Below are 225,035 nucleotides of genomic sequence, written 5' to 3'. Positions count from 1 at the left end.
TCACTTCCGCCGCCGCCCTGGTGCCCGGCGCCACGTTCGCGCAATCGGCCGGGTGGCCCTCGCGGCCGGTCCGCGTCCTCATCGGCTACCCGCCCGGCGGCAGCACCGACGTGGCGGGCCGCCTCCTGGCCGAGCAGCTGGGCCGCAAGCTCGGGCAGCAGGTCGTGGTCGAGAACCGCGCAGGTGCGGGAGGCACCGTGGCGGCACAACAGGTGGTGCGGGCCGACCCCGACGGCTACACGCTGCTGCTGGCCGCTTCGCCCGAGGTGTCGATCGCGCCGATCACGATGAAGGCCATGCCGTACGACCCGGTGCGCGACCTGCAGCCGATCACGCTGGTGGGCCAGGTCCCGTTCTTCCTGGTGGTGAACCCCTCGGTGCCCGCCAACACGCTGGCCGAATTCATCGCCCATGCGAAGGCCAATCCCGGCAAGCTGAACTACTCCTCGTTCGGCAACAACACGTCCAACCACCTGGCCGGCGAGCTGTTCAAGTCGCTCACCGGCATCAACAGCGTGCACGTTCCGTACAAGGGCAGCGGCCCTTCGATGACGGACCTGATCGGCGGGCAGGTGCAGTACAGCTTCGACACGCCGCCAGCGGTGCAGGAGCACGTGCGCGGCGGCAAGCTGCGCGCGCTGGCGGTCGCCACGCGCCAGCGGCTGGCCAGCCTGCCGCAAGTCCCCACGTTCGCCGAAGCCGGCCTGCCGAACTTCTCGGGCGGCACCTGGTTCGGCCTGTTCGCGCCGGCGAAGACGCCCCGCGCGGTGGTCGACCGCATCAACTCCGAGGCGGTGGCCGCGCTCAACTCGCCCGAGTTGTCGAAGGCTTTCAGCGACCGCGGCATCGTGGCCTCGCCGCAGACGCCGGAGGAGTTCGCCCGCTTCGTGCAGGGCGAAGTCTCCAAGTGGAAGGACCTCGCGGCCAAGGTCGGCATCGTGGCCGAGTGAGCCGCGCGTAGCATCGGATGGCGATGAGAACCCTGCTGACCCATGCGACGCTGATCGACAGCGTCGAACCCCGGCCGCAGCCGGATTGCGCCGTGCTGCTGGAAGATGGCCGCATCAAGGAAATCTTCCAGGCCGGCAGCGCGCCCGCGGTGGGCGATGCCGAGGTGATCGACCTCAAGGGCGCGTACCTGATGCCCGGCCTGTGGGACGTGCACGTCCACCCCGACTATTTCCAGTCGCTCGCCGAGATGCCGCTGCCCGACCAGGTGACGCTGTTCGGCCACCGGCTGCAGGCCGCGTTGTTCGACTCCGGCATCGTGGGCTTCCGCTGCGCCGGCGCGCACCACTACATGGACGTCGCGTGGAAGCGCGCGTTCGATTCCGGCCAGCACGTCGGACCGCGGCTGTTCGCGTCGGGGCATTTCCTCACGACCACCGGCGGGCACTTCCTCACCTCCGGCCACGCGCTCGAAGTCGACGGGCCCTACGGCTGGGTGAAGGCCATCCGCGAGCAGATCAAGAACGGCGTCGACCACATCAAGCTCAATCTGTCCGGCGGCATCATGGGTCCGGCCTGGGACCTGCACCGCCACTCCTTCCTGCTGGAAGAGGAGCTCAAGGCCGCCTTCGACATCTGCAAGCTGCGCGAATTCAAGGTGATGGCGCACGCCACCAACCCGCCGTCCGTGAAGGCCGCGATCCGCCTGGGCGCGCACAGCATCGAGCACGGCTACATCCTGGACGACGAGTGCATCGATCTGTTCCTGCAGCACGGCACCTGGTACGTGCCCACCCTCTCCATCAGCCACCTCACGCCGACCCAGGCCACGAACGACTGGGAGCAGCGCTGGGTGAAGAACCGCAACCTGGCGCACTCGCTGTGCTGCCGGGCGGATGCGGCGTCCGACGTGCACCAGGCCGGCTTCATCAAGGCGCTGAAGGCCGGCGTGAAGATGGCGCTGGGCTCCGACATCCGCCCGCTCAAGGATGCGGCGCTGCTGGAGCTGGGCCTGTGGGTGCGCGACGGCGCGACGCCATGGCAGGCACTCGTGGCGGCCACGCGCAACGGAGCGGCCATCTGCGGCATGGGCGACGAGCTCGGCACGGTGGAGGTCGGCAAGATCGCGGACCTGATCGTGGTGGGCGGCAATCCGCTGGAGGACATCAACAACGTGCGGCGCCTGCAACTGGTGCTCAAGGACGGCCGCGTGGTGTCCGACAAGCGCCCGAAGGCGCGCTGAGATGACATCGAACGGCACTCCGCGCGTCGTGGTGGTCGGCGCCGGCATCGTCGGCGTCAGCATCGCGCTCGCGCTGCGCAAAGGCGGCGCGGACGTCACCCTGGTCGACCGCGACGAGCCCGGCATGGGCTGCAGCTTCGGCAACTCCGGCGCGGTGAGCCCGGCGTCCGTGGCGCCGCTGGCGATGCCGGGCGTGCTGGCTTCCGTGCCCGGCATGCTGCTGGACGACGAGAGCCCGCTGTACCTGCCGCTGCGCTACCTGCCGCGCGCATTGCCCTGGCTGCTGCGCTTCGTCGCTTCGGCGCGGCCCGCAGCGGTGGAGGCCTCGGCCGCCAAGCTGGCCGCGCTCCATGCGGGCGCGCTCGATGCGCACGAAGCGATGACGCGAGAGCTCGGCGTGCCCGAGCTCTTCCTGCGTCGCGGGCACCTGCACCTGTACCCCGACGCAAACGCGCTGGCCAAGGATGCGACCGGCTGGCGCATGCGCGAGCAATACGGCTTCAAGGTCGAGCGGCTGGACCGCGCGGGCATCGAAGCCCTGGAGCAGGGCGTGTCGGCGCGCTACCAGGTCGGCATGTACCTGGCCGACCACGCCACCATCCTCAACCCCTTCCGCTACGTGCAGGCGATGGCGCGTGCTTTCGTGGCGGCGGGCGGGCGCATCGTGCGCGCGGACGTCCAGCGGCTTCATTTCGAGGGCGGCCGCTGGTGGCTGCGCGCATCGGGCGAAGTGGATGCACAGGCCTTCGAGCACGCCGTGGTCGCCGCGGGTGCGTGGTCGCGCGAGCTGCTCGCGCCGCTGGGCATCCGGCTGCAGCTGGAGAGCCAGCGCGGTTACCACGTGCAGTTCGAAGGCGGCCGCGACATCGTGTCGCGCACCGTCGTGCTCGCCGACCGCAAGGTGTTCGTCACGCCGATGGAAGACGGCCTGCGCGTGGGCGGCACGGTGGAGATCGGCGGCCTCGAAGCGCCGCCGGACGAGCGCCGCGCGGCCGTGCTGGGCCGCATCGCACGCGAGCACTTCCGCGGGCTGGAGCACCTGCCCACGCGGACGTGGATGGGCCACCGCCCGTGCATGCCCGATTCCGTACCCGTGGTGGGCGCTGCGCCGGGGCATCGTGGGCTGTGGCTGGCCACTGGCCACGGCCACCTCGGCCTGACCGATTCGCTCAACACCGCGCGCCGCATCGCCGACGCGCTGCTCGGCGCGCCGGCCGCGGTCGCTGCGGGCGCGGAGCTTGCCCGCGCCTGAGCGCGCTTTCCTCGACAGGAGTTGCCATGCCATCGTTCCTCAGCCGCCGTGCCCTCCTCACCGCCTTCGGCCTGGCGCTCGCTGCCGGCGGCGCATCGGCGCAGTCCTGGCCGGGCAAGCCCGTGCGGCTGGTGATCCCCTTCCCGGCGGGCGGTTCCACCGACATCGTCGGCCGCCTGATCGGCGAGAAGCTCTCGACCGCGCTCGGCCAGCCGGTGGTGGTGGACAACCGCGCGGGCGCGGGCGGCACCACCGGCTCGGACCTCGTTGCCAAGGCGGCGCCCGACGGCTACACCTTCCTCATGGGCACGAGCAGCACGCACGCCATCGCGCCCAGCCTGTACTCGAAGCTGGCCTACGACCCGGTGCGCGACTTCGCGCCGGTCACGCTGCTGGGCACGGCGACGATCCTGATGGTCGTGCATCCCTCGGTGCCCGCGAAGAACGTGGCCGAGTTCATTGCGCTGGCGAAGGCGAAGCCGGGCCAGTTCATGTACGGCTCCACCGGCAACGGCAGCGTGTCGCACCTGACGGCCGAGTACTTCCGCTCGCAGGCCGGCATCGAGATGCAGCACGTGCCCTACAAGGGCGACTCGCCGATGACGCTCGACCTGGTGGCCGGCCGCGTGCAGCTGGCCTTCGGCACGGCGGTCGCGTTCCTGCCGCACGTGCAGGGCGGCAAGCTCAATGCGCTGGCGGTCACCGACGCCAAGCCTTCGCCGGTGGCCCCGCGTCTGCCGACGGTCGCCACGTCGGGACTGCCGAACTTCGAGGCGCTGCAATGGTTCGGCCTGCTCGCTCCGGCGGGAACGCCGCGCGAGATCGTGCAGCGCATGCACACCGAAGTGGCCAAGGCGCTGCAGCTGCCCGACGTGCAGGAAAAGCTGCAGGGCTTGGGCATGCAGATCGTCGGCGGCGGGCCGGACACCTTCGGCAGCTTCATGCGTGCCGAGTCGGCGAAGTGGGGCAAGATCGTGCGGGACTCGGGGGCGAAGGTCGATTGAAGGATGGCGGACGACTTCGATCCCCAGAACGGTGGACGTTGCAGCGCCCCGCCCTGTGCATGCCCACTTGATTGCACATAAAATAGCCGCACGACTCCCCTGATCGGTTTCGACCGCCAGGTGCACGGCCCCTCACGGGGCCGTTGCTTTCTGTGCCGGAGAAAAATGACCCAGAAGCACCTCCGAACCATGGTCTATGTGGACGGATTCAATTTCTACTATGGCCAGCTGAAGGGCACACCCCACAAGTGGGTCGATCTCCAGGCGCTGTTCGGCAGGGTACTCAGCGCCCAGAACAAGGTCGTGGGCATCAAGTACTTCACCGCCAAGGTCCAGCCAACGCTGGCCAACCCCAGCGTGATGACCCGACAGGACGCCTACCTCAAGGCACTGGGCGCGCATTGCCCGCTGGTGCACGTGGGTTTCGGGCATTTTCTGCGTCACAGGATCCGCATGGAGGAACGCCGACCCGCCACCCGGCACGGTGCAGGTCTGGAAGAACGAGGAGAAGGGCTCCGACGTAAACCTCGCCCTGCACCTGCTGAACGACGCGTGGCAGGATGCCTATGACTGCGCCGTGGTCGTCTCGAACGACTCCGACCTCTGCGAGGCCATGCGGTTGGTGAAAGCCCAGCACAACAAGGTCATCGGCCTGATCACTCCCGGCGCCCCGGTGCGGAAGACGTCGATGCAGCTGAAGCAGCATTCGGACTTCACGCGACAGATCCGCACATCGGCGCTGCAAGCCAGCCAACTGCCGAGCCACATCCCGGGCACGACCATCACGAAGCCCGCTACTTGGTAGGCTGGGAACCATGCATCGGTCCGACATCCACGGCGCCGCGGACAAGGCGCGCATCCAGTCCCGGCCCTACGGCGAATTCATGGCGCACGCGAGCGTCGCCGACGCGCTGGCGGACGCCGCGCACCGCTACGCCGATCGCCGCGCCCTGACCTACATCGTCGATGCGGACCCGGCGACGCCGCCGCGGACCTGGACGTACTCGCAGCTGCTCGCGGACATTCACCGCTCGTCGCGGTTCTTCCAGCAACTCGCGGGCGACGAACCCGTGCGCATCGCTATGCTCCTGCCCGCGATCCCCGAGGCCTACCTCACGCTCTGGGGCGGCGAGGCCGCGGGCGTGGTGTGCCCGATCAACTACCTGCTGGACGCGGGGCACATCGCGGAGCTGGTTCGCGCGGCGGATTGCAACATCCTCGTCGCGCTGGGGCCCAACCCCGAGCTGGACATCTGGTCGCGCGTGCCGGACCTGCAGCGTGCCTGCCCTCGCCTGCGCCACGTGCTCGCGGCCGGCGGCGCGCCGGGGCATGAGGACTTCATGAAGGCGATCGCCGCGATGCCTGCGCACGCGATTGCGGCCGAGCGCGCGGCGGACCCGAATCGCATCGCCGCGCTGTTCCACACCGGGGGCACCACCGGCGCGCCCAAGCTCGCGCAGCACACGCACGCCAACCAGCTGCACGCGGCCTGGGGCGCGGCGCAGATGTACGCGATGCGCGAGCAGGACGTGATCCTCAACGGCTTCCCGCTGTTCCACGTCGCCGGCGCATTCGTCTACGGCCTGTCGGCCCTGCTCAGCGGGGCGGAGGTCGTCCTCCCGACCTTGCTCGGCCTTCGCAATCCGGCCTTCGCGCGGCAGTACTGGACCTTCGTGGAGCGCCACGGCGTGACGCTGCTGGCAGCCGTGCCCACCGTGATCGCGACGCTGCTGGGACTGGAGGCCAGCCCCGCCGCGCTGCGCAGCGTGCGCATGCTGCTGACCGGCGGATCGCCGCTGCCGACGGAACTGGCCGCCGCGTTCGAGCGCAAGTTCGGCAAGCCGGTGCGCAACATCCTCGGAATGACGGAGTGCGGGGGCGTGATCAGCATCGAGCCCTTCCACTCGCCGCGCGTGCCGGGCTCCTGCGGCTTGCCGCTGCCGTTCACCGAGGTGAAGGCCGTGACGTCGGACGGCCGCGAATGCGCCGCCGGCGAGAGCGGCATCCTGCGCGTGCGCGGCCCCAACGTCGGTCCGGGCTACACCGACACGCGTCGCAATGCGGGCACCTTCACCGTCGATGGCTGGCTGATCACCGGCGACATCGGGCACCTCGATGCCGAGGGCCGCGTGTTCGTCACCGGCCGCGCGAAGGACGTGATCATCCGCGGCGGCCACAACATCGATCCGCAGGTGATCGAGGAAGCGCTGCTCCAGCATCCGGACGTGCTGATGGCCGCGGCCGTGGGGGAACCCGACGAATACGCGGGCGAGCTGCCCGTCGCCTTCGTTTCGCTGCGGCCCGGCGCGACGATCACGCCGCAGGAGCTGTCCTCGTTCGCGAACGAGCGCATCCCGGAGCGGCCGGCCTATCCGAAGCGCATCGACGTGCTCCCGGCGATTCCCATGACGGCGATCGGCAAGGTGTTCAAGCCGCGCCTGCGCATGCTGGCCTGCGAGCGCGTGCTGCAGGAGCGGCTCGATCGCGCGGGGCTGCTCGGCCCGGTCCAGGTCAAGGTCGAGGAAGCCGCCAGCGGCCTGAGCGCCCGCTTCGAAAACACCGCGGCCGCCCCCGCCAATGCGAAAGAGCGCATCGCCGAGCTGATGCAGCCCTTCGCGATCGACTGGCGCTTCGCCGGCGCGGACGCAAGCACCGGCTGAGAGCGCCTCCCGCACGACAGCGGGAAAACACCGCTCCTCGCGGGAGGGCGCCTTGGGCATGATCAATGGTTACGTTCAATAAACAAGGAGACCCTTGATGAATCTGCCGTTCCGCACGACCGCGATCGCCCTGTCCCTGCTGTCCGCCCTCGGCGTTGCCATGGCGCAGGACAAGCCGGTGGAACTGAAGTTCGCGCACTGGCTGCCGCCCACCCACTCGTTGTCGAAGACCGGCTTCGAGCCCTGGGCCAAGTCGGTCGAAGCGGCTTCCAAGGGCAGCATCAAGGTCGCGCTGTTCCCGGCCCAGCAGCTGGGCAAGGCGGCCGACCACTACGACATGGCGCGCGACGGCATCGCCGACATGACATGGGTGAACCCCGGCTACCAGGCCGGCCGCTTCCCGGTCTTCGCGGCCGGCGAGCTGCCCTTCCTAGTGGGCAAGCCGGGCCCGGGCTCGGCCGCGCTGGATGCCTGGTACCGCAAGTACGCGGCCAACGAGATGAAGGACGTGAAGTTCTGCTTCGCGCACCTGCACATCGGCACCTTCCACTCCCGCAAGCCGATCACCGAGCCCTCGCAGGTCAAGGGCATGAAGATCCGCTCGTCCAACGGCACCAACGCCGCCTTCATGACGCTGCTGGGCGCCACCAACGTGCAGGTGTCGGCGCCCGAGGCGCGCGACGCGCTGGAGAAGGGCGTGGCCGATGCCATCTCCTTCCCCTGGGATTCGATCGTCAGCTTCGGCATCGACAAGGCCGTGAAGTTCCACAGCGACATGCGCCTGTATGCGTCGGACTTCGTGTGGGTGCTCAACCGCGGCTGGTACGACAAGCTCTCGGCCGGCCAGAAGAAGGTGATCGACGACCACTGCAACAACGAGTGGGCCGCCAAGGTCGGCGCGGCATGGGGCGACTTCGAGGATGGCGGCCAGGCCAAGCTGGAGAAGGCGGCCGGCCACACCATCGTCAAGCTCACGCCGGCGCAGCTGGATCAGTGGAAGAAGGCGGCCGAGCCGCTGTACACCCAGTGGGTGCAGTCGGCCGACAAGGTGGGCGTGAACGGAAAGCAGGCGCTGGAGGAGCTGCGCAAGGAGCTGGCCAACCGCAAGGCCGACTGAGAATGAAGCGGCTGCTCTCGGCCATCGAGCTGGTGGCCGCTTTCTTCCTCCTGGCCATCGCGCTGCTCACCGCCGGCAACGTGCTGCTGCGCGACGTGTTCAGCATCCAGATCCCCGACTGGTTCGACGGCGCGCGCATGCTGCAGGGCATCGCGCTGTTCTGGGGCGTGGCGCTGGCCACCTACTACGGCAGCCACATCTGCGTCGACGCACTGTGGGAACACCTGCCGCCGGGCGGCCGCCGCCGGCTGGACATCGCGGCCACCCTGCTCACGCTGGCCTTCCTGGTGCCGCTGGCCTGGATGGTGTGGGTGAAGGTGGCCGGCACCGGAACGCAGGGCACGATGGACCTGCGCATGCCGCTGTGGGTGTTCTATTCCATCGCGTCCGTGGGCACCACGGTGGCCGCGCTGCTGGCGGTGGTGCGCATCGTCTTCTTGTGGCGCCGCGAGGACGAGAAGCTGCAGCACGAGCCGCTGGCGGTCGACTGAAAGAACAACAAGGAAACCATGGACCGTGACCTGGTGGCCCTGCTGGGCTTCGTCGGCATGTTCGCGCTGATGGCGGTGCGGGTGCCGATCGGCATCGCGATGGGCGTCGCCGGCGTCTGCGGATTCGCCGCGCTCTCCGGCTGGAAGGCCGGCTTCAACCTGCTGGCAAACGTGCCGCTCTCGGTGGTCACCGACTACAACCTGAGCGTCATCCCGATGTTCATTCTGATGGGCGCATTCGCTTCGCGCGGCGGCATGAGCCGGGAGTTGTTCGCCGCGGGCCGCGCGTGGCTGGGACACCTGCGCGGCGGTCTCGCGATGGCGTCGGTCGCCGCGTGCGGAGGATTCGCGGCCATCAACGGATCGTCCGTCGCGACGGCGGCGACGATGGCGCAGGTGGCGCTGCCCGAGATGCGCCGCGCCGGCTACCACCCGGGCCTGGCCGCCGGGCTGATCGCCGCGGGCGGCACGCTGGGCATCATGATCCCGCCGTCGGTGATCCTGGTGCTGTACGGGATCATGACGGAGACCGACATCAAGAAGCTGTTCGCCGCGGGCGTGATCCCCGGCCTGCTGGCGATCGCGTTCTACTTCATCGTCGTGCAGATCATCAGCCGGGTCCGGCCCGACGCAATGCCGCGCGGCGAGGCGCATACCTGGTCCGAGCGCTGGAGCTCGCTGCGTGGGCTGTGGGCGGTTGTGGTGCTGTTCGTCTTCGTGCTGGGCGGCATCTACGGCGGCCTGTTCACGGTGGAGGAAGGCGCCGGCGTCGGCGCGGCCGGCACGCTGCTGATCGGCATCGTGCGGCGCCGGCTGCGCGGGCCGGAGATCAAGGCGGCGCTGATCGACACGCTGCGCGTCTCGTCCGCGATCATGATGATCGTGATCGGCGCGTTCCTGTTCGGCTACTTCCTCACCATCACCCAGTTCACGCAGAAGGCCGTGGCCTTCCTCGTCGGCCTGCCAATCGGCGCGTACGGCGTGCTCGCCCTGGTCATGGTGGGCTACTTCATCCTCGGCGCGATCATGGACGAACTGGCCATGATCCTGCTCACCGTGCCGGTGGTCTTCCCGGCCATGATGCAGCTCGGCTTCGACCCGGTGTGGTTCGGCGTCATCGTGGTGATGGCGGTGACGTTCGGAATGATCTGTCCGCCGGTGGGCATCAACGTGTTCGTGATCAACTCGATCGCGAGGGACGTGACGCTCGGGCGCATCTACCGCGGCACGATGCCGTTCATCACGGTGGACGTGCTGCGGCTGGTGATCCTCTGCGCCTTTCCCGCGCTGTCGCTCTGGCTGCCTTCGAAGCTGGGCTGAGCGCCTTGGTGCGTCCCTGCAGGGAACTGCCGTACGCAGAAAGCGCGGAAATCACGCAGAAAACGCAGAAGAATCAAAAGAATCAAGCGATAGTTTTTCTGCGTTTTCTGCGTGCCCTCTGCGTTTTCTGCGTACGGCTGTCCGCCTTTCCTCCAGCGGCGCGATGGCATACACCGGCCATGTCGAGGGCGACGGCTCGCTGCGGCTCAAGGGCACCGGCCTGCTGGGCGTGCTCACGGCCGAGACGCTGCGCCACGACGCGGCGGCGGGGACCATGTACGCGAACGCGCACGAGCTCAAGGCCGGCACCCCACAGCAGCTGACCAGCGCGACGCGCGGCTTCCCGCAGGCGGCTGCGGCGCTCGCCCAGATCCCCGCGCCGGCGCCTGTCGCCGCAGCGTCCGCGCCCTCTTCCGATGCCGACCTGCGGGCCGAACTCGCCGCCATGAAGGCCAAGGTGGACCAGCTCTCGAAGCAACTCGAGCAGGCGCCGCCGCCGGCTCCTGCGCGGCCGCTCTCACCCGCGAAGGCCCGTGCCAAGGCAGCGGAGGACAAGCGCATCGCGGACGCCAAGGTCCGCGAGGAAGCGCAGCGCCAGGCCGCGGAACGCCGCGCGAAGGCCGAGGAGGAAAAGCGCCAGCAGGCCGAAGCGCGCGCGCGGGCGGCCGAAGCCAAGGCCGCTGAAGCCAGACGCCTGGTCGAGGAGAAGCGGGCGCAACAGGAAGCGGCGCGTCGTGAGGCAGAGGAGCGGCGGGCGCAGCAAGAAGCCGCGAAGCGTGAAGCGGAGGCGGCGAAGGTCCGCGCCGCGGAAGAAGCGAATGCGCGTGCGGCGGAGGAAGCCAGGGCGCGTGCCGCCCAAGCGGCCGCGGCGGCCCGTCCGCCCGCCGCGCCTGCTCCCAACGCCGCGCCTGTCGTGGCCCTCGTGCCCGGGGGCCCGGTCCGGCCGGGCCTCTACAGCACCGGAACCGGCTACGACGTCGACGTGAAGGTGGTCGGCGACGCGCTGCAGCTGCGGGAGCTCGCGTACAACCGTGAGTCCCTCTACCGGCCCATCTCGCCCGGCTCGCGGACCTACGGCTACGTCAATCCGAACACCGGCACGCACTTCGCCCTGACGGTGGAGAACGAGACAACGCTCATCGCTTCGCGATTCGACAAGTCGACCGGGCAGGTGCTGCCCAACGGCACGCCGCTGAAGTTCGCCGGCGGCGGCCGGGCGCAGCCCGTCAGCGGAGACGACTTCAAGGACCTGAACGACGTCGCCCAGAAGTACCTGCGCAAGGCGCAGACCGAGCCTCAGGATGCGCAGGCCTGGTCCTTCTGCGGCATGGCTGCCATGGCGCGGGCCCACGGCCAGAACGACGTGCAGGTCAGGCAGGCCGCCCAGGCGCTGAAATCGATCTCGACCACGCAGGAAAACCCCTGCGGCGACGCCATCCCGAACAGGGTGTGGAACAGCGTGAACTGAGGGCTCACCCCTTCGGGAGCGGCGCCAGCGTCCTCAGGTACAGGTGCAGCGCCCGCACGTCGGTCTCGCTCATGTTCTTGAGCGAGCCGAACGGCATCACCTGCACCTCGCTGCCGTCGGGACGCTTGCCGGTGCGGAACATCTTCAGCATGGAATCGGCATCCGGGTACAGCTGCATGATGGAACCGGGGCCGGGCGTGAGGTTGGCGGCCGCCGGCCACTCGGGCGGGCCGCCGGGCACCTTGCCGCCGGCGAGTTTCTCGCCGTGGCAGCCCAGGCACATGTTGGCCACGTACGCGCCGTGCTGGACCGTCACGGCTTCGGGAATCGGCTGCTGTGGAGGCAGGCTGTGGTCGATGCGGCTGGCGGCGTCGGGGATGGCGCCGAAGCCGTAGAGCACTCGCACCGGCAGCGGCAGGCGGATCTCGGCCCCGGTGCCCTGCGCGGGCGGCAGGCTGCGCACGTAGGCCACCAGCGCGGCCAGGTCGTCGTCGGTGAAGCGGTTGTAGTCCTCGCTGGGCATCACGAGCAGCGGCCGGCCCGAGGGGGCGATGCCGTGGCGGATCGCCCTGACCCAGTCCAGCGGCTGGTAGTTGGCGACGGCCGTGCCGGGCGCGAGCGTGATGTTCGGTCCCTTGATCTTCAGGTCGTCGCCCTTCTCGACGAAGGTGCGGCCCGCTCCGTCGGCCCCGTGGCAGTCGATGCAGCCGCGCGAGTTGAAGAGGTACTTGCCGCGCTCGATGGAGGCCGCATCGCTGCGCAAGGCGACCGGCTGCACCTTCACGTCGACCGTTCGCTGCATGCGGCTGTCGGCCATGCGCAGGCCGGCGAAGACCGCGCCGCCGGCCAGCACGGCCAGGGCCGCGACGGCGATGCCGCCGCGCTTGATCCACTTGTTCATTGTTCTTCCTTCCGCCAAGGACGCGCCGCTGCGGCGCGCCCGCGGATGATAGGAAGAAGGTCGGCGAAGCGCGAGAGGGCCGGCGCCTAGACGACCAGGTCCTCGATGACGAAGTGCCTGTAGTGCACGGCGCGGGAGATGCCGACGTCGCCCAGCACCTTCATCACCCGCTCGACAGCCGCATGGTTCTTCACCGGCACCAGCAGGGCGTGGTGCCCTTCGCGCGCGAGCTCCGCGAAGTGGCGGCAGGTGTCTTCCTCGGTGCCCACCGAGGGAAGCGCCAGGTCCCGGTTGTCGAACATGTGCGCGACCTCCAGGACGTCCTGCGGCGTCATGAAACTGACGTCGTTGCAGTCGTAGCCGTCATGCACGAGCAGCGACTCGGCACGGCGCGCATGCTCCTCGCTCGGCAGCATGATGAAGAGGTTCCCGGTCGGATAGAAGTCGCCCAGCATCGACATCATCTTGCGCTCGAGGTGGAATGCATGCATGGCGAAGTACCTCCTGAAGCCAGCGTGGAAGCCAGAGTGCGCCTCGCGCGCTGCCGCGTCAAGGAGAGACTCTTTGCTGGGGTAACACTTCGTTTCCCCGGAAGAGCTCGTCACTGCCGAGTGCTCATCAGCGCTTCAGCAGCTGCCCGGAGTCCACAAGGACGGCGTCCACTCCGGCGGGCTGTTCACGTTCCAGGTGTCGTTCGACGCGGGCCGGGCGACGTAGATCGTCCCATTGCGCGTCACGCGGTCGCCGCCGAAGTAGCGTGTCGTGCCGTTCCATGCGGCCGGGGCGCAGATCGGGGCCGGTGACGGCGCCGGGGTCGGTGCGGCCGTGGGTGCGGGTGTCGGCGCCGGCGTAGGCGCCGGAGTGGGCGCCGGCGCGGGTGCTGGCGTCGGGCTGGGCGCAGGTGTTGGCGCGGGCGCGGGCGCAGGCGCAGGCGCAGGCGCCGGTGCCGGTGACGGGCAGCCGCCCAGGGCCCAGAGGCTGGGCGTCCATTCCGGCGGGCTGTTCTCGTTCCAGGTGTTGTTCGATTCGGGACGCGCGACGTAGATCGTGCCGTTGCGCGTGACGAGGTCGCCGCCGAAGTAGCGCGTGGTCCCGTTCCACGCGGCCGGGTTGCAGACCGGAGCCGGCGAAGGCGCAGGCGTCGGTGCGGCCGTGGGTGCAGGCGTCGGCGCGGGCGTCGGTGCAGGCGTCGGTGCGGGCGTCGGTGTCGGTGTCGGTGCAGGAGTCGGTGCGGGAGTGGGAGCCGGCGTCGGCGCAGGACTCGGCGCAGGACTCGGCGCGGGCGTCGGGGCCGGTGCAGGCGTCGGTGCAGGCGTCGGTGCGGGCGTCGGAGCCGGCGTGGGTGCCGGGGCAGGCGTGGGCGCCGGCGTCGGGGCCGGTGTGGGCGCCGGGGCCGGTGTCGGAGCAGGCGTCGGCGCGGGAGCAGGCGCGGGCGCTGGCGACGGGCAACCGCCCAGGGCCCAGAGGCTGGGCGTCCACTCCGGCGGGCTGTTCACGTTCCACGTGTTGTTCGATTCCGGACGCGCGACGTAGATCGTGCCGTTGCGCGTGACGAGGTCGCCGCCGAAGTAGCGCGTGGTGCCGTTCCACGGCGGCGGATTGCACACCGGCGCAGGCGTGGGGCTCGGAGCCGGCGTGGGCGCGGGCGAAGGCGCAGGCGCGGTGCCGCCGACCACCGCCGAAACCTCGGCGGAGCGCGCGCTGCGGCCCTGGCCGTTCACCGCCACGACCTGGTAGTGGTAGGTGCCGGACGCCAGGCCTGTGTCGGCGAACGAGGTGCTCACCAGGCCCGTGCGGTAGGGCTGCGTGCCCTGCCCGCCCGCCGTGGTGCCGCGGTACACGTCGTACGAGGTCGCGCCCTGCACCGCGGACCACGCCAGGTCCACGCGTTGCGAGCCGGCCGTGGCCCGCACGTTGGCGGGCGGCGTGAGCGCCGCCTCGCCGAAGCGGTTGAGCACGTTGCGCGTGACCTGCTGCGCGGCCGCGTCCACGAAGCCCCGGCCGCCGAAGTTGTCGAGGCCCCAGCTCCACTGGATGGTGCCGGTGGCGAACACCACCGCGCCCGAGGGCGCCGTGTACGTCGCCATGTGAGAGACGCCGAAGGGGTCCGGCGACGCGCCGACGATCTCCAGCCCGGCGGGCGAATAGCCGTTGTTGAAGACGGCGTCGGTTTCGTAACCGAGCAGGCCCCTGAAGCGCGTGCCGGTCACAGCGCCGGTGCCCGCGTACACCCAGTGCGAAGGCGCGGACACGACCACGTCCCCCTGCACCGGGTCGCCGTGGTACATGACGCCGACCAGCCCGTTCTCCGGCTGCGCGATCGGGTCGTTCACGCCGTACAGCGTGGGCAGTTCGCGAAAGCGTGCGGTGATGTACTTGTCGTTTTGGGGATCACCGTCCCGCGCGAACGGGTCCTCGGTCGGCGAGAAGTCCTTGTAGGCGACGATCGTGCGGTTCGCCCCGCCCGTGCGTCCCGGCTCCATGCGGATCTGCCAGTAGGTCTGGTTGGCCGAGAAGAAACCGAGGTGCACGCCGCTCGCGCGCGCACTGTGCGCGCCGGCCTTCATCTCGTACGACCAGTACTCGTCGTGCCCTGCCGCGAGGAACGCGCGGTGGCGCGTCAGCCGCCCCGGCTGCGCATGCAGGTCGATGCTGGTGATGTAGCTGACGTCGTAACCCTCGCGCTCCAGGAAACGAAGGAAGTTGATCTCGTAGCTGAAGAACTGCCCGGCGCCGGCGTCGGCGAAGCCCTGCCGCCGGTATGGCCGGTTGAACGAGACCTTGCGGGCCGGGCCGTTGGTGCTGTTGAACGAATAGAGCGACTTGCCGCCCCAGTTGTTGTACGCCTGCCAGGTGGTGACGGCGTTCTGGAAGACGTAGGTCGACGGCAGCGTGTCGTCGCGCACGACGAAGACGATGTAGCTCTCGGTGCCGCTGCTGGGCGTGAGCTTGGCGAGGTAGACGCCGGTTGCCCAGTCGCTGCGGTCGGCGCTGTTCGGGATGGTCAGGCGGTACGACTCGGCCCAGTTCGCATCGATCAGACCGGTCTGCGGGTCGGGCGCCGGCGCCGGCTGCCGCGTGCCCGGCAGCGTGACGGTGAGCATCTTGCGAGCCCCGGCGCCGCCGTACCAGCCGATGCGGTAGATCGTCATCGTGTAGCTCGGCGCGGCGCTGCTGACGAAGAAGCGGATGGTCTCGCCCCGGTTGACGCTCGTGGCCGAGGCATAGCCCTCGACGGTGGGCGTGTCCGATATGAACCGGAGCGCCCAGTCGGAATCGCCCGGCTTGGCGTTCTCGAGCTGCACGACGTTCTGCGCCCAGGCGCCGCCCGTGCCGATCACCAGCCAGAGCGCGCCCACCCTGAGCTGGAACTTGCTCGCTCCCATCGTCGCTTGTCTCCCTGAGCGCGGTTGCCGCCGCGGCTCGACTGCTTGTGGCTCAGGGATTGTGGGAAGACCGCTTTCGCGCGTGGGGCCGCGTCCAGCACGGCCGTTACGGCTTTCGCTATGTGCGCGGCCTCGCGCAGGCTCAGGTGTTTACAAGAACTTTCCTGGATGAGTCATCGTGTCCGACACGGCGCGCGGCCGGTGGGCGCACGGCACGCACATCCGGTGCATGCACCATCCTGCGAGCCACCTCGGCCACCGCCGCGTTGCGGTCGGCTTCGGGCGCGTCGGTCTGGGTCAGGTAGGCGACGACGACCACGGGCGGTCGCCCCGGCGGCCAGAAGATGCCGACATCGTTGGTCGTGCCGCGCGCGCCGGTGCCGGTCTTGCTGCCCATGCGCCAGCCGGACGGGAGGTCGGCCCGCAGTCGCTTCTCGTTCGTGCGCGTCGCCTCCATCCAGCGGCCGAGTTGTTCGCGGCTGGCGGACGACAGCGCGTTGCCCACCAGCGTCGCGTGCAGCAGGCCGGCCATGGCGCGCGGCGACGTGGTGTCGCGCGGGTCGCCAGGCGTCGCTTCGTTCAGGTCCGGCTCCCAGCGATCCAGCCGCGTGACCGTGTCGCCGAGGCTGCGGGCATACGTCGTCAGCCCGGCCGGCCCGCCGAAGGTGGAGAGGATCAGGTTCGCGGCCGCGTTGTCGCTGACGGCGATGGTGGCCGCGCACAGCTGCGCGAGCGTCATGCCGCCGTTGCCCGCGTGCTCCTGGGTCACCGGCGAATGCGCGAGCAGGGCGTCAGCGCCGAACGGGATCGTCCGGTCCAGCTGCTCCTGGCCCGCATCGACGCGCCGCAGGACGCACGCGGCGGCGAGCCACTTGAACGTGCTGCACATCGGGAAGCGCTCGTCGAGACGGTGGCCGTCGATGCGGCCATCGGCCTGCAGCACGGCCACGCCGAGCCGGCCGCCGGAGAGCATCTCGAGCGCCGTCCACTTGTTGGGCGGCAGGGCTGCGGTGGGCGGGGCGGCGCAGGCGGGAAAGGAAATGCCGGCGCCCAGGGCGGCGGCCAGGCGCAGGTGGAAGTCGCGTCGGTTCATGCAATCGTCGTGTTCATCGCTGGAAGCGACGCGACGATAGCCGAGCAGACGCGGTTCTGCTCAGCAGCTTGCGCAGACCGTGGCGATTTCGCGAATCAGGGCAGCCACTCGGGCTGGCCGCCGAGCGAAGGCGCGCGCGTGGCGGCCTGTTCGACCGGCAACGGACGCTCGGGATGGAGGAATTCCGGCCGCAACTCCGGGATGCCGTGCGGGTAGAAGCGCTCCGGCCCCAGCGGCGGCGGCACCCACGCGACGGGTGGCGGCAACGGGGCCTGCGGGCGGCGCGCGACCGCGCGGGCAGGAGGTGTCGACGCAGCTTTGGCGGAAGCGGCCGGCTTCGATTTGCTGTTGGCTGTCGCCGGCCTGGACCGGCTGTTCGCTGCGACCGGCTTGGCCTGCTTCGACTTGCCTTTCGCCTGCACCTGCTTCCTGGACCTGGGCGCCGCCTTCTGCTTGTCGGCCCTGGCTTTCGTCGCCTTGCTCGCCTGCGGCTGCCCCGCCTTGTCCCGCGATTGCGCCGATGCGTCGGCCGCGACGGCCAAGCCGCACGCCACGGCCAGCACGCAGGCCGATCGCAGGGCGAACAGCTTCATCAGGTTCATCGCTTGGCTCCCGCACGCGTCCACGCGCTCGTGGCCCGGATGTTCGATATTCCGAACGGCGGCCGAGGTAGGACGGCGGCCGCCGTTGCTGTCGGCGGCGCCACGACCACGATGGCCCGACAGGGCCATCGCCAGCCGATCGCGAGTCGTGCCTACCGCTCCAGCGGCGGCAACGGGCGCACCTGGGGCGGCCCACCCATCGTCGAGGTCACGGGCGAACTCAGGGGCACCTCGACCGCCACGCGCGCACGCAGCGGCGCGTTCGGATCGACGCTGCGGCGCGTGGCCGCAGTGGTCGAAGGAGCTGCGCCTGCGCCCGGCGCGGTCGCGTCGCTCGGCGATGCGGCGCCGGCGCCTGCGATGCCTTGTGCATTCAGGCCCTGGCCCGCGGGGCTTGCCGCGGCTGCGGCCGGCCCGCCGACTGCTGCAGTCGCAGCAGGTCCCGCAGGCGCGCCCGTCGAACCAGCCGGTGCGCCGGCCGTGCTGGCCGTGCCGGCGGGGCCGCCGTTGGCGGTCGTGCCCGCTGCCGTGCCCGTTGCGGAAGCCGAGGCGCCCGAGGTCGCGGCGGAGGTGCCGCCGGCGACACCGGAAGTGGAGGCGCCTACACCGGAGGACGTTCCCCCGGTGCTCGAGGTGCCGACCCCTGCAGACGTTCCAACGCCGGCTGCACTGCCGACGCCCGCGGCCGTGCCCGCAGCTGCACCCGTGCCGCCGCTGCCGGCGCTGGAGCTGCCGCCGCCAGAACCACCGCTGCCGCCCGAGCCGCCACCACCACCGCCGCCACCGCCACCGGAGCCGCCGGAGCCACCGCCCGAGCCACTGGAACCGGCGCTGCTGCCACCGCCGCCGCCACCGGAGCCAGAGCCAGAGCCAGAGCCAGAGCCAGAGCCAGAGCCAGAGCCAGAGCCGGATCCGCCGCCACCGCCGCCACTGCCACCGCCGACACCACCGCCGCTGCCACCACCGCCGGCGCTCGCACCGGCTCCTGCACCGCCGCCGGCACCAGCACCAGCACCACCGCCAGCACCGGCACCACCGGCACCGGCTCCACCGGCACCGGCACCGGCACCACCGGCACCGGCTCCACCAGCACCAGCACCACCGCCTGCGCCGCCCCCGGCACCACCTGCGCCGCCGCCGGAGCCGCCACCAGAACCACCACCGCCCGAGCCGCCTCCGCCGGAGCCGCCGCCACCAGAGCCGCCGCCTCCGCCAGAGCCGCCACCACCGCCGCCCGAGCCGCCACCACCGGAGCCGCCGCCCGAGCCACCTCCGCCGGAGCCACCGCCCCCGGATCCGCCTCCGCCAGAGCCACCTCCGCCGGATCCGCCACCGCCACCGCCCCCGCCGCCTTTCGCGTGAGCTTCCTCAGGCCACACAAGACCCATCGCTCCGGATACCGCAACGACGACGACCGCAGCGCACAGCTTTTCAATCCACCTGTTCATGGCACACCTCGTACTGCAACTGCTCATGTTCTTCTTTCCCATCAGCACTTCTGTCGGACATCTCCCGACACGCTCGTGGGCGAGCGCCTGCGTCGACGTGACACGGCCGAGCCACGCGATTGCCATCGGCGGGGCCGCTGGGCATAGTCCTGCGATGGCCGGTCACCTCCACGAACACCATCACGACAACGATCACGATCACGACCACGAGCATTCGGAGCTGGGCGAAACCGAGCTGCGTTTGCGTGCGCTGCAGTCGGTGCTCACCGAGAAGGGCTACATCGATCCGGCCGCGCTCGACGTCATCGTCGACACGTACCAGACGCGCATCGGCCCGCGCAACGGCGCGCGCGTGGTGGCCAGGGCCTGGAGCGACCCGGCGTATCGCGAGTGGCTGCTGGGCGACGCCAGCGCGGCGATCGCGTCCCTGGGCTACACCGGCCGGCAGGGCGAGCACATGATCGCCCTCGAGAATACGGAGCGCGTGCACAACATGGTCGTGTGCACGCTGTGCAGCTGCTATCCCTGGCCCGTGCTCGGGCTGCCGCCCGTTTGGTACAAGAGCGCGCCCTATCGCTCGCGCGCCGTGCGCGATCCGCGCGGCGTCCTGGCCGACTTCGGCATCACGCTGCCGCAGGACACGGAGATCCGCGTGTGGGACTCCACCGCCGAAGTGCGGTACCTCGTCGTGCCGCGCCGTCCGGCCGGGACCGAGGGACTGTCGGAAGAACAGCTGGCGGCGCTCGTCACGCGCGACTCGATGATCGGCACGGGGCTGCCGCGCGCACCGTGCGGAGCCGCGGCGTGAGCGGCTACCGCACGCATGCGGACCTCGGCGGCCAGCCGGGCCACGGCCGTGTCGTTCCCGAGGACGAGCACGAGCGCTTCCACGCCGACTGGGAGCCCACCGTCCTCGCGCTGACGCTGGCGATGGGCGCCACCGGCAGCTGGAACATCGACATGAGCCGGTCCGCGCGCGAGACGCTGCCGGACTACGAGCGCCTCTCGTATTTCGGCATCTGGCTTGCCGCGCTGGAGAAGCTGCTGCTCGAGCGCGGCCTGCTCGCCGAGGACGAGATCGCCGCCGGCCGGATGCTTCACCCGCCCGCGCCGGTGCGCCGCGTGCTCAAGGCGCAGGACGTTCCAGCGGCGCTGGCCAAGGGCTCGCCGACACACAGGCCCGAAGCCCCGGCGCAAGCACGGTTCACCGTCGGCCAGCGCGTGCGCACGCGCGCCCAGCCCGTGCCGCACCACACGCGCCTGCCCGGCTACGTGCGCGGCAAGCTTGGGACCATCGAGCGCCTGCACGGCCCGCACGTCTTCGCCGATGCGCATGCGCAAGGGCTGGGCGAGCAGCCGGAGCCGCTCTACACCGTGGTCTTCGAAGGCCGCGAGCTGTGGGGCGACGAGGCGGCGCCCGGGCTTCGCGTGTCGGTCGACGCGTGGCAGTCCTACCTGGAACCCGCATGATCGATCACGACCAGAAGGCCCGCCGCGACGCGATTCCTCCAGTACCCGGTGTTCCCTGCGACGCCGAAGGCCCGGTGTTCGATGCGCCGTGGCAGGCCCAGGCCTTCGCGATGGCGGTGGCGCTGCACGAGCGCGGCCTGTTCACCTGGCCCGAGTGGGCGCAGGCCTTGGGCGAGCAGGTCCGCGCCGCGCCCGCGCAGCCCGGTGAATCCGCCGGCGACGCGTACTACCGCCAGTGGCTCGCGGCGCTGGAGCATCTCGTGGCCGGCAAGGGCGCGGCCACGTCGAAGGAGCTCGTGCGCTACCGCATCGCCTGGGACCACGCGGCCGACCGCACGCCGCACGGCCAGCCGATCGAGCTGCAGGCGAACGACTTCCCGCGATAGCCGCGCTCGAACCGCGATGTGACAATGGCGGGCCTCATGCAGCCCGCGTTCCCGCCTCTCCAGCGCAACGTCGCGTTCATCGCGATCGTGCTCGCCACGATCCTGAACTTCGCCGCGACCGACCTGGTGCTGCCCGCCATTCCGATGCTGCCGCACGCGCTGGCCGGCACGCCGGAAGAGGCGCAGCACGTCCTCGCGGCCTACGTCGCGGGCTTCGCGGGCGGCCTGCTGCTGTTCGGCGAGCTCGGTGCGAGGCATGCGCAACAGCCGCTGCTTGCGGCATCGCTGCTGCTCTTCGCGCTCCTGTCCTGGAGCGCCGGCCGCGCGGAAACCATGCCGGCGCTCATCGCGCTGCGATTCGTGCAGGGCGTGACGGCGGCGGCGGGCGCCGCGTTCGCGCCGGGCATCCTGCGCCGCATCTTCAGTCCGCAGCAGGCGGTGCGCGCCATCGGCCTGCAGGGCAGCATCGAATCGCTGATGCCGGCGCTGGCGCCCATCGCGGGCGCATGGCTGCTGACGGCGTATTCCTGGCGCGCATCGTTCGTGGTGCTCGCGGCCGCGTCTGCGCTGGTTGCGTTCGTCGTGGCGCTGATGCCCTCGCGTGCGTTCCCGCCGCCTGCGAGCGGCGCAAGCGGGGGCTACCTGCAGCTGCTGCGCAATCGCGAGGTGTCGCGGCACGGATTCTCGCAGGCGTTCTCGCTGGCCGGCCTGCTCGTGATCGTGCTCGGTGCGCCGGCGGTGATGGTGTCGGTGTGGGGAGGCCCGCTGGGCGACTTCATCCGCATGCAGGTGGTGGGCGTGGCCACCTTCATCGCGGCGGTGCAGCTGTCGCACCGGTTGTCCCGCCGGTACGGCGACGAAGCCGTGATCCTCGGCGGCTCGCTGGTGTCGGCCGCGGGCTGCGTCGCCGTCTTCCTGTATGCGCTGGCAGGCGGCCGGTCGGCGGCGGTCGTCACCGTCATCTGGATCGCCGTCAACGGCGGCTTCGGCCTGCGCGGCCCCGCCGGCTTCCTGCGCGCCATCGTCGCGGCCGGCGGCGACGACTCGCGCGCCGCGGCGATGGTGATCCTCGCGATCCTGTTGAGCACCGCCGCGGGCACCGTCGTGGTGGCGCCATGGATCACCTCCGGCCTGGCGCCGGTGGCCGGCGTCGCGTCGGCACTCTCGCTCGGCTCCGTGCTCGTGCTGGTCGGTTTGCGCCGACAGCAGGAGCCACCGCTCGCCCCCTAGCCCGGCGGCAGGCTCGGCCTTAGGATGGTTCCATGGCCGCCGTCCCCGCCCACACCGCGCCGCTCGGCTATGCCAACGGCCAGGTCGAGGCGCTCAAGTGGATCGCGCTGGTCTCGATGTTCTGCGACCACATCGGCCGCCACCTGCTGGGCATGCCGCACGAGAGCTGGGCGTTCATCGCGGGACGGCTGGCCTTTCCCCTGTTCGCGCTGGTGCTGGCCGTGAACCTGGCGCGCGAAGGCGACCGCGCCGAGCGCTGCGCACGCACCACGCTGCGGCTGTGCGCCTGGGGTGCGGTGGCGCTGCTTCCCTCGATCTGGGCGCGAGGCGACCCGATGATGCTCAACGTGCTGTTCACGCTCGGGCTGGGCGCGGCGGTCTGCTGGGCGATCGAGAGCGCGGCGCCGGTGTGGCAGCGCGCGCTGGCCTGCCTCGTGATCGCGGGCGCGAGCTGGTTCGTGGAGTTCGGCACCGCCGGCGTGTTCCTCGTCGCGGCGGGCTACCTGTGGTGCACGCAGCGCGGCGGCGGGCTCGCTTTCCTCATCTTCGTGCTGCTGGCAGCCACCGGCTGGCTGAATGCGCTGTTCGGCGGCTGGGCGTCCTTCTTCGCCACGCTGGGCGCGGTGCCGGTGGCTTGGCTCGCGCGGCACCTGCCCTTGCGGGTGCCGCGCCTGCAGAACCTGTTCTACGTCATCTACCCGCTGCACCTGGCGGTGATCGGCGGGCTGAAGATGCTCTAGTGCGTGGCGCGGGCGGGCTGCGTCTGCGGCGTAGCGGCGGTCTCGCGCATCAGGAACCAGCCGAGCAACGCGATGCTGACCGCGAACGCCGCGCCGATGGCGAACGCGAGCTGGTAGCCCGCGTTCAACGCGATCTCGGGCGATGCGCCAGCGGCCTGCAGCGCCCCGGTGCGTGCGGCCGCCACGCTGGCCAGCACCGCCAGCCCGAGTGCGCCGCCCATCATGAAGGAGGTGTTGACCACGCCGGAGGCAAGCCCGGAGTCCTGCGGCCCGACGTCGTTCATCGCGGCCAGCAGCATCGGATTGAACGCGACGCCCGCGCCGAGCCCGAGCAGCACCATCGCGGGCAGCACGTCGACCATGAAATTGCCGCCGACCGGCGCGCGGGCGAACAGCGCCAGCCCGACCGCTCCGACCAGCAGCCCCGCGGCGAGCGGACGCCGGATGCCGAAGCGCACGACGAGGCGCGCCGACGCGCCCAGCGACATGAAGGCCATGATCAGGTTGCCCGGCAGGAAGGCCAGCCCCACCTGCATCGGCGTATAGCCCAGCACGAGCTGCATGTAGAGGGCCGACATGAAGAACCACGCGAACATCGCGGCGGCCCACAGCACGCCCGCCACGTTGGCCACGGCCAGGTTGCGGTGCCGGAACAGCGCCAGCGGCATCAGCGGCGCGTCCACCGTGGCTTCGATCGCAATGAACAGCCCCAGCAGCACCGCGGCCGCGGCCAGCAGCCCGAGCGTCTGCATGGAGGTCCAGCCCGCCTCGTTGGCGTTCACCACGGCATACACCGCCAGCATCAGCGCGAGCGTGACCGTGGTGGCGCCGGCCCAGTCCAGCCGCTGCGCCGCATGCCCGCGGCCCGGTGCGATCAGGGCCATGCACAGCGCGGCCACGGCGATGCCGATCGGCAGGTTGACCAGGAAGATCCAGTGCCAGCTCAGCACGCTGGTCAGCAGGCCGCCCAGCAGCACGCCGATGCTGCCGCCGCCGGCGCACACGAAGCCATAGACGCCCATCGCCTTCGCGCGGTCGCCGGGTTCGGTGAAGAGATTCATGATCAGCGACAGCGCGACCGCCGACACCACCGCGCCGCCGAGTCCCTGCACGGCGCGCGCGGCGATGAGCATGGTCTGCGATCCCGCCAGCCCGCAGCCCAGCGAGGCCAGGGTGAACAGGGCGATGCCTGCCAGGAACACCTTGCGGTGGCCGTACAGGTCGCCCAGCCGCCCGCCCAGCAGCAGGAAGCCGCCGAAGGTGAGCATGTAGGCATTGACCACCCAGACCAGCGAGGTCTCGGTGAAGCCGAGGTCGGTGCGGATCGAGGGCAAGGCGACGTTCACGATGGTCGTGTCCAGCACGATCATCAGCACGCCCAGGCAGAGCACGAGAAGGGCCCACCAGCGCTTGCGCCGGGCGGCGTCGGAACCTGTCATGTCGTTTCCTCCGGAAGGTCGTTGGTGAGGCCTTCATCGGCCTCTTCTGCACGACGAACGGGCGGCCAGGAAATCGACGGCGGCGGCCCGGCCGCGGATTGTGCCGGAGGGCGAGGCGGCGCCGCCGCCTGCTGAGCCTGACGCGCCCATCGGCTTCGTCCGACAACGTAAATGGCGGCGCTTCGCCACTGCGCGCCGGCACCGCGCGCTAGCTTTGCCGCATCCAACCTCCGATCGCCGCCGCCATGCAAAGCATCGACAAACCCGCCGTCATCCGTCGCATCGACAATCCCAGGCCCCTGTTCCCCGGTGAACACTGGGTCGAGCTCGCCGGCGGCGTGGCCGCGTGGCTGGTCACCCGCAGGCATCCCTCGCTGGCGGTGCGCACGCTGGGCGTGTTCATCGGCGCCTCGCTGGTCGCGCGTGCCGCGCACGGCCGCCGCAGGTTGAGCAACGTGATGCGCTGGACGCCGATCGGCGGCGGCATCAAGCGCGATCCGGCCGACGTGGTCTGAGGCGCGCCGGCGGCCCTCGCGCTGCCTAGAATCGCCCAATGACCGTTGAAGAGCTGGCCCGGCTCGGCCAGCAGGTCCTCTGGGCCGCGTTCCTGATCTCGTTCGCGTTCGGCGCGCTGGTGCAGCGCACCGGCTTTTGCACCATGGGCGCGGTGAGCGACGTGGTCGCAATGGGCGACTCCACGCGCCTGCGGCAATGGGGGCTGGCGGCCGCGACCGCGATGCTCGGCTTCGCCGCGTTCTCCGCCGCCGGGTGGCTGGTCACCCCGCAAACCCTCTACGCCTCGAACCGCTGGCTCTGGCTGTCCGCGCTGGCGGGCGGCGCGCTGTTCGGATTCGGCATGGTGCTGGCCTCGGGCTGCGTCAGCAAGTCGCTGGTGCGCGCGGGCGCGGGCAACCTCAAGTCGCTCGTGGTCGTCATCGTCACGGGGATCGCGGCCTTCGCGACGTTGAAGGGGATCACCGCGGTGCTGCGCGTGAGCACGGTGGACCGCGTCGGCCTCGAGTTCGCGGGCAACGCGGACCTGGGCGGCCTTCTCGCGCGCACGAGCGGTCTCTCGCCTTCCGCGGCGGCCCTGCTCGCAGGCGGCTTGATCGGCGCCGGCCTGCTGTTGTGGGCGCTGTCATCGCCCGAAGCCCGCAGACCGATCAACCTCGCCGCCGGCTTCGGCGTCGGCCTGCTGGTGCTGGCCATGTGGTGGACCACCGGACGCCTGGGCCACCTGGCCGAGCATCCGCAGACGCTGGAAGAAGTCTGGCTGGCGACCAACTCGACGCGCGCCGAGGGCCTGAGCTTCGTCGCGCCCACCGGCTACGTGCTGGACTGGCTGATGTTCTTCAGCGATGCCAGCAAGCGCCTGACCGTGGGCATCGTCAGCGTGGCCGGCGTGCTGTGCGGCTCGGCGGCGATGGCGCTGGCCCGCCGCGACTTCCGCTGGGAAGGCTTCGGCGGCACTTCGGACCTGGGGCACCACCTCACCGGCGCGGTGCTGATGGGCGTCGGCGGCGTGACGGCCCTGGGCTGCAGCATCGGCCAGGGCGTGACGGGCCTGTCGACGCTGAGCCTGACCAGCATCGTCGCGGTGGCCGCGATGATCGGCGGCGCGGTCGCGGCCGTGAAGTACCAGGTCTGGCGCGTGGAACGCTCCTGACCCGCGCACGGGCAGGAGAAACCCCGGCGCGTGCGGGCTGGCACTTCGCTTATATTGGCCGCGAGCGATACATCCGGATCTTCCAGCCATGCGCACTTTCGTCCGCCACGTCGTCCTCCTCCTGGCCTTCGTGTCATCCGTCGCCTTCGCGCAGGACAAGGTGGTCTACCACTTCGACGACGCCGAGGCGCAGGCCACCAAGGGCCTGCGCAACATCCGCAACCACCTCGACGTGGCGCCCGACACGAAGATCGTCGTGGTCACGCATGCGGCCGGCATCGACATGCTGATGGAAGGCGCGCGCGACAAGAAGAACCCGAACATCGACTACGCCTCGCTGGTGAGCGCGCTCAAGGGGCGCGGCGTGCGCTTCGAGGTCTGCGAAATCACGCTTCGCAACCGCAGCATCGGCAAGGACAAGTTCATCATGGACGCCGAGTTCACGCCGTCCGGCGTGGTGCGCATCGGGCAGCTGCAGTCGCGCGAGCAGTACGCCTACATCAAGCCCTGAGGACGCTGCCATGCCCGCCGCCCGCTCGCGCAAGGAAGCCGCCGCCGTCGAGACCGACGAGGTCTTCGAGATGGCCGCGGAGGTGTTCCGCGTGATGTCCTCGCCGATGCGGCTGAAGATCATCAGCAGCCTGTGCAACGGCGAGAAGAACGTCAGCGAACTGCTGGCCGAGATCGACACCACCCAGCCCAACATGTCGCAGCACCTGAACACGCTCTACCAGGCCGGCGTGCTGGGCAAGCGGCGCGAGGGCGTGCAGATCTACTACCGCATCGTCAACGACCGCGTGGTCACCCTCTGCCGGGCGGTCTGCACGCAGATCGCGATCGAGGCCGACGTCGCGCGCTGAAGGGGCGACCATGCGCCTGCCGCGGGCACGCGCCCTGCTGTTCTCGCTGGTGTTCTTCGCCGCGGCGGCGGGCGCGCAAGCGCAGCCGCCCGCGATGTCGCCGCAGCAGGTCTCGCCTTCAGCCTGGTTCGTGCAGGGTGCGTCCGCGCTGGGCTCGCCGGCCAACCAGAACTTCATCTCCAACGCGGGCTTCGTGATCACGCCGGCCGGCGTCGTGCTGGTCGATGCGCTGGGCTCGCCCGCGCTGGCGCAGCGGCTGCTGGCGGAGATCCGCAAGCTCACCCCGCAGCCGGTCACGCACGTGGTCCTCACGCACTACCACGCCGATCACATCTACGGCCTGCAGGTGTTCAAGGCCGCGGGCGCGAAGGTGATCGCGCACCGCGGCGCGCGCGACTACCTGGCGTCCGATACGGCACGGCTGCGGCTGGAAGCCTCGCGCGGCGAGCTGGCGCCGTGGATCGACGCGAGCACGCAGCTGGTCGCGCCGGACGAATGGCTGGACGGTCCACGCGACCTGGTGGTCGGCGGCGTCACGCTGCGGTTGCTGCCGGCCGGTCCGGCGCACACGCCGGAGGACCTGCTCATCTGGTTGCCTGCGGAGAAGGTGCTGTTCGCGGGCGACCTGGCGTTCCGCGGCCGAATCCCGTTCGTGGGCCAGGCCGACAGCCGCCGCTGGATCGACGCGCTCGACCAGATCCTGGGGCTCGGCGCTGAAGTGGTGGTCCCGGGGCACGGTCCACTCACGCGCGATGCGCGGGCGGACCTGCAGCTCACGCGCGATTACCTGGTCCACCTGCGCCGCGTGATGGGCCAGGCGGCGAAGAACCTGGAGCCCTGGGAAGGCGCGTACCGCGCGGCCGACTGGAGCCGCTTCGAGCACCTGCCGCTGTTCCAGGCCGCCAACCGAATGAACGCCTACAACACCTACCTGCTGATGGAGCAGGAGAAGGACTGAGCAGCCGGGCGGCTGTGCCTAGCCGTCGTGCCCGCGCGGCTCTAGGCGAAAACCCCCAGCCCGGAACGGTGCGGGCCCGCATATATTTGTGAATCCGAATATAGCGATTCAGCACAACGATGGACACCGGCCGCGTCCGCAAGGCGCCCGAGAATTTCCTGGATGCCGAGGGCATCCGCCGCGCGGCAAGCGAATACCGCCAGGGACGGCGCGACTTCCTGCGGGGCGCTTTCGCGGCCGCAGCAGCGGCGGGCGCTGTCGGCTCCGCGCGTGCGCAATCCGCAGGCGACCGCAACATCCTCGAGCTGCCCGAGCACAGCAAGGGCCTGGGGCAGGCGGTCGCCACCGACGGCTACGGCAAGCCTTCGAAGTACGAGGCCAACGTGCAGCGCCGGCAGAGCCCGGGCCTCACGCAGACCCGGCAGGCGTCGGTGTCCTTCGCGCCGCTGCAATCGCTGTTCGGCATCGTCACGCCCAGCGGCCTGCACTTCGAGCGGCACCACCAGGGCTGGTGGGACATCGATCCTTCCAAACACCGGTTGATGGTCAACGGCCTGGTGAAGTCGGCCAAGGTCTTCACCATGGACGAGCTGATGCGGCTGCCGTCGGTGTCGCGCTTCCATTTCATCGAATGCGGCGCCAACACCGGCATGGAATGGGGCAACGTCGCCGTGCCCACCTGCCAGTACACGCACGGCATGCTCTCCTGCAGCGAGTTCACCGGCGTGCCGCTGATCACGCTGCTGGAGATGGCCGGAGCGGACTTGAACAAAGGCCGCTTCGTGCTGGCCGAAGGCGGCGACGGGTCCTCGATGACGCGCACGATCCCGATGGACCTGGTGCGCTCGGGCGAAGTGCTGGTGGCCTACGGCCAGAACGGCGAGATGCTGCGGCCGGAGAACGGCTATCCCTTGCGGCTGGTCGTGCCCGGCGTCCAAGGCGTGAGCTGGATCAAGTACCTGCGCCGCGTCGAGGTGGGCGACCAGCCCTGGGGCGCGAAGGACGAGGCGGTGCACTACGTGGACCTGATGCCCGACGGCACCCACCGCCAGTACACCAGTCTCCAGGAATGCAAGAGCGTGGTCACCACGCCTTCGGGCGGGCAGGTGCTGCTGGACAAGGGCTTCTACAGCATCACCGGCCTGGCCTGGTCGGGCCGCGGCAAGGTGCGGCAGGTCGATGTGTCGGTCGACGGAGGGCGCAACTGGCGCGCCGCGCGGCTTCAGGAGCCCGTGATGAGCAAGTGCCTCACCCGCTTCTCGCTGGACTGGGTGTGGGACGGCAAGCCCGCGATCATCCAGAGCCGCGCCCGCGACGAGACCGGCTACGTGCAGCCCACCTACCGGCAGCTGCGCGCGGTGCGCGGCACGCGTTCGATCTACCACAACAACGCGATCCAGTCCTGGCTGGTCGAGGAAAGTGGCGAGGTGAAGAATGTCCAGCTGGGCTAGGCCTCTCTTCGCCCTTGCGCTCGCGGCCATCGCGTGCGGCGCCAACGCGCAGGCGGCGAAGTTTCCCGGCATCGGCCGCGACGCCACGTCGGCCGAAGTGAAGGCCTGGGACATCGACGTGCGTCCCGACTTCCATGGCCTGCCGCCGGGCTCGGGCAGCGTCGCGCGCGGCCAGCAGGTGTGGGAGGACAAGTGCGCCTCCTGCCATGGCGTGTTCGGCGAATCGAATTCGGTGTTCAACCCGCTGGTCGGCGGCACGACCCGGGCCGACATCGAGAAGGGCCGCGTGGCGAACCTGCAGCGCCCCGACTATCCCGGCCGCACCACGATGATGAAGCTGCCCACGCTGTCGACGCTGTGGGACTACATCAACCGCGCGATGCCGTGGAACCAGCCGAAGTCGCTGAGCGTGGAAGAGGTCTACGCCGTCACCGCCTACATGCTGAACCTGGCCGACGTGGTGCCTGCGGACTTCACGCTGTCCGACCGCAACATCGCGCAGGTGCAGCAGCGGCTGCCCAATCGAAACGGCATGAGCAGCGCCCACGCGATGTGGCCCGGCAAGGAATTGAGGGGTACGGTCAAACCCGACGTGACCGGCAGCGCCTGCATGAAGGATTGCGCGGTCGAGCCCAGGGTCGCCTCGCTGCTGCCCCCGCACGCGCGCAACGCGCACGGCAACCTGGCCGAGCAGAACCGGGGCGTGGGGCCGCAGCGCGGCGCCGACACGCGGGCCGCAGGCGCCGCGCCGGCCGTGGCGAGTGCAGCGCCGGCCGATGGCGGCGTCAGCACGCTGCTGCAGAAGAACAACTGCACCGCCTGCCATGCGGCCGGCCAGCGCATCATCGGCCCGAGCTGGGCCGAGGTCGCGCAACGCCACGCCGGCAAGGCCGATTACCTTGCAGGCAAAATCCGGGGTGGAAGCTCAGGCGTGTGGGGCAACGTGCCCATGCCGCCGCAGGCCCTGGACGAAGCCGCGGCCCGCCAGGTCGCCGATTGGCTGGCCAATGGGGCGAAGTAGAACGTTCATCGCCGGGGAATTCCCCATGCGCCCACGCCGAGCTCGTATTAGTCTCAACTGATTGATCCGGAGACCTTCATGAAGACCACCCGCCGACAGACCCTCCAGCAAAGCGCCGCAGTCGCGGGCCTGCTGGCCACCAGCGGCCTGTTCCCGCAGCACGCGCATGCATGGACCAACGCCGCCTTCGAGGCCAAGACCGTGCCCGATGCGCTCAAGGCCTACGGCGGCGGCGCGCCGACGGAAAGCAAGGACGTGACGCTCACCGCGCCCGACATCGCCGAGAACGGCGCGGTCGTGCCCATGGGCGTGGCCACCACGCTGGCCAACGTCAAGCACCTGCTGGTGATGGTGGAGAAGAACCCCTTCCCGCTGGTGGCGAAGTTCGACGTCAGCGAATCGGTCGATCCCAACTTCCTCACCCGCGCCAAGATGGGCCAGTCGTCCGACGTGTACGCGGTGGCGATCACGCGCGACGGCAAGGCGCTGTACGCCAAGAAGGAAGTCAAGGTCACGCTCGGCGGCTGCGGCGGCTGAAGCAGCGAAGAACACAAGGAGTACTGAAATGGCAGATCCGATGCGCATCCGCGCACAGGCCCAGGGCAGCGGCGCCGTCGTCCGCGTCCTCATGAGCCACGAGATGGAGACCGGCCAGCGCAAGGACGCGGCCGGCAAGGTGATCCCGGCCTGGCACATCACCGACGTCACCGCCACGCACAACGGCAAGCAGGTGCTGGCCGCCGAATGGGGCCCAGGCGTGGCCAAGAACCCCTTTCTGCAGTTCACCGTCAAGGGCGCCAAGGCAGGTGACAAGATCGCCGTGACCTGGAAGGACAACAAGGGCGACACGCGCACCGACGAGGCCACCGTCAGCTGACGCGCAGGGCCGGTGGGGAGCCGGCCCGCTTCGAACCACCAGAGGAGACACGCAGATGAAGACGAGGACCCTCGCGGCCCTCGCCGCGGCCGCCCTTGCGGCGGGCGGCGCGGCGGCGCAGCAGCAGCCGAAGTCGGCCACCCAGTCGATCGAGGAATACCGGGCCATGCTGGCCGACGGCAACCCGGCCGAACTGTTCGAGGCCAAGGGCGAGGAACTGTGGAAGCAGAAACGCGGCCCGAAGAACGCATCGCTCGAGCAGTGCGACCTGGGCAAGGGTCCGGGCGTGGTCAAGGGCGCCTTCGTCGAGCTGCCGCGCTGGTTCGCGGACACCGGCAAGGTGCAGGACCTGGAATCGCGCCTGGTGACGTGCATGGAGCGCCTGCAGGGCCTGAACGCCGCGGAGATCGCGAAGACGCCTTTCGGCCGTGGCGAGATGGCGAACGTCACGGCGCTGGCCACCTGGGTCGCGGCGGAGTCCAGGGGCATGCCCTTCAACCTGCCGCAGTCGCATGCGCAGGAAAAGGTGGCCTACGAGGTCGGCAAGCGCATCTTCTTCATGCGCGCCGGCACGCACGATTTCTCCTGTGCCTCCTGCCACGGCGAGGAGGGCAAGCGCATCCGGCTGCAGGACCTGCCCAACCTGACCAAGAACCCCGGCGATGGCGTAGGCTTCGCGGCCTGGCCCGCCTACCGCGTGTCCAACGGACAGATGTGGAGCATGCAGCTGCGCCTGAACGACTGCTACCGGCAGCAGCGCTTCCCGTACCCCGAGTTCGGCAGCGACGCGCTCAGCGCGCTGTCCACGTACCTGGGCGTCAACGCCAGGGGCGCGAAGTCCGCTGCGCCCACCATCAAGCGCTGAAGGAGGGCTGAGCATGAAGATGAATCGCAAGATGCTGGCGCTCGGCGCGGCGGTGGTTGGCGTGGCTGCCGTGGGCTGCGCGAGCATGTCGCCGGGACCGTCCACCGCCGAACTCGACAAGCTGACGCAGGAGATGGTGAAGGCCAGCTTCCGCAGCCAGGGCATCGCCAAGGTGGAGCGTGTCACCGACATCGACGAGACGCTGCGCCTGTGCAACGCGGCCGACGTGGCCGGCAAGCAGCTGGATGCGGCCACGGCCAAGCGCCTGGAGGAGGCCAACCTCAAGACCGTGAAGTGGCCCAGCGACGGCAAGTTCCTGGGCGACTGGAAGCAGGGCGAGCAGATCGCGCAGAGCGGCCGCGGCCTCACCTGGACCGACACGGCCAACGCGGCGAACGGCGGCAACTGCTACAACTGCCACCAGATCAGCAAGGAGGAGATCTCCTTCGGCACCATCGGCCCCAGCCTCTACAACTACGGCAAGCTGCGCGGCGTGACCGACCCGAACAGCCCCGCGGCCAAGCCGATCGTGGAATACACCTGGGGGAAGATCTACAACGCGAAGGCCTACAACGCCTGCTCCAACATGCCGCGCGCAGGGCACATGGGCAACCTCACCGAGGCGCAGATCAAGCACGTGATGGCGCTGCTGCTCGATCCGCAGTCGCCGGTGAACAAGTAAAGGGCACCAGCCTGATCGGGGCGGAGGAGCCCTTCCTCCGCCCTTTTCTTTTTCCGCTCCAACCATCGTTTCAGCATGAACCTGAGCAAGCGCGAATTCCTCCAGGTGCTGGCCGCCGCCGGCGTGGCCGGCATGGGCCTGGGGCGCTGGGGCGAAGCCGATGCGGCCACCGCCGCCGACCGGCTCTACGACATCCCCAAGTTCGGCAACGTCTCCTTCCTGCACATCACGGACTGCCACGCGCAGCTGCAGCCCATCTGGTTCCGCGAGCCCAGCGTGAACCTGGGCGTCGGCGCGATGACCGGCCGCCTGCCGCACGTGGTCGGCGAACACCTGCTCAAGGCGGCCAACCTCCCGGCGGGATCGGCGCAGGCGTATGCGTTCACCTGCCAGGACTTCGAGCAGGCGGCGCGGCGCTGGGGCAAGGTGGGCGGCTTCGCGCACCTGGCCACGCTGGTCAAGCGCCTGAAGGCCGGCCGGCCCGGCGCGCTGCTGCTGGACGGCGGCGACACCTGGCAGGGCTCGGCCACCGCGCTGTGGACCAAGGGGCAGGACATGGTCGACGCGGCCAAGCTGCTCGGCGTCGACGTGATGACCGGCCACTGGGAATTCACGCTCGGCATGCAGCGCGTGCAGGAGATCGTCGAGAAGGACTTCGCGGGCCGAATCGAGTTCGTGGCGCAGAACGTCAAGACCGCCGACTTCGGCGACCCGGTGTTCAAGCCCTACGTGATGCGCACGATCAACGGCGTGCCCTGCGCCATCCTGGGCCAGGCGTTCCCCTACACGCCGATCGCGAATCCGCGCTACTTCGTGTCGGACTGGACGTTCGGCATCCGCGACGACGAGATGCAGAAGATGGTCGACGAGACCCGGTCCAAGGGTGCGCAGGTCGTCGTGCTCCTGTCGCACAACGGCATGGACGTGGACCTGAAGATGGCCACGCGCGTGCGCGGCATCGACGCCATCTTCGGCGGCCACACGCACGACGGCATGCCGGTGGCCACCGTGGTGTCCAATTCAGGCGGCAAGACGCTGGTCACCAATGCCGGCTCCAACGGCAAGTTCCTCGGCGTGATGGACTTCGACGTGCGTGGCGGCAAGGTGCAGGACTTCCGCTACAGGCTGCTGCCGGTGCTGTCCAACGCATTGCCGGCCGATCGCGAGATGCAGGCGCTGATTACGAAGGTCCGCGCGCCCTACGAAGCGAAGCTGGGCGAGAAGCTCGCCGTGACGGAGGGAACGCTCTACCGCCGCGGCAACTTCAACGGCACGGGCGACCAGCTGCTGCTGGACGCGCTGATGGACGTCCAGGGCGCGCAGATCGCGTTCTCGCCGGGCTTCCGCTGGGGCACGTCGCTGCTGCCCGGCGAGACGATCACGCGCGAGTGGCTGATGGACATGACGGCCACGACGTATTCGTACGCGACCGTCTCGAACATGAGCGGCGAGATGATCAAGACTGTGCTGGAAGACGTCTGCGACAACCTCTTCAACCCCGACCCTTACTACCAGCAAGGCGGCGACATGGTTCGCGTCGGCGGCCTGCAGTACACCTGCAACCCGCTCGCGCCCATGGGTCAGCGCATCACCGACATGCGCCTGGACGGCCGCGCGATCGAAGCTTCGAAGCAGTACAAGGTGGCCGGTTGGGCGCCCGTCGCGGAAGAAGCGAAGAACGCGCCGGGCGTGCGGCCGGTGTGGGAAGTGGTCGAGGAGTGGCTGCGTTCGAAGCGCGGCGTGGTGCAGGCGAGAAAGGCGAACCTGCCGAAGCTGGCGGGCGTGTTGCCGAATCCGGGTTACGTTGACGCGGGCTAGTCTTCGCTCCCTCTCCCTCTGGGAGAGGGCTGGGGTGAGGGCACGCACCGTTGTCAGTGTTGAAGCGCTGCTTGTTCGGCACCGCGCCCTCGCGGCAGGCGCTGCCTGGCCCGGGCTCATGCTGTGCCGGTCCGGTGCTCGCTTGCAGCTCGCACACGGACGCGCGTTGCCTTCGACGCGGCCCGACCTCCCGCGGTAGAACTCACAGAGAGATCGCCTGCGGCGCTCTCTCTGTTCGGACAGCTCCCGCGAGTCAGAAGTTGAAACGGACTCCGCACCCCGCATTCGCGGGGCGCTCGCGTCGGCCAGGCCGCTGCGGCCCCGCTCGTCCCAGAAATCGCCCGGGCCAGGCACCGCCTGCCGCGTGGAAGCAGTGTGCGGGTGCGAGCAGGAAAGCATTGTCTCTTGCTTAGGCACCGGAGCGCCCCCGGACGGGAGGGAAAGGCAAGCGCTGCGTCTTGCTCCCTCCCCCTCCGGGGGAGGGCTGGGGTGGGGGCACGCCGGAGGCTGCGTCAAGCACTGCTGCTCGATTGCGCCTCCCTGATGCGCCACCCTGCCGCACAACGGACAGCAGTGCGCAAATACGAACTCGAAACTACCCCCGCTCCCGCAACCACTCCGCCGCATCCTCCGCACCCATCTTCTGCGCGGCCTCCCTGGCACTCATGCCCGACGCATCGCGGTGCCGCAGGTCCGCCCCGCGCTCGGCGAGCAGTTCCATCACGTCCACCCGGTTGAACATCGCGGCCATCATCAGCGCGGTGCGGCCATCGTCGCCGGTTCCATCCACCTGCGCACCGCCCTCAAGAAGCACCCGCACCACCTCGACAGCGCCCTTGAACGCCGCGCCGGTGAGCGGCGTCTGCCCGCGGTCGTTGGCCAGTTCGGAATCCGCACCGGCGCGCAGCAACGCGCGGGCGACATCGGCGTGGCCGTGGTACGCGGCAAGCATCAGCAGGCTGTCGCCGTTCTCGTTGCGAAGGTTGGGCGGCAGGCCCTGGTCCAGCAGCGGCTGCAGGGATGCCAGCTCGCCCGTGCGAACCCAGTGGAACACCTGCCGCGCCATGCGCAGCGTGTCCTCGTCCAGCTCAGGCTTGGCAGTCGTCGTCGTGTCCATGGGACTACCATAGACCCGCCCCAACGCATCCGCATGACAGCCATGACGCAATCCGCCGCCGCTGAACCGAAGTTGCATTTCTTTGCGGAACTCGCCGTCCAGGTGGGCGCGCCGATCGAAGTCGGCCGAACGCCGCGCGGGGTGCGCCGCATGATCCCGATCACCGGCGGCCAGGCGCGCGGCGATGGCTGGACAGCGCGCGTGCTGCCAGGCGGCGCGGACTACCAGCTCGTGGTGAGCGACACGTTGGCCGAATTGCAAGCCCACTACGTGCTGGAGACCGACGCCGGCGACTTGCTCTACGTGCGCAACCAGGCCATCCGGCAGGCGTCCGCCGAGGTGACCGCCAGGTTGATCCGGGGCGAACCCGTCGATCCTTCTCAGGTGTATTTCCGCTGCCTGCCCGCGCTGGAAACCGCGTCGCCTTCGCTGCGCTGGGTCAACGAGAGATTGTTCGTCGGCTCGGGAGTACGCAGGCCGCAGCAGGTGGAGATGAAGTTCTTCCTGCTGGACTGAGGGAGAGCCCTCACCCCTGCCCTCTCCCGCGAGCGGGACAGGGAGCAATTCAGTCGCGGCAACGGTCCCGCACCGATTCGATCAGCGGCAGCACCTCCTGAGTCCGCTCGCATCGCACCAGCAGGCCCATGCACAGCATCGCGAGAAATCGCTCGGCCTGCGCCGGCCCGACATCCCCCAGCGCGTGACACAACGCGGTGTAGGCCACGTCCAGTTCCTGTTCGTTCACAGCCGCACTCCCCGCTGATTGAGTTCCGCCCGCGCGGCATCCAGGTCGATGCGATCCCAGCGACCGAACACATAGCCATCGGGCCGCACGACCACCAGTGCATCCGCCGACGCAACGCCATACCGCTCGCGTGCCTGTCCGAGCGCATCGGCCGAGTCCGGCAGTTGCACGAGCGTGAAGCCCGGCACCTGCTCCGCTCGCGCCGCATCGCCCGCCGAGCCGAACACCAATCCCACGAAGCCGCGTCCGAAGCACTGCGTCAGGTGGAACTCCCCCCGCGCACCGCGCACCAGCGCTTCGGGCGCGGGCTTGCCTGGTGCCGCGAGAACGGACGTCCACCGGCCCTGCTCCGGCCCATTCAGCGGCGACCCGGTGTAGGCGATCGGCGCGGATTGCCGGGGATTGATCAGCGGGCGCACGCGCGGCTCGTAGAGCGCGAGCCGCAGCACCGCATCGCGCATCAGCGTGAACGCGAAGTCCGGCGGCGCCATGAATTCGGTGCTCTTGGCGCCGTAGGCCAGGTTCTCGTGAGTCGCCTGCAGCCGCTCGGCGGTGTACGACGCCAGCAGCGAATCGCTCGCGCGGCCTTGCAGCACCGCGGCCAGCTTCCACGCGAGGTTGCCCGCGTCGTCCAGGCCGGAGTTCAGCCCGCGCACGCCGAAGATCGGCACCAGGTGCGCGGCGTCGCCGGCGAACAGCACGCGGCCACTGCGGTAGTCAGGCAGCGTCAGGCACTTGGCGTTGTACATCGACGCCCACAGCATGCGCCACGGCTCGCGCTCGCCGATCATGTCCAGGTGGCTCTGGATCCGCGGCACGATGTTCGCGGGCTCCAGCGCCGCCTGCGCGTCCTCGTCGTCGCCCAGCTGGTAGTCGATGCGCCAGACATCGTCGGGCTGGCGGTGCATCAGCAGCGTGGAGCCGGGATTGGACGGCGGATCGAACCAGGCGAGCCGCTCGACGGGCCGCTGGGTCTTCTGCTCGATGTCCACGATGACGTAGCGGCCCTCGTACTGCGTCCCCTCCAGCGCCAGCCCGAGTCGCTCTCGCACCGTGCTGCGGCCGCCATCGCAGGCGACCAGCCAGGCGCGGATGGTGGCCGCGCCTGCAGGTCCCTCGATGCCGACCTGCACGCCTTCGGCATCCTGCCGGACGCTGGTCACGCGATGCGACCAAGCGACCTGCGCGAGCTTGCGGTCGAGCGCCTCGTCGACGAAACGTTCGACGTAGAACTGCTGGATGTTCACCATCGGCGCGAAGCGCTGGGCCGGCTCGTGCGGCATCTGGAAGTGCAGCACCTCGCGGTCGCGCCAGTAGCTGCGGCCGCCCGTCCAGGGCAGCGACTTGCCGCGCATGGCCTGCTCCGCGCCGGCCCACGCCAGGATCTCGAGCGAGCGGCGCGAGATGCAGATCGCGCGGCTGCCCGAGCAGTACGAGGGATCGGCCTCGATCACCAGCGAAGGCACGCCGTGCCCCGCGAGCAGCGCCGCGCACGTCAGGCCGACAGGGCCGCCGCCGGCGATCAGCACCGGCACGCGGCCGGGAAGCTCCGCATCCGTCATGGCTACATCGCCCTCGCGATCACTTCCTTCATGATCTCGCTCGTGCCGCCGTAGATGCGCTGCACGCGCGCATCGGCGTACATGCGCGCGATCATCGACTCGTTCATGTAGCCGTAGCCGCCCCACAGCTGCAGCAGCTCGTCGAGCACGCGGCACTGCGTCTCCGATCCCCACAGCTTGGCCATCGAAGCGGTGGCCGTGTCCAGCCGGCCCGCGACCAGCTGCTCGACGCAGCGGTCCATGAATGCACGGCCTACCGCGATTTGCGCCGCCACTTCGGCCAGCTTGAAGCGCGTGTTCTGGAAGTTCGCCACCGGCTGCCCGAACGCATGACGCTCGCGCACGTACGACAGCGTCGCCTCGTACGCGCCTTCCATGCAGGCCTGCGCCACCACGCCGATGATCAGCCGCTCGTAAGGCAGGTCGCTCATCAGCTGGTAGAAGCCCTGGCCTTCGCGGCCGCCCAGCAGGTTCTCCGCCGGCACCTTCACGCCGTCGAAGAACAGCTCCGAGGTGTCCTGTGCCTTCATCCCGATCTTGTCGAGCACCCGGCCGACCGAGTAGCCGGGACAGTCACGGGTCTCGACGACCAGGATCGAGGTGCCCTTCGCGCCCTGCGCCGGATCGGTCTTGCAGACCACCAGCACCACGCCCGCCAGGAAGCCGTTGGTGATGAAGGTCTTGCTGCCGCTGAGCACGAAGTGGCCGTCGCGCCGCTCGGCGCGAGTGCGCACGCCCTGCAGGTCGGAGCCGGCGCCGGGCTCGGTCATCGCGATCGCGCCGACGAGCTCGCCGCGCGCCATCAGCGGCAGGTAGTGCTGCTTCTGCTCTTGCGTGCCATGGTTGAGGAAGTAGTGCGCCACGATGGCATGCACCGACGTGCTCATGCCCGACAGGCCGCGGCGCGCCATCTCCTCGTAGAACACCGCCTCGTGCCGGAAGTCGCCTCCGGCGCCGCCCCACTCCTGCGGGATGTCGGCGCACAGGAAGCCGAGTTCGCCCGCACGCCGCCACAGTTCGTGGCCGACATGGCCCCGGCGGCGCGCCGCCTCGTCCTGAGGGGCCATCTCGTTCTCGATGAAGCGCGCCACCGACGCGCGGTACGCCTGCAGGTCGGTGTCTTCCCAGGTCCGTTGGAAGGTGATCGGCATGCCCGCCTCCTTGCCGGGCATTGTCCCCGATGCAACGCCGCACGGACGGCACTACGATGCGCGCCCCATCCCTCGTGAAGGAGCGCCGCATGGCCAAGATCCTGGTCCACCTCACCCACGGTCCCGAACAGCCCACGCGAGCCGCGCTGGCCTTCTTCGTCGCGCGCGCCGCGATCGAGGAAGGCCACCAGGCCAGCCTGTTCCTGGCCGGCGACGCCGTCCAGCTGCTGCGCGATGCGGTGCTGGACTCGCTCACCGGCCTCGGCACTGGCAGCCTGCGCGAACACTTCGATGCGCTGGTGGCCGGTGGCGCTCGCTTCTACGTGTCGGGCCTGTCGTCGAAGTCGCGTGGCCTGCCGCAGTCGGACCTCGCCGGCAAGCCGGCGGAGTACGCGACGCCGCAGCAGCTCGTGCGGCTGTCGCTCGAACACGACCGCATGTTCACGTACTGAACGCGACGGCGGCGTGATCCGCGACGATCAGTGCGCTTCGGCGCCGCTGCCGCCGAGTTCAGCGGGCGCAGCGGCCAGGAAGACCGGCCCCACGACCTGATGCCCGGCGCCGATGCCGCGCTCGGCGAACCAGCCCTGCGGCACCTCCAGCACGTAGCGCACCTCGTGCTCGCAGCTGTGAGACTCGAGCGAGTGCGGCTCCATGTCCGCCATGTGCAGGATGGTGCCGTCCTCGTCGAGGAAGGCGATCGACAACGCCACCGGCGTGTCCTTCATCCAGAAGCGCTGCACCGCGCATTCGTCGCAGACGAACAGCATGCCTTCGTTGGCCCCCAGTTCGGCCCGGTGCATCAGTCCCAGCGCTCGCTGCTCGGCCGTGCGAGCGACGTAGGTGTCCAGTTCGTGGTCGTCGATCGTGAGCTTGCAGCGGACAAGGTTCATGGCGTCTGTGGAGGGTGGCGCCGCGCCGATTCTGGGGCGGCGGCCCGCCTGCCGCTGAGCGGCCAGGGCGCATCCGCGTGTAGGAGCCGCGCGGCGGCTCACTTCGGCCGCGGCCGCGACAGCCTCGCATCGGGCTGGCGCAGGCGCCCGGCGCGCAGGTCCTTCACCGCGGTCACGAGCGCATGGGCGGCATTGCGCACCTCGGTCTGCACCTCGGTATCGGCATCCAGCGCGTCGTGGCTGCTTGCGTAGGGCTCGTAGTACCCGATGAAGCGATCCAGCCGCGCCTGCGCGCCCGCATCCACCAGGCCCATCCAGTCGAGCCAGTCGCACAGCGCGCGCCGCACCGCCTCCACGCCGCCGACATCGCCGTGCACCACCACGCCATACGCACGGCCGGCCAGGTGCTTGGGATAGTCCCAGCCCTTCAGCTCCAGCGCCTTGGCTTCTTCCGGCTTCTTGCCGTGCGTGCTGGTCGGGTCGGGATTGCCGCCGTCGGCGCAGACCAGGCGGTCCATCATCAGCTTGAGCGGACTGGCGGCCTGGTACCAGTACACCGGTGTCAGCACCAGCACGCCATGTGCGCTCACCCAGCGCTCGTAGATCTCGTTCATCCAGTCGCCGGTCTGCCGCTCCGCGTGGTTGGGGTAGCAGCTGCACGGCCAGTGGCACAAGGGCATCGCGGTGGCGACGCATCCCTTGCAGGGATGGATGTGGCGGTCGTATTCCGATGTGAGCAGGCTCAGGTCCAGCACGTCGCATTCCATGCCCGCCTGCTCGACCACCTCGCGCGCGAGTTGCGTGAGGCGCCAGGTCTTCGACATCTCGCCGGGGCAGGTGCCGTCGTTGCGCGAGGAGCCGCACACCAGCAGCACGCGTGAAGCCGTGGCGCGCTCGCCCCAGCGTCGTTGCGCCTCGATCAGGCGGTCGCGCGTGGCGCGCCACTCCACCGAGAGCTCATAGGTGGGATCGGCAAAGCCCGGCCCGGCGGGCGCGGTGACGGGCGCCTTGCGTCCCTGCCTGTACGCGTCCCAGGCGATCGCCTCCAGCCGTTCGATGGCCGCGGATTCGGCCTGGTACGCGGGATCGAAGAAAGCCTGCAGGAAGCGTTCGCGGAACTGCGCGCGGGGCAGCTTGGGCCCTGCCTGGCCTTTGCGCACGGTGGTCATGCGAAGGCAGTTTAGGAACGCGAGCCGCCGCGTGCCACTGGATGCGAATGCACCCATGCTTGGGCTGCCGTTCGGATGTTGCATTGATGAGTAGGCCCCGGACTACAGACGAGCCAAAGGTGCCCGCCCATAATGCCGCCTCGCCGCAGGGGCTGAGGCCGGCTGCAATCAGAAAGAATGCCCGGCCGGGCGGCATGGCCGCCGCCCGCAGCCCCTGAGAAGGAGTCGCCCGCGTGAGTATCCGCGTCCTGCTGGTCGAAGACATCAAGGCCACCCACCAGCTGATCACCGAACTGCTCGACTTCGTCGGCGGCTTCGAGGTGGTCGGCACCTGCACCACCGAATCGTGCGCCCTGCAGTGGCTGCACGATCATCCGGGCCAGGCCGACCTGGTCATCCTGGACCTGATGCTGCGCGAAGGCTCCGGCTTCTCCGTGCTGGCCGGCGTCGCGCGCGAACAGGCCGCGCACGCGGTGGTGTTCAGCGACTTCGCGTCGCCCGCGGTCGCACGCAAGTGCCGCGGCCTGGGCGCGCTGGACGCGATCTCCAAGTCCGACTACCGCCGGCTGCGCGTCTTCCTCGAGAAGTACCGCGGCGAGATGGCCGAGGCCGGCTGAAGCGGCCCGCCGCGCGGCGCATCACTGCGGCTCGATCTTCGCGTCGCGGATCGCCTTGGCCCACTTGGCCGTCTCGGTGCGCGTGCGCTGCGCCAGCGCTTCCGGCGTCCCCGGCTCAGGCACGAAACCGATCGCGGCGAACTTCTCCGTGATTTCCTTGCTCTGCGCCGCCGCGTTCACGGCTTCGTTGAGCTTGCGGATGATCTCGGGCGGCGTGCCCGCCGGCGCGAACGCGGCGAAGTACGCGATGAGTTCGTAGTCCTTCAGCCCGAGCGCCTCGTTCACCGTCGGCAAGTTGGGCACGGCAGGCGAACGCTTGGCGGAAGTGACCGCCAGGCCGCGCACCTTGCCCGCGTTCACCTGCGGCAGCATCACCGCGAAGTCGGCGGTGAACATCATCACCTGCCCGCCGATCAGGTCCGTCATCGCGGCAGGCCCGCTCTTGTACGGGATGTTGTTCATCTGCACGCCCGCCATGCTGGCCAGCATCTCGGTGGACACCAGCTGCGACGTGCTCGCGCTCGCGAAGGTGACGTGGCCGGGTTTGCTCTTGGCGAGGTCGACCAGCTCGCGCAGGGTGCGCGCGGGCACGTCGTTGTTCACCGCCACGATCAGCGGCACCTGGCCCATGTAGGCCACCGGCGCGAACGCGGTGTCCTGGTCGTAGGGCAGCTTCTTCATCAGGCTCTTGAGCGCGGCGTTCGTGCTGTTGGTGCCGATCAGGAGCGTGTAGCCGTCCGGCGTGGCCTTCGCGACCTCCGCGGCGCCCAGCATGCCGTTGACGCCGGGCTTGTTGTCCACCACCAGCGGTTGCCCGAGCGACTCCTGCATCTTCTGGGTGAAGGCGCGGGCGATCTGGTCGGTGGCGCTGCCCGGCGCGAAGGGCACGACCACGCGGATCGGCTTGTTCGGATAGTTCGCCGACGACGTGCCTTGCGCGAAGGACGTCGTCGCGGCGAGAAGGGTGGCCGCCAGCAGGGCGCGCCTGTGAAGCTTGGTTCGCATCAGGGAGTCTCCTTCGTCGTTGTGGAAGTTCGGTGGGTCGCCGCAAGCGGTGGCAGTCCGTACTGTGCGTTGTGCTCGCCCAGGTGCGGAGCGGCGGTTTCGAGCGCGGGACGTTGTCCGTCGACGGTGAACGGCAGCGCGGTCAGGCGCATGGCCTCGTCCGGCAGCTGCTGAAGGATGCCGAGCGCTTCGACCTGCGGATGCGCCACGGCTTCGGGCAGCGAATGGATCGGCGCGCAGGGGACGCCGGCGCGCTCGAGCCGGTCCAGCCATTCGGCGCGCGCGCGGGCCTGCAGCAGCGGCACGAGTTCGGCGAACAGCTCGGCCTTGTTCGCGAGCCGGGCACGGTTGGTCGCGAAGCGCTCGTCCCCCGTCCACTGCGGGCGGCCCAGCTCCTGCGCGAGCTTGGCGAACAGCCGGTCGTTGCCGCAGCAGATGAGCAGCGGTGCGTCGGAGGCGTCGAAGGCCTCGTAGGGCACGAAGCCCGGATGGCCCGAGCGGTGCCGGTCCGGCTGCCGCCCTTCGTTCACCAGCGCGTCGACCTTCTGCGCGTTCCAGCCCATCGCGGCTTCCAGCAGCGAGGTGGCGACGATCCCGCCGCGGCCGGTGTGCTGGCGACGCTGCAGCAGCGCGAGCGCGCCGATCACGGCCCACATGCCGCTGCCCTGGTCGCACAACGATGCACCGGCACGCATCGGCGGATCATCCGGTCCGCCGTTGATCGCGGAGACGCCGCCGAAGGCCTGCACCAGCGGCTCGTAACCCGGTCGCATGCGCATCGGGCCGACGGCTCCGAACGCGGAGATCTCGCAGTACACCAGCCGCGGATGCCGCTCGCAGACGGAAGGGCCGGCTATGCCCAGCGCCTGCGTGACGCCCGGGCGCAGGTTGTGGACGAGCACGTCGGCACCGGCGAGCAGCCGCTCCAGTGCTTCACGCCCTTCGTTCGTCTTGAGGTCCAGTGCGACGGATTGCTTGCCGCGATTGAAGACCTGGAAGATGAGCGAGTCGCCTTGGCGGAACGCCTGACCCATCCGGCGCGCGTCGTCGCCGCCGTCGGTGCGCTCGATCTTGATCACCTCCGCACCGAGGTCGGCAAAGATCGCGCCGGCGAACGGGGCGGCGAGAACCTGGCCGAGTTCGACGACGCGCAGGCCGCGGAGGACGGGTTGCATGCGGGGCAGTCTAGCGTTTTGCGTTGCCGATCGCGCCAGAATGAACAGCCCGGCGCCAGCCTTCAGCCGTCTCCCTGCGGCCCACTCGGCCGCCCCAGCGGAATCGCTGGATCGATCCGGCGCTTGTAGTGCGCGTAATCCTTCCCCGGATCCGCCACGCCTGCCTGCCCGACCGACTCCGCCAGCTCCGACTGGATCGCGACATGGCTGATCGCCTCTCCATCGCGTCGCCGCCCGCGCAGCGTCTCGGCGAACTTCAGCGCCTCGCCGAGCTGGTCCGGCGCGAACGATGCATGCCGCGCGGCGGGCGCGCCCAAGGGATCCTGTTCCAGCCAGAAGACGACGATCACGCGGCCATTGTCTCGCAGGCCTGGGCGCAGCGGCGGCAGGCTTCGGCGCATTGCTGGCAGTGGTCCCTGTCGTGCCGGCCGCACTCCTGCGCGCACGCGCGGCAGGCCTGTGCGCAGACGCGGCAGAGGGCGGGGGCGAATTCGCTGTCGCCGGCCATCAGCGCGACCGCGACCGAGCACAGCTCCGCGCAGTCCATGTCCAGCGCGACGCAACGCGCCAGCGTCCTGACGTCGGGCTCCTGCAGGCAGGAGGCGGCGCAATGCTGGCAGGCGACGACGCAGGCGTTGCAGGCGGCGATGCAATCGAGATACCGGTTCAGGGGATCCTTGGACATGGTTTGCTCCCGGAGGAAGGAACGGATCAGTGCTGCCGCATGAACGTGTCGGCTGCAGCGTCGCTTTCTTCGCGTGCGACGACTGCGCCGCGCATGGCGGCCTGCTGCAGCCCGACGGCGCTGTCGCCGGCGGCCCAGCCGTCGCCCGGCGCCATCACCTTGTCGGGCGTCATCGGCGTGGTCCGCAGGCGCCGGCCGGTCGCGTGGAAGATCGCATTCGAGATCGCAGCGGCCACGCCGAGGATGCCGATCTCGCCCACGCCCTTGGCGCCGATGCGGCTGACGACACGGTCGTCCTCGCGCACGAACAGCACGTCGATGTCGTGCACGTCGGCATTCACCGCGACGTGGTACTCCGACAGGTTGTGGTTCATGAAGCGGCCGAGGCGGTGGTCGGTGTGCGTCTCCTCGTGCAGCGCCTGGCCGATGCCCCACACCACCCCGCCGATCACCTGGCTGCGCGCGGCCTTCGCGTTGACGATGCGGCCGGCCGCGACGGCGCTCACCACGCGCGTCACGCGCACTGTGCCGAAGTCCTCGTCCACCCGCACTTCGCAGAACACGGCCGAATGCGTGGCGCTCGCGTGCCGGCCCTGGGTCTTCCCGTCGGGCCTGAGCTCGAATCGCGCCTGCACCGGCTGGCCGCCACTCCACGCGAGCAACTCGGTGATGGCGACTGCCCCATCGCCTTCGCGGGCGGCGCTGCCGTCCGCCTGGCGCCAGCGCATCTGTCCATCGGCAAATGCGACCTCGGCCGAGCGGTTGCTGCGCCGGAACGGTGAGCCCTGCATCGTGCGCGCCATGCTCCACAGCTTGCGCCGCAGCTCATCGCACACGCCGGCCACGGCGGACCCGAGGGTGGCCAGGTGCGAGGAGCCACCTTCCAGCGGCGCGTTCGGCAGGCTCGAGTCGCCCAGCCGGAACGTCACCTGTTCGAGCGGCAGGCCCATGGCTTCCGCGGCCACCACGCACAGTGCCGTGTAGGTGCCGGTGCCGATGTCGCTCGCCGCGCTGCACAGCTCCAGCCGGCCATCGGGTTGCAGCGTGGCGCTCACCTGCGCCGATTGCTGGCTGGCCTCCCAGATGCCGGTGGCCATGCCCCAGCCGACCAGCTCGCTGCCTTCGCGCAGCGAGCGCGGCCTGGGATCGCGCCGGCTCCAGCCGAAGCGCTCCGCGCCCTGCTCGTAGCAGGCACGCAGTTGCTTGCTGGAGAACGGACGGCCCGACGCGGGATCGCGTTCGGCGTAGTTCTTCAGCCGCAGCGCCAGCGGGTCCATGCCGACCGCGTACGCGAGTTCGTCCATCGCGACCTCGAGGGCGAACGAGCCGTGCGTGGCGCCCGGCGCGCGCATGTCCAGCGGCGTGTAGCGGTCCAGGTCCACCAGCCGGTGCGACAGCCGGATGTTCCCGCAGCGGTACAGCCGGCCCGACCAGTCGACCACGCGCTCGCTGAAGTCCTCGAAGCGGGAGGTCTCCTCGACCGCTTCATGGACGATGGCGCGCAGCTTGCCGTCGCTGTCGGCGCCGAGCTTCACGCGCTGCCAGGCCTCGGGCCGGTGCCCGAAGGTGAACATCTGCTGCCGAGTGAGCACCACCCGCACGGGCTGCTTCAGGTGCAGCGCCGCCATCACGGCAAGGAGCAGCTGGTACTGCGGCCGCAGGCCCGAGCCGAAGGCGCCGCCCACGAACGGGTTGCGCACCACCACCTGCTCCGGCTTGAGTCCGAACACCTTGCAGATCACATCCCGGCTGTTGATCGGCCCCTGCGTCTTGTCGTAGACCACCAGGCCACCGTCGGCGTCGAACAGCACGGTGCTGGCGTGCATCTCCAGCGGGTTGTGGTGCTCCACGCCGTTGTGGAACTGCACGTCGACTTTCACCGGCGAGGACTCGAACGCGGTGTCGCCGTCACCCACCGGACCGGGCGGGCCTTCGTCACCGGCCGCCTCGTGCGCATCGCGCAGGTTCTCCAGCAGGTGGGTGTCGTGCAGGCTGGTGCGGCAGCTCGCGCGCACCAGCGAGGCGGCGTAGCGCGCGGCCTCGAAGGTCTGCGCCACCACCAGCGCGATGGGCTGGCCGCTGAAGAACACCTCGTCCCCCAGAAGCGGCTTGAAGGGCGATCCCGGGGGCGAGTCCTCGTCGCGGTAGCAAGCGTCGCGGCGCGCAATGGCCGGGCGGCGCCCGTGCCACAGCACATCGACCACGCCCGGCACCGCGAGCGCCTCGTCCAGGTTCAGCGAGAGGATCCGGCCGCGCGCGACGCCGGCATTCACGACCACGCCGAACAGCATGTCGGGCGTAACGTGTTCGGCCGCATAGCGCGCCTGCCCCGTGACCTTGGCACGGCCGTCGATGCGGTCGACCTCGTCGCCGATCTTCACCGGCCCGGTGCCGCCCTCGGCGACCGGGATCACGTCCTGCCCGCTCATGGCCTGTCCTCGCCGGTGTCGCGAACGCTGCCGCGGACTGCGTTCTCCAGCGCGCGCACGACCGCCCGCCGGGCCAGCGGGATCTTGAACGCGTTGTGTCCGGGACCGGACCCCTGCGGCCGGGCGCCGTCCAGCAATCGCGCCGCAGCCTGCTCGAACAGATCACGGCCGGGCGCCTGGCCGGTCAGCAGTTCTTCCGCTTCGCGGCGCCGCCAGGGTTTGTGCGCCACGCTGCCGAGCGCGATGCGCGCGCTGCGGATCCGGCCGTCTGCGCCGAGGTCCAGCGCCGCCGCCACCGACACCAGCGCGAAAGCGAACGACGAGCGCTCGCGGATCTTGAGGTACGCCGAGTGCGCCGCGTACTGCGCGGCCGGTGGCAGGTCGATGTGCAGGACCAGCTCGTCCTCTTCCAGCGTGGTGTCCTGCTGCGGGCGGTCACCGGGAAGCCGGTGGAAGTCCCCGATCGGGATGGCGCGATCGCCGCGCGGCGATCTGACGTGCACGACGGCTTCGAGCGCGGCCAGTGCGACGGCCATGTCCGACGGATGCGTCGCTATGCAGTGCTCGCTCGCGCCCAGGATGGCGTGCTGCCGCGCCAGCTGCCCGATGGCCGAGCAGCCGCTGCCCGGCGCGCGCTTGTTGCATGGCACGAGCGAGTCGTAGAAGTAGTAGCAGCGCGTGCGCTGCAGCAGGTTGCCGCCGTTGCTGGCCATGTTGCGCACCTGCGGCGAAGCGCCCGACAGGATGGCCGAGGACAGCAGCGGATAGCGCTCGTGCACCAGCGGATGCCGCGCGGTGTGCGCGTTGCGGGCCAGCGCGCCCAGCCGCAGGCCGCCGTCCGGCAGCGGCTCGATGCCAGACCAGCGCGCCAGGCCGTTGATGTCCACCAGCCGGTGGGGCCGCAGCACGTTTTCCTTCATCAGGTCCAGCAGGTTGGTGCCGCCAGCGACAAACCGCGCGCTGTCCGCGCCGGGGAACCGCGCCGGCTCGACCAGGCCGATCGCTTCGTCGGGGTCGCACGCGCGCACGTAGCTGAAGTCGTTCATCGCCGGTCTCAAGCAGCCAGGGCGGCGGCGGGCAACGGCTCGGCATCGGTCCGGTGTCCGGCCCTTGCGTCGGCCCCCAGCGCGACTTCGCACACCGCCTGCACGATCTGCGGATACGCGCCGCAGCGGCAGAGGTTGCCGCTCATCTGCTCGCGCACCTCGTCCGGCGTGTGCGCTTCGCCTTCGCGGATCAGGCCCGCGGCAGAGCACAGTTGGCCGGGCGTGCAGTAGCCGCACTGGAGCGCATCGTGCTTGAGGAAGGCGCGCTGCAGCGCATGGAGCTCGTCGCCGGCCGCGAGGCCTTCGATCGTCGTGACCTCGCGCCCGTCGTGCATCACGGCCAGCGTGAGGCAGGACAGCACGCGCTCACCGTCCAGCAGGACCGTGCACGCGCCGCACTGGCCGTGGTCGCAACCCTTCTTGGTGCCGGTCAGCCCGAGCTGGTCGCGAAGCAGGTCCACCAGGGTGAGCCAGGGTTCGACGTCGAGTTCGTGCGGCTCGCCGTTGATGCGCAGGCGGACGCGGTGCCTCTGCGGCGGCCGCGCGCGGCGGAAATGAGTGAAGTGATCGGCCATCGGACGGCCTGGTTCGAGCGACCAGGTGGGAGAGGGATGGCGAGCCATTCTGGGAGCGGTCGCGCAGGCCCGTTGTCGGACACCGCCGCGTAGGAACGGCCCGGCTCAGCGGGCGCGCCGCCCCGCTTCGCACTTGCGCGCGCGAACCGCGCCTACGCCTGGCTCGGCGCGCCCGGTGCAAAGTCGCGCCAGGTCCATCCCTCTTTGGAATACCGCCATGAAAGTGCTGCTCTGGATCGTCGTGATCATCTTTCTCATCGGCCTGGCGGTGGTGCTCGGCCTCGGCAGCCTGATCTTCTGAGGCGCGCTCACCCCGGCACCCCCGGCGCGCAGCCCGGCACCAGGAACACGGCCAGCGTCTCCCACACGATCGCGAGGGCCGCGAGCCCGGCCAGGGCCACCGCGGTCCAGCGCAGGAAACGCCGGTCGTCCGGCGCCGGCGAGAGCGGCCGCACCCGCAGGCAGCCGGCCAGCACGGCCAACGCGAGCACGCCCATCGCCACCACGACCCAGCCGCTCCAGCCGATGCCCAGCCACCGCGCATCGGGCAGCGCGCGCGCGCACACCACGCCGGTGAAGCCGTAAATCGCCAGGAAGTGCAGGCCCCAGACGATCGGCCCCGCGAACAGCAGCAGGATGTCGTGGGTGAAGCGCGAGGGATGCATGGTCACGCCAGGAGCCGCGGGAAACCGTGGACGAGCGCGAGGCCCGCCAGCCCCTGCGCCACGGCGTAGTACCAGAACAGCCGAGTGTTGTCGAAAGTCTGCCGCCGCCGCGCCGACAGCATGCCGCAGGCGGACCGCGCGATGGTGTACAGCCCCATGCACGCGACGACGGCCACGAAGAAGGCCTGCAGCGCGCCAACCATGTAGACGGCCGCGCCGTACGCGCTCTGTGTCGGACTCACCGGCGTGGACAGATGCCCCGCGACCTCGACCACGACGGACGCGAACAGCAGGAGGACGGCAGCCCCCAGCACGGCTTGAAGGCTCCGCTGTGTGCTGCTTTCCGCGCGCAGCAGCCGCCGGTTGCACCAGCGCACCAGCATCGCGCTGGCGAGCAGCAGCGAGGCCGAGATCGCGGGCCAGACCCATCCCGGAAGCACCGCAGTCGAGGTGGGCCAGACATCCGGCGACACGGTCCACAGGAACAGGTAGGAGAACACCATCGAGCCGAAGATCGAGGCCGACACGATCACCAGCACCACCATCGCCCACCACGAGTGCGACGACGGCCCCGTCATCTGCACGGGCAACAGGACGCCACCACCGATGTCGACCCGCGGATGGTCCGGTTCCGGGTCGCTGGCCCACAGCCATTTCAGCAGCGCGACGATCGCCACGACGCCGAACAGCAGCGCCGGCAGCACCATCTTGACCGTGAGCAGCAGGAAGAAGCCGGCCGTGCCGAGCGCGGACACCAGAGGCGACCAGCCCGGCCCGGGCATCAGCAGCAGGTACTGCGGCTCGGCTTCGATCGGGCTCGTGACGACCGTCTCTCGCCGGCCGGTCGGTGCGCCGGGCAGGTACCAGCGGCCCTGCTCCACCTCGCGCGGCAGGCCCGGCTGCTCCCACAGCGGTTCGCGCCCGGTCACGCGCGGGATGCTGCGGCTGGCGTAGTTGCCGTTGGGCAGCCACTCCAGCGTGCCCGCGTTCCAGACGTTGCCGGCATTGCGGCCGGAAATGCGGAAATGCAGCGCCATGTCGATCACGACCAGCAGCACGCCGGCCGCGATCAGGTAGGCACCGCCGGTGGACAGCAGGTTGAGCGCGCCCCAGCCGGGATGGTCGGCATAGGTGTAGACGCGGCGCGGCATGCCGGCGAGGCCCGTCAGGTGCATGGGGAAGAAGGTGAGGTTCACGCCGATGAACATCAGCCAGAACGCCCACTTGCCGATCCGCTCCGACAGCGGCTTCCTGCTCACATAGGGCGCCCAGAAGTACAGCGCCGCGAACAGCGGGAACACCATGCCGCCGATCAGCACGTAGTGCAGGTGCGCCACGATGAAGTAGGTGTCGTGCGCCTGCCAGTCGAAGGGCACGACCGCGACCATCACGCCGGTCAGCCCGCCCAGCACGAAGATGAAGAAGAAACCGAGCACGAACAGCATCGGCGTCTTGAGCGGCCGCATGCGGCGGGCCGCCGCCACGGTGGCGATCCACGCGAACACCTGGATGCCGCTGGGCACGGCCACCGCCATGCTGGCGGCCGAGAAGAAGCTCACCGACAGCTGCGGGATGCCGGTGGTGAACATGTGGTGCACCCACAGGCCGAAGCTGAGGAAGCCGGTGCCGACCAGGGCGAGCACCACGAGCCGGTAGCCCACCAGCGGCCTGCCCGTCATCGCCGGGATGATCATCGACACCATGCCCGCGGCCGGCAGGAAGATGATGTAGACCTCCGGGTGGCCGAAGAACCAGAACAGGTGCTGCCACAGGAGCGGATCGCCACCCTTGGCCGCGATGAAGAACGGCCACTGGAAGCTGCGCTCGACCTCCAGCAGCAGCGTGGCCAGGATCACCGCGGGGAAGGCGAAGATGATGAGGCCGGCCACCACCAGCATCGACCAGGCGTAGATCGGCATCCGCGCCAGCGTCATGCCCGGCGCGCGGGTGCGCAGCACGCCCACCACGATCTCGATCGCGCCCGCGATCGCGGAGATCTCGATGAAGCCGATGCCCAGCAGCCAGAAGTCGGCGTTGTCGCCCGGCGAGAACTCATAGCTGGTGAGCGGCGGGTACATGAACCAGCCGCCGCGCGGCGCCACGCCCCAGAACAGGCTGCCGAAGAACACCAGCCCGCCCACCGCGTACGCCCAGTACGCGTAGGCCGACAGGCGGGGAAACGGCAGGTCGCGCGCGCCGAGCATGTTGGGCAGCAGCAGCACGCCCACGGCCTCCACCATCGGCACCGCGAACAGGAACATCATCACCGTGCCGTGCATGGTGAAGACCTGGTTGTAGGTCTCGGGGGCGAGCAGGTGGTTCTCGGGCACCGCCAGCTGCGTTCGCATCAGCAGCGCCAGCACGCCGGCCAGCAGGAAGAACAGGAAGGCCGTGCCGATGTAGAGCACGCCGATGATGTTGTTGTTGACCTCCGTAAGGACCCGGATGCCGGGTGGATAGCGCCACGCCTGCTCCAGCCGCTCCAGTTCTTCCGCGGGGCGCGGCAGCGGGTTGGGCAGCTCTCCGTCATTCCCGGGGCGAGCGGAATCCAGTGCTTCCGCCTTCGTCAACGCAGCCCCTCCAGGTACGTGGCCAGCGCGCGCAGCTCTTCGCCGGAGAAGCGCGTGTACCCCGGCATGCGGCTGCCGGGCTTGATGTGCTGCGGATCGGCGATCCATGCCGCGAGCGGGCCTTGCCCGTTGGGCAAGGTGCCGGCCGCGAGCGTCAGGCGCGAGCCGACGTGCGTCAGGTCCGGTCCGATCGAGCCAGTGGCCGGTGTGCCGCGCACCGTGTGGCACACGCCGCAGCGGGCCTGCTCGAACAGCACGCGGCCCTGTTGCGCGAGCGGCTCGCGCGGCAGCGCGGCCGGGCTTCGGTTCGCCTCCATCCACGCGGCGTGTTCGGCCGGCGCGTGCGCGATCACGTGCAGCGCCATCTTCGCGTGCTGCAGGCCGCAGTACTCGGCGCACTGGCCGCGGAACACGCCGGGCCCCCGCGCCCGCAAGCGCAGGCGGTTGGTGCTGCCCGGGAGCATGTCGACCTTGCCCGCGAGGCTCGGCACCCAGAAGCTGTGGATCACGTCGTTGGACACCAGCTCGACGTCGACCGGCTCGCCGGTCGGGATGCGCAGCTCGTTCGCGGTTTCCAGCAGCGTCGCGCCGTCCGGTCCGAGGTACCGCACGCGCCACCACCACAGCTCGCCGGTGACCTGGATGCGGGTGGCGGCCGGCTGCGCCTGGGCCCGCTGCATCGAAGCGGCCACGGCGAAGGTGTAGACCAGCAGCACCGTGAGCACGACGAGCGGGAAGACCACGCCGGCCCCGACCACCCAGCCACGTTGTGCGAGGCGGGTTCTCAGCGACGCGGGACCGCTCAGCGCAACGACGCCGAGCGCCATCACCGCGATGAAGATGAGGCCGCCGCCCGCGATGAGCACCCAGGCGATCTCCAGGATGTGCGCAGCGCCGTCGCCGTGCGCCCGCAGGGCCGACTGCTGCGGCGCGGCGGCTTGCGCCAGTGCGGCGGATGCACACGAGGCCATGACGAGCGCGAGCACGGCACGCGAAGACGGGGCTGCGGGTGCGGGTCGGATGGACATCGGTGGATCGAGGTCAATGGTGCGGGACTTGCCGCGTGCCGTGGGGCCGGCGCAAACCCAACCACCCATCTTTTTCAATCCAATTCGTTACGGCTGGGCTGGGGCGATCCCATGGCGAGGCCGCGCCCTCGCAGAATCACAGGGCATGCGCCGGTCCGACCTCCTCTCGCGACGAATCGGGCGCCTGATCGTCCTGCTGCTTGCCTTCGCAGCGGCCGCTTGCAGCGAGCGTCCCCAGCGGCCCCGGGTCGCGGGCGGTGAGCCCGACCGCGGCCGCGCTGCGATCGAGCGCTACGGCTGCGCGGCCTGCCACACCATCCCCGGCCTGCCTTCGTACGGCGCCAACGTCGGACCGCCGCTGCTGCACCTGGCCGAGCGCGGCTACCTGGCGGGCGTGCTGCCGAACACGCCGGAGCACCTGGTGCAGTGGCTGCGCGACCCACCCTCGATCGCGCCGCGCACCGCGATGCCGAACCTGGGCGTGTCGCAGGCCGAGGCCGCCGACATCGCGGCCTACCTGTACGCGCACTGAACGCGATGACGATCCGGCTGCGCACCCTCTTTCTCGGCCTGCTGCTCGCGCTCGTGCTGGCCGGCGGCGTGGCGGCGCTGCTGGTCTGGCGCGGCGTGTACGACATCTCCGCGACCGACCAGCACACCGCGCCGGTGTTCAAGGTCCTGGACTACGCGATGCGCCGCTCGGTCCTCTGGCGCACGGAGAACATCGTGCCGCCGCCGGACCTCGCCGACACGCGCCGGGTGCGCGCCGGAGCCGCGCACTACCGGGAGCACTGCGTGCAATGCCATGGCGCGCCTGGCGTCGCGCCGGACCCGCTCGCCTTCGGCCTGACGCCCGCGCCGGCCAACCTGCTGGCCGCGGGCCGCACCTGGCAGCCGGGCGAGATCTTCTGGGTGGTGAAGGAGGGGATCAAGATGACCGGCATGCCGGCCTGGGTCTACCGCCTCAGCGACGAGGAGGTGTGGGACGTGGTCGCCTTCGTGCGCGCGATGCCGCTGCTGGCGCCGCGCGATTACGCGCAGCTCGCCTCCACCTTGCCCGCGCCGGGTTCCGCGGCGCCGTCACGCGTCGCGCCCGCGCGGCGGGGCGACGTGGCCGCCGGGCGGCTGGCGACCGAGCGCTACCTGTGCGTCACCTGCCACGTCATCCCGGGTTTCGTGAGCGCGAGCCACCACGTGGGTCCTCCGCTGGACGGCATGGGCAAGCGCTCCTTCATCGCCGGCGTGCTGCCCAACACGCCGGACAACATGGTGCGCTTCCTGCTGCAGCCGCAGCAGGTCGATCCGCTCACGGCGATGCCTGCGCTCGGAATGTCGCAACAGGACGCGCGCGACATCGCGGCCTTCCTGGCCACGCTGGACAAGGTGAAGGCGAAGTAGGCGGCAGCTTCAGTCGCGGTCGCGCATCAGCATCGACCCGATCGCGACACCCGCCGCGAGCGCGGCGAACACGCCCACCATCGACCGGGTGGACAGCCGGTGCTCGAACCCTGGCGTGAGCCGCTTGGGCACGATGGTGTAGTCGATGGCCGAAGCGGCGGCGCTGGTCGCGAGGCCCCCGAGCACCGCGCCGGGCAGCGTGCCCGCCCACGGGCTGCGGCGAGCGAGCTTCGCATGCAGCACGGCCCAGAACACCGCAGCCGCATGGTTGGTGAGCAAGCCCAGCGCCGTGTGACGCCAGGTGGGCTCGTTCTCGAGCAGCGCCTCCTCGCCCCAGAGCCAGTGGCTGACCGCGTTGATGGGCGCCACCGCGCTGCCGGTCTCGCGCTGCCCCGCGAACGCGAGCACCGCGGTGGCCAGCAGGCTGGCCAGGCTGCCGGAGACAAGGCCTTCGCGCAGCGCGGGCATCCAGTCCGATTCGCGCGGTGATGGGAGGAGGGCGATTTCTTTCATGCGCCCGAGGCTAGCGGCGGCCCCGAAGGCCGTGTGCGGCCGGACGTGACAGCTGTTGCCGAAGCGGCCCGGTTGAGCTGCCGCGCTATTCGGCCAGCGCGCGCATCTCGCGGATCAGGTCGCTCTTGCCTTCGAAGCCGATGCCCGGCAGCTCGGGCAGGACCACGTAGCTGTCCTGCACCTTCACGCCGTCGGGAAAGCCGCCATAGGGCTGGAACAGGTCCGGGTAGGACTCGTTGCCGCCCAGGCCAAGGCCCGCCGCGATCGCCAGCGACATCTGGTGGCCGCCGTGCGGGATGCAGCGACTGGCCGACCAGCCGTGCTGGCGCAGCATGTCCAGCGTGCGCAGGTACTCCACCAGGCCGTAGCTGAGCGCGCAGTCGAACTGCAGCCAGTCGCGGTCGGCGCGCATGCCGGCGTAGCGGATGAGGTTGCGCGCGTCCTGCATGGAGAACAGGTTCTCGCCCGTGGCCATCGGGTTGGCGTAGTAGTTGCGCAGCGTCGCCTGCAGCTCGTAATCGAGTGGGTCGCCGGCTTCCTCGTACCAGAAGAGGTCGTAGCGCGACAAGGCCTTGGCGTAGGCGATGGCGGTGTCCAGGTCGAAGCGGCCGTTGGCGTCCACGCACAGGCGCTGGCCGTCCTGCAGGATGGACAGCACGGAGTCGATGCGGCGCAGGTCCTCGTCCAGCGATGCGCCGCCGATCTTCATCTTGACCACCGAGTAGCCGCGGTCGAGGTACTTGCGCATCTCATCCTTGAGCTGCGAGTCGTCCTTGCCGGGGTAGTAGTAGCCGCCGGCCGCATAGACGAACACCTTGCGGTCGGGTTTGCCGTTGCCGTAGCGCTCGGCCAGCAGCTGGTACAGCGGCTTGTCCTCGATCTTGGCCACCGCGTCCCACACCGCCATGTCGATGGTGCCGATGGCCACCGAGCGCTCGCCATGGCCGCCGGGCTTCTCGTTGGTGAACATGCAGGCCCAGACCTTGTGGGGGTCGAGGTTCTTCCCGGTGCCGTCGACGAGAGTGGAAGGGTCGGCCTCCAGGATGCGCGGGATGAATCGCTCGCGCATCAGCTGGCCCTGGCCGTAGCGGCCGTTGGAGTTGAAGCCGTAGCCGACGACGCGGCGGCCGTTGCGCACGACGTCGGTGACCACCGCCACCAGGCTCAGCGTCATCTTGCTGAAGTCGATGTACGCGTTGCGGATGGGCGAGGAAATGGGGCAGGTCTTTTCGCGGACTTCGAGGATCTTCATGGGGTGGGGCAACCGGGAATGGGAACCCGCGATCATCGCGCAGCCCGCGCTCAGCGGCCTTGCTTCGGCGCGAACGAGAGGACCAGCCCGTCCTCAACGACCGTCAGCTTCTCCGGTTCGAAGCCCATGGTGTCGGCCAGCGCGAGTTCGCTGGCGGAGAAGCGGTGCAGGACCACTTCGCCGACCGCTTCGCGCGCCATCACCGGGAGCATCGCCTTGAAGAGGTCCTGGGCGTCGGGCGGCAGGCCCTTGCGCTGCAAGGCCAGGAGCTCCGGCTGGTGGGCGCGGATCGTCTGGTCGGCCGGCTCGTAGCGCAGGGCGAAGCCCAGGTCGAGCTCGGCCCACTGCGGCTGCCGCATCTGCACGCCCTTGATCTCCGCCAGCAGCCCCGCGCCCAGCATGTTGCGGGCGGGAAGCAGGTGCAGGCTGGGCGCGCTGATCTCGATGGCGAGCAGGCCTTCCGAGCCGAACCGCATCGGGAAGCGCGTGGCCAGCGCCTTGTGGAGTTGGCCCGCGGAGATCTTGTAGCGTGGCCGCGAGACGTCCTCTTCGGCGTGCAGGCGGGCAAAGGGCCAGCACGCGAGCGCGACGATGATCGAGCGGCGGTCCATGGTGATGCCCATTGTGGCCACGAAGCGTGTCCGCGGTGCAAAGAGGGGCCCGAAACAGCTGAGCTTGACAATCTCGACTATTCGGCTTGCTTGCGTGAGCCGACGCACAGGTGTACAAAAAATCAAAAGAGGCGCAGCTTCGCTGCGCCGGCACTTGGGAGGTCAGATGGGCGCTCTCCTGGGTTTGCGCAGTGGGCACCGGCGGGCCACCGCCCGGTCAGCCGCTGGCGCTTGCGCTGCCGCGGCGGGCGCGGCGCTCGATTGCATGAGTCAAGGCGGGGGTGCGTAGCCATGGGCATCGCGATCGCACTCGTCCTGCTCGCACTTGGTTCGGTTCTCTTCCACTTCCTCAGCCCCTGGTACTTCACCCCGATCGCGTCCAACTGGGGCACGATCGACACGACGATCGCCATCACCTTCGTCGTGACGGGCATCGTGTTCGTCGCGATCAGCCTCTTCATGGCCTGGGCCCTCGTGCGCTACCGCCACCGCGCCCACGAGCGGGCCAGCTACCAGCCGGAGAACAAGCGGCTCGAGTTCTGGCTGCTGGTGGTCACCTCGCTGGGCGTTGCGGCGATGCTGGCGCCTGGCCTCGTCGTGTGGGCCGACGTGGTCCGCGTGCCGCAGGACGCGCGCGAAGTGGAGGTCGTGGCGCAGCAATGGAACTGGGCCTACCGGCTGCCCGGCAAGGACGGGAAGCTCGGCACGGTGCACTCCCGCTTCGTCAACGAGAAGAACCCGTTCGGGATGAATCCGGCCGACCGCAACGGGCATGACGACGTCCTGCTCGCCAGCCCCGAGCTGCACGTGCCGCTCGGGCAGCCGGTCAAGCTGCTGCTGCGCTCCAAGGACGTGCTGCACAACTTCGCGGTGGCGCAGCTGCGCGTGAAGATGGACCTGGTGCCCGGCCAGGTCACGTACTCCTGGTTCACGCCCACGCGCGCCGGCTCCTACGACCTGCTGTGCGAGGAACTGTGCGGCATCGGGCACTACGCGATGCGCGGCCGCATCGTGGTGCAGGAGCCCGCCGCCTACCAGGCGTGGCTGGAGCGCCAGCCCACTTTCGCGCAGTTGAACGAGCAGCCCCAGGGCAATGCGGCGGCGGGCAAGACCCTGTACGCCGCCTGCGCCGCCTGCCACGGGCAGAACGGCGAGGGCAACCGCGCGATGAACGCGCCCAAGCTCGCAGGCCACGGCGCGTGGTACCTGGAGCGGCAGCTCAGGCTGTTCAAGGTGGGCGCGCGCGGCACGCACGAGAAGGACACGTTCGGCAAGGTGATGGCACCGATGGCGGCCACGCTGGTGGACGATCGCGCCATCGCCGACGTCGCCGCCTACATCGGGACCCTGCCCGACAAGCCGCCCGCGACCACGTTCAAGGGCGACGTCGACCGCGGGCGCGCGCGCTACGTGACCTGCGCCGCCTGCCACGGCGCCGAAGGCCGCGGCAACCCCGCGACCAACGCGCCGCGGCTGCAGGGCATGGACGACTGGTACATGGCCACGCAGCTGCGCAATTTCCGGGACGGCGTGCGCGGCGCCCACAGGCAGGACGTCCACGGTTCCCAGATGGCGCTGGTGGCCGGGATGCTGGCCGACGACGCCGCCATCGGCGACATCCTGGCCTACATCAACTCGCGATGAGCGGCGGAGGCTCCATGGCAACCCACGTTGCGCACGACGAATCGGATTTCGCGCCACCCGCGGAGGTCGGCGAAGTCGATCTCCACCACCCGACAAGCTTCGCGGGCAAGTACATCTGGAGCCAGGACGCCAAGGTGATCGCGATCCAGTACGCGGTCACCGCCATCGGCATCGGGCTGGTGGCGCTGGTGTTCTCCTGGCTGATGCGGCTGCAGCTCGGGTTCCCGGGCCGCTTCTCCTTCATCGACCCGAGCACGTACCTGCAGCTGGTGAGCATGCACGGGATGATCATGGTGATCTACCTGCTGACGGCGCTGTTCCTGGGCGGCTTCGGCAACTACCTGATCCCGCTGATGGTGGGGGCGCGCGACATGGTGTTCCCCTACGTCAACATGCTCAGCTACTGGATGTACCTGCTGGCGGTGGTCCTGCTGGTGGTCAGCTTCTTCGTGCCGGGTGGGCCCACCGGCGCGGGCTGGACGCTCTATCCGCCACAGGCCATCCTGGATGGCACGCCCGGCGCGAGGTGGGGAATCATCCTGATGCTGGTGTCGCTGATCGTCTTCGTCATCGGCTTCACCATGGGCGGCCTGAACTACGTGGTGACGGTGCTGCAGGCGCGCACGCGCGGCATGACGATGATGCGGCTGCCGCTCACCGTGTGGGGCATCTTCGTGGCCACCATCCTGGCCCTGCTGGCGTTCCCGGCGCTGTTCGTCAGCGCGATCATGATGCTGCTGGACCAGACCCTGGGCACCAGCTTCTTCATGCCCGCGCTCGTCTCCAAGGGCCAGCAACTGGGCTACTCGGGCGGCAGCCCGCTGCTGTTCCAGCACCTCTTCTGGTTCTTCGGCCACCCGGAGGTCTACATCGTGGCGCTGCCGGCTTTCGGCATCGTGTCGGACCTGATCAGCACGCACGCGCGCAAGAACATCTTCGGCTACCGGATGATGGTCTGGGCCATCCTGATCATCGGCGGCCTGAGCTTCATCGTGTGGGCGCACCACATGTACGTGAGCGGCATGAACCCGTACTTCGGCTTCTTCTTCGCCACGACCACGCTGATCATCGCGGTGCCGACGGCGATCAAGGTCTACAACTGGGTGCTCACGCTCTGGCAAGGGAACATCCGACTGACGGTGCCGATGCTGTTCGCCATAGCCTTCGTGTTCACCTTCGTGAACGGCGGGTTGTCGGGGCTGTTCCTCGGCAACGTGGTGGTCGACCTGCCGCTGTCGGACACGATGTTCGTCGTGGCGCACTTCCACATGGTGATGGGCATCGCGCCCGTGCTGGTGGTGTTCGGCGCGATCTACCACTGGTACCCGAAGATCACCGGCCGCATGCTGGACGACCGCATGGGCAAGATCCACTTCTGGGTGACCTTCCTGGGCACGTACGGGATCTTCTATCCCATGCACTACCTGGGCTTCATGGGCATCCCGCGGCGCTACTACGCGATCGGCGGCACCACCTTCATCCCCGACTCGGCCCACCTGCTGAACGCCTGGATCTCGCTGGCCGCCTTCGTCGTCGGCGCGGCGCAGATCCTGTTCCTCTACAACCTGGTGCGCAGCTGGCGGCACGGCCGCCCGGCCGGCGGGAACCCATGGCACGCGACGACGCTGGAGTGGCAGACGCCGCAGACGCCGCCGGGCCACGGCAACTTCGGCAAGGAGCTGCCGGTGGTCTACCGCTGGGCCTACGACTACGGCGTGCCGGGCATCAAGACCGACTACATCCCGCAGAACGTGCCGCCTTCGGACGTGGCGGTCGAAGCGTGGGCCAGGAGCCCGCATCCCGTCGAGCGGGCAGCGCCATGACGATCGGGCTGGTCTTCCTCACCTTGCTGATGGGCGTCATCGTCTGGTGGCTGTTCCGCCAGACGATCAACGTGCAGCCCTGGCAGGCGCAGGCCGTGACGCCCTTGGCGGTCGGCGTCGCGGCCCGGCCGGCCGCGAAGATCGCGCTGTGGGTGTTCCTCGGCGTGGCCTCGTCGCTGTTCGTGCTCTTCATCAGCGCCTACGCCATGCGGCTGGAGCTGGAGGACTGGAGCCCGATGCCGCGGCCGCGGCTGCTGATGCTCAACACCGCGGTGCTGCTCGGCGCGGGAGTGGCGATGGAGTGGACCGTGTATGCCGCACGGCGCGCCGAAGCCCGCAGCGTGCAACGCGGACTCGTGGCCACCGGGGTGCTCACGTTCGGCTTCCTGGCCGGGCAGCTGTTCGTCTGGTGGCAACTGAACGACGCGGGCTTCTTTGTCGCGACGAGCGCGGCCACCGCCTTCTTCTACCTGTTCACCGCGGTCCACGGCCTGCACGTGCTCGGCGGGCTCGTGGCCTGGGCGCGCGCGACGAAGCGCGCGTGGCGCGGCGGTGGCGATGCCGCGCGGACCCGCCTGGCCGTCGAACTGTGCGCCACGTACTGGCACTACCTGCTGGCCGTCTGGGTGGTGCTGTATGCGCTGCTCGTGTCCAAGGACATCGGGCTGGCGATCTGCTCGTCGTCGCCGCTGTAGAAGGAGACCCACCCCCATGGCCAACCACCAGGCAACCGGCACCGCGGGCGCGCTGCCCGGGCGCGACGGCTGGCGCAGCGTCGTCACCGACGTGTCCTCGGACCAGCGGGCGTTCAAGGACGTCCCCTGGGGCAAGCCGATGATGTGGATCTTCCTGCTGAGCGACACCTTCATCTTCGGCAGCTTCCTCATCTCGTACATGACGGTGCGGATGTCGACCACCGTGCCGTGGCCCAACCCGAGCGAGGTGTTCTCGCTGCACATGTTCGGCCAGAACGTCCCGCTGCTGCTGATCGCGATCATGACGTTCGTTCTGATCAGCAGCAGCGGCACGATGGCGCTGGCCGTCAACTTCGGCTACCGGCGCGACCGCAGGATGACGGCCATCCTGCTGATCGCGACGGCCGCGCTGGGCGCCACCTTCGTCGGCATGCAGGCCTTCGAGTGGTACAAGCTGATCTCCGAAGGCGTGCGGCCCTGGGGCAACCCGTGGGGCGCGGCGCAGTTCGGATCGGCCTTCTTCATGATCACCGGGTTCCACGGGACGCACGTGACCATCGGGGTGATCTTCCTGATCGTCGTCGCAGTGAAGGTGGTGCGCGGCGACCTCGACCGGGAGCGGCGGGGGTTCCTGACCGGCCGCCGGGGCAATTACGAGATCGTCGAGATCATGGGCCTGTACTGGCACTTCGTCGACCTGGTCTGGGTCTTCATCTTCGCTTTCTTCTATCTCTGGTGACGCGGGAGGCAGCATGGAACATGCAGGAGAGCCACATGCCACGCAGGACGCGGAGCCGACCGGCTCGCATGCGCACGGGCAGCAGCATCCGCTGGGGGTCTACTTCAAGATCTGGGGGCTGCTGTTCGTGCTGAGCGCCGCGTCGTACGCGGTCGACTGGTACCAGTTGCAGGGGCTGCTGAGGTGGTCGCTGATCATCCTCTTCATGCTGCTCAAGGCCGGCCTCATCGTGGCCGTGTTCATGCACATGCTGTGGGAGCGGCTCGCGCTGTTCTACGCGATCGTCGTGCCGCCCCTGCTGCTGATCACGCTCATCGGCATCGGCGCGCTGGAGGCCGGCTACACGTTCCTGTCGCGCGGCACCTTCTTCGCGCCCACGGCGGAGGAGCAGCAGCGACCGGCGCATTGACGCGCAAAGGAGCGGGACATGAGGATCTACTGGCTCCTGCCCGACCTGCAAAGCGCCCGGGCCACGATGAAGGACCTGCTGCTGTCCAGCGTGGATTACCGCGACATGCACTTCGTCGCGCGGGACGACATCAACCTGCACGGCCTGCATGCCGCCAACGTGCTGCTGACGTCCGAGGTCCTTCGGTCGGCCGAGAGGGGGCTGGTCCTGGGCATCGCGGAGGGCGCGCTGCTTGGCGGGTTCGTCGCGGTCTGGTATCCCATCGTCGGCGACGAGCCGCAGTGGATCCTGGCTCCGCTGCTCGCGCTCGCCGGCGCGCTGCTGGGCACGTGGGTGTCGACCATGATCGGCGTCTCGATCCCGAGCAAGCGCCTGGAGCGCTTCACGCCCTGCATCGAGCAGGGACAGATCCTGCTGATCGCCGAGCTGCCCATGCCGCGCGTGGACGAGATCAGGCTGCGCCTGCAGGTGCTGCACCCGGAGGCGCACTTCGAGGGCCGTGAGGCGCAGATGCCGGCATTGCCCGAGGGCGGCCGCGCGGCCTTGCGCCGGGTCAGCGATGGCAGGCGGCGCGCGCCTTCGGCATGAAGAGCAGCGCGACGAATACCAGGAGAAGCGCGAGCACCAGGAGCGTTGCGGCGCCCGGCAGGCGCGGCGCGCCACCCTTGGCGAAGATCGGGTAGACGATGCGCCAGCCCTGGAACAGGACGGCCGCGAGCCCCAGCCACCACGCGAACGCAAACCGCATCCAGAGCGTGGATCCGATGGCCAGAGCCAGCAGGCCCACCAGCCAGGTCACGGGCTGCGCCAGGCTCACGCGCATCGTCAGGGCTTCCGAGCCGGCGCCGAAGCGCACCGGACCGCCGGCGAGCACCCACAGGCCGTAGCCGATCGCGATCACCGCCGCGATGCGGATCGCTGCCACCCCGCTCATCGTTGATGCTCCCCGCCACCGGGCCGGCATCTCTTCACCAGCACCTCATCAGTCATGTGCGAGATTGTAGGGATGGGAAAGAGCCGCACCTCTTGCGCAACGACTCATTGACAAGCCGCGAATCCCCCCTAGCCTGAAGCGATCGGGCGCCATCCGCCGCCCTGCCAGGAGCCCACGATGGCCATCCCGATCCGATCGGTGCGTGTGCGCGAGCCGCTTCGCCGGCTCCTGCTGCTGCTTTTGTTCATGGCGACCGCGCTCGCCGCGTCGGTCGCCGCTGCGGCCACGACACCGGCGGCGTTTTCCCGAAGCGACCTTCCGCTGCTCGGCAACAACGTGATCGCGGCCGATGTCAACGGAGACGGCCGGCAGGACCTCGTGGGAACCGGCGGGACCTCGGTGCGAGTGCGGCTGTCCACCGGCGAAGCCACGTTCGGCGACTCCACTTCCTTCCCGACCGGCAGCTCTTCGCAGGACGTGGCGGCGGGCGACTTCAACGGCGACGGCAGGATCGACCTGGCCGTGACCCTGAACGACCCGGCGCTCAGCCTGTCGCTGCTCGTGGGCAACGGCGACGGCACGTTCCAGGCGCCCGTGAACTTCCCGAACACCTCGGGCTTCGATTCGCCGGCGATCGTCGCCGCCGACCTGAACAACGACAGCAAGCTCGACGTCGTCATCGGCCACCAGGTCGCGTGCTTCACCGCGCCGTGCCGCGTCGGCAGCACCATCACCGTGATGCTCGGCAACGGCGACGGCACGTTCCAGCCTGCGGCCGAGATCGACATCGGGCTCACGACGGCCGAGATCGCGGTGGGCGACTTCAACCGCGACGGCCGGCGGGACCTGGCGATCGCGAGTTCGACGGCGCGCCTGGTCATCCTGCTCGGCGCCGGCAACGGCACCTTCGTCCAGCAGCCGACGCTGACGCTGATCGCCGAGAACGCCTTCGGCCAGGATGCGACCGACGTCGACGTCGCGGACTTCAATGGCGACGGCATCGAGGACCTGGTGGTCGCGCTGGGCCTCAACGGCAGCCGCACGGCCGTCCTGACCGGCAACGGCGACGGCAGCTTCCGCATGCCGCCGCTGCTCATCACCGAGCCGAACATCCTGATCCCGCAGAGCCAGGCGGTCGGCGACTTCAATGGCGACGGATTCACCGACATTGCCCTCGCGCTCGGCGACGGGACCATGGGCATCATGGAAATCCTGAACGGCAACGGCGACGGCACTTTCCAGCCGCTCACCCGGTACTACCCGCCCCCCGACCGATCCAGCGTCGGAACGATCAACATCATCGCCGCGCAACTCACGAGCGACGCCAAGCCCGACCTCGTGCTCGGCCTCGGCGGCGCTTTCCCCGCCACCACGGTGCTGATCAACACGACCGGCCAGGCCGCGCCGCCGCGGCCTGCCGCGCCGACGCTGCTGTCGCCCGCCACCGACGCCACAGTGTCGCAGCCCGTCACCTTCGACTGGAACGACGTGCCCAACGCGACCAGCTACGAGATCCAGGTGGACGACTCGTCGAACTTCGGCCCGCCGTTCCGCGCCACGCGAACCGTGAACGTGTCGCAGGCAACCATCGGCAGCCTGCCCGCGGCACGCCTGTTCTGGCGGGTGCGGGCGATCAACTCGGCCGGCGTGTTCGGTCCGTTCTCCTCTCCGCGGCGGTTCACCGCGCGGCTGGCCGCTTCGCCGCCGGGGCTGGCGGCGGTGAGCGTGAGCCCGACCACGGTCGTCGGCGGCAACCAGGCGCAAGGCACCGTCACGCTGACCGGCGCCGCACCCGCGGGCGGCGCGCTGGTGACGCTCTCGAGCAGCAATGCCAACACGGTGATGCTGCCGCCCAGTGTCACGGTCGCAGCGGGCGCCACCACGGCGGCGTTCGTCGCCACCACGACGGCCGTGTCGGCCTCGGTGCAGGTCACGGTGGGCGGCACCTATGCGGACGTCACGCGCAATGCGACGCTGACCGTCGTCCCGACCGCGGAGCCGGCCGGACTTTCCGCCGTGTCGGTCAATCCGGCGAGTGTCACAGGCGGCTCGGCTTCGCAGGGCGTCGTGACGCTGTCGGCCGCAGCGCCGGCGGGCGGCCTGGTGGTCGCGTTGTCGAGCAACAGCCCGGCGGCGACAACGCCCGCCAGCGTGACGGTGCCGCAGGGTGCGACCAGCGCGAGCTTCGCGATCGCGACAACTGCCGTCAGCGCATCCACTGCGGCGACGATCACGGCCGGCGCCGCGGGGGTGACGCGCACCGCCGTCCTGACCGTCACACCGCCTGCGCAGACGGTCACGCTGACGGTGACGGCTTCGGGCCGCGGCGGCGAACGGATCACGTCGAGCCCCGCCGGCATCAACGTGGCGGTGGGCACGAGCGGGGCCGCCTCGTTCGCGTCCGGAACCAGGATCACGCTCAGCGCGACCAACGGCCGTGACGTGATCTGGTCGGGCGCTTGTTCCAGCGGCGGCAACAAGACCCGCAGCTGCGCCTTCACGATCAGCGGCAATGCCGCGGTGAACGCGAACGTGCAGTAGGTGCGTTACTTCGCGGGAAGCAGCGGACGGTTCTTGCGGAACGAGTTCTTGACCGCGATCTTTCCGTCGCGGAAGGTGAACACGTCGCAGCCGTTGACCTCGACGCGGGTGCCGTCCTCGCGCGTGCCGCTGAAGGTCCATTCGGACACGCCGCGGTCGCCGGCGACGAAATGGCGCGGTGCGCTCCAGCGCGCGTCGGGATAGGTGGTCCAGACGTCGGTGAAGCCGGCCTTGACGGCCTGCTTGCCCACGTACCGCGTTCCGCAAACGTCCGCTCCGGCCGAGGCTTCGAACACGCAGTCGTCTGTCATGAAGCCCACGATCGCCTCGGCATCGTGGCGGTTGAACGCATCGGCGAAGGCCTGCAGGTCTGCAACGGTGACACCCATGTTCACCTCCGGTTTGGCTTGGGGCGGGCATTGTCGCTCCGCCGCGCGGCTCAGGGCGCCGCGTCCGCACCCTTCGCGAACTGGGCCGCGAGGTGGTCGACGAACGCCCTGACGCGCGCCGCCGTCTGCAGCTGGACCGGATAGACCGCATACACATCCGCCGGCGGCGTCTGCCAGTGGGGCAGCACCTCGCGCAGCCTTCCGCTGCGCAGGTACCGCGCGACGTCCCACTCCGCGCGCATCACGATGCCGTGGCCGGCCAGCGCCCACTGCACGGCGATCTCGCCGTCGTTGCTGCTCAGCGTCCCTTGCACTTTGACCGTCTCGGTGCGCTTGCCCGAGCGCAGGCGCCACACACCGTAGGCGTCGTCGCCCTGGCGGATCGCGATGGTGTCGTGCCGCGCGAGATCGCCCGGGGTCTTCGGTATGCCGCGGCGGGCCAGGTAGCCGGGCGAGGCGCACAGCAATCGCCGGTTGGGCGCGAGCAGGCGGGCGATGACGCGCGCATCGGGCGGCTCGCCGAAGCGCACGCAGACGTCGAATGCATCCTGCGTCATCGGCGGCGGGCTGGCGGAAAGCTGCAGCTGCACCTGCACGCCGGGATGCTCGCGCACGAAGCTGGAGATCAGCGGCGCGATGTGCATGCGGCCGAAGCCGAGCGTCGCATTCACGCGCAGCAGGCCGGCGGGCTGCTCGGTGGCGCCGAGCAGGCGTTGTTCCAGCGCATCGATCTCGGCCAGGATGCGGCGCGCGTCGGCGAGGTAGGCCTCGCCTTCCGCCGTGAGCGCCATGCGGCGTGTCGTGCGCCGCAGGAGGCGCACGCCCAGGTGCTGCTCCAGCAAGGAGAGGCGCTTGCTGATCGCCGGCGTGGTGACCTGCAACTCGCGCGCAGCCGCCGAGAGGCTGCCGCTGCGCACCAGCAGGCTGAAGAACTGCATCTCGGCGGAGGCGGCGGGCGTGGACATGGGGTGATTCTGCTCAACCGGACGGGTTAAAGTGGCGGCTCCTCCAGCCCATCCGCCACGCATGTCCCACGGCAACTCCTCCTCGCGCAACCACGGCGCCGCCGAGATCGAAGCCGCGATCGAACGGCTGGAACGGCTCGTCCAGGAGGTGCGCCGGTTCGACCTCTCGGGCCTGCAGGACCGCTGGGACTCGCGCATCGACGGGCTGCAGAACCGCATCAACAACGTGCTGGCCGAAGTGCTGGGCAGCGGCACGCCCGAGTACAAGGAGCTCAAGGTCGGTCCTCTCTATGACGAGATGGAATCCACCTTCGGCGACCGCTACACCGACGAGGAACTGCGCGACGGCATCAAGGCGGGCATCAACAAGGCGGTCGGCAGCATCAACTCTGCGATGAAGGTGCTGGCGCAGAGACTGGAGGCGGGGACCAGGCCGCCCGCGCCGCCACCGGCCAAGGGCTCGGGCAAATCGTCGCACGCGCCGAAGGCGGCTCCTGCGCCGGCGCCCACGCCGGCACCGACACCCGCTCCCACGCCGGCACCGACTCCCGCACCGACGCCGGCACCGACTCCCGCACCGACGCCGGCTCCGACCCCGGTGCCAACGCCGGCGCCGACACCTGCTCCGACCCCTGCGCCGACTCCCCGGCCCACCCCTGCGCCTACGCCTGCTCCTACTCCGGCGCCGACGCCCGCACCTACACGCGCGCCAACACCCGCGCCGACGCCTGCGCCCACGCGGGCCCCGATGCCTTCGCCGACACCCGCGCCGACTCGCGCGCCGGCGCCTGCCCCGACACCCGCCCCCACGCCCGCCCCGACCCGACCGCCCATGACGACGACTGCCTCCGCACCTGCCTCCACCTCCACCACGCCCTCGGCCAGCGGCGGCCGGCGCGTCGCGATCGTGGGTGACGCGAACGACGCCGCCACGCGTTCGGTCGCCTCCTTCGTCCAGCAGCTCGGGCTGGAAGCAGCGCCGCTCGGCGCCGGCGCGGCCGGCGGCGACAGCACCTTCCTCGAGCGCCTCGAGGGCGTGCGCGGGGCCGACTACGCCATCGTGCTGGTGCCCGCCGCCGACCTCGCTCCCGCCTCCGGCGGCGCCGGCCTGCGTCCGCAGACGCTGATGGAGATCGGTTTCCTGTTCGGCCTGCTGTCGCGCCGCAAGGTCTGCTTCCTGGTCAGCGGCAAGGCCGCGCTCGCGCCCGAGCTGGAAGGCCTGGTGCAGGTCCACACGCGCGACGATGCCGAGCTGTGGCGCCTGCTGCTGGCGCGCGAGATGCGCAAGGCCGGCATCGAAGTCGACATGAACAAGGCCGTCTGAGCCGCCGATTGTTCACCCGGCGGTGAACGATGGCTTGAGGGCGCGGCCGGCGCGCCCAAGTCCGCAGCACCGATGATCGGTCGCATTCCCAAGGAGCGACCATGAAGACACACCGCATCGCCTGCATCCCCGGCGACGGCATCGGCAAGGAAGTGATCCCCGCAGGCCAGCAGGTCCTGCAGGCGCTGGCGAAGTCGCAGGACGGACTGCGGTTCGAATTCCAGAGCTTCGGCTGGGGCGGCGACTGGTACCGCGAGCGCGGCGAGATGATGCCCGCCGACGGGCTCGAGCAGCTGCGCGGCTTCGACGCCATCCTTTTCGGCTCGGCGGGCGACCCCGGGATCCCGGACCACGTCACGCTGTGGGGCCTGCGGCTGAAGATCTGCCAGGGCTTCGACCAGTACGCCAACGTGCGGCCGACGCGCATCCTCCCCGGTATCGACGCGCCCCTGAAGCGCTGCACGCCGAAGGACCTGGACTGGGTGATCGTGCGCGAGAACTCCGAGGGCGAATACGCGGGCGTCGGCGGCCGCGCGCACCAGGGCCATCCGATCGAGGTGGCCACCGACGTGAGCATGATGACCCGCGCCGGCGTCGAACGCATCATGCGTTTCGCCTTCCGCCTGGCGCAGTCGCGCCCGCGCAAGCAGCTCACCGTGGTGACCAAGTCCAACGCGCAGCGCCATGCGATGGTGATGTGGGACGAGATCGCCGTCGCGGTTGCGAAGGAGTTCCCCGACGTGAAGTGGGACAAGGAACTCGTGGACGCGTGCACCGCGCGCATGGTCAACCGGCCCGCAACGCTGGACACGCTGGTGGCCACCAACCTGCACGCCGACATCCTCAGCGACCTCGCGGCCGCGCTGGCCGGCAGCCTGGGCATCGCCCCCACCGGCAACATCGATCCGGAACGCCGCTACCCCAGCATGTTCGAGCCCATCCACGGCTCGGCGTTCGACATCATGGGCAAGGGGCTGGCCAACCCGGTGGGCACCTTCTGGAGCTGCGTGATGCTGCTGGAGCACATCGGCGAGAAGCCCGCGGCGCAGCGCCTGATGAAGGCCATCGAAAGCATTACCGCCGATCCGAAGCTGCACACGCGCGACCTCGGCGGCAGCGCCGGCACCGCGCAGGTCACCGATGCGGTGTGCCACCGATTGCTCGCCGGCTGAATACCTGCGACAACCCTCGGTTCGCATGCCAACGAACAGCAACTCAAGGAGACAAGCATGAAACACTGGATCACCGCGCTGGGCCTCGCACTGGCCGCCCCGCTGGCCCTGGCGCAAGCGCCCGCCTGCCCCGACAAGAACGTGATGTACTGGCAGGCCTTCCCGCCCGGCGGCGAATCGGACCTGTCGGCGCGCCACCAGCAGGTGGTGCTCAAGAAGCGCTGCCCGGCCATCGAAACCATCATCCAGTACAAGGCCGGCGCGGGCGGCGCGCTGATGTGGACGCAGATGAACCAGCTGCCCGCCGACGGCCTGAACGTCGTCGGCGTCAACCTGCCGCACATCGTGTTCCAGCCGATCGAGGGCACGGTGCAGTACAAGACGCAGGACGTCACGCCGGTGTTCTGGTTCCACTTCACGCCCGACATCCTGGTCGTGCCCGAGTCGAGCACGATCAAGAACTTCCAGGACTTCGTCCGCGCGGCCAAGGCCAATCCCGGCAAGCTCAACCTGGGCGGCTCGGGCCTGAACTCGGCCAACCATGCGGCCCATGAGCGCATGAACGCGGCCTTCGGCGTGAAGACCCAGTACGTGCCCTTCAAGGGCACGGGCGACATGGCCAGCTCCGTCCTTGGCTCGCAGGTCGATGGTGCGATGACCTACGTGCCCTTCGCCATCGCCAACAAGGGCCGCGTGCGCCCGCTCGCGGTGGCGATGGAAAAGCGCCATCCCGCCATGCCGGACGTGCCCACGTTCAAGGAACTGGGCGTCGACTGGGTCGACGGCGCGTACCGCGGCATCGGCGTGCCCAAGTCCACGCCGCCGGAAGCGCGCAAGCGCCTCTCCGACCTGTGGATGGCGCTGAACAACGACCCGGAGATGAAGGAGCTCGCCTCCAAGTCCGGGTTCGAGCTGGTGAACGTCGGCGTCGAGCAGATGGATGCCTTCATGGCCGACAAGACCAGGCTCTACACCGAGGGCGCGAGCCGCCTGAACCTGGGCAAGAAGTAGGGGCGTGCATGGACGGCGCGGCGCCGCGGTTCGCCGCCGACGCCATGCTCGCGCGCCTGGCGCGCTGGCTGCGCGTGCTGGGCTGGGACACCACGCTCGATCCGGAACTGGACGATCCCGAGCTGGTGTTCCGCGCCAACGAGCAGCGCCGCATCCTGCTCACGCGCGACCGGCACCTGCTGCGCGAGCTCAAGCCGCATCGCTCGCTCGAGGTGCGAAGCGATGAACCGCTCGAGCAGCTGCGTGACGTCGTGCTGTCGCTGCAGCTCGAGCCGCCGCGCGAGCTGTTCACGCGCTGCACGGTGTGCAATTCCCCGCTTCCCGATCCCCTCTCGCCGGCGCAGCGCGAGGTGCTGCTGCCGCCCGACGTGCGCGATCTCCCCGGCCCGGCGCGCCAGTGTCCGGGCTGCGGACGCATCTACTGGCTCGGCTCGCACGCGCGCCGCATGAGGGCCGCGTTGGAGCGAACCCTCCCTGGCTGGCTCGCGCCGTGAACAGTTGCGCGCGAGCGCTGGCTCAGCTGTAAGAACCCCAACCTCATCTTTTCACCTCGACACGGTTGTAAGCCGCGGCCGCCGCAGACGATGCGGGTCAGCGAATTGCTGAGCCTGGAGGAAAGATGAAAAAGAAGAACCACAGGGGCGCGATCGCCCTGCTGGCCACGGCGGGCGCCGTGGCCACCCTCATCGCTTGCGGCGGCGGTGGAGGCGGCACGGCCGCCGGCATCCCCGCCGGCAGCACGATCGCCGCGCCGGGCACGGACCCTGCCACGGGCGCACCCGGCGCGAGCCCGCAGCTGGGCGCCTGCGAGATGTTCCCGCCGCAGGCGGTGTTCAACACCCGCATCGACGACACCAGCCGCTTCCCGGCGCATCCCAGCAGCGATGCGTGGATCGCGTCCGTCGGCCCCTCGACACCGTTTCGCGCCGACTGGTGGCGCTACGAGGACCCGACGCAGCGGGACTCGTACTTCGGCATGCCCGTCAACGTGGTCGACGGCACGGCGGCCACGACGGACTGGGCGCAGGTGCAGTACGACTTCAGCCCCTCGGGCGTGAGCAGCCAGGTGGGCTGGCCGCACGAAAGCGACTGTGCGGTGGCCGATGGCGCCGGCGGCTACACGCTCAAGCGCGGCTGCAGCACGGTGCCGGCCGCGCAACGCCGCTTTCCCTTCCCGCGCACCAACGTGAAGAACGAAGGCGGCGCCTGCCACGATCCGAACACCTGCGGCGACCACCATGTGCTGGTGGTCGAACAGGGCGCCTGCCGCCTCTGGGAAGGCTACGCCACGTATCCGATCGGCGGCCAGTGGTACACGATGTCCAGCGCGGCGTGGGACCTGAAGTCGCTGGCGATGCGCCCGTCGAGCTGGACCGCGGGCGACGCGGCCGGCCTGCCGATCACGCCTTTCCTGGCCAAGGCCGCCGAGGCCGCGAGCGGCGAGATCCGCCACGCGCTTCGCGTGACCTTCCGGGACGCGGTGATCGCACGCAGCTTCGTCTGGCCCGCGCGCCACTTCGCCGGCGGCGACACGCCCGGCGGGATCCCCTTCGGTGCGCTGCTGCGGCTCAAGGCCAGCTTCGTCATCCCCGACAGCTGGTCGCCGCACGCCAAGGCCATCGCCTTGGCGGCCAAGCGCTACGGCCTGTACGTGGCCGACATCGGCCAGGACTTCTATGTGCAGGGCGAGCCGAACACCGCCTGGGGCAGCAGCCTGTTCGGCGAGCTGCGCAACATCCCGCTGTCGCAGATGGAGTTCGTGGACCTGGGCTCCATCACGCGCGATCCGCGGTTCTCGGCGGATTCGATGGCGGCGAGTTGGTGAGCGACGTCAGGCCAGCAGCGCCGGCAGATCGCGCATGCTCGTGAAGATCCGCACCGCACCCGCCGCGAGCAGCGCGGCGGGCGCATCGTGGCCCGCTTCCGGCGGGCTGTAGCCGAACACCGTGGTCCCCGCCGCGACGCCTGCGGTGACGCCGGTGACCGTGTCCTCCACCACCGCGCAGCGTCGCGGGTCGGTGCCCACCGCGGCTGCGGCCGCGAGGTACACGTCGGGCGCGGGCTTGGAGCGGGGAAGCTCGTGCCCGGTGAAGATGCGGCCCTCGAACCAGCGCATCAGGCCGCACTTGGCCAGTTGCAGTTCGACCTTCAAGCGGTCGGCGCCGCTGGCGCAGGCGATGCGGCCTTCGCATGCGGCATGCACCGCCGCCACTGCCTCGGCCGCGCCTTCGATCGGCCGCAGCTGCTGCTCCAGCCTCTCGTTGCGGCGGTGCCGGAACAGCGCCAGCCACTCCTCCGTGAGCGGCCGGCCGGTGCGGGCCTCGATGAGGGCGCGTTCGTCCTTGACGGCCTTGCCGATGAAAAGACGCATGCACTCGGCCGCGGTCAGCGTCCAGCCCAGCTCCTGGAGCATCTCGCGCAGCACGCCGTTGGTGATGGGTTCGCTGTCGACCAGCACGCCGTCGCAGTCGAACAGCACGGCGTCGTAACGGGAAGGAAAAGTCATCGGGACGGCATCGTACAGGCCGCTCACTTGCGCCAGAACTGGCCGGTGAACAGCACGAACACCGACAGCAGCTCCAGCCGGCCGACCAGCATGCCGAAGCTCAGGACCCAGAGCTGGAACTCGGTCAGCACGCCGAAGTGGTTGGCCGGGCCCACGAGCCCCAGTCCCGGGCCGATGTTGTTCACGCAGACGATCACGGCGGAGAACGCCGTCACCAGGTCCAGCCCGGAGAGCAGCAGCAGCATGGTCAGGCCGATCAGGCTGGCCCCGTAGATCAGCATGTACGCCAGCACGTTGGCGATGACCTGCCCGGACACCGGCGTGCCGCCGAGCGTGACGGGATTGATCACGCGCGGATGGATGATTCGCACCAGCTCGCGCCGCGCCTGCTTGACCAGCAGCAGCATGCGGACCATCTTGATGCCGCCGCCGGTGGAGCCGGCGCACGAGACGAAGCAGCCGAGGAAGATCAGCAGTACCGGCGCGAACACCGGCCACAGCGAATAGTCGGTCGACGCGTAGCCGGTGGTCGTGGCCAGCGAGACCACCTGGAAGGCCGCCGCGCGCAGCGAGCTCCTGAGGTCGTCGTAGGTGCCGTGCTCCTCCAGCAGCAGCGCGAGCAGCACGATCGAACCGACGAGCACGCCGACGTAGGCCCGCACCTCGGTGTCGGCCAAAAGGCCTCGCACAGAGCGCAGCCGCCACGCGATGAAGTAGCGGGCGAAGCTGATGCCCGAGATCGCCATGAAGAAGATGGCGACGCCCTCGATGAGGGGTGAATCCCAGTACGCGAAGCTGGCGTCGTGAGAAGAGAAGCCGCCCAGGCCCATGGTGCTGCACATGTGCATGAAGGCGTCTGGCCACGACATGCCGGCCCAGCGGTACGCGAGCAGGCAGGCGCCGGAGACGGCGAAGTACACGGTCCACAGGCCGCGCGCGGTCTCGGCGATGCGCGGCGTGAGCTTGGCGTCCTTCAGCGGCCCGGGCGCCTCGGCGCGATAGAGCTGCACGCCCCCCAGGCCCAGCAGCGGGAGCACCGCGACCACCAGCAGGATGATCCCCAAGCCGCCGAGGAACTGCAGGAAGCACCGCCACACGTTGACTGACACCGGCAGCCGGTCCAGACCGGACAAGGCCGTGCCGCCGGTGGCGGTGAGCGCGCTCATCGCCTCAAAATAGGCGTGGGCCGGGCCGAGGCCCGGCACGGTGAACAGCAGCGGGACGGCCGCGAAGGCCGGCAGCGTCAGCCACACCGCGGTGACGAGCAGAAAGCCGTCCTTGGGCTGCAGCTCGCGGCGGAAGCGCCGGGTGAGCAGCGCCAGCAGCGCGCCCGACGCGAGCGTGCCGGCGAAGCCAAGCGCCCACACCTGCCGCAGGCCCGGTTCGTCCAGGGCGGCCCACGCCAAGGGCACCAGGAACGCCGCGGCGAACCCCAGCAGCACGCGGCCCACCACCGACAGGACGGGGCCGAGGCTTTCCATCAGAAGAAGGTGGCGCTCACCTGGAACAGCCTCTCCACCTCGCGCACCAGCTTCTTCTTGGGGATGAAGATGATGAGGTGGTCGTCGCTCTCGATGCGCGTCTCGGGGCTGGGCATCAGAACGCGCTGGGCGTCGCCTTCGCCGCGCACCACTGCGCCGAGACGCACGCCGTCGGGCAGCAGCGCGTCGATCTCGGGCACGGTGCGGCCGACCAAGCGCGAGGTCTTGGCGTCGCCGTGCGCCACGCCTTCCAGCGCCTCGGCCATGCCGCGCCGCAGGCTGTGCACCGCCACCACGTCGCCGCGGCGCACGTGCGCGAGCAGCTCGCCGATCACGGTCTGGGCCGGCGACAGCGCGATGTCGATCGTGCTGCCCTGGATCAGGTCGGCATACGCGCGGCGGTTGATCAGCGCCAGCACGCGCCGTGCGCCGAGCCGCTTGGCCAGCATGGCCGAGAGGATGTTGTCCTCGTCGTCGCTGGTGAGCGCCAGGAAGAAGTCCATGTTGTCGACGTTCTCGTCGGCCAGCAGCTCCTCGTCGGTGCCGTCGCCCTGCAGCACCAGCATGTCCACCGGCAGCTGCGTCGCGAGGTACTCGCAGCGCTTGTCGAAGCGCTCGATGAGCTTGACGTCGACCACCCCGCGAAGGCGCCGCGCCAGCCGCAGGCCGACGTTGCCGCCACCGGCGATCATCACGCGGCGCACCGGCTTGTCGGAGCTGTGCACCGCCTTCAGCACCTTGCGCAGGCTGTGCTGGTCGGCCAGCAGGAACACCTCGTCGCCCACCTGCACCTTGGTGCCCGCATCGCAGGGCTGCTCCGAATCCTCGCGGTAGATGGCCACGACCCGCACCGGCACGTCCGCGAAGTCCTTGTAGAACTCGCCGAGCGGGCGGCCGCCGTAACGGCTGCTGCGCGTGACGCGCACGGCCACCAGCTGCGCCCGGCCCTTGGCGAATTCCAGAACCTGCAGCGCCTCCGGGTACTCGATCAGCTTCTGGATGTAGCGCACCACCGACTCTTCCGGGCAGATCACGTGGTCCACCGCGAAGCCCCCGCGCTCGAGCAGCTTGCTGCCGCCCTCGAACTCAGGCGAGCGCAGGCGCGCGACCGTCGTCGGCACGCCGAACACGTCATGCGCGATCTTGCAGGCCACGAGGTTGGTCTCGTCCTGGGCGGCGCAGGCGATCAGCATGTCGGCGTCGCCCATGCCCGCGCGCTCCAGGGTGGACGGATGCACGCCATTGCCGGGCAGGCCGCGCAGCTCCAGCCTTTCCTCCAGCTCGCGCAGGCGGTGGGCGTCGGGGTCGACGAGCGTGATGTCGTTGCGTTCGGAGACCAGGCTCTCGGCCACGCTTTCGCCGACACGCCCCGCGCCGAGGATGACGATCCTCATAAGGCCCGCTGGATGATGATCTTCTGGACGTCGGACGTGCCCTCGTAGATCTGGCACACGCGCACGTCGCGCCAGATGCGCTCGACGGGGAAGTCGTTGACGTAGCCGTAGCCGCCCAGCGTCTGGATGGCGGCGCTGCAGACGCGCTCGGCCATCTCGCTGGCGAACAGCTTGGCCATGGCCGCTTCCTTCAGGCAGGGCCGGCCCGCGTCGCGCAGGCTGGCCGCATGCCAGATCAGTTGCCGGGCCGCTTCGAGCTGCGTCGCGCAGTCGGCGAGGCGAAAGCCCACGGCCTGGTGGTTGAAGATGGCGGTGCCGAAGCTCTGCCGCTCCTTCGCGTAATCCACCGCGACCTCGAACGCGCTTCGAGCCATGCCCAGGCTTTGCGCGGCGATGCCGATGCGCCCGCCTTCGAGCGCCGACAGCGCGATGCGGTAGCCCTCGCCTTCCTCGCCGATCAGGTTCTCGGCCGGGATGCGGCAGCTGTCGAAGTTGATCTGCGCCGTGTCGCTGGAATGCTGGCCGACCTTGTCCTCCAGCCGCGCAACGACGTAGCCGGGCGTGTCGGTGGGAACCAGGAAGGCGCTCATGCCCTTCTTGCCCGCCCCCTTGTCGGTGACGGCGATGACGACCGCGAGGTGGCCGTATTTGCCGCTGGTGATGAACTGCTTGACGCCGTTGATCACGTAGTGGCCGCCTTCGCGCGAGGCCGTGGTGCGCAACGCCGAGGCGTCGCTGCCGACATGCGGTTCCGTGAGGCAGAAAGCACCGAGCAGCTCGCCCTGCGCCAGCGGCGCCAGCCAGCGCTTCTTCTGCTGCGCGTTGCCATACCGCATGAGGATCGCGTTCACCGGGCAGTTGGTGACGCTGATCGCCGTGCTGGTGCCACCGTCGCCCGCGGCGATTTCTTCCAACACCAGCGCCAGGCTCACGTAGTCGAGGCCCGCACCGCCGTACTCCTCGGGCACGCAGATGCCGTAGGCGCCGAGCGCCGCCAAGCCCCGGTGCGCCTCGCGCGGAAACGTGTGCTCCTTGTCCCAGCGCGCCGCATGCGGCCAGAGCTGTTCCTTCGCGAACGCACGCACGGCGTCGCGGATCATTTCCTGGTCGGGCGTGAGCAGCATGGTGGTGCGGGATCGTGGCGAGGCCGGCGCCTCACCAGCCGTCGAACTGCGAACCGTCGTGGTCGCGCAAGGTGCCGCTGTCGGCGGGCTTGAACCGCGCGATCGCCTCACGCATGGCGGAGACGCTCTGCTGCGGCGTGAGCGGCGCGCCGGGGCCGCCCATGTCGGTCTTCACCCAGCCCGGGCTCATGGCGATGAAGATCGCGCGCGGGTAGTCGTGGCTGGCCGCGCGCACGGCCATGTTGAGCGCCGCCTTGCTGGCGCGGTACAGCCACCCATAGCTGGAAGAAGTGCCGGCGATGTGGCCCATGCCGCTGGTGATGAAGACGAAGCGGCCGCCTGCCTGCTCGACCAGCGGACCCACCTGCGGGATCACCTGCATCGCGCCCAGCACGTTGGTGCGCATCACGCGGTCGAACTCCTGCTGCGTGGGTGGCTCCTTCGCTCCCGCGGTGCTATAGACGCCCGCAACGTAAACCGCGACGTCGAACTTGTCGCCATCGAGCTGCCGCGACAGTCCGCCGGCGCTGGCCGGGTCGGCCACGTCCAGCTTCAGGGCGCGGGCGCCGAGGTCCTCGAGCTTCTTCAGCCCCTGCGCGTCACGCGCGGTGGCCACCACGCGGTCGCCGGCCGCGCGGTACTGACGCACGAACTCCAGGCCGATGCCGCGCGAGGCGCCGAGGATGAGGGTGGTGGCCATGTTGGATGACGGTCTTGGACTGCCGTACGCAGAAGGCGCAGAAAGGACGCAGAAAACGCCAAACGATTCTTGAAGTGTTTCCGCGCTTTCTGCGCTCGTTTTCGCGTTCTCTGCGTACGGCTGTTTTCAGATCAGCTCGAGCGCCACCGCCGTCCCTTCGCCGCCGCCGATGCACAGCGTGGCGACGCCGCGCTTGCCGCCGCGCGCCTTTAGGGCATGGATCAGCGTGACCATGATGCGGGCGCCGGAGGCACCGATCGGGTGGCCGAGCGCGCACGCGCCGCCGTTGACGTTGACGATGTCGTGCGAAACCTTCAGTTCCTCCATCAGCGCCATCGGCACCACGGCGAACGCTTCGTTCACTTCCCACAGGTCGACGTCGGCCACTTTCCAGCCGGTCCTGGCCAGCAGCTTCTGGGTGGCGCCGACCGGCGCGGTGGTGAACCAGTTCGGCTCCTGCGCATGCATCGCGTGCCCGACCAGCCGCGCGATCGGCTTGCAGTTCAGGCGCCTGGCCGTGCTCTCGGTCATCATCACCAGCGCCGCGGCGCCGTCGTTGATGCTGGAAGAGGAAGCGGCGGTGATCGTGCCGTCCTTCTTGAACGCGGGCTTGAGCGTCGCGACCTTGTCCAGCTTGACCTTGCCGGGGCCCTCGTCCTTGCTGATCACCGATTCGCCGGCGCGGGTCTTCACCGTTACGGGCGTGATCTCGGTGGCGAAGGCGCCGGACTCGGTCGCCTTCTGCGCGCGAGTCACCGAGGCAACGGCAAAAGCGTCCTGCGCCTCGCGGGTGAACTTGTACTTGGCGGCGCAGTCCTCGCCGAAGGTGCCCATCGAGCGGCCCGGCTCGTACGCGTCCTCCAGGCCGTCCAGCATCATGTGGTCGTACACCTTGTCGTGGCCCATGCGGTAGCCGCCGCGGCCCTTGAGCAGCAGGTAGGGCGCGTTGGTCATGCTCTCCATGCCGCCGGCGATCATCACCTCGTGGCTGCCGGCCAGCAGCATGTCGTGCGCGAACATCGCGGCCTTCATGCCGGAGCCGCACATCTTGGAGAGCGTCACGGCGCCGGCGCTCTTGGGCAGCCCGCCCTTGAACGCGGCCTGCCGCGCGGGCGCCTGGCCCTGGCCGGCCATCAGGCAATTGCCGAACAGCACCTCGCTCACCGCGTCGGCCGGGATGCCGGCGCGCTCGACGGCCGCGCGGATGGCGGCGCCGCCGAGGTCGTGCGCGGAGAGGGTGGAGAAGTCGCCCTGGAACGATCCCATGGGGGTGCGGGCGGCGCTGACGATGACGACGGATTCAGCCATGTTTGACTCCTGTGAGGGTGAAGGGTTGGGATTCGGGTGCATCGCGTTCCTCGTCTGCGATGCGGCGCAGGTAGGTCTGGAACTCCGGGTCCTCGCCGCGCAGCAGCTGCGGGAGGAGGTTGCGGAAGTCTTCGCGGCGGCACCATTCGCGCATGTAGTCGTCCCAGCTGTTCCAGCGGCGCCGGTCGACATCGCCCATGTCGTCCTTGTAGGCCACCAGGTAGGCCCGCTCGAACAGCGACATCAGCATATCGAAGATGACCAGCATGCGCTCGCGCTGCTCGGCCGTGGGGTTCTGCAGCGGCTCGTTGGCGCGCAGCTGCAGGTCGGGGTGCGCCAGCACGACCTTGAGGAAGTCGATGTACGCGTTGGACAGCAGCTGGTACTGCTCTTCCTCTTCGTTGTCGCGTTCCTTGCGCTCCTGCCAGATGAAGATGACGATCGCCACCGGCAGGCCGAGCACGGTGACAACCCAGCTGGCGACCTCCCACAGCTGCGCGCTCATCCGTGGACCCTCGCAGCGGTGTGCTCGAAGCGCTTGTCGTGCTCGTACGGGAACACGTCGTGCACGTGGCCGGCCTGGATGCGCGCCTTGTGGCCCTGCCAGAACTCCGCATCGAGCAGGTCGCCGTGGTGGGCCAGGAACACCTCGCGCACGGACGGGTTGCCCAGCAGGAAGGGTTCGAAGGTTTCCGGGAAGACGTCCTTCGGCCCGACGGAATACCAGACCTCGCCGGACATCTCCTCCTCCTCGTTGCGCGCGGCGGGCACCTTGCGGAAGTTGCACTCCGTGAGGTATTCGATCTCGTCGTAGTCGTAGAAGACGACCTTGCCGTTGCGCGTGACGCCGAAGTTCTTCCACAGCATGTCGCCCGGGAAGATGTTGGCGGCCACCAGGTCCTTGATCGCGTTGCCGTATTCGACGACGGCACGCTCGACCTGGTCGGTGGCGCCCGCATCGAACGCTTCCTGCAGGTAGATGTTGAGCGGGATCATGCGCCTCTCGATGTAGAGGTGCTTGATGATCACTTCCTCGTGGCCGTCGCCGTCGCGGTCGCTGATCTCCAGCTGGCTGGGCGCGAACTCGCGGATCTCCTCGATCAGGTCTTCCTCGAACCGGTCCCGCGCGAACGCCACCTCGCTGTACTCCAGCGTGTCCGCCATGCGGCCCACGCGGTCGTGCTGCTTGACCAGCAGGTACTTGCGCTTGATCTGCTCGCGCGTGGTGTCCTTCTGCGGCGGGTAGTAGTCCTTGATCACCTTGAAGACGTAGGGGAACGAGGGCAGGTCGAACACCAGCATCACCATGCCCTTGATGCCCGGCGCGATGCGGAACTTGTCGCTCGAGTGCTTCAGGTGGTAGAGGAAGTCCCGGTAGAACAGCGTCTTGCCCTGCTTGGCCAGGCCGAGCGCGTTGTAGATCTCGGCGCGCGGCTTGCGCGGCATCAGCGAGCGCAGGAACTGCACGTAGGCCGCGGGGATCTCCATGTCCACCATGAAGTAGGCGCGGGCGAAGGAGAACAGCATCTGCAGGTCGTCCTCGCCGAACAGGCAGGCGTCCACCACCAGCTTGCCCTGCTGGTTGTGCAGGATGGGCAGTGCGAACGGTACTTCGTTGAAGCCGTTGATCAGTTTGCCCACCACGTACGCGCCCTTGTTGCGGAAGAACAGGGACGACAGCACCTGGATCTGGAAGTTGGCGCGCAGCTTCACCTGCGACAGCCGCGCGCCCACGGCGGCCAGCACGTGGCGCGCATCGCGGTCCAGGTCCTCGAAGGGCAGCTGCAGGCGGAAGTTGGTGATGATGCGCACGATGTTCTCGTGCAGCGTCTCGCGCGTCGGGTAGTAGGCGCGGTAGGTCGGCGCGGCGGCCGGCTCGTCGTTCTCGATGTACTCGGTGCTGACCGCCGGGCGCACGAAGATGAAGTCGTTGTGGAAGTAGGTGCGGTGCAGGATCTTGGTGGTGACCGAGTTGAAGAAGGTCTCCGCCAGCTCCGGCTGGTGGTGCTCGATCAAAAGGCCGATGTAGTGCAGCTTGACCTGGTGCCACACCTCCATCGGCTGCTCGCCGGCGCGAAACTCCTTCTCGAGCCGCGCCACCGCTTCCTTCACGCGCAGGTCGTAGAACTCGATGCGCTCGCGCTGCGCTCGCTGCTGGCCGTGCCAGTCCGCCGTCTCGAAGCGGTGCTTGGCGCGCTGCGACTCCAGGCGGAACAGCCGGTAGTGCCGGTTGAAGCCGTCGAGCATCGCCTTGGCGATGTCGTAGGCCAGCGGGGAGTCCAGGCGCTGCGGGAACATGGATTTGACTGTGCTAACGGCGCGCCTCCACAACGCCGTGCACCGCGGCGCGGTACAGAGGCTCGATGGCATCCGCGCTGGAAACGTCCATGTGCAGGTCCTGCAGCAGGCCGTCGTGCACGCCGTACGCCCAGCCGTGCACCGTGATCTTCTGGCCCTTGGCCCACGCATCCGTCATCACGGTGCTGACGCAGACGTTGACCACCTGCTCGATGACGTTCAGGTCCACCAGGGCGTCGCCGCGCTTGTCCGGCGCGATGTTGTCGAGGATGCCGCGGTGCCGGTCGCGCACGTCCTGGATGTGTCGGATCCAGTTGTCGGCCAGGCCGACCCGCACGTTGTCCAGCGCCGCCAGCACGCCGCCGCAGCCGTAGTGGCCGACCACCATCACGTGCTCGACCTTCAGCATCTCGACCGCGAACTGGATCGCCGACAGCGCATTCAGGTCCGAATGCACCACGACGTTGGCGACGTTGCGGTGCACGAACACCTCGCCCGGTTCCAGCCCGGTGATCTGGTTGGCGGGCACGCGGCTGTCGCTGCAGCCGATCCACATGAACTTGGGCTTCTGCTGGTTCTTCAGGCTGGTGAAGAAGCCGGGCCGCTCGCGCTCCATCTGCGCGGCCCAGGCGCGGTTGTGGGTGAACAGGTCTTGGATCTCGGCCATGCGCTTATTGTCGAGGGACTACATCGTTTCCGCGAAGAGTTCGCGCCCGATGAGCATGCGGCGGATCTCGCTGGTGCCGGCGCCGATCTCGTAGAGCTTGGCGTCGCGCCAGAGGCGGCCGAGCGGGTATTCGTTGATGTAGCCATTGCCCCCGAAGATCTGGATGCCCTCGCCTGCCATCCAGGTGGCCTTCTCGGCGCACCACAGGATCACGGAAGCGCAATCTTTGCGCACCTGGCGCACGTGCTCGCTGCCCACCATGTCCAGGTTCTTGCCCACCGTGTAGCAGAAGGCGCGCGCCGCCTGCAGCACGGTGTACATGTCGGCCACCTTGCCCTGGATGAGCTGGAACTCACCGATGCTCTGGCCGAACTGCTTGCGGTCGTGGATGTAGGGCACGACGTTGTCCATCACGGACTGCATCAGGCCGATGGGGCCCGCGGCCAGCACCGCCCGCTCGTAGTCCAGGCCCGACATCAGCACCTTGGCGCCGCCGTTCACCGCGCCCAACACGTTCTCGGCCGGCACCTCGACGTTCTGGAACACGAGCTCGCCGGTGTGGCTGCCGCGCATGCCCAGCTTGTCGAGCTTCTGGGCGATGGAGAAGCCCTTCATGCCCTTCTCGATCAGGAAGGCGGTGACGCCGCGCGCGCCCAGCTCGGGCTCCGTCTTCGCGTAGACCACGAGCGTGTCGGCATCCGGACCGTTGGTGATCCAGAACTTCGTGCCGTTGAGGACGTAGTAGCCGCCCTTGTCTTCGGCGCGCAGCTTCATGGAGATGACGTCGCTGCCCGCGCCCGCCTCGCTCATCGCCAGCGCCCCGACGTGCTCGCCGGAGATCAGCTTGGGCAGGTACTTGCGCCTTTGGGCCTCGTTGCCGTTGCGGCGGATCTGGTTGACGCACAGGTTGCTGTGCGCACCGTACGACAGGCCGACCGAAGCCGAGGCGCGCGAGATCTCCTCCATCGCCACCATGTGCGCCAGGTAGCCCATGTTGGCGCCGCCGTATTCCTCGGACACGGTGATGCCCAGCACGCCGAGCTCGCCGAACTTGCGCCACAGGTCCATCGGGAACTGGTCGCTGCGGTCGATCTCGGCCGCGCGCGGCGCGATCTCGGTTTCGGCGAACGAGCGCACGGCTTCGCGCAGCGCGTCGATGTCCTCGCCCAGCTGGAAGTTCAGGCCCGGCAGGTTCATGGGGTGCTCCTTGTCTCTCTCTTCAATGTTTCACGTCGTCGCGGCCGGCGACGACCATCAGCGTCGTGCTCATCGTGGCGACGAGCTTCTCGCGGCCGTCCTCGACGGCGAAGGCGCGTCCCTCGACGACGGTGATGGTGCGGCCCGGCTTGACCACCGTGCCCACCATCCGGAAGCGCTGGCCGCGCGCGGGCGCGACGAAGTTGATCTTGTATTCGATGCTGAGGACGCCCACTTCGGCCGGCATCAGGGTGGAACCCGCATAGCCGCAGGCCGAGTCGAGCGCGGCGCCGATGATGCCGCCGTGCAGGAAGCCGTGCTGCTGCGTCAGGTGCGCGGCCCAGGGCAGCTGGACCTCGACTTCGCCGGGCTCTGCCCGAACCATGGTCGCGCCGATCGTCGTCATCGCGGTCTGCCGCGCGAAGCTGGCGCGCACGCGCGCTTCGAAACCGGGATCGGCAGGCTGGAAAACGGGAGCGTCGGGCATGGCGGGCACGTTGACGTTTACGTAAACGTCAATTATGCCTGCCGGGCCCGTCCGCTGTCCTTGTCCTTTTCCTTCTCCAGCCGCGACAGCAGCGCCCGCGCTTCGCGCTCGTGGACCCTCACCTCGTCCAGGTTGGACTGCAGGTCGGCCATCTGCTCTTCCAGCTGCTTGCGGTGCTGCGACAGGATGGCGAGGAACTTCTTCAGCTGCGGGCCGGTGTCCCGCGGGCTGTCGTACATGTCGATGATTTCCCTGGCCTCGGACAGCGACAGGCCCAGGCGCTTGGCGCGCAGGGTGAGCTTGAGCCGCGTGCGGTCGCGCGCGCTGTAGATGCGGTTGCGCCCGCCGGGGCCGGAGCGCTCGGGCTGCAGCAGTCCCATGTCCTCGTAGAAGCGCATCGCGCGGGTCGTGAGGTCGAACTCCCGTGCCAGATCGCTGATCGTGTAGGTGGTGGCCATTCGTGTCGGTGTACGGCTGGCGACAGGCGACTGCGCGCCTGCGCCTAGAATGCGCGGATTACATCTGACGTTTACGTCAACGTCAATTCGGCGTCCCCGCCTGCCCACGAATGAATCCCCAGGAAGCACAGTTGAACTACCCGCTGGGGGACGCGCTCCCGGCGCCCGGCAGCACGCTGGAGATCGCCCCGGGCGTGCGATGGGTGCGCATGGCCCTGCCCTTCGCGCTCGACCACATCAACCTGTGGCTGCTGCGCGATGAACTCGATGGACGCCGGGGCTGGACGGCGGTGGACTGCTGCATCACGCGCGACGAGGCCAAGGCCCAGTGGGAGCAGGTGTTTGCCTCCTCGCTGGAGGGCTTGCCGATCCTGCGCGTGATCGTGACGCACATGCACCCGGACCACATCGGGCTGGCGCACTGGCTGTGCGAGCGCTGGTCGACACCGGAGCATGTCTGCAGGTTGTGGATCAGCGCGACCGACTACAACGCGGCGCGCGTGGGTTCGCAAAGCACCACGGGCTTCGGCGGCGAGGCGGCGGCGCGCTTCTTCGCCTCGCACGGCCTGAGCGACCCGGAATCGATCGAGAAGATCCGCGGCCGGGCCAACTACTACCCGAGCATGGTGCCCGCGGTGCCGCCGAGCTTTCGCCGGCTGCAGGACGGCGACGTGCTGCGCATCGGCGATCGCACCTGGGAATGCATCAGCGGCCATGGGCACGCGCCGGAGCACATCTCGCTGTTCTGCCCCGCGCTGAAGCTGCTGATCAGCGGCGACATGATGCTGCCGCGCATCTCCACCAACATCAGCGTCTACGACGTCGAGCCCGAATCGGATCCGCTGCGGCTTTTCCTCGCCTCGATCGACAAGTTCCGCCGCCTGCCGGCGGACACGCTGGTGCTGCCTTCGCACGGCAAGCCTTTCACCGGCCTGCACCGCCGCATCGAGCAGTTGCACGAGCACCACCGCGACCGGCTGGCCGACGTGCTGGAGGCGTGCAAGCGCAGGCCGTCTTCGGCAGCCGACATGCTGCCGGTGCTGTTCAAGCGGCAGCTCGATTTGCACCAGACCACCTTCGCGATGGGCGAGGCGGTGGCGCACCTGCATGCGCTCTGGTACTCGGGGAAGCTGCGCCGCGAGAAGGATGCCGAGAGCGTGTGGCGCTTCGCCGCGGCCTGAGCCTCACCAGGGCGGCAAGGCTTCGTCGCGCAGTTGGCCGCGCAGCTGCGCGTAGTCGGGCACCACGGTCGCCACGGTGTCCCAGAAGCGCGGGCTGTGGTCCATCACGCGCAGGTGCGACAGTTCGTGCGCCACGACGTAGTCGATCACCGGCAGGCGGAAGTGGATCAGCCGCCAGTTCAGGCGGATCGTGCCGTCGGAATGCGCCGTGCCCCAGCGCGTGCCCGCGTTGCTCAACACCAGCTTGCGCCACTGCACCGAGAGCTTCGGCGCGTAGTGCTCCAGGCGCTCGGTGAAGACGCGCTTGGCCTGGCGCATCAACCAGGCCTGGACCGCATCGCGGATCTGCTCGGCGGTGGCGTGGTGCGGCAGCCCTACGTGCAGTGTCAGGCGCGGCACCCCGGGAAGGGCCTCGCCGCCGGCGTTCAATTCGGCTGCGCCGCCGCGACGGGGATCGAGGACCACGATCACCTGCTCGCCCAGGAACGGGATGACGGCGCCCTCCTTCCACTGGATGCGCGCGGACTCGATGCGGTCCTGCCGCTGGCGGGCGGATTCGAGCTTCGACAGGATCCACGCTGATTTGCTGCGGACCGCGGCGTCGACCTCGTACAGCGGCACCCACTTGGGCGCGCTGACGGTCAGGCCTTCCGGGCCGACCACGAAGCCGATGTTGCGGCGCTTGGCGCGCCGTAATTCGTAGGCGACGAAGGTGTGGCCCAGCGTCGCCTGCCGGTTCGCGCGCGGATGGTGGAAGGTGGCGGGCGCCAGCACCGCGTCCAGCGGCTCGGCGGGCGCCGCCGCGCGAAGCGGCTGGGGCGGCTCGGGGGCCGGTGGCGGAGCGGTGGGTGCGGGGGCGGCCTGCGGCGGCGCGGGATCGAAGAGGTCGAGCGTGAGCTGGATGAGCTTCAGCACGGCCGCGAGTATAGGCAGAGCCAGGCCCATTGCCGGGCTGGCGACCGACTGTTACTCGTACGCCTGCGGATCGAGGCGGCGCATCTCGCCCTCGATCCACGCTTCGACCTCTCGCATCAGTTCGTCGGGGCGGCGGCCCTGGCTCGGGATCGGACGTCCGATGGAGACGTCGACCACGCCGGGATGCTTGATGAAGGACTTGCGCGGCCAGCACTTGCCGGAGCTCACCGCCACCGGGATCACCGGGGCGCCGGTTTCCACCGCCAGCCGCGTGCCGCCGCTCTTGTACGTGCCCTGCTGGCCGCGCGGGATGCGCGTGCCCTCGGGGAACATGATGATCCAGATGCCCTGCGCCAGCAGCCGCTTGCCTTGTTCGACGACCTTGTTGAAGGCCTGGGCACGCTGGCTGCGGTCGATGTGGATCATGTCCAGCCGGGCCATCGCCCAGCCGAAGAACGGCACGAACAGCAGCTCCCGCTTGAACACGAAGGCCAGCGGATGCGGCATCAGCACCGGCATCAGGAAGGTTTCCATCGTGCTCTGGTGCTTGACCAGCAGGATGGCCGGCGCGGTGGTGCCCACCGGCAGGTTCTCCATGCCGGTGACGCGCCAGTGCACGCCGCAGATCAGGCGCACGCCGTTGACGGCCCAACTGAGCCAGGTTACGGCCATCCAGTACAGCGGGATGCCGCGGCGCCAGATCGAGGCGACCAGCATGACGATCGCCCAAGGCATCACCGTCACCAGCATCCACAGCGCGTGGACGGTGGAGCGAAGGTAGGCCAGCACTTAGGGATGCGGACGCGGCGCGGGCCGGGTCACCAGGTAGTCCGCGAAGGCGGCGAGGTCTCGATGCACGCGGGTGTTGGCCGGGAAGGTCTCGGGCAGCGGGCGGCCGGCGAATTCGGCGCCCTTGCCGGTGAGCACCAGGTGCGGCTCGCCGCCGACGGCCACGGCGGCCTGCAGGTCGCGCAGGCTGTCGCCGACGATGGGCGTGCCCTTGAGCTCGACGCCGAAGCGCTCGCCGATCTGCTCGAAAAGTCCCGGCAGCGGCTTGCGGCAGCTGCAGCCTTCCTCGGGCGTGTGCGGGCAGTAGAAGATGGCGTCGACGCGGCCGCCGTGCGAGGACAGCAGCTTGTGCATCTTGGCGTGCATGGCGTTGAGCGACGCGACGTCGAACAGGCCTCGGCCGAGGCCCGACTGGTTGGACGCGATGGCCACGTGCCATCCGGCGTGATTGAGCCGCGCGATCGCTTCCAGCGCGCCGGGCAGCGGCTCCCACTCCAGCGGCGACTTGACGAACTGGTCGCTGTCGGCGTTGATGGTGCCGTCGCGGTCGAGGATGACGAGTTTCATAGGACTGACGCCGGGCCGCCCCAAGGCAGTCCAGCCCCCTCGGGGGGCAGCGACGACACGAAGTGCGGAGCGTGGGGGCTCATGTCGCCAGGCGCGAAAGATCCGCCACTCTATTCATCGCCCCGTGCAGCGTGGCCAGCAGGCCGAGGCGGTTCAGGCGCAGGTCCGCCTCCTCGGCGTTGACCATGACGTCGTCGAAGAAGGCATCGACCGGCGCACGCAGCGCGGCCAGTGTCTGCAGCGAGCCGGTGTAGTCGCCGGCCTCGAACTTGGCCTTGGCCGCGGGCGCGAGCTCGCGGGTGGCGGCATAAAGCGCCTTCTCGGCGTCTTCGCGCAGCAGCACTTCGCTCACATGCGGATCGACCGAGCCTTCGGCCTTCTTGAGGATGTTGCCGATGCGCTTGTTGGCCGCGGCCAGCGCGGGGGCTTCGGGCAGCGCGGCGAAGGCGCGCACCGCTTCCAGGCGCGGCTTGACCTCTTTCCAGGGCGGCCGCACCGCGATCACCGCTTCCACTTCCGCGGAGCCGTGGCCCTGCTCGCGCAGGTAGCCGCCGATGCGCTCGTAGATGAACTGCAGCACCTGCTCGTTGCTCTCATGCGGCTTGGCGAGCAGCGCGCCGAAGCTCGTGCTGGCCACGCCCACCAGCGAAGGCAGGTCCAGCGGCAGGCCGCGCTCGATCAGCATGCGCACGACGCCGAGCGCGTGGCGGCGCAGCGCGAACGGATCCTTGTCGCCCGAGGGCAGCTGGCCGATGCCGAACAGGCCGACCAGCGTCTCCAGCTTGTCGGCCAACGCGACGACCAGGCCGACGTCGCCGCGCGGCAACTCGTCTCCGGCGAAACGCGGCTTGTAGTGGTCTTCAATCGCGTCGGCGACGGACGCCGGCAGCCCGTCGTGCTGCGCGTAGTAGCGGCCCATGATGCCCTGCAGCTCGGGGAACTCGCCGACCATGTCCGTCAGCAGGTCGGCCTTCGCCAGTCGAGCTGCGGTGTCAGCGGCCTGCGAAAGCGCCTCGCCGCCGATTTGCGCGCCGATGTGGCGCGCGATGGAACGCACGCGCTCGACGCGCTCACCCTGCGTGCCCAGCTTGTTGTGATAGACCACCTTGGCCAAACCCGGCACGCGGGAGTCGAGCGGCTTCTTGCGGTCCTGGTCGAAGAAGAACTTGGCGTCCGCGAGACGCGGTCGCACGACGCGCTCGTTGCCGCCGATCACCGCGCTCGGGTCCTGCGGCCGGATGTTGCTCACCACCAGGAAGCGGTGCGTGAGCTTGCCCTGCGCATCCAGCAGCGGGAAGTATTTCTGGTTGGCCTTCATCGTGAGGATGAGGCATTCCTGCGGCACTTCCAGGAACTCGCGCTCGAACTGGCAGACCAGCACGTTCGGCCGCTCCACCAGCGCGGTGACTTCATCGAGCAGCGCTTCATCCTCGATCGCGCGCGCGCCGCTGCCGGCCTTCTGCGCGGCCGCGGTGAGCTGGCGAGCGATCTCGGCGCGGCGGGCTTCGAAGCTGGCAATCACCGCGCCCTGTTCCTGCAGCACGTGCGCGTAGCTGTCGGCATCCGGAATGTCGACGCGCGGGCTCGCCGCCTCGAAGCGGTGGCCCTGCGTGCTGCGACCCGACTTGAGCCCGAGGGCTTCGATAGGGACCACCTCGCGGCCATGCAGCGCGACCAGGGAATGCGCCGGGCGCACGAACTTCACGTCGCTCCAACCGTCCGCCAGCTGGTAGGTCATCACCTTCGGAATCGGCAGCCGCGCGATGACCTCGGCCAATGCTTTCTGCAGGCCTTCCGCGAGCGTCGCGCCCTTGGCGGTGCTCTCGTAGAACAACGCCTCGGCCTTGCCGTCGGGCGCGCGCTTGAGCGAAGCGACGGCCGATGCGTCCGCGCCCAGTGCCTGCAGTTTCTTGAGCAGCGCCGGCGTGGGCTGACCCTGCGCGTCCAGGCCGACGCTGGCGGGCATCAGCTTTTGCGAGACGGCCTTGTCGGCCGCGCGATCGGCCACAGCCGTGATGTGCGCAGCGAGACGCCGGGGCGACGCGTACGGCGTGAGCACGGAGCCCGCGCCCGCGAGGCCCTGCGCCTTGAGCTGCTCCAGCAGCGCATTGCCGAACGCCTCACCCAGTTTCTTCAGCGACTTGGGCGGCAGTTCCTCCACGAACAGTTCGACCAGCAGGTTGGCGTTTGCCATCACGCCGCCTCCACCAGCTTGTCGGCCACCATCCTGGCGGTGGCCGCTTCGGCCCAGGCCTTGGGCGCCATCGGGAAGCCCAGCCGCTGGCGGCTGAGCAGGTAGCTCTGCGCCACGCTGCGCGCCAGGTTGCGGATGCGGCCGATGTACGCGGCGCGCTCGGTGACGCTGATGGCGCCGCGCGCGTCGAGCAGGTTGAAGGTGTGCGCCGCCTTGAGCACCTGCTCGTAGGCGGGCAGCGCGAGCTGCTGCTCCATCAGGTACCTGGCCTGCTTCTCGTGGGCGCCGAAGGCGGTGAACAGGAACTCGGCGTCGCTGTGCTCGAAGTTGTAGGCCGACTGTTCGCGTTCGTTCTGCAGGTACACGTCGCCGTAAGAGAGGCCTTCGGTCCACTTGAGCTGGTAGACGTTGTCCACGCCTTGCAGGTACATGGCCAGGCGCTCCAGCCCGTAGGTGATCTCGCCGGTGATCGGCTTGCAATCGATGCCGCCCACCTGCTGGAAGTACGTGAACTGCGTGACTTCCATGCCGTTGAGCCAGACCTCCCAGCCCAGGCCCCAGGCCCCCAACGTGGGGTTCTCCCAGTCGTCCTCGACGAAGCGGATGTCGTTCTTCTTCAGGTCGAAGCCCAGCGCCTGGAGCGAGCCGAGGTACAGCTCGAGGATGTCATCCGGCGCGGGCTTGAGCACCACCTGGTACTGGTAGTAGTGCTGCAGGCGGTTGGGGTTCTCGCCGTAGCGGCCGTCCTTGGGCCGGCGGCTGGGCTGGACGTACGCGGCTTTCCACGGCTCGGGGCCGAGCGCGCGCAGGAAGGTGGCGGTGTGCGAGGTGCCCGCGCCCACCTCCATGTCGTACGGCTGCAGCAGCGCGCAGCCCTGGGCGTCCCAGTACGACTGCAGCTTCAGGATGATTTGCTGGAAGGTGAGCATCGGGCCGATTTTAAGTGCCCGCTCTCCTGCGAAGCCGCGGCAGCGCTCCCAAAACAGGAGCAAGCGCCAGCAGCCACAACGGCCACAGGCCCAGGCGCGAAGCCCACCAGGCGAAGGGGGTGGTGCCGGCGCGCCCCGACACTTCGCCGGTGAGCACGTCGCGCGTGTGCGGCGCCAGCGAGTGCGTCACGCGGGCGCGGTGGTCGATGATGGCCGTCGCGCCCGTGTTGGTGGCGCGGATCACCGGGCGGGCGAACTCGAGGGCGCGCATGCGGCTGATGTGCAGGTGCTGGTCGATGGCGACCGTGTTGCCGAACCAGCCGATGTTGCTGACGTTCACGAAGATGGTGGGCGCGAGGCGCGGGTCCACGAAGCGCGCCGCCAGTTCCTCGCCGAACAGATCTTCGTAGCAGACGTTGGGTGCGAGCCGCTGGCCCTGCCACTCGAACGAGGGCTGGCCCACCGAGCCGCGGTTGAAATCGCCCAGCGGAATGTTCATCAGGTCGGTGAACCAGCGGAACAGCGGCGGGATGAATTCGCCGAAAGGGACGAGGTGGTGCTTGTCGAAGCGGTACGCATCGGCGCCCGGCTTGAGACCGACGACGGAGTTGGTGTAGCCCTGCTCGTAGCTGCCGAGCGGGATGCCGATCAGCGAAGCCTGTTCGCCCCGCCCGAAGTGTTCGGCCAGGCTTTGGAGGTAGCCCTCCGGCAACTGCTGGGGCAGCAGAGGGATCGCCGTCTCGGGCGCCACGACGAGGCTCGTGCGGGCGGCCGTCAGTTGCTCGGCATACCACTGGAGCGCGAGCGGCACGCCGGTGCGGCCCTCGAACTTCTCGTCCTGCGGGATGTTGCCTTGCAGGAGCGTGACGGGCAGCGGCGCACCGGCGGCTTCATCGTGCGTGGGCGCGATTTGCGTGCAGGCGGCCAGCAGCAGCACCCACACCCCCGCGGCCAGCCAATAGCGCCGCGATCGCCAGGCCTGCGGCAGGAACGACAGGGCAGCGGCGATGGCAGCGGCCACGGCGCCGATGCCATAGACGCCGATCCAGGGCGCGAGGAAAGCCAGTGGCCCGTCGACGTGCGCATAGCCGCCCGCGCCCCAGGGGAAGCCGGTGAACCAGCGCCCGCGCAACAGCTCCGCCAGCAGCCACAGGGCCGCGAAGCTCGCTATCGAGCGCAGCGGCCCCGCCGGTGACCGCCAGCGCCAGAACGCCATCGCGAGCGCGTAGTAGCCGCCCAGGAAGGCCGCGAGCGCCAGCACGGCCACGGCCGCCAGCGGCGCGGGCAGTCCGCCGTAGGTGTGCATGGAGATGAACAGCCACCAGAACGTGCCGGTGAGCCAGACGGTGGCAAACAGCCAGGTGCGAAGCAGCACCGACTTCACCTCAATCGGCTGCGCGATGCACCACGCGAGCAAGGCGAGCGACGCGACCTGCAGCCACCAGAGCGGCCGGCCGGACCAGGGCGTGGCGATGGACACCGCCTGGGCCAGGCCGGCGGCCGGCAGGAGGGCCCACGGAAGCGCCGCGGAGCGGTCGGCGCGGATCACCCGGTGTCGTCGTCGCTGCGGGCGGGCGCCACCTTGAACCAGCGCACGGCGCCGCCCTTGGTGTGCAGCACGACGAAGTCCAGGCCCGCCTTGCGATGGTGTTCGCCGCGCTTGGGCACGTGGCCCATGTCGTGCGCGATCAGCCCGCCGATGGTCTCGAAGCGCTTCTCGCCGTCGGAGACGCCCTCGTCGGGCGCCAGGTCCACGCCGAACGCTTCGTTCACCTTCTCGATGGCCGTGTCGCCGCTCACGCGGTACGTGCGGTCTGCCAGCGCGAAGATGTCCCCCTCTTCCTCGGCGATGTCGAACTCGTCCTCGATCTCGCCGACGATCTGCTCGAGCACGTCCTCGATCGTGATCAGGCCGGCGACACGGCCGAATTCGTCGATGACGATGGCGAGGTGGTTGCGGTTGCCGCGGAACTCTCGCAGGAGGTCGTTCAGGCCCTTGCTCTCCGGCACGAAGACCGCGGGGCGCAGCAGCGCGCGGATGTTCAGCTCCGGCGCGCGCTGCAGCTTGAGCAGGTCCTTGGCCAGCAGGATGCCGATGATGTTCTCGCGATCGCCCTCGTAGACCGGAAAGCGCGAATGCGCCGTGTCGATGACGAGGTGCAGGATCTCCTCGTACGGCGAATCGATGTTGACCAGGTCCATCCGCGGCGCGGCCACCATCACGTCGCCGGCAGTGAGGTCGGCCATCTTGATCACGCCTTCGAGCATCACACGCGATTCGGCGTCGATGATCTCGTTGTCTTCGGCGTCCGCCAGGGTTTCGATCAGTTCATCGCGGGAGTCCGGGCCCGGATGGATGAACTCGGCGACCTTCTGCAGGAACGTGCGCCGGTCTTCTCTCTCGGGAGACCGCGCAGGGTGGGGGTCGGACACAGCCTCTGTGTGCAGGACGTGCGGTGGTTGGGGGACGACTAGGATAGCGCAATCGTCCCCGGTTCCGTGACGGGCGCACGCCCGCCACGGCTCAGCTCGCCGAGCGGTGGCGCGCCTCGCGAACGCCCTGCCGCGTCTCCTGCACCAGGGCGAGGAAATCCCAGAAGCTCTTGGCCTGCTGTTTGAGGCGGTAGTCGGTCTGGGCCAGCTGCTCATCGACGAGCTCGCTCATGTGCGTGTCCAGCGTGGCCGGCGGCAGGCGCAGGTGCGCTTCGGTCTCGCTGCCGAAGCGCTCCAGCGTGGCGCCGGCGCTCCTGGCGATCTTCAGCATCGCGACGTTCTCGCTCAGCGCATGGATGAAGAGCAGGTCCACGCCCTCGTTGCGCGCATGGAGCACGGCGCGCTCGAACAGCCGGCGGCCCCAGCCGCGGCCGCGTGCCCTGGCGAGCACCGACACGCCGAACTCGGCGCAGTTCGCCGAATCCGGATCGCGCGAATACGCCAGGTGCGCCATCGCGATGAGCTCGAGCCGCCGGTTGTAGATGCCGAAGATGTCGTCGCGCTCGAAGTCGAGCTGCTCGACGTAGCGCCGCACCTGCTCATCGGACGCGGCGTAGCCGAAGCGCAGGTAGCGGTCGTCCGGCGGCAACGCCAGCAGGTGGGCCGCGATGCGGTCGCGGTGCTCGGGACCGAGCGAGCGGATCGGGATGACCACGAAGGATGGCCGCAAGGTTTGTTCAAAGGCCATGGACCCAATTTAAGGGTTCCCAACAGCGTCCCAAGCCCGGCAGCGCCGGAGAAGGTAGTTCTACCTAATCGGGGCGTGTGCTCCGGACCACGGCGCCGGCTACACCGGCATCGCAGTGGTGGCCTTCACGCTGTCGAGCACGAAGCTCGTCTTGCAGTCCTGCACGCTGGGGTGCTTGAGCAGCGTGTCCATGATGAAGCGGCTGTAGTGCGCCATGTCCTGCACCACGACGCGCAGCAGGAAGTCCATGTCGCCGGTGAGCGCCGCGCACTCGACCACCTCGGGCCAGCCCTGCACGCTGGCGCGGAACACGTCCATCGGGTTGCGCTTGTGCGTCTCGGTGTGCTTTTCCAGGCGCACGTTGATGTAGGCCGTGAGCCCCAGCCCGATCGCCTCGGGGCGCACCAGGGCGACGTAGCGGTCGATCACGCCGGCGTCCTCCAGCCGCTTGACCCGGCGCAGCACCGCGCTGGGCGAAAGGCCGACCTGCTCGCCGATCACGTCGTAGGTTTCGCGGCCGTTCTGCTGCAGCGAGCGCAGGATGGCTTTGTCGAGCTTGTCGAGTGCGGAAGAGTCGTTCATAACGCAGTTTTCCTGAGAAAGGATAGCGTTTTGAGCCGATCTCCGGCGGAAAACTGAGGGTTCGTGCGCCTAAAGTTCCGGGTGGTTCAAACGCAAGGAGACAGCATGGACGCCGCACCGGCTGCGCGCACTTTCGCCGCCTGGGACAACCCGATGGGCACCGACGGATTCGAGTTCATCGAGTACGCCGCGCCCGACCCGAAGGCCATGGGCGCGCTGTTCGAGCGGATGGGATTCCGGCCGATCGCGCGGCACCGCCACAAGGACGTGGTGCTCTACCGGCAGGGCGGCATCAACTTCATCGTGAACGCGGAGCCCGATTCGTTCGCGCAGCGCTTCGCGCGCCTGCATGGCCCGAGCATCTGCGCGATCGCGTTCCGCGTGCGCGATGCGAAGGCGGCGTACGAGCGCGCGATCTCGCTCGGCGCATGGGGCTATGCGGGCCAGGCCGGGCCGGGCGAGTTGAACATCCCCGCAATCAAGGGCATCGGCGACAGCCTGATCTACCTGGTGGACCGCTGGCGCGGCAAGAACGGCGCGAAGGAAGGCGACATCGGCAACATCGGCTTCTACGACGTGGACTTCGAACCGCTGCCGGGGATCGATTCGCAGCAGGCGCTCAACCCGAGCGGCTTCGGGCTGACGTACATCGACCACCTCACGCACAACGTGCACCGCGGGCGAATGGCGGAGTGGTCGGAGTTCTACGAGCGCCTGTTCAACTTCCGCGAGATCCGCTACTTCGACATCGAGGGCCAGGCCACCGGCGTGAAGAGCAAGGCGATGACCAGTCCCTGCGGAAAGATCCGCATCCCGATCAACGAGGAAGGCAACGAGAAGGCGGGCCAGATCCAGGAGTACCTGGACAAGTACCACGGCGAGGGCATCCAGCACATCGCGCTGGGATCCTCCAACCTGTACGACACGGTCGACTCGCTGCAGATGGCCGGCGTGAAGCTGCTGAACACCAGCGAGACCTACTACGAGCTGCTGCCGCGAAGAATTCCGAACCTGGCGGAGAACATCCACGCACTGCAGCAGCGCAACATCCTCGTGGACGGCAAGCCCGGCGAACTGCTGCTGCAGATCTTCAGCGAGAACCAGCTCGGGCCCATCTTCTTCGAGTTCATCCAGCGCAAGGGCAACGAGGGCTTCGGCGAAGGCAACTTCAAGGCGCTGTTCGAGACGATGGAGCTGGACCAGATGCGCCGCGGCGTGCTCGCGACGCAGCAGACCTGAGCGCGGTCGAGCGCGACCTGTCAGGTTTGACAACGCAGGACGCTGGCGGCCTTGCGTGCGCGGCGTGCAACTCGACAATTCGAGCGGTCGCCTGCCGCGCCCGTCGCTCGAATGCAATCTCCCCCGCCCTATTCCCCGTCCCGCTCCACTCGGCGCACTCGCATCATCATGGTGCTGGACGTCGTGGAGTCGGTGCGTCTGATGGAGCGGGACGAACCGGGTTTCATCCGCCGCTGGCAGCGCTTCGTGCGCGAGGCGCGGGACGCGATGCAGGCTTTCAGTGGCCGCATCCACAAGAGCACGGGCGACGGCCTGATGCTGGAGTTCGCCAATGCGGAGGACGCGATCGCGGCCGCCTTCGTGCTGCTGCGCATCAGCGATGCGGGCAACCAGGGCTGCGGCGAGGAGGACCGGATCCGCTTGCGCATCGCCGCCCACGTGGCGCGCTTCGTCGCCGACGAATACGACATCTACGGCCGGGGCGTGAACCTCACCAGCCGGCTCCTGGGGATCGCCAAGCCCGGCGAGGTCTGCATCACCGCGGCGCTGCGCGAGCTGCTCGAAGAGAACGCCCGGCGCCAGCTGGAGGACAGCGGCACCCACCAGCTGCGCCACGTGCGAGAGCCGGTGCAGGTGTACCGCGTGCAGCCGGTGCCCGTCACCAGCGGGCCGGCAGCTTGCGCTTGAGGACGATGCGGCGCAGTCCCAGTTCGACGTAGCCGCCTCGCTCCAGCTCCTTCAGGATCCGGCTGACCATCTCCCGCGAGGAGCCGACGCGGCTCGCGATCGCCTGGTGCGTGAGCGCGGAAAGCACGATGGGTGCGCCGGAGCCGGCAGGTCCGTGGCCGCCTTCCAGCACGCTCACCACGCGTTCGTAGACGTTGTTCAGCGCCAGCTGGCGCGCCTTCGCGGTCGCCGCGCGAACGCGCCCGATCATGCGGGCCAGCAGGTGGCGCGTGAATTCGGGTGACTGCTCCAGGTGCTGGATCATCTCGGCGCGGCTGACCACGGCGCACAAGCAGGGCTCGAGGGTGATCACGGACGCGGAGCGCGGCCCGCCATCGAGCCACATCTCGGCGAAGTAGTCGCCGGCATGGACGATGTCGTAGGTGATCTCGCGGCCATCGACGTCGGTCGAGTAGACCTTCACGCAGCCCTGCAGCAGCACGAAGGTGGTGTCGCCCATCTCGCCCTCGTGCACGATCACCGTGTTCCTGGGATAGCTGCGCGGCACGCCGCGTGAGGCGAAGGCGCGCACGGTGGGACTGAGCGAGGAGAAAAGACGGTCGTGCGCCGCGTCGGACGTGGTCATCGGAACCTGCGCAGGCACTCTAGCAGCGGCGCTGCGCTGCCGAAGGGCCTTGCGGCCTGTTCAATGCATCGGTTCGTGCAGCAGCGGCGCGGGCGCGACCGGCGGCAGCATCGCCACGCGATTGACCAGTTCGCGCACGCCGCTCGAGCGCGTCTTGGCGCACAGGCTCCGGACGTGGCTGCGCACGGTGGAGACCGCCACCTGCAGGTGGCGCGCGATCTCGGGCGCCGAATAGCCCTGGCAGAGGATGCCAAGCACGTTCTCCTCGGCCGACGTGAGCGAGTGGCTGCGCGCGAAGAAACAGAGCATCAGGGAGCCGCATACCGACGGGCGGGAGAACATCAGCGCAGCGTGCGCCGGTGCGCCCTCCTGCGGCCGGCGCATCGGCACCACCGCCAGGCTGAGGCGCTGCGACTCGGCGCCACCCAGCGTGATCAGGCTGCGCCGGCCCGCTGCGGCCTTGGCGAGCGCGCCCTGAAGCGTCTGCTGGTCCTGCGGGGACTGAACCCGAAGCCGGCCGTTCTGCAGCCACAGCGCGCGATTGCGATTGAGCTCCTGCCGCGCGGCGTGGTTGGCGTGCACCAGCTCGCCTGCCCCCGTGGTGACCGCGACTCCGTAGGCGAGTTCGTCCAGTACCAATTCCAGCTGCGGCGCAGTGGCCGGGTGCCCGGCAGCGCCGCGGCTCGCTCTTGGTGTGATCGTCCCTTGCATTGTTTCCCCCTGCTTGTTGATGTGGCGCAAGCTTAGGAAACGAGGCAGGCGTGCGGTGGTGAATAGCGCCGCTGCCGCCTGTGAAATGCGTCACCAGCCGGGAGCGGCGACTAGTGCGCGAGGCCGGTGATTTCGGCGACGTCGAGCGGTTCGCTGCGGCCGGGAAGCTTCACCAGCGAGCGGCGGCCGACAGTGACCGCTCCCGTCAGTTGTCGCAGCGCGGCCACGCTGGCCACGACCGGCCATCCCAGCGAACGGCCCTGGTGCTGAAGCAGCATCGTGGCGCTTACGGCCTCGCCGACCGGAAGCGTCTGCGGCACGGGCGAATGCAGCGGGTCCTGGACGACCGTGAGAGTCACCGGGCCCGCGTGCAGTGCGACATGGGCCTCGAACCGCGGCAGCTTCCGGTCGGGATAGGTGGTCGCGAGGTACTGCTGGATGCCGCGCGTGGCCTCGGCCAAGCCGATGGCGGCGCGCAGCGCGCGCAGGCCATGGTTGACCGTCCGGGTGTCCGTGGCGTCGACGAAGACGGCCAGCACGCCCTCGCCCACGAACTGGATGTGGCGAGCGCCGAACAGGTGGGCCGAGTCGTTCGCGCTGCCGTAGAACCGCCGCACGAGCTCGGCAAGTTCGGCGGGACTGAGCCGCTCCGCGACGCCCGAGTAGCTGGGAACGTCGACGAACAGCACCGTGGCGCAGGGGAAGCGCTCATCCGCCGCGCCGCCGCTTTCAGTGGGCCAGCGGGCGCTGAGCTCGTTGGCCAGGCGCTGTTCGTACAGCTTGGACAGGTAGTGCCGCTGTTCCTCCAGCGCAGCCTGCACAGCCTTGTCGACCGCAAGGTTCTGCATGTTCGCGTGCATGGCCCGCTTGTTCAGCTGCGCCGAGACCGCCTCGAGCAGCTCACCCGGCCGCACCGGTTTTATGAGGTAGTCGTCGGCGCCTGTCGTCATGCCGATGCGCATGTGAGCGCGCTCGGGCAGCGAGGTGAGCAGGACGACCGGCGTGCGGGCGACGTCGGGGTCGGCGTGGCGGCGAAGCGAGGCCACCATGTCGAAGCCGTTCAGGTTCGGCATCTGCACGTCGCTGATGACCAGGTCGGGGCGGCGCGACTCGACCAGCAGCAGGCCCTTGGCGCCGTCCTCGGCGGAGAGCACCTCGTGCCCATCCTTCTTCAGAACGGAAGTCAGCAGGTTCCGTGTGAAGGCTTCGTCCTCCATCACGACGATCAGGGCCATGGGTCGGTTTCTTTTCGGCGTCGGCGTCGAACCATCTTACAGGCGGCCCGCGAGGGCGAACGTGTGATCGATCACAGCCGGCCGGAACGCCAGGTCCACGTGGGCGGCGCCTTCGAACAGCCGGTTGTCGGCGCCCGGCAGCGTCGCGGTGGTCGGCGGGAACACGACGTTGTCGCAGTTGGAGTACCAGCAGGTGAACAGGCGGGTCGCGTCGGGCTCTGTTCCGGGCAGGGCGCTGATCCAGTCGCAGCCGATCCGCATGTCGCGGCCGGGCGGCAGGCGGCTGAAACGCGCCAGCCAGGTGCCGCCGTGCGGCGTTGCAATGGTGACCACATGGGCAGCGCGTGCCCGCCCGCCGCAATGACGCAGCCAGGCGCGCGCGGCCAGCCCACCCATGCTGTGACTCACGAGCAAGGGCGGGCGCCCCGTCGCGCGGGTCACGGCGTCGACCGCGCGGTCGATGGTGGCGCAGTACTCGTCGATCGAGCAGAACACCGGCTCCAGGTTCACCGCGGCAAAGGCATGCCCTCGGTCGCGCGCCTGCCGCATCCAGGGCGTCCAGAAGCCCCGGTTGCAGACAAAGCCGTGGATGAAGACGATCCCGACCTTGCCGGGTGCGGCCTGCAACTGGTCCGGCACGCGGTTCCAGTCAAAAGGCTGGCGCCAACCGAACACCACCATGTCAAGGATCACCTCACGCCCCCACGCGGCAGCCAGCTGGCGGGGGCTCGGCGCCGGCGTGGGGTCGCCTCGGCTCGCGACGCGCAGCAGGATGAACTCAAGCCCCAGGACCCAGGCGTGTGCGAGGGCGACCATCAGCGCGATGACGCAGGCCAGGAGTGGCGACTGCGGCCACAGCAGGACCAGGCTGGCGATCGAGGCCGCCAGGAGCCCGGTGGGCACCCACCGCTGCAGGCGGGCGAGTCTGGAAGCGGGGGACATCAGGCGAGTATGGCCTCGCGGGCCCCAAAGGCGCAGGTTCTCGACCTGACGGGAGGCAGGTCGTCGACCCCGTAATTCCTGCAATGCGCGCTGACCCGGTAGGTAGACTGCTTTCGCATGGAAGCCGCCCGCACCATCCGCGACGCCGTCGCGGCCGTCACCCGGCTGCGGCAAAGCGCCGCCGATGACGCGGAATTGCGAGCGGCGCTGCTCGAGGTCAAGCGGCTGCAATCCCGCCGGTTCTCCGGCACTTACGCCGACCTGCTCGCCGGCGGTACCTATGCGACGGCGGCGCGGTTCTTCCTGAACGAGCTGTACGGCGACAAGGACTACGCCCGGCGCGACGAGCAGTTCGCGCGCATCGCGGGGGCCATCGAGAGGCTGTTCCCTTCGCACGTGGCCGGCACCGCGGCCGCGCTGGCGCAGCTGCATGCCCTGACGGAAGACCTGGACGTGCAGATGGCGCGCTTGTGGCGAATGGAAGTCGGCGCTCACGACGTGGCGCGGCGATATGCGCTGGCCTGGCGCGAGCTTGGGCGGCGCGAGGAGCGGGAGCAGCAGCTGCAGTGCGTGATCGCGCTGGGCCACGAGCTGGCGCGGCTGACCCGCACGCCCGGCCTTCGCACGATGCTGCGCGTCATGCGCGGTCCGGCATCCGCAGCGGGGCTGGCGGACCTGCAGGGATTCCTGGAGGACGGCTTCGACACTTTCTCGGGCATGTCGCGGCGGCGCGGTGCGGTCGAGCACTTCCTGCAGACGGTGCAGGAACGGGAGCGGCGGCTCTTCTCGCTGCTCTATGGAGAGGATCTTGTCGCTTCTGAGACCGAGCTGGCGCGCATCCTAGGACAAGCCCCCTAGCTGCGGCGCGGCCGCTGATGACAATCGCGCGCAAGGAGACCACGGATGGACAGATTCTGGCTGCGCAGCTACCCCCAGGGGGTGCCTCACGACATCGATCCCAGGCAGTACCGTTCGCTGACGCAGTTGCTGGAAGAGTCCTTCCGCAAGAACGCTTCGCGGCCGTTTTCCGTCTGCATGGAGCAGTGGATGACGTACGGGCAAGTCGACGAACTCTCCGCCGCTCTTGGCGCCTGGTTGCAGGCGCAGGGATTGGAACCCGGAGCCCGCGTCGCCCTGATGCTGCCGAACATTCCGCAGTTCGCGGTCACCATGGCGGCAATCCTTCGGGCAGGCTACACCTGCGTCAACGTCAACCCGCTGTACACGGCTCGCGAGCTGGAGCACCAGCTGAAGGACTCGGGCGCCGCGGTGATCGTCATCCTCGAAAACTTCGCGCACACGCTGGCCGAAGTGGTCAATCGCACGCGCGTGCAGCATGTCGTGCTGACGTCGATGGGCGACCTGCTCGGCGCGTGGTACGGGCGCTGGATCACTTTTGCCGTGCGCCACCTGGCCAAGATGGTCCCGACGTACAAGCTGCCCTTGGTGGGAGGGCGCAAGGTCACGCCGTTCGGCCGGGCGGTGGCGCAGGGCCATTCGATGCAGCTGCGGGCCACGGCCCAGAGCCTGGATTCGGTTGCTTTCCTGCAGTACACCGGCGGCACGACGGGATTGTCGAAGGGCGCGGTGCTGACGCATGGAAATGTGGTGGCGGCGATCCTGCAGGCGGAAGCCTGGTTCACGCCGGCGCTGGGGAAGGTCGGCGATGTGAGCCGCAGCAACTGCATCGCGGCGCTGCCGCTGTACCACATCTTCGCGCTGACGCTCTGCCTGCTTGCGATCCGCTGGGGCGCTCACTTGACGCTGATTCCCAATCCGCGTGACATCCCGAGGTTTGTCGAGACGTTGAAGCGACGGCCCTTCCACCTGTTGCCGGCGGTGAACACGCTTTTCAATGCGCTGCTGCAACACCCGCAGTTCAAGGCCGTCGATTTCTCGCAGCTGTGCGTGACACAGGCGGGCGGGATGGCGGCTTCCGAAGGGACGGCGCGCGCGTGGCAGAAGGCGACCGGCTGCCCGATGGTGGAAGGCTGGGGCATGAGCGAAACCTGCGCGATCGGCACCAACAACCCCGTGATGAGCCAGGAGTTCTCCGGGACGATCGGCCTACCGTTGCCGAGCATCGACGTCGCAATCAAGGATGACGAAGGCCGCAGCCTGCCTCAAGGCGAACCTGGGGAGATCTGCATCAAAGGGCCGAATGTCATGCGCGGCTACTACCAGCAGCCCGAAGAGACGGAGAAGGCGTTCACTGCAGACGGGTTCATGCGTACCGGCGACATCGGGCTCATGGACGACCGCGGCTACACCAGGATCATTGACCGCAAGAAAGACATGATCCTGGTCAGCGGCTTCAACGTATTTCCCAACGAACTGGAGAACGTCATCTCGATGTGCCCCGGCGTCGTGGAATGCGCGGTCATCGGCGTGGCCGATGAAAAGCAGGGCGAGGCGATCAAAGTCTTCGTGGTGAAGAACGACCCGATCTTGACCGAGGAAGATGTGGCCAAGTACTGCCGGCAAAATCTGACCGGCTACAAAGTGCCTAAATACATCGAATTCCGCGACGACTTGCCAAAGACGAACGTCGGCAAGATCCTCAGGCGTGAGTTGCGGAACGCGAAATAGAGGAACGCGAACAGGCCGCTTGTTTCTGCGCACCAAAGCAAAAGGCCCAGCATTTCTGCTGGGCCTTTTGCCGCTGTAAGAGCCTGACGATGTCCTACTTTCACACGGGAATCCGCACTATCATCGGCGCAGAGGCGTTTCACTGTCCTGTTCGGGATGGGAAGGAGTGGGACCACCTCGCTATGGTCATCAGGCATAACTTTTTGCCGTCTTGCATTGCGTGCAAGACGACCAATTCATAGAGCAAATCAGCTTTTGTTTGATTGCGCCGACCGGCATAACTCTTTGATCAACAGATCAAAGTTATAGGGTCAAGCCGCACGAGCAATTAGTATCGGTTAGCTTAACGCATTGCTACGCTTCCACACCCGACCTATCAACGTCCTGGTCTTGAACGACTCTTTAGGGGGCTCAAGGCCCCGGCAGATCTCATCTTGGAACAAGTTTCCCGCTTAGATGCTTTCAGCGGTTATCTCTTCCGCACATAGCTACTCGGCAATGCCACTGGCGTGACAACCGATACACCAGAGGTGCGTCCACTCCGGTCCTCTCGTACTAGGAGCAGGCTTCCTCAAATCTGCAGCGCCCACGGAAGATAGGGACCAAACTGTCTCACGACGTTTTAAACCCAGCTCACGTACCTCTTTAAATGGCGAACAGCCATACCCTTGGGACCGGCTACAGCCCCAGGATGAGATGAGCCGACATCGAGGTGCCAAACACCGCCGTCGATATGAACTCTTGGGCGGTATCAGCCTGTTATCCCCAGAGTACCTTTTATCCGTTGAGCGATGGCCCTTCCATACAGAACCACCGGATCACTATGTCCTGCTTTCGCATCTGCTCGACTTGTCAGTCTCGCAGTTAAGCACGCTTATGCCATTGCACTATCGTCACGATGTCCGACCGTAACTAGCGTACCTTCGAACTCCTCCGTTACGCTTTGGGAGGAGACCGCCCCAGTCAAACTGCCTACCATGCACTGTCCCCGACCCGGATTACGGGCCTAGGTTAGAACCTCAAACGCACCAGGGTGGTATTTCAACGTTGGCTCCACCCGATCTAGCGACCGGGCTTCAAAGCCTCCCACCTATCCTACACAGATCCGTTCAAAGTCCAATACAAAGCTACAGTAAAGGTTCATGGGGTCTTTCCGTCTTTCCGCGGGGAGATTGCATCATCACAAACATTTCAACTTCGCTGAGTCTCGGGAGGAGACAGTGTGGCCATCGTTACGCCATTCGTGCAGGTCGGAACTTACCCGACAAGGAATTTCGCTACCTTAGGACCGTTATAGTTACGGCCGCCGTTTACTGGGACTTCGATCAAGAGCTTGCACCCCATCACTTAATCTTCCAGCACCGGGCAGGCGTCACACCCTATACGTCCACTTTCGTGTTTGCAGAGTGCTGTGTTTTTATTAAACAGTCGCAGCCACCGATTTTTTGCAACCCCATTGGGCTCTATCCGCGAGGGACTTCACCTACTAAGGGCACACCTTCTTCCGAAGTTACGGTGTCAATTTGCCGAGTTCCTTCTCCCGAGTTCTCTCAAGCGCCTTAGAATACTCATCTCGCGCACCAGTGTCGGTTTGCGGTACGGTCGTGTGCAGCTGAAGCTTAGTGGCTTTTCCTGGAAGCAGGGTATTACTCACTTCGGCGGCAAGCCGCCTCGTTGTCACCCCTCATCTAAGCCCGGCGGATTTACCTACCAGGCACGACTACAGGCTTGAACCGGGACATCCAACACCCGGCTGAGTTAACCTTCTCCGTCCCCACATCGCACTGCACATCGGTACAGGAATATTGACCTGTTTCCCATCAGCTACGCATCTCTGCCTCGCCTTAGGGGCCGACTCACTCTACGCCGATGAACGTTGCGTAGAAAACCTTGCGCTTACGGCGAGCGGGCTTTTCACCCGCTTTAACGCTACTCATGTCAGCATTCGCACTTCTGATACCTCCAGCAGCCCTCACGAGCCACCTTCACAGGCTTACAGAACGCTCTCCTACCACGTACGCTTGCGCGCACATCCGCAGCTTCGGTAACTGGCTTAGCCCCGTTACATCTTCCGCGCAGGACGACTCGATCAGTGAGCTATTACGCTTTCTTTAAATGATGGCTGCTTCTAAGCCAACATCCTGACTGTTTTAGCCTTCCCACTTCGTTTCCCACTTAGCCAATTTTAGGGACCTTAGCTGGCGGTCTGGGTTGTTTCCCTCTTGAGTCCGGACGTTAGCACCCGGTGCTCTGTCTCCCAAGCTCTACTCTTCGGTATTCGGAGTTTGCCTTGGTTTGGTAAGTCGCCATGACCCCCTAGCCAAAACAGTGCTCTACCCCCGAAGGCAATACTTGAGGCACTACCTAAATAGTTTTCGGAGAGAACCAGCTATTTCCAAGTTTGTTTAGCCTTTCACCCCTATCCACAGCTCATCCGCTAGTTTTGCAACACTAGTCGGTTCGGACCTCCAGTACCTGTTACGGCACCTTCATCCTGGCCATGGATAGATCACTTGGTTTCGGGTCTACACCCAGCGACTGGACGCCCTGTTCGGACTCGGTTTCCCTGCGGCTACCCTATTCGGTTAACCTTGCCACTGAATGTAAGTCGCTGACCCATTATACAAAAGGTACGCCGTCACCCTTTCGGGCTCCGACTTTTTGTAAGCATGCGGTTTCAGGATCTATTTCACTCCCCTCCCGGGGTTCTTTTCGCCTTTCCCTCACGGTACTAGTTCACTATCGGTCGATGATGAGTATTTAGCCTTGGAGGATGGTCCCCCCATATTCAGACAGGATTTCACGTGTCCCGCCCTACTTTTCGCTAGCTCAGTACCACACAGGTCTTTTCGCGTACGGGGCTATCACCCGCTGTGGCCGGCCTTTCCAAGCCGTTCCGCTAAGTCTTGTGCTATCACTAGCAGGCTCTTCCGATTTCGCTCGCCACTACTTTCGGAATCTCGGTTGATGTCTTTTCCTCGAGCTACTGAGATGTTTCAGTTCACCCGGTTCGCCTCACACGACTATGTATTCATCGTGCGATACCCCTAAGGGTGGGTTTCCCCATTCGGAAATCTTCGGATATAGCGCCTATTTGCCGGCTCCCCGAAGCTTATCGCAGGCTATCACGTCCTTCGTCGCCTATCATCGCCAAGGCATCCACCACATGCTCTTATTCACTTGACCCTATAACTTTGACGCCTCTCACGAGAAGCAAAGTCAATCAAGGAATGGTCAGGTCTTTCACCTGACGCGTTATGCCGTTCACATTCGAATTGCTTCGAAGATGAATTTTGGTTGACGCAATCAAAAATGTTGTCCGCGGCACGGTCCGCCATGAAGCGGTTTCCGCGAACAACGCTGATTCGACTCTATGAATTGTTAAAGAACAGCCGATTGAGCCAGGCAATCCTGGCGTCAACAACAAAGCGGCCTCTCGCGAAGCAGCTTTGGTGTTGAGTGGAAAGGTAATTGGTGGAGGATGACGGGATCGAACCGACGACCCCCTGCTTGCAAAGCAGGTGCTCTCCCAGCTGAGCTAATCCCCCGATTGAATGGGATGGTGGGTCTGGTTGGTCTCGAACCAACGACCCCCGCCTTATCAAGACGGTGCTCTAACCAACTGAGCTACAGACCCAAGCCGGTCGCTGCGAGCCTACGTCGCTGGCGACATCTTCCAACAACCGATAAGTGTGGACGTTTGATTTGGATTGCGGTTTTCCAGAAAGGAGGTGATCCAGCCGCACCTTCCGATACGGCTACCTTGTTACGACTTCACCCCAGTCACGAACCCTGCCGTGGTAATCGCCCTCCTTGCGGTTAGGCTAACTACTTCTGGCAGAACCCGCTCCCATGGTGTGACGGGCGGTGTGTACAAGACCCGGGAACGTATTCACCGCGACATTCTGATCCGCGATTACTAGCGATTCCGACTTCACGCAGTCGAGTTGCAGACTGCGATCCGGACTACGACTGGTTTTGTGGGATTAGCTCCCCCTCGCGGGTTGGCAACCCTCTGTACCAGCCATTGTATGACGTGTGTAGCCCCACCTATAAGGGCCATGAGGACTTGACGTCATCCCCACCTTCCTCCGGTTTGTCACCGGCAGTCTCATTAGAGTGCCCTTTCGTAGCAACTAATGACAAGGGTTGCGCTCGTTGCGGGACTTAACCCAACATCTCACGACACGAGCTGACGACAGCCATGCAGCACCTGTGTTCTGGTTCTCTTTCGAGCACTCCCACGTCTCTGCGGGATTCCAGACATGTCAAAGGTGGGTAAGGTTTTTCGCGTTGCATCGAATTAAACCACATCATCCACCGCTTGTGCGGGTCCCCGTCAATTCCTTTGAGTTTCAACCTTGCGGCCGTACTCCCCAGGCGGTCAACTTCACGCGTTAGCTTCGTTACTGATCCAGTGAAGGACCAACAACCAGTTGACATCGTTTAGGGCGTGGACTACCAGGGTATCTAATCCTGTTTGCTCCCCACGCTTTCGTGCATGAGCGTCAGTGCAGGCCCAGGGGATTGCCTTCGCCATCGGTGTTCCTCCGCATATCTACGCATTTCACTGCTACACGCGGAATTCCATCCCCCTCTGCCGCACTCCAGCAATGCAGTCACAAATGCAGTTCCCAGGTTGAGCCCGGGGATTTCACATCTGTCTTACATTACCGCCTGCGCACGCTTTACGCCCAGTAATTCCGATTAACGCTTGCACCCTACGTATTACCGCGGCTGCTGGCACGTAGTTAGCCGGTGCTTATTCTTACGGTACCGTCATTACGCCGAGGTATTAGCCCGGCGCGTTTCGTTCCGTACAAAAGCAGTTTACAACCCGAGGGCCTTCATCCTGCACGCGGAATGGCTGGATCAGGCTTGCGCCCATTGTCCAAAATTCCCCACTGCTGCCTCCCGTAGGAGTCTGGGCCGTGTCTCAGTCCCAGTGTGGCTGGTCGTCCTCTCAGACCAGCTACAGATCGTCGGCTTGGTGAGCCTTTACCCCACCAACTACCTAATCTGCCATCGGCCGCTCCAATCGCGCGAGGCCTTGCGGTCCCCCGCTTTCAACCAGAGTTCGTATGCGGTATTAGCTACGCTTTCGCGTAGTTATCCCCCACGACTGGGCACGTTCCGATGTGTTACTCACCCGTTCGCCACTCGCCACCAGGGTTGCCCCCGTGCTGCCGTTCGACTTGCATGTGTAAAGCATTCCGCCAGCGTTCAATCTGAGCCAGGATCAAACTCTACAGTTCGATCTTGATTTGTTGCTCAATAGGAATCGAAGTGAACTTCACTTCTTTTCGTTGAGCGTTTGATAGTTCCGAAGAACCTTGGCAATCGCCATCAAACGCCCACGCTTATCGGCTGTATATTGTTAACGAACCGCTTAGGCTCACTCGGCGTCGCCGCCTTGTTTTGCCTGACTCGCTGCGATCAGCGAAGCCTTGGATTATGACAGTTTTTTGAGCGTCTTGTCAACCGCTTTCGCCTTCTTTTCGCTTGCCGCTCCTTTCGAAGCCGTTTTGCGAATCGCTTTTGGCGAAGCCCTCGATTATGGCAGTTTCCAAAGAAGCCTGTCAACCCCGAGGGTTTTTGCTGAGTTTCGATCTGCTCTGTCTGGCGGCTGATGCCGCCGGGCATTTCGTTTTCAGCGAAGCCTTGAATTCTATGCCGAAACTCGCGCTTCGATCAACTCAACACTTCTTGTTTCTCTCTGCCGTTTCCTGCGCCGCCTCCTGCAGCGCCGTCAGCAGCGGAGCCCGTCACTATAGCACCCCATCAGCAGCCCGCCCAAGCCGATGCACTTTCTTACGCGTCGGTGTCCAGGGCCAGCGGCAGCTGTCTCAGGCGCCGATGAGTCAGCGCAAAGACGGCATTCGCTACTGCAGGCGCGAGCGGCGGTACGCCCGGCTCACCCACCCCGGCCGGCTCCCGTTCACTGGGAACGATCCAGGTCTCCACGCGAGGTGAGTGCTTCAGCGAGACCAGCGGCTGGTCCGGAAAGTTCCGCTGCTGCACGGCCCCGCCGCGGACATCGATGCGTCCATACAGAGCAGCACTGAGCGCGAACGCCACAGCCCCTTCCATCTGCTGGGCCAAGATCTGCGGATTCACCACGGTGCCGCAGTCGATCGCGCAGACGACCCGATGCACCCGGGGCAGCCCCTGCTCGATCGACACCTCGGCCACTTGCGCCACGATCGAGCCGAAGGACTCGTGCAGCGCGATCCCACGCGCGCGCCCCTGCGGCAAGCCAGAGCCCCAGCCCGCCTTTGCGGCAGCCAGATCCAGCACTGCCTGATACCGAGGCGCATTCCTCAACAGGCGCCGCCGGAAGGCCACCGGATCGGCGCCTGCCGCGTGCGCCATCTCGTCGATGAACGACTCCGCGAAGAACGCGTTATGGGAGTGCCCGACCGACCGCCAGAACCCCACCGGCACGCCGGAGCGCGTCGCCACGTGATCCATCCGCTGGTGCGCAATGCCGTAGGGCAGGTTGAACAGGCCTTCGGCCGCGGTCTTGTCCGGACGGTCCAGCGGCCCCGAAAGTGAAGAGACGCCCGGCAGCGCCGGAGCGGTCAGCTGAAGCCCGCTCAGCGTCGCTCGCAAGCCCGCAGGCAACACACGCTCGAACCACCTCGGCGAAATCGCGTCCCCGGCCGACTGGATACGCAGCGAGAGCGCCTGGCCTTCATCGTCCAGCGTGCCGCGCAGCCGTGCCACCTGCATCGGCCGGTAGAAATCATGAGTCGTGTCCTCTTCCCGGCTCCACGACAGCTGCACCGCAGTGCCCGGCACATCCATCGCCACGCGAGTCGCCTGCGCCGCATAGTCCACCTCGAGCCGCCGCCCAAATCCTCCGCCGAGCAGCGTCACATGCAAGGTGACGTCTTCCAGCTCGACGCCCGCGACCATCGCCGCAGCCGCCCGGCACAGCTGAGGCACCTGGGTCGGCGCCCACAGCTCGACCCGCCGGTCGGCCACACGCGCCGTGCAATTCATGGGCTCCAAAGACGCGTGCGCCAGGTAGGGCGCGCCGTACCAGGCTTCCACCGTGCGTTTGGCGCGGCCTTCCACCTCCGCAACGTCGCCGGTTTCATGGAAGGTGAACCCCGCCTGCGTCTCCACTGCATTGCGCAGCGCCCTTTCGATCGATCGCGAATCCAGGGAGCCCGCCGGCCGCCCCTGCCACTCCACGTCGACCGCCGCAGCGCCCTGGCGGGCATGCCACGTCGTGCGGCCGATCACCGCGAACCCCGCCGTCGATCCTCCGTACGCCGGCAGCATCACCAGCCGCTCCACGCCGGGAAGCGCAAGGGCACGCGAAGCGTCGATGCGCCCCGGCGAGCCTCCGATCACCGGGCAAAGCCGCACGGCCGCGAACTTCATTCCCGGAACCCGCACGTCCAGGCCGAAGACGGCGCTGCCGTCCACCTTGGCCGGCACATCGAGCCGCGGCGCGGGACGACCGATCAAAGTCCAGGCAGCGCGCTCCTTCACCTGAACCCTGCCCGCCGGCGTCGCCGCGGCGAATCGCGCCATCTCCGCGTACCGGGCGGACTTTCCCGACGGATGCGAGATCACGCCCTGCCGCACCGTGAGCTCGTCGACCGGCAGCCGCCAATGCAACGAAGCCGCGCCCAGCAGCGAAGCGCGGGCGGTGGCCGCGGCCATCCTCACCACGGGCCACGCGTCGGCCACGCTCGACGATCCGCCGGTGGCGTTGATGCCGATCTCGCGCGCGACCTTGCCCACCACCCAGCGGCTGGCCTTGACGCGGCCGAAGCCGTCCTCGCGCTCCACGTCCAGCGGGTGGAACGGTAGGTTCAGCACGGAATAGGCGACGTTCCCGTAGATCTTGTCGCTGCCGGCCTGCTCGATGAGCACGGCCGCCAGCGGAACGTCCAGTTCCTCCGCGGCCAGCATCGCCAGCGCGGTGTGCACGCCCTGCCCCATTTCGCTGCGCGGCATGGCCAGCACGACGCCGCCATCGGCCGCGATCTTGATCCAGCCATTGAGGGCGACTTCCCCGTCCGCTGCAGTGAGCAATCGCGGCGAACCGAGCCGAGATCGCTGCGGCGCGGCCATCCACCCGACCACCAGCGCACTGGCCCCGGCAGTGCCCGCCAGCAGCAGCGTGCGGCGCCTCACGCCTTGATCCCCGCGGCCCGCTTGATCGCCGCGCGCACCCGTTGATAGGTGCCGCAGCGGCACAGGTTGGTGATGGCCTCATCGATGTCGGCGTCGGTCGGCTTCGGCTTGCGCTCAAGCAAAGACGCCGCGGCCATCAGCATCCCGCTCTGGCAATAACCGCATTGCGGCACCTGCTCGGCGATCCACGCGGCCTGCAGCGGATGCGGCGCGGACCCGGTGCGCAGGCCTTCGATCGTGACCACCTTGCGCCCGGCGACGGCCGACACCGGCGTCACGCAGGACCGCACCGGCTGCCCGTCGACCCGCACCGTGCACGCGCCGCAAGCAGCCACCCCGCAGCCGTACTTGGTGCCCGTGAGGCCCAGCACGTCGCGCAGCACCCACAAGAGCGGCATCGCGGGCTCCGCCTCGGCCTCCACCATCCGGCCATTGATCGACAGCTGCACGTCCTCTTCCTCCTCAAACCCACTCTAGCAGCAGGTCCGCCGGCGACCCACGCCGATAATCGCGCGCTTCATGGCGCTCATCACCTTGTCACAAGCCCATCTGGCATTCGGCCACGTGCCCTTGCTGGACCAAGCCCAGTTCGCACTCGAGGCCCAGGAGCGGGTCGGCCTGATCGGCCGCAACGGCGCCGGAAAGTCCTCGCTGCTCAAGATCCTGGCCGGCCTCGAACGCCTGGACGACGGCAACATGCAGGTGCAGCAGAACCTTCGCATCGCCTACGTGGCGCAGGAGCCTGTGCTTGACGAAACCGCCACGGTCTTCGACAGCGTGAAGCTGGGCCTGGCGCCGGTGCTGGACTTGATCGGCCGCTACACACATGGCGAAGGCGACCTTGATGCGCTGCAAGGCCGGATCGAAGCGCAGGACGGCTGGAACTGGCAGCAGCGGGTCGACGAGACGCTGCACCGCCTTCGGCTCGAACCGGACGCCCCGGTCGGCACGCTCTCCGGCGGCGTGAGAAAGCGCGTGGCCCTGGCCCAGGCCCTCGTCGCCGGCCCCGACGTGCTGCTGCTGGACGAACCCACCAACCACCTGGACCTGGATGCGATCGAGTGGCTCGAAAGCCTGCTGCTGGAGTTCCGCGGCAGCGTCGTCATCATCACGCACGACCGCGCCTTCCTGGACCGCGTCGCGACGCGCATCGTCGAACTCGATCGAGGCCAGCTGCGCTCATATTCCGGCAACTTCACCCGCTACCAGACCCTCAAGGAAGAACAGCTGGCGCAGGAGTCCGTGGTCAACGCCAAGTCCGACAAGCTGCTGGCGCAGGAAGAGGTGTGGATCCGCAAGGGCGTTGAAGCGCGGCGCACGCGCGCGCAAGGCCGCATCACGCGGCTGGAGCGCTTGCGCGAACAGCGCGCCGCGCGGCGCGAAGCGCTCGGCCGGGTGCGGATGGAAGTGGCGACCGGCGCGCCCAGCGGCAAGCTGGTCGCGGAACTGGAGGGCGTCTCCAAGTCCTTTCCCGACCCGAGCGGCTCCGCGCCGCCCCGCGTCGTCGTGCGCGACTTCAGCACGACGATCCTGCGCGGCGACAAGGTCGGCCTGGTCGGCCCCAATGGCGCCGGCAAGACCACCCTGCTCAAGCTGATCCTCGGCGAACTAGCCGCCGACCGCGGCAAGGTGCGCCAGGGCGCCAACCTGCAGGTCGCCTACTTCGACCAGATGCGCGAGGCGCTGGACCTCGACGCCACCCTCGAAGACTTCATCAGCCCCGGCAGTGAGTGGATCGAGATCGGCCGCCAGCGCAAGCACGTCAAGAGCTACCTGGGCGACTTCCTGTTCTCGCCGGCGCGCGCCGGTTCGCCCGTGCGCTCGCTCTCCGGCGGCGAACGCAACCGCCTGCTGCTCGCGCGGCTTTTCGCGCGGCCGGCCAACGTGCTCGTGCTGGACGAGCCGACGAACGACCTAGACATCGACACGCTGGAACTGCTGGAAGACCTCTTGCAGGACTACGAGGGCACCGTGTTCCTGGTCAGCCACGACCGCACCTTCCTCGACAACGTCGTGACCAGCACGATCGCCTTCGAAGGCGACGGCCGCTGGCGCGAATACGAAGGCGGCGTGCAGGACTGGCTGCTGCAATCCCAGCGTGCGCGCCAGTGGGCGGCGCCTGTCGAAACCGCTCCCGCTCCCGCGAAGCCCGCGGCCCCTGCGCCCGCGCCCGCAGTCGAGTCCGCCACCTCGCGCCGCAAACTCAGCTACAAGGAGCAGCGCGAACTCGAAGCGCTGCCGGGCCGCATCGAGGCGCTGGAACAGGAGCAGGCCGCGCTCAACGCTGAACTGGCCGACGGCACGCTCTACGTGCGGGACGGCGCCCGGGCCGCGCAACTCGCCGCGCGCAGCGCCGCCATCGAGGATGAGCTGATGGAAGCGCTCGAGCGCTGGGAAGCCCTGGGCGCCCTGTAGGGCTGCGCCGTCGCGAACTGGCGGCCACGGCTGACCTTTCTCGGCCCCCGCGCGGCCGAGCAGGCCTCTAAAGTGCTCTGGCCATGCTTGCGCCATCGCCTTCCCGCAGCGACCGCCCCCGCGCGCCGGGCTGGTTCTGGCGCGTTCTCGCGCTGCTGCTGCTTTCCGCCTGGGGCTCGGCCTGCTCGAGCCTGCCTGCCAACGTGGAGCGCACGCCGTCGCGGGCTTTTGACGCACCGGACCAGACAAACCTCGGCCGGCTCGTGCAAAGCCGCCGTGCGCAGGCGCGTGCGCGCAGCGAATCCGGCTTCACCCTGCTGGACAGCGTCGATGCCGCCTTCACCAGCCGCCTTGCACTGATCGAAGGCGCCCAGCGCAGCCTGGACCTGCAGTACTACGCCATCCACGCGGACGCGAGCACCGAAGTGCTGCTGGACCGCATGCGGACGGCCGCCCGGCGCGGCGTGCGCGTTCGCATCCTGCTGGACGACTTCAACACCGTCGGCGAGGACGCGCAGGTGCTGCGCCTGGCCTTCGAGCCCAACGTCGAGATCCGCCTGTTCAATCCGCTGCCCGGTCCGCGCGGCTCGCTGTTCGGACGCATCCTCGGTTCGCTGCACGACGTCGAGAGCATGCAGAAGCGCATGCACAACAAGCTGTTCATCGCGGACAACGCCTGGGGCATCACGGGCGGACGCAACCTCGGCGACGAGTACTTCGGCGGCGACCAGAAGAGCAACTTCGTCGACCTCGACGTGCTCGCGGCCGGCGCGATCGTGCGGCAGATGTCGGCCAGCTTCGACCGCTACTGGAACGACGAACTCGCCTATCCCGTGCAGGCGCTGCTCAAGCCGCCGGACCTCGAACGCCTGCAGAAGGAACCGGCCGCGAAATCGAGCGATCCTGCCCGCGAGCCCGCGGGCAACGTGCAGCCGGTCTCGATGTCGCCGTCCGGCACCGTGCTGCCCAATGTCACTGCGACCGCTGTGGTGTCGGCGCGCCGCCCGCCGATGGACCTGCAGCGCGCACCGATCACCTGGGCGCCGGCCGTGCTGCTGGTGGACAAGCCCGGCAAGGTCGGCCCCGGCGACGATGAAGTGGACCGGCGCGACACCGCCGTAGACGGCCTGTTGCACCTGATCCAGCAGGCCCAGCGCGAGGTGCTGATCATCTCGCCTTACTTCGTGCCGGGCGCGGACATGATGAAGCTGATGGCCGAGCTGCGCCGGCGCGGCGTCGCGGTTCGCGTGCTCACCAATTCGCTTGCGTCCAACGACGCCCCCGCGGCGCACGCCGGCTACCGCCGCTACCGGCCCGACCTGCTCGCCATGGGAGTGGAGTTGTACGAGATGCGGGCCGATCCCGCGTCGGCCGGGCTCGAAGGCGGCTCGGGCAGTTCCGGCAGTTCCAGCAACGCCGGCATCAGCCTGGGCAGCGCGGCGGGAGGCTCCAAGAGCGGCCGGTCCCGCGCCAGCCTGCACTCCAAGGCCGTGATCATCGACCGCCACCTGGCCGTGATCGGCTCGATGAACCTGGACCTGCGGTCGCAATTGAAGAACAGCGAGGTCGGGCTCGTCATCCGCAGCCAGTCGCTGGCGCAGGCCTGCGCCTCGCTCATCGAATCCAGCTTCGCGCGCGGCGCCTACCGACTGGAGCAGGGGCCGGAAGGGCTGCGCTGGCGCGCGCCGCCCGGCGCGCCCTTCCAGGACGCGACCAGCGAGCCGGAAGCGCCGCTCAAGCTGCGCCTGCTCGTCAACCTGCTCGCGCCCTTCGCCCCCGACGAGATGCTGTGACCGCCGCGCCGCCTACATGCGGCGCACCAGCTCCGAGTACTTCTTCCAGAACGCCGCGTCCTGCGTGGTCGCGAAATTGATCCGCATCAGCGTGCCGGGTTTGCGCTCGGCATGGAACAGCGCGCCGGGCGCGAGCAGGTAGCCCTCGTCGAGCATGCGCTGCGCCAGCGCGTCGGTGTCCACGCCGGTGTCCACCCAGCCGAACAGCCCGGCCGGTTCGGCGGCGAAACGGCAGCCCGCCTGCATCGCCAGCTTCACGCTGCGGCTGCGCGCCGCGTCCAGGCGCGTGCGGATGCGCTCGGCGTGGCGGCGCAGCTGGCCTTGCTCGATGCACAGCGCCAGCGCGCGCTCCAGCAGCGCCGGCGTGGTGAGCGTCGACAGCAGCTTGGTGTCGAGCAACCGTTCCACCAGCGAAGGATGCGCCGCGACGAAGCCCACGCGCCAGTTGGGCGCCAGGATCTTGGCGAAACCGCTGACGTGCAGCGTGCGCTGCAGGCCGTCGAGCGCGCAAAGACGAGTCGCGTGCTCCGGCCCGATGTGGCTGTACGTGTCGTCCTCGACCACGTGGAAGTCGTAGCGGTTGGCCAGCTGCAGCACGCGGTGCGCAGCGCCCGGGGAAAGGCAGTAGCCCGTCGGGTTGTGCAGCACGCTCACGCTGATGTACAGCTTGGGCCGGTGCGCCTCGCAGTACTTGGCCATCACGTCCAGGTCCGGCCCGTCGGGGCCGCGCGGCACCGGCAGCAGGCGCATGCCCAGCGACGTCAGGCGCGCGAATTCCACCGCCCAGCCCGGCTCCTCGACCATCACGGGATCGCCCGGGCGCAGCAGCGTGCGGCTGACGATATCCAGCGCGTGCGTCGCGCCGACCGTGGTGATGATCTGCTCGGGCGCAGCCGGCACGTTCAGCCCGGCCAGCTTCTTCGCAAGCCCTCGGCGCAGCGCGAGATCCCCCATCGGCTCGCCGTACTGCAGCGAGAACTCCTGCAGCACGCGCGTGCCCGTCACCTTGCGCACCGCTGCGGGCATGAAGGTCGACTCCAGCCATTCGGGCGGGAACACGCCCATGCCCGGCTGGGGCTTGGGGCTGAGCTTGTGGAACATGCCGCGGATCAGCGCGGTGGCATCGATCGGCGTCGGCGGCCGCATCGCATCGAAGCCGGTCGCCGTCGCCCACGCCGGCTGCACGCGTGCGCGGCCGGCTTGCGACGCGGTGGGCGCCGGCTCGCGCGGCGTGAGCTCGCGTACGAAGAAGCCACGGTTCTTGCGCGCTTCGACCAAACCCTGGGCCAGCAGCTGGTCGTATGCCGCCACCACGGTGGACGGGCTCACGCCCTGCTGCTGCGCGCACTGGCGCACCGAAGGCAGCCGCGCGCCGGGAGCGAGCAGCCGGTCGCGGATCCGCTGGGCGAAGCGGCCGGACAACTGCTCGGTGAGCGACTGCGAGGAGGTTTTCATCAGCATGGGGAGCGTCCCGTGTATTGGCCGGCGGAGCGATACAGAAATCCATCTGATCCGCCCAACTGTACTGGTGGTGTACTGGGGCCGAGCTTACAGTGGCCCGCATGCACAGGCAACCGCACTCCCCGCGATGAGCGCCGCCGAACTCACGGCGCTGCTGGCGTTCTGCACGGCGATGAGCTTCTCGCCGGGGCCGAACACCACGCTGTCGACGGCGATCGCGGCCAACCACGGCCTGCGCCGCACGCTGCGCTTCTGCGTCGCGGTGCCCCTGGGCTGGGTGCTGTTGATGATCGCGTGCGGGCTGGGTGTCGGCGCGCTCGTCACCGGTGTGCCCACGCTGCGCATCGCGATCCAGTGGGCGGGCGCCGCCTACCTGGTGTGGATGGCATGGAAGCTGTCCGGCTCCGGCCGCCTGGGCGAAGCCGATGTGTCGCGGCTGGACGTAGGCTTCGCGCAAGGCATCGGCCTGCAGTTCGTCAACATCAAGGCCTGGCTGCTCGCGCTCACGCTCAGTGCGGGCTGGGTGGTCAACGCCGCGGGACAGCCCGCGGACAACCCCGGCGAGCGGCTCGCGATCATCTGCCTCGTCGTTCCGCTGTTCGCGTTCACGAGCAACTTCCTCTACGCGCTGGCCGGTTCGCTGCTGCGCGGCTGGCTCTCGCGCGGCAAGCGCCTGCTCTGGTTCAACCGCGTGCTGGCCCTGGTGCTGCTGGCCACCGCCGTGTGGATGGTGCTGGCATGAGGCCGCAGGAGGTGCGCGGGCTCTGGCTCGGCTTGCTGGGCGTGGCGATCTTCGCGCTCACGCTGCCGATGACGCGGCTCGCCGTCGGAACGCCCGATGCGCCGCAGATGTCGGGCGTGTTCATCGCGCTCGGCCGCGCGGTGGTCGCCGCGGCGCTCTCCGCCCTGTTCCTGCTCGCCAGCCGCGCGCCGCTGCCGGATCGCAAGGACTGGCCCGCGCTGGCCATCACGTCCGCCGGCGTGGTGTTCGGATTCCCGCTGCTCACGTCGATCGCGATGCGCAACGTGCAGGCAGTGCACGCCAGCGTCATCGTCGGCGTGCTGCCGCTGGCGACTGCCGCGGTCGGCGCGTGGCTGCACAGGCAGCGACCCAGCGCCGGGTTCTGGACCTGCGCGGCGCTCGGCAGCGCGCTGGTGGTGGCCTTCGCGCTGCTCAAGGGCGGCGGACTCGCGCTCCATCCGGCCGACCTTCTGCTGCTCGCCGGGATGGTTTGCGCCGCGATCGGGTACGCCTGGGGCGCGCAGCTGTCGCAGCGCATGCGGGCCGAGCACGTGATCTGCTGGGCGCTCGTGATTGCGCTGCCGCTCACGCTGCCGCTGGCGTGGTTCACGCTGCCCCGGACGCCGATGCCGCCAGCCGCGTGGTGGGCCTTCGCTTACGTCGCGGTGTTCTCGATGTGGCTGGGCTTCTTCGCGTGGTACCGCGGCCTCGCGTTGGGCGGCACCGTGCGGGTCAGCCAGGTGCAGCTGGTCCAGCCTTTCCTCAGCATGATGTTCGCCGTGCCGCTGCTGGGCGAGACGCTGGACGGCGTCACCCTCGCCTTCGCGCTGGCCGTGATCGCCACCGTCTTCATCGGCAAGCGCATGCCCGTCCGTCCCCAGACTTCCCAGGAGCCCGCATGAAACCGAACGACCTGCCCAGCCCGTGGACCCTGGCGCGCCGCGCCGCGCGCATGAACCCCTCGGTGATCCGCGAGATCCTCAAGGTCACGGAGCGGCCGGGCATCATCAGCTTCGCCGGCGGCCTGCCCTCGCCGAAGACCTTCCCCGTCTCCGAGTTCGCCGCCGCCTGCGCGCACGTGCTGGAACAGGAGGGGCCCTCCGCGCTGCAGTACGCGGCGAGTGAAGGCTTCGCCCCGCTGCGCGAAAAGGTCGCCGCTTCGCTGCCCTGGCCCGTCGATCCGTCGCAGGTGCTCATCACCACCGGCTCGCAGCAAGGGCTGGACCTCGTGGCCAAGGTGTTGCTCGACCCGGGCTCGCGTGTGCTGGTCGAGACGCCGACCTACCTCGGCGCCCTGCAGGCCTTCGCGCCGATGGAGCCGGATGCGGTGGGCGTGCGAAGCGACGACGAAGGCGTGCTGCCCGACGACCTCCAGGCGAAGGCCGCGGGCGCGCGCTTCCTCTACCTGCTGCCGAATTTCCAGAACCCCACCGGCCGCACCATGAGCGAGTCGCGGCGCGCGGCCGTCGCCGAACTCGCGACGCGCCTGCACCTGCCGATCGTCGAAGACAACCCCTACGGCGAGCTCTGGTTCGACCAGCCGCCACCCGCGCCGATGTCCGCGCGCAACCCCGCAGGCTGCATCTACCTGGGCTCCTTCTCCAAGGTGCTCGCGCCCGGCCTGCGACTGGGCTTCCTGGTCGCGCCGCCCGCGCTCTATCCCAAGCTGCTGCAGGCCAAGCAGGCCGCCGACCTGCACAGCCCTAGCTTCAACCAGCGCATGGCGGCCCGGGTGCTCGAAGGCGATTTCCTCGAGCGGCACCTGCCGCGCATCCGCGCGCTCTACCGCTCGCAGCGCGACGCGATGCTGGCCGCGCTCGAGCGCGAGATGAAAGGCCTGGACGTGCAGTGGAACGCGCCGCAGGGCGGCATGTTCCTGTGGGTGCGCCTGCCGCGCGGCCTGAGCGCGCTCGACCTGCTGCCGCGCGCCGTGCAGGCCAACGTGGCCTTCGTACCCGGCGCCGCCTTCTACGCGGGCGAGGGCGCCGATGCGCAAGCCTTGCGCACGCTGCGGCTGTCGTTCGTCACCGCGACAGTCGAGCAGATCGACACCGGCATCGCGGCGCTTGCCGACGCGATCCGCGCGATGGGCGCGCGTCCATGATCCGCCTGTGGGGACGGCTGTCCTCCATCAACGTGCGCAAGGTGGTGTTCACGCTGCAGTTGCTGGAGCTGCCGTTCGAGCGCACCGACGCCGGCGGCGAGTTCGGCGTCGTGCGCACGCCCGATTACCTGGCGCGCAACCCGAATGCACTCGTGCCGCTGCTCGACGACGACGGCTTCGAACTCTGGGAATCGAACGTCATCGTGCGCTACCTCGCGGCACGCTACGGCGACAGCGCACAGTATCCGCAGGACCTGCGCGGCCGCTTCGATGCCGAGCGCTGGATGGATTGGCAGCAGACCACGCTCAACCCGGCCGGCCGCAACGCCTTCGTGCAGCTGGTGCGCACGCCCGCGCCGCAGCGGCGGCAGGACGTGATCGATGCTTCGGTCGCCGCCACCGAGCCGCTGTGGGACCTGCTCGAAGCGCAGCTGCACGCGCGCCGCTTCATGGCCGGCGACGTGTTCACCATCGGCGACATCCCGATCGCCTGCGAGGTCCACCGCTGGCGCGGCCTGCCGCTCGCCTGGCGCTCACGACCCCGCCTCGATTCCTGGTACGACCATGTGCGCTCGCTGCCCGCCGCGCGCGGCGTGCTCGACCTTCCCCTGTCCTGACCGGAGCGACACGATGACCCTTCGCGCCTTCCAGCAAGTCGACGTCTTCACCGCCACGTCCTATCTCGGCAACCCGGTTGCGGTGGTGCTGGACGGCGCCGGCCTCACCACCGAGCAGATGCAGGCCTTCACCGACTGGACGAACCTCTCGGAGGCGACGTTCGTGCTGCCGCCGCAGAACGCGCAGGCCGATTACCAACTGCGCATCTTCTGCCCCGGCCGCGAACTCCCGTTCGCCGGCCACCCGACCCTGGGCAGCTGTCACGCCTGGCTCGCGGCCGGCGGACGGCCCAAGGCCGAACACGTCGTGCAGGAGTGCGGCGTCGGCCTGGTGAAGATCCGCCGCGACGGCGCCCAGCTCGCCTTCGCCGCCCCGCCGCTGCGCAAGAGCGGGCCGCTGGCGGAAGACGACGTGGCGCTCGTCGCGCGTGGGCTCGGGCTTTCACGCGGCGACATCCTGGCGCACGCGTGGTGCGACAACGGGCCCAACTGGCGCGGCGTGATGCTGCGCAGCGCTGCGCAGGTGCTGGCGCTGCGGCCCGACGCCGGCGTGCTGGCCGGCCTGTTCGTCGGCGTGGTGGGGCCTCACGGCCCCGGCACGGACTGCGCGTTCGAAGTGCGCGCCTTCTTTCCGGGCAACAACGGCATGACGGAGGACCCCGTCACCGGCAGCCTCAACGCCGCGCTCGCGCAGTGGCTCATCGGGGCGGGCCTTGCGCCGCAGCGCTACATCGCGGCCCAGGGCACCGCGCTCGGCCGGGCCGGCCGCGTGCACGTCGAGCGCGATGCCAAAGGCGACATCTGGATCGGCGGCGAGTCGGTCACCTGCATCGACGGCCAGGTGCGGCTATGAGCGGCCTGGCGCGCATCGACCACCTCGTGGTGCTGGCAGACACGCTCGAGCAGGGCGCGGCCTGGTGCGAGAGCACGCTCGGCGTGGCTCCCGGCCCCGGCGGCGAGCATCCCCTGATGGGCACGCACAACCGGCTGCTGCGGCTGGCCAGCGTCGACCACCCGCTCGCCTATTTCGAAGTCATCGCGCGCAACCCGGCGGCGCCGGGCCCGCAGGCGGGTCGCCGCCGCTGGTTCGACATGGACGAGCCGCGGGTGCAGTCCACGATCCGCGACCACGGCCCGAGGCTGGCGCACTGGGTCGCGCGAGTCCCCGACGTGAAGGCGGCGGTGGCCGCGCTCGCCCGGCTGGGCATCGACTGCGGCGAGGTGGTCGAGGCTTCGCGGATGACCCCGCGCGGGCTGCTGAAGTGGCAGAGCACGATCCGCCCCGATGGCCAGCGGCAGTTCGATGGCTGCCTGCCCATGCTGATCGAATGGGGCGAGGTGCATCCGGCGGCGACCCTGGCCGACGCCGGCGTGACGCTGCGCTCGCTGGCCCTGGCGCACCCGCAGGCCGTGCAGCTTCGCCGGGCGCTGGACGCGATCGGCCTGGACGGCCTCCACGTCGAGGACGGCGGGCCGGCCAGTGTTTGCGCGACTTTGCTCACACCGCGGGGCCAGTTGCGCCTGGAGTCCCGAGGCATTTAGCACGGTTTTTCCACCTCCCTGCGCCCGGGGCCGACACGCGTCGGCGCCGTCCTACACCGCCGGTCGGTGCTGCCGACCTAGAGTGGCCGTCCACCAATGCGCCAAGGGGCGCCGGGAGAGCAGAAGATGGATCGTGTCACCGGGCCGTTCGACGGCTACTACGTCGCCAGTTCCGCCAACGAAATCGGCGCCGGCAGCGGCCGCTACCTGGGTTTCGCCAAGGTGTGCTGTACCCGCCCGGGAAGCTTCTGGCTGGCCGCGTTGTGCGAAGACCCCGGCTGCTGCGCCCACCTCTGCGGTGGCGGCCTGTTCGACACCCCCGACGCTGCGCTGGCCAGCGCCGAGCTGCTGGCGCGCAACCACATCCGGGGCCGGATCGCGGGTGCCTCGACCAGCGGCTCCCCGGCCGGCGCCCAGCCCTCCCCGTACCAGACGGCCGCCGCCTGAGTCCCCCGCCCGGAATCGTCATTCCCGCGTAGCGGGAATCCAGTGCTTCCCTTTTGCGAAGACGGAAGCACTGGATTCCCGCCTCCGCGGGGACGACGAGGCCCTAAGACGACTTCTTCGCAGCGTTTTTTCGCGCGCTGGTCTTCCTTGCAGTCGTCTTCCGCGTCGTGGACTTGCCCGCCGCGGACTTGCGGGCGGTGGTCTTCGCGCTCGCCTTCTTTGCGGTCGTCTTCTTTGCGGTCGTCTTCTTTGCGGCGGCCTTCGTGCCGGTCGTCTTGCGGGCGGCCGACTTCTTCGCCGTCGTCTTGGCGCTCGTCTTCTTCGCGGCCGCCTTCTTCGCGGGCGCCTTCTTCGCGGCCGTCTTCTTCGCCGTAGTCTTCTTCCCCGCCGCCTTCTTCGCCGGCGGCACCTTCCCGCCTTCGCTGCGCGCTTCCGAAAGGCCGATGGCGATGGCCTGCTTCGGGTTCTTCACCTTCTGCCCGGTGCTGCTCTTGAGCTCCCCGCGCTTGAATTCGTGCATCGCCTCTTCGACCTTCTCCTGGGACTTCTTGCCATAGCGCGCCATCGTCGATCTCCTTGTTGCGACAACGGCCCGATGCTCTGCCTGACGAGCTGCAGCGCTGTGCAGGAACGCATCGCGAGATCGCGTAGGTGACCGCCCGTGACACGCCAGTCGCGCACGGGACCTCGCGGCGGCTTCGCAAGTTGCCAGAATCGGCTGCATGGGAACCCTGTACCTCGTTCGGCACGGCCAGGCCTCCTTCGGCGCGGACGACTACGACCAGCTCAGCGAACTCGGCCATCGCCAGAGCGTGCGCCTGGGCGAGTACTTCGCCCACCAGGGGCTGCACTTCGATGGCCTCATCGCGGGCACGCTGCGTCGCCACAAGCAGACGCTGGCCGGCATCCTGCAAGGCATGAACAAGGCGGGCGACCACCTCGCCTGGGAAGGCCTGAACGAATACGACAGCGAGGCCGTGATCGCCGCCGTCCATCCCGAGCCGCTGCGCAAGCCCGACACGCCCGAGATGTACCGCCACCACTTCCGCCTGCTGCGCGACGGCCTCGCGCAATGGATGTCGGGCACGGTGAGCCCGCGCGGCATGCCGTCGTACCAGGACTTCGTCGCCGGCGTGGCCGGTGCGCTCGACCACGTGCGCGCCAACCACTACGGACAGAAGGTCCTCATCGTCACCAGCGGCGGGCCGATCTCCACCGCGGTCGGGCACGTGCTGGGCACCAGCCCCGAAACGACGATCGAGCTGAACCTGCGCATCCGCAACACCGCGGTCACCGAGTTCGCCTTCACGCCCAAGCGCCACATGCTGGTCAGCTTCAACTGCCTGCCGCACCTGGACGCGCCCGACCTGCGCGGCTGGATCACCTACGCCTGAGCCATACTGGCCGCGCAAGGAGGTTCCGCATGGACGACATCCCGGTGCGCCGTGTGGCGCCGCACGAAGCGCACGCCTGCATCGAAGGGCTCGCCGATGTGCTGGTCGATTGCGTCGAAGGCGGCGCCTCCATCGGTTTCATGCTGCCGATCGCCCGCGAAACGGCGCTCGCTTTCTGGCGCCGCGTGGCGGACGCCGTGCAGCGCGGCGATCGCGTGCTGCTGGTCGCGCAGCGCGCGGACGGCCGCATCGTCGGCACCGTGCAGCTCATCCTCGACCTGCCGGAGAACCAGCCGCACCGCGCGGACTTGGTCAAGATGCAGGTGCACCGCAGCGTGCGCGGCCGCGGCGTCGCGCAGCGGCTTCTGGAAGCGGCGGAACGCGAGGCCGTGCGCGAAGGCCGCCGCGTGCTGGTGCTCGACGCCGTCACCGGCGGCGATGCATGGCGGCTCTATCAACGCTGCGGCTGGCAGCGCGTGGGCGACGTGCCCGACTACGCGCTGATGCCCGACGGTCCGCCGTGCTCGACCACGTTCTTCTACAAGCACCTCTGACGCGCCGCGCACGGACCGGTTGATAGACTGGCCCGGATGACCAGCGCGCCGTCCTCCCCGCCCGTTCCCACCTGGCAGGTCATCTGCCTGTGCGCCGCATGGTGCGGCGTCTGCCGCGAATGGGACGAAGTGTTCGAGGCGCTCGGCCATGTGTTCCCCGAGGCGAGCCTGGCCTGGGTCGATGTCGAGGACGAAGCCGACGCGCTCGGTGACGTCGACATCGAAACGTTTCCGACGCTGCTGGTCGCGCACGACGGGCGGGCATGCTTCTTCGGCCCGGTCCAACCCTCGCAGTCGCAGGTCGCGCGCCTCCTCGACAGCCTGCTCGAGGACCCTCACGCGGTGCGTTCCGTGCCTGCGGAAGCGCACCCGCTGCTGCATCGGCTGCAACCGCTCGTGCTCCCAAAACGCTAGCAGCCGATACAGGCTTTGTCGGGATGTAACCCAGCAAGGCCAAGTCCTACAGCGCTCGCCACAAGGACCTGACGAGAGGGTCTCTTCTTTGCACGCCCAATCCCGTCCATGGTGGGCGCTTCGCCCCCATGCATCACACCCCAAGCTTTTTCAGGAGTACCAGATGGCATCGAACAATCAAGGCAACACGGGCGGCAAGTCGAACCGAGGCTTTGCTTCCATGGACCCCGAGCGCCAGCGCCAGATCGCCAGCGAGGGCGGCAAGGCCGCCCACGAGAAGGGCACGGCCCACGAATTCACGTCCGAGGAAGCCCGTGAAGCCGGTCGCAAGGGCGGCCAGGCCCGCAGCGCGAACCGCAAGAAGGCTTCGACGCAGTAACGTCGATGGCGTGAACGCGCCCGCCCGCCGTGCGAAACGGCACCAAGGGAAAGGCCGCCCCGGGGCGGCCTTTTTCGTGCGCGATCGCGGTCGGGCTCAGGCGCCGCCGACGAGGAGCGTCGTGCGGCGCCGGCGGCGGCTCAGCCGTCAGGTCTGCTTCTGCTGCTTGCTTCCCTTGGAGCCTTGCTTCTGCGAACCCTGCTCCTGCGACGCCTGCTGCCGATCGGGCTCGGCCGGCGAGGAGATGTCGCCCAGCGACATCGCCACGTCTTCCTCGTCCTCGGGGCTCTTGGCCGCAATGTCGCCGATGGACAGGATGCCCACCAGCTTGTCCTGGCCGTCCACCACCGGCATGCGCCGGATCTGCGCGTTGGCCATCTCGCTGAGCACTTCGTCCACGTCGTCGTCCTGGCGCGCGGTGCGCACGTGGCCGCTCATCACGTCCGTCAGCTTGCAGGTCTTCGGATCGGCGTCGCGCGCGAGGCCGCGCACCACGATGTCGCGGTCGGTCACCACGCCGCACAGGCGATCGCCTTCGCACACCGGCACCACGCCGACATTGAGTTCATCCATCACCTTGGCCGCGTCGGCCAGCGTGTCCTGGGGGCTCATGGTCCGCGGGTTGCGGGTCATGACGTCTGCTACGGTTGCCATGGGGTCACTCCTGGAGTTCGCCGGCTCGATGCCGGCATGCCCAATCTAGGCTTGCCCCGCGCGAAAGCCATCGGCGCTCTCGCAAGCGGTCGTAGGACGTGAATGACGGTCGCGCTCAGCGGCCGAGCTGCGGGCCGGGAGCGCCGCTCAGCGGGGGAATTCCGGCCGCGGCACAAGGGTGGACAGCGGCACCTGGGCGACCTCCTGCAGCAGCAGCGCGAGCTGGCGACCGGCGGCTTCGACGACCGCGCGGCCCTTGTCCGCGGTGGCCAGCGTGGCATTGCCGGCCGCGCCCAGCGGGTTGTAGTCCTGCATCTGCCAGCCCAGCTTGGCGCTGCTGCCGTTGCCCAGGATCGGAAACTTCTCCGCCCGCTCCTGCGAGCTGGACTTGAAGTCGCGCGCGTGCGCCATGTCCACGAGCTGCGGCCGCAGCGCCAGCATCATCGACGTCTCGATGTCGCCGGCATGGATGCCGAAGCGGTGCTCCTCGCGCGAGAACAACAGGTCGACCGCATCGCCCAGCGGCAGGTGGAACCAGTTGACCGAGAACACCATCAGCTCGCAGCGGGTGCGCAGCTCGCGCGCGACGATGTCCATCACGCTCACCTGGCCGCCGTGCGAGTTGAAGAGCACCAGCTTGCGCACCCCGGCGCGCGCGACGGATTCGCCGATGTCGGTCCACAGCCGGATGATGGTCTCGGCCGAGAGCGTGAGCGTGCCCGGAAAGCGGATGTGCTCGTTGCTCTTGCCCACCTGCTGCGTCGGCAGGAACAGCACCGGCAGGTCCGCCGGCAGGTGCGGCAGGCCGGCTTGCACGATTCCGTCGACCAGCGTCGCGTCCACGCCCAAGGGCAGGTGCGGGCCATGCTGCTCGATCGCCGCGACCGGCAGCACCGCCACCACCTGCTCGATGGCGCCGCCCGCCTGCAGCTGCGCGAAGTCTCGCGTGGTGAGGTCGGCCCAGAAGCGGGATTTCAGGCTCATGGGCCCGATGTTAGTGGAGGCAGTGCCGCACCGCGGCCGCGATGTGCGCGGCATCCACCCCGAAGAAGGCGCGCAACGCCGCGCGCGTGTCGCTGCGGCCGAAGCCGTCGGTGCCGAGCGCGAGGTAGCGGCGGCCGGCCGGCAGGTACGCGCGGATCGATTCCGGCACGGCTCGCACGTAGTCGGTGGCCGCAACGATCGGTGCCTTGCCCTCGCCCAGCATGCGATGCAGCCACGGTGTCGTGTGCTCCTCGCCGCGCATCGCCCGCTGCTCGCAATGCAGGCCGTCGCGCGACAGCTCGCTCCAGCTCGTGATGCTGAACACCTCGCAGGCGATGCCTTCGTCGGCGAGTTGCCGCGCGGCCTTGAGCACCTCGGTGAGGATCGCGCCGGAGCCGAGCAGCGTGGCCTTGGGCTTGCCCTTTCCAAACGCCGCGAAGCGGTAGCCGCCGCGCACCACGCCCTCGCGCGCCTCGGCCGGCAGGTCGGGCTGGGCGTAGTTCTCGTTCATCAGCGTCAGGTAGTAGAAGACGTCCTGCCGGTCGATGAGCATCTCGCGCATGCCGTGGTCCAGGATGAGCGCCATCTCGCCCGCGAAGGCGGGGTCCCAGGCCTTGCAATTGGGAATCGTGGCGGCTACCAGGTGGCTGCTACCGTCCTGGTGCTGCAGCCCTTCACCGCCCAGCGTCGTGCGGCCCGAGGTCGCGCCCAGCAGGAAGCCGCGCGCGCGCTGGTCGGCGGCGGCCCAGATCGCATCGCCCACGCGCTGGAAACCGAACATCGAGTAGTAGATGTAGAACGGCAGCATCGGCACGCCGTGCACGCTGTAGCTGGTGGCCGCGGCCGTCCAGCTGGCGATGGCGCCGGCCTCGCTGATGCCCTCTTCCAGGATCTGGCCATCGAGCGCTTCGCGGTAGGACAGCACCGAGCCGATGTCCTCCGGCTCGTATTTCTGCCCCACGCTGGAATAGATGCCCACCTGCTTGAACAGGTTGGCCATGCCGAAGGTGCGCGCCTCGTCGGCGACGATCGGCACGATGCGCGGCCCGAGCTCGCGGTCCTTCAGCAGATTGCCCAGCAGCCGCACGAACGCCATCGTGGTCGACATCTCCTTGCCGCCGGCGTTCACCGCGAACTGCGCGTAGGTCTCCAGCGCCGGCACCGGCAGCTCGGGCGCCTGCGACTCACGCCGCGGCAGATAGCCGCCGAGTGCCTGGCGTCGCTCGTGCAGGTAGCGCATCTCGGCGCTGTCGTCGGCCGGTTTGAAGAACGCCAGGCTGGTCGCCTGCTGATCCGACAGCGGCAGGTTGAACCGGTTGCGGAATTCCAGCAGCGCCGCCTCGTCGAGCTTCTTCTGGCTGTGCGTGGTCATCTTCCCCTGCCCAGCGCTGCCCATGCCATAGCCCTTCTTGGTGTGGGCCAGGATCACGACCGGCTGGCCGCTGTTGTGCCGTGCCGCCGCGTCGTAGGCTGCGTGGATCTTCACCAGGTCGTGGCCGCCGCGCTTCAGGCGGTCGATCTGCTCGTCGGTCATGCCCTGCGCGAGCCGCGCGAGCTCCTGGTCCTGGCCGAAGAAGTTGTCGCGGTTGAAGCGGCCGTCCTTGGCCGCGAAGGTCTGCATCTGGCCGTCGACCGTGTGGGCGAACGCGCGCACCAGCGCGCCGGTGACATCGCGTGCGAAGAGGCCGTCCCAGTCGCTGCCCCACAGCAGCTTGATGACGTGCCAGCCGGCGCCGCGGAACAGCTTCTCCAGTTCGTCGACGATGCGGCCGTTGCCGCGCACCGGACCGTCCAGCCGCTGCAGGTTGCAATTGACCACCCACACCAGGTTGTCCAGCTTCTCGCGCGAAGCCAGCGTCAGCGCGCTCATGCTCTCGGGCTCGTCCATCTCGCCGTCGCCGAACACGCCCCACACCTTGCGGCCGTCGCAGTCGAGCAGCCCGCGGTGCGTGAGGTAGCGCATGAAGCGCGCGTGGTAGATCGAGCTGATCGGCCCGATGCCCATCGAGCCGGTCGGGAACTGCCAGAAATCGGGCATCAGCCACGGATGCGGATAGCTGGAGAGCCCGCGCGCGTCGCGCTGCGGTGCCGTGATCTCCTGGCGGTAGTGCGCGAGGTCGTTCTCGGACAGGCGACCTTCGAGGAACGCCCGCGCGTAGACCCCCGGCGCGCTGTGCGGCTGGAAGAACACCAGGTCACCGCCGTGCTGCTCGTTCCTCGCGCGGAAGAAGTGGTTGAAGCCGACTTCGAACAGGTCGGCCGCGCTCGCATAGCTGGCGATGTGCCCGCCCAGCTCGCCATAGGCCATGTTGGCGCGCGCCACCATCGCCAACGCGTTCCAGCGCATCAGCGAGGCCAGCCGCTCCTCGATCGCCAGGTCCCCGGGAAAGGCCGGCTGCTGCTCGACCGGGATCGTGTTGACGTAGGGCGTGACCAGCTCGGGCGACCAGCCCACCTGCGGCGCGCGCGCCATCGTGGCCAGCTGGTCGAGGATGAAACGGGCGCGCTCGGGCCCTTCGCTCGCCACCAGCGCGGCGAACGCCTCGCGCCATTCGGCGGTTTCGCCGGGGTCGACGTCGGCGCCCGGGGTGAGCAGGAAGCGGGTGATGCTCTGGTCGGTCATGCGGACCACTGTAGGCCGTGCGCGGCCGAATGGGGTGTCGAAGTGGCTTTCCCGGCTGAGTCTCGCGGCATAAAATGCCGCGCAACCCCGCTAGGAGAAGCAGAAGATGCAACTCGACGCCGTCGACCTGCGGATCCTCGCCCAGCTGCAGCAGGACGGCTCGCTGACCAACGTGGAGCTCGCGCGCCGGGTCCACCTGTCGCCCTCGCCCTGCCTGGCCCGCGTGAAGGCCCTGGAAGCCGCCGGCGTGATCCGCCAGTACGTTGCGCTCGCTGACCCGAAGGCCGTGGGCCTGGGCCTGAACGTCTTCATCAACATCAGCCTCAAGGAGCAATCGCGCGAATCGCTGGCCGAGTTCGAGCGCCGCATCGCCGAGCACGACGAGGTGATGGAGTGCTACCTGATGACGGGCGACAGCGATTACCTGATTCGCGTGGCCGTCGCCGACATCGCGGCGCTGGAGCGCTTCATCCTCAACCAGCTCACGCCGATCCCGGGCATCGAGAAGATCCGCTCCTCCTTCGCGCTCAAGCAGGTGCGCTACAAGACCGCGCTGCCGCTGCCGGCGGGAGGGGCCGCGCGATGAGCGCCGGGCAGGACCGCTGGATGCAGCGCTGGCTGCCGCAGCTGCGAGCGGCGGCGGATGGACGCGCGGTGCTCGAGCTCGGGTGCGACACCGGCGGGGACACGGCCTGGCTGCTGGAGCAGGGCTTCGACGTGGTCGCCACCGACATCGCGTTCGATGCGCTCAGGTCCTGCGCGATCGCCGCGTCGCGCGCGCAACTCGTGCGGCACGACCTGCGCACGCCGCAGCCCTTCGCGGATGCGGCATTCGGCGTCGTCATCGCCAGCCTGTGCCTCCACTACTTCGATTGGGCCACGACGGAGCGCGCCGTGTCCGAAGTGCGCCGCTGCCTGCGTCCCGGCGGCCTGCTGCTATGCCGCCTCAACTCCGTGCGCGACGTGAACCACGGCGCGAACGAAGGCGACGAGATCGAACCCGGCCTGCGCCGCGTCCACGGCGACTTCAGCGAGGAGAAACGCTTCTTCGAACGCGCGGACCTCGAGCGGCTGTTCGCGCCCGCCGCATGGGACCGGGTCTCGTGCGAGGAGCGGACAATCGCGCGGTACGCCCAGCCCAAGGTTGCCTGGGAACTGGTGCTGCGCCGGCGCTGAAGCCGCGCGACAGCCGTCAGGCCGTGCTTCGCAGGTCTTCGAGAACGCGGGCCTCGGCCCTCTCGATGAAGGCGTGCACCGTCATGCCGCCGCGCGCGGCTTCAGGCTCGCTCCAGCCATAGGCCGATCGAACTTCGGGCACGAAGGCCGGCAGCGAATCGAGCGCCGGCTCCGTGATGCCCAGCCCGGTCCACTGCAGCGAGAGCGCCTGCTTCTCGGCGTCGAACAGGCGCTCGCGGGCGGCGAGCAGCTCGTCCTGCCGTTGCTCGGCGATGAGATGACCGCCGAGCCCGATCACCAGGAACACGAAAGCGAGTCCGTTCGCTTCGATGAAGAAGTCCTGCAGGAACGCCGCCAGTGCCAGCCCGAGCAGCGCCAGCGACGCCCAGCGCCAGCGCGCCGCAGCGCGCAGCTTCGGCCCGCAGATCTGCGCCTCGTCGCGCGCCAGGCGTTCGCCTTCGGCGACCAGCGCCCGCAAGGTTTCGACCCGGCGCAGCGCCTCGCCGTGAAACTCCGGTGGAAGTTGATGCACGAGCAGCGTCTCGGGAGCCATGGTGTCCTCCAGGCCGTGAAGTAATTCCACGATACGCGGCTGGCTCAGCCTTTGGGGCTCGGGAAAGGGTTATCCCGGCATTCTTTCGAGCGCGACAGCGGTGCTGTTCAGCAGCGAAGCGCCTGTTCAGCTGCGCGTTGATGGCTTCGATGGACCGCGCATTCAGCCGCGCGCGAACTCCGGGATGCGAAACCGCTTGCGGTACGCGCCGGGGGCCATGCCGGTGGTGCGCCGGAACAGCCGGCGGAAGAACGCGGGGTCCTCGTACCCCACGCGCCAGCTGATCTCGTCCACCGGCGCTTCCGTGCGCTCCAGCCGCCGCTTGGCGTCCTCGATGCGCAACCGCTGCACGTAGGCGATGGGCGAAAGGCCGGTGGCCGCGGTGAAGCGCCGCTTGAACGTGCGCTCCGCGAGCCTGGAGCGCTTGATCATCTCGTCGACCGGGTTCGCGACGGAGAAGTGCCTGGCCAGCCATTGCTGCGCGCTCTGGATCTCGCCGTCGCCGTGGTCGGTGTGCCCCTCGAACACGATGAAGGGCGCCAAGCCGTCCTGGTGCCACTGCAGCGCGAACATGCGCGCGACCTCCTGCGCCACGGTGGCGCCCGCGTGCCGGGCCATGAGGTAGAGCACCAGGTCGTGCCAGGTGGTCGACGCGCCGGAGCACACCAGCTCCTCGCGGCGGCCCGAGATCACGAGCACGCGGTCCGGATGGATGGGCACTTGCGGATAGAGCGCCTGGAAGTCCCGGGCGTACCAGAAGTGCACCGTCGCATCCTTGCCGTCGAAGAGGCCCGTCTCCGCCAGCAGGAAGATGCCCGAGCACGCGGAGCACAGCATCGCGCCGCCCTCGTGCATGCGGCGCAGCCAGTCCACCAGGCGCGGGTAGCGGCCCTTGCGCCAGCCTTGGGGCGGCAGCACCACCGAAGGCACGATGACGATGTCGGTCACCGCCAGCTCATCCACGCTGCGGCGCACCTCGAACGGCACGCCGCTCGCCAGCGTCATCGGCCCTTTCGCCTCGCCGACCACCTCGACGCGGAAGGGCGGCGCGTCCTTCGCACCGATGCCCAGCAAGCTGGGGCCGTGCAGTACGTCGAAGATGCCGGCCAGCGTGGAGACCGACGCTTCGGGCAGCGCGAGCAGGCTCACGTGCAGCGAGCCGGAAGTCGCGGGCGGTGCGGTTGTGCTCATGGCTTTCGGGCCGAAAAGGATAGCGCCGAGCGAGTGCGACCGGCATGGCACGAAAAGCCCGGTCCCGGGCGATTCCGCCCCTGTCGGCAGCGGGCCGCGGCCGGAATCATCGAGTCCATCGCAACCCACCTCGAAGACCGCTCCATGGACGCCTCCACCACCTCCTCCGCTTCCACCGCCACCGGCGAAGACGCACTGATGGCCTTCGCGATGCGCACCATCAACGACATCGCCGCCGGCTACACCGGCGTGATGGTCAGCCTGGGCAGCAAGCTCGGCCTGTACAAGGCGATGGCGGCCGCCGGTCCGCTGAGCGCGCGCGAGATCGCGCAGCGTGCGAGCTGCGCCGAGCGCTACGTGCGCGAATGGCTCAATTCGCAGGTCGCCTGCGGCTACGTCGGCTACCACGCGGTGAGCGGGACGTACGAGCTCTCGCCCGCGCAGGCCCAGGTGCTGGCCGACGAGGACAGCCCGTTCTACATCCCGAACGCCTGGAACGTGCCCGCGTCGATGTGGTTCGACGAGCCCAAGGCGCTGCACGCCTTCCGCACCGGCGAGGGCGTCGCCTGGGACGAGCACGACGCACGCATGTCCTGCGGCGTCGCGGCCTTCTATCGCAACGGCTACCGCGCGAGCCTGGTGCAGGAGTGGCTGCCCGCCCTCGACGGCGTGGTGCAGCAGCTCCAAAGCGGCATCGACGTCGCCGACGTGGGCTGCGGCCACGGCCACTCCACGCTGCTGATGGCGAAGGCCTTTCCCGCTTCCCGCTTCCACGGCTTCGACACGCACACCTCTTCGATCCTCGAGGCTCGGAAGCTGGCGCAGCAGGCCGGCGTGGGCGAGCGAGTGCGCTTCGAGCTCGCGCGCGCCACGGACTACCCCGATCGCCAGTACGGCCTGATCTGCTACTTCGACGTGCTGCACGACCTGGGCGATCCCGTCGCCGCCGCCCGCCATGCGGCCCACACGCTCGCACCCGGTGGCACCGTGCTGCTGGTCGAGCCGTTCGCGAACGACCGGGTCGAGGACAACCAGGGCACGGTGGGCCAGCTGTACTACTCGGCTTCCACCATGATCTGCTGCGCCCACGCGATCAGCGAAGGAGGCCACCTGGTGCTGGGCGCGCAAGCGGGCCCGGCGCGGTTGCAGGAGGTGTTCCGCAAGGCCGGGTTCACGCATTTCCGGTGCGCCGCGCAGACTCCCTTCAACCTCATCTTCGAGGTGCGACGGTGACGTTGCGCCTGTTGATGGAACTCTGGATCGCGCTGTCGGCCGCGGGGCTGGCGGCGTCGGCCGGGATGATCGCGATCGCCTGGTCCGATCCACGCGGCGCGGCCACGGATGGGCCCCCCAGCACGCGCAGACGCCCGACACGCTCTTGCTGAAGGGTCCGACAGCCCGGGCGTTGGATCGCGCGTCTGATGAAAGCATCCGAACTGCTTTCTGCGAGGACCTGCCATGAAACTTTCACCGATCCTGATCGCCACCGCCGTCGCCTTTGGCGGAACCGCAATGGCCCAGAGCCGCGACTACGACAAGCGCAGCAGCGGCACCGAGCGTTCCGCGAGCGCCCGCCAGGCGGACGAAAAACCGGGCGTGGTCGACAAGACCAAGCGCGGCGCCCAGCGCGCGGCCGAAGCCACGAAGAGCGGTGCCAAGAAGGCCGCCACCGCGACGGGCAACGTCGCGCGCAAGGGCGCAGATACCGTGCGCAACACCGGCGAGGCCATCGCACGCAAGCTGCCGCCGGCGCCGGGTTCTGCGCAGGCGCAGCGTCCGCCGGGCCCCGATGCGGGCGGCACCATGGCGATGGGCGCCGGCCCCGCGGGTTCGGCGCGCTCGGCGGGCACGACCACCGCGAGCGCGTCGGACGATGGCGATCGCCGCCAGCGCATGGACGACGCCTACGCCAACTGGCGCCGCCAGCAGGGCCAGCGCTGAGCCACTCGAAGCCTCGCGTGACGGGCGGCGCTGCCCGGCGCGCAGTCGCGCCCCCGGCTGACGCTCAGCCGGGGCGCGACTGCGCATGATCTGCTCATGAACGGTTCGCAGACGCCCGCTCGTCCTCCGCCTCCGCTGTCCGGCCGCGGCTCGCCGCTGAGCCGGATGCCGCCGCGCAAGTCGCTGGCGCTGTTCGCGTTCATCTTCCTCATCAACTACCTGTTGATGCGGTTCCTGTTCCCGGGCGAGCAGCCCGTGACGGTGCCGTACACCGAGTTCCGGCAGCAGGTCGCCGCCGGCAACGTCATCGCGCTCTACAGCCGCGGCACCACCATCGAGGGGCGCTTTCGCAATGCCGTCACCTGGCCGACGCCGGAAGAGGTCAAGCAGGCCGGCCAGCCGCCGCGGCCCACGCCGCTGGACCGCCGCCTGCTGCCGCCGCCGAAGACCTCCTCCCACTTCAACACCGAGCTGCCGGCCTTCTTCGACCGCGACCTCGAGGACTTCCTGATCAACAACAAGGTCGAGATCAGCGCGGTGCCGATCCAGCAGGGCGGCCTGTGGACCACGCTGCTGTACTTCGGCCCGGCGCTGCTGATCATCGGCTTCTATGTCTGGATGTACCGCCGCGCGGCGCAGGGAGGCGGCATGGGGGGCGGCGGCGTGTTCGGCATCGGCCGCAGCAAGGCCAAGCGCTACGACGCCACCGACCCGTCGCTGCGCGTGACGTTCAACGACGTGGCCGGCATCGACGAGGCCGAGGCCGAGCTGGTGGAGATCGTCGATTTCCTCAAGGCCCCGGACAAGTACACGCGCCTGGGCGGCACCGCGCCCAAGGGCGTGCTGCTGATCGGCGCGCCCGGCACCGGCAAGACGCTGCTGGCCAAGGCGGTTGCGGGCGAAGCGGGCGTGCCGTTCTTCTCGATGAGCGCGGCGGAGTTCGTCGAGATGATCGTGGGCGTGGGCGCCGCGCGCGTGCGCGACCTGTTCAAGCAGGCGCGAGAGAGTGCGCCGGCCATCATCTTCATCGACGAGATCGACGCCATCGGCCGCGCGCGCGGCGGCGTGATGGTCGGCGGCGGCCACAGCGAGCAGGAGCAGACGCTGCAGCAGATCCTCACCGAGATGGACGGCTTCACCGGGCGCGAGGGGATCATCGTGCTCGCGGCGACCAACACGCCCGACGTGCTCGATCGCGCGCTGCTGCGGCCCGGCCGCTTCGACCGGCGCGTGGTGGTGAACCTGCCCGACAAGGCGGGGCGCGAGGCGATCCTCAAGGTGCACGTGCGCAAGACGCCGCTCGCGGCCGACGTGCGGCTGGAGGAACTGGCGCAGGCGACGCCCGGCTTTTCAGGCGCCGACCTGAAGAACCTGGTGAACGAGGCCGCGCTGCTGGCCGCGCGCCGCAGCGAGGCCGCGGTGACGCACAAGGACTTCCTCGATGCGCTGGAGAAGATCGTGCTCGGCCCCGAGCGGCCGCTGCTGCTCACATTGCAGGACCGCGAGCGCATTGCGTATCACGAGGGCGGCCACGCGATCCTGGGGCTCGTGGTGCCGGGCGCGGACCCGGTGCACCGCGTGAGCATCGTGCCGCGCGGACAGGCGTTGGGCGTGACCTACCAGCGGCCGCAGACCGATCGCTACAACTACCCCGAAGCGTACCTGCGCGCACGCATCATCGGCATGCTCGGCGGCCGTGCCGCCGAGGAGGTGGTGTACGGCACCAAGACCACCGGCGCGGAGAACGACATCGAACAGGCCACCCAGCTCGCGCGCAACATGGTCACGCGCTGGGGCATGAGCGAGGCGGTCGGCATGGTGCAGCTCGCGCCGCGCGAGAACCATTTCCTCGGCGCGCCGGGCGGCTTCGGTGGCGAGAAGCCGTTCAGCGAGCAGACCGCGGCGTTGATCGATGCGGAGGTGCAGCGGATCATCCATGGGTGCCATGAAGAGGCCAAGCGCTTGCTGCGCGAGCATCGGCGGGCGCTCGACGGGCTGGTCTCGGCGTTGTTGAACAAGGAGACGTTGTCGGAGGAGGAGATCCTCCAGGCGACGGGATTGCCGCCGGCGCCGCAGCTGGAGGGGGCACCGATCAGGGAGAAGACGGTTTGAGTCGGGCTGTGCGGGGCGGCGGCAGGCGAGACCCCGACCGGCAGCAGCTCTCGACCGAGCGTCCGGCGTGCCCCCACCCCAACCCTCCCCCGGAAGGGGAGGGAGCAAGAGGGACGCGCCGTCTTTCTCCCTCTTAGCACCCGCACACTGTTCCCACGCGGCAGGCGGTGCCTGGCCCGGGCGATTTTGGGACGAGCGGGGCTGCAGCGGCCCGGCCGACGCGAGCCCTCGCGATGCGAGGGCGAAGTCCGTTTGAACCTCTGACTCGCGGGCGGTGTCCGAACAGAGAGAGCGCCGCAGGCGCTCTCTCTGTGAGTTCGACCGCGGGAGGCCGGGCCGCGGAAAGCTCCGCGCGTCCACGTGCGAGCTGCAAGCGAGCACGCGGACCGGCACAGCATGAGCCCGGGCCAGGCACCGCCTGCCGCGAGGGCGCGGTGCTCAAGTCCAGCGAATGAGCAGCATGCACATCAAGCAGGGCGTGTGCCCTCACCCCAGCCCTCTCCCAGAGGGAGAGGGAGCAGAACCCTGGACCGATCAGCGCGCCGGCGGCGGCACCCGTCCGAGCAGCTGCTCGATCGCCATCCCGATCGCCACCAGCCGGCGGTCGCTGTTCACCGGCCCATCGAGCTCCAGCCCCACCGGCAAGCGGCTCGTCGCGCCCATCGCCATCGGCAGCTGGATGCCCGGCACGCCCGCGTTGCTGCCGGGGTCCGTGTTCTGGATCATGAGCAGGAAGTTCTCCAGGCTGCTCGCCTCCGGAGTCGCGGGCATCGCGACGCGTGGCGTGGTGGGGAACACCAGTGCATCGAGCCGCTGCGCCGCGAACGTCTCGGCGTAGAGGCGCGCGAGTGCCGGCCGGTGCGTTTCCATCGCCGCCTTGTACGGACCGGCCGCGTCCACCACACCACCCGCGGGATTCGGCAGCTTGCGCGGCAGCACCAGGCCGTCAAAGGTGCCCTTGACGTCCGGGCTCACGATGCCGGCCGCGAGTTGCTGGATGGTCAAGCCCGTGTTCCAGCGCGCGAGGTAGCCGACCAGGTCGTCATGCGCCTCGTACAGCGCGAGCGGAAAACCGACGGCGCCGCTGAGCTGCTCCAGCTGCGGCATCGGCACTTCCACCAGCGTCACGCCGGCGCCGCGCAGCTTCGCCGTCGTCGCTTCCCAGGCCGCGCGCGTGTCGGCATCGAGGTTGGCGAGCATGGAGCGGACGATGCCCAGTCGAACGGTGTTCAGCGGCACGGGCGCGGCCGGCGTGCCGCCGGCGATCACGCGGTCCATCAGCTCCACGTCGCGCATCGAGAGCGCCATCGGCCCCGCGGTGTCGCGCGTGTGCGAGATCGGCGCCATGCCGGTTTGCGGATAGCGGCCCACCGTCGGCCGCAGCGACGCGCAGCCGTTGAACGCGCAGGGGATGCGCACCGAGCCGCCGGTGTCCGTGCCCAGGCCGGCCGGCGCCATGCGCGCGCCGAGCGCCGCGCCGGTGCCCGACGAGGAACCGCCCGCGGCCCGTGACGGGTCGTAAGCGTTGCGCACACCGGGCGGCGTGCCGGGCGCGCTGTAGGCGGGGTTGAATCCGCTGATGCCGAAGGCCAGCTCGTGCATGTTCGTCTTGCCCAGCACGATCGCGCCCGCTTCGCGCAGGCGGGCGAGCACGGGCGCATCCGCGGCCGGGACGAAGTTGCGCAGCGCCGGCGTGCCCGCGGTCGAGGGCAGGCCTGCGGCATGGATGTTGTCCTTGACGACGATGGGCACGCCCTGCAGCGGCAGGCAAGGGCCGCCCGCGGCACGCCGCTGATCCGCCGCGCGTGCCGCGGCGATCGCGCCGTTCGCATCGAGCGTGACGAACGCATTGAGCTGCGGACGCGCCTGCGCGCGCGCCAGGTAAGCGCGAACCAGCGATTCGCTGGTGAACTGCCCCGCGCACAGGCGCGCGGCGGCGTCGGTCGCGGTGAGGGCGTCGATGTCGGGCGCAACCTGTCGCGCGGACTGCGGACCGGCGCAACCGGCCAGCACCAGTGCGGCGGGCAACGCGCAGCGGGCGAAGCGGCGGAAGTGGCTCATCGGTTCTTCTCCTGGTGGCGGACCGGCGTTCATCTTCGTCCGCCGCGCGGCTCGGCGTCTCTCGGCGAAAACGCTGACAGGCGCGTTCACGGATGCGTTCGCGTCAGCGGATGGGCGCGACGCGCCACACCGCATTGCCGACGTCGTCGGCCACCAGCAGCGCCCCCTTCGCATCCAGCTCGACACCGACCGGCCGTCCCCACGCGTTCCCGTCCGGGCTCACGAATCCGGTGAGCACATCGACGGGCTCGCCCGACGGCCGGCCGTTCGCGAACGGCACGAACACGACCTTGTAGCCCGACAGCGGCCGGCGGTTCCACGAGCCATGCAGCCCGATGAACGCGCCGTTGGCGAAAGCCGCCGGCATGCGCGCGTCGGAGAACGCGAGCCCGAGCGGCGCCACATGGTTGCCCAGGGCGTAGTCGGGCCGGATCGAGCGCGCGACTAGGTCGGGCCGCGGCGGCTCCACGCGCTTGTCGACCTTGTCGCCCCAGTAGCTCCAGGGCCAGCCGTAGAAACCGCCGTCGCGCACCGAGGTCAGGTAATCCGGGACCAGGTCGCTGCCGAGCTCGTCGCGCTCGTTCACCACGGTCCAGAGCACGCCCGTGGCCGGTTCCCACGCGAGGCCATTCGGATTGCGCAGGCCGCTCGCGAAGAGACGCTTGTTGCCGGTCGGCAGATCCACCTCCCAGATCGCTGCGCGCCCTTCCTCGATCTCCATGCCGTGCTCGGCGACGTTGCTGTTGGAGCCCACGGTCGCATAGAGGCGGCGGCCATCGCGCGCGGGCAGGATGTTCTTGGTCCAGTGGTGGTTGCGGCCGGACGGCAGGTCGGTGACCTTCACACCGGGGACGGTGATGCGGGTCTGTCCCGCGGAGAAGGGGAAGCGCACGACCGCGTCGGCGTTCGCGACATACAGCTGGTTGCCCACCAGCGCCATGCCGAATGGCGAATGCAGCCCCTCGAGCAGCACCGTCTTCATTTCGGCGACGCCGTCGCCATCCGCATCTCGCAGCAAGGTGATGCGATCCGCGCTGGGCACGCCGGCGCCCGCGCGCTTCATCACCTGCTTCATGATGATCTTCTGCAGCCAGGCCTTGACGCCGCCCTGCTCCTGCGCGTCCTCCGGCGGCTGCGGCTTGTTCGACTCCGCCACCAGCACGTCGCCATTGGGCAGCACGTGCAGCCAGCGCGGATGCGAAAGGCCCGTGGCCAGAGGCGTCACCCGGAAGCCCGCGGCCGCCTGCGGCTGCCGGCCCGTGGGCCAGCCCTGGGCGGGCGCGATGTTCACCGTGGGGATCACGCTGGTGCGCGGCGTGGGCAGCTGCGGCGAAGGGCCCACGGTGCTGCTGTCGGGCAGCTGGGCCATGTCGCTGCAGGCCGCCAGCAGCGCGGCCGCCAGGAGCGGAAGGGTCAGGCGTTTCATGCCGCCCAGTTTGGTGTTCATGTCCCCTTGCTGCAAGCTGATAGCCCAAACCGCGACAATCCGGGTCATGACCGACGAACTCTTCCGTTCCGACGGCTACCTGCGCGAGTGCGAGGCCACGGTGCAGTCCGTCTCCGCTCACGGCCTGGTGCTCGATCGCACGGTGTTCTATCCGCTCGGTGGCGGCCAGGCGGGCGACAGCGGCGTGCTGCTGCTGGATGACGGCCGCATGCTCGCGATCGCGGACACGCGCAAGGCCAAGGACGACCAGGGCCAGCCCACGGCGGGCATCTGGCACGTGCCGGCTGCGGGCCAGGAGGAATTGCTGGCCGGCCTGCGTGCGGGCCAGCGCGTCACGGCGCGCATCGACTGGGACCGCCGCCATCGCCTGATGCGTTTCCACACCACGACGCACCTGCTGTGCCACTTGGTGCCGCAGCTCGTCAATGGCTGCTCGATCACGCCGGACTACGCTCGCCTGGACTTCAACATGACGGATGCGCTCGAGAAGGAGCAGCTCACCGAAGGCATCGCACGCCTGGTGGCCGCGGCGCATCCGGTGGCGGTGGGCTCGATCACGGACGAGGAGCTCGACTCCAACCCGGCGCTGGTCAAGAGCATGTCGGTGCAGCCGCCGCGCGGCACGGGCCGCATCCGCACCATCCGCGTGGGCGGCGGCGAGCTGATCGATTACCAGCCCTGCGGCGGGACCCACGTGGCCAACACCTCCGAGATCGGCCCTGTGGTCGTCACCAAGATCGAGAAGAAATCGGCCACGACGCGCCGCGTGGTGCTCGGCTTCGCCGCAACCTGAACCGGAACTTCCCGCGCAGCGCCGCGCTCCGACACCACCATGACCGTCTTCCTGCGCCTCCTGTTCTCCATGCTGCTGCTGGCGCTGGGCGCAGCGGCGCAGGCGCAGGGGCTCGCCAAGCCGGTGGTCACCACCGAGCGGGTGCGCGCCGAGTTGCTGGCGCACGCGCCGGAGGGAGTCGCGCCCGGCAAGCCGGTCTGGCTGGGACTGCAGATCGCGCACCAGCCCGAGTGGCACACGTACTGGAAGAACCCCGGCGACTCGGGCCTGCCCACGCAGCTGGAGTGGAAGCTGCCGGCCGGCCTGCTGGCGGGTGAGATCCAGTGGCCGGTGCCGGTCAAGATCCCGATCGGCACGCTGGCCAACTACGGCTACGAAGGCACGGTGCTGCTGCCGGTGCCGCTGGAGGTCGCGCCGGACTTCAAGCCTTCTCCTCTTGCGCAGGAGATCGACGTCCGGCTGAAGGCCAGCTGGCTGGTCTGCCGCAAGGAGTGCATCCCGGAGGAAGGCGAGTTCGCGATCAAGCTGCCGATCCGCGGCAGCACCGCCGGCCATGCGCAGGCGTTCGAGGCGGCGTTCGCGGCGCAGCCGCGGCCGGTGATCACGACGCGGGGGGAATACATCCCGAACAGCACGGCCCAGGTCGCGGATGGCGCGCTGGACATCCGCGTGCAGGGCCTGCCCGTCTCGGCGCGCGGCAAGAAGCTGGAGTTCTTCCCCGAGACGCCGGAGGTGATCGAGACCGCCGGCGCCTGGACGCAGGAGTGGAAGGGCGCGGTGTGGACCGCGCGGGTGCCGCTGTCGGCGCAGCGCAGCGCGAGCCCCGACGTCATGCCTGTCGTGGTGGCCGCTGGCCGCGAAGGCTGGCGCGCCGAACTCAAGGTGGCGGGCACCTGGCCGAAGGCGGCCGCGCCCGCCACGGTGTCGCCGGCCTTGGAACAAGCACTGCGCAACAACGCCGCGAACACCGCCGCACCGGCCAAGCCCGGCATCGGCCTGCTTGCGGCGTTGGCGGGCGCGCTGCTCGGCGGCCTGATCCTCAACCTGATGCCCTGCGTGTTTCCGGTGCTCGCGATCAAGATGGTGGGCTTCGCCTCGCATTCGGGCGACATGCGCGCGCGGCGCGTGAGCGGCCTGGCGTACACCGCCGGCGTGGTGCTGTCGTTCCTGGCGCTGGGCGGGGTGATGCTGGCGCTGCGCGCAGCGGGCGAACAGCTCGGCTGGGGATTCCAGCTGCAGTCGCCGCTGGTGATCGCCGCCCTGGCGGCGCTCTTCACGCTGATCGCGCTCAACCTGTCCGGCGTGTTCGGGTTCGGCGCGCTGCTGCCTTCGTCGGTGGCTTCGATGGAGATGAAGCATCCGATCAGCAATGCGTTCCTCTCCGGCGTGCTCGCCGTCGCCATTGCGTCGCCCTGCACCGCTCCCTTCATGGGCGCGTCGCTCGGGCTGGCGGTGACGCTGCCTGCGGTGCAGGCGCTCGCTGTGTTCGCATGCCTGGGCCTGGGCATGGCCCTGCCCTACCTGGCCGCGAGCCTCGTGCCCGCCGCTGCGCGCTGGCTGCCACGGCCCGGCGCGTGGATGGACGTGTTCCGCAAGCTGATGGCGTTCCCGATGTTCGCCACGGTCGCGTGGCTGGTGTGGGTGCTGGGCCAGCAGAGCGGCATCGATGGCGCGGGCGCGCTGCTCGCGCTGCTCGTGGCCATGAGCCTGCTGGTGTGGACGCTCACGCTGCGCGGACGTGCACGCGTGGCGCTGTCGGGCATCGCGGCGCTCGGCCTCGCGGCGCTGGCCTGGGCCGCGGTGCCGGAACTGGTGCAACCGCCGGCTCCCTCGCAGCAGGCGGCGCGTGCCGACACCGGCTGGCAGCCCTGGTCGCAGGCCAAGGTCGAGCAGTACGTCGCCGCGGGCCAGCCGGTGTTCGTCGACTTCACCGCCGCCTGGTGCGTCACCTGCCAGTACAACAAGAAGACCACGCTGGCCGACCGGCAGGTGATCGACGGCCTCAAGCGCCACAACGTCGCCCTGCTGCGCGCCGACTGGACGCGGCGCGACCCGGCCATCACCGCGGCGCTCTCGTCGCTCGGCCGCAGCGGCGTGCCCGTCTACGTGTTCTACAAGAAAGGCAGCCCGCCGGTGGTGCTGTCCGAGGTCCTGGGAGTGGAGGAAGTCCTGTCCGTCGTTTCGCAACTGTGAAAGGAGCCCCCATGCTGCGCCGTCCCTTCATCGCCGCCTGCTCGTTCGCGGCGCTCGCGCCGTTCCTCGCGGCCGTGCACGCCGCGCCCGCCGTCGGCCAGCCCGCGCCCGACTTCACGCTCACCGATGCGGCCGGCAAGCCCGTCAAGCTTTCGCAGTTCCGCGGCAAGCACGTGGTGCTGGAATGGACCAACCCCGGCTGTCCGTACGTGAAGAAGCACTACGACAGCGGCAACATGCCGGCGACGCAGAAGGAAGCGATGGACCAGGGCGTGGTGTGGCTCTCCATCAATTCGACGGAAAAGGGCGCCTACGACTACCTGGAGCCGTCCAAGGTCGTGGCCTGGCAGAAGGAGCGCAAAGCCGCTCCGACCCATCTGCTGGCGGACGAGGAAGGCACGGTCGGCCGCGCCTACGGTGCGCGCACCACGCCGCACATGTACATCGTCGATCCGCAGGGGCGCCTGGTGTACGCCGGCGGCATCGACAGCATTCCCTCGAGCAACGCCGACGACATCAAGCGCGCCACCAACTACGTGAAGCAGGGTTTGGGCGAGGCTCTCGCGGGCAAGCCGATCACGGCAGCGACCACCCGGCCCTACGGCTGCTCGGTCAAGTACAAGAGCGCCGCCTGACGGAGCGCGTGCCCGCGCCCGCGCTAGGTTTGCAGCGGGCCGGCAGATGCTGCCGCCGGCGCGCGGCGCGGCATGCCGAAGAAGCGCCGCACCACGCCGAGGATGGCTTCGCCGACGATGGGCTTGATGATGTGCTCGTCGAAGCCGGCCTGGCGCACCGCCTCGCGATCGAGCTCGCTGCCGTGGCCCGTCACCGCCACCACCACCGGGCCGCCCGGATTGGTGCGCACGCGCTTGATGACCTCGTAGCCGGTGATGTCCGGCATCAGCAGGTCCAGCAGCACCATGTGCGGGTGCATCTGCTCGGCTTTCTGCAGCGCCTCGACGCCGCCATAGGCCGCCTCGACCGCGTAGCCCTCGACCAGCAGCAGGTCGCGGATCATGTTCGCGGCGTCGCGGTTGTCGTCCACCACGAGGATGCGGAACTCGCGCTGCATCGATTCGTCGCCGGGTTCGTGGTCGCCCACGCGCGTGAGCGGCAACTGCAGCTCGAACGTGGCGCCCTGCCCCGGCCCTTCGCTGCGGGCCCAGATCCGGCCGCCGTGCAATGCCATGACGGTGCGCGCCACCGCCAGCCCGATGCCGAGCCCGCCCTGCAGCACGCTGCCGGCCGGCGGCTGGTCCTGCGCGAACGCCTCGAAGATGCGCTCCAGCATCTCGCTGCGGATGCCGATGCCGCTGTCGCACACGGTGATGCGCGCATCGTCGCCATCGCGCCGCGCCCGCACCTCGATGCTGCCGCCGTCGGCGGTGTACTTGGACGCGTTGTTGACGACGTTGGACAGCGCCTGCACGACCCGTTGCGGATCGCAGAAGAGCGACACGCCGGCCTCCACTTCCACCTTCAGCTGCTGCCCGCGCGCCTGCACGAAGGGCTGGACGATCTCCAGCGCATGTTCGACAACGGCGTCCAGTCGCGTGGACTCGCGGCGCAACTCGATCTTGCCGCGGCTCAAGCGGCTGATCTGCAGCAGGTCGTCGACCAGGCGCGTCATCAGCTTGAGCTGCCGCTCCATGGTCTCCACCGCGCGGCGGCCCACCTCCTGCGAGGTGCCCACCCGCTGCACGATGCTCAGGCCCGTCAGCACGGGCGCGAGCGGGTTGCGAAGCTCGTGCGCCAGCATGGCGATGAATTCGTCCTTGCGCTGGTCGGCCTCGGCGAGCTGGTCGACCCGGTTGCGCAGCTGTTCCTCGAGGCGATGCCGCTCGGTGATGTCTCGCGTGACCTTGGCGAAACCCACCAGCTCCGAGTCGCGGTAGACCGCGGTGATCAGCACGTCGGCGAAGAAGCGGCTGCCGTCCTTGCGCAGGCGCACGCCCTGCGCGGCGTAACGGCCGTCCCTTCGCGCCTGCTCGAGGCCCTTCTCGGGCACGCCGGCGGCCCGGTCCTCGGGCGTGTAGAAGATGGAGAAGTGGCGGCCGATCAGCTCGTCCGGCCGGTAGCCCTTGATCCTTTCGACGCCGGGGTTCCAGGTGACCACCATCCCGTTCGCGTCGAGCAGGAAGATGGCGTAGTCGCGCACGGCGTCCACCAGCAGGTGGAACTGTTCGTCGTCGCTCCTCATGGCCGCTCCCGGTCCACCGCCAGCGACAGCAGGTAGCGTTCGAGCACCGCCAGCTCCGCCTCGCTCGGCCGCCCCTTGCCGGCAATCGCCCCGAACACCAGCCCGCGGAAACTGTCGCGCGGGTAGTGGTCGACGAAGCCCCAGCCGATCAGCAGCTGGTCGAAGAAGGCTTGGGGCAGCGTCGCGCCGGCCTGACCCACCGGACGCCCGTTGACGCGCAACACCTGCGCGCCCGCGCCGCTGGTCAGCGTGAGCACGAGCGGCATGCGCGGCGGCAGTGGATCGGGCGACGTCACCACGAGCGGCTGGCCGCGGCCGTCGCTCCAGCGCGCCTGCGGGCGGCCCTGCTCCAGCGCGAGTTCGCTGAACTGCCGCTGCTCGGCGCGTGAAGCCTGGAACACGACACCGGTCGCGTTGGGATTCGTCGCCGCGATGGCGACGAGGGCGAAATGGTCGTCCTGCAGGTCGTACGGCACCCGGTCGCGCGGTTTGGCCTGCACGCCGGGCTGAGGCGCGCGCTTCTTGCACCAGAGGCCCCAGGTGTCCGGCGCCGACAGGTCCATCGCCTTGCGGCCTTCGACCACGCGCAGGACCGGCGGCTTCATCGGGCCGGCGGCCGCGCCGTCGCTGTTGAGGAAGCAGAGCATCTCCATCGCGTTGCCCGGGCTGGAGCCGAAGCCGGTGTCGGCCACCGCGCGCAGCGGCTGCCCGTCCTGCGCGGGAGCGCCGCGCACGTAGTCGGTGTGGCCGTGCGCCATCTCCCACTTCGGCGCGCCGTACTTGGCCAGGAGTGCGTGCGCCGCATCGGCCAGCTGTTGTCCGGCCACCGCCGGCGGGTCGGCGAAGGAATAGACCTTGCGGGGCGGCGGCAGCTGCACGTCGCCGGCAGCGGCGTACGTGATCGTCGCGACGCCTTCGGCTTCGGTCTTGAACGTGTAGCTGTCCATGCCGTTGGCGCCGGCGGGGATCGTGAGCGTGGTCTTGTTCAAGCGGCCGCCGCGCGACGCCACCTGCAGCGTGAGGGGCTGCTCCAGCCAGCCGCGCGCGTACACCGTGATGGTGACCTCGCGACCCGCGGGCGCCCAGCCGCCGCCGTCGTCATACAGCGTCGCCTTTGCAAGTCCCGCGGCCTGCAGCATGGGCCCGGCCACGGCGGGCTCGAGCGTGCGGTGCTGGTGCCAGCCCGGCACGTGGTGGATCGGGTAGTTGCGGATCGGCCAGTGGTTGCCGTGCATCCAGCTGTAGACCTCGACGCCCTCGCGCACGGCGAAGGTGAGCGTGCGCTGGAACATCTCCTGCCAGCGCGGGTCGTCCAGCGGCATGCCGATCTCGGTCAGGGCGAGCTTGAGGTTCTTCTCGCGTGCCCAGTTCGCCGCCATGGCGAGGCGCTTCACGCCGGTGTCCAGGTCGATGGCGCGGCGGCCCAGGCCGGCGCTGAAGCCCTTGCCGACTTCGGTGTCGAAGTCGAAGGCGAAGCCATTGCTCGCCGCGTCCAGGTACAGGTGGACTTCGTAGACGAGGTTCTCGCCGGGCAGCGGAAAGCCGGGGTTCCGGCTCGCCATGGCCATGGCCGAACTCCAGGCATTGCCGGCGACGTAGATGGGCGTGCGCGCATCGATCTTGCGGATCGCCTCCACGGCCGCGCGCGCGTACGCCGGCCAGATCGCCAGGTCCTCGCCGCCGCCCTGGCTTTCCTGCACCTGCCCGGACCGCGGCATGTCGTGCGGCTCGTTCATCAGCCCATAGCCGGCCAGGCCGGGATGGTCCTTCCAGCGGCGGGCCGCGCGCGTCCAGAAATCGGTGAAGTGCGCCTGCGTCAGCGTGGCGCCCGGCGCGAGGGAGAAGATGCGTTCCTGCACGCCGCCCGGGTCGTGCGTGAAGGGGCGGTGCAGCGGCGTCGGTCCGGGCTTCAGGCCCGGCACGCTGCCGTCGGCTGCGTAGCGGAAGTCGCGGTAGCGGCAGTAGTTGTGCAGGTCGAGGATCACCTTGGCGCCGACGGCCGCGTGCGCGTCGAGCACCTCGGTGATGCACTGCGCGTACCGCGCGTGGAACTCCCCGGGCGCGCCGACCAGCGCGCGCGCCTGCGCATTCGGCTTCGCATCGTGCAGCACCGGCTGCAGCATCTCCCACAGGATCGGCAGCCGGTTCTTGCGGAAGCCCCGGTCCGCCAGCCACGCGATGTCGGCCCGGCGCGGCGGGGTGTAGTGCAGGTTGGGCGCCGTGCTGAGGGTCTTGCGGACGCCGGGCTGCGGCCATTCCATGCCCGACAGGTTGGTGCCGATGGTGAAGCCCGGCCGCGGCGGATGCGCATTGCCGTTCTCGCTCCACAGGCAGCCCGGCAGCCCCGGCACGGCGCCGGCCGCCGCCAGCTGCATGAGCGTGCGTCTCTTGATCAGTTGCATTGCTCTCGGTGCTTCCCCCAGCGCGGACCATAGGCTGAGCAGGCGCCGGGGCAGGTAGGACGGCTTCGCGTTTCGCGGCTGCAAGGCTTGCGTACACTGGCCGCATGAGCTCGATCTCGCAGCTGCGGCGCATCCTCGGCACCTGCCGCACCCTGGCCGTGGTGGGCCTGTCGCCGCAATGGCACCGGCCGAGTTTCTTCGCGGCCAAGTACATGCAGGCGCACGGCTACCGCATCGTGCCGGTCAACCCGGGCGCGCAGGAGATCCTCGGCGAGCGCTGCTATTCCAGCGTCACGGCCGCGGCGCAGGCGCTGCGCGAACAGGGCGTGCAGATCGACATGGTCGATTGCTTCCGGCGCAGCGAGGACATTCCGCCGATCGCGCAGGAGGCCATCGCGATCGGCGCCAGGTGCCTGTGGCTGCAGCTGGGTGTGGTCAACGAGCCGGTGGCCGAGCAGGCGCGGGCCGCGGGGCTGGAGGTCGTCATGGACCGCTGCGTGAAGATCGAACACGCGCGCCTCTTCGGCGGCCTGAACTGGGCGGGCGTGAACACGCGCGTGATCTCCGCGCGCCGCCCGCAGCAGCTCCCCTATTGAAGGCAGAAGGCGGACACCCTTACGCAGAAAGCGCAGAAAGCACGCTGAAAGCGCGGAAGAATTTCATGATGGGTTTGCCTTCGTTTCTGCGTCTTTCTGCGTAACCTCTGCGTTTTCTGCGTACGGGTGTCCGTTTCCCTCCAGCACTGTCCGCATCACCACCACTTCCACACATGGCACAAGACCGCGAATTCGGATTCGCCACGCGCGCCGTGCATGCCGGAGCGATCCCCGACCCGGTGACCGGCGCGCGCGCCACGCCGATCCACCAGACCACCAGCTTCGTGTTCGATTCGGCCGAGCACGCGGCGAGCCTGTTCAACCTGCAGACGTTCGGCAACGTCTACACCCGCATCAGCAATCCCACCGTGGCCGTGCTGGAGGAGCGAGTGGCCTCGCTCGAGGGCGGGCGTGCCGCGCTGGCATGCGCCACAGGCATGGCGGCGCAGATGACGGCGCTGCTGGCGATCCTGAAGGCCGGCGACCACATCGTGGCGGCGTCCACCTTGTATGGCGGCACGGTCGGCCAGCTGGGCGTGGGCTTCTCGCGTCTGGGCATCGAGACGACGTTCGTGGATCCGTCCGACCCGGACAACTTCCGCAAGGCAATCCGGCCGTCGACGCGCGCCGTGTACGGCGAGACGCTGGGCAATCCGCGCGTCAACGTGTTCGACATCGAACCGGTGGCCGCCATCGCGCACGAGCATGGCCTGCCGCTGGTGATCGACAACACGGTCGCGAGTCCCTACCTGTGCAACCCGTTCGACTTCGGCGCCGACATCGTGGTGCACAGCGCGACCAAGTACCTCGGCGGGCATGGCACCACGATGGCGGGCGTGGTCGTCGAGTCGGGCAAGTTCGACTGGGGATCGGCGCTGTCGCGCGAGAAGTTTCCGGAGATGCTCGAGCCGAGCGTGGCCTACCACGGCGTGAAGTTCTACGAGACCTTCGGCGACTTCGGCTACACGATGAAGGCGCGAATGGAGGTCAATCGCACCTTCGGCGGATCGCTGTCGCCGCTGAACGCGTGGCTGATCCTGCAAGGCATCGAGACGCTGCACCTGCGCATGCAGGCGCACTGCCGCAACGCTTTGGCGGTGGCGCGCTTCCTTTCCGAGCACCCGTTCGTGAGCTGGGTCAACTACCCGGGCCTGTCGTCCTCGCGCGACCATGCGCTGGCGAAGAAGCAGTTCCGTGCGGTCGATGGCGTGCCGGGATGTTCCGGGATCCTCACGTTCGGCATCAAGTCGCCGGATGCGGCGAAGGCGGGCGAACGGTTCATCGACGCCTGCGAGTTCGCGAGCCACCTGGCGAACATCGGCGACGCGAAGACGCTGGTGATCCATCCGGCCTCGACCACGCACCGGCAGCTGGATGAGGCGCAGCTCGAGAAGGCCGGCGTGAGCGCGGACATGGTGCGCCTGTCCGTCGGGATCGAGGAAGCGGACGACATCCTGTGGGATGTGGATCAGGCCCTGCGTCGGGCCGTGGGGTAGTTCCTTGAGTTTGCTCCCTCTCCCTCTGGGAGAGGGTTGGGGTGAGGGGACGCACCTCGGGCGCCTAATGAAGCGGTGCTTGTTTCAGGCTCGTGTAGCCCAGCCAACAACACTCCTCACACGCTGTTTCCGCCCCGGCTTTTTGTAAGCCCATCTCCGACACGCGTGCAGGCGATTCGTGCCACACCGCGCAGGTTCAATCCTTCATAAGCTCGTCGTCTCCCGGGCGCGCCAATTGCCTCCTCCCGTACTTGAGCAGGCGCAACACCTCCAGCGCCCGCGACAACCAGGAGTAGCAATTGGACAAAGGCAGTGAAGTCTTCAAGTCGGCCGTGTCGGCGGCCGTGCCCGGCCGGCGGGGTTTCGACTACCTCGTCGTCGGCGCCGGGTTCGCCGGCAGCGTGCTGGCCGAGCGGCTTGCCACCGTGCTCAACCAACGCGTGCTGATCATCGACAAGCGCCCGCACATCGGCGGCAACGCGTACGACCGGCACGACGACAACGGCATCCTCATCCACCCGTACGGCCCGCACATCTTCCATACGAACTCGGCCGACATCTTCGATTACCTCTCGCAATTCACGGAGTGGCGGCCCTACCAGCACCGCGTGCTGGCCAGCCTCGACGGTCAGATGCTGCCGATGCCGATCAACCTCGACACCGTCAACCGCATGTACGGGCTGAACCTCACCAGTTTCGAGCTGGAGAAGTTCTTCGAGTCCGTGGCCGAGAAGAAGGACAAGATCCGCACGTCCGAGGACGTCGTGGTCAGCAAGGTCGGCCGCGAGCTTTACAACAAGTTTTTTCGGGGCTACACGCGCAAGCAGTGGGGCATGGACCCGTCGGAGCTCGACGCCAGCGTCACCGCGCGCGTGCCCACCCGCACCAACCGCGACGACCGCTACTTCACGGACACCTACCAGGCGATGCCGCTGCACGGCTACACGCGCATGTTCGAGAAGATGCTGGACCATCCGAACATCAAGATCATGCTCAACACCGACTACCGCGAGGTGGTCGAGTTCCTGCCGTGGAAGCACATGGTCTACACCGGGCCGATCGACGCGTTCTTCAACTACAAGTACGGCAAGCTCCCCTACCGCAGTCTGGAGTTCAAGCACGTGAACCTCAAGCAGAAGCAGTTCCAGCCGGTGGGCACGGTGAACTACCCGAACGACTACGCCCACACCCGCATCAGCGAGTTCAAGCACATCACCGGGCAGCAGCACGAGACCACGTCGATCGTCTACGAGTACCCGCGCGCCGAAGGCGACCCGTACTACCCGGTGCCCAAGCCCGAGAACGCGGAGCTCTATCGCAAGTACGAGGCCGAGGCCGAGCAGCTATCCAACGTCACCTTCGTGGGACGGCTGGCGACCTACAAGTACTACAACATGGACCAGGTGGTCGGCCAGTCGCTGGCCACCTTCCGGCGGCTGCAGGAAAAGCATGCGGCGGCGGAAGCGGAGGCGGCGCTGGCATCCGTCCAACACACGACGGCCGGCAGTGGCAGTGCCTGAGTCCGCGCGAGAGCGCGAGGGCCGGCTGGAGCTGTGGGCCGGCCCGGAATGCACCGTCAATCGCGTCGGCGACCAGTACCTGGACCAGATGCGCTACAGCGGCTTCGAGCGCAGGCTCGAGGACCTGGATCGCCTGGCCGAACTGGGCATCACGCGAATGCGGTTCCCGATCCTGTGGGAGCGCACCGCGCCCGATGGACCCGCGAGCGCGGACTGGTCATGGGCCGACGAGCGCCTGGCGCGGCTGCGCGAACTGGGCGTGCGGCCGATCGCCGGGCTGCTGCACCACGGCAGCGGTCCGGTGCACACGAACCTGGCCGATCCGCGCTTTCCTGAGCTGCTGGCCGAGTACGCGGGCGCGGTGGCACAGCGCTTTCCGCAGATCGACGCCTACACCCCCGTCAACGAGCCGCTGACCACCGCGCGCTTCTCGGGGCTCTACGGCGTGTGGTATCCGCACGGCCGTGACGACCGCGCCTTCGTGCGCTGCCTGCTCGGAGAGATCCAGGGCACGGTGCTCGCGATGCGCGCGATCCGCAAGGTGAACCCGGATGCGCAGCTGGTGCAGACCGACGACCTGGGCTACACCACGGTGGCCACGCCGCGGCTGCAGTACCAGGCCGACTTCGAGAACCAGCGGCGCTGGCTCACGTACGACCTGCTGTGCGGTCGCGTCACCCGACAGCACCCGCTGTGGGATTGGCTGGTGCACCACGGCGCCACCGAGGCCGAACTGCTGGCCCTGGCGGACGAGCCCTGCCCGCCGGACATCCTCGGCATCAACTCGTACATCACGAGCGAGCGCTTCCTGGACGACCGGCTCGATCTCTACCCCGACCATCTGCGCGGCGGCAACGGGCGGCATCGGTACGTCGACGTGGAGACCGCGCGCGTGCTGGGCGCCCATATCGGCGGCTTTTCGGCACGGCTGCGCGAGGCCTGCGAGCGCTATGAGCTGCCGGTGGCGATCACCGAGGTGCACCTGGGCTGCAGCCGCGAGGAGCAGATGCGCTGGCTGCACCAGGCCTGGAACTCGGCCGCTGCATTGCGCGACCAGGGGCTCGACGTCCGCGCGGTGACGATCTGGGCGGCGTTCGGCACCTTCGACTGGGACAGCCTGGTCACGCGCGAGCAGGGCCACTACGAGCCGGGACTGTGGGACGTGCGCAGCGGCGAGCCGCGGCGCACCGCGCTCTATCACGTGGCTCGCTCGCTCGGCCACGGCCAGATGCCGGACCACCCGGTGCTGGAAGGCCCGGGCTGGTGGCAGCGCGAGCTGCGGCTGCTCTACCCGCGGCACGGCGAGCTCGAATCGCTGGCGGTGATCGGTCGCCCGCTGCTGATCACCGGCGCGACCGGCACGCTGGGCCGTGCGTACGCGCGGCTGTGCGACGTGCGCGGCCTGCCGTACAAGCTGCTCACGCGCCGCGAGCTGGACATCGCCGACCGCGCTTCGGTCGAAGCCGCGCTCGAGCGCTGGCAGCCCTGGGCCGTGATCAACACGGCAGGCTACGTGCGCGTGGACGATGCCGAGAACGATCCGCGCAACTGGCGCGAGAACGTGTATGGGCCTGAGGTGCTGGCCACGGCGTGCGCCGCGCGCGGCATCCGCCTCATGAGCTTCTCCTCGGACCTGGTGTTCGACGGCGGCAAGGACCGTCCCTACGTCGAGACCGACGAACCCCGTCCCCTGTGCGCCTACGGCCGCAGCAAGCACGAGGCCGAGCAGCGCATGCTGGCGGCGGCGCCGGATACGCTGGTGGTGCGCACCGCCGCGTTCTTCGGCCCGTGGGACCGGTACAACTTCGTCACCCAGGCATTGGCCGCCATGCGGCGCGGCGAACCTTGGCATGCGGCGCACGACCAGTGGGTGTCGCCCACCTACGTGCCCGACCTGGTGAAGACCTCGCTGGACATGCTGGTCGACGGCGAGCACGGCCTGGTGCACCTGGCCAATCGCGGCGCGGTGAGCTGGGCGCAGCTGGCGGAGATGGCGGCCGAAGCGGCGGGGCTGGACCGCAACCTGGTGCAGCACCGCCCCGGCGCCGAGCTGGGCTGGGTGGCGTGCCGCCCGCGCTACTCCGCGCTGGACAGCGAACGCGGCGCCGTGATGCCGACGCTGGAAGAAGGCCTCGTGCGCTACCTGGACGAAGTGGAAGAAGACGAACCGCCGGTCCCGATGGCCGGCAGCTAGGGGCGGCGCGTGTCGGAGTGGATCATCGGCGTGATCGAGCGCACGGGCTACCTTGGCGTCGCGCTGCTGATGATGCTGGAGAACGTGTTCCCGCCGATCCCCTCCGAGCTGGTGCTGCCCTTCGCCGGCTACGTGGCCGCCAGCGGGGGGCTCGACCCCGTCGGCGTGCTGCTCGCGGCGGTGGGCGGTTCACTGCTGGGCGCCGTGCCCTGGTACTGGGCGGGCCGCAAGCTCGGGCACGGCGGGCTGCAGCGCTTTGCGCGCAAGCACGGCCGGCTGCTGACGCTGGCGCCCGAGGACATCGATCGCGCGCAGCACTGGTTCAAGCGCCATGGGCCGGCGTCGGTGGCGTTCGGCCGGCTCGTGCCGGCGGTGCGCAGCGTCATCTCGATGCCGGCGGGCGTGGGGCGCATGCCGGTGGTGAGCTTCCTGCTCTGGTCGCTGGTCGGCACCCTGGGCTGGAGCACGCTGCTGCTGGGCGTCGGCTTCGTCTTGCAGTCGCGCTACGAAGAGGTGAAGGACCTGGTCGAGTGGGTCACGCGGGGCGTCGTGGCCTTCATGATCGCCGCCTACCTGTGGCGCGTGTGGCGCTTCGGCAGGGAGCGCGCGCCTTCGGGTCAGAAGAAGACGTTGTAGCGCGCGCCGCGGAAGCCGAGGACGGCGCTTTCCGGCCGCACCTCCTGCAGCACGACGCCCGAGCCGAGGTCCGCGCCTTCGCGGAACACCTGGCCGTTGACGATCAGCATGCGGCGCGCGGGATCGGGCGAGTAGACCGACCCGCTGATCACGAGCTTCGGCGCGTCCGCCGGCAGGCCGCGGACGGGCTGGCCCTGTGGCGCGGCCGACGCACCGGACACCGCGGCAGGTTGACGGTTCGCGGCGAACGGCGGCGTGACCTGCGCGGGCGGTGAGACGTTGGTGATCGGCGGGGCGGCGGAGTCGTCGCTGTTCGCCGGCCGGGGCGCGTTGTTCGCGCTCTGGGAAGGCGACACCATTCCCTGCGGCGCGCCGGGAGGCGGAGTCTGCGGCTGCGGATTCACGGAGGAGGTCGGCCGCCCGGTCGGCCCTGCCGTGTTCGGCGGCGTCTGCGCCTGCGGTGCCGGCTGCTGCGGCTGCGGCTGCGGCTGCGGCGGCACCTGGGCTTGCGGCTGCGGCTGGACCACCACCGGGCCCGCGCCCGGCTGGACGAGCACCGGCGCGGAGCCGGGCGGGACCACCATGGGCTGCGTGCCCTGCGGCGGCGCGGGCGACGGCGTCGCCAAAGCGCCGCTCGCACCCGAAGCACCGAACGGCCGGCCGCCGAAGGGCTCGGCGGGTGTCACCTGGGACGTCGCATGGCCGGCCGCGAACGCGGCAAGGCCGAAGGCGAACCGCACGAGCCCCAGCCGTGCGGCCTGGAATCCATCGCGGTCCATCCTGCTCTCCTTTCAGGGTGCGGCGGGCACCAGCAGCCGTCCACTGTGCCCCTTGTGGCGGTACTGCGCCAGCACCTCCTGCGCGACCTGGGGCACGGCCTGCTCGTCGCATAGCGCGACGCAGGCGCCACCGAAGCCGGCGCCGGTCAGGCGCGCGCCGTACACGCCGGCCTGTTTCTGCAGCAGGTCCACCAGCAGGTCCAGCTCCGGCGTGGACACCTCGTAGTCGTCGCGCAGGCTGGCATGAGAGGCGTTCATCAGCTCGCCGAAGTCGCGTGCGTCCTTGCAGGCCACGGCGCGCAGCACGCGCGCGTTCTCGGTGAAGACGTGGCGCGCGCGCCGCCGGGGAACGTCGGGCAGCGCCTCGATCGGCTCGAGGTGCTCGACCTCGCGCAGCGACCGCACGCCGAGCAGCCGAGCCGCTTCCTCGCACTCTGCGCGCCGCTGGTTGTAGCCGCTGGTGGCCAGCGTGCGCGCCACACCGGAATCGAGCACCAGCACCGAGCTGCCCTGCGGCAGCGGCACGGTGCGGCGCTCGAGCGAGCGCGTGTCCAGCAGCAGCGCGCGATCCGTCGCGGCGAGGCTCGAAGCCATCTGGTCCAGGATGCCGCAGCGCACGCCCGCGTACTGGATCTCGGCCTGCTGCCCGAGCTGCGCGATGCGCACGTCGTCGATCTTCATGCCGAGCAGCTCGCGCAGGCAGCGCAGCGTGGCCACTTCCAGCGCGGCGCTGGAGGACAGGCCCACGCCCATCGGCACTTCGGAGGCCACGTGGATATCGAGCGGCGGCACCTCCGCGCCCTCCTCCCGCGCGAGGCGCAGGCACCCGTAGACGTAGCTCGCGAAGTGTTCGCTGGGCCGCTCCTCGAGCGTGAACTCCACGGTGCTGCCCAGCTCGGCCGCATGCAGCCGGAAGTGCGACCGGCCGCTGCGCCGCATCGCCACGCGCGTCTGCTGCGGGATGGCCACCGGCAGCACGAAGCCGTCGTTGTAGTCGGTGTGCTCGCCCAGCAGGTTGACGCGGCCGGGCGCCTGCGCCTCGGCCTGCGGCCAGCCGTGGAACACCACTTCGAACTCGCGCGAGCACGGCGTGCGCGGCTGCTCCGCGCGGGCCTGCAGCTCGGCTTCCAATGCCACGTGGCTCATGTGAGGGATACCTCCACCTGTTGCAGATCCTTGGCCTTGTCCTCGGGCAGCGCGTCCATCGCGTACAGGCCGGCGGCGATCTCGGTGCCGGCCAGGTACTTGAGCCGGTCGCGCGTGCGGTACGGCGGCCAGATCTCGGCGTGCAGGTGCATCTCCGGATGAGGCTGGCCGTCGGTGGGCGCCTGGTACCACGCCATCAGGTACGGCAGCGGCCGCTCCCACATCCCGTCGAACTTGAGCAGCACCGTCTTGAGCGCGCGCGCCAGGTCGGCGCGTTCGGCCGCTTCCAGTTGCGCGAAGCCCCCGATGCGGCGGATCGGCGCGATCCAGACTTCGTACGGGTAACGGGCGCACACCGGCACGAACGCCACCGCATGCGGGCCTTCGTAGATGAGGCGAACCCGCTCGCGGCGCTCGGCTTCGATCATGGCTTGGAGCGGCCCGCGGCCGTGCCGCGCGTGGTACTCGGCCGCCACTTGCTGCATCCGCGCCGGCACCGGCGGCACCACCGGGTAGGCGTAGATCTGGCCGTGCGGATGGTGCAGCGTCACGCCCACTTCGGCGCCGCGGTTCTCGAACGGCAGCACGTACTGGATGCTCTCGCGCGCCCCGAGCTGCTCGGTGCGATGGCCCCAGACCTGCAGCAGCAGCTCGATGTGGTCCAGCGGCAGCCGGCCGAGCGCGCCCTTCGGGTCCTGCGTGAACACCACCACCTCGCACGCGCCGCGCGCCGGTTCCGTGGGCACGTACAGCTCGGGCGGCGCCGGGTCGCCCTGCGCCGCCTCGCCGAGCGACGGGAAGCGGTTGTCGAACACGGCGATGTCCCAGTTGCCCGCCGGCACCTCGGTCGGGTTGTCGTCGCGCACCGTGGCCGCGAGCGGGTTGTACTCGGGCGGCGGCAGGAACGTGCGGCCCTGGCGATACGCCGCGTACGTCACCCATTCGCCGCGCAGCGGATGCCAGCGCAGGTGCGGCGACGCGTTCAGCGGTTCCGGGAACGGGCTGGGCGCCTGCAGGCCCGGCTCGATCGGCCGGCGCGCGTAGAGCGTCAGGCGCCGCCCGTCCGGCTTGGTCAGCTCCTGCCGGTGCATCACATCGCTCCCGGGATCCAGGTGCGCGACTTGATCGTGGCCGCGCGGATGCGCTCGAGCGGGATCTTGGGCGAGCGGTCGGCGTTGAGCAGCCCGTTGGCCTCCTGGTAGGTGTCGGCGAACTGCGTGTAGCAGAAGCCGCTGAACAGGGCCGTGTGGATGATCGTGTGCAGCAGGTCTTCGTAGAGGCCCGCGAACTCCTCGGCGGTCTCGGCCTTGGTGTAGCCCCAGATCTTCTTCACGCCCGGCTCCGGCTTGCCCTGGAAGGCGATGCCGCCGAACTCGGTGAGCATGATCGGCTGTCCGCGGTGCGGGTAGCCGTCGAGCGTGAGCACGCGCCCGCCGGGACGGCGGCGGTCGAACAGCTGCTCGGGCGGGATCTCGCTGCCGTAACGCTGCCGGATGTGCTCGGTGTTGGCGTCGTAGTCGTGGATGCCGATGATGTCGGTGGCGCTGGATTCCCATCCGTCGTTGCCGATCACCGGCCGGGTCGCGTCCAGCGTCTTGGTCAGGTGGTACAGCGCCTCCACGGCGTGCCGCTGCTCACGCACGGCGGTCAGTTCCGGCACGCCCCACGACTCGTTGAACGGCACCCACGTGATGATGCAGGGGTGGCTGTAGTCGCGGTCGATCGCCTCGGTCCACTCGCGCACGATGCGCTTGATGGCGGTGCGGGTGAAGCGATAGGCCGAGGGCATCTCCTCCCAGACGAGCAGGCCGAGCTTGTCGGCCCAGTACAGGTAGCGCGGGTCCTCGATCTTCTGGTGCTTGCGCACGCCGTTGAAGCCCATGGCCTTGGCCAGCTCGACGTCCCGCCGCAGCGCCTCGTCGCCCGGCGGGGCGAGCAGCGTCTCGGGCCAGTAGCCCTGGTCGAGCACCATGCGCAGGATGTACGGCCGGCCGTTGAGCATGAAGCGGTCGCGCAGGATGTGCACGGAGCGCAGCGCGGTGTACGAGATGAACTCGTCGATGACCTCGTTGCCGCGCATCAGCCGCACGCGCGCATCCAGCAGCGTCGGCCGCTCGGGGCTCCACAGCAGCTCGTTGCGGAAGTCGTCGATGCCGGGGTCGGACAGCACGATGAAGCGGTCGACCTCGCCCTCGATCACCTGGTAGCGGTCGCGCGCCAGCAGCCGCTCGCCGTGCGAAAGGCTGATCTCCACCGACAGGTCGTCCACCTGCTCTCCGCGGACGCGGACTTCGAAACCGATCTGGAAACCGTCCACGCGCGGCGTCCAGCGGATCTTGTCGACGTAGGTGCGGGGCACGCGCTCCAGCCACACCGTCTGCCAGATGCCGGTGGTGCGCGGGTACCAGATCGAGTGAGGCTCGAGCTGCCAGTCCTGCTTGCCGCGCGGCTTGGTCAGCTCATGCGGATCGTCCTCGGCGCGCACGGTGACCACCTGGCGGCCGGAAGGCTCGAGGAACTGCGTGATGTCGGCGCTGAAGGGCGTATGGCCGCCCTCGTGCGTGGCCACCAGGTGGCCGTTGACCCAGACCTTGGCCGAGTAGTCCACCGCGCCGAAGCGCAGGATCACGCGGTCGCGGCCGGGCTTCATGTCGAAGTCGCGCTGGTACCAGCAGGCCGTGTGGAAGCCGCGGTCGGCGATGCCGCTGGCCTGCGACTCGGGCGGGAACGGAACGATGATCTGCTGCGGCCAGCGGTCGATGTCCTGCGGACGGGTGAATGCCAGCTCGTCGTCGTAGCGGAAGCGCCACGGCCCGTTCAGGGACGTCCAGTTGGCGCGCTGCAGCTGCGGGCGCGGGTAGGCGAAATCCAAAGCGTGTTCTCCTTGTGCGGGTGTTCATGCCCAGGGGACCCCGCTGGGGGCAACGCCCTTGCCCGGCCGTGGCCGAAAGGCGTCAGGACGGGGCGCCGGGCTTGCGAAGCCAGGCGAACAGGCCCGCCACGGGCCTTCCCTGGTCGATCCTCAGAGGATGCCGAACCGTGGATTCGAGGTCGAAACCGCGTTGGGCCGCGAGCATCCGTATGTAACGCTCCGAGTGCGCATAGCGCAGGCTCATGCGCAGCGCGAACGTCTCCTGCTCATCGGCTGCCTCCAGCGAGAAACAGAAAGCCCCGCCCGCATCGAGCACGCGCGCCGCGCCGTCGAACACGCTTTCGAGGGCGCCCACATAAACGAACACATCGCCCGCGATGAGCAAGTCGTAGCGCTTGCCAGTGGCCGCGAGGAACTCCGCGATGTCGCCCTGCACGACGTTGTCGTAAAGGCCGCTCGCGCGCGCCCGCTCGACCATGGCGGCCGACAAGTCGATGCCGTCGAGCCGCTCGCAGCGCGGCCGCAGCAAGGGCGCGACGAGGCCGGTGCCGCAACCGAGGTCGAGCGCGGCCCGGAAGCGCGGCTGCGCAAGCCCCTCCACCAGGATCTCGGGCCCGCGGTACTGCAGGGTGCCGGCCAGGTGCTGCTCGAAATCCTGGGCGTACGAGTCGAACAGCTGCTCGACGTACTGCCGCGGCGGCGCCGGCGGCGCGCTTTCCTGCGCCACGCCGGCGAGGTAGTAGGACATCAGCTGCCGGTCGGCGCCGTGCGCCATCGCTTCGCGGAACGCTTCGGCCGCCTCCTCGCGCCGACCGAGCTCGCGGGCCAGCGTGCCGCGCAAGCCCCAGGCCGCGGCGTTGTCGGGCGACAGCGCAACGGCACGCGTGACGGCGGCCAGCGCCTCGTCGCGACGGCCCATCTCCGCGAGCGCTGCGGCCAGGTGGCCCAGGGCTTCGGCGTTGTCGGGCTCCTGCTTCAAGGCCTCCTGCAGCAGCGCCGCGGCTTCCTCCACCTTCCCGAGTTTCAGTCGTGTGGCCCCGAGGTTGGTGAGCGTGGAAGGACGTCCGGGCACCAGCGACAGCGCGGCGCTGAACTCGCGGTCGGCGGCTTCGAAGCGGCCCGCGCGGTAGTGGTCCAGGCCGTGGAGGAAGAAGGCCTTGGCCTGTTCGAAGCGCGCGTCCATGGGCGGGATGATAGGAGCCGCCCTGCGACAATCGCCCGATGGCCTTCCCCCTCCTGAAGAACGACGTCTTCCTGCGCGCCTGCCGCCGCCTGGCCACGCCGTACACGCCGGTGTGGTTGATGCGGCAGGCCGGCCGCTACCTTCCGGAATACCGCGCCAGCCGGGAGCGCGCCGGCAGCTTCATGGGGCTGGCCACCAACCCGCAGTTCGCCACCGAGGTCACGCTGCAGCCGCTGGACCGGTATGCGCTCGACGCGGCCATCCTGTTCTCGGACATCCTGACCGTGCCGGACGCGATGGGCCTGGGCCTGTCGTTCGCGACCGGCGAGGGCCCGCGGTTCGCGTCGCCGGTGCGCGACGAGGACGCCGTGCGCCGGCTCGCGGTGCCGGACATGCAGCGCCTGCGGTACGTCTTCGACGCGGTCACATCGATCCGCCGCGCGCTCGACGGCCGCGTGCCGCTGATCGGCTTTTCCGGCAGCCCGTGGACGCTGGCCTGCTACATGGTCGAGGGACAGGGCTCGGACGACTACCGGCTGGTGAAGTCCATGCTCTACGCGCGGCCGGACCTGATGCACCGGATGCTGCAGGTCAACGCCGATGCGGTGGCCGCGTACCTGAATGCGCAGATCGAGGCCGGCGCGCAGGCGGTCATGGTGTTCGACAGCTGGGGCGGCGTGCTGGCCGACGGGGCCTTCCAGGCATTCAGCCTGGCCTACACGGCCCGGGTCCTGTCACAACTGCACCGCGAGTTCGACGGGCAACCGGTGCCGCGCATCGTCTTCACGAAAGGCGGCGGCCTGTGGCTGGAGGAGATGGCCGCACTGGATTGCGAAGTGCTGGGGGTGGACTGGACGGTGAACCTGGGGCGCGCCCGGGCGCTGGTCGGCGACCGCAAGGCGTTGCAGGGCAACCTCGACCCCAACGTGCTGTTCGCGCCGCCGCAGCGCATCGAGGAGCAGGTGCGGGCGACGCTGGAAAGCTTCGGCGCGCCGCACACCGGGCCGGGCGCCGGCCCCACCCACGTCTTCAACCTGGGCCACGGCATCAGCCAGCACACCCCGCCCGAGCACGTCCACGCGCTGGTCGACTCGGTCCACCGGCTCTCGCGCCGGCCGGTTGTGGCGTGAGCGTAAGCATCGGGAGATACCCTAGTGGACGGCCGCGCTGGAACGGCCCCGCGGCTTGACTTATGCACAAAAACTGTGTGGCGGGGCAACGGATCGGGTGTTAGCACGCCTACTTTGCTACGAAACCGATAGCGACGCTAAGTGCTTGATTTTCCTTGCATTGCGCGAATGCTTGTTTTCGAGGCAGCCCAGCCAATCGCTTGATTTTTCGGGGCTCGGCGCTCGCCGGGGGCGGTCTATCAACAAAGTTATCCACAAAAGCTCTGGACAGTGTCAAAACGCTGGGAAATCAGTCACTTGGGTAACTTTTCGCAAGCTGGGCTGAGGAGTCGGACGCAACGATGAGCGCGTGGCCGCATCGCGTGGCGGTGGTGGTGCCGACGCCCGCCCACAGCTCGATCGCGGGTCCGCTGACCTACGGAAGTGAGCTCGCGCTTCCGCCGGGAACCTTGGTTCGCGTACCGCTCGGGAAGCGCGACGTGCTGGGCATCGTCTGGGGCGAAGCTTTCGGCGACGGCGCACCGGTTGCGGGCGAGAAAGCGATCGGCGGGCCGCTGGATGGCCTGCCGCCGCTCGCAGAGGGCTGGCGACGGCTGGTCGCTTTCGCGGCCGCTTACTACCAGCGCAGCGTCGGCGAGGTGGCGCTGGCGGCGGTTCCGCCACAATTGCGTGAGCTCAGCCCCGAGCAGTGGCAGCGGCGGCTGCGACGCACTTCGGCCACGGCTGCGACCGGCAGCGTGGACGATCCGCCGATGTTGACCGAGGAACAGTCGGCGGCCTTGTCGCAAGTGCGCACCCAGCCAGGGCCTTTCCTGCTGTTCGGCGCGACGGGCAGCGGCAAGACCGAGGTCTACCTGCGCGCGGTGGCCGACGTTCTGGCGGCCGACCCGGCGGCGCAGGCGCTGGTGATGGTTCCGGAGATCAACCTCACGCCGCAGCTCCAGGCCCGTTTCGTGGAGCGGTTCGGCGAGGGCGCGGTCGTGTCGCTGCACAGCGGGATGACGAACCCGCAGCGGCTGAAGGCCTGGCTCGCCGCCCACACGGGGGCCGCGCGGATCGTGCTGGGCACGCGCATGGCGGTGTTCGCCTCCTTGCCCGGGCTGGCGCTGGTGATCGTCGACGAGGAACACGACCCCAGCTACAAGCAGCAGGAAGGCGCCCGCTATTCGGCGCGCGACCTGGCGCTGTACCGCGGCAAGCTCGAAGGTGCCAAGGTGGTGCTGGGATCGGCCACGCCGTCGCTGGAAAGCTGGCAGGCCAGCGAGAAGGGGCGATATCAGCGGCTCGCCATGCCTTCGCGCGTCGGCCAGGGCCGCCTGCCGGAGGTGCGGCTGGTCGACATGAACCAGCAGCCCAAGGGCACGGTGGTGTCGCCGCAGCTGCTGGCCGCCATCCAGGAGCGCATCGCGCGCGGCGAACAGTCGCTGCTGTTCCTGAACCGTCGCGGCTACGCGCCGGTGCTCGCCTGCAACGCGTGCGACTGGAAGAGCGAGTGCCCGCACTGCAGCGCCTTCCGCGTGTTCCACAAGATCGACCGCACGCTGCGCTGCCACCACTGCGGCTTCACCGAACGCGTGCCGCGCGCCTGCCCGCAGTGCGGCAACCTGGACATCGCGCCGCTCGGCCGCGGCACGGAGCGGCTGGAAGAACACCTGGCCGAGCTGTTCGCGGGCACCATGCGTCCTGATGGCCAGGCGGCGCGCGTCGCGCGCATGGACGCCGACACGACCCGGGCCAAGGGTTCGCTCGAGGCGCAGCTGACCGAGGTGCACTCGGGCGCGGTCGACGTGCTGGTGGGCACGCAAATGGTCACCAAGGGCCACGACTTCCGCCGCATCACGCTGGTGGCCGCGCTCAATGCCGATTCGGCGCTGTTCTCCAGCGACTTCCGCGCGCCCGAACGTTTGTTCTCGCTGCTGATGCAGGCGGCCGGCCGCGCGGGCCGTGATGCAAGCCGGGCCGGGCACAGCCAGATGTGGGTGCAGACCTGGGCGCCGGACCACCCGCTCTTCGGCGCCCTGCGCAAGCACGACTACCCCGCGTTCGCCCGGCAGCAGCTCGAAGAGCGCGAAGCCGCGGCCATGCCGCCGTTCTCGTATCAGGCGCTGGTGCGGGCGGAGGCGCGGACGCAGGAGGTCGCCCAAGGTTTCCTGCGTACCGCAGGTGACGCAGCGCAGGACTTACCCGAGGCTCCGCAGGTGACGGTCTTTCCGCCGGTGCCGATGGCGGTCCAGCGCGTGGCGAACGTGGAGCGCGCGCAGATGGTGGTGGAGAGCATGTCGCGCCCGGCGCTGCAGCGGTTCCTGGCCGGATGGCAGCCGGTGCTGCAGGCGCAGCGGGTGAAGGGGCTGATCCGCTGGGCGGTGGATGTGGATCCGTTGGCGATCTAGGCCGTGGCGCTGGCTCGCGCACGGGGAGTGCGTGACACGGATTCCGCGATGACGTAGGTCCTTCGCGGGCTCGAAGGGGGCGGGAAGTATCGGCGCGCCAGTGTCGGCTTCATCCCATCACACCCGCGCCATGAACCTGCGAAAGCCCAACCCTCTTGCCACGCCTGCCTGCAGCGCGCTTGCGTTGTCGTTTCTCATCACCGCCTGCGGCGGCGGGGGAGGCGGTGGCGGAACGCCCATCGATCCGCCGCAGCCGCCACCGCTGCCCCCCGTCGTTCGCGGGCCAGAGACTTTCGCGACCGCGGCCGTGGTGCTCGGACAGCCGAATTTCGAAAGCGCGGAGCGCAACCGAGGACTGCGCGTGAGTGCGGGCGGGCTGGCCAATCCAAGAGCCCTCGCTCTCACTCCAAGCGGCGATCTGCTCATCGCCGACAACGGCAACAACCGTGTCCTTCTCTTCACCCCGCCCCACATCTCCGGATCAGACGCGAAGCTGGTTCTCGGCCAGCCCAACATGGAAAGTGACGGCTTCGCCGTGACCCAGACGCGTTTGAACAACCCGCGGGGGCTGTCGGTCGGAGACGGGAAGCTGGCCGTCGCCGACAGGAAATCCAATCGCGTCCTCATCTACCCCCAAATTCCCGAGGAAGGCTTCGCACCCATCCCGAACGTCGTCATCGGCCAGCAGGGTTTCACTTCGTCGACACCGGACTGCGCACCGTTCGGGTTGAACCAACCCGAATCCGTCGTGATCACGCCGGATGGCAAATTGATCATCGCCGACACGTTCAACAGCCGAGTGTTGATCTGGGACTCCATTCCGGAGCCGGGGACTGCTCCGGCCCCGAGCTTGGTGCTGGGCCAGGAGAACGACCGCAGCTGCGAACCGAACGCAGGGAGAAGCAGCCCCAACGAGAGGACACTCTTTTTCCCTCTTGGCGTCTGGAGCAATGGACAGCAACTCGCGGTGTCGGACACCCTCAACTCGCGGGTGCTGATCTGGCGCACGTTCCCGAGAGACAACTTCCAGGCGGCTGAAGTGGTGCTGGGCCACTCCACCTTCACGAACACGACGCCCAACAGCGAACACGACGGTCAGGGACAACTTGAGAAACCGACCGCCCGCACGCTGTGGGGTCCTACGGGCCTCCACTCGGACGGAAACAGCCTTGCGGTCGGCGATGTCAGCAACAACCGTGTCCTGATCTGGAACACCTTCCCTCCGGCCAGCTTCCAGGCCGCCGACGTGGTGATCGGTCATGAAACGTTCGACCGGAGGGTCACGGTCGACGAAGACGGAGACGGCGATCCCGATGCTCCGACCTCCCGCAATCTGTTCGCGCCTGCCGGCGTCCTGCTCACGCCCGACGCGCTGATCGTGTCCGACCGGGACCACCACCGGGTGCTGGTGTTTCCGAGGTGATGACGATGGCCTTCGCAGCTTCAGCCATGACTTTTCCCGCGATTCGCGCCTGCGTTGCACTCGCGTCTGCTCTGCTCCTGCTCGCTTGTGGCGGCGGGAGCAGCTCGCCCCCGCCCGTCGCGCGCCACTTCACCAACTTCCAGGCCGCCAGCGTGGTGATCGGACAGCCCGATGCCACGAGCGGTGAGCCGAACCAGGGCGGATCCACGAGCCCTCACGGCCTGTCCACGCCCGGGGCGATGATCCTGGCGCCGCAGGGCCAGCTGCTCGTATCCGATTCCGGCAACCACCGCGTGCTGCTCTTCGATGCGCTGCCCGAAGTCTCCGGTGCAAGTGCGAAGGCCGCCCTGGGCCAGTCGAGCCTGCAGGCCGGGCTGCCATTCGTTTCCGACAAGCGCCTGGACAGGCCCGCCGGCGTTGCCGTCGGCCACGGAAAGATCGCTGTCGCGGACTGGGGTTCGAACCGCGTGCTGATCTTCGACCAGATGCCACTCGAGGGCACCATGCCGGCCGCCAAGGTCGTGCTGGGCCAGACCGGTTTCGATGATTCCGCGCCGGCCTGTGCAGCCAACGGCATGGACGGGCCCAACGGCGTGATCATCACGCCGCTCGGACAGTTGATCGTCGTGGATACCAACAACCATCGGGTCCTGGTCTGGAAGCAAGTCCCCGAGACCATGCCGGCGCCCGACCCGGACCTGGTGCTGGGCCAGGCCACCAAGGCCCACTGCGTCCCCAACGACGACCTGCAGGACGGAACGCCGGACACTTCCCTCGGGATGCCCATCGCGACGGCCAGGACCCTGATGTCACCGAGAGATGTGTGGAGCGATGGCCGCCGGCTCGTCGTGTCCGACGCGCTGAACAACCGTGTGCTGATCTGGACCTCGTTCCCCAGCGACAGCTTCCAGCCGGCAAACATCGTCCTCGGGCATTCCGACTTCTCGAACACGCGACAGAACGATGGGGACCGCGCCGGCGGGGCCACTCCGACGGCCCGGACCTTGCACCACCCGTCAGGCGTCCACTCCGATGGCACCAGCCTGGCCGTGGCCGACGTGGGCAACCATCGCGCTTTGATCTGGAACACCTTCCCGAGCGCGAATTCCGCTTCGGCAGACGTGGTGCTGGGGCAGCCCGGTTTCGACCAGGTCGTCATCACCGACACCAACCTCGACGGCATCGCCGATATGCCGACGGAACGCAACTTCGGCGCTCCGAACCGCGTGCTGATGACCGCCGATTCGCTGCTCGTCTCCGACGGTGCCTTCAACCGGGTCATGGTATTCCGCAAGCAATGAGCGGAGCAGCGGCGACTTAACCTAATCGCCGGCGCTCTCGTTTTTCAGCCGGAGCGCAGCTTCATACAGTGCGTTGCGCGGCGCGCCGGTGATCTCCGCGGCCAGCTTCACCGCGGTCTTCACCGGCAGCTCCGGCAGCAGCAGGCGCAATACGCGCTCGCCATCGTCCTGGTGCGCAGCTTCGGCAACCCCGTGCAGGACCAGGGCGAACTCGCCGCGCGAGCGCTGCGCGTCCGCCGCCAGCCAGCCGCCCAGCGCCGAACAAGGCAGGGTGGCGATCTCCTCGAACTGCTTGGTGAGCTCGCGGCCCACCGTCATCACCCGATCGCCCAACGCAGCGAGCGATCGAGCCAGGGCCTCGATGCGATGCGGCGCTTCGAGCAGGACCACCGCGCGAGGCTCGGCCGCGAGCTGCGCGACGGCGGCCTCGCGCTCGCCCGCCTTCACCGGAAGGAACCCGGCAAAGACGAACCCGCCCTCGCGCGTGCTGCCCGCGGCGCTCAGAAGCGTGGTGATGCTGCTCGCGCCCGGCAACGGCACGACCCGATGCCCCGCTTCGCGGACCGCAGCGACAAGCCGCGCACCGGGGTCGCTGACGGCCGGCGTGCCCGCATCGCTCGCATAAGCAACACGCTCACCCGCGCCCAGCCAGCCGATCACCCGCGCGGCGGCTTCGGACTCGTTGTGCTGGTGCAGCGCCAGCAGCCGGTCGCCCGCGCGATCGATGCAGTACGCGCGTAGCAGCGCCTGCGTGTGACGCGTGTCCTCGCACGCGATGCGGTCCGCCAGCTCCAGCACATGCAGGGCGCGCAGGCTGATATCCGCCAGGTTGCCGATGGGCGTGGCAACGACATACAGCGCACCCTTCGGATAATCCTGCGCACCGGCGGCGTCGCGGGCGGCGTTCAGCGCGGCGGCGAATGAGGAGGCGCTGGCAGGCAATGGGAACTCCACGCGGTTGGACCAGGAACACGCCGGCGCCGACGTCCGGCAACAAGGCGGCGGGCGACGCGGCCGAGGATCGCGCGTTGCGGCACCTGCTGGAAGCCGGGCTGCGGCTGGTCGCCCGCAATTATCGGACGCCGGGCCGCGGCGGCGGCGAGATCGACCTGGTGATGCGCGACGGCGCGACGCTGGTGTTCGTCGAGGTGCGGCGGCGTTCGCGCAGCGACTTCGGCGGCGCGGCAGCGAGCGTCGGCTTCATCAAGCAACGCCGCATCATCTTCGCGGCGCGGCACTTCCTGCTGCGACTGGCAGCACCGCCGCCCTGCCGCTTCGATGTCGTCGCGGTGGAGCCGGACCAGGTCCACTGGCTGCGCGCGGCATTCGAGGCCGGCTGAACGGATCGACACAAAGCCGCGCCACCGGAACGGAAAGGGGCGCGCGCTATCATCCCCGCCCATGCTCGAACAACGGATTCAGCAGCACTTCATCGACAGCGCCGACCTGAAATACCAGGCGGCGCAGACGCTGAGCAAGCCCATCGCCGCCGCCGTCCAGGCGGTGCTGGCCTGCGTCACCAGCGGCGGCAAGGTGCTGGCCTGCGGCAACGGCGGCTCGGCCGCGGACGCGCAGCATTTCTCGGCGGAGTTCGTCGGCCGCTTCGAGCGCGAAAGGCCCGAGCTGGGCGCCATCGCGCTGACGACCGACAGCTCCATCCTCACCGCCATCGCCAACGACTACGACTACCAGCGCGTGTTCTCCAAGCAGGTGCGCGCGCTCGGGCAGGCCGGCGACGTGCTGCTGGCGCTGTCGACCAGCGGCAATTCCGCCAACGTGATGGCCGCCATCGAGGCGGCGCACGAGCGCGAGATGTCGGTGGTCGCCCTCACCGGACGCGGCGGCGGCAAGATCGGCGCGATGCTGCGGGAGACCGACGTGCACATCTGCGTGCCGCACGAGCGCACCGCCCGCATCCAGGAAGTCCACATCCTCGCCCTGCACTGCATCTGCGACGGCGTGGATGCCCAATTGCTCGGAGAACAGGAACCCACTACATGACGTTTGCCTCGCATCGCTTTGCCCTCGTTTCCATTGCGGCCGCCACGCTGGCCGCGACGCTGTCCGCCTGCGCGCCGCTGGTGCTCGGCGGCGCCGCGGTCGGCACGATGGTGGCGGTCGACCGGCGCACCTCCGGCGCACAACTGGAAGACGAGGGCATCGAGCTGCGCGCCGCGGCGCGCCTGCGCGAAAACGTGGCCGGCCACATCAACGTGAACAGCTACAACCGCCAGGTGCTGCTGACCGGCGAGGTGCCGCGCGAGCAGGACAAGCAGCTCGTCGAGCAGATCGTCTCGCGCGTGGAGAACGTCAAGGGCATCGTCAACGAACTGGCCGTGATGGGCATCTCCTCGCTCGCGCAGCGCTCGGCGGACACGCTGACCACCGGCAAGGTGAAAGCGGCCTTCGTCGACGACAAGGAACTGTCCGCCAACGCCTTCCGCGTGGTCACCGAACGCGGCACCACCTACCTGATGGGCCGCGTCACGCAGCGCGAGGCCGACCGTGCGACGCAGGTCGCGCGCAGCGTCGGCGGCGTGCAGCGCGTGGTACGCGTGTTCGAGATCATCACGGAGGAAGAACTCCGGCAGATCGTGCCGCAGCGCTGAGCGTCAGCGCGCCACGCCAAGGACAAGGGGCCGCTTTCGCGGCCCTCATCGTTTCAGTTCCAGCACGACGTGCACGGACGGAACCAATGACCTAAGTGGCTCGACCAGAGGAGAAGCATGTGAAAACCTCGACGCCTTCATGGAACCGAGGAGCACATGTTCATGACCAGACACTTGCAACTGCGAGCCATCACGATCTCTTGCACGTTGGCGGGTATTGCAGCCTGCGGTGGTGGTGGAGGTGGGGAAGCGCCCACCATCCCGGCCGTCACCGTCCTAGGCCAAGCTTCATTCCAGGCCAATCAGAGCAACCAGGGAGGCGCCGTTGCGGACAACACGCTGGACAACCCGATTGGGAACGTCACGCTTTCGGAAAGCGGGACATTGTTTGTTCCGGATACGTTGAATGGTCGCGTCCTCGGCTACCGCAAAGTGCCTGAACAGAACAATGCGCCCGCGGACTTCGTGATCGGCAAATTGAATCTGTTTGCCCCGACAAGCGGGACCGTCTCCAAGACTGATTTCAACTCACCCTACTCCGTCTCGATCGCCAAGGGCAAGATGGCTGTCGCTGATCGCTTTGCGAACCGCGTCTTGATCTACTCGGAAGTGCCCTCGTCGAACGCACAGCCCGCAACGTTCGTCGTTGGGCAGTCCAGTCCAACTGCCCAAGACAGCTTGGGATGCAGCCGCGTTGGGCTCAGTGCGCCTCGGTCTGCCGTCCTGACACCCAACGGGAAACTGGTGCTCGCCGACCTGGAACATCACCGCGTCCTGATTTGGAACAATGTGCCGCAAGCGGACCTGCAGCCCGCCGACGCGGTCGTGGGTCAACCCGATTTCACCAGCTGTGCCGCGAACGCGGGCGCTGCCGGACCCGGCGCGGAAACCCTCAACGAGCCGGACGCGCTCTGGAGCGACGGCGAGAAACTGATCGTGGCCGATAGCCTCAATCACCGTGTCCTCATCTGGAATCGGATGCCGGCCGATAGCGCCGAACGCTTCAAGCCTGCCGACGTCGTACTGGGACAGATCAGCTTCTCAGGCAGCGCGCCGAACGATGCGGGAGGCGACGGAATCAAGGATGCAGCCCCTGGCGCGTCCACCTTCAACACTCCCAGGGCCGTTCATTCGGACGGCGTACGACTCGCCGTCGGTGATACGGGAAACCATCGAGTGCTGATCTGGAACACGATCCCCACGTCCTCAGGCACCCCGCCCGATCGCGTGATCGGGCAGGCCGATTCCGGACATGGTGCACCGAACGACGGGAATCGAGACGGGGCGGAGGACCCGACCCCTACCGAAGCAGTATTCAAGGCGCCGCGTGGCGTGTATCTCGATGGACAACGGCTGTTCGTCAGCGACACGATGAACCATCGCGTGCTGATCATTCGGCTGGATCGATGAGCGAGAGCCCGTAAGCGAGCACGCCACAACGGAGAAGGGGCCGCTTAGCGGCCCCTTGTCTTTCATCCGTTCACCTGATCCGTTTGATCAGCGACGACGTATCCCACCGCTTCCCGCCCATCTCCTGCACGTCCGCATAGAACTGGTCCACCAGCGCCGTCACCGGCAGGCGCGCGCCGTTGCGCTTGGCCTCGTCGAGCACCAGGCCCAGGTCCTTGCGCATCCAGTCCACCGCGAAGCCGAAGTCGAACTTGCCGGCGATCATGGTCTTGCCGCGGTTGTCCATCTGCCAGCTCTGGGCGGCGCCCTTGCCGATCACCTCGAGCACCTGCTCCATGTCCAGGCCGGCGCGCATGCCGAAAGCGATGCCTTCGGACAGGCCCTGCACCAGGCCCGCGATGCAGATCTGGTTGACCATCTTGGCCAGCTGGCCGGCGCCGCTCGGGCCCAGCAGCGTGAAGGCGCGAGAGAAGGCCATCGCGACGGGCCGCGCGGTCTCGAACGCCTTCGCGTCGCCGCCGCACATCACGGTCAGCATCCCGTTCTGCGCGCCCGCCTGGCCGCCGGACACCGGCGCGTCGACGAACTGCAGCCCCTTGCCCTTGGCCACCTCCGACAGCTCTCGCGCGACGTTGGCCGAGGCCGTGGTGTGGTCGACGAAGATGGTGCCGGGCTTCATGCCCGCGAAAGCGCCCTGCTCGCCCAGCACCACGGTGCGCAGGTCGTCGTCATTGCCCACGCAGCAGAACACGATGTCGCAACCCGACGCGGCTTCGCGCGGTGTCGGCGCCGAACGCCCCTTGAACTCGCCGGTCCAGGCCTGCGCCTTGGCGGCGCTGCGGTTGTAGACCGTCACGTCGTGCCCCGCCAGCGCGAGGTGGCCCGCCATCGGGAAGCCCATCACGCCCAGGCCCAGGAAGGCCACCTTGCGCGGCGCGGTGGGTTCGTACGTCTTCGGATTGGTGCTCGGCATTCGTCGTCCTCGAAGGAATGGAACGTCGGATTCTAGGAGCCGCCCCGCGTGGTGGGCGGCTGCCGGTCGATCAGCGCGTACTGCGCCAGCCCGTTGCCGAACGACCAGTTCTCGCGCGCCGTCTCGAGCAGGTTGATGATCACGTCCTCGCGCCGCAGGCCGGCGCCGGCGGCGACGTCCTCCGCGATCCGGGCGTAAAGCGCCTCCTTCAGCCCGACCGTGCGGCCCGGCGAGCAGACGATCTGGACGAAGGCGACCTTGTCGGAATGGTCGACGCCGAGGAATGTCGGCGTGCACACGATCTCGCCAGGCGGGCGGCGCGCGACCACCTGGAACATGTCGTCCTGCGGCACGCTGAACACCTCGACGAGCGCCTGGTGCACGGCGCGCGATGCGGCGGCGGCTTCGGTGGCGGAGGCGGAAGCGGGAAGGTCGATGCGGACGAGGGGCATGGCTTTCTCCTGGCAGGTTCGTGGGCCGTCCACTGTGCCGCGATCGGAGAAACCCGTCCGCCGGCACAGCGGCTGCGTTTCTGGCAAAAGCGGGGGCCGGAAAAGAAAAAGCCGGGCGAGCCCGGCTTTGCGGCAGTCCGGGCCGTCGCTTCAGACGATCGCCAGGTGCTCCGTGCCCGACGACAGGTCCTGCGATTTCGCCCGCTGCGAATTGAGCTTGATCTGCAGGCGCAGGTCGTTCACCGAGTCGGCGTTGCGCAGCGCGTCTTCGTAGGTGATGACGTTGTTCTCGTACAGGTCGTACAGCGCCTGGTCGAACGTCTGCATGCCCAGGTTGCGGCTCTTCTTCATGATCTCCTTGATCTCGGTCACCTCGCCCTTGAAGATCAGGTCGCTGATCAGCGGGGTGTTGAGCATGATCTCCACCGCCGCGGAACGGCCCTTGCCGTCCTGCTTGGGAATCAGCCGCTGCGAGATCATGCCCTTGAGGTTGAGCGACAGGTCCATCAGCAGCTGGGCGCGGCGCTCCTCGGGGAAGAAGTTGATCACGCGGTCCAGCGCCTGGTTGGCGCTGTTGGCGTGCAGCGTGGCCATGCACAGGTGGCCGGTTTCGGCGAAGGCGATGGCGTGCTCCATCGTCTCGCGGTCGCGGATCTCGCCCATCAGGATCACGTCGGGCGCCTGGCGCAGCGTGTTCTTCAGCGCCGCTTCCCAGTTGTCGGTGTCCAGCCCCACCTCGCGCTGCGTGATCACGCAGTTCTTGTGCGGATGCACGAATTCCACCGGGTCTTCGATGGTGATGATGTGCCCGTAGCTGTTCTCGTTGCGCCAGTCGATCATCGCGGCCAGCGTGGTCGACTTGCCCGAGCCGGTGGCGCCCACCAGGATCACCAGGCCGCGCTTGGCCATCACCACTTCCTTGAGCACCTGCGGCACGCCCAGCTTGTCGATGGTCGGCAGGATCTGCGGGATCACCCGCAGCACCATCCCCACCTTGCCCTGCTGCACGAAGGCGTTGACGCGGAAGCGGCCGATGCCCGGCGGCGAGATCGCGAAGTTGCACTCCTTGGTGCGCTCGAACTCCGACGCCTGCTTGTCGTTCATGATCGAGCGCGCCAGCGCCAGCGTGTGCTGGCCGGTCAGGGGCTGCGGCGACACCTTGGTGACCTTGCCGTCGACCTTGATCGCGGGCGGGAAGTCGCCGGTGATGAACAAGTCGCTGCCATTGCGGCTGACCATCAGCTTGAGCAGGTCGTTGATGAATTTGCTGGCCTGGTCGCGTTCCATGTGTGCTCGCTCCTTTGTCGCTCGCCCCTTACCCGGGGAAGTTCTCGGGGATCTTCGCTTTGGATCGCGCCTCGGCCGGGCTGATCACGTTGCGCTTGACCAGATCGATGAGGTTCTGGTCCAGCGTCTGCATGCCGAAGTTGTTGCCGGTCTGGATGGCGGAATACATCTGCGCCACCTTGGCTTCGCGGATCAGGTTCCGGATGGCCGAGGTGCCGATCATGATCTCGTGCGCCGCCACGCGGCCGCCGCCGTCCTTGGTCTTGCAAAGCGTTTGCGAGATCACCGCCTGCAGCGATTCGGACAGCATCGCGCGGACCATCTCCTTCTCCTCGGCCGGGAACACGTCGATGATCCGGTCGATGGTCTTGGCGGCGCTGGAGGTGTGCAGCGTGCCGAACACCAGGTGGCCCGTTTCCGCCGCCGTCATGGCCAGGCGGATGGTTTCCAGGTCACGCATTTCGCCCACCAGGATGCAGTCCGGGTCCTCGCGCAGCGCGGACTTCAGCGCGGCCGCGAAAGACAGCGTCATCGGCCCCACCTCGCGCTGGTTGACCAGGCACTTCTTGGACTCGTGCACGAATTCGATCGGGTCTTCCACCGTCAGGATGTGGCCGTACTCGGTCTCATTGAGGTGGTTGATCATGGCCGCCAGCGTGGTGGACTTGCCCGAGCCGGTCGGGCCGGTCACCAGCACCATGCCGCGCGGCTTGAGCGCCAGGTCCTGGAAGATCTTGGGCGCGTTGAGCTGCTCGAGGCTGAGGATCTTGGAGGGAATCGTCCGGAACACGGCCGCCGCGCCGCGGTTCTGGTTGAACGCGTTGACGCGGAACCGCGCGAGCCCTTCGATCTCGAACGAGAAGTCGCACTCCAGGAACTCCTCGTACTGCTTGCGCTGCGTGTCGTTCATGATGTCGTACACCATGGCGTGGACCTGCTTGTGGTCCATCGGCTCCACGTTGATGCGCCGCACGTCGCCGTGCACGCGGATCATCGGCGGCAGCCCGGCCGACAGGTGCAGGTCCGACGCCTTGTTCTTCACGCTGAAAGCCAGCAGCTGGGTAATATCCACGAGCCCCTCTTGACGTTTTGATACGAATCCTCGCCGGCCGATTATGACCAGCATCGGTCACAACCTCCATACCGTCCGTGAGCGGATCGCGACCGCCTGTGCCCGCGCGCAACGCCCGGCGGAAGAAGTCACGCTGATGGCCGTCTCGAAAACCTTCGGTCCCGAGGCGGTCCGCCAGGCGCACGAAGCGGGCCAGCGCGCCTTCGGCGAGAACTACATCCAGGAGGCGGTGGAGAAGATGGCGCTGCTGTCAGACCTGCCGCTGGAGTGGCACTGCATCGGCCCGATCCAGAGCAACAAGACGCGGCTGGTCGCGCAGCACTTCGACTGGGCGCACACGGTCGACCGGCTCAAGATCGCGCAACGGCTCTCCGAGCAGCGGCCGCAGGGGAAGCCACCGCTGCAGGTGTGCATCCAGGTCAATATCGACGGCGGCACAAGCAAGTCCGGCGTCCTCCCGGACGAAGCCGCGGACCTGGCCCGCGAAGTGGCACGGCTGCCCGGCCTGCGGCTGCGCGGCCTGATGACGATCCCCGAACCCGCGCCGGACTACGAAGCGCAGAAGGCAGTGCACGACCAGGCCGCCGACCTGTTCCGGCGGCTGCGCGAAGCGGGCCTCGAGCTGGACACGCTGTCGATGGGGATGAGCGCGGACCTGGAAGCGGCCATCGCCGCCGGCAGCACGATGGTGCGGGTGGGCACCGCCATCTTCGGCGCACGACCGCGCCCCTGAGAGCCGCCTGTGGCGCCCTGTGGAAGAATCGATCTCCACTCACGCGTCAGGGCCTGATGAGCACACAGAAGCGCAACAACGTCCACGTGGCCGGCTCCGGTCCGCTCACGATGGTCTTCGCCCACGGCTTCGGCTGTGACCAGAACATGTGGCGCAGGATCGCGCCGGCCTACGCCTCTCGCTACCGTACGGTGATGTTCGACCTGGTCGGCAGCGGCGGCTCCCAGCTCTCCGCCTACGACCGCGCCAAGTACGACAGCCTGCACGGATACGCCGACGACGTGGTCGAGATCGTCGAGGAGTTCGCGCAGGGCCCGGTCATCTTCGTCGGCCACTCGGTCAGCGCGATGATCGGCCTGCTGGCCAACCTCAAGGCGCCGGAGCGCTTCGCCGCCCAGGTGATGGTGGGGCCTTCGCCCTGCTACATCAACGACGGCGACTACCACGGCGGCTTCGAGCGCCAGGACATCGAGGGTCTGCTCGAGACGCTGGAGAGCAATTACCTGGGCTGGTCCAGCAACATGGCGCCGGCCATCATGGGCGCCCCCGAGCAGCCCGAACTGAGCGAGGAGCTGGTCAACAGCTTCTGCCGCACCGACCCCGACATCGCCAAGCACTTCGCCCGCGTCACCTTCCTGTCGGACAACCGGGCCGACCTGCCGAAGCTGAAGTCCCCCACCCTCATCATGCAGTGCAGCGAGGACATCATCGCGCCGCGCGCGGTGGGCGACTACATGCACCGCATGCTGCCCAACAGCCGGCTGGTGCTGATCGACAACTTCGGCCACTGCCCGCACCTGAGCGCGCCCGGTGCGAGCACGGCTGCCATCGACGCCTTCCTGGCAGCCGAAGGCCTCTGACGTGCCTGGCGGGGCGGCGCTGCCGGCGGAACTCCAGCGGGCGCTGGACGAGGCGCCCTGCGGGCTGCTGCGCACCGACGCGCAGGGGACCATCCTGCGCGTGAACCTCACGTTCTGCCGCTGGGTCGGGTACGAGCGCGAGGAGCTCCTGGGCCGCAAGCTGCAGGACCTGCTGACCGTCGGCGCGCGCATCTTCCACCTGACGCACCTGGCGCCGCTGATGCAGATGCAAGGCTCGGTCTCCGAGGTCAAGCTGGAGATCGTGCCGCGCAGCGGGAGCGCCATTCCGATGGTGCTCAACGCGCAGCGGCACGAGACGCCCCAGGGCGCCTATTCGGAGCTGGCGCTGTTCGTCGCCCGCGACCGCGACAAGTACGAACGCGAGCTGCTGGCCGCGCGCTCCCGGCTGGAGCAGCTGCTGGCCGAGGGCCGGAAGCGCCAGGACGAAGACCGCGAGCGGGCCCAGATCGCCGAGCAGATGGTCGGCATCGTCAGCCACGACCTGCGCAACCCGCTGCAGACGATCCAGATGGGCGTGCTGCTGCTCACCAGGGGCGGCGTGTCGCCGCACCAATTGAACGTGCTGGGCCGAGTGAGCCGCGCCGCCGAGCGCTCGCACCGGCTGATCGCGGACCTGCTGGATTTCACCCAGGCGCGCCTGGGCCGCGGCATCGCGGTGCATCCCGCGCCGATCGCGCTGCACCAGGCGATCGCCGACGCCCTCGACGAGCTGGGACAGGCGTTCCCCGGGCGCGAGCTGGTCCATGAGGCCGAGGGCGAAGGCGAATGCGCGGCAGATCCCGACCGCATCGCGCAGCTGCTGGGCAACCTGGTCGGCAACGCCATGGCGTACGGCCAGGCGGACGCGCCGGTGCGCGTGCGTTCGGTGATCGGGCCGCGGGCCTTCGAGTTGTCGGTGCACAACCGCGGAGCGCCCATCCCGCCCTCGCTGCAGGCCCACCTGTTCGAGCCGCTGGTGCGCGGAACGGCGGCGAGCGGCGCGACCCGAAGCGTCGGACTCGGCCTCTTCATCGTGGGCGAGATCGCCAAGGCGCATGGCGGCCGCGTGGCCGTCACCTCCAGCGAGGAACAGGGCACCACCTTCACCGCCAGCTTTCCGCGCGGCAGCTGACCTCAGTGCCAGTTGGCGTCCGGCTTCGGCGCGAGCCGCCGCGCCGCGTCGATCACGTCCTGCAGGTCCACCGGGTCGCTGAAAGGGTCCTCGTCCAGCCGGGTCACCCGGTTCAATTCCTTCTGCCAGCGCCGCAGTTCGTCGACGTAAGGGCCATGCGGCACGCGGCGCAGGCCGTCCTCGCACTCGACCAGGTCGCAGATGCCGTTGTGCAGCCACTCGCCGGTGTGCCAGTCGGGCATGTCCACGCCGGGGAAGAGGCACACGCCGTGCAGGTCCATGCCCTGGTTGACGGCGGCCATCGACTCTTCCATCACGTCGCGCAACCAGTCGGGCCGGCCCTTGCCCATGCCGCTGGTCTCGCCGATCAGCATCGGCCGGCGGTAGCGCTCCCACACGCGGCGCAGCAACTCGCACAGGGGCACGATGCCGGGATGGTCCGGCGGCAAGGCCTGGTGCGGCCCCTGCTCGCGGTACTCCATCTGCCCGAACGAGTAGTTGTTCGCACCCACGATGTCCAGGATCTCCGGCGTGCCGCCCAGCTCCGGATGCGCCTTGCCGCACAGCATGTCCCAGGCCAGGTAGGTGTCGACAAAGGTTTCGTGTTCGGCCGCTTCCTTCTGGTCGGGCCGGTCGGCCGGCGCGACCACCTGGACCAGCGGATCGACGTGGATCATGCGGGCGTCCGGAATCACCTCGCGGATCGCCTTGACGCCTGCGATCGCCGCGCGGCACAAGGCCACCCTCAGCCGCTCGCGCGTGGCACGGTCCTTTCCGTACGGCGCGACCCAACCCCACTCGCCGCCGCAGAAGGCGAAGAAGGTGATCTCGTTGATCGGCGTGAAGAAGTACGGGCCGGGCAGTTCGCCTTGCACGTGCCGCGCGGCGGCGCGGCAGTACTCGGCAAAGCGATCGCTGAACGCATCGGCGAAAGGATCCGCATCGTCCGGGTAGCCGTAGTGGCACAGGTCCCAGACCGGCGTGATTCGCGTCTGCCGCATCGCTTCGACCATCGGCTTGATGCAACTGAAGTCGTAGCGGCCGCCGCCCTGGTCCGCCATCGGCCAGGGGATGCCCTCGCGGGACACGGCGATGCCCAGGTCCCGCAACACTTCGTAGTCGCGCAGCGCGTTCTCGCGGTGGTGCGTCTCCGCGACCAGGTCGCGGCGCCGCCCGTCCTTCCAGCGGAAGGTCGAGCATTCGAAGCCCGAGAGGAAGAAGGTGGGGAAGATCCCAGGGTGCCGCGCGTTCATCCGGCCAGTGCACCACAGCCGCGCAGCCCGCGGGCCACACGCCGCTGTTCCGAAATGCAAAAACAGCGCGGCGCGGTAGAGCTCGCCGGCTACTTCGCGGCGCCGTGCGGCGTAACGGGCCGCACCTCGCCGCAATCGGCGCCCAGCCACTTGCCGGTGCCCTCCACCGTCATGCTTTCCGTCTTGCCGCCCACCGCGCCGGTGGCCGTCGTCTTCATGGTGTAGGCCTCGGGGCTGGTGAAGGTGACGACCGTCTGGCCGCTGGAGGGCGGGTTGCTGCAGGTGAACGCCGCCTTCAGCGTGTTCCCGGTGCGCTGCTGCTGCGTGATCTTGCAGTCGCCCTGGGTGGCCGGGATCTCGTTGCGTTCGACCATTTCCTTCGTCAGGCACATCCGCACGCTGTGGCCCGACGGCCCCATCTGGACGCCGCGGCGCGCCATGATGTCCTCCATCTGCTTGCGCTGCTCGGGCGGCAGCGTCGCCATCTTCTTGCGCATCTCCTCCACCTCGCGCTGCATCTCGGGATTGCCCGAGACCTTCTGCTGCACCTGCCACAGGCCGGGCTTGAGGTTCTGCGCGGACGCGCCGCAGGCGAAGGCCGCGGCGATGATCGTGAAGGCAAGTGGGACGAGCTTCATGGGGACTCCTTTCGCGCGAAGTGATCGATCTCTGGCGGGCAGGCTCAGGCCAGCGTGGCCTGCCGCACCGCGTGCTCCCAGCGCTGCATCAGTTCGCCGGCACGGTCGCGCGACAGCGTCGGCGTGAAGCGGCGCTCGGCCTTCCACAGCTTCTCCAGCTCCTGCGGCCCGGCGAACACGCCGCCGGAGAGCCCCGCCAGGTAAGCCGCCCCCAGCGCGGTGGTCTCGGTGATGGCCGGCCGCACGACGGGAATGCCCAGCAGGTCGGCCTGGAACTGCATCAGCAGGTTGTTGACGCAGGCGCCGCCGTCCACGCGCAATTCGGCGACGGGCGCCGATCCCGCCGCGGTCGCATCGCGGCTCATGGCCTGCAGCAGCGCGGCGCTCTGGTACGCGATGCTCTCCAGCGCGGCGCGCGCGATGTGGGCGACGGTCGACCCGCGCGTCAGTCCCGTGATCGTGCCGCGCGCATCGGGTTTCCAGTAGGGCGCGCCCAGGCCGGTGAAGGCCGGCACCAGCATCACGCCGCCCGCGTCGGGCACGCTCTCGGCCAGCGCCTGCACCTGCGCGCTGCTCTCGATGGCCTTGAGGCCATCGCGCAGCCACTGAACGACCGCGCCGCCGACGAAGACGCTGCCCTCCATCGCGTACTGCGGCTGCTGGGATGTCTGCGCCGCGCTGGTGGTGAGCAGGCCGTTGGCCGATTGCTGGAAACGCCCGCCGGTGTGCATCAGCAGGAAGCAGCCGGTGCCGTAGGTGTTCTTGGCCATGCCCTCGCGGAAGCACGCCTGCCCGAACAGCGCGCTCTGCTGGTCGCCGGCGACGCCGCCGATGCGCACCGGGGCGCCCAGCAGCGTTTCAACCGTTCGGCCGTACCCGGCGCTCGAAGGCAGCACCTTCGGCATCATCGACGCGGGCACCTGCAGGAGTTGCAGCAGTTCCTGGTCCCATTCGTTGCCGTGCACGTCGAACAGCATCGTGCGCGAAGCGTTGCTGACGTCGGTGGCGTGCAGCGCGCCGCCGGTCAGCTGCCACAGCAGCCAGCTGTCGATGGTGCCGAAGGCCAGTTCGCCGCGCTCGGCCTGCTGTCGCGCGCCCGGCACGTTGTCCAGCAGCCAGCGGATCTTGGTGCCCGAAAAATAGGAGTCGATCAGCAGCCCCGTGCGCGACTGGATCAGCGGCGCATGGCCCTGCTCGCGCAGCTGCGCGCACAACGGCTCGCCGCGGCGGTCCTGCCAGACGATGGCGTGGTGGATCGGCTGGCCGGTCTTGCGGTGCCAGACCACGGCGGTCTCGCGCTGGTTGGTGATGCCCAGCGCGGCCACGTCCTTCGCGCCGATGCCGGCCTTCGCCAGGGCCTCCTGCGCCGTGGCCAGCTGGCCGCGCCAGATCTCCATCGGGTCGTGCTCCACCCAGCCGGGCTGCGGGTAGATCTGCGGCAGCTCGCGCTGCGCCAGCGAGACGATGGCGCCCTGGCGGTCGAAGACGATGCTGCGGGAGCTGGAGGTGCCCTGGTCGAGCGCGAGCAGGTAGGTCATGCGCGCATGCTAGCCGCCACGCCCGGCCTGCATCATCGGGTCCTGCCCGGTCAGGGCTTGCGCTTGCTCTTGAGCTCTTCGATCAGCCCGCGGATGCGCCCGACGTTCAGCGGCTTGGTGAGGTGGGCGTCGAAGCCGGCTTCCATGGAGTGGCGGATGTCGGCTTCCTGGCCCCAGCCGGTGGCCGCGATCAGGATCATCTCGCGGCCCCAGTCCTGCTTGCGCAACCGCCGCGCGACCTCGTGGCCGCTGATGTCGGGCATGCCGATGTCCAGCAGCGCGATGGCGGGGCGGTGCTCGTCGGCCACCTGCAGCGCTTCTTCCCCGGAACGCGCCAGCACCGCGCGAAAGCCCGACAGCTCCAGCAGCTTGGCCAGGCCCCAGGCCGCGTCGCCGTTGTCGTCGGCGACCAGGATCAGCTCGCCTTCGGCGGCGGGAGCGGGCGAAGGCGGCTGCATGCGCGGCTCTTCGGCCTGCACGGCAGCCTCCGCATCGCCGACGTGCAGCAGCGGCAGGCCCACCCTCAGCTGGCTGCCCTGCCCCGGGCCCGCCGAACTGGCCATGATCCAGCCGCCGTGCATCTCGACGATGTTGCGGGCCAGCGCGAGGCCGATGCCCAGGCCGCTGTTGGAGTGGCCCGTGACGCTCTCGCCCTGCGAGAACAGGTCGAACATGCGGTCGATCTGCGAGGGCTCCATGCCGATGCCGTTGTCGCTGACCTGGATCACCACTTCGTCGCTGAAGACTTCGGCCGAGACCTCGATGCGGCCGCCTTCGGGCGTGTACTTGGCCGCGTTGCTGACCAGGTTGGACACGACCTGCGACAGCCGCAGCGGGTCGCCTTCCACCTCCACCGAATGCGCAGGCAGGCTCACCACCAGTTCGTGCGCCGCAGCCTGAACCAGGGGACGCGTCGCCTCGAGCGCCTGGTGGACGACCAGCGCCACCGACACCGGCCGCTTGGAAAGGTTCAGCCGCCCAAGCGTGAGCCGCGAGACGTCCAGCAGCTCGTCCAGCAGCACCTTCATCGCCTTGCCCTGGCGCTGCACCACCTCGGCCGCCTTCTCGCGGGCGGACTCCGGCAGCTTGGGCATCAGCAGCAGCTCGGACGCGCTGGCGATCGAGGCGAGCGGGTTGCGCAGCTCGTGCGAGAGCACGGCCAGGAAGCGGTCCTTGGCGGCGTCGGCGGCTTCCAGTGCGCGCCGCGCCAGCTGCGTTTCCTCCAGCGACTGCCGCAGTTCGGCCTGGCTGCGCTCGAGGGCCTGCTTGGCCTCGCGCGCCTGGGTCTGGTCGCGCAGCACCTTGACGAATCCCATCGCGCGGCCTTTTTCGTCGCGCATGAGCATCGCCACGCCTTCGGCCCAGAACGGCGTGCCGTCCTTGCGCACGTGGACCCGGTCGTCGGACGCGCGACCGTGCTCGAGGGCCGTTCGTGCTTCCGCTTCCGGTGCGCGCGCGCGCCGGTCTTCCTCGGTGAAGATGATGTCGCCGATCTGCCCGACCACCTCCTTCTCGCTGTACCCGAGCAGCCTTTCGGCGCCCCGGTTCCAGCTGACGACGCGCCGCTCCAGGTCGAGCGAGAAGATGGCGTACTCACGGACGTTCTCGACCACCAGGCGCAGCTGCTCCTCGCTTTCGCGCAGCGCCTGCTGCGCGCGGCGCGCATCCGTGATGTCGCGCACGACGCTGGTGCCGCCCATCACCGAGCCGCCGGGATCGCGGATCGGCGACACCGACAGCGAGACCTGGATCTCGCGGCCGTCCTTGCGCCGGCGCACGGTCTCGTATTCGACCGACGCCCCTTCGCGCAGCTTGCTGATCTGGTCCAGCTGCGACTGCTCGTGGCCCGGGGCGAGCAGGTCCAGGGGCTGCCCGATCATCTCCGCCGCGGTGTACCCGAAGATGCGCTCGCACGCCGCGTTCCAGCTCAGGATGGTGCCGTCCAGCGCGAAGCTGACGATGCCGTCGGTGGAGGCGTGGACCACGGCCGACAACCAGGTGCGGACCTCCTCGGCCTGCCGGCGGCGCGTGATGTCGATGAAGGAGAGCACGACCCCCGAGATGCGGTCGTCCACCGTGCGGTAGGGCACCATGCGGACGAGGAACCAGGTGCCGTCGGGCAAGGCCACCTCGCGCTCGATCGGCACCAGCCTGTCCAGCACGCGCTGTGCATCGTCCGCGAGTTCCGGGTAGTCCAGGCGCGTCGCGAGGTCCGACAGCGGCCGCCCCAGGTCGGACGGGATCAGGTTGAACAGGTGCACCGCCGCCGGCGTGTAGCGCATGACGGACAGCCCGCGGTCGAGGAACACCGTGGCGATGTCCGTGGCGTCCATCAGGTTGTGCAGGTCGCTGTTGGCGTCCGCCAGCTCGTCGACCTTGCCCTTGAGCTCGTTGTTGACGGTCGTCAGCTCCTCGTTGAGCGACTGCAGTTCCTCGCGGCTGGTCTCCAGCTCCTCGGTGGCCGAGCGCAGTTCCTCGTTCATGGCCTGCAGCTCCTCGTTGCCGGCCTTGAGTTCCTCCGTCGACGCCTCGTACTGCTCCACCGTCTCGCGCAACTGCGTCTTGAGCCGCTCCAGCTCCCGGTCCAGGTGGGTCGCCACCGGGTCCTTCTGCTGCAGCTGCACGGCGCGCGCCTCGGGTGCTTCGCCGGCCCGCGGGTCGAGCAGCACGAGGAACAGGTCGGCGCCCATGTCCTGCACCGCCCACACGCGTACCGTGACGGTCGATTCCCCTTCGGGCAGCGGCACGCGGTCCACGACCACCTCGGTCGCCTCCCGCGACTGCGAGGCCTGGTACAGCGCCGCCCTCAATTCGATCCGCAGCGCGGGGTGGATCGCGCGCAGGAGGTTGCGGCTGGGCTCGCCGCCCGAGAATTGCAGGAAGCGGCCCGCATTGGCGGACAGGTGCACGATCTCGTGGTCGCGGTCCACCAGGATGGACGGCGGCGCCAGCGTCTCCAGCAGGCGCAGGTGCAGCGCGCCCCACGACGCCCCGCGCTCCTCGCCCGCCTTCGGGAGCCGGCCGCCGACCGGCGGCGGCTCGAAGGCCCGCCCGCCGATGGTGGGCTGCGCCATGCCGCCATGGAGCGCCTGCACCAGCGTGCTCGGCCCGGTGGGTACCGGCAGCAGCGCCGGACGCGGCAGCGGCCGCTGCATGAAGATGCGGTTCCCCTTGTCCACCACCGTGAACAAATTGCCCCCGTCCTCGCAGTTCTCCGAGGCGCCGAGGAACAGCAGGCCCTGCGGCCGCAGCGCGAAGTGGAACGTCTGGAACAACCGCTGCTGGGCGGGGCGGCCCAGGTAGATCAGCAGGTTGCGGCAGGACACCAGGTCCAGCCTCGAGAACGGCGAATCCTTCAGCACGTCGTGCGGCGCGAACAGCACCATCTCGCGCACTTCGCGGCGAACGCGGTAGCCCCGGTGCTCCTTGCTGAAGTAGCGGCGCAGCCGTTCCGGCGAGACGTCTGCCTCGATGGCGGCGGGATAGAGGCCTTCCCGCGCGGTGCGGATGGCGTCCTCGTCCAGGTCGCTCGCGAACACCTGGATCTGCGGCGGAGCGTCCATCTCGCGGCTCTTGTCGCACAGGAGGATCGCCAGGGAGTAGGCCTCCTCGCCCGTGGCGCAGCCCGGCACCCAGATGCGCACCGCCTCGTTCGCCGGCCTGCCGCGCAGCATCTCGGCCAGGTGCGGCTCGAGCGCCTCGAAGCAATCGGCGTCGCGGAAGAAGTTGGTGACGCTGATCAGCAGGTCCTGCAGCAGCGCCGGCGCTTCGCCGGGCCGGGTGCGCAGGAACTTCAGGTAGCCGGCCATGTGGTCGGTGCCGTTGATCTGCATGCGGCGCGCGATGCGCCGCACGACCGTGGCCCGCTTGTAGCCGTTGAAGTCGCGCCCGGTGCGCGTGCGCAGGAAGGCCAGGATTTCCCGCAGCGCCGCTTCGTTCTCGGCGTCGCGGCTGGCGGACGGCGGCGCCTCCGGCGCTTCCTCGGCAGGCAGCCGCAGGTGCTCCTCGAGGCGGAAGTACGCCATGAGCCGGCTGGGCATCTCGGCCACGGGGAGGGTCCAGTCCACCATTCCCGTGGCGATGGCCGTGCGGGGCATGCCCGGATGCCTGCACTCCTCGGGGTCCTGGGCGACGGTAAGGCCCCCGCGCTCCTTGACCCGCTTGATGCCGATGGCGCCGTCGCCGTCCGCGCCGGACAGCACGACCGCCGCACTGTGGGCCCCATGCGAATCCGCCAGCGTGCGGAACAGCAGGTCGACGGCCACGAGGCGCTTCTGCTCCGGCAGGCGGTCCTCCACCACCAGACAGTCACCCTCGACCCGGATCAGCTTGCGCGGCGGGATCACATACACCGTGCCCGGCCGCAGCGGTTCGCGCTGCGTGAGTCGCATCACGCGAAGGGACGTCCTCGGCTGGATCAGCTCCGCGAGCTGGGAGTCGTGTTCGGTGCCAAGGTGGATGGCCACCACGAAGGCCAGCGGGCAGTCGGACGGGATGCCGCTGAAGAACTCCTGCAGCGCCTCGATCGCCCCGGCCGAGCCGCCCAGCGCGACCAGCCGCACCATGCCGTAGCTTGTGCCGGGTATGGTGTCGTCGAGGGCAGTGCCGGCGTCCTGTTCGGTGCGATCGGGAACGGGGGCTTCAGACATGGGGTCGGCGGGAGGCCGACGATTATGCGCCGCCTGCCTCCGCCGTCAGCAGCTCGGCCAGCCGCCGGAAGCGCTCCCGCACGCGCGCGGCTTCCTGGAGCCCGGCGTGGGCCTGCGGCTCATCGTCCAGGGCCCGCGCGACCGCGGCCATGCGCAGCAGCAACTGCTCGCGTTCCTGGAGCGCGCGCACGCTGCTCTGCAGGGTGTGGTCGGTCTTCTCGGCCTGCGCGCTGTTCAGGCTCTTCGCGCTGTAGGCGTGGCCGGTGTGGCAACGGAAACGCAGCGGCGGCCCCGCGTGGATCTCGGAGAGCGTGCCTCCGCACTCAGGACAGGTCAGCTGGCTGGGAGTCGCGATCGCCTTCAGGTTTTCCATCGGATCGATTCCTTCGAAGATTGATTGCTCGCGCACCAGCGCCTCCGGGGCCGTCTGCGGCGCGCGGGGCGGGGCCGTCCCGACCAGCCGTACCAGCAACGGCGGGATCGCGGGCAGCAGCACGCAGTGGTCGACCTGCACGTTGCCCAGTGCGCTCGCGGGCATGCTGGGCGCCGCGGCCTCCTGCGGGTCCTGCACCACGGCGATGCCGCCGCAGGACTTGATGGCCGCCAGCCCCGCCGTGCCGTCGTCGAGCTCGCCGGTCAGCACCACGCCGATCGCCGCGGATCCCCAGTGCAGGGCCGCCGACCGGAACAGCGGGTCGATCGCCGGGCGGGTGTGGTTCTCGCGCGGGCCGCGGCTCAGGTGCAGCGCGCCGGCGCCCACCAGCAGGTGATGGTCGGGCGGCGCCACGTAGATCCTGCCCAGTTGCATCGGCTCGCCCTCGCGCGGATGCACCGCCCGCAGCGGCCCTGCTCGCGAAAGCAGCTCCGGCAGGATGCTCGGGTGGTGCCCGACATGCAGGACCAGGGCCACGAAGGCTTGCAGGTCCTTCGGCAGGCCCGCGACCAGGGTCATGAGCGCTTCGACGCCGCCGAACGACGCGCCGATCACGACGAGGGGATGGGGCGGCCCGTCCCGCGAGTTCGGTTCCATGGGTGTTCCGGTTGCGCGGCCGCCGTAGCCGTAGTCCCACAGCGAACGCGCTCAGGTTCCGACGGCAAACGGCGGACCCGGGCCGCACACTGGGCTCGGAAACAGGAAGGAGTCCCCATGGCCTACAGCAGCATCCTGGGCGCCGATCCGGCGCCTGCCCAGCCCAGCGGCCGCAGCACCGACCTGCTGGGTCCGAGCGACAGTTCAGACACCGGCAGCGACGCGGTCGGCACGCTCGAGGACCATGCCGATTCCGACGGCGCCGGCACCGGCGAGCGCGGCTCGGTGTTCGGCCCCGATGCTGTGGAAGGCGCCGACATCGCGCCCGACCGCATCGTTCGCATGAACGCCGCCGGCGACAGCGGCGAGGACCTCGGCGAGGCGATCGAAGACGGGCCCGGTTCCGGCAGCGGCTTCCCCGAAGCCGACCCCGACGGCCAGGAGTTCACCGACCTGGATTCGGACCGCGACGCGGAATCCGAGGACGGCGAGGCCGACCGCTGACCCATGCGGGGAGCGCGCGCCGAGTCCGCATCCGCACGCGCCCGGCGCGTCGCCCAGCTCCTGAAGCAGACGTTCGGCATCGAACGACTGCGGCCGGGCCAGCGCGCGGTCATCGACCAGGTGCTGGCCGCGAAGCCGACGCTGGCCATCATGCCCACGGGCGCCGGCAAGTCGCTGTGCTACCAGCTGCCCGCGCTGCTGCTGCCCGGGCGCACCGTCGTCGTCTCGCCGCTGATCGCGCTGATGAAGGACCAGGTCGAGGCGATGCGTGAGCTGGGCATCGCGGCCGTGCAGTTGAACAGCGCGACCGACAGCGAGGAAGCGCGCACCGCTCGCGCCGCCGCCATGGACGGCAGCGCGCGCATCGTGATGACCACGCCGGAGAAGCTGGCCGAGCCCGGTTTCCTGGAGGAACTCGCGCAGCATCCCACCAGCCTGCTGGTGGTGGACGAGGCGCACTGCATCTCGCAGTGGGGCCACGACTTCCGACCGGCGTTCCTGGACATCGGCCCGGCGCTGCCCGCCCTCGGGAAGCCCACGGTCCTCGCACTGACGGCGACGGCCACCGACGACGTGGCGCGCGACGTCGCGCAGCAGCTGGGCATCCCGAGCGGCTCGATCATCAACACGGGCGCGTACCGGCCCAACCTCGCGCTCAAGGTCGAACAGGTCGCGCGCGAGGAGGACAAGCTCGAACGCGCCCTGGCGTTCGTGCGCTCGGCGCAGGGCAGCGGGCTGGTCTACACGGCCACCGTGAAGGCGGCCGTCGCGGTGCACGAGGCGCTCCAGGCCGCCGGCGAGTCGGTGGGCCTGTACCACGGCAAGCTCGCGGCCGGCGAGCGCCACGCCGCGCAGGAGGCGTTCATGGACGGGGCGGTGCGCGTGATGGTGGCCACCAACGCCTTCGGCCTGGGCATCGACAAGCCCGACATCCGCTTCGTGCTGCACTACCAGCTGCCTTCCGGGCTGGAAACCTACTACCAGGAGGCCGGCCGCGCGGGCCGCGACGGCGAGGCCTCGCTGTGCACGCTGCTGTACCTGCGCGCGGACAAGGCAGTGCAGCAATTCTTCCTGGCCGGCCGCTATCCCACCGACGACGACGCGGTGGCGCTCTATGAGGCGCTCAACGAGACGCCGCCGGAGGGCGACGCATGGACGCTGCCGCTGCTGCAGGGGCGGCTTGCGCGCCCCCGGTCGAAGTTGCAGGTGGCGCTGGGCTTGCTGCGCCGGAACAAGGTGGTGGCGGTCGAACCCGGCGGCGGTGTGCGGCTGCTGCGCGGCGGCCTCGAAGGCGACGCGCTGCGCACGCTGATGAACGCCTACCGCGAGAAACGGGAGCAGGACCGCGAGACGCTCGAGCGCATGGTGTTCTACGCCCAGACCGGCCAGTGCCGCTGGCACGTGCTGCTGGAGCACCTGGAAGGCGAGGCCGGATTCGAGCGCTGCCGGCACTGCGACAACTGCCTGCGCATCGCGCGGCAGGAAGAGGCGATGGAAAAGGCGCAGCGGGAAGCGCACAACTGCGAAGAGGACGCTCCCGCGCGTGCCGTGTTCGCGGCGGGCGACATCGTGATGGTCAAGCGCTATGGCCGCGGCCAGGTCAAGCAGGCCAGCGCCACCGAGGTGACGGTGGCCTTCGCCGACAACTCGCTGCGCAGCTTCCAGCCGGAGTACGTGAAGAAGGCGCGCGCCAGGGCGCAAGCCTCGGCCTGACGCCGCAACTTCAACGGTTGGGCGGCGCCTCGCCGAGGGCGGCCGACAGCTCCTCGCGCCGCTGCGCGTACCAGCGCTGCAGGCACTCGCGGTCGCGGCATTGCCGCTCGCGATCGGCCCAGCGGGCATCGCTATGGCGCCGGAAAGCGCCGGGATTGGGCGACGCTTCCCGCGCGCGGGCGTAGAGGCGTCCGAGTTCGCGGTCCTGGCGCGAGAGGTCGGGATCGGCGCAGATGATGCGCTCGGGCACGGAGCGCGCCTTGTCGCAATCGAAGCTGGGCGACACGCGTTCGCCCGCGGCCGGCGGGGGCGCGGGCCGCGCGGTATTGCGCGCGACGACCTGCGTCGGCGGCGAAGCCGGCGCGGGTGCGCGTGCAGCCGGAGCCGGCGCGGGCGCCTGCGAGACGGGCGCTGCGACGCGCGATGGCGGCGGCTGCTGCTGCAGCGGTTGCTGTTGCACGGCCGCAGGCGGCTGCGATGGCGCGGGCCCCGCCCCCATGGTGGCCGTCGAAGGCGCAGCGGCCGTCACGGGAGGCAGTGGAACCGCGGCGGCCGCCGGATCGGGCTGCCGCTTCCATTGCAAGCCGAAGGCGAGCGCGACCCCGAGCAGCACGTGCGCCACGATGGCCACGGGCAGCCCGCGCCTGAGGATGGGAGGCGCCGGCGGCGGTCCCAGGTCCGTGTTCTCGATGGCCGGGTCCATCGTCGTGCTTCCTTCGAACGCGACGATAACGCCGGGCCCGGCGCGCGGCCGTGCGCGCTCACACTTCGGCGCAAAGGTGACGAACCGGAAACGCCAGGCTCAGCGGGCCAGCGTGGAAGCGCCGAACAGGCTCTGTATGAATTCCACGGCCAGTTCAGCCGTGCGGTTGCGCACATCCAGCGCCGGATTGATCTCCACGACGTCGAGCGACGCCATCCGGCCCGTGTCCGCGATCATCTCCATGCACAGCTGCATCTCGCGGTAGGTCGGGCCACCGCGCACGCCGGTCCCCACGCCGGGCGCATCGGCCGGGTCGAGGCAATCGAGGTCGAAGCTCACGTGCAGGTGGGTGTCCTCGTGCACGTCCTGCAGCACCTCCGACATGGTGGTGCGCATGCCGTGCTCGTCGATGTGCCGCATGTCGAACACCTGCAGCCCGAGCTGGCGGATCGCCTGCTTCTCGTCGGCATCGACGCTGCGGATGCCGATGAAGTCGATCTGCTCCGGCGTGATCGCGGCCGGCTCGCCGCTCCAGCCGACCAATTTCTTCGGGCCGTGGCCCAGCAGGCAGGACACGGGCATGCCGTGCAGGTTGCCGCTGGGGCTGATCGTTTCGGTGTTGACGTCGGTGTGCGCGTCGAGCCACACGACGCGCAGCTGCTTGCCGGTGGCACGGCAGTGGCGCGCCACCGCGCTGATGGAGCCGATCGCGAGGCAGTGGTCGCCTCCCATGAGCAGCGGCACCTGCCCTTCGCTCAACGCCAGATCGACGGCGGTGTACACGGCCCAGTTCCAGGCCACGACTTCCTCCAGGTGCCGCAATCCGCCATGCGGCGGCAGCCAGGGATTGGGCGGGCCGGAGAGGTTGCCGCGGTCCACGACTTCGAGGCGGTGCGCACGCAGTGCGTCCATCAGCCCCGCCACGCGCAGGGCATCCGGTCCCATGCCCGCGCCGCGGACGCTCGCGCCGACGTCGGTGGGCGCGCCGATCAGGCTGATGGTCTTGCTCATCGCCGCCATTGTGCGGGCGATCCGCGCCGGACGAAGGCACGCGGCTTGCCACTGTTCGGGTTCGGCAACACTGAAAAACAGGAGAACCCTTCCATGCTGGCGATGAACTACCGAGGTCCCTACCGCATCCGCGCGGTGCACAAGGCGGAACCCGAGATCGAGCACCCCAACGACGCCATCGTGCGCGTGACGCGTTCCTGCATCTGCGGCTCCGACCTGCACCTGTACCACGGCCTCGTGCCGGACACGCGCGTGGGCATGACGTTCGGGCACGAGTTCACCGGCATCGTCGAGGAGGTCGGCTCCTCGGTGCAGAACCTGAAGAAAGGCGACCACGTGCTGGTGCCCTTCAACATCTTTTGCGGCAGCTGCTTCTTCTGCCAGAAGGAGCTGTACAGCAATTGCCACAACACGAACCCGCATGCGACGGCGGTGGGCGGCATCTACGGTTACTCGCACACGACCGGTGGCTACGACGGCGGCCAGGCCGAATACGTGCGGGTGCCGATGGCGGACGTCGGACCGACCGTGATCCCCGAGGACCTCGACGTCGACGACGCGGTGCTGCTGACCGACGTGGTGCCGACCGGCTACCAGGCCGCGGAGATGGGCGACATCCAGGAAGGCGACACCGTGGTGGTGTTCGGCGCGGGACCGGTGGGCATCTTTGCCGCAAAGTCGGCCTGGCTCATGGGCGCGGGCCGCGTGATCGTCGTCGACCACCTCGACTACCGGCTGGAGTTCGTGCGTCGCTACGCGCAGTGCGAGACGGTCAACTTCCGCGAAGTCGCGGACATGGCCGTGCACCTGAAGAAGATGACCGACTGGCTCGGGCCGGACGTGTGCATCGACGCCGTGGGCGCGGAAGCGGACGGCAGCATGGTGCAGCGCTTCACGGGCGTGACCCTGCCGCTGCAGGCGGGCGCGGCCACGGCGCTGCACTGGTGCATCAACTCGGTCCGCAAGGGCGGAACGGTGTCCATCGTGGGCGTGTACGGGCCGACCTTCAACGCGGTGCCGATCGGCAATGCGATCAACAAGGGCCTGACGCTGCGCATGAACCAGGCCAGCGTCAAGCGCCACCTGCCGCGCCTGATCGAGCACGTGCGGGCCGGCCGCCTGAAGCCCAGCGAGATCATCACCCACCGCATCCCGCTGGAGGACGTGGCCGATGCTTACCACCTGTTCTCCAGCAAGCTGGACAACTGCATCAAGCCGGTGCTGATCCCGCCGTCGATGCGCCATTGAGAACCCAGGAGGACCGAGCATGGATACCGTCGTCACCCCCAGCACCGAAAGCAACGCGGCGCCGTACGCCGAGCGCACCGACCCGAACACGCGCCGCCAGCACGGCGACCGCTCGCACATCCAGGGCTGGGGCGCCGACCTCGACCCGGCCAACCGCCCGGCCGTGCCGCGCGAGCGCACGCCCCCGCGGCTGGACAACGTGCATTGGGACGCGCCCGAACAGCAGAAGGCCCGCGTGAAGGTCTACCACTCGGTGGAGCGGCCCGGGATCACGCCGGTGTTCGGCACCAGCACACCGCCGACCGGCCTGTCCGGCAAGCTGCGCGACTTGGCCTTCCGGTACAGCGAGAACGACATGCGGCACTGGATGATCCTGCTGCTGGCCGACCGCGTGAACGTGGGCGAAGGCCTGCTCCAGGATCTGGCGCACGGCCACATCCCGAACATCTACCGCGAGATGGGCGGGCCGGCCGAGTGGCGCCACAACCGCAAGGGCTTCGTGACGAAGGCGGTCGTGGCGTCGGCGGTCGTTGGCGCGGCCTGGTACCTGCTGCGACGCAGGCGCTGAAGGCCGAGACTTCCCCCTTCTCGGGGAGGGAAGCGATCTCAGGCGGGCTCGGAACTGGCCGGCCGCCGGGCCGCGAGCCCCTTGCCCAGAGCCAGCACGATCAGCGCGCCGATCACCGCCGCGCCGTACTCCCAGACCTTGGACTCGGGCAGGTAGGCCTTGACGCCCGGGTCGGTGAAGATCATCTGCCCGGCGATCCAGCCCAGCAGCATGGCCCCCAGCGTGATGATGATCGGGAAGCGGTCCATCAGCTTGAGCACCAGCTGGCTGCCCGCCACGATGATCGGGATGCTGACGATCAGGCCGAAGATGACCAGGAACAGCTGGTGCTGGCCCGCGCTCTCGGCGGCCCCGGCAATGGCCAGCACGTTGTCCACGCTCATCACCAGGTCGGCCACGATGACGGTCTTCACCGCACCCCAGAGCTTGTCGCTGGACGCGATGTTGGCGTGGTCGTCGCCCTCGTCCTGCGGCAGCATCAGCTTCACGCCGATCCACACCAGCAGCAGGCCGCCCACCAGCTTGAGGTAGGGGATGGCGAGTAGCGCCAGCGCGAAGGCAATCAGGATGACGCGAAGGACGATCGCGCCCGCCGTGCCGTAGATGATCCCGAGCTTGCGCTGCTTCTGCGGCAGGCCGCGGCAGGCCAGCGCGATCACGACCGCGTTGTCCCCGCCCAGCAGGATGTCGATGAGGATGATCTGGCCGACGGCGATCCAGAAGGCGGGGGTCAGGAACTCGAGCATGGGTCCGTGGTGTTTTTCGGGTTCGGAAACGCCGGATTGTCGTCCATGTGCCCGGCTCGCGGTCGGCAAGACGACGTATCGAACGCCCTCGGCCCTCGGTTCACTGCGCGACCTGCACGCGCGCAAGGCCGCGTTTATCATCCCCGCCCACCCCTACGCCAAGCCGCCCCGAGATGAATGCCACGCCCGAGACCCTCGCCCTCCTGACCCGTGTGGTGGTCTGGGGCGCCTTGCCGCTGGGCTTACTGCTGGGTGCGGTGGCGCAGGCGACGCGCTTCTGCGTGCGCGGCGGGATCGCCGACTGGGTCAGTTTCCAGGGCCCGGCGCGGCTGTTTTCCTGGGTGCTCTCGATCGCCGTCGGCGCGCTGCTGCTGCAGTCGATGATCGGCCTCGGCGTCTTCGACGCCACGCGCACGCTGGCCTGGAACGAGCGCCTGCTGTGGTTCTCGGCCCTCGGCGGCGGGCTGTTGTTCGGCATCGGGATGATGCTCGCGCCGGGTTGCCCGCAGCGCTGCCTGGTCAAGGCCGGCTCGGGCGATCTGACGGCGTGGGCCACGCTGGTCGTGATCGCCGTGGTGGCCATCATGACGCTGCGCGGAATCCTCGCGGTTCCCCGCGTCGGCCTCTTCGACAGCGTGTCGGTCACGCTGTCGCGGCCGCAGGACCTGGGCTCGCTGCTTGGCGGCGCGCTCGGCACGCCGGCCGGCGCCGTGCGAGCGGTGGTCACGCTGCTGATCGTGGCGATGACCGCGCTGTTCGCCTGGCGCGTGCGCCGCCAGCTCGACGCCGCCGCGTGGATCGGCGGGCTCGGCGTGGGCCTGGTGCTCGCGCTGGCCTTCTATCTCACCGGCCGCATCGGCTTCATCGCCGAGCATCCGGAGACGCTGGACGCGGCCTGGCTGGGCACGCAGGGCAAGCGGCCCGAAGGCCTGTCGTTCGTCGCGCCGCTGGCCAATGCGATGGACCTGCTGACGCTGTGGACGGACAAGAACACGGTCGCCACGTTCGGCGTGATGCTCTCGCTGGGCATCGTGCTGGGCAGCCACTTCAGCGCGCGCTGGCGCGGCGAGTACCGCGTCGAGTCGTTCGCGACGGCGCGGGAGCTGCGGCACAGCGTCGTGGGCGGCGCGCTGATGGGGTTCGGCGGCGTGACTGCGCTGGGATGCTCGGTGGGGAACGGCGTCACTGGCGCTGCGCTCTTGTCCACCGGATCGCTGCTGGCGGTTGTTGGGATGGTGGCGGGCACGGTGCTGGTGTTGCGCTGGCAGGCCCGGGTTGACGAGCGGGCGCAGGGTGCGCCTGCTGCGCGGGTGGCCTGACGCCACACCGTCCCTCGCTGGAATGACGGGGATCGGCGCGAATTCGCTGTCTCAAGCCGCACCCTCCAACCGGAAAGCAGCCCGCCGCTCCCCAACCACAGCGCCTTTGACGCTCGCAATCTCGGACGAACGCCAGGGCCGCAGCTCCTCCCGCTGCCGCTCATCCAGCCACCCGAGCTGATCGAGCACCTCCACGGTGGCCGCGTACAGCGCCGTCTTGTTCCCGTCGATCACCTTGATCGCGAACGCCTGCCCGCGGCTGACGCTGCCGACCGCCTGCACGCCTTCGGCGCCCACCTTCGTCACCCAGTCCCCGCGCCCGACTTGCATGAACGCGAGGTCATTGCGGCCGGTCCCCGACACCAGGTCCGGATACGCGGTCATCGCGCGCGACAGCGCATCGAAGCTCGCACCGAATTCAGGATCGCGCGAACCGCTGGCCAGCCGCGCATAAGCGCGAGCCAGATGCGCCAGCGGCATCGCATAGTTCGGCGCCGAACAGCCGTCGGTGCCGGACTTCATCCGGTCCGGCTCCAGGCCGGCTGCGCGCGCAACGTCGCGGCGAATCGCCTGCTGCAGCGGATGCCCCGCCTCCAGGTAGGTCTCCACCGGTTGCCCGTGCTGCACGCACCACGCGACGAAGCCGGCGTGCTTGCCGCTGCAGTTGTGGTGCCGCTCGTCCCAGCTGCCGTGCGGCGGCGCGGGCGCGACGCCGGCCTCGGCGTACATCGGCACATGGCAGCCGCACTGCAGCACGCGATGCGTGAGGCCGGCGCGCTGCAGCATGTCCTGCACCTCCTCGACATGCTTGGGCTCGCCGTTGTGGCTGGCGCACAGCATCGCCAGCTGCCGGTCGCTGAAGCCGAAGTGCGCCGGGCCGCCGCCCTCGACGAACGGCAGCGCCTGCAAGGCCTTGAGCGTCGACCGGGTGAAGGTGAGCCAGTGCGGATCGCCGGCGTGGGCCAGCACGCGGCCGGTGGTGTCGGCCACCGCGACCACGCCGAAGTGCCGGCACTCCAGCGTGCCGCCGCGGAAAGTGTCGATCAGGGGAACGAGCGAGGACATGGATTCATTGTCGCGGCCCCGACCCCACGCTCGCGCCTCATCCAAGACAATGCCGCGATGACCGTCCTTCGCGCTCCCCTCCAGGCCCAGGTCGTGCAATGGCTGGTGCAGCCCGGCAGCGTGGTGCACGAAGGCGAGGTCGTGCTGATCCTCGAGGCGATGAAGATGGAGCACGAGGTGCGCGCGCCGGCCACGCTGCGCGTGCGCGAGCTCCTCTACACACCCGGCGAGACGGTCGACGAAGGCCAGATCCTCTGGACCGCGGAGCCGGAGACCGCGCAACCGCCGGCCCGCCTGCAAACAGGACAGGACGATGAGGCGGCGGCGCCCGGCACCGTGCGCGCCGACCTGCAGCGGGTGCTGGATCGCCACGCGCTCACCCGCGACGAACAGCGGCCCGAAGCGGTGGCCAGGCGCCATGCGCTTGGCTTGCGCACCGCCCGCGAGAACATCGCGGACCTGTGCGATCCCGGCAGCTTCGACGAGTACGGCGCGCTCGCCGTCGCGGCGCAGAGCACGCGGCGCAGCGAGGACGACCTGCTGCGCAACACGCCGGCCGACGGCATGGTGACCGGCATCGCATCGATCAACGGTGCGGTCTTCGGCCCCGAGCGTTCACGCGCCGCGGTCATGGCCTACGACGCCACCGTGCTCGCCGGCACGCAAGGCTGGCGCAACCACCAGAAGACGGATCGCATGCTCGGGCTGGCGCTGCGCAATCGCTGGCCCGTCGTGCTGTTCGCGGAAGGTGGCGGCGGGCGCCCCGGCGACGTCGACATGCCCATCGTCGCGGGACTGCACGTGCCGACGTTCGCATCTTTCGCTCGCCTCAACGGCCACGTGCCCACCGTCGGCATCGCGGCGGGCCGCTGCTTCGCGGGCAATGCGGCCCTGCTCGGTTGCTGCGACCTCATCATCGCGACGCGCGACGCCAATATCGGGATGGGCGGCCCCGCGATGGTCGAAGGCGGCGGAATGGGACGCTTCGCGCCCGAAGAGATCGGGCCGGCGGCCGACCTGCATCGCAATGGCGTCGTCGACCTGCTGGTGGATGACGAAGCACAAGCCGTGGCGCAGGCGCGGCAGTACCTCTCGTATTTCCAGGGACCGCTGTCGCAGTGGGATGCGCCCGAGGCACAGGCGCTGCGCCAGGTCGTGCCGGAGAACCGGCTGCGCGCCTACGACACGCGCGCGGCGCTGCACGGCATCGCCGACCTGGGTTCGGTGATGGAGCTGCGCACGGGCTTCGGCATCGGGATCCACACGGGCCTGGCGCGCATCGAAGGCCGACCGTTCGGCTGGATGGCCAACAACCCTTCGCACCTCGGCGGCGCGATCGACGCAGACGCGGCCGACAAGGCGGCGCGCTTCATGCAGCTGTGCAACGCGCACGGCCTGCCGATGCTGAGCCTGGTCGACACGCCGGGCTTCATGGTCGGGCCCGACATCGAGCGGCGCGCGCAGGTGAGGCACGTCAGCCGCATGTTCATCGCGGCCGCGCACCTGCGGGTGCCGTTCTTCAGCGTGGTGCTGCGCAAGGGCTACGGCCTGGGCGCGATGGCCATGGCGGCCGGCGGCTTCCACAGCCCCGACTTCATGATCGCCTGGCCCACCGGCGAGTTCGGCGGCATGGGCCTGGAAGGCGCGGTGAAGCTCGGCTACCGCAAGGAACTCGAAGCGCAGCCCGAAGGTCCCGCGCGGGAGACGCTCTACGAGCAGTTGCTGGCCAAGCACTACGAATCGGGACAGGCGCTGCGCATGGCGCAGACGCTCGAGATCGATGCCGTGATCGATCCGGCCGAGACGCGCGGCTGGCTGGCGCGGGCACTTGCCGCAGCCCCGCTGCTGCCGCGGGATGGCCGGATGGTGGATTCGTGGTAATCCCCGCAGGGGCACCGTCCGCGCGGAATAGCATGCAGCGCGGACTCACACTTGAGCGAGGATCCGGCTTTGCCGGTCCTCGCTCAACTGTTCAGGGCACAAAGAAAAACGCGTAGCGTTTTCTTTGTGAAGGCCTTACTTCTTCTCGCCCGCGTTCGCCTGCTTTTCCTTCTCCTGCGGGGTCGTCACGGAGACCTTCGGAACCTCGATCGTCTTCTTCTCGGTCTTCACGTCCACGTTCGGCACGGAGACCTGCTTCTCGGTCTTGGAAACGTTCACGTCGGGACCCTTGACGTCGTACTTCGGCAGCTGGGCGCTGCCTTCCTGGGTCTTGGAGACTTCGTATTTGGGCACCTGGACATTGCCCTCCTGGGTCTTCTGCACGTCGCAGGCGGTCAGGCCCAGCGCGGCGGCCGAGACGAAGGCGGCGGTGAGGGTGGTCTTGAACATGGCGAATACTCCAGAAAATTGATGAGTCATGGAGAAGCGGTCGCCCGCGTTCCCTGACTGGAATTCTGGTTGCGGGCCCTTTGCGCAACTGTAGGAACGCGACGGCGCGTCCTGTGGGGACGTGACTCGGCCTTTCGAGGGCGGTGTAGCCCGGCCAGTTGTCACCTTCCTCCTACGAAGAGCGCTCGCACGGCTGCCTAGCATCACTGCACAGCCCGCCTCATGACATGACAGAACCGACGACTTCAGCGCGCCGCGAACCCTGGCCCAGCCACGCGGCCGGAGCCGTCCGCGACCTGCGCGGCGGCATGCGCCTGCTGGTCGATGCGGTGCGCTCGGGCCTGGACCGCGTCGAAGCCGCGCACGAGCGCGTCGCCAACGTCGAGCCTCCCGTGCGCGGCGCGCGCATCGGCCGGCCGTACACCGGCGTGGGCGCGATCGTCTACCGCGGGCTGCGCGGCACGACCGACCTGGCCGGCGGCGCCCTGGACCTCGCCCTTGCCTCGTTGCAGGCCTGGCTGCTGGATCCGCTGCGCGAGACCGCGCCGCACGAGCCGGTGCCCGCGCGCGAGGCCGCGATCGCGATGCTCAACGCGATCATGGGCGACCACCTGCACCGCACCGACAACCCGCTGGCGATCCACCTCGAGCTGCGCAGCAGCGTCGCGGCGGCGCAGCCGCGCGTCCTGCTGATGGTCCACGACCTGGCGCGCAACGACCTGCAGTGGGACCAGGGAACGCACGACCATGCGCAGGCCCTTGCGCAAGCGCTGGCGTGCACGCCGGTTCATGCGCTGTACAACACGGGCCGCCCGGTGCCGGCCACCGGCCGCGAGCTCGCCGCGGAACTGGAAGTGCTGCTGGCCCACTGGCGGGTGCCGCTGCAGGGCGTCGCGTTGCTGGGCCACGGCATGGGCGGCCTGGTGGTGCGCAGCGCGCTGCACCAGGCGCAGCGCGCGGGCATGGCCTGGCCGGCCCACGTGCGTCACCTGGTTTTCCTCGGCACGCCTCACCACGGCGCGGATGCGTCGGGCGACCTGCTCGCGCGTCTCGGTTTCGGGCCGGTGGCCTGGCTGCCGCAGCTGGCGCGCGTGGCGCGGCGGCGCAGCCCGGGGATGCGCGACTTCCTCGAAGGGCGCGTGCTGGAGGACGAGACGCGCGTGGGCCTGCCGACGACGCAACAGTGGACCGCGGGCGTGCCGTCCGGAGTGCCCGCCCATGCGATCGCCGGTTCCATCGGCGACGGGCGCACCGATGGGGTCGTGCCGGTGGACAGCGCCCTCGGCCGGCACGCGGAGGCCGTGCGCGACCTGCTGCTGCCCACGGAGCATCGCTGGGTCATCCAGGGCGTCGACCACCTCGGGCTGCTTCGAAGCGAAGCGGTCTTCCAGAAGATGCGGCAGTGGCTGTCGGCGTGAGTCGCGGCGCACGCACATGCCTGTGCGCGCGCGACTGACAAGCGCCCCCGGGCGAGCGGCCGACACTGGCTGCAACTTGAGGAGTGCGTTGCAATGTCCTATCTTCCCCGCGCCCAGGAGCAGATGAACGGCGACCTGCTGTTGCCCGAAGCGACAAAGCTATTCCTCCATCGCATGGTGCGGGACCTGAGGGCGCACCTGGAGCGAACCGGTTCGCCCGAACTGGAGACCACCGGCCTGGCGGCCCTGGAAACCGCTCTCGGCCCCTGCTTGGAGCCGCTGCCCGACGTGCGCGAGATGCTGGACCTGCCCGATCCCGAAGAGGAGCGCCGAGGACGCAACCTGCTCAAGGCCCTGCACGGTGACGGTGCCGCGCGCCTGCACACGATTCTCTGACTTCCCGCCTTCGCGGGAATGACGGAACGTTTTGGACCTACTGCGCACCCTCGGCGCTGACTGCCCGCGCCCCCAGCGCCTTCTGCAGCGCCGCATGGATCGCCTGCGGCTGCGCCGGCTTCACCAGGTGCCCGGCAAATCCCGCCATCGCCGAGCGCTGCAGGTCCGGCGTGGCGCCGTAGCCTGACAGCGCCACGACCGGCAACGACTTGCTCAGCGCACGCCCGACGTCGATGCCGCTGCCATCGGGCAGGCCGAGGTCGGTGAGCACGACGTCGAACTGCGACTGGCGCGCGGCTCGCACGGCCTCGGCGCAGGTGCCCACGTGCGTCACACGGTAGCCGTAGGTTTCCAGGCACATGACGATGGTTTCGGCCGCGTCCTGGTTGTCTTCCACCAGCAGCAGCCGCCAGCCGCCCGTCTCATCGCGTTCCAGCCGCGGCGGCGCACCATGGGAAGTGGATTCGGCCGGCACATGGCTGCGCAGCTTCAGGCGGAAGGTGGCGCCCTTGCCGCGGCCTTCGCTGTGCGCGGTGATCTCGCCCTTGTGCTCGGCCACCAGGCCGCGTGCGATGGCCAGGCCCAGACCCAGGCCGCCGAAGCTTTGCGACGCCTGGCGATCGGCCTGCTCGAACGCGCTGAAGATGCGCGGCAGCGCCTCGGGCTCGATGCCGATGCCGTGGTCGCGGCACTCCAGCACGAAGCAAGCGCCGTCGTTCGAGGTCTGCACCTCCACGCGGCCGCCTTCCGGCGAGAACTTGATCGCGTTGCGCAGCAGGTTCCACAGCACCTGCTGCATGCGCGCCTCGTCGGCCGTCACCAGGGCGAAGCCGGCGCGCAGGTCGAGGTCGATCACCAGGTGCTTGTCCCTGGCCTGGGCTTCCAGCATGTCGACGACGACACGCACCAGTTTGTGCATGTCCACCGGCTCGGGCCGCAGGCTCACCTTGCCCGCCGAGATGGCCGTGACGTCAAGCAGGTCCTCGATCAGCCGCGCCTCCAGCGCCACGTTGCGCTGGATCATCGGCAGCAGGTGCTGGTACTTGGGCGGCACGGTGGCGGTGCGCTCCAGCAGGTGGGCGGCCGTCGCGATCGGCGACAGCGGCGTGCGCAGCTCGTGCGAGAGCACGGCCAGGAAGCGGTCCTTGGCCTGGTTGGCGCGCTCGGCTTCTTCCTTGGCGGCGCGCAGGGCCTCGGCGTCGCGATAGTCGGCGGTGGCGTCGCGCACGATCTTGCAAAAGCCGCTGTGCTCCTGCGCGTCGTTGAACAGCGGCATCAGCACGCCCTCGGCCCACAGGTGCAGTCCGTCGCTGCGCAGCATCCAGCGGTTGTCGTCGGCCTTGCCCTGGGCCAGCGCCTGCGCCATTTCGCACGCGAACGCGCCCGACTCGCGGTCCTGCGGCGTGAACAGCAGTTCGGCCGAGCGCCCCACCGCGTCCTCATCGTCCCAGCCGAAGATGTCGCCGGCCGCCTGGTTCCAGAAGCGGATCGTGCCCCGGGTGTCCATCAGGATCACGGCGTAGTTGCGCAGCGAGTCCACCACGCGGGCGAACACCGCGTTGGCCTCGCGCAGCTGCACCTGGGCGGCCTCGCGCGCCTCGCGCTGCCCGACTTCGCGCAAGGCCCGCTCGATCACCAGCGGCAGCCGCGCCAGCCGGTTCTTGCTGACGTAGTCGGTGGCGCCGCGCTTGAGCATCTCCACCGCGTTGTCCTCGCCGATCACGCCGGACACGAAGATGAAGGGCACGCGCGGGTTGCGCGCGCGGGCCTCGGCCAGCGCCTGTTCGCCGGTGAATCCCGGCAGCTCGAAGTCGGACAGGATCAGGTCGTAGCGCCGGGCCTGGATGGCTTCGAGGAAACCGGGCTCGTCGCGCACGATGTCCAGGGCCGCCCGCGGGTACGACGCGAGCAGCGCCTCGCGCAGCAGTTCGGCATCGAACCGCGAATCCTCCAGCAGCAGGACCTTCAGCGGCTTGTCGGGGCTGCCTGTCTCCGGCAGGTGTTCATTCATGTCGGCGGATGGCTTTCATGGAGCCCGGCGGGGGCTCGTTCAGCACGGCCCAGAACACCCCCAGGTCCGCGATCGCCGCGACGAACTGCTTGAATTCGACCGGCTTGACGACGTAGGCGTTGACGCCCAGCTCGTAGCTGCGCAGCACGTCCGATTCCTCCTGCGAGGACGTGAGCATCACCACCGGCATGCTGCGCAACGCGGGCGTGGCGCGCACCTTCTGAAGCACTTCGAGGCCGTTGATCTTGGGCAGCTTCAGGTCCAGCAGCACGACGGCGGGGTTGCCCTCCTCGCGATTGCGGAAGTCGCCCTCGCGCAGCAGGTAGTCCAGCGCCTGGGCGCCGTCGCGCACCACGATCACTTCATTGGCCAGCTGGCTGCGTTCAAGCGCGACCAGCGTGAGCTCCAGGTCGCGCTTGTCGTCTTCGACCAGCAGGATCGGCTTGAGCATGTCGGGTCCTCTCTTTTTTTGCTTCTTCTCTTTTACGACCGGGTCGGCCCCTCTTCGCGCGGCCTGGCGTCCGCTTTTCTCGGCAGGGTGAAACCGAAGGTCGCTCCCTGGTCGGGCTCACCGCGCGCCCAGACCGTGCCGCCGTGGCGCTCGACGATCCTGCGCACGCTGGCCAGCCCGATGCCGGTGCCCTCGAATTCCTCGGCCTGGTGCAGGCGCTGGAACACGCCGAACAGCTTGGCCACGTATTTCTGCTGGAAGCCCACGCCGTTGTCGACGATCTCCAGGCCTTCGCCGGCGGCGTCGCGCACGCCGACGATGCGCACCTGCGCCTTCTCGCGCGTGCGGGTGTACTTGACCGCGTTGCCCAGCAGGTTGCGCAGCGCCACCTGCAACAGGAACGGGTCGGCCCACAGCGATGGCAGCGGGTCCTCGATGCGCCAGTCGATCCGGCGGCCCTGCTCCTGCCGGTTGAACTCGGCGATCAGTTCGTCGACGAGCAGGCGCGTCTCGACGCGGCCGCGCTTGATGGCCGATCGGCCCATGCGCGAGAAATCCAGCAGCGCGTCCACCAGGTGCCCCGCGTACGCCGCGGCTTCCTTCACGTGCGACAGGTAGCGCATCGAGCGCTCGGAGAGGTGCTTGCCCTCCATGTCCTGCACCAGGTCGACGTAGCCGGCGATGTGGCGCATCGGCGCGCGCAGGTCGTGCGACACGGTGTAGGAGAAGGCTTCGAGCTCCTTGTTGACGCGCCCGAGTTCGGAGGCGACTTCGGCCATCTCCTCGGCGCGGCGCAGCACGATGCCGATCAGCGCGTGGCGCAGTTCGGTCACGGCGGATTCCTGCGTGGCGCTCCAGGGCGCGCAGCGGCCGCGCACCTGCTGCTGCCAGCTCGAGAAGCTCTTGCGCGGGTGGATCCGTCCGCCCGTCATGGTCAGCTCCTTGCGCGGATCGCCCGCCCAGCGGATGGTGGTGACCAGCTCGGGCCGGAACCACAGCACGAGGTGCTGGTGCACCTGCGAGATGGACACCGCCAGCACGCCCGCGGCGCGCGCGCCGAAGGCCTCGCCGGGCGGGTACTCCTCGGCCAGCCGGTCGCTGCTCCACACCTCCTGGTTCTTGGCCGCGATCCACTTGGCCAGCGCGCCGATCTGCGCGCGGTCGGGCGTGTCGCCGGTGGTCCAGCAGTCCTCGTTCAGCACCACGGCCGCGCCGCTGGCCTGGGCCAGGCGCAGCAGCGGCGTCGGTTCGGCCACCATGCGCTGCAACGTCGAATCGCCGTCGGCGAGGTGCGAGACGATCTGCAGCGTGAGCTGGCGCAGCTCCAGCCGCGCGGCGACCTCGGTGGTGTCCTCCCGCGACGCGATCTGCAGCGACAGGAGGCGGCCCAGGTGTTCGCAGGCAGCCCGCGTCTGGAACGGCAGACGGCGCGGCGCATGGTCATGGCAGGAGATCAGGCCCCACAGGCGCCCGCGGACCACGATGGACACCGACATCGACGCCAGCGTCCCCATGTTGCGCATGTATTCCAGGTGCACGGGCGACACGCTGCGCAGGCCCGCCCAGGACAGGTCCAGCGATCGCGCATCCCATCCCGGGTCGGCGCCCACGAGCGGCACGGGCTCGTAGTCGGCATTCGGGATCAGGCGGATGTGGTTGAGCAGGTAGAGCTCGCGCGCCTGCGCCGGCAGGTCCGACGCGGGGAAGCGATGGCCGGCATAGGAGTCGTAGCCGGGCTCGATCTGCTCGGCCAGCACTTCGCCATGGCCTTCTTCGTCGAAGCGGTAGACCAGGGTGCGGCCGAAACCGGTCAGCCGCTTGATCTCGGCCGCCGCGAGTTCGGCCAGGGCCTGGACGGAGCGGGCCTGCTGCAGCTGCGGCAGGAAGTGCCGGGCCAGCGAGTAGATCGGCGCCTGGGTGCCGCTGTCCGGCGTCGCCGGTTCGAACTCCAGCAGCACCAGCTCGCCGTTGCGGTGGCCGCCGACGTCCAGCCCGGTGCCATGCAGCTCGATGCGGCCCAGTGCGGCCGGGCCTTCGCCGCCCTGCAGCGCCCCGAGGTTGTCGCGCACCAGGGCGGCCGCCTCGCCCGCGCGGTCGGCGTTGCGCCAGTTCGCACTCCAGGCGAGGAGCTTGCCTTGCGCCGACAGCACCGTCATCCAGCCGTGCGGCTGGATCGCACCGGGCACCCGGATCGGCTCTTGAGCGCAGACGGCCAGGTCAGGCAGCAGCGCGTTCATCCAGCAGCGTCTCGAAGGTGGCGATCAGCGCTTCGAAGGTCCGCACGGCCGCGTCGGCCGCACGGGCCCGGGCGCGGGCGTCGTCCTCCAGTTGCGACTGGGCGAGCGAGCGGTACTCGCGCCAGCGCGCAGCGGTGCCGCTGCCGCAGCCGTTGAAATAGGCGCCGCCGTTGTCGGCGTCGATGCGCAGGCGGTGCCGGAGGTTGGCCGCGATCAGCTGGCCGCCGAGCGCCGCGCCTTCCATCACGTAGAGGGAGCCGAGCGCGTCGGCGCGGTCTTCCAGGTGCGGCACGACGGCCGCTTCCGGCCCGAGCGCCGGCAGGCCCAGCGCGGCGAGGTCGCGGTCGATGAGGAAAGCGCGGCGGCCGCGGGCGAACCAGGGCAGCAGCTGCCGAGGCAGCGTGCGGGCCACGGCCGGTTCCCACCCGTGCAGGAAGGCTCCGAAGCCCTGCAGCACTCGGCCGTAGTGGCCGCGGCCGAACGGGCCGCCGAGGCCGACCAGTGATTCGATGCGTGCGTGCTGTCCCGCGGTTGCCTGCCGCAGCGATGCCAGCGTGTCGTTGATGGACGCGACGGGCGCGCCAAGCGGTGTCGTGTACTGCTGTGGACCAGCCATCAGGAGCGTGTTCTTGCGATCGGAGGATGAGTTCGGAGCGGCTGCCCCGCTGCGAGGCGGCAGCGAGCATGCCAGAGGCATTCCGCCCGCCGCGTAGGACCTTTCCCACGGAACCCGTGGTTACGGTCGCGAACTCGACCGTGGCCTGCCCGTCGAAGGCGAAAGCTTACCGCAGGAGGGCGACCGCCCCTGAAAAGGTCAGGAATGCGGCCGCGGTGGTCAACAGGATGATGCGGGCGATGCGCCCGTTGTCCGCACCGAAGCGTTCGGCGAGCAGCGAGACGTTGCTCGCGCTCGGCAACGCCGCGACCAGGACCATGGCGGTGAGCGCGAAGCGGTCCAGGTCGAGCCCGAACGCGATGGCGAGGCTGCCGACGGCCAGCACCACGAGCGGATGCACCAGCAGCTTGGCCACGGCGACCGGCACGAAATCCCGCGCGGGCAGCGGCTCGTGCTCGCCGGCCGCGGCCACCTGCTGCGAGCGCGCCATCACGGCGCCGATCGTGAACAGCGCCACGGGCGACGCGGCGTCGGCCAGCAGCCCGAGGGTGGACATCACCGGCTCGATGGGCGTGAGCCCGAACCCCGAAGACAGCGCGCCCAGCGCGATGGCCCAGGGCATCGGGTTGGTCGCCGCCCCTTTGAGCGCCTTGCGGGCCGCGATGGCGGCGCCATGTTCGTCCGCGCTGTCCAGGCGCGAGAGCGCGATGCACAGCGAACTGGTCATCACCAGGTCGATCAGGATGGTGAGGATGGCCGGGCCCGCCGCCTTCGCGCCCAGCAGCGCCACCAGCAGCGGCACGCCCATGAATCCCGTGTTGGGGAAGGCCGCCACCAGCGCGCCGAACGCCGCGTCGTTCCAGCGGATGCGCTCGTTGAGACTGAAATACACGGTGGCCCCCACCATCAGCAGCGCGCACGGCACGTAGACGGCGAAGGCGGCCGGATCGAGCAACTGCCCCAGCGGCGTTTGCGCGCCGAACCGATACAGCATGCACGGCAGCGCGAAGAACAGCACGAAGGTGTTGAGCCCCCCGATCGCTTCCAGCGGCAGCAGCCGCGCGCGGGCGGCCAGGTAGCCGCACAGGACCAGCGCGAAGAAGGGGAAAGTGATCTTCAGGATCTCGAGCACGGCGTGGATTGTCGCGGTACCTGAGCCGTCGTGACGCACGAACCGTGCCGACGCGGATTTGCCGCCCTCCCATGCAATATGCACAGGCCGGCTCGGGACCGGCCGGTATCATCGGCCGCCCTTCGACCCCCACGCCTTGATGTCCGGCCTCAATCTCGCGCAGCAGGAAGCAGTCAACTACATGCAAGGGCCCTGCCTCGTGCTGGCCGGCGCGGGTTCGGGCAAGACGCGCGTCATCACGCACAAGATCGCGCGCCTGATCCAGACCGGCGTCGAGGCCAGGCGCATCCTGGCCATCACGTTCACCAACAAGGCCGCCGCCGAAATGCGCGAGCGGGCCAAGGGCCTGATCGGCCGCGAGGCGAAGGAGGTGGTGATCTGCACCTTCCACGCGCTGGGCGTGCGCCTGCTGCGGCAGGACGGCGAGGTGCTGGGCCTCAAGCCCCAGTTCTCGATCCTCGACACCGACGACGTCACGTCGATCCTGAAGGACGCGGGCGGCACCACGGATGCGGCGACCGCGCGCCAGTGGCAGTGGGCGATCAGCCTGTGGAAGAACATGGGCCTGAACGCCGCGCAGGCGGAGGCCCAGGCCAAGGACGACAACGAGAAGGTGACGGCGCGCATCATGGCGCGCTACGAGGAGCGTCTGACCGCCTACCAGAGCGTGGACTTCGACGACCTGATCGGCCTGCCGCTGAAGCTGCTGCGCGACCACGCGCAGGTGCGCGAGAAGTGGCAGAAGAACCTGGGCCACGTGCTGGTCGACGAATACCAGGACACCAACGCGACGCAGTACGAGCTGCTCAAGCTGCTCGTGGGCGAGCGCGGACGCTTCACCGCGGTGGGCGACGACGACCAGTCGATCTACGGCTGGCGCGGCGCCACGCTGGACAACCTGAAGCGCCTGCCGCAGGACTGGCCGAACCTCAAGGTGGTCAAGCTGGAGCAGAACTACCGCTCCACCAGCGCCATCCTGCGCGCCGCCAACAACGTCATCCAGCCCAACCCCAAGCTGTTCCCCAAGACGCTGTTCTCCGAACTCGGCGAGGGCGAGCCGGTGCGCGTGGTGGACTGCGACAACGAGGAGCACGAAGCCGAGCGCGTCGTGGCCCGCATGCAATCGATCCGCGCCAACGGCATGGGCAAGGACTGGAAGGACTTCGCCGTGCTGTACCGCGCCAACCACCAGGCGCGCATCTTCGAGCAGGCGCTGCGCAAGGCGCAGATCCCCTACAAGGTCTCGGGCGGCCAGAGCTTCTTCGACCGGGCCGAGATCCGCGACCTGTGCGCGTGGCTGCGGCTGTGGGTGAACAACGACGACGACCCGGCGTTCCTGCGCTCGATCACCACGCCCAAGCGCGGCATCGGCCACACGACGCTGCAGAACCTGGGCGTGTTCGCGAGCAAGTACAAGCTGTCGCTGTTCGAGGCGCTGTTCTCCTCCTCACTCGGCTCGGTGCTGCCGGCCAAGGCGGTGGGCAGCCTGCACGAGTTCGGCCGCTACGTGAACGACCTGGAGTTCCGCGCGCGCCGCACCGAAGGCGCCGAGGACGCGCGCGCGTTCCTCACCGAGTGGCTCAAGGACATCGGCTACGAGAAGCACCTGTACGACAGCGAGGACAGCGAGAAGCTCGCGGCATCGCGCTGGACCAACGTGCTGGAGTTCTGCGACTGGATGGCGCAGCGCTGCGGCGGGCAGATCGACGATGCCGCGGGCGTGTCGGTGACCAGCGAGAAGAAGAGCCTGCTCGAAGTGGCGCAGACCATCGCGCTGCTGTCCACCATCAGCGAGCGCGAGCAGGACCAGAACGTGGTCACGTTGTCGACGCTGCACGCCTCCAAGGGGCTGGAGTGGCCCCACGTGATGCTGGTGGGCTGCGTCGAAGGCATGCTGCCCTTCAAGCTCGATGACGACGACGGCCAGAAGGGCCAGGCCAACGAGGGCATCCTGCAGCGGCTGCAGGAGGAGAGGCGGCTGATGTACGTGGGCATCACGCGCGCGCAGCGCTCGCTGGCGGTGAGCTGGACCAAGCGGCGTAAGAAGGGACGGGAGGTCGTCGCCGCCACGCCGAGTCGCTTCATCGCGGAGATGGCGCTGGACAAGGCGACGGTGAAGGAAGACCCGCGCGAGAAGTTGAAGGCGCTGCGGGCGGAGTTTGCGAAGAAGAGCGCGGCGGCGGCGGCAACGGGAGCGGGGGCGGGGTCGTCCTGATGACGCCTGCGCTGTCCCGGGCGTCCACCCCGACCCTCCTGGTTTCGCTCCTGCTTGCGGCCGGGGCACAGGCTGCGGAGGCGTCCTGCCCGAAGCCCGCCGAGGTCACGCCGCAGCAACTCGTCGGCCTCTGGCGCGCCGAGTTCGCCGGCCAGGCGCCGGGCGCCACGCTGCTGCTGCAGCCGCACCGCGAATACGCGCAGAGCCTCTCCGGCGAGATCAACCGCGACGGCACGCGCGCCAGGGTGGCCGCGGACCTGGAGGAAGGCGAATTCACGCTCGAGGAATCCGCCGATGGCCTGCGGATCAACGCGACGTGGCTCGGCGACGTGGTCGAAGGCTCCTGCGGCCAGGAGATCCGCGGCCGCCGCGAAGGCGGCTGGGACGGCACGCTGCCCTTCGTGCTGCGCAAGCTGCCCTGATCGCGCAGCCGCCGAACGGCCGCGCAATGCGGGCGCGGTAGCATCCGGCGGATGCCGTTTCCATTCCGCGCCCGGGCATTCGCCGGGCTCCTGATGGCCGCCGGCGGCGCGCACGCGCAAGAAGCCTGGCAGGCCTGCACCCTCCACAACGATCCCATCCAGCGACTCGCGTGCTTCGACCGCTGGGCGGAAGGCCAGCGCGCCGCCGAAGAAGCGAAACAAGCGCCCGCGCCGTCCCCCGCGCCTGGGGCGCCACCCGCAGCGCCGCCGCCTGTCGCGAGCGCAGACCCGCCGGTAGTCTCCGCGCCCGGCACACGCCTGGGCCTGCGCCTGACGCGCCGCGAAGGTTGCCGCGACCCGCGCTATTCCACGATGTCGCGCTACTGGGAGCTGGAGCCGGGCGCCGACTGCGGCGACTTCGGCATCCGCGGTTATCGGCCGATCAGCCTGGGTTTCGTGACGGGCAACACCGTGAACCGCCAGCCGACCTCCGGCAATCCGGCCAACAACGCGGCGACGGCGCAGGACTACCGCACCACCGAGTTGCGGCTGCAGCTGTCAGTGCGGACCAAGGTCGCGCAGGGGCTCTTCATCGACACGCCGGAAAAGCGCGATTCGCTCTGGTTCGGCTACTCGCAGCAGTCCTACTGGCAGCTGTTCACGCCCGCGCTGTCACGGCCCTTCCGCAGCACCGACCACGAGCCCGAAATCGTGTACATCGCGCCGCTGCAGTCCGCGGTGCCGGGCGACTGGCGCGTGCGCTATGCCGGGCTCGCCGTTACGCACCATTCCAACGGCCAGTCGCTGCCGCTGTCGCGCAGCTGGAACCGCGCCTCTCTCATGCTCGGCGCCGAGCGCGGGCCGCTGCAGCTGCACGCGCGCGTGTGGCGCCGCCTGCCCGAAGACGCCGCGGACGATGACAACCCGGGCATCACGAACTACTACGGCCGCGCCGAGCTGCGAGCCGAATGGCAGGCCGGCGGTGGCAATCTCTGGGCGCTCACCACGCGGCATTCGCTGCGGCGCGACGGCCGCGGTTCGGTGCGCCTGGAGTGGTTCCGCGACGTCTCGGACCGGGATACCGGCACCCCGAGCGGCCTGCAGCTGCACACGCAGCTGTTCGCCGGCTATGGCGACACCCTGCTCGACTACAACCGCCGCCGCGTGATGTTCAGCATCGGCGTGAGCCTGGTCGACTGGTAACCGCCCGCGCCCGACGCGCGGAACTTATAGTTGCCTGCACGCTGCGCGATGGAGGCCCCATGCTCGACCCTTCCGTTGGCTTCACAGGCCCGCGCTCCTACGACGAGGAGATCGGCCCGTACACGTTCGCGCCGTTCGCGCGCGAGCTGGCCGGCTGCCTGCCGCAAGGTTTCGATGGTGAGCTGCTGGAGCTGGCCTGCGGCACAGGCCTGGTGACGCGCGAGTTGCGGCGCAGGATGGCGCCGACGGCGCGTCTGGTCGCGACCGATCTCAACCCGGGAATGCTCGCCTTCGCGCGCGAGCGACTGGAAGGTGAGCCGATCGAATGGCACGAGGCCAACGCGCTGAGCCTGCCGTTCGAGACTGCTTCTTTCGACGGCATCGCCTGCGGCCTGGGACTCATGTTCCTGCCCGACCGCGCGGCGGCGCTGCGCGAATGGCGTCGGGTGCTGCGTCCTGGCGGGCAGTTGATGCTGACCGTGTGGGATCGGATCGAGGAGAACCCGCACGCGCTGGTCTTCGCGCAGATCATCGAAACGCTGTTCCCGGGTGACGCCGAGATGCGGTTCCGCACGCCGTACGAGCTGTGCGATGCGGCCGTGCTCGATGGCTTGCTGGCCGGTGCGGGTTTCGGTGAGCGGCACATCGAGACCCGGCGCATCGCGATCCGGGGCGCCGACCCGCGTAGGATCGCATCGGGCCAGATCCGCGGCACGCCGCGCGGTGCGCTCATCGCGGCGAGGGGATTGGCCATCGAGGAGGTGGTCGCGCGCGTCGCGCAGGGCCTGGCGGCCCAAGGCGGCGATCCCTACGACGGCTACTGCCAGGGGCTGGTGGTGCAAGCGCGGGCTTTGCCGGCCTGACGCAACGGCCTACATCCGCAGCTCGTACTCCACCGTCACCGGCGCGTGGTCGGAGAACTTCTCGGCCCGGTAGATCGACTCCGTGCGCGCCTGCTGGCCGATGCCGGGCGTGGCCAGGTGGTAGTCCAGCCGCCAGCCCACGTTGTTCGCGTAGGCCTGGCCGCGGTTGCTCCACCAGGTGTAAGACTCGCCGGTGGTGTCGGGCTTCAGGTGCCGGTACACGTCGACGATGCGGTGTTCGGAAAGCAGGCGCGTCATCCACGCGCGTTCCTCCGGCAGGAAGCCGCTGTTCTTCCGGTTGCTGCGCCAGTTCTTCAGGTCCTGTTCCTTGTGCGCGATGTTGACGTCGCCGCACATGACGAACTCGCGCTGCGTCTTCAGGCGCGTGATGTGCGGCTCGAACTCGTCGAGGAAGCGGAACTTGGCCTGCTGGCGCTCCTCGCCCGAGGAGCCGCTGGGGAAGTAGGCGCTGATGACCGAGAACTTGCGCGACGGCGTGTCGAAGCGCATCTCGAGATAGCGGCCCTCGGCGTCGAACTCCTCGGAGCCGAAGCCCGCGACGACGTCGGTGGGCTCATGGCGGCTGTAGACGGCCACGCCCGAGTAGCCCTTCTTCTGCGCGAAGTGGAAGTGGCCCTTGAGGCCGGCCAGGGTGTCGAAGCGGCCCTGCACGTCCTCGGCCTGGGCCTTGACTTCCTGCACGCAAATACAATCCGGCTTCGCCTTCGCGAGCCATGCCTCCACGCCCTTGCTGGCGGCGGATCGGATGCCGTTCAGGTTGAGGCTGGTCAGTTTGAACAAGGAATTCCCCATGTCGGCAGCGCTTGGCCAGGATGCCCTGGCGCAGGACTTCGTTGAGTTCTCGGTGGATTCGGGTGTGCTGCGGTTCGGCGAGTTCAGGACCAAGGCGGGACGCCTGTCGCCCTACTTCTTCAACGCCGGCCTGTTCGACGACGGCGCCAAGCTCGGCCGGCTGGCGCAATTCTATGCAAGGCGCATCCTCGCCTCGGCGATCGAGTTCGACATGCTGTTCGGGCCGGCCTACAAGGGCATCCCGCTGGCCGCCGCCGTCGCGATCGAACTCGCGCGCGCCGGGCGCAACGTGCCGTATGCGTACAACCGCAAGGAAGCCAAGGACCATGGGGAAGGCGGCAGCCTGGTCGGCGCGCCGGTGAAAGGGCGTGTGTTGATCGTCGACGACGTGATGTCGGCGGGCACCGCCGCGCGCGAGTCGATCGCGTTGATCAAGGCAGCGGGCGCAACGCCGCACGCGGTGGCGATTGCGCTTGATCGGCAGGAGAAGGCGACCGAAGACGGGCGCGACGTGGACCACAGCGCCGTGCAGTACGTGCAACAACAGCTCGGGCTGCAGGTGTGCGCGATCGCGAAACTGGCGGATCTGCTGGCGTACTTGCAGGTGCAGGGCCAGGGTGAGCTGGGGGAGCATTACCCCAAGGTGCTGGCGTATCGGGAGCGGTACGGGGTGGAGTGAGCACCCCGTTTGGACTTACGATCACCTGCGAAAGACCAGCACGCGATGATGCTGAAGGTCAGTCACCAGCAGGACATCGGGCATCAGCAGCACTCGATGGGGGAAGCTGAAAACGTTTGCTGTCGGCGCGTCTGTCACACCGTCTCCGTCCCGGTCGTTCGTGACGCTCAGATCGAAATCAACGTGACCGAGCACGACGTCGGCGCGCGCGAAGCTGTGATCGGGGAAAGTGTTCCAGACGAGCACCCTGTTGTTGCGGGCGTCCGCGACTACCAGGCTGATGCCATCTGAGTGAATGCCGGTCGGAGTGGAAAGCGTCCGCGCAGTGGGCGCCGTCGACGGCGACGTGGGATCGTGTTCGCTGTTGGCTACGGTGTTCAGGAAGTCGGAATGGCCCAGCACAATGTCAGCCTCCTGGAAGCTACGGGTCGGGAACCTGTTCCAGATCAGCACACGGTGGTTGTCCTGGTCGGCAATCACCAGGCGCTGCCCGTCAGTCCACACGTCGCGGGGAAACGAGAGAGTGCTGGCGGTCGACTGAGGTATCGCGGTCCCGGGCACCAAGTCCGTCGAACCGTCCCCATCGTTGTCATTCGATGCGCAATGCACCAGGTCCTTCTGACCAAGCACCAGCTTCGGTGAAGGAATGGGCTCGTTCTTTGCAGGGATCGCGTCCCAGATCAGGACGCGGTTGTTTCCCGAATCCGCGACGATCAGTTTCCCTTCGGGCGTTATGGCCACTCCCATCGGGCGACGCATTCCCGTCGGAGCGCAGTCAGGCGCAACTGTGTCGAAATCGGCCGGTCCTATGACAACGTCCGGCAAAGGCCCCGCTGCTCCTTGTGACGGGGTGCGCTCGTAGATCAGCACGCGATCGGAGCCAGAGTCGGCAACAGCCATCTTGCCCACCTCAACGGCCATCCCGAAGGGCGCATTGAGGCCTTCCCGCGACACGGAAGCTGCGGATTCGAAGAAGTCACGCTGTCCGAGGACAGCCGTCGCGACCGGATCGGCAGCATCGGGCAATGTTGCAAAGAGAAGGATACGGTTGTTGCCGATCTCGGAGACCAGCAGGCCTCCCTCTGGCGTTGGTGCCAGCGCACCCGGCGAACTCAGGCCGCGATCGGTCGGGACGATCCCGCGATTGGGATCGCCGGTCTCAAGCGTCGGCTGACCCACAGCGAAGCTTGCGGCCTGGAAGCTGGTGAAGGTTCGCACGACGGGCGGATTGCTCGGCGGCGGCGTAGGGGCGCCAGGTCCTGACGAGCCGCCGCCACCACCGCATCCCGCCAGTGAGACGAGTAGAACGAGTGTGGACGATGCGCGCGTGAGAGATTCTTTAAGTGCATGAATGTGCATGGTGGTGCTGCAATAAGGAGAGTTGCGTTGCGGGTTCGGGCCTGTAGGTTTGGCGGAGTGGGTAAGCCGCTTGTCGGTTGCAGGGCAGCCCATCACCGCGCGAACCGCAACACCCGGTCGTGGCCGAAGTCGGTCACCCACAGCGAGTCGGGCGTCAGCAGCACCGGGAAGGCGAAGGCGATGAAGGCGCGCGACGCGCTGGAATTTCGAGTGGGCATGGCGAGTGGCAGGAGCGAGGGTTGAGCCGATGTGCTCACGCATGCTCCCGGACTCGCAGGACCCTTGGAACGACCAAGGTCCTAAGCGGACGCGCCTCGTTCTGCGAACGCCGTTCAGTGCGCCGCCTGGCGCGCGGCTTCGATATCGGCCTTGGGTGGCACATGCACCGGCGCCACCGGCGCGCCCTTCGCATCGAAGAAGGGCGTGCTGCGATAGCTGCCGGTCAGCCGCGCCGCCGACAACCGAAGCACCATCGCGACGAAGCGCGCCATCATCCCGGCGCCGCCGCGGCGAAGCGTCGGCCCCAGCGCCGACTTCGTGTTGATGTCCATCTGCACCGGCGGGAACGACGCCTCCAGCGGGTGCACGCGCGCGAGGCTCGTGTGCACCAGCCCGACGTACGGCAGCTTCCAGTCGCGCGGCGTGTTGGCCACGGGCGTGTTGCAGCAGCGCGCGTACCAGCGGAGCAAGCCCTTCGGCGACAGCGACATGCACGCCAGTTGCGGCGCGCCCGCCGTCAGTCGCACGTAGCGCGAATGGGTGGCCACGATGTCGGTGCCGCCCAGCGGGTCCACTATCTGATGCGGCTCGCCGACCCAGTGCGCATAAGTACGGCAATCGCGGCAGTAGCAGACCGCGCGCATCGCGCGGTGCGGTTCGTCCACCTCGCCCCGGAGTGCGCCGCAACGGCACTGGAACGGATGGACGGCCATGGGATCAGCCGGCGAGCTTGCGGCGCAGCAGGTCGTTGACCTGCTGCGGATTGGCCTTGCCCTTGGTGGCCTTCATCGCTTGGCCGACCAGCGCGTTGAAGGCCTTGTCCTTGCCGGCCTTGAACTGGGCGACGTTGTCGGCATTGGCGGCAATGATCCCGTCGATGATCTTTTCGAGCTCGCCGGTGTCGCTCATCTGCCGCAGACCATGGCTTTCAATCAGCTCGTCCACTTCAGTCGTGGGCCGAGTCCAAAGCTCGCCGAACAGTTTCTTCGCGCTGGCGTTGGAAATCGTGCCGTCCGAAATGCGGGTGATTAGCTTTCCAAGCTTCGCAGCGTCGACAGGGATCGCTGCGCGGTCCCCTTCGACTGCTTCGCTTGCCACCGGGTTCCCATCCTGATCACGGGCACCTTCGCTCATAAAGCGGCGAACGTCGTTGGTGACCCAGTTAGCAGCCAACTTCGCCTGCTGACACGCCTTGACTACTTTTTCGAAGTAGTCGGCGATCGCCGGCGATTGCGTTAGCGTCGTTGCGTCGTACTCAGAAAGCTCGTACTCAGAAACAAACCGGGCGGCCATCGCGCGCGGCAGCTCGGGCATGCCCTGGCGCACCTGCTCGACCCACGCGGGCGCCACCACAAGCGGCGGCAGGTCCGGATCGGGAAAGTAGCGGTAGTCCGCCGCGTCTTCCTTGGTGCGCATCGCACGCGTCTCGCCGCTGTCGGGATCGAACAGCACGGTGGCCTGCTCGATGGCGCGGCCGTCCTCCAGCTCGCCGATCTGCCAGCGGATCTCGTAGTCGATCGCCTGCTGCATGAAGCGGAAGCTGTTCAGGTTCTTGATCTCGCGCCGCGTGCCCAGCGGGCCGCCCGGCCGGCGCACCGACACGTTGGCGTCGCAGCGGAAGCTGCCTTCCTGCATGTTGCCGTCGCAGATGCCGATCCAGGTGACGATGTTGTGCAACTCCTTCGCGTAGGCGACCGCTTCCTCGGTGGAGCGCATGTCCGGCTCGGTCACGATCTCCAGCAGCGGCGTGCCGGCGCGATTGAGGTCGATGCCGGACTGGCCAACGAAGTCCTCGTGCAGCGACTTGCCGGCGTCTTCTTCCAGGTGCGCGCGCACCAGGCGCACGGACTTCTTTTCCTGCCCGAGGAAGAACTCCACGGTGCCGCCCTGCACCACCGGGATCTCGTACTGGCTGATCTGGTAGCCCTTGGGCAGGTCGGGATAGAAATAGTTCTTGCGCGCGAAGATGCTGCGCGGCGCGATCTTCGCGCCTACGGCCAGGCCGAACGCGATGGCGCGTTCGACGGCGCCCTTGTTCATCACCGGCAGCGTGCCGGGCAGCGCCAGGTCGACGGCGCTGGCCTGCGTATTCGGCTCCGCGCCGAAGTCGGTGGGCGCGCGGCTGAAGATCTTGGATCGGGTGGAAAGCTGGGAGTGCGTCTCGAAACCGATCACCACTTCCCAGCCCTGGACCAGCTTGCTCATTGAAGGCCCTCCGGCTTCTTCAGGTGGAAGTCCGTCGCCTGCTGGAACCGGTGCGCGGCATTGAGCAGCCGCCCTTCCTGGAAGTAGTTGCCGATCAACTGCAGCCCCACCGGCATGCCGCCCTGGCCGAAGCCGCAGGGCAGGCTCATGCCGGGCAGGCCGGCGAGCGAACCCGGCAGCGTGAAGATGTCGGCCAGGTAGTCGGCCAGCGGATCGTTGCCGTGCTCGCCGAGCTTCCACGCGACGCTCGGCGCCGCCGGCCCTGCGATCACGTCGCACTGCCTGAACGCCTGCTGGAAGTCGTCGGCGATCATGCGGCGGATCTTCTGCGCCTGCAGGTAGTAGGCGTCGTAATAGCCGTGCGACAGCACGTAGGTGCCGATCATGATGCGGCGCTTGACCTCGTCGCCGAAACCTTCGGCGCGCGTCTTCTTGTACATGTCGACCAGGTCGGCGTACTGCTTCGCCCGGTGTCCGAACTTCACGCCGTCGAAGCGAGACAGGTTGGACGACGCTTCGGCCGGCGCGATGATGTAGTAGACCGGGATCGAGAGCTCGGTGCGGGGCAGCGAGATCTCCACGCGGCGCGCCCCGAGCTTCTCGTACTGCTGCAGCGCCGATTCGATCACCGCGCGCACGTCGTCGGCCAGCCCCGTGCCGAAGAACTCCTTCGGCACGCCGATGCGCAGCCCGTCCAGCGAGCCGGACAACGATCTAGTGAAGTCCTCCGCGGGCGTGTCCAGGGAAGTCGAATCGCGCTCCGGGTCCGGGCCGCACATCGAAGACAGCAGCAGCGCGCAGTCTTCCGCGCTGCGGGCCATCGGACCGGCCTGGTCCAGGCTGGAGGCGAACGCGATCATCCCGTAGCGCGACGCGCGGCCGTAGGTGGGCTTGATGCCGGTGATGCCGCAGAACGATGCCGGCTGGCGGATCGAGCCGCCGGTGTCAGTGCCGGTCGCCGCCGGGGCCAGGCGCGCCGCCACCGCGACCGCGCTGCCGCCGGAGGAACCGCCGGGGATGCGCGAGGGGTCCCAGGGGTTCTTCACGGGGTAGTACGCGGAGTTCTCGTTCGACGAGCCCATGGCGAACTCGTCGCAATTGAGCTTGCCCAGGGTGACCGCGCCGGCCTCGGCGAGCTTGCGCACGACCGTGGCGTCGAAAGGCGAGCGGTAGCCCTCCAGTATCTTCGAGCCGGCGGTGCTGGGGAAGTCGCGCGTGACGAAGATGTCCTTGTGCGCGATGGGAACGCCGAGCAACGGCGCCGTGTCGCCTTTCGCGATCCGCTCGTCGGCCGCGCGGGCCTGAGCGAGCGTCACTTCGTCGTCCCGCGCCAGGTAGGCGCCCAGGGCTTCATGCGTCTTCGCCCGGGCCAGGAAATGCTTCGCGGTTTCGACGGCCGAGACGTCGCGGGTCTTGAGCTGACGCGCCAGTTCGGCGACGGAAAGGTCGTGCAAGGCCGCCATCACTCGATCACTTTCGGTACGAGGAACAGGCCGCGCTCGACCGCTGGTGCGCTCTTCTGGTTTTCTTCACGGGCGTTTGGCTCGCTCGCCACGTCGTCGCGCAATCGAAGCTGCACGTCCTGGAAAGCGGCCACCGGATGCGCGAGCGGTTCGACGCCCGCGGTGTCCACGGCGCGCATCGCTTCCACGATGGAGAAGAAGCCGTTGATCTGCGCCAGCATGCGTTCGCTCTCTTGCGGCTGCAATTCCAGGCGCGCGAGATGCTGCAGTCGCCGGATGTCGTCGGGGGTCAGGGCCATGGCGGAAAAACGACGGGAAACGGAATGTAATCGCGGCGGACAGTGCTGCCACGGTCGAGTTATTCACAGGGGATCAGTTATTATCCGCCCTGCAGTGCACGGCCCCTCTTGGGGCCGATTTCACACAGAAGAAGGAAGAGGACTCCCCCCATGTTCGGAGCGTTCCGTCGGTACCTTTCGTCCGACCTGGCCATTGACCTGGGCACGGCCAACACACTGATCTTCGTGCGGGACAAGGGCATCGTTCTGGACGAACCTTCCGTGGTCGCCATCCGCCACGAGGGCGGCCCGCAGGGGAAGAAGACGATCCAGGCCGTGGGCCACGAAGCCAAGGCCATGCTGGGCAAGGTGCCGGGCAACATCGAGGCGATCCGCCCGATGAAGGATGGCGTCATCGCCGACTTCACCGTCACCGAGCAGATGCTCAAGCAGTTCATCAAGATGGTCCACCCCCGGTCCATGATGAAGCCCAGCCCCCGCATCATCATCTGCGTGCCCTGCGGCTCGACCCAGGTGGAGCGCCGCGCCATCCGCGAATCGGCGCTCGGCGCCGGCGCCAGCGAGGTCTACCTGATCGAGGAACCCATGGCCGCCGCGATCGGCGCCGGCCTGCCGGTCTCCGAGGCCAGCGGCTCGATGGTGGTCGACATCGGCGGCGGCACCACCGAAGTGGGCGTCATCTCGCTGGGCGGCATGGTCTACAAGGGCAGCGTGCGCGTCGGCGGCGACAAGTTCGACGAGGCGATCATCAGCTACATCCGCCGCAACTACGGCATGCTGATCGGCGAACCCACCGCCGAAGCGATCAAGAAGACCATTGGCTCGGCGTTTCCCGGCAGCGAGGTCAAGGAGATCGAAGTCAAGGGCCGCAACCTTTCCGAAGGCGTGCCCCGCTCTTTCACGATTTCCTCCAACGAGATCCTGGAAGCCCTGACCGACCCGCTGAACAACATCGTCTCGGCGGTCAAGAACGCGCTGGAGAGCACGCCGCCCGAACTGGGCGCGGACATCGCCGAGCGCGGGATGATGCTCACCGGCGGCGGCGCGCTGCTGCGCGACCTCGACCGCCTGCTGGCCGAGGAAACCGGCCTGCCCGTGCTGGTGGCCGAGGATCCGCTGACCTGCGTCGTGCGCGGCTGCGGCATCGCACTCGAGCGCATGGAGCGCCTGGGCAGCATCTTCACCTCCGAGTAGTTCTCCCCGGAAGACAGCGATGCCGCTCGGTACGCTGGACAGGACCCCACCGCCCTTCTTCAAGCAGGGCCCGTCGGCGCTGTCCAAGCTGATGGTTTTCAGCGCCCTGGCGCTGTTCCTGATGGTGGCGGACACCCGCTTTCGCATCACCCAGCCGCTGCGCGCGGCCGTCGGAACGGTGCTCTATCCCCTGCAATGGGCCATCCTGCGCCCCGTGCTGGCGCTGCGCCACGGCGGCGAATACTTCGAGGCGCTGCGCGACGCGCAGGTGCTGGAAGCGGCGGCGCGCAAGAAACTCGCCCAGCAATCGCAGCAGGCCAACCAGGTCGAGCAGCTGGCGCTGGAGAACAAGCGGCTGCGCGAACTGCTCGCCCTGCGCGAGCGAATCACCACGCCGGGCCAGGCCGCCGAGGTGCTGTACGACGCGGCCGACCCGTACACCCGCAAGGTGATCATCGACAAGGGCATGGCCCAGGGTGTCGAGGAAGGCTCGCCGGTGATCGACGAGTCCGGCGTGCTGGGACAGGTGACGCGCGTTCATCCGCTGATCAGCGAAGTCACCCTGATCACCGACCGCGACCACGCCATCCCGGTCCTGAACGCCCGCACCGGCGCCCGCAGCGTGGCCTTTGGCGATCCGGGCGGCTCGCACGCCGGCGCGCTGGAGCTGCGCTTCATGGCCGGCAATGCGGATGTGCAGGCCGGCGACCTGCTCACCACCAGCGGCGTGGACGGCATCTACCCGGCCGGGCTGCCGGTGGCCAAGGTCGACAAGGTCGAGCGCCGCGCCGACTCGGCCTTCGCACGAATCTTCTGCGTGCCGCAGGCCGCGGTGGACGGCGCCCGGCACGTGATGGTGCTCAAGCCCGTCGCCGCGCAGATCCCGCCGCGGCCGGTCGAAGCCCCGGCGGCCGTCGGGCCCAAGCCCGCCAGGAAGGGAGCGCACTGACATGATCATGCGCCCCGGCCAGCAGCTGCTGCTTCCGGCCAACCCGCTCTTCATCTGGTCCAGCCTGCTGGTGGCGATGGTGGTCAGCATGCTGCCGCTCGGCCGCACGCCGTGGATGCCCGACCTGCTGGCGCTGGTGCTGGTGTTCTGGGGCGTGCACCAGCCGCTGCGGGTGGGCATCGGCGCCGCCTTCGCCTTCGGCATCGCGATGGACGTGCACCAGGCGGCCCTGCTCGGGCAGCATGCGCTGGCCTACACCGCGCTGACCTACCTCGCGATCACCATCCACCGCCGCCTGCTCTGGTTCACGGTGCCCTCGCAGGCGGTGCAGGTGCTGCCGCTGTTCGTGGCGGCGCACGCCATCGAGCTGGCGATCCGCATGATGGCGGGCGGCGTGTTCCCCGGCGCCTCGATCCTGCTCGCCCCCGTGATCGAATCCCTGCTTTGGCCGGTGGTCAGCGTGATCCTGCTGGCGCCGCAGCGCAGGGCGCCCGATCCCGATGAGAATCGGCCGCTGTGAGCGTCCGGCGGTCGTGAGCCCCCGGCGCTGACGGCCCACCACCATGACCGAACTGCGCAACGTCGAAGCCGATCTCTCGCGCTTTCGCACGAGGGTGCTGGCGGCCAGCCTGGCCGTGCTGGTGTGCTTCCTGCTGCTGGCGCTGCGACTGGTGTACCTGCAGGTCTTCAAGCACGACGACCTGAGCGAACAGGCCGAGGCCAACCGCACGGCCATCGTTCCCATCGTCCCGAACCGCGGGCTGATCCTGGACCGCAACGGCATCGTGCTGGCCACCAACTACTCGGCCTACACGCTGGAGATCACGCCCTCGCGGCTGTCGTCCACACTGGAGCGCACCATCGACGACCTGGCGCAGGTGGTCGAGATCACGGCGCGCGACCGCCGCCGCTTCAAGAAGCTGCTGGAGGAGTCCAAGAGCTTCGAGTCGCTCCCGGTTCGCACCAAGCTGACCGACGAGGAAGTGGCGCGCTTCGCCGCGCAGCGCTTCCGCTTCCCCGGCGTGGAGATCAAGGCCCGCCTGTTCCGCAACTACCCCTACGGCGAACTCGCCAGCCACGTGATCGGCTACATCGGCCGCATCAACCAGGCCGAGAAGAAGCAGATGGAGGAGTGGGACGAGGAGGAACAGGCCAACTACCGCGGCACCGAGTACATCGGCAAGCTGGGCGTCGAACAGAGCCTGGAAAAGCAGCTGCACGGCGTTACGGGCGTGGAGCAGGTGGAGACCTCCGCCGGCGGCCGAGCCGTGCGCAAGCTTGACAGCCGGCCCGCCACGCCCGGCGACACGGTGCTGCTGTCCATCGACATCAAGCTGCAGAAGCTGATCGAGGACATGTACGGCGACCGGCGCGGCGCGCTGGTGGCGCTGGACCCCAAGACCGGCGAGGTGCTGGCCTTCGTGTCCAAGCCGACGTTCGACCCCAACCTGTTCGTCGACGGCATCGACTCGGAGAACTGGCAGGCGCTGAACGAGTCGATCGACAAGCCGCTGCTCAATCGCGCCCTGCGCGGCACCTATCCGCCGGGCTCCACCTACAAGCCCTTCATGGCGCTGGCGGCGTTGACCACCGGCAAGCGCAGCGCAACGCAGATCGTCATGGACAACGGCTCCTGGAGCTTCGGCGGCCACGTGTTCCGCAGCCACGGCGACCACGGCCTGGGCGCGGTGGACATGCACACCAGCATCGTCAAGTCCAGCAACGTCTACTACTACTCGCTGGCCAACGAGATGGGCGTGGACCTGATGCACGACTTCATGAAGCCGCTGGGATTCGGCCAGCTGACGGGCATCGACATCTTCGGCGAGGTGCGCGGCGTGCTTCCCAGCCAGGAGTGGAAGCGCAACTACTACAAGCGCCCCGAGCAGAAGAAGTGGTTCGCCGGCGAGACGATTTCGCTGGGCATCGGCCAGGGCTACAACAGCTTCACCATGCTGCAGCTGGCGCAGGCCACCGCCACGGTGGTCAACGACGGCGTCAAGCACAAGCCGCGGCTGATCATCGCCACCGAAGACCCGATGACGCACGCGCGCACGGTGGTGCCGCCGCAGGCGCCCGAGAACCTGGGCTACAAGCCCGAGCACGTGGCCATCATCCGCAAGGCGATGGTCGGCGTCACGCAGGGCGGCACGTCGACCCGCGTGTTCGCGGGCGCGGGCTACCTCTCCGGCGGCAAGACCGGCACGGCGCAGGCCGTCACCATCGGCCAGAAGGAAAAGTACAACGCCTCGAAGCTGGAAGAGCACCAGCGCGACCACTCGCTCTACATCGCTTTCGCGCCGGCCGACGATCCGAAGATCGCCTTGGCCGCGGTGGTGGAGAACTCGGGCTTCGGCGCGGCGGCCGCGGCGCCGATCGCACGCCGAGTGTTCGACTACTGGCTGATGGGCCTTTATCCGAACGAGGAAGACCTGGCCGCGGTGCGCAAGGGCCAGGCCGCCGGGCCGATGGGCAAGCCGCGCAACGTGGCGGATGTGCCCTGGCCGCCGGCAGGGTCGGGTGGCGCGGCGTCGCCGATGCCGGCCGCTTCGGCGCCCGCTCCGTTCGCGGCGGCGACCGTCACCGCGCCCGCGGCTGCGCCCTCGATCAAACCCGCTGCAGCCGCCCTGCCCGCGCCGATCCCCGCGGCCAGCGCCCTGCCGATCGCGGCACAGCGCAACTAATTCAGCGCCGGCGCGTTGCGGGTGACCCCAGGCCGGCCGCCGACAGCAGCCAGTCGCCCACCGCCTGCGGCATGTGGCGCACGTGCGAAGGCCAGCGGCCGGATGGAAATCCCACGTGGCCGCCCTGCGGCGGCTGCCACAACGTCACCCAGTCGCCGACCTGCTGCGGTCCCGGCAGGCTGTGCGCGGGGACGAAGGGATCGTTGCGCGCGTTGAGCACGAGCGCGGGCAGGCGGATGCGCGGCAGGTGCGGCTTGGCGGAGGCGCGCGCGTAGTAGTCGGCGCTGTCGCGAAAGCCGTGCAGCGGCGCGGTGAACACGTTGTCGAACTCATAGAGATCGCGCGCCGCCAGCAGCGCTTCGCGGTCGAACAGGCCGGGATGCTGCGCGAGCTTGAGCAGTGCCTTGGGCCGCATCGTCCGCAGGAACATCGTGGTGTAGACCAGCCGGTTGAAACCTTCACCGATCGCCTTGCCCCCGGCGGCCAGGTCGATGGGCGAGCACACGGCGGCGACCGCGTCCACCACCCGGCCTGCTTCATGTCCCCTCTCCGCGGCCCACCGCATCAGCGCGTTGCCGCCCAGCGAGATGCCGGCGGCGACGATCGGCCCCGTGTGCGCCCCGCGCAGGCGCTGCAGGATCCAGTGCACCTCCTCGTGGTCGCCCGAGTGGTAGGCGCGCGGGCCGAGGTTCAACTCGCCGCTGCAGCCGCGGAAGTGCGGCACGACGTAGCGCAGGCCGCGCTCGCGCGCGAAGCGGGCGAAGGCTTCGGCGTAGTGGCTGCGCGAGGAGCCTTCGAGGCCGTGGAAGAGGACGAGCAGCGGCGCGCCCGCCGGCGCTTCGCAAGTGGACCAGTCCAGGTCGACGAAATCCCCGTCCGGCGTGCTCCACCGCTCGCGCCGGTATTCGGGCGGCGCGCCCACGCCCCGGCGCGCGAACAGCGCGGCCCAGATCGTCTGCAGGTTGCCGCCCGGCAGCCACCAGGGCGCGGCGTAGTCGAAGCCGCCCGCGGCCGATGCCGCAAGTGCCTGCGCGGCCGCCGCCATCAGTGCAGCACCGACGGCGTGTCCGAGACTTCCTGGATCTCGCTCGGCGTGCCGGGGCTGGCGTGGTGGGCCACCATGCGCCAGCCCTGCGCGGTCTTGTGATAGATGTTGGTCGCGATCACCCACGCCTGGCGCGGACCCTGCGGCGTGAGCACCTCGACCTTCTCCAGCAGGTTGTGCACGCAGCTGGCGAGCGACTCCACCTTGCGCACGCGCTCCGGCCACGCGCGGATGCTGCCGTTGGCGAACATCGCCTCGAACGTGGCGCGGATGGCGACGGGGCCGACGACGCGCGGCCCGCCCGGGTGGATGCAGACGATCTCGTCCTCGTCGGCCCAGCAGGCCATGAGCTTTTCGATGTCGGCGTTCTGCAGGGCGTCGTAGAACGCGGCCTCGACGTCGTCGGCATTGCCTTCTAGGTTGGCGGCCTGGAGCTTGGACTTTCGCATCGACGGGATTTTCGCGGAATCAGGACAGCAAACTACGCACCCAGCCATTGGCGCACGGCGACGCGCATGTCGCCCTGCGCCGCGCGCCACACCGTCTCGGGCGCGGCCACGTGGATGCCGGGCGGCGCGACCTGCAGCGCGGCGGCGACGAACTCGGCCACCTTGATCGAGCGCACCGGCTGTTCACTGCTGGGCACCATGTACTTGAAGATCGAGAGCATCCAGTGCGCCAGGCGCGAAGGCCAGCCCGACGCAGGCGGTGGGGGCGGCTTCTGCGCCGAGCGCACGATGAGCAGCCGCTCGAAGCCTTGCGAGGCCACGGCCTGCTCGTCGAGGCTGGCCAGCCCGCGCTTGAGCGACTCGGGCAAGCGGCCCTGCGCGTGCGGCAGGACTACCGCCAGTGTGCTGACGCCGCTGCGGCGCATCCACTGGGCCAGCGCCGGCAGCTGCTCGGGCGCGGGCGTCCACAGCGCGCGCTCGCGGTCGTAGAACAGCCGCGGCGGATCGAAGAGGACGACGCCCGTCTCGGCCGCGCCCGGCGGCCATTGCGCGGGATCGTCGTGCGGCACGACAGTCGTGCCGACACCGCGCAGGCCCGCCGTGATCGGCTCGCGCGCCAGCACCTGGGTCGGGCCGAACTGCTGCAGGCCGACCAGCCGGCGCAACACCTCGTTGCCCAGCACGCCCGTCGCGCCAGCGATCACGAGCCGGGGCCGCAAGGAAGAGCCCGGAGCAGCGCCGCGCGCCGCGGCCTGGAGGGCTTGAAGGGGCGCATCGCGCATCCCATCTATGCTACCGTCGCCCGACCTTCGCAAAGGAGCTTGCAGATGAAACGTTGGCTTGCCGTCCTCGTTGCCGTGTTCGCGCTCTCCGGCTGCGGCTACAACGACTTCCAGCGGCTGGACGAGCAGACCAAGTCGGCCTGGAGCGAGGTGCTCAACCAGTACCAGCGCCGCGCGGACCTGGTGCCCAACCTGGTGGCCACCGTCAAGGGCGAAGCCAACTTCGAGCAGGAGACGCTCACGCGCGTGGTCGAGGCGCGCGCCAAGGCCACGTCGGTGCAGGTCACGCCCGAGACGCTGAACGACCCCGCGGCCTTCCAGCGCTTCCAGCAGGCGCAGGGCGAACTCTCCAGCGCGCTGAGCCGACTGCTGGTGGTCAGCGAGCGCTATCCGGACCTCAAGGCCAACCAGGGATTCCGCGACCTGCGCGTGCAGCTCGAAGGCACGGAGAACCGCATCACCGTCGCGCGCAACCGCTACATCCAGTCGGTGCAGGAGTACAACGTGCTCGCGCGCAGCTTCCCGACCAACCTGACGGCCATGGTCTTCAACTACGACCCCAAGCCGACGTTCACGGTGCAGAACGAGGCGGAGATCTCGGCGCCGCCGCGCGTGGAGTTCGGCACCCCCGCCTCCTCTTCCGCACCCGCAAGGCCCGCGGCCGCGCCGAGCGCGCCCGCGAGCGGCACACCGACCCGCTGACCCTATCGCGCAGGGCTGACCCGGCGTGAAGCGGCTCTTCGCGTTCCTGGCCGCGGCCCTGCTGTGGCTCGGCGTGGCATGGGCGCAGGGCGTGCTGCCCGTGCCGGAGCTCACCGCCCGCGTCATCGACCAGACCGGCACGCTGGACGAGATCCAGCGCCAAGGGCTCGAGCAGAAGCTGGCCGCGTTCGAGCAGCGCAAAGGCACGCAGATCGCGGTGCTGATGGTGCCCACCACGCAGCCGGAGGACATCTTCAGCTACGCCAACCGCGTGGCCAATGCCTGGAAGATCGGCCGCCGCGACGTCGGCGATGGCGTGCTGGTGATCGTGGCCAAGGACGACCGGCGCGTGCGCATCGAAGTGGCCAAGACGCTCGAAGGCGCCATCCCCGACCTGGCCGCGCGCCAGATCATCGAGGAGGCGGTCACGCCGCGCTTCCGCCAGAACGATTTCGCCGGCGGCCTGCAAGCGGCCACGGACCGGCTGATCGCACGCATCGAAGGCGAAGGCCTGCCACAGCCGCGGTCTCCGCGAGGACCCGGCACGGCGGAAGGTTTCGACTGGTTCGACCTGGCCATCTTCATGTTCTTCGCGGTACCGATCGCGGGCGGCGTGCTGCGCGGCATCTTCGGCGGCAAGTTCGGCTCGCTGCTCACAGGCGGCGGGACCGGGGCGCTGGCGTTCTTCCTGACGTCGAGCCTGGTGATCGGGGCGGTAGCGGGCTTGTTCGCGCTGGTGCTGTCACTGCTCTCCGGCGGACTCGGCTTCGGCGGGTCGAGGCGGGCGAACCGTGGCCACTGGGGCGGGCCCGTCATCGGGCCCTGGGGCGGCGGTGGCTCGGGCGGCGGCAGCTCCGGTGGCTGGGGCGGTGGCGGCGGCGGGTTCAGCTCCGGCGGCGGCGGCGATTTCGGCGGCGGTGGCGCGTCGGGAGACTGGTGATGCTGCGCAAACTGAAGCGGATCCTGAAGCACCGCTGGGTCGATGAAGCCGACACGCGGCGCGCCGTGCCGTCCGAGCTGGTCGAGCGTCTTGCGCGCCGCGTGGCCGCCAGCGAGAAGCGCCACACCGGCGAGGTGCGCATCTGCGTCGAAGCGGGCTTGCCCCTGAGCTATCTCTGGCGCGATGCCACGCCGCGCGA

Annotated in this window: 209 protein-coding genes, 2 tRNA genes, 3 rRNA genes and 1 pseudogene (2 of these 215 running past the window's edge); 108 read left to right on the top strand and 107 right to left on the bottom strand. The window is 69.0% G+C overall.

Going from position 1 to position 225,035, the window contains the following annotated elements; translation table 11 throughout:
- The 11 genes from EZ313_RS11480 to EZ313_RS11435 form a co-directional block, all read left to right on the top strand.
- Positions 1–950: the 3' portion of a Bug family tripartite tricarboxylate transporter substrate binding protein gene (locus tag EZ313_RS11480; RefSeq protein WP_135263276.1), read on the top strand. The gene continues 22 nt to the left of window position 1, outside the view; 950 of the gene's 972 nt are visible here — the last part of the coding sequence; its start codon lies beyond the left edge, outside the window; the stop codon is at positions 948–950.
- A 23-nt stretch (positions 951–973) separates the two neighbouring features.
- On the top strand, positions 974–2,191 hold the full coding sequence (locus EZ313_RS11475; RefSeq protein ID WP_167772561.1) for an amidohydrolase family protein: 1,218 nt from the start codon (positions 974–976) through the stop codon (positions 2,189–2,191).
- 1 nt (position 2,192) lies between these two features.
- Positions 2,193–3,443, top strand: a complete 1,251-nt coding sequence (locus EZ313_RS11470) for an NAD(P)/FAD-dependent oxidoreductase (protein ID WP_135263274.1) — start codon at positions 2,193–2,195, stop codon at positions 3,441–3,443.
- 26 nt (positions 3,444–3,469) lie between these two features.
- On the top strand, positions 3,470–4,447 hold the full coding sequence (locus EZ313_RS11465; protein WP_135263273.1) for a Bug family tripartite tricarboxylate transporter substrate binding protein: 978 nt from the start codon (positions 3,470–3,472) through the stop codon (positions 4,445–4,447).
- A gap of 189 nt (positions 4,448–4,636) precedes the next feature.
- Positions 4,637–5,017 carry a PIN domain-containing protein gene (locus EZ313_RS23590; RefSeq protein WP_240788639.1) on the top strand — a complete coding sequence of 127 codons (381 nt, stop codon included), beginning with the start codon at positions 4,637–4,639 and terminating at the stop codon, positions 5,015–5,017.
- Entirely contained in the window at positions 4,932–5,252 is a 321-nt protein-coding gene (locus EZ313_RS23470; RefSeq protein WP_205960360.1) for an NYN domain-containing protein, read from the top strand. The genes EZ313_RS23590 and EZ313_RS23470 overlap by 86 nt, the downstream gene beginning before the upstream one ends.
- Before the next feature lie 10 nt (positions 5,253–5,262).
- Positions 5,263–7,107, top strand: coding sequence for an AMP-binding protein (locus tag EZ313_RS11455; protein ID WP_135263272.1), 1,845 nt, complete (start codon positions 5,263–5,265; stop codon positions 7,105–7,107).
- Positions 7,108–7,204: 97 nt separating this feature from the next.
- Entirely contained in the window at positions 7,205–8,224 is a 1,020-nt protein-coding gene (locus tag EZ313_RS11450; protein WP_135263271.1) for a TRAP transporter substrate-binding protein, read from the top strand.
- Between the two features lie 2 nt (positions 8,225–8,226).
- Positions 8,227–8,715, top strand: a complete 489-nt coding sequence (locus tag EZ313_RS11445; RefSeq protein ID WP_135263270.1) for a TRAP transporter small permease — start codon at positions 8,227–8,229, stop codon at positions 8,713–8,715.
- Positions 8,716–8,733: 18 nt separating this feature from the next.
- Positions 8,734–10,035, top strand: a complete 1,302-nt coding sequence (locus EZ313_RS11440) for a TRAP transporter large permease (protein WP_135263269.1) — start codon at positions 8,734–8,736, stop codon at positions 10,033–10,035.
- A gap of 163 nt (positions 10,036–10,198) precedes the next feature.
- Positions 10,199–11,503, top strand: coding sequence for a hypothetical protein (locus EZ313_RS11435; RefSeq protein ID WP_135263268.1), 1,305 nt, complete (start codon positions 10,199–10,201; stop codon positions 11,501–11,503).
- 4 nt (positions 11,504–11,507) lie between these two features.
- On the opposite strand, the gene EZ313_RS11430 is transcribed toward EZ313_RS11435, so the two are convergent.
- From EZ313_RS11430 to EZ313_RS23460, 6 genes are all read right to left on the bottom strand, one after another.
- Entirely contained in the window at positions 11,508–12,404 is an 897-nt protein-coding gene (locus EZ313_RS11430) for a c-type cytochrome (RefSeq protein ID WP_135263267.1), read from the bottom strand.
- 86 nt (positions 12,405–12,490) lie between these two features.
- A complete protein-coding gene (locus EZ313_RS11425; RefSeq protein WP_135263266.1) occupies positions 12,491–12,895 on the bottom strand; it encodes an RNA-binding protein in 405 nt (134 codons plus the stop codon).
- Positions 12,896–13,030: 135 nt separating this feature from the next.
- The gene (locus EZ313_RS23465) at positions 13,031–15,790 is read right to left on the bottom strand and encodes a fibronectin type III domain-containing protein (protein WP_205960389.1); all 2,760 of its coding nucleotides are present in this window, start codon (positions 15,788–15,790) and stop codon (positions 13,031–13,033) included.
- Between the two features lie 142 nt (positions 15,791–15,932).
- Positions 15,933–16,883: a class A beta-lactamase gene (gene bla, locus EZ313_RS11410; RefSeq protein ID WP_135263265.1), complete on the bottom strand. Its 951-nt coding sequence runs from the start codon at positions 16,881–16,883 to the stop codon at positions 15,933–15,935.
- Between the two features lie 95 nt (positions 16,884–16,978).
- Positions 16,979–17,485, bottom strand: coding sequence for a hypothetical protein (locus EZ313_RS11405; RefSeq protein WP_135263264.1), 507 nt, complete (start codon positions 17,483–17,485; stop codon positions 16,979–16,981).
- A 601-nt stretch (positions 17,486–18,086) separates the two neighbouring features.
- A complete protein-coding gene (locus EZ313_RS23460; RefSeq protein WP_205960359.1) occupies positions 18,087–18,824 on the bottom strand; it encodes a hypothetical protein in 738 nt (245 codons plus the stop codon).
- Between the two features lie 263 nt (positions 18,825–19,087).
- Here EZ313_RS23460 and nthA point away from each other — a divergent pair, with 263 nt between their 5' ends.
- The 5 genes from nthA to EZ313_RS11365 are packed head-to-tail and all read left to right on the top strand — an operon-like array spanning position 19,088 to position 22,759.
- Positions 19,088–19,741: a nitrile hydratase subunit alpha gene (nthA, locus tag EZ313_RS11385; protein ID WP_135263262.1), complete on the top strand. Its 654-nt coding sequence runs from the start codon at positions 19,088–19,090 to the stop codon at positions 19,739–19,741.
- The gene (gene nthB, locus EZ313_RS11380; protein ID WP_135263261.1) at positions 19,738–20,403 is read left to right on the top strand and encodes a nitrile hydratase subunit beta; all 666 of its coding nucleotides are present in this window, start codon (positions 19,738–19,740) and stop codon (positions 20,401–20,403) included. The genes nthA and nthB overlap by 4 nt, the downstream gene beginning before the upstream one ends.
- Positions 20,400–20,789, top strand: coding sequence for a nitrile hydratase accessory protein (locus EZ313_RS11375; RefSeq protein ID WP_135263260.1), 390 nt, complete (start codon positions 20,400–20,402; stop codon positions 20,787–20,789). The genes nthB and EZ313_RS11375 overlap by 4 nt, the downstream gene beginning before the upstream one ends.
- A 36-nt stretch (positions 20,790–20,825) precedes the next feature.
- Positions 20,826–22,019, top strand: a complete 1,194-nt coding sequence (locus EZ313_RS11370; RefSeq protein ID WP_135263259.1) for an MFS transporter — start codon at positions 20,826–20,828, stop codon at positions 22,017–22,019.
- A gap of 32 nt (positions 22,020–22,051) precedes the next feature.
- Positions 22,052–22,759, top strand: coding sequence for a TraX family protein (locus EZ313_RS11365; RefSeq protein WP_135263258.1), 708 nt, complete (start codon positions 22,052–22,054; stop codon positions 22,757–22,759).
- Here EZ313_RS11365 and EZ313_RS11360 read toward each other — a convergent pair.
- Positions 22,756–24,198, bottom strand: a complete 1,443-nt coding sequence (locus EZ313_RS11360) for a DHA2 family efflux MFS transporter permease subunit (protein WP_135263257.1) — start codon at positions 24,196–24,198, stop codon at positions 22,756–22,758. The genes EZ313_RS11365 and EZ313_RS11360 overlap by 4 nt on opposite strands.
- Before the next feature lie 245 nt (positions 24,199–24,443).
- Between EZ313_RS11360 and EZ313_RS11355 the strand changes: the two genes are divergently transcribed.
- From EZ313_RS11355 to soxB, 12 genes are all read left to right on the top strand, one after another.
- A complete protein-coding gene (locus EZ313_RS11355) occupies positions 24,444–24,713 on the top strand; it encodes a hypothetical protein (protein WP_135263256.1) in 270 nt (89 codons plus the stop codon).
- A gap of 38 nt (positions 24,714–24,751) precedes the next feature.
- Complete coding sequence (locus tag EZ313_RS11350; RefSeq protein ID WP_135263255.1) at positions 24,752–25,864, top strand: YeeE/YedE family protein; 1,113 nt, start codon at positions 24,752–24,754, stop codon at positions 25,862–25,864.
- An 88-nt stretch (positions 25,865–25,952) separates the two neighbouring features.
- Positions 25,953–26,375: a DsrE family protein gene (locus tag EZ313_RS11345; protein ID WP_135263254.1), complete on the top strand. Its 423-nt coding sequence runs from the start codon at positions 25,953–25,955 to the stop codon at positions 26,373–26,375.
- Positions 26,376–26,385: 10 nt separating this feature from the next.
- Positions 26,386–26,724 carry an ArsR/SmtB family transcription factor gene (locus tag EZ313_RS11340; protein WP_135263253.1) on the top strand — a complete coding sequence of 113 codons (339 nt, stop codon included), beginning with the start codon at positions 26,386–26,388 and terminating at the stop codon, positions 26,722–26,724.
- A 10-nt stretch (positions 26,725–26,734) separates the two neighbouring features.
- Complete coding sequence (locus EZ313_RS11335; RefSeq protein WP_420849289.1) at positions 26,735–27,682, top strand: MBL fold metallo-hydrolase; 948 nt, start codon at positions 26,735–26,737, stop codon at positions 27,680–27,682.
- Positions 27,683–27,801: 119 nt separating this feature from the next.
- The gene (soxC, locus tag EZ313_RS11330; protein ID WP_135263252.1) at positions 27,802–29,133 is read left to right on the top strand and encodes a sulfite dehydrogenase; all 1,332 of its coding nucleotides are present in this window, start codon (positions 27,802–27,804) and stop codon (positions 29,131–29,133) included.
- Positions 29,117–30,154: a c-type cytochrome gene (locus tag EZ313_RS11325; protein ID WP_135263251.1), complete on the top strand. Its 1,038-nt coding sequence runs from the start codon at positions 29,117–29,119 to the stop codon at positions 30,152–30,154. Before soxC ends, EZ313_RS11325 begins: the two co-directional genes overlap by 17 nt.
- 78 nt (positions 30,155–30,232) lie before the next feature.
- Entirely contained in the window at positions 30,233–30,691 is a 459-nt protein-coding gene (gene soxY / locus EZ313_RS11320; protein ID WP_135263250.1) for a thiosulfate oxidation carrier protein SoxY, read from the top strand.
- Positions 30,692–30,719: 28 nt separating this feature from the next.
- Positions 30,720–31,031 (top strand): thiosulfate oxidation carrier complex protein SoxZ, encoded by a 312-nt coding sequence (gene soxZ / locus EZ313_RS11315; protein WP_205960358.1) that lies wholly within the window; start codon positions 30,720–30,722, stop codon positions 31,029–31,031.
- Positions 31,032–31,086: 55 nt separating this feature from the next.
- A complete protein-coding gene (gene soxA, locus EZ313_RS11310) occupies positions 31,087–31,896 on the top strand; it encodes a sulfur oxidation c-type cytochrome SoxA (RefSeq protein WP_135263249.1) in 810 nt (269 codons plus the stop codon).
- Positions 31,897–31,915: 19 nt separating this feature from the next.
- Entirely contained in the window at positions 31,916–32,578 is a 663-nt protein-coding gene (gene soxX, locus EZ313_RS11305) for a sulfur oxidation c-type cytochrome SoxX (protein WP_205960385.1), read from the top strand.
- 75 nt (positions 32,579–32,653) lie between these two features.
- Positions 32,654–34,396, top strand: coding sequence for a thiosulfohydrolase SoxB (soxB, locus tag EZ313_RS11300; protein WP_135263248.1), 1,743 nt, complete (start codon positions 32,654–32,656; stop codon positions 34,394–34,396).
- Positions 34,397–34,991: 595 nt separating this feature from the next.
- Here soxB and EZ313_RS11295 read toward each other — a convergent pair.
- Complete coding sequence (locus tag EZ313_RS11295; protein WP_135263247.1) at positions 34,992–35,513, bottom strand: ankyrin repeat domain-containing protein; 522 nt, start codon at positions 35,511–35,513, stop codon at positions 34,992–34,994.
- 42 nt (positions 35,514–35,555) lie between these two features.
- Between EZ313_RS11295 and EZ313_RS11290 the strand changes: the two genes are divergently transcribed.
- Positions 35,556–36,029, top strand: a complete 474-nt coding sequence (locus tag EZ313_RS11290; protein WP_135263246.1) for a DUF3237 domain-containing protein — start codon at positions 35,556–35,558, stop codon at positions 36,027–36,029.
- A gap of 49 nt (positions 36,030–36,078) precedes the next feature.
- Here the strand turns inward: EZ313_RS11290 and EZ313_RS11285 are convergent, their stop codons facing one another.
- Genes EZ313_RS11285 through EZ313_RS11275 form a run of 3 tightly spaced genes read right to left on the bottom strand, consistent with a single transcriptional unit; the run spans position 36,079 to position 38,971 of the window.
- Positions 36,079–36,258: a hypothetical protein gene (locus EZ313_RS11285; RefSeq protein WP_135263245.1), complete on the bottom strand. Its 180-nt coding sequence runs from the start codon at positions 36,256–36,258 to the stop codon at positions 36,079–36,081.
- Positions 36,255–37,820 (bottom strand): FAD-dependent monooxygenase, encoded by a 1,566-nt coding sequence (locus tag EZ313_RS11280; RefSeq protein WP_135263244.1) that lies wholly within the window; start codon positions 37,818–37,820, stop codon positions 36,255–36,257. Before EZ313_RS11280 ends, EZ313_RS11285 begins: the two co-directional genes overlap by 4 nt.
- 2 nt (positions 37,821–37,822) lie before the next feature.
- Positions 37,823–38,971 (bottom strand): acyl-CoA dehydrogenase family protein, encoded by a 1,149-nt coding sequence (locus EZ313_RS11275; protein WP_135263243.1) that lies wholly within the window; start codon positions 38,969–38,971, stop codon positions 37,823–37,825.
- Positions 38,972–39,060: 89 nt separating this feature from the next.
- On the opposite strand from EZ313_RS11275, the gene EZ313_RS11270 reads away from it, so the two are divergent.
- Positions 39,061–39,423 carry a DsrE family protein gene (locus EZ313_RS11270; RefSeq protein WP_135263242.1) on the top strand — a complete coding sequence of 121 codons (363 nt, stop codon included), beginning with the start codon at positions 39,061–39,063 and terminating at the stop codon, positions 39,421–39,423.
- Between the two features lie 27 nt (positions 39,424–39,450).
- On the opposite strand, the gene EZ313_RS11265 is transcribed toward EZ313_RS11270, so the two are convergent.
- Positions 39,451–39,864 carry a DUF192 domain-containing protein gene (locus EZ313_RS11265; RefSeq protein ID WP_135263241.1) on the bottom strand — a complete coding sequence of 138 codons (414 nt, stop codon included), beginning with the start codon at positions 39,862–39,864 and terminating at the stop codon, positions 39,451–39,453.
- Positions 39,865–39,962: 98 nt separating this feature from the next.
- Positions 39,963–41,033, bottom strand: a complete 1,071-nt coding sequence (locus tag EZ313_RS11260) for a flavodoxin family protein (protein ID WP_135263240.1) — start codon at positions 41,031–41,033, stop codon at positions 39,963–39,965.
- Between the two features lie 233 nt (positions 41,034–41,266).
- Here EZ313_RS11260 and EZ313_RS11255 point away from each other — a divergent pair, with 233 nt between their 5' ends.
- Positions 41,267–41,650: a response regulator gene (locus EZ313_RS11255; RefSeq protein WP_135263239.1), complete on the top strand. Its 384-nt coding sequence runs from the start codon at positions 41,267–41,269 to the stop codon at positions 41,648–41,650.
- A 21-nt stretch (positions 41,651–41,671) separates the two neighbouring features.
- On the opposite strand, the gene EZ313_RS11250 is transcribed toward EZ313_RS11255, so the two are convergent.
- The 7 genes from EZ313_RS11250 to EZ313_RS11220 form a co-directional block, all read right to left on the bottom strand.
- A complete protein-coding gene (locus EZ313_RS11250) occupies positions 41,672–42,655 on the bottom strand; it encodes a Bug family tripartite tricarboxylate transporter substrate binding protein (protein WP_135263238.1) in 984 nt (327 codons plus the stop codon).
- On the bottom strand, positions 42,655–43,830 hold the full coding sequence (locus EZ313_RS11245) for a CaiB/BaiF CoA transferase family protein (RefSeq protein WP_135263237.1): 1,176 nt from the start codon (positions 43,828–43,830) through the stop codon (positions 42,655–42,657). Before EZ313_RS11245 ends, EZ313_RS11250 begins: the two co-directional genes overlap by 1 nt.
- A 62-nt stretch (positions 43,831–43,892) precedes the next feature.
- Entirely contained in the window at positions 43,893–44,180 is a 288-nt protein-coding gene (locus tag EZ313_RS11240; RefSeq protein WP_135263236.1) for a hypothetical protein, read from the bottom strand.
- Positions 44,177–44,515 carry a four-helix bundle copper-binding protein gene (locus tag EZ313_RS11235; protein ID WP_135263235.1) on the bottom strand — a complete coding sequence of 113 codons (339 nt, stop codon included), beginning with the start codon at positions 44,513–44,515 and terminating at the stop codon, positions 44,177–44,179. The genes EZ313_RS11240 and EZ313_RS11235 overlap by 4 nt, the downstream gene beginning before the upstream one ends.
- A 26-nt stretch (positions 44,516–44,541) precedes the next feature.
- On the bottom strand, positions 44,542–46,944 hold the full coding sequence (locus tag EZ313_RS11230) for a xanthine dehydrogenase family protein molybdopterin-binding subunit (protein WP_135263234.1): 2,403 nt from the start codon (positions 46,942–46,944) through the stop codon (positions 44,542–44,544).
- Positions 46,941–47,990, bottom strand: coding sequence for an FAD binding domain-containing protein (locus EZ313_RS11225; protein ID WP_135263233.1), 1,050 nt, complete (start codon positions 47,988–47,990; stop codon positions 46,941–46,943). The genes EZ313_RS11230 and EZ313_RS11225 overlap by 4 nt, the downstream gene beginning before the upstream one ends.
- Before the next feature lie 8 nt (positions 47,991–47,998).
- Positions 47,999–48,565, bottom strand: a complete 567-nt coding sequence (locus tag EZ313_RS11220) for a (2Fe-2S)-binding protein (RefSeq protein ID WP_135263232.1) — start codon at positions 48,563–48,565, stop codon at positions 47,999–48,001.
- A gap of 133 nt (positions 48,566–48,698) precedes the next feature.
- Between EZ313_RS11220 and EZ313_RS23285 the strand changes: the two genes are divergently transcribed.
- Complete coding sequence (locus EZ313_RS23285) at positions 48,699–48,866, top strand: small membrane protein YohP (RefSeq protein ID WP_167772445.1); 168 nt, start codon at positions 48,699–48,701, stop codon at positions 48,864–48,866.
- 7 nt (positions 48,867–48,873) lie between these two features.
- Here the strand turns inward: EZ313_RS23285 and EZ313_RS11215 are convergent, their stop codons facing one another.
- From EZ313_RS11215 to EZ313_RS11205, 3 genes are read right to left on the bottom strand one after another with little or no spacing between them, the layout of a single operon-like run.
- Positions 48,874–49,230, bottom strand: a complete 357-nt coding sequence (locus EZ313_RS11215) for a hypothetical protein (RefSeq protein ID WP_205960357.1) — start codon at positions 49,228–49,230, stop codon at positions 48,874–48,876.
- A 2-nt stretch (positions 49,231–49,232) separates the two neighbouring features.
- A complete protein-coding gene (gene ctaD, locus EZ313_RS11210; RefSeq protein WP_240788589.1) occupies positions 49,233–51,800 on the bottom strand; it encodes a cytochrome c oxidase subunit I in 2,568 nt (855 codons plus the stop codon).
- Positions 51,797–52,828 carry a c-type cytochrome gene (locus tag EZ313_RS11205; protein WP_240788588.1) on the bottom strand — a complete coding sequence of 344 codons (1,032 nt, stop codon included), beginning with the start codon at positions 52,826–52,828 and terminating at the stop codon, positions 51,797–51,799. The genes ctaD and EZ313_RS11205 overlap by 4 nt, the downstream gene beginning before the upstream one ends.
- Before the next feature lie 145 nt (positions 52,829–52,973).
- Here EZ313_RS11205 and EZ313_RS11200 point away from each other — a divergent pair, with 145 nt between their 5' ends.
- Together EZ313_RS11200 and EZ313_RS11195 are read left to right on the top strand one after the other, a co-directional pair.
- Entirely contained in the window at positions 52,974–53,360 is a 387-nt protein-coding gene (locus tag EZ313_RS11200; RefSeq protein ID WP_135263229.1) for a c-type cytochrome, read from the top strand.
- Between the two features lie 5 nt (positions 53,361–53,365).
- Positions 53,366–54,226 carry a c-type cytochrome gene (locus EZ313_RS11195; RefSeq protein WP_135263228.1) on the top strand — a complete coding sequence of 287 codons (861 nt, stop codon included), beginning with the start codon at positions 53,366–53,368 and terminating at the stop codon, positions 54,224–54,226.
- Between the two features lie 9 nt (positions 54,227–54,235).
- Here the strand turns inward: EZ313_RS11195 and EZ313_RS11190 are convergent, their stop codons facing one another.
- From EZ313_RS11190 to EZ313_RS11180, 3 genes are all read right to left on the bottom strand, one after another.
- The gene (locus tag EZ313_RS11190) at positions 54,236–54,739 is read right to left on the bottom strand and encodes a hypothetical protein (RefSeq protein ID WP_135263227.1); all 504 of its coding nucleotides are present in this window, start codon (positions 54,737–54,739) and stop codon (positions 54,236–54,238) included.
- A gap of 85 nt (positions 54,740–54,824) precedes the next feature.
- Entirely contained in the window at positions 54,825–55,991 is a 1,167-nt protein-coding gene (locus tag EZ313_RS11185) for a mandelate racemase/muconate lactonizing enzyme family protein (protein WP_135263226.1), read from the bottom strand.
- A gap of 50 nt (positions 55,992–56,041) precedes the next feature.
- Complete coding sequence (locus EZ313_RS11180) at positions 56,042–56,614, bottom strand: DUF1439 domain-containing protein (RefSeq protein WP_167772560.1); 573 nt, start codon at positions 56,612–56,614, stop codon at positions 56,042–56,044.
- Between the two features lie 279 nt (positions 56,615–56,893).
- Between EZ313_RS11180 and EZ313_RS11175 the strand changes: the two genes are divergently transcribed.
- The 6 genes from EZ313_RS11175 to EZ313_RS11150 are packed head-to-tail and all read left to right on the top strand — an operon-like array spanning position 56,894 to position 62,500.
- On the top strand, positions 56,894–58,246 hold the full coding sequence (locus tag EZ313_RS11175) for a c-type cytochrome (protein ID WP_135263224.1): 1,353 nt from the start codon (positions 56,894–56,896) through the stop codon (positions 58,244–58,246).
- A 14-nt stretch (positions 58,247–58,260) separates the two neighbouring features.
- Positions 58,261–60,069 carry a cytochrome c oxidase subunit I gene (locus EZ313_RS11170; protein ID WP_135263223.1) on the top strand — a complete coding sequence of 603 codons (1,809 nt, stop codon included), beginning with the start codon at positions 58,261–58,263 and terminating at the stop codon, positions 60,067–60,069.
- On the top strand, positions 60,066–60,764 hold the full coding sequence (locus EZ313_RS11165; protein ID WP_135263222.1) for a cytochrome c oxidase subunit 3: 699 nt from the start codon (positions 60,066–60,068) through the stop codon (positions 60,762–60,764). Before EZ313_RS11170 ends, EZ313_RS11165 begins: the two co-directional genes overlap by 4 nt.
- A 16-nt stretch (positions 60,765–60,780) precedes the next feature.
- Positions 60,781–61,503 (top strand): heme-copper oxidase subunit III family protein, encoded by a 723-nt coding sequence (locus EZ313_RS11160; RefSeq protein WP_135263221.1) that lies wholly within the window; start codon positions 60,781–60,783, stop codon positions 61,501–61,503.
- A gap of 13 nt (positions 61,504–61,516) precedes the next feature.
- Positions 61,517–61,912: a cytochrome C oxidase subunit IV family protein gene (locus EZ313_RS11155; protein ID WP_135263220.1), complete on the top strand. Its 396-nt coding sequence runs from the start codon at positions 61,517–61,519 to the stop codon at positions 61,910–61,912.
- A gap of 18 nt (positions 61,913–61,930) precedes the next feature.
- Positions 61,931–62,500, top strand: a complete 570-nt coding sequence (locus EZ313_RS11150; protein ID WP_240788587.1) for a DUF1269 domain-containing protein — start codon at positions 61,931–61,933, stop codon at positions 62,498–62,500.
- Here the strand turns inward: EZ313_RS11150 and EZ313_RS11145 are convergent.
- The gene (locus tag EZ313_RS11145) at positions 62,466–62,846 is read right to left on the bottom strand and encodes a hypothetical protein (RefSeq protein ID WP_135263219.1); all 381 of its coding nucleotides are present in this window, start codon (positions 62,844–62,846) and stop codon (positions 62,466–62,468) included. The two genes, EZ313_RS11150 and EZ313_RS11145, sit on opposite strands and share 35 nt — an antisense overlap.
- A gap of 177 nt (positions 62,847–63,023) precedes the next feature.
- Between EZ313_RS11145 and EZ313_RS11140 the strand changes: the two genes are divergently transcribed.
- Positions 63,024–65,387: an FG-GAP repeat domain-containing protein gene (locus EZ313_RS11140; protein ID WP_135263218.1), complete on the top strand. Its 2,364-nt coding sequence runs from the start codon at positions 63,024–63,026 to the stop codon at positions 65,385–65,387.
- Between the two features lie 5 nt (positions 65,388–65,392).
- Here the strand turns inward: EZ313_RS11140 and EZ313_RS11135 are convergent, their stop codons facing one another.
- Together EZ313_RS11135 and EZ313_RS11130 are read right to left on the bottom strand one after the other, a co-directional pair.
- Complete coding sequence (locus tag EZ313_RS11135; protein WP_135263217.1) at positions 65,393–65,776, bottom strand: nuclear transport factor 2 family protein; 384 nt, start codon at positions 65,774–65,776, stop codon at positions 65,393–65,395.
- A gap of 50 nt (positions 65,777–65,826) precedes the next feature.
- Entirely contained in the window at positions 65,827–66,741 is a 915-nt protein-coding gene (locus tag EZ313_RS11130) for a LysR substrate-binding domain-containing protein (RefSeq protein ID WP_135263216.1), read from the bottom strand.
- Between the two features lie 61 nt (positions 66,742–66,802).
- Between EZ313_RS11130 and EZ313_RS11125 the strand changes: the two genes are divergently transcribed.
- From EZ313_RS11125 to EZ313_RS11105, 5 genes are all read left to right on the top strand, one after another.
- On the top strand, positions 66,803–68,065 hold the full coding sequence (locus tag EZ313_RS11125) for a TIR domain-containing protein (protein ID WP_135263215.1): 1,263 nt from the start codon (positions 66,803–66,805) through the stop codon (positions 68,063–68,065).
- Positions 68,066–68,166: 101 nt separating this feature from the next.
- Positions 68,167–69,237, top strand: coding sequence for a tartrate dehydrogenase (locus tag EZ313_RS11120; protein ID WP_135263214.1), 1,071 nt, complete (start codon positions 68,167–68,169; stop codon positions 69,235–69,237).
- A 57-nt stretch (positions 69,238–69,294) separates the two neighbouring features.
- Entirely contained in the window at positions 69,295–70,248 is a 954-nt protein-coding gene (locus EZ313_RS11115) for a tripartite tricarboxylate transporter substrate binding protein (RefSeq protein ID WP_135263213.1), read from the top strand.
- Positions 70,249–70,256: 8 nt separating this feature from the next.
- Positions 70,257–70,742, top strand: a complete 486-nt coding sequence (locus tag EZ313_RS11110; protein ID WP_135263212.1) for a Mut7-C RNAse domain-containing protein — start codon at positions 70,257–70,259, stop codon at positions 70,740–70,742.
- Positions 70,743–70,867: 125 nt separating this feature from the next.
- Positions 70,868–72,073, top strand: a complete 1,206-nt coding sequence (locus EZ313_RS11105; RefSeq protein WP_135263211.1) for a hypothetical protein — start codon at positions 70,868–70,870, stop codon at positions 72,071–72,073.
- Positions 72,074–72,079: 6 nt separating this feature from the next.
- Here EZ313_RS11105 and EZ313_RS11100 read toward each other — a convergent pair whose 3' ends face one another.
- The 12 genes from EZ313_RS11100 to EZ313_RS11045 all read right to left on the bottom strand — a co-directional run bounded on the left by EZ313_RS11100 (position 72,080) and on the right by EZ313_RS11045 (position 83,868).
- Entirely contained in the window at positions 72,080–72,754 is a 675-nt protein-coding gene (locus EZ313_RS11100) for an HAD family hydrolase (RefSeq protein WP_135263210.1), read from the bottom strand.
- A 23-nt stretch (positions 72,755–72,777) separates the two neighbouring features.
- Positions 72,778–74,235 carry a TrkH family potassium uptake protein gene (locus EZ313_RS11095; RefSeq protein ID WP_135263209.1) on the bottom strand — a complete coding sequence of 486 codons (1,458 nt, stop codon included), beginning with the start codon at positions 74,233–74,235 and terminating at the stop codon, positions 72,778–72,780.
- Positions 74,235–75,629, bottom strand: coding sequence for a Trk system potassium transporter TrkA (gene trkA / locus EZ313_RS11090; RefSeq protein WP_135263208.1), 1,395 nt, complete (start codon positions 75,627–75,629; stop codon positions 74,235–74,237). The genes EZ313_RS11095 and trkA overlap by 1 nt, the downstream gene beginning before the upstream one ends.
- Positions 75,626–76,753 (bottom strand): acyl-CoA dehydrogenase family protein, encoded by a 1,128-nt coding sequence (locus tag EZ313_RS11085; protein WP_135263207.1) that lies wholly within the window; start codon positions 76,751–76,753, stop codon positions 75,626–75,628. Before EZ313_RS11085 ends, trkA begins: the two co-directional genes overlap by 4 nt.
- A gap of 31 nt (positions 76,754–76,784) precedes the next feature.
- On the bottom strand, positions 76,785–77,453 hold the full coding sequence (locus tag EZ313_RS11080; RefSeq protein ID WP_135263206.1) for an SDR family oxidoreductase: 669 nt from the start codon (positions 77,451–77,453) through the stop codon (positions 76,785–76,787).
- A gap of 126 nt (positions 77,454–77,579) precedes the next feature.
- Entirely contained in the window at positions 77,580–78,761 is a 1,182-nt protein-coding gene (locus EZ313_RS11075) for an acetyl-CoA C-acyltransferase (protein WP_135263205.1), read from the bottom strand.
- A complete protein-coding gene (locus EZ313_RS11070) occupies positions 78,754–79,266 on the bottom strand; it encodes a hypothetical protein (RefSeq protein ID WP_135263204.1) in 513 nt (170 codons plus the stop codon). The genes EZ313_RS11075 and EZ313_RS11070 overlap by 8 nt, the downstream gene beginning before the upstream one ends.
- Positions 79,263–81,059, bottom strand: a complete 1,797-nt coding sequence (aceK, locus tag EZ313_RS11065; protein WP_135263203.1) for a bifunctional isocitrate dehydrogenase kinase/phosphatase — start codon at positions 81,057–81,059, stop codon at positions 79,263–79,265. Before aceK ends, EZ313_RS11070 begins: the two co-directional genes overlap by 4 nt.
- Positions 81,060–81,072: 13 nt before the next feature.
- Positions 81,073–81,726 carry a carbonate dehydratase gene (gene can / locus EZ313_RS11060; protein ID WP_135263202.1) on the bottom strand — a complete coding sequence of 218 codons (654 nt, stop codon included), beginning with the start codon at positions 81,724–81,726 and terminating at the stop codon, positions 81,073–81,075.
- Positions 81,727–81,744: 18 nt separating this feature from the next.
- On the bottom strand, positions 81,745–82,923 hold the full coding sequence (locus tag EZ313_RS11055) for an isovaleryl-CoA dehydrogenase (protein ID WP_135263201.1): 1,179 nt from the start codon (positions 82,921–82,923) through the stop codon (positions 81,745–81,747).
- Between the two features lie 22 nt (positions 82,924–82,945).
- Positions 82,946–83,410 carry a PaaI family thioesterase gene (locus EZ313_RS11050; RefSeq protein WP_135263200.1) on the bottom strand — a complete coding sequence of 155 codons (465 nt, stop codon included), beginning with the start codon at positions 83,408–83,410 and terminating at the stop codon, positions 82,946–82,948.
- Positions 83,411–83,442: 32 nt separating this feature from the next.
- A complete protein-coding gene (locus tag EZ313_RS11045) occupies positions 83,443–83,868 on the bottom strand; it encodes a MerR family transcriptional regulator (protein WP_135263199.1) in 426 nt (141 codons plus the stop codon).
- Between the two features lie 110 nt (positions 83,869–83,978).
- Here EZ313_RS11045 and EZ313_RS11040 point away from each other — a divergent pair, with 110 nt between their 5' ends.
- Positions 83,979–85,049, top strand: coding sequence for an MBL fold metallo-hydrolase (locus EZ313_RS11040; protein ID WP_135263198.1), 1,071 nt, complete (start codon positions 83,979–83,981; stop codon positions 85,047–85,049).
- A 3-nt stretch (positions 85,050–85,052) separates the two neighbouring features.
- Here the strand turns inward: EZ313_RS11040 and EZ313_RS11035 are convergent, their stop codons facing one another.
- The 9 genes from EZ313_RS11035 to EZ313_RS10995 form a co-directional block, all read right to left on the bottom strand.
- On the bottom strand, positions 85,053–85,964 hold the full coding sequence (locus tag EZ313_RS11035; protein ID WP_135263197.1) for a M48 family metallopeptidase: 912 nt from the start codon (positions 85,962–85,964) through the stop codon (positions 85,053–85,055).
- A gap of 51 nt (positions 85,965–86,015) precedes the next feature.
- Positions 86,016–86,750 carry a lysophospholipid acyltransferase family protein gene (locus EZ313_RS11030; RefSeq protein ID WP_135263642.1) on the bottom strand — a complete coding sequence of 245 codons (735 nt, stop codon included), beginning with the start codon at positions 86,748–86,750 and terminating at the stop codon, positions 86,016–86,018.
- 3 nt (positions 86,751–86,753) lie between these two features.
- Positions 86,754–87,320 carry a D-glycero-beta-D-manno-heptose 1,7-bisphosphate 7-phosphatase gene (gene gmhB / locus EZ313_RS11025; RefSeq protein WP_135263196.1) on the bottom strand — a complete coding sequence of 189 codons (567 nt, stop codon included), beginning with the start codon at positions 87,318–87,320 and terminating at the stop codon, positions 86,754–86,756.
- A 79-nt stretch (positions 87,321–87,399) separates the two neighbouring features.
- Complete coding sequence (gene glyS / locus EZ313_RS11020; protein ID WP_135263195.1) at positions 87,400–89,514, bottom strand: glycine--tRNA ligase subunit beta; 2,115 nt, start codon at positions 89,512–89,514, stop codon at positions 87,400–87,402.
- Positions 89,514–90,443 (bottom strand): glycine--tRNA ligase subunit alpha, encoded by a 930-nt coding sequence (glyQ, locus tag EZ313_RS11015; protein WP_135263194.1) that lies wholly within the window; start codon positions 90,441–90,443, stop codon positions 89,514–89,516. The genes glyS and glyQ overlap by 1 nt, the downstream gene beginning before the upstream one ends.
- Before the next feature lie 10 nt (positions 90,444–90,453).
- Positions 90,454–91,992 (bottom strand): apolipoprotein N-acyltransferase, encoded by a 1,539-nt coding sequence (gene lnt / locus EZ313_RS11010; protein ID WP_135263193.1) that lies wholly within the window; start codon positions 91,990–91,992, stop codon positions 90,454–90,456.
- A complete protein-coding gene (locus EZ313_RS11005; protein WP_135263192.1) occupies positions 91,989–92,876 on the bottom strand; it encodes an HlyC/CorC family transporter in 888 nt (295 codons plus the stop codon). The genes lnt and EZ313_RS11005 overlap by 4 nt, the downstream gene beginning before the upstream one ends.
- A gap of 91 nt (positions 92,877–92,967) precedes the next feature.
- Positions 92,968–93,624: a GNAT family N-acetyltransferase gene (locus tag EZ313_RS11000; protein WP_135263191.1), complete on the bottom strand. Its 657-nt coding sequence runs from the start codon at positions 93,622–93,624 to the stop codon at positions 92,968–92,970.
- A gap of 99 nt (positions 93,625–93,723) precedes the next feature.
- Entirely contained in the window at positions 93,724–94,206 is a 483-nt protein-coding gene (locus EZ313_RS10995; RefSeq protein WP_135263190.1) for an Lrp/AsnC family transcriptional regulator, read from the bottom strand.
- A gap of 105 nt (positions 94,207–94,311) precedes the next feature.
- On the opposite strand from EZ313_RS10995, the gene hppD reads away from it, so the two are divergent.
- Positions 94,312–95,445, top strand: coding sequence for a 4-hydroxyphenylpyruvate dioxygenase (hppD, locus tag EZ313_RS10990; RefSeq protein ID WP_135263189.1), 1,134 nt, complete (start codon positions 94,312–94,314; stop codon positions 95,443–95,445).
- A gap of 111 nt (positions 95,446–95,556) precedes the next feature.
- Positions 95,557–96,132, top strand: a complete 576-nt coding sequence (locus EZ313_RS10985) for an adenylate/guanylate cyclase domain-containing protein (protein WP_135263188.1) — start codon at positions 95,557–95,559, stop codon at positions 96,130–96,132.
- Here EZ313_RS10985 and EZ313_RS10980 read toward each other — a convergent pair.
- From EZ313_RS10980 to EZ313_RS10965, 4 genes are all read right to left on the bottom strand, one after another.
- Positions 96,104–96,757, bottom strand: coding sequence for a Crp/Fnr family transcriptional regulator (locus EZ313_RS10980; RefSeq protein WP_135263187.1), 654 nt, complete (start codon positions 96,755–96,757; stop codon positions 96,104–96,106). The genes EZ313_RS10985 and EZ313_RS10980 overlap by 29 nt on opposite strands.
- 60 nt (positions 96,758–96,817) lie before the next feature.
- Positions 96,818–97,468: a helix-turn-helix transcriptional regulator gene (locus EZ313_RS10975; RefSeq protein ID WP_135263186.1), complete on the bottom strand. Its 651-nt coding sequence runs from the start codon at positions 97,466–97,468 to the stop codon at positions 96,818–96,820.
- 110 nt (positions 97,469–97,578) lie between these two features.
- Positions 97,579–98,703 (bottom strand): response regulator, encoded by a 1,125-nt coding sequence (locus EZ313_RS10970; RefSeq protein WP_135263185.1) that lies wholly within the window; start codon positions 98,701–98,703, stop codon positions 97,579–97,581.
- 36 nt (positions 98,704–98,739) lie between these two features.
- Positions 98,740–99,645: an esterase/lipase family protein gene (locus tag EZ313_RS10965; RefSeq protein ID WP_135263184.1), complete on the bottom strand. Its 906-nt coding sequence runs from the start codon at positions 99,643–99,645 to the stop codon at positions 98,740–98,742.
- Positions 99,646–99,762: 117 nt separating this feature from the next.
- On the opposite strand from EZ313_RS10965, the gene EZ313_RS10960 reads away from it, so the two are divergent.
- Together EZ313_RS10960 and EZ313_RS10955 are read left to right on the top strand one after the other, a co-directional pair.
- Positions 99,763–100,503, top strand: coding sequence for an FFLEELY motif protein (locus tag EZ313_RS10960; protein ID WP_135263183.1), 741 nt, complete (start codon positions 99,763–99,765; stop codon positions 100,501–100,503).
- 45 nt (positions 100,504–100,548) lie between these two features.
- Positions 100,549–102,234 (top strand): AMP-binding protein, encoded by a 1,686-nt coding sequence (locus EZ313_RS10955; RefSeq protein ID WP_135263182.1) that lies wholly within the window; start codon positions 100,549–100,551, stop codon positions 102,232–102,234.
- 81 nt (positions 102,235–102,315) lie between these two features.
- Here EZ313_RS10955 and rrf read toward each other — a convergent pair.
- The 7 genes from rrf to EZ313_RS10920 all read right to left on the bottom strand — a co-directional run bounded on the left by rrf (position 102,316) and on the right by EZ313_RS10920 (position 110,813).
- Positions 102,316–102,428: ribosomal RNA gene (gene rrf, locus EZ313_RS10950) — 5S ribosomal RNA — on the bottom strand.
- Positions 102,429–102,541: 113 nt separating this feature from the next.
- A 23S ribosomal RNA gene (locus EZ313_RS10945) occupies positions 102,542–105,420 on the bottom strand.
- A gap of 286 nt (positions 105,421–105,706) precedes the next feature.
- Positions 105,707–105,782: transfer RNA gene (locus tag EZ313_RS10940), tRNA-Ala, on the bottom strand.
- Positions 105,783–105,794: 12 nt separating this feature from the next.
- Positions 105,795–105,871: transfer RNA gene (locus EZ313_RS10935), tRNA-Ile, on the bottom strand.
- Between the two features lie 87 nt (positions 105,872–105,958).
- A 16S ribosomal RNA gene (locus tag EZ313_RS10930) occupies positions 105,959–107,489 on the bottom strand.
- Together the 16S, 23S and 5S rRNA genes with 2 tRNA genes alongside form the textbook arrangement of a ribosomal RNA operon.
- Positions 107,490–108,045: 556 nt before the next feature.
- Complete coding sequence (locus EZ313_RS10925) at positions 108,046–110,388, bottom strand: xanthine dehydrogenase family protein molybdopterin-binding subunit (protein ID WP_135263181.1); 2,343 nt, start codon at positions 110,386–110,388, stop codon at positions 108,046–108,048.
- Positions 110,385–110,813, bottom strand: coding sequence for a (2Fe-2S)-binding protein (locus EZ313_RS10920; RefSeq protein ID WP_205960384.1), 429 nt, complete (start codon positions 110,811–110,813; stop codon positions 110,385–110,387). The genes EZ313_RS10925 and EZ313_RS10920 overlap by 4 nt, the downstream gene beginning before the upstream one ends.
- A gap of 94 nt (positions 110,814–110,907) precedes the next feature.
- On the opposite strand from EZ313_RS10920, the gene EZ313_RS10915 reads away from it, so the two are divergent.
- Both EZ313_RS10915 and EZ313_RS10910 read left to right on the top strand, forming a co-directional pair.
- Positions 110,908–112,803, top strand: coding sequence for an ATP-binding cassette domain-containing protein (locus tag EZ313_RS10915; RefSeq protein WP_135263179.1), 1,896 nt, complete (start codon positions 110,908–110,910; stop codon positions 112,801–112,803).
- Positions 112,804–112,886: 83 nt separating this feature from the next.
- A complete protein-coding gene (locus tag EZ313_RS10910) occupies positions 112,887–114,596 on the top strand; it encodes a phospholipase D-like domain-containing protein (protein WP_135263178.1) in 1,710 nt (569 codons plus the stop codon).
- A 12-nt stretch (positions 114,597–114,608) separates the two neighbouring features.
- Here EZ313_RS10910 and EZ313_RS10905 read toward each other — a convergent pair whose 3' ends face one another.
- The gene (locus tag EZ313_RS10905) at positions 114,609–116,057 is read right to left on the bottom strand and encodes an aminotransferase-like domain-containing protein (RefSeq protein WP_135263177.1); all 1,449 of its coding nucleotides are present in this window, start codon (positions 116,055–116,057) and stop codon (positions 114,609–114,611) included.
- A 127-nt stretch (positions 116,058–116,184) separates the two neighbouring features.
- On the opposite strand from EZ313_RS10905, the gene EZ313_RS10900 reads away from it, so the two are divergent.
- The 7 genes from EZ313_RS10900 (at position 116,185) to EZ313_RS10870 (ending at position 121,509) form a co-directional block, all read left to right on the top strand.
- Positions 116,185–116,799: a LysE family translocator gene (locus EZ313_RS10900; protein ID WP_135263176.1), complete on the top strand. Its 615-nt coding sequence runs from the start codon at positions 116,185–116,187 to the stop codon at positions 116,797–116,799.
- Positions 116,796–117,701 carry a DMT family transporter gene (locus EZ313_RS10895; RefSeq protein WP_135263175.1) on the top strand — a complete coding sequence of 302 codons (906 nt, stop codon included), beginning with the start codon at positions 116,796–116,798 and terminating at the stop codon, positions 117,699–117,701. The genes EZ313_RS10900 and EZ313_RS10895 overlap by 4 nt, the downstream gene beginning before the upstream one ends.
- Positions 117,698–118,903 carry an aminotransferase-like domain-containing protein gene (locus EZ313_RS10890; protein ID WP_135263174.1) on the top strand — a complete coding sequence of 402 codons (1,206 nt, stop codon included), beginning with the start codon at positions 117,698–117,700 and terminating at the stop codon, positions 118,901–118,903. Before EZ313_RS10895 ends, EZ313_RS10890 begins: the two co-directional genes overlap by 4 nt.
- Positions 118,900–119,520, top strand: a complete 621-nt coding sequence (locus EZ313_RS10885) for a glutathione S-transferase family protein (RefSeq protein WP_135263173.1) — start codon at positions 118,900–118,902, stop codon at positions 119,518–119,520. Before EZ313_RS10890 ends, EZ313_RS10885 begins: the two co-directional genes overlap by 4 nt.
- Before the next feature lie 13 nt (positions 119,521–119,533).
- Entirely contained in the window at positions 119,534–120,373 is an 840-nt protein-coding gene (locus EZ313_RS10880; protein WP_135263172.1) for a PhzF family phenazine biosynthesis protein, read from the top strand.
- The gene (locus EZ313_RS10875) at positions 120,370–121,062 is read left to right on the top strand and encodes a VOC family protein (protein WP_135263171.1); all 693 of its coding nucleotides are present in this window, start codon (positions 120,370–120,372) and stop codon (positions 121,060–121,062) included. The genes EZ313_RS10880 and EZ313_RS10875 overlap by 4 nt, the downstream gene beginning before the upstream one ends.
- A gap of 126 nt (positions 121,063–121,188) precedes the next feature.
- Positions 121,189–121,509 (top strand): hypothetical protein, encoded by a 321-nt coding sequence (locus EZ313_RS10870; RefSeq protein WP_135263170.1) that lies wholly within the window; start codon positions 121,189–121,191, stop codon positions 121,507–121,509.
- A 103-nt stretch (positions 121,510–121,612) separates the two neighbouring features.
- Here the strand turns inward: EZ313_RS10870 and EZ313_RS10865 are convergent, their stop codons facing one another.
- Entirely contained in the window at positions 121,613–122,233 is a 621-nt protein-coding gene (locus tag EZ313_RS10865; protein WP_135263169.1) for a DUF6496 domain-containing protein, read from the bottom strand.
- Between EZ313_RS10865 and EZ313_RS10860 the strand changes: the two genes are divergently transcribed.
- The 4 genes from EZ313_RS10860 (at position 122,232) to EZ313_RS10845 (ending at position 124,250) form a co-directional block, all read left to right on the top strand.
- Positions 122,232–122,903: a histidine phosphatase family protein gene (locus tag EZ313_RS10860; protein ID WP_135263168.1), complete on the top strand. Its 672-nt coding sequence runs from the start codon at positions 122,232–122,234 to the stop codon at positions 122,901–122,903. The genes EZ313_RS10865 and EZ313_RS10860 overlap by 2 nt on opposite strands.
- Positions 122,904–122,932: 29 nt before the next feature.
- Complete coding sequence (locus tag EZ313_RS10855; RefSeq protein ID WP_135263167.1) at positions 122,933–123,457, top strand: GNAT family N-acetyltransferase; 525 nt, start codon at positions 122,933–122,935, stop codon at positions 123,455–123,457.
- A 36-nt stretch (positions 123,458–123,493) separates the two neighbouring features.
- The gene (locus tag EZ313_RS10850) at positions 123,494–123,871 is read left to right on the top strand and encodes a thioredoxin family protein (protein WP_135263166.1); all 378 of its coding nucleotides are present in this window, start codon (positions 123,494–123,496) and stop codon (positions 123,869–123,871) included.
- A gap of 163 nt (positions 123,872–124,034) precedes the next feature.
- Positions 124,035–124,250, top strand: a complete 216-nt coding sequence (locus EZ313_RS10845; protein WP_135263165.1) for a KGG domain-containing protein — start codon at positions 124,035–124,037, stop codon at positions 124,248–124,250.
- A 147-nt stretch (positions 124,251–124,397) separates the two neighbouring features.
- Here the strand turns inward: EZ313_RS10845 and EZ313_RS10840 are convergent, their stop codons facing one another.
- The 3 genes from EZ313_RS10840 to mdeB all read right to left on the bottom strand — a co-directional run bounded on the left by EZ313_RS10840 (position 124,398) and on the right by mdeB (position 128,511).
- Positions 124,398–124,904 (bottom strand): CBS domain-containing protein, encoded by a 507-nt coding sequence (locus EZ313_RS10840; RefSeq protein ID WP_135263164.1) that lies wholly within the window; start codon positions 124,902–124,904, stop codon positions 124,398–124,400.
- A gap of 147 nt (positions 124,905–125,051) precedes the next feature.
- Positions 125,052–125,888, bottom strand: coding sequence for a creatininase family protein (locus tag EZ313_RS10835; protein WP_135263163.1), 837 nt, complete (start codon positions 125,886–125,888; stop codon positions 125,052–125,054).
- Positions 125,889–125,898: 10 nt separating this feature from the next.
- A complete protein-coding gene (mdeB, locus tag EZ313_RS10830; protein ID WP_135263162.1) occupies positions 125,899–128,511 on the bottom strand; it encodes an alpha-ketoglutarate dehydrogenase in 2,613 nt (870 codons plus the stop codon).
- A gap of 106 nt (positions 128,512–128,617) precedes the next feature.
- On the opposite strand from mdeB, the gene EZ313_RS10825 reads away from it, so the two are divergent.
- Positions 128,618–129,097, top strand: a complete 480-nt coding sequence (locus EZ313_RS10825; protein ID WP_135263161.1) for an Lrp/AsnC family transcriptional regulator — start codon at positions 128,618–128,620, stop codon at positions 129,095–129,097.
- Positions 129,094–129,687: a class I SAM-dependent methyltransferase gene (locus tag EZ313_RS10820; RefSeq protein WP_135263160.1), complete on the top strand. Its 594-nt coding sequence runs from the start codon at positions 129,094–129,096 to the stop codon at positions 129,685–129,687. Before EZ313_RS10825 ends, EZ313_RS10820 begins: the two co-directional genes overlap by 4 nt.
- Positions 129,688–129,703: 16 nt before the next feature.
- Here EZ313_RS10820 and EZ313_RS10815 read toward each other — a convergent pair whose 3' ends face one another.
- Entirely contained in the window at positions 129,704–130,240 is a 537-nt protein-coding gene (locus EZ313_RS10815) for a hypothetical protein (protein WP_135263159.1), read from the bottom strand.
- Positions 130,241–130,402: 162 nt separating this feature from the next.
- On the bottom strand, positions 130,403–131,431 hold the full coding sequence (locus tag EZ313_RS10810; protein ID WP_135263158.1) for a GlxA family transcriptional regulator: 1,029 nt from the start codon (positions 131,429–131,431) through the stop codon (positions 130,403–130,405).
- Between the two features lie 144 nt (positions 131,432–131,575).
- Here EZ313_RS10810 and EZ313_RS10805 point away from each other — a divergent pair, with 144 nt between their 5' ends.
- The 3 genes from EZ313_RS10805 to ftsH all read left to right on the top strand — a co-directional run bounded on the left by EZ313_RS10805 (position 131,576) and on the right by ftsH (position 135,484).
- The gene (locus EZ313_RS10805; RefSeq protein WP_135263157.1) at positions 131,576–132,664 is read left to right on the top strand and encodes a class I SAM-dependent methyltransferase; all 1,089 of its coding nucleotides are present in this window, start codon (positions 131,576–131,578) and stop codon (positions 132,662–132,664) included.
- A 225-nt stretch (positions 132,665–132,889) separates the two neighbouring features.
- Positions 132,890–133,372 (top strand): TrbL/VirB6 family protein, encoded by a 483-nt coding sequence (locus EZ313_RS10800; RefSeq protein ID WP_135263156.1) that lies wholly within the window; start codon positions 132,890–132,892, stop codon positions 133,370–133,372.
- Between the two features lie 96 nt (positions 133,373–133,468).
- The gene (gene ftsH / locus EZ313_RS10795) at positions 133,469–135,484 is read left to right on the top strand and encodes an ATP-dependent zinc metalloprotease FtsH (RefSeq protein ID WP_135263155.1); all 2,016 of its coding nucleotides are present in this window, start codon (positions 133,469–133,471) and stop codon (positions 135,482–135,484) included.
- Positions 135,485–136,018: 534 nt separating this feature from the next.
- On the opposite strand, the gene iaaH is transcribed toward ftsH, so the two are convergent.
- Together iaaH and EZ313_RS10785 are read right to left on the bottom strand one after the other, a co-directional pair.
- On the bottom strand, positions 136,019–137,545 hold the full coding sequence (gene iaaH / locus EZ313_RS10790; RefSeq protein WP_135263154.1) for an indoleacetamide hydrolase: 1,527 nt from the start codon (positions 137,543–137,545) through the stop codon (positions 136,019–136,021).
- A 103-nt stretch (positions 137,546–137,648) separates the two neighbouring features.
- Entirely contained in the window at positions 137,649–138,992 is a 1,344-nt protein-coding gene (locus EZ313_RS10785) for a PQQ-dependent sugar dehydrogenase (RefSeq protein WP_135263153.1), read from the bottom strand.
- A gap of 46 nt (positions 138,993–139,038) precedes the next feature.
- On the opposite strand from EZ313_RS10785, the gene EZ313_RS10780 reads away from it, so the two are divergent.
- From EZ313_RS10780 to EZ313_RS10770, 3 genes are all read left to right on the top strand, one after another.
- Positions 139,039–139,785 carry an alanyl-tRNA editing protein gene (locus EZ313_RS10780; protein ID WP_135263152.1) on the top strand — a complete coding sequence of 249 codons (747 nt, stop codon included), beginning with the start codon at positions 139,039–139,041 and terminating at the stop codon, positions 139,783–139,785.
- Positions 139,786–139,854: 69 nt separating this feature from the next.
- Positions 139,855–141,978, top strand: coding sequence for a protein-disulfide reductase DsbD family protein (locus EZ313_RS10775; RefSeq protein WP_135263641.1), 2,124 nt, complete (start codon positions 139,855–139,857; stop codon positions 141,976–141,978).
- An 11-nt stretch (positions 141,979–141,989) separates the two neighbouring features.
- Entirely contained in the window at positions 141,990–142,613 is a 624-nt protein-coding gene (locus tag EZ313_RS10770; protein WP_135263151.1) for a thioredoxin family protein, read from the top strand.
- A 23-nt stretch (positions 142,614–142,636) separates the two neighbouring features.
- Here EZ313_RS10770 and EZ313_RS10765 read toward each other — a convergent pair whose 3' ends face one another.
- Both EZ313_RS10765 and EZ313_RS10760 read right to left on the bottom strand, forming a co-directional pair.
- The gene (locus tag EZ313_RS10765; RefSeq protein WP_135263150.1) at positions 142,637–144,178 is read right to left on the bottom strand and encodes a PAS domain-containing hybrid sensor histidine kinase/response regulator; all 1,542 of its coding nucleotides are present in this window, start codon (positions 144,176–144,178) and stop codon (positions 142,637–142,639) included.
- Positions 144,175–146,580: a cellulase family glycosylhydrolase gene (locus tag EZ313_RS10760; RefSeq protein WP_240788586.1), complete on the bottom strand. Its 2,406-nt coding sequence runs from the start codon at positions 146,578–146,580 to the stop codon at positions 144,175–144,177. The genes EZ313_RS10765 and EZ313_RS10760 overlap by 4 nt, the downstream gene beginning before the upstream one ends.
- A 104-nt stretch (positions 146,581–146,684) precedes the next feature.
- Between EZ313_RS10760 and EZ313_RS10755 the strand changes: the two genes are divergently transcribed.
- The 5 genes from EZ313_RS10755 (at position 146,685) to EZ313_RS10735 (ending at position 153,022) form a co-directional block, all read left to right on the top strand.
- Positions 146,685–147,176, top strand: coding sequence for a CoA-binding protein (locus EZ313_RS10755; protein WP_135263149.1), 492 nt, complete (start codon positions 146,685–146,687; stop codon positions 147,174–147,176).
- Positions 147,177–147,349: 173 nt separating this feature from the next.
- Positions 147,350–148,672 (top strand): O-acetylhomoserine aminocarboxypropyltransferase/cysteine synthase family protein, encoded by a 1,323-nt coding sequence (locus EZ313_RS10750; RefSeq protein WP_135263148.1) that lies wholly within the window; start codon positions 147,350–147,352, stop codon positions 148,670–148,672.
- A 344-nt stretch (positions 148,673–149,016) separates the two neighbouring features.
- A complete protein-coding gene (gene glf / locus EZ313_RS10745) occupies positions 149,017–150,192 on the top strand; it encodes a UDP-galactopyranose mutase (protein WP_240788634.1) in 1,176 nt (391 codons plus the stop codon).
- Positions 150,179–152,386 (top strand): family 1 glycosylhydrolase, encoded by a 2,208-nt coding sequence (locus EZ313_RS10740; protein ID WP_240788585.1) that lies wholly within the window; start codon positions 150,179–150,181, stop codon positions 152,384–152,386. The genes glf and EZ313_RS10740 overlap by 14 nt, the downstream gene beginning before the upstream one ends.
- A 9-nt stretch (positions 152,387–152,395) precedes the next feature.
- Complete coding sequence (locus tag EZ313_RS10735; protein ID WP_135263145.1) at positions 152,396–153,022, top strand: DedA family protein; 627 nt, start codon at positions 152,396–152,398, stop codon at positions 153,020–153,022.
- Here the strand turns inward: EZ313_RS10735 and EZ313_RS10730 are convergent.
- The 5 genes from EZ313_RS10730 to EZ313_RS10710 form a co-directional block, all read right to left on the bottom strand.
- Positions 153,004–153,801, bottom strand: coding sequence for a general secretion pathway protein GspB (locus tag EZ313_RS10730; protein WP_135263144.1), 798 nt, complete (start codon positions 153,799–153,801; stop codon positions 153,004–153,006). The genes EZ313_RS10735 and EZ313_RS10730 overlap by 19 nt on opposite strands.
- Positions 153,802–153,813: 12 nt before the next feature.
- Positions 153,814–154,947: a galactokinase gene (gene galK / locus EZ313_RS10725; protein WP_135263143.1), complete on the bottom strand. Its 1,134-nt coding sequence runs from the start codon at positions 154,945–154,947 to the stop codon at positions 153,814–153,816.
- Positions 154,944–156,038: a galactose-1-phosphate uridylyltransferase gene (gene galT / locus EZ313_RS10720; protein WP_135263142.1), complete on the bottom strand. Its 1,095-nt coding sequence runs from the start codon at positions 156,036–156,038 to the stop codon at positions 154,944–154,946. Before galT ends, galK begins: the two co-directional genes overlap by 4 nt.
- The gene (locus tag EZ313_RS10715; RefSeq protein WP_135263141.1) at positions 156,038–157,819 is read right to left on the bottom strand and encodes a glycoside hydrolase family 2 protein; all 1,782 of its coding nucleotides are present in this window, start codon (positions 157,817–157,819) and stop codon (positions 156,038–156,040) included. The genes galT and EZ313_RS10715 overlap by 1 nt, the downstream gene beginning before the upstream one ends.
- Positions 157,820–157,901: 82 nt before the next feature.
- The gene (locus EZ313_RS10710; RefSeq protein WP_135263140.1) at positions 157,902–159,002 is read right to left on the bottom strand and encodes a class I SAM-dependent DNA methyltransferase; all 1,101 of its coding nucleotides are present in this window, start codon (positions 159,000–159,002) and stop codon (positions 157,902–157,904) included.
- A gap of 38 nt (positions 159,003–159,040) precedes the next feature.
- On the opposite strand from EZ313_RS10710, the gene hemE reads away from it, so the two are divergent.
- From hemE to EZ313_RS10690, 4 genes are all read left to right on the top strand, one after another.
- Positions 159,041–160,132: a uroporphyrinogen decarboxylase gene (gene hemE / locus EZ313_RS10705; RefSeq protein ID WP_135263139.1), complete on the top strand. Its 1,092-nt coding sequence runs from the start codon at positions 159,041–159,043 to the stop codon at positions 160,130–160,132.
- A 341-nt stretch (positions 160,133–160,473) separates the two neighbouring features.
- Positions 160,474–162,522: a primosomal protein N' gene (locus tag EZ313_RS10700; RefSeq protein ID WP_135263138.1), complete on the top strand. Its 2,049-nt coding sequence runs from the start codon at positions 160,474–160,476 to the stop codon at positions 162,520–162,522.
- Between the two features lie 130 nt (positions 162,523–162,652).
- Positions 162,653–163,945 carry an NHL repeat-containing protein gene (locus EZ313_RS10695; RefSeq protein WP_135263137.1) on the top strand — a complete coding sequence of 431 codons (1,293 nt, stop codon included), beginning with the start codon at positions 162,653–162,655 and terminating at the stop codon, positions 163,943–163,945.
- A 26-nt stretch (positions 163,946–163,971) separates the two neighbouring features.
- On the top strand, positions 163,972–165,246 hold the full coding sequence (locus EZ313_RS10690; protein WP_167772559.1) for an NHL repeat-containing protein: 1,275 nt from the start codon (positions 163,972–163,974) through the stop codon (positions 165,244–165,246).
- Positions 165,247–165,267: 21 nt separating this feature from the next.
- Here the strand turns inward: EZ313_RS10690 and rsmI are convergent, their stop codons facing one another.
- The gene (gene rsmI / locus EZ313_RS10685) at positions 165,268–166,188 is read right to left on the bottom strand and encodes a 16S rRNA (cytidine(1402)-2'-O)-methyltransferase (RefSeq protein WP_135263135.1); all 921 of its coding nucleotides are present in this window, start codon (positions 166,186–166,188) and stop codon (positions 165,268–165,270) included.
- Here rsmI and EZ313_RS10680 point away from each other — a divergent pair.
- The 4 genes from EZ313_RS10680 to EZ313_RS10665 all read left to right on the top strand — a co-directional run bounded on the left by EZ313_RS10680 (position 166,188) and on the right by EZ313_RS10665 (position 169,265).
- Complete coding sequence (locus EZ313_RS10680) at positions 166,188–166,586, top strand: YraN family protein (protein WP_135263134.1); 399 nt, start codon at positions 166,188–166,190, stop codon at positions 166,584–166,586. The two genes, rsmI and EZ313_RS10680, sit on opposite strands and share 1 nt — an antisense overlap.
- A 61-nt stretch (positions 166,587–166,647) precedes the next feature.
- Complete coding sequence (locus EZ313_RS10675) at positions 166,648–167,247, top strand: phosphoheptose isomerase (RefSeq protein ID WP_135263133.1); 600 nt, start codon at positions 166,648–166,650, stop codon at positions 167,245–167,247.
- Positions 167,244–167,855: a BON domain-containing protein gene (locus EZ313_RS10670; RefSeq protein WP_135263132.1), complete on the top strand. Its 612-nt coding sequence runs from the start codon at positions 167,244–167,246 to the stop codon at positions 167,853–167,855. Before EZ313_RS10675 ends, EZ313_RS10670 begins: the two co-directional genes overlap by 4 nt.
- A 156-nt stretch (positions 167,856–168,011) precedes the next feature.
- Positions 168,012–169,265 carry an NHL repeat-containing protein gene (locus tag EZ313_RS10665; RefSeq protein WP_135263131.1) on the top strand — a complete coding sequence of 418 codons (1,254 nt, stop codon included), beginning with the start codon at positions 168,012–168,014 and terminating at the stop codon, positions 169,263–169,265.
- A 70-nt stretch (positions 169,266–169,335) separates the two neighbouring features.
- On the opposite strand, the gene EZ313_RS10660 is transcribed toward EZ313_RS10665, so the two are convergent.
- The 4 genes from EZ313_RS10660 to EZ313_RS10645 form a co-directional block, all read right to left on the bottom strand.
- Positions 169,336–170,238, bottom strand: coding sequence for an NAD(P)-dependent oxidoreductase (locus EZ313_RS10660; protein WP_135263130.1), 903 nt, complete (start codon positions 170,236–170,238; stop codon positions 169,336–169,338).
- 32 nt (positions 170,239–170,270) lie between these two features.
- Positions 170,271–170,690, bottom strand: coding sequence for a tautomerase family protein (locus EZ313_RS10655; protein ID WP_135263129.1), 420 nt, complete (start codon positions 170,688–170,690; stop codon positions 170,271–170,273).
- 150 nt (positions 170,691–170,840) lie between these two features.
- Positions 170,841–171,977 carry a PilT/PilU family type 4a pilus ATPase gene (locus EZ313_RS10650; protein WP_135263128.1) on the bottom strand — a complete coding sequence of 379 codons (1,137 nt, stop codon included), beginning with the start codon at positions 171,975–171,977 and terminating at the stop codon, positions 170,841–170,843.
- 28 nt (positions 171,978–172,005) lie between these two features.
- Positions 172,006–173,049 (bottom strand): type IV pilus twitching motility protein PilT, encoded by a 1,044-nt coding sequence (locus EZ313_RS10645; RefSeq protein ID WP_135263127.1) that lies wholly within the window; start codon positions 173,047–173,049, stop codon positions 172,006–172,008.
- Positions 173,050–173,092: 43 nt separating this feature from the next.
- Between EZ313_RS10645 and EZ313_RS10640 the strand changes: the two genes are divergently transcribed.
- Genes EZ313_RS10640 through EZ313_RS10630 form a run of 3 tightly spaced genes read left to right on the top strand, consistent with a single transcriptional unit; the run spans position 173,093 to position 175,774 of the window.
- Positions 173,093–173,782: a YggS family pyridoxal phosphate-dependent enzyme gene (locus EZ313_RS10640; protein WP_135263126.1), complete on the top strand. Its 690-nt coding sequence runs from the start codon at positions 173,093–173,095 to the stop codon at positions 173,780–173,782.
- 56 nt (positions 173,783–173,838) lie between these two features.
- On the top strand, positions 173,839–174,642 hold the full coding sequence (locus EZ313_RS10635) for an alpha/beta fold hydrolase (protein ID WP_135263125.1): 804 nt from the start codon (positions 173,839–173,841) through the stop codon (positions 174,640–174,642).
- 1 nt (position 174,643) lies between these two features.
- Positions 174,644–175,774: a PAS domain-containing sensor histidine kinase gene (locus tag EZ313_RS10630; protein WP_240788584.1), complete on the top strand. Its 1,131-nt coding sequence runs from the start codon at positions 174,644–174,646 to the stop codon at positions 175,772–175,774.
- Positions 175,775–175,776: 2 nt separating this feature from the next.
- Here EZ313_RS10630 and EZ313_RS10625 read toward each other — a convergent pair whose 3' ends face one another.
- From EZ313_RS10625 to EZ313_RS10605, 5 genes are all read right to left on the bottom strand, one after another.
- Complete coding sequence (locus tag EZ313_RS10625; RefSeq protein WP_135263124.1) at positions 175,777–177,027, bottom strand: glycoside hydrolase family 1 protein; 1,251 nt, start codon at positions 177,025–177,027, stop codon at positions 175,777–175,779.
- Positions 177,028–177,116: 89 nt separating this feature from the next.
- Positions 177,117–177,665, bottom strand: a complete 549-nt coding sequence (locus tag EZ313_RS10620; RefSeq protein WP_135263123.1) for a DUF3617 domain-containing protein — start codon at positions 177,663–177,665, stop codon at positions 177,117–177,119.
- Positions 177,666–177,709: 44 nt separating this feature from the next.
- Entirely contained in the window at positions 177,710–179,203 is a 1,494-nt protein-coding gene (gene glpK, locus EZ313_RS10615) for a glycerol kinase GlpK (RefSeq protein WP_135263122.1), read from the bottom strand.
- A 50-nt stretch (positions 179,204–179,253) separates the two neighbouring features.
- The gene (locus EZ313_RS10610; RefSeq protein ID WP_135263121.1) at positions 179,254–183,852 is read right to left on the bottom strand and encodes a PAS domain S-box protein; all 4,599 of its coding nucleotides are present in this window, start codon (positions 183,850–183,852) and stop codon (positions 179,254–179,256) included.
- 22 nt (positions 183,853–183,874) lie between these two features.
- On the bottom strand, positions 183,875–184,882 hold the full coding sequence (locus EZ313_RS10605) for a chemotaxis protein CheB (RefSeq protein ID WP_135263120.1): 1,008 nt from the start codon (positions 184,880–184,882) through the stop codon (positions 183,875–183,877).
- Between the two features lie 117 nt (positions 184,883–184,999).
- Here EZ313_RS10605 and EZ313_RS10600 point away from each other — a divergent pair, with 117 nt between their 5' ends.
- Positions 185,000–185,386: a hypothetical protein gene (locus EZ313_RS10600; protein WP_135263119.1), complete on the top strand. Its 387-nt coding sequence runs from the start codon at positions 185,000–185,002 to the stop codon at positions 185,384–185,386.
- Between the two features lie 3 nt (positions 185,387–185,389).
- The gene (locus EZ313_RS10595) at positions 185,390–187,099 is read left to right on the top strand and encodes a RecQ family ATP-dependent DNA helicase (RefSeq protein WP_135263118.1); all 1,710 of its coding nucleotides are present in this window, start codon (positions 185,390–185,392) and stop codon (positions 187,097–187,099) included.
- A 10-nt stretch (positions 187,100–187,109) separates the two neighbouring features.
- On the opposite strand, the gene EZ313_RS10590 is transcribed toward EZ313_RS10595, so the two are convergent.
- On the bottom strand, positions 187,110–187,802 hold the full coding sequence (locus EZ313_RS10590; RefSeq protein WP_135263117.1) for a lysozyme inhibitor LprI family protein: 693 nt from the start codon (positions 187,800–187,802) through the stop codon (positions 187,110–187,112).
- Between the two features lie 99 nt (positions 187,803–187,901).
- A complete protein-coding gene (gene rocF, locus EZ313_RS10585) occupies positions 187,902–188,813 on the bottom strand; it encodes an arginase (RefSeq protein WP_420849286.1) in 912 nt (303 codons plus the stop codon).
- Positions 188,814–188,906: 93 nt separating this feature from the next.
- Here rocF and EZ313_RS10580 point away from each other — a divergent pair, with 93 nt between their 5' ends.
- A complete protein-coding gene (locus EZ313_RS10580) occupies positions 188,907–190,061 on the top strand; it encodes a zinc-dependent alcohol dehydrogenase (protein WP_135263115.1) in 1,155 nt (384 codons plus the stop codon).
- Between the two features lie 19 nt (positions 190,062–190,080).
- The gene (locus EZ313_RS10575; RefSeq protein WP_135263114.1) at positions 190,081–190,629 is read left to right on the top strand and encodes a hypothetical protein; all 549 of its coding nucleotides are present in this window, start codon (positions 190,081–190,083) and stop codon (positions 190,627–190,629) included.
- 38 nt (positions 190,630–190,667) lie between these two features.
- Here the strand turns inward: EZ313_RS10575 and EZ313_RS10570 are convergent, their stop codons facing one another.
- Positions 190,668–191,375: a TerC family protein gene (locus tag EZ313_RS10570; protein WP_135263113.1), complete on the bottom strand. Its 708-nt coding sequence runs from the start codon at positions 191,373–191,375 to the stop codon at positions 190,668–190,670.
- 173 nt (positions 191,376–191,548) lie between these two features.
- Between EZ313_RS10570 and EZ313_RS10565 the strand changes: the two genes are divergently transcribed.
- Positions 191,549–192,694 (top strand): YeeE/YedE family protein, encoded by a 1,146-nt coding sequence (locus EZ313_RS10565; RefSeq protein WP_135263112.1) that lies wholly within the window; start codon positions 191,549–191,551, stop codon positions 192,692–192,694.
- A gap of 51 nt (positions 192,695–192,745) precedes the next feature.
- Here EZ313_RS10565 and EZ313_RS10560 read toward each other — a convergent pair whose 3' ends face one another.
- On the bottom strand, positions 192,746–193,759 hold the full coding sequence (locus EZ313_RS10560) for an asparaginase (RefSeq protein ID WP_135263111.1): 1,014 nt from the start codon (positions 193,757–193,759) through the stop codon (positions 192,746–192,748).
- A gap of 72 nt (positions 193,760–193,831) precedes the next feature.
- Here EZ313_RS10560 and EZ313_RS10555 point away from each other — a divergent pair.
- Positions 193,832–195,640: pseudogene (locus tag EZ313_RS10555) on the top strand (carboxyl transferase domain-containing protein); the annotation flags it as partial.
- Between the two features lie 135 nt (positions 195,641–195,775).
- On the opposite strand, the gene EZ313_RS10550 reads toward EZ313_RS10555, so the two are convergent.
- Positions 195,776–196,090 carry a hypothetical protein gene (locus EZ313_RS10550; protein WP_135263109.1) on the bottom strand — a complete coding sequence of 105 codons (315 nt, stop codon included), beginning with the start codon at positions 196,088–196,090 and terminating at the stop codon, positions 195,776–195,778.
- A gap of 227 nt (positions 196,091–196,317) precedes the next feature.
- Here EZ313_RS10550 and EZ313_RS10545 point away from each other — a divergent pair, with 227 nt between their 5' ends.
- Positions 196,318–197,508 carry an alpha/beta fold hydrolase gene (locus tag EZ313_RS10545; RefSeq protein WP_135263108.1) on the top strand — a complete coding sequence of 397 codons (1,191 nt, stop codon included), beginning with the start codon at positions 196,318–196,320 and terminating at the stop codon, positions 197,506–197,508.
- 93 nt (positions 197,509–197,601) lie between these two features.
- A complete protein-coding gene (locus EZ313_RS10540; protein WP_135263107.1) occupies positions 197,602–197,904 on the top strand; it encodes a hypothetical protein in 303 nt (100 codons plus the stop codon).
- 37 nt (positions 197,905–197,941) lie between these two features.
- Here the strand turns inward: EZ313_RS10540 and EZ313_RS10535 are convergent, their stop codons facing one another.
- The 5 genes from EZ313_RS10535 to EZ313_RS10515 form a co-directional block, all read right to left on the bottom strand.
- Complete coding sequence (locus EZ313_RS10535; protein ID WP_135263106.1) at positions 197,942–199,915, bottom strand: hybrid sensor histidine kinase/response regulator; 1,974 nt, start codon at positions 199,913–199,915, stop codon at positions 197,942–197,944.
- Positions 199,908–200,366, bottom strand: a complete 459-nt coding sequence (locus tag EZ313_RS10530) for a response regulator (RefSeq protein WP_135263105.1) — start codon at positions 200,364–200,366, stop codon at positions 199,908–199,910. The genes EZ313_RS10535 and EZ313_RS10530 overlap by 8 nt, the downstream gene beginning before the upstream one ends.
- A 32-nt stretch (positions 200,367–200,398) precedes the next feature.
- Positions 200,399–202,603, bottom strand: a complete 2,205-nt coding sequence (locus tag EZ313_RS10525; RefSeq protein WP_135263104.1) for an ATP-binding protein — start codon at positions 202,601–202,603, stop codon at positions 200,399–200,401.
- Positions 202,584–203,219: a biliverdin-producing heme oxygenase gene (locus EZ313_RS10520; RefSeq protein ID WP_167772558.1), complete on the bottom strand. Its 636-nt coding sequence runs from the start codon at positions 203,217–203,219 to the stop codon at positions 202,584–202,586. The genes EZ313_RS10525 and EZ313_RS10520 overlap by 20 nt, the downstream gene beginning before the upstream one ends.
- Before the next feature lie 166 nt (positions 203,220–203,385).
- A complete protein-coding gene (locus EZ313_RS10515) occupies positions 203,386–204,351 on the bottom strand; it encodes an AEC family transporter (RefSeq protein WP_135263102.1) in 966 nt (321 codons plus the stop codon).
- Between the two features lie 136 nt (positions 204,352–204,487).
- On the opposite strand from EZ313_RS10515, the gene EZ313_RS10510 reads away from it, so the two are divergent.
- The 4 genes from EZ313_RS10510 to EZ313_RS10495 are packed head-to-tail and all read left to right on the top strand — an operon-like array spanning position 204,488 to position 209,054.
- A complete protein-coding gene (locus EZ313_RS10510; RefSeq protein ID WP_135263101.1) occupies positions 204,488–206,566 on the top strand; it encodes an ATP-dependent helicase in 2,079 nt (692 codons plus the stop codon).
- Positions 206,566–206,988, top strand: coding sequence for a hypothetical protein (locus EZ313_RS10505; RefSeq protein WP_135263100.1), 423 nt, complete (start codon positions 206,566–206,568; stop codon positions 206,986–206,988). The genes EZ313_RS10510 and EZ313_RS10505 overlap by 1 nt, the downstream gene beginning before the upstream one ends.
- Positions 206,989–207,039: 51 nt before the next feature.
- Complete coding sequence (locus EZ313_RS10500; RefSeq protein WP_135263099.1) at positions 207,040–208,191, top strand: phospholipase A; 1,152 nt, start codon at positions 207,040–207,042, stop codon at positions 208,189–208,191.
- Between the two features lie 59 nt (positions 208,192–208,250).
- Positions 208,251–209,054 (top strand): class I SAM-dependent methyltransferase, encoded by an 804-nt coding sequence (locus EZ313_RS10495; protein ID WP_135263098.1) that lies wholly within the window; start codon positions 208,251–208,253, stop codon positions 209,052–209,054.
- Between the two features lie 9 nt (positions 209,055–209,063).
- On the opposite strand, the gene EZ313_RS10490 is transcribed toward EZ313_RS10495, so the two are convergent.
- Positions 209,064–209,867 (bottom strand): exodeoxyribonuclease III, encoded by an 804-nt coding sequence (locus EZ313_RS10490; protein ID WP_205960355.1) that lies wholly within the window; start codon positions 209,865–209,867, stop codon positions 209,064–209,066.
- Between EZ313_RS10490 and pyrE the strand changes: the two genes are divergently transcribed.
- Positions 209,866–210,546, top strand: a complete 681-nt coding sequence (gene pyrE / locus EZ313_RS10485) for an orotate phosphoribosyltransferase (protein ID WP_135263096.1) — start codon at positions 209,866–209,868, stop codon at positions 210,544–210,546. The two genes, EZ313_RS10490 and pyrE, sit on opposite strands and share 2 nt — an antisense overlap.
- A gap of 21 nt (positions 210,547–210,567) precedes the next feature.
- On the opposite strand, the gene EZ313_RS10480 is transcribed toward pyrE, so the two are convergent.
- The 6 genes from EZ313_RS10480 to gatC form a co-directional block, all read right to left on the bottom strand.
- Entirely contained in the window at positions 210,568–211,764 is a 1,197-nt protein-coding gene (locus EZ313_RS10480; RefSeq protein ID WP_167772557.1) for an NHL repeat-containing protein, read from the bottom strand.
- Between the two features lie 233 nt (positions 211,765–211,997).
- Positions 211,998–212,123: a hypothetical protein gene (locus tag EZ313_RS23705; RefSeq protein ID WP_276606949.1), complete on the bottom strand. Its 126-nt coding sequence runs from the start codon at positions 212,121–212,123 to the stop codon at positions 211,998–212,000.
- Between the two features lie 114 nt (positions 212,124–212,237).
- The gene (locus EZ313_RS10475; RefSeq protein WP_135263094.1) at positions 212,238–212,837 is read right to left on the bottom strand and encodes a DUF6151 family protein; all 600 of its coding nucleotides are present in this window, start codon (positions 212,835–212,837) and stop codon (positions 212,238–212,240) included.
- A gap of 4 nt (positions 212,838–212,841) precedes the next feature.
- On the bottom strand, positions 212,842–214,329 hold the full coding sequence (gatB, locus tag EZ313_RS10470) for an Asp-tRNA(Asn)/Glu-tRNA(Gln) amidotransferase subunit GatB (RefSeq protein ID WP_135263093.1): 1,488 nt from the start codon (positions 214,327–214,329) through the stop codon (positions 212,842–212,844).
- Entirely contained in the window at positions 214,326–215,792 is a 1,467-nt protein-coding gene (gatA, locus tag EZ313_RS10465) for an Asp-tRNA(Asn)/Glu-tRNA(Gln) amidotransferase subunit GatA (RefSeq protein WP_135263092.1), read from the bottom strand. The genes gatB and gatA overlap by 4 nt, the downstream gene beginning before the upstream one ends.
- Positions 215,792–216,091, bottom strand: coding sequence for an Asp-tRNA(Asn)/Glu-tRNA(Gln) amidotransferase subunit GatC (gene gatC, locus EZ313_RS10460; protein ID WP_135263091.1), 300 nt, complete (start codon positions 216,089–216,091; stop codon positions 215,792–215,794). Before gatC ends, gatA begins: the two co-directional genes overlap by 1 nt.
- A gap of 150 nt (positions 216,092–216,241) precedes the next feature.
- Here gatC and EZ313_RS10455 point away from each other — a divergent pair, with 150 nt between their 5' ends.
- From EZ313_RS10455 to mrdA, 4 genes are read left to right on the top strand one after another with little or no spacing between them, the layout of a single operon-like run.
- On the top strand, positions 216,242–217,285 hold the full coding sequence (locus EZ313_RS10455; RefSeq protein WP_135263090.1) for a rod shape-determining protein: 1,044 nt from the start codon (positions 216,242–216,244) through the stop codon (positions 217,283–217,285).
- 19 nt (positions 217,286–217,304) lie between these two features.
- Positions 217,305–218,234 (top strand): rod shape-determining protein MreC, encoded by a 930-nt coding sequence (mreC, locus tag EZ313_RS10450; protein ID WP_135263089.1) that lies wholly within the window; start codon positions 217,305–217,307, stop codon positions 218,232–218,234.
- A 1-nt stretch (position 218,235) separates the two neighbouring features.
- Complete coding sequence (mreD, locus tag EZ313_RS10445; RefSeq protein ID WP_135263088.1) at positions 218,236–218,754, top strand: rod shape-determining protein MreD; 519 nt, start codon at positions 218,236–218,238, stop codon at positions 218,752–218,754.
- Positions 218,755–218,797: 43 nt separating this feature from the next.
- On the top strand, positions 218,798–220,918 hold the full coding sequence (gene mrdA / locus EZ313_RS10440) for a penicillin-binding protein 2 (protein ID WP_135263087.1): 2,121 nt from the start codon (positions 218,798–218,800) through the stop codon (positions 220,916–220,918).
- Between the two features lies 1 nt (position 220,919).
- Here the strand turns inward: mrdA and EZ313_RS10435 are convergent, their stop codons facing one another.
- Genes EZ313_RS10435 through EZ313_RS10425 form a run of 3 tightly spaced genes read right to left on the bottom strand, consistent with a single transcriptional unit; the run spans position 220,920 to position 223,194 of the window.
- On the bottom strand, positions 220,920–221,963 hold the full coding sequence (locus EZ313_RS10435; RefSeq protein ID WP_135263086.1) for a YheT family hydrolase: 1,044 nt from the start codon (positions 221,961–221,963) through the stop codon (positions 220,920–220,922).
- Positions 221,963–222,412: a YybH family protein gene (locus EZ313_RS10430; protein WP_135263085.1), complete on the bottom strand. Its 450-nt coding sequence runs from the start codon at positions 222,410–222,412 to the stop codon at positions 221,963–221,965. The genes EZ313_RS10435 and EZ313_RS10430 overlap by 1 nt, the downstream gene beginning before the upstream one ends.
- A gap of 32 nt (positions 222,413–222,444) precedes the next feature.
- Positions 222,445–223,194 (bottom strand): hypothetical protein, encoded by a 750-nt coding sequence (locus EZ313_RS10425; protein ID WP_135263084.1) that lies wholly within the window; start codon positions 223,192–223,194, stop codon positions 222,445–222,447.
- A gap of 45 nt (positions 223,195–223,239) precedes the next feature.
- On the opposite strand from EZ313_RS10425, the gene EZ313_RS10420 reads away from it, so the two are divergent.
- The 3 genes in view from EZ313_RS10420 to EZ313_RS10410 are tightly spaced (at most 25 nt apart) and all read left to right on the top strand, a layout consistent with a single transcriptional unit that may run on beyond the window.
- A complete protein-coding gene (locus tag EZ313_RS10420; protein WP_135263083.1) occupies positions 223,240–223,896 on the top strand; it encodes a LemA family protein in 657 nt (218 codons plus the stop codon).
- Positions 223,897–223,921: 25 nt separating this feature from the next.
- Positions 223,922–224,836 (top strand): TPM domain-containing protein, encoded by a 915-nt coding sequence (locus EZ313_RS10415; RefSeq protein WP_240788583.1) that lies wholly within the window; start codon positions 223,922–223,924, stop codon positions 224,834–224,836.
- On the top strand, positions 224,836–225,035 hold the 5' portion of the coding sequence (locus EZ313_RS10410) for a TPM domain-containing protein (RefSeq protein WP_135263082.1). Its footprint extends 310 nt past the window's final position; only the first 200 of its 510 coding nucleotides appear in the window; the start codon lies at positions 224,836–224,838; its stop codon lies beyond the right edge, outside the window. The genes EZ313_RS10415 and EZ313_RS10410 overlap by 1 nt, the downstream gene beginning before the upstream one ends.

Source organism: Ramlibacter henchirensis (assembly GCF_004682015.1).
Taxonomy (GTDB): domain Bacteria; phylum Pseudomonadota; class Gammaproteobacteria; order Burkholderiales; family Burkholderiaceae_C; genus Ramlibacter; species Ramlibacter henchirensis.
The sequence above is the reverse complement of the archived record's forward strand: the minus strand, read 5'-3'. Positions and strand labels throughout refer to the sequence as shown.

Coding starts and splice junctions, on each gene's coding strand:
- EZ313_RS11355 (WP_135263256.1), top strand. CDS start 24,444: ATGCAAAGCATCGACAAACCCGCCGTCATCCGTCGCATCGACAATCCC.
- trkA (WP_135263208.1), bottom strand. CDS start 75,629: ATGAGGATCGTCATCCTCGGCGCGGGGCGTGTCGGCGAAAGCGTGGCC.
- EZ313_RS10985 (WP_135263188.1), top strand. CDS start 95,557: ATGCAATCTCCCCCGCCCTATTCCCCGTCCCGCTCCACTCGGCGCACT.
- gatC (WP_135263091.1), bottom strand. CDS start 216,091: ATGGCCCTGACCCCCGACGACATCCGGCGACTGCAGCATCTCGCGCGC.
- EZ313_RS10570 (WP_135263113.1), bottom strand. CDS start 191,375: ATGCTCGAGTTCCTGACCCCCGCCTTCTGGATCGCCGTCGGCCAGATC.
- EZ313_RS10890 (WP_135263174.1), top strand. CDS start 117,698: ATGAAACCGAACGACCTGCCCAGCCCGTGGACCCTGGCGCGCCGCGCC.
- soxA (WP_135263249.1), top strand. CDS start 31,087: ATGAAGACGAGGACCCTCGCGGCCCTCGCCGCGGCCGCCCTTGCGGCG.
- mreD (WP_135263088.1), top strand. CDS start 218,236: ATGATCATGCGCCCCGGCCAGCAGCTGCTGCTTCCGGCCAACCCGCTC.
- gmhB (WP_135263196.1), bottom strand. CDS start 87,320: ATGAAACTCGTCATCCTCGACCGCGACGGCACCATCAACGCCGACAGC.
- EZ313_RS11445 (WP_135263270.1), top strand. CDS start 8,227: ATGAAGCGGCTGCTCTCGGCCATCGAGCTGGTGGCCGCTTTCTTCCTC.
- EZ313_RS11450 (WP_135263271.1), top strand. CDS start 7,205: ATGAATCTGCCGTTCCGCACGACCGCGATCGCCCTGTCCCTGCTGTCC.
- EZ313_RS11195 (WP_135263228.1), top strand. CDS start 53,366: ATGACGATCCGGCTGCGCACCCTCTTTCTCGGCCTGCTGCTCGCGCTC.
- gatB (WP_135263093.1), bottom strand. CDS start 214,329: ATGAGCAAGCTGGTCCAGGGCTGGGAAGTGGTGATCGGTTTCGAGACG.
- EZ313_RS23705 (WP_276606949.1), bottom strand. CDS start 212,123: ATGCCCACTCGAAATTCCAGCGCGTCGCGCGCCTTCATCGCCTTCGCC.
- EZ313_RS11475 (WP_167772561.1), top strand. CDS start 974: ATGAGAACCCTGCTGACCCATGCGACGCTGATCGACAGCGTCGAACCC.
- rocF (WP_420849286.1), bottom strand. CDS start 188,813: ATGAGCAAGACCATCAGCCTGATCGGCGCGCCCACCGACGTCGGCGCG.
- EZ313_RS10975 (WP_135263186.1), bottom strand. CDS start 97,468: ATGCAAGGGACGATCACACCAAGAGCGAGCCGCGGCGCTGCCGGGCAC.
- EZ313_RS10610 (WP_135263121.1), bottom strand. CDS start 183,852: ATGTCTGAAGCCCCCGTTCCCGATCGCACCGAACAGGACGCCGGCACT.
- EZ313_RS11145 (WP_135263219.1), bottom strand. CDS start 62,846: ATGAGCGGGGTGGCAGCGATCCGCATCGCGGCGGTGATCGCGATCGGC.
- EZ313_RS11470 (WP_135263274.1), top strand. CDS start 2,193: ATGACATCGAACGGCACTCCGCGCGTCGTGGTGGTCGGCGCCGGCATC.
- EZ313_RS10535 (WP_135263106.1), bottom strand. CDS start 199,915: ATGAATGAACACCTGCCGGAGACAGGCAGCCCCGACAAGCCGCTGAAG.
- EZ313_RS10835 (WP_135263163.1), bottom strand. CDS start 125,888: ATGAGCCTGAAATCCCGCTTCTGGGCCGACCTCACCACGCGAGACTTC.
- EZ313_RS11045 (WP_135263199.1), bottom strand. CDS start 83,868: ATGGCCACCACCTACACGATCAGCGATCTGGCACGGGAGTTCGACCTC.
- soxB (WP_135263248.1), top strand. CDS start 32,654: ATGAACCTGAGCAAGCGCGAATTCCTCCAGGTGCTGGCCGCCGCCGGC.
- EZ313_RS11080 (WP_135263206.1), bottom strand. CDS start 77,453: ATGGCCACCACCCTCATCCTCGGCGCCTCGCGCGGCATCGGCCTGGAG.
- EZ313_RS11340 (WP_135263253.1), top strand. CDS start 26,386: ATGCCCGCCGCCCGCTCGCGCAAGGAAGCCGCCGCCGTCGAGACCGAC.
- EZ313_RS11115 (WP_135263213.1), top strand. CDS start 69,295: ATGAAACACTGGATCACCGCGCTGGGCCTCGCACTGGCCGCCCCGCTG.
- EZ313_RS10860 (WP_135263168.1), top strand. CDS start 122,232: ATGGGAACCCTGTACCTCGTTCGGCACGGCCAGGCCTCCTTCGGCGCG.
- aceK (WP_135263203.1), bottom strand. CDS start 81,059: ATGTTCCCGCAGCGCCTGGACTCCCCGCTGGCCTACGACATCGCCAAG.
- EZ313_RS10815 (WP_135263159.1), bottom strand. CDS start 130,240: ATGGCTCCCGAGACGCTGCTCGTGCATCAACTTCCACCGGAGTTTCAC.
- EZ313_RS11290 (WP_135263246.1), top strand. CDS start 35,556: ATGACGCAATCCGCCGCCGCTGAACCGAAGTTGCATTTCTTTGCGGAA.
- galK (WP_135263143.1), bottom strand. CDS start 154,947: ATGAGCCACGTGGCATTGGAAGCCGAGCTGCAGGCCCGCGCGGAGCAG.
- EZ313_RS11260 (WP_135263240.1), bottom strand. CDS start 41,033: ATGACCACCGTGCGCAAAGGCCAGGCAGGGCCCAAGCTGCCCCGCGCG.
- EZ313_RS10650 (WP_135263128.1), bottom strand. CDS start 171,977: ATGGAACGCGACCAGGCCAGCAAATTCATCAACGACCTGCTCAAGCTG.
- gatA (WP_135263092.1), bottom strand. CDS start 215,792: ATGGCGGCCTTGCACGACCTTTCCGTCGCCGAACTGGCGCGTCAGCTC.
- EZ313_RS11150 (WP_240788587.1), top strand. CDS start 61,931: ATGAGGATCTACTGGCTCCTGCCCGACCTGCAAAGCGCCCGGGCCACG.
- EZ313_RS11100 (WP_135263210.1), bottom strand. CDS start 72,754: ATGACTTTTCCTTCCCGTTACGACGCCGTGCTGTTCGACTGCGACGGC.
- EZ313_RS10760 (WP_240788586.1), bottom strand. CDS start 146,580: ATGCAACTGATCAAGAGACGCACGCTCATGCAGCTGGCGGCGGCCGGC.
- EZ313_RS10550 (WP_135263109.1), bottom strand. CDS start 196,090: ATGTTCAAGACCACCCTCACCGCCGCCTTCGTCTCGGCCGCCGCGCTG.
- EZ313_RS10780 (WP_135263152.1), top strand. CDS start 139,039: ATGACCGACGAACTCTTCCGTTCCGACGGCTACCTGCGCGAGTGCGAG.
- EZ313_RS11160 (WP_135263221.1), top strand. CDS start 60,781: ATGGCCAACCACCAGGCAACCGGCACCGCGGGCGCGCTGCCCGGGCGC.
- EZ313_RS11200 (WP_135263229.1), top strand. CDS start 52,974: ATGCGCCGGTCCGACCTCCTCTCGCGACGAATCGGGCGCCTGATCGTC.
- EZ313_RS11190 (WP_135263227.1), bottom strand. CDS start 54,739: ATGAAAGAAATCGCCCTCCTCCCATCACCGCGCGAATCGGACTGGATG.
- ftsH (WP_135263155.1), top strand. CDS start 133,469: ATGAACGGTTCGCAGACGCCCGCTCGTCCTCCGCCTCCGCTGTCCGGC.
- EZ313_RS11220 (WP_135263232.1), bottom strand. CDS start 48,565: ATGGCCGATCACTTCACTCATTTCCGCCGCGCGCGGCCGCCGCAGAGG.
- EZ313_RS10955 (WP_135263182.1), top strand. CDS start 100,549: ATGGACAGATTCTGGCTGCGCAGCTACCCCCAGGGGGTGCCTCACGAC.
- EZ313_RS10770 (WP_135263151.1), top strand. CDS start 141,990: ATGCTGCGCCGTCCCTTCATCGCCGCCTGCTCGTTCGCGGCGCTCGCG.
- EZ313_RS10865 (WP_135263169.1), bottom strand. CDS start 122,233: ATGCAGCCGATTCTGGCAACTTGCGAAGCCGCCGCGAGGTCCCGTGCG.
- EZ313_RS11125 (WP_135263215.1), top strand. CDS start 66,803: ATGTCCCACGGCAACTCCTCCTCGCGCAACCACGGCGCCGCCGAGATC.
- EZ313_RS10590 (WP_135263117.1), bottom strand. CDS start 187,802: ATGGACCCGGCCATCGAGAACACGGACCTGGGACCGCCGCCGGCGCCT.
- EZ313_RS10430 (WP_135263085.1), bottom strand. CDS start 222,412: ATGCGAAAGTCCAAGCTCCAGGCCGCCAACCTAGAAGGCAATGCCGAC.
- EZ313_RS10540 (WP_135263107.1), top strand. CDS start 197,602: ATGTCCTATCTTCCCCGCGCCCAGGAGCAGATGAACGGCGACCTGCTG.
- EZ313_RS10885 (WP_135263173.1), top strand. CDS start 118,900: ATGATCCGCCTGTGGGGACGGCTGTCCTCCATCAACGTGCGCAAGGTG.
- EZ313_RS11085 (WP_135263207.1), bottom strand. CDS start 76,753: ATGCTGCTCACGCCCGACCAGGAAATGATCCGCGACGCCGTGCGTGCG.
- soxX (WP_205960385.1), top strand. CDS start 31,916: ATGAATCGCAAGATGCTGGCGCTCGGCGCGGCGGTGGTTGGCGTGGCT.
- EZ313_RS10690 (WP_167772559.1), top strand. CDS start 163,972: ATGACTTTTCCCGCGATTCGCGCCTGCGTTGCACTCGCGTCTGCTCTG.
- EZ313_RS10505 (WP_135263100.1), top strand. CDS start 206,566: ATGACGCCTGCGCTGTCCCGGGCGTCCACCCCGACCCTCCTGGTTTCG.
- EZ313_RS11095 (WP_135263209.1), bottom strand. CDS start 74,235: ATGGAAAGCCTCGGCCCCGTCCTGTCGGTGGTGGGCCGCGTGCTGCTG.
- EZ313_RS10900 (WP_135263176.1), top strand. CDS start 116,185: ATGAGCGCCGCCGAACTCACGGCGCTGCTGGCGTTCTGCACGGCGATG.
- glyQ (WP_135263194.1), bottom strand. CDS start 90,443: ATGCTCACCTTCCAGCAAATCATCCTGAAGCTGCAGTCGTACTGGGAC.
- EZ313_RS10490 (WP_205960355.1), bottom strand. CDS start 209,867: ATGGGGAATTCCTTGTTCAAACTGACCAGCCTCAACCTGAACGGCATC.
- EZ313_RS10750 (WP_135263148.1), top strand. CDS start 147,350: ATGGCACAAGACCGCGAATTCGGATTCGCCACGCGCGCCGTGCATGCC.
- EZ313_RS11325 (WP_135263251.1), top strand. CDS start 29,117: ATGTCCAGCTGGGCTAGGCCTCTCTTCGCCCTTGCGCTCGCGGCCATC.
- EZ313_RS11225 (WP_135263233.1), bottom strand. CDS start 47,990: ATGAACGACTTCAGCTACGTGCGCGCGTGCGACCCCGACGAAGCGATC.
- EZ313_RS11350 (WP_135263255.1), top strand. CDS start 24,752: ATGACCGTTGAAGAGCTGGCCCGGCTCGGCCAGCAGGTCCTCTGGGCC.
- EZ313_RS10995 (WP_135263190.1), bottom strand. CDS start 94,206: ATGAACGACTCTTCCGCACTCGACAAGCTCGACAAAGCCATCCTGCGC.
- nthA (WP_135263262.1), top strand. CDS start 19,088: ATGGCCGGTCACCTCCACGAACACCATCACGACAACGATCACGATCAC.
- EZ313_RS10625 (WP_135263124.1), bottom strand. CDS start 177,027: ATGAACGCGCGGCACCCTGGGATCTTCCCCACCTTCTTCCTCTCGGGC.
- EZ313_RS11345 (WP_135263254.1), top strand. CDS start 25,953: ATGCGCACTTTCGTCCGCCACGTCGTCCTCCTCCTGGCCTTCGTGTCA.
- EZ313_RS10500 (WP_135263099.1), top strand. CDS start 207,040: ATGCCGTTTCCATTCCGCGCCCGGGCATTCGCCGGGCTCCTGATGGCC.
- EZ313_RS10920 (WP_205960384.1), bottom strand. CDS start 110,813: ATGGTGGAGGCCGAGGCGGAGCCCGCGATGCCGCTCTTGTGGGTGCTG.
- EZ313_RS11105 (WP_135263211.1), top strand. CDS start 70,868: ATGAAAAAGAAGAACCACAGGGGCGCGATCGCCCTGCTGGCCACGGCG.
- EZ313_RS10980 (WP_135263187.1), bottom strand. CDS start 96,757: ATGACCACGTCCGACGCGGCGCACGACCGTCTTTTCTCCTCGCTCAGT.
- EZ313_RS11335 (WP_420849289.1), top strand. CDS start 26,735: ATGCGCCTGCCGCGGGCACGCGCCCTGCTGTTCTCGCTGGTGTTCTTC.
- EZ313_RS10905 (WP_135263177.1), bottom strand. CDS start 116,057: ATGCTGATGAAAACCTCCTCGCAGTCGCTCACCGAGCAGTTGTCCGGC.
- EZ313_RS10545 (WP_135263108.1), top strand. CDS start 196,318: ATGACAGAACCGACGACTTCAGCGCGCCGCGAACCCTGGCCCAGCCAC.
- hppD (WP_135263189.1), top strand. CDS start 94,312: ATGGACGCCGCACCGGCTGCGCGCACTTTCGCCGCCTGGGACAACCCG.
- EZ313_RS10880 (WP_135263172.1), top strand. CDS start 119,534: ATGACCCTTCGCGCCTTCCAGCAAGTCGACGTCTTCACCGCCACGTCC.
- EZ313_RS10840 (WP_135263164.1), bottom strand. CDS start 124,904: ATGGCAACCGTAGCAGACGTCATGACCCGCAACCCGCGGACCATGAGC.
- EZ313_RS10620 (WP_135263123.1), bottom strand. CDS start 177,665: ATGAAGCTCGTCCCACTTGCCTTCACGATCATCGCCGCGGCCTTCGCC.
- EZ313_RS11440 (WP_135263269.1), top strand. CDS start 8,734: ATGGACCGTGACCTGGTGGCCCTGCTGGGCTTCGTCGGCATGTTCGCG.
- EZ313_RS10850 (WP_135263166.1), top strand. CDS start 123,494: ATGACCAGCGCGCCGTCCTCCCCGCCCGTTCCCACCTGGCAGGTCATC.
- EZ313_RS10640 (WP_135263126.1), top strand. CDS start 173,093: ATGACCAGCATCGGTCACAACCTCCATACCGTCCGTGAGCGGATCGCG.
- EZ313_RS10575 (WP_135263114.1), top strand. CDS start 190,081: ATGGATACCGTCGTCACCCCCAGCACCGAAAGCAACGCGGCGCCGTAC.
- EZ313_RS11055 (WP_135263201.1), bottom strand. CDS start 82,923: ATGAACCTGCCGGGCCTGAACTTCCAGCTGGGCGAGGACATCGACGCG.
- EZ313_RS10600 (WP_135263119.1), top strand. CDS start 185,000: ATGGCCTACAGCAGCATCCTGGGCGCCGATCCGGCGCCTGCCCAGCCC.
- EZ313_RS10670 (WP_135263132.1), top strand. CDS start 167,244: ATGACGTTTGCCTCGCATCGCTTTGCCCTCGTTTCCATTGCGGCCGCC.
- EZ313_RS23465 (WP_205960389.1), bottom strand. CDS start 15,790: ATGGGAGCGAGCAAGTTCCAGCTCAGGGTGGGCGCGCTCTGGCTGGTG.
- EZ313_RS10915 (WP_135263179.1), top strand. CDS start 110,908: ATGGCGCTCATCACCTTGTCACAAGCCCATCTGGCATTCGGCCACGTG.
- mdeB (WP_135263162.1), bottom strand. CDS start 128,511: ATGACCGACCAGAGCATCACCCGCTTCCTGCTCACCCCGGGCGCCGAC.
- EZ313_RS11375 (WP_135263260.1), top strand. CDS start 20,400: ATGATCGATCACGACCAGAAGGCCCGCCGCGACGCGATTCCTCCAGTA.
- EZ313_RS11180 (WP_167772560.1), bottom strand. CDS start 56,614: ATGGGCATCACCATGGACCGCCGCTCGATCATCGTCGCGCTCGCGTGC.
- EZ313_RS11370 (WP_135263259.1), top strand. CDS start 20,826: ATGCAGCCCGCGTTCCCGCCTCTCCAGCGCAACGTCGCGTTCATCGCG.
- EZ313_RS11050 (WP_135263200.1), bottom strand. CDS start 83,410: ATGCCCGACGCTCCCGTTTTCCAGCCTGCCGATCCCGGTTTCGAAGCG.
- EZ313_RS11170 (WP_135263223.1), top strand. CDS start 58,261: ATGGCAACCCACGTTGCGCACGACGAATCGGATTTCGCGCCACCCGCG.
- glpK (WP_135263122.1), bottom strand. CDS start 179,203: ATGACCTACCTGCTCGCGCTCGACCAGGGCACCTCCAGCTCCCGCAGC.
- EZ313_RS10875 (WP_135263171.1), top strand. CDS start 120,370: ATGAGCGGCCTGGCGCGCATCGACCACCTCGTGGTGCTGGCAGACACG.
- EZ313_RS11455 (WP_135263272.1), top strand. CDS start 5,263: ATGCATCGGTCCGACATCCACGGCGCCGCGGACAAGGCGCGCATCCAG.
- mreC (WP_135263089.1), top strand. CDS start 217,305: ATGCCGCTCGGTACGCTGGACAGGACCCCACCGCCCTTCTTCAAGCAG.
- EZ313_RS11040 (WP_135263198.1), top strand. CDS start 83,979: ATGAATCCCCAGGAAGCACAGTTGAACTACCCGCTGGGGGACGCGCTC.
- EZ313_RS11430 (WP_135263267.1), bottom strand. CDS start 12,404: ATGAACAAGTGGATCAAGCGCGGCGGCATCGCCGTCGCGGCCCTGGCC.
- EZ313_RS10525 (WP_135263104.1), bottom strand. CDS start 202,603: ATGAACGCGCTGCTGCCTGACCTGGCCGTCTGCGCTCAAGAGCCGATC.
- EZ313_RS10520 (WP_167772558.1), bottom strand. CDS start 203,219: ATGGCTGGTCCACAGCAGTACACGACACCGCTTGGCGCGCCCGTCGCG.
- EZ313_RS10970 (WP_135263185.1), bottom strand. CDS start 98,703: ATGGCCCTGATCGTCGTGATGGAGGACGAAGCCTTCACACGGAACCTG.
- EZ313_RS10825 (WP_135263161.1), top strand. CDS start 128,618: ATGCAACTCGACGCCGTCGACCTGCGGATCCTCGCCCAGCTGCAGCAG.
- EZ313_RS10895 (WP_135263175.1), top strand. CDS start 116,796: ATGAGGCCGCAGGAGGTGCGCGGGCTCTGGCTCGGCTTGCTGGGCGTG.
- EZ313_RS11130 (WP_135263216.1), bottom strand. CDS start 66,741: ATGTCCACGCCCGCCGCCTCCGCCGAGATGCAGTTCTTCAGCCTGCTG.
- EZ313_RS10800 (WP_135263156.1), top strand. CDS start 132,890: ATGAAACTTTCACCGATCCTGATCGCCACCGCCGTCGCCTTTGGCGGA.
- EZ313_RS11435 (WP_135263268.1), top strand. CDS start 10,199: ATGGCATACACCGGCCATGTCGAGGGCGACGGCTCGCTGCGGCTCAAG.
- EZ313_RS11465 (WP_135263273.1), top strand. CDS start 3,470: ATGCCATCGTTCCTCAGCCGCCGTGCCCTCCTCACCGCCTTCGGCCTG.
- EZ313_RS23590 (WP_240788639.1), top strand. CDS start 4,637: ATGGTCTATGTGGACGGATTCAATTTCTACTATGGCCAGCTGAAGGGC.
- EZ313_RS10475 (WP_135263094.1), bottom strand. CDS start 212,837: ATGGCCGTCCATCCGTTCCAGTGCCGTTGCGGCGCACTCCGGGGCGAG.
- soxC (WP_135263252.1), top strand. CDS start 27,802: ATGGACACCGGCCGCGTCCGCAAGGCGCCCGAGAATTTCCTGGATGCC.
- EZ313_RS10565 (WP_135263112.1), top strand. CDS start 191,549: ATGAATGCCACGCCCGAGACCCTCGCCCTCCTGACCCGTGTGGTGGTC.
- EZ313_RS11360 (WP_135263257.1), bottom strand. CDS start 24,198: ATGACAGGTTCCGACGCCGCCCGGCGCAAGCGCTGGTGGGCCCTTCTC.
- galT (WP_135263142.1), bottom strand. CDS start 156,038: ATGCACCGGCAGGAGCTGACCAAGCCGGACGGGCGGCGCCTGACGCTC.
- EZ313_RS10660 (WP_135263130.1), bottom strand. CDS start 170,238: ATGCCGAGCACCAATCCGAAGACGTACGAACCCACCGCGCCGCGCAAG.
- EZ313_RS10775 (WP_135263641.1), top strand. CDS start 139,855: ATGCTGCTGCTGGCGCTGGGCGCAGCGGCGCAGGCGCAGGGGCTCGCC.
- can (WP_135263202.1), bottom strand. CDS start 81,726: ATGGCCGAGATCCAAGACCTGTTCACCCACAACCGCGCCTGGGCCGCG.
- EZ313_RS11165 (WP_135263222.1), top strand. CDS start 60,066: ATGACGATCGGGCTGGTCTTCCTCACCTTGCTGATGGGCGTCATCGTC.
- EZ313_RS10845 (WP_135263165.1), top strand. CDS start 124,035: ATGGCATCGAACAATCAAGGCAACACGGGCGGCAAGTCGAACCGAGGC.
- EZ313_RS10635 (WP_135263125.1), top strand. CDS start 173,839: ATGAGCACACAGAAGCGCAACAACGTCCACGTGGCCGGCTCCGGTCCG.
- EZ313_RS11110 (WP_135263212.1), top strand. CDS start 70,257: ATGGACGGCGCGGCGCCGCGGTTCGCCGCCGACGCCATGCTCGCGCGC.
- EZ313_RS11070 (WP_135263204.1), bottom strand. CDS start 79,266: ATGAGCGCGCAGCTGTGGGAGGTCGCCAGCTGGGTTGTCACCGTGCTC.
- EZ313_RS11270 (WP_135263242.1), top strand. CDS start 39,061: ATGGCCAAGATCCTGGTCCACCTCACCCACGGTCCCGAACAGCCCACG.
- EZ313_RS10595 (WP_135263118.1), top strand. CDS start 185,390: ATGCGGGGAGCGCGCGCCGAGTCCGCATCCGCACGCGCCCGGCGCGTC.
- EZ313_RS11275 (WP_135263243.1), bottom strand. CDS start 38,971: ATGCCGATCACCTTCCAACGGACCTGGGAAGACACCGACCTGCAGGCG.
- EZ313_RS10695 (WP_135263137.1), top strand. CDS start 162,653: ATGAACCTGCGAAAGCCCAACCCTCTTGCCACGCCTGCCTGCAGCGCG.
- EZ313_RS10655 (WP_135263129.1), bottom strand. CDS start 170,690: ATGCCCCTCGTCCGCATCGACCTTCCCGCTTCCGCCTCCGCCACCGAA.
- soxZ (WP_205960358.1), top strand. CDS start 30,720: ATGGCAGATCCGATGCGCATCCGCGCACAGGCCCAGGGCAGCGGCGCC.
- EZ313_RS11155 (WP_135263220.1), top strand. CDS start 61,517: ATGGAACATGCAGGAGAGCCACATGCCACGCAGGACGCGGAGCCGACC.
- EZ313_RS10435 (WP_135263086.1), bottom strand. CDS start 221,963: ATGGCGGCGGCCGCGCAGGCACTTGCGGCATCGGCCGCGGGCGGCTTC.
- EZ313_RS10580 (WP_135263115.1), top strand. CDS start 188,907: ATGCTGGCGATGAACTACCGAGGTCCCTACCGCATCCGCGCGGTGCAC.
- EZ313_RS10420 (WP_135263083.1), top strand. CDS start 223,240: ATGAAACGTTGGCTTGCCGTCCTCGTTGCCGTGTTCGCGCTCTCCGGC.
- EZ313_RS11175 (WP_135263224.1), top strand. CDS start 56,894: ATGGGCATCGCGATCGCACTCGTCCTGCTCGCACTTGGTTCGGTTCTC.
- EZ313_RS10965 (WP_135263184.1), bottom strand. CDS start 99,645: ATGTCCCCCGCTTCCAGACTCGCCCGCCTGCAGCGGTGGGTGCCCACC.
- glyS (WP_135263195.1), bottom strand. CDS start 89,514: ATGGCAAACGCCAACCTGCTGGTCGAACTGTTCGTGGAGGAACTGCCG.
- EZ313_RS11120 (WP_135263214.1), top strand. CDS start 68,167: ATGAAGACACACCGCATCGCCTGCATCCCCGGCGACGGCATCGGCAAG.
- EZ313_RS11425 (WP_135263266.1), bottom strand. CDS start 12,895: ATGCATGCATTCCACCTCGAGCGCAAGATGATGTCGATGCTGGGCGAC.
- EZ313_RS10560 (WP_135263111.1), bottom strand. CDS start 193,759: ATGTCCTCGCTCGTTCCCCTGATCGACACTTTCCGCGGCGGCACGCTG.
- EZ313_RS10810 (WP_135263158.1), bottom strand. CDS start 131,431: ATGAGCACAACCGCACCGCCCGCGACTTCCGGCTCGCTGCACGTGAGC.
- hemE (WP_135263139.1), top strand. CDS start 159,041: ATGGCCTTCCCCCTCCTGAAGAACGACGTCTTCCTGCGCGCCTGCCGC.
- EZ313_RS10820 (WP_135263160.1), top strand. CDS start 129,094: ATGAGCGCCGGGCAGGACCGCTGGATGCAGCGCTGGCTGCCGCAGCTG.
- EZ313_RS11250 (WP_135263238.1), bottom strand. CDS start 42,655: ATGCGAACCAAGCTTCACAGGCGCGCCCTGCTGGCGGCCACCCTTCTC.
- EZ313_RS10605 (WP_135263120.1), bottom strand. CDS start 184,882: ATGGAACCGAACTCGCGGGACGGGCCGCCCCATCCCCTCGTCGTGATC.
- EZ313_RS10455 (WP_135263090.1), top strand. CDS start 216,242: ATGTTCGGAGCGTTCCGTCGGTACCTTTCGTCCGACCTGGCCATTGAC.
- EZ313_RS10960 (WP_135263183.1), top strand. CDS start 99,763: ATGGAAGCCGCCCGCACCATCCGCGACGCCGTCGCGGCCGTCACCCGG.
- EZ313_RS11000 (WP_135263191.1), bottom strand. CDS start 93,624: ATGGCCTTTGAACAAACCTTGCGGCCATCCTTCGTGGTCATCCCGATC.
- EZ313_RS10785 (WP_135263153.1), bottom strand. CDS start 138,992: ATGAACACCAAACTGGGCGGCATGAAACGCCTGACCCTTCCGCTCCTG.
- EZ313_RS11075 (WP_135263205.1), bottom strand. CDS start 78,761: ATGGCTGAATCCGTCGTCATCGTCAGCGCCGCCCGCACCCCCATGGGA.
- EZ313_RS10910 (WP_135263178.1), top strand. CDS start 112,887: ATGCTTGCGCCATCGCCTTCCCGCAGCGACCGCCCCCGCGCGCCGGGC.
- EZ313_RS11295 (WP_135263247.1), bottom strand. CDS start 35,513: ATGGACACGACGACGACTGCCAAGCCTGAGCTGGACGAGGACACGCTG.
- bla (WP_135263265.1), bottom strand. CDS start 16,883: ATGAACCGACGCGACTTCCACCTGCGCCTGGCCGCCGCCCTGGGCGCC.
- EZ313_RS10870 (WP_135263170.1), top strand. CDS start 121,189: ATGGATCGTGTCACCGGGCCGTTCGACGGCTACTACGTCGCCAGTTCC.
- EZ313_RS11235 (WP_135263235.1), bottom strand. CDS start 44,515: ATGTCCAAGGATCCCCTGAACCGGTATCTCGATTGCATCGCCGCCTGC.
- EZ313_RS11245 (WP_135263237.1), bottom strand. CDS start 43,830: ATGCAACCCGTCCTCCGCGGCCTGCGCGTCGTCGAACTCGGCCAGGTT.
- EZ313_RS10665 (WP_135263131.1), top strand. CDS start 168,012: ATGTTCATGACCAGACACTTGCAACTGCGAGCCATCACGATCTCTTGC.
- iaaH (WP_135263154.1), bottom strand. CDS start 137,545: ATGAGCCACTTCCGCCGCTTCGCCCGCTGCGCGTTGCCCGCCGCACTG.
- EZ313_RS11405 (WP_135263264.1), bottom strand. CDS start 17,485: ATGAACCTGATGAAGCTGTTCGCCCTGCGATCGGCCTGCGTGCTGGCC.
- EZ313_RS10680 (WP_135263134.1), top strand. CDS start 166,188: ATGGGAACTCCACGCGGTTGGACCAGGAACACGCCGGCGCCGACGTCC.
- EZ313_RS11265 (WP_135263241.1), bottom strand. CDS start 39,864: ATGAACCTTGTCCGCTGCAAGCTCACGATCGACGACCACGAACTGGAC.
- EZ313_RS10855 (WP_135263167.1), top strand. CDS start 122,933: ATGGACGACATCCCGGTGCGCCGTGTGGCGCCGCACGAAGCGCACGCC.
- EZ313_RS10495 (WP_135263098.1), top strand. CDS start 208,251: ATGCTCGACCCTTCCGTTGGCTTCACAGGCCCGCGCTCCTACGACGAG.
- EZ313_RS11365 (WP_135263258.1), top strand. CDS start 22,052: ATGGCCGCCGTCCCCGCCCACACCGCGCCGCTCGGCTATGCCAACGGC.
- EZ313_RS10530 (WP_135263105.1), bottom strand. CDS start 200,366: ATGCTCAAGCCGATCCTGCTGGTCGAAGACGACAAGCGCGACCTGGAG.
- EZ313_RS11205 (WP_240788588.1), bottom strand. CDS start 52,828: ATGTCCATCCGACCCGCACCCGCAGCCCCGTCTTCGCGTGCCGTGCTC.
- soxY (WP_135263250.1), top strand. CDS start 30,233: ATGAAGACCACCCGCCGACAGACCCTCCAGCAAAGCGCCGCAGTCGCG.
- EZ313_RS10425 (WP_135263084.1), bottom strand. CDS start 223,194: ATGCGCGATGCGCCCCTTCAAGCCCTCCAGGCCGCGGCGCGCGGCGCT.
- EZ313_RS10700 (WP_135263138.1), top strand. CDS start 160,474: ATGAGCGCGTGGCCGCATCGCGTGGCGGTGGTGGTGCCGACGCCCGCC.
- EZ313_RS11215 (WP_205960357.1), bottom strand. CDS start 49,230: ATGCATCCCTCGCGCTTCACCCACGACATCCTGCTGCTGTTCGCGGGG.
- mrdA (WP_135263087.1), top strand. CDS start 218,798: ATGACCGAACTGCGCAACGTCGAAGCCGATCTCTCGCGCTTTCGCACG.
- EZ313_RS10755 (WP_135263149.1), top strand. CDS start 146,685: ATGAGCTCGATCTCGCAGCTGCGGCGCATCCTCGGCACCTGCCGCACC.
- EZ313_RS11280 (WP_135263244.1), bottom strand. CDS start 37,820: ATGACGGATGCGGAGCTTCCCGGCCGCGTGCCGGTGCTGATCGCCGGC.
- EZ313_RS11185 (WP_135263226.1), bottom strand. CDS start 55,991: ATGAAGATCCTCGAAGTCCGCGAAAAGACCTGCCCCATTTCCTCGCCC.
- EZ313_RS10805 (WP_135263157.1), top strand. CDS start 131,576: ATGGACGCCTCCACCACCTCCTCCGCTTCCACCGCCACCGGCGAAGAC.
- pyrE (WP_135263096.1), top strand. CDS start 209,866: ATGTCGGCAGCGCTTGGCCAGGATGCCCTGGCGCAGGACTTCGTTGAG.
- EZ313_RS10710 (WP_135263140.1), bottom strand. CDS start 159,002: ATGGACGCGCGCTTCGAACAGGCCAAGGCCTTCTTCCTCCACGGCCTG.
- EZ313_RS10675 (WP_135263133.1), top strand. CDS start 166,648: ATGCTCGAACAACGGATTCAGCAGCACTTCATCGACAGCGCCGACCTG.
- EZ313_RS11140 (WP_135263218.1), top strand. CDS start 63,024: ATGGCCATCCCGATCCGATCGGTGCGTGTGCGCGAGCCGCTTCGCCGG.
- EZ313_RS10730 (WP_135263144.1), bottom strand. CDS start 153,801: ATGGACCGCGATGGATTCCAGGCCGCACGGCTGGGGCTCGTGCGGTTC.
- EZ313_RS10765 (WP_135263150.1), bottom strand. CDS start 144,178: ATGAGGAGCGACGACGAACAGTTCCACCTGCTGGTGGACGCCGTGCGC.
- EZ313_RS11230 (WP_135263234.1), bottom strand. CDS start 46,944: ATGAGCGGGCAGGACGTGATCCCGGTCGCCGAGGGCGGCACCGGGCCG.
- EZ313_RS11135 (WP_135263217.1), bottom strand. CDS start 65,776: ATGGGTGTCACCGTTGCAGACCTGCAGGCCTTCGCCGATGCGTTCAAC.